At 58.7% G+C, this 230686-nt stretch carries 210 protein-coding genes and 1 pseudogene (2 of these 211 cut by a window edge); 71 read left to right on the plus strand and 140 right to left on the minus strand.

The genetic code is table 11. The features are described from left to right. Nucleotides 1–928, plus strand: the 3' portion of a protein-coding gene (locus tag J5276_RS15550) for a class I SAM-dependent methyltransferase (protein WP_255610225.1). Its footprint begins 434 nt before the window's first position; only the last 928 of its 1362 coding nucleotides appear in the window; the start codon falls outside the window, past its left edge; its stop codon occupies nucleotides 926–928. Between the two features lie 97 nt (nucleotides 929–1025). On the opposite strand, the gene J5276_RS15555 is transcribed toward J5276_RS15550, so the two are convergent. Together J5276_RS15555 and J5276_RS15560 are read right to left on the minus strand one after the other, a co-directional pair. After that, nucleotides 1026–1919: a LysR family transcriptional regulator gene (locus J5276_RS15555; RefSeq protein ID WP_209159590.1), complete on the minus strand. Its 894-nt coding sequence runs from the start codon at nucleotides 1917–1919 to the stop codon at nucleotides 1026–1028. 115 nt (nucleotides 1920–2034) lie between these two features. Next, nucleotides 2035–3096 (minus strand): alpha/beta hydrolase, encoded by a 1062-nt coding sequence (locus tag J5276_RS15560; RefSeq protein WP_370647633.1) that lies wholly within the window; start codon nucleotides 3094–3096, stop codon nucleotides 2035–2037. Between the two features lie 393 nt (nucleotides 3097–3489). Here J5276_RS15560 and J5276_RS15565 point away from each other — a divergent pair, with 393 nt between their 5' ends. Both J5276_RS15565 and J5276_RS15570 read left to right on the plus strand, forming a co-directional pair. After that, nucleotides 3490–4677: an MFS transporter gene (locus J5276_RS15565; protein WP_174043019.1), complete on the plus strand. Its 1188-nt coding sequence runs from the start codon at nucleotides 3490–3492 to the stop codon at nucleotides 4675–4677. Nucleotides 4678–4700: 23 nt separating this feature from the next. Further along, complete coding sequence (locus J5276_RS15570) at nucleotides 4701–5144, plus strand: cyclophilin-like fold protein (RefSeq protein WP_236735842.1); 444 nt, start codon at nucleotides 4701–4703, stop codon at nucleotides 5142–5144. Between the two features lie 26 nt (nucleotides 5145–5170). Here the strand turns inward: J5276_RS15570 and J5276_RS15575 are convergent, their stop codons facing one another. Continuing rightward, on the minus strand, nucleotides 5171–5578 hold the full coding sequence (locus J5276_RS15575) for a low affinity iron permease family protein (protein WP_013761309.1): 408 nt from the start codon (nucleotides 5576–5578) through the stop codon (nucleotides 5171–5173). A 233-nt stretch (nucleotides 5579–5811) separates the two neighbouring features. After that, a complete protein-coding gene (locus J5276_RS15580) occupies nucleotides 5812–7758 on the minus strand; it encodes an ABC transporter ATP-binding protein/permease (RefSeq protein WP_112673912.1) in 1947 nt (648 codons plus the stop codon). Between the two features lie 345 nt (nucleotides 7759–8103). Here J5276_RS15580 and J5276_RS15585 point away from each other — a divergent pair, with 345 nt between their 5' ends. Continuing rightward, complete coding sequence (locus J5276_RS15585) at nucleotides 8104–9882, plus strand: diguanylate cyclase (RefSeq protein ID WP_013761311.1); 1779 nt, start codon at nucleotides 8104–8106, stop codon at nucleotides 9880–9882. 66 nt (nucleotides 9883–9948) lie between these two features. Here J5276_RS15585 and J5276_RS15590 read toward each other — a convergent pair whose 3' ends face one another. From J5276_RS15590 to J5276_RS15710, 25 genes are all read right to left on the minus strand, one after another. Continuing rightward, nucleotides 9949–10626, minus strand: coding sequence for an ROK family protein (locus J5276_RS15590; RefSeq protein ID WP_041694617.1), 678 nt, complete (start codon nucleotides 10624–10626; stop codon nucleotides 9949–9951). Nucleotides 10627–10661: 35 nt separating this feature from the next. Further along, entirely contained in the window at nucleotides 10662–12032 is a 1371-nt protein-coding gene (gene zwf, locus J5276_RS15595) for a glucose-6-phosphate dehydrogenase (protein ID WP_013761313.1), read from the minus strand. 11 nt (nucleotides 12033–12043) lie between these two features. Then, nucleotides 12044–13048, minus strand: coding sequence for a phosphogluconate dehydrogenase (NAD(+)-dependent, decarboxylating) (gnd, locus tag J5276_RS15600; RefSeq protein WP_013761314.1), 1005 nt, complete (start codon nucleotides 13046–13048; stop codon nucleotides 12044–12046). Between the two features lie 36 nt (nucleotides 13049–13084). After that, a complete protein-coding gene (locus J5276_RS15605) occupies nucleotides 13085–15490 on the minus strand; it encodes a glucan 1,4-alpha-glucosidase (protein ID WP_162686616.1) in 2406 nt (801 codons plus the stop codon). 346 nt (nucleotides 15491–15836) lie between these two features. After that, the gene (locus J5276_RS15610) at nucleotides 15837–17234 is read right to left on the minus strand and encodes an FGGY family carbohydrate kinase (protein WP_112200881.1); all 1398 of its coding nucleotides are present in this window, start codon (nucleotides 17232–17234) and stop codon (nucleotides 15837–15839) included. After that, nucleotides 17234–18496 carry an NAD(P)/FAD-dependent oxidoreductase gene (locus J5276_RS15615; RefSeq protein ID WP_003517671.1) on the minus strand — a complete coding sequence of 421 codons (1263 nt, stop codon included), beginning with the start codon at nucleotides 18494–18496 and terminating at the stop codon, nucleotides 17234–17236. The genes J5276_RS15610 and J5276_RS15615 overlap by 1 nt, the downstream gene beginning before the upstream one ends. Continuing rightward, nucleotides 18493–19890, minus strand: coding sequence for an NAD(P)/FAD-dependent oxidoreductase (locus J5276_RS15620; RefSeq protein WP_112192231.1), 1398 nt, complete (start codon nucleotides 19888–19890; stop codon nucleotides 18493–18495). Before J5276_RS15620 ends, J5276_RS15615 begins: the two co-directional genes overlap by 4 nt. A 105-nt stretch (nucleotides 19891–19995) precedes the next feature. Further along, nucleotides 19996–20772 carry an ethanolamine ammonia-lyase subunit EutC gene (gene eutC, locus J5276_RS15625; protein ID WP_025596021.1) on the minus strand — a complete coding sequence of 259 codons (777 nt, stop codon included), beginning with the start codon at nucleotides 20770–20772 and terminating at the stop codon, nucleotides 19996–19998. Further along, complete coding sequence (locus tag J5276_RS15630; RefSeq protein ID WP_209159593.1) at nucleotides 20772–22172, minus strand: ethanolamine ammonia-lyase subunit EutB; 1401 nt, start codon at nucleotides 22170–22172, stop codon at nucleotides 20772–20774. The genes eutC and J5276_RS15630 overlap by 1 nt, the downstream gene beginning before the upstream one ends. A gap of 12 nt (nucleotides 22173–22184) precedes the next feature. Then, complete coding sequence (locus tag J5276_RS15635) at nucleotides 22185–22979, minus strand: ABC transporter permease (protein ID WP_013761321.1); 795 nt, start codon at nucleotides 22977–22979, stop codon at nucleotides 22185–22187. Nucleotides 22980–22991: 12 nt separating this feature from the next. Continuing rightward, entirely contained in the window at nucleotides 22992–23870 is an 879-nt protein-coding gene (locus tag J5276_RS15640) for an ABC transporter permease (RefSeq protein ID WP_003517681.1), read from the minus strand. Next, a complete protein-coding gene (locus tag J5276_RS15645) occupies nucleotides 23867–24940 on the minus strand; it encodes an ABC transporter ATP-binding protein (RefSeq protein WP_209159594.1) in 1074 nt (357 codons plus the stop codon). The genes J5276_RS15640 and J5276_RS15645 overlap by 4 nt, the downstream gene beginning before the upstream one ends. A gap of 301 nt (nucleotides 24941–25241) precedes the next feature. Further along, complete coding sequence (locus J5276_RS15650) at nucleotides 25242–26282, minus strand: ABC transporter substrate-binding protein (RefSeq protein WP_209159595.1); 1041 nt, start codon at nucleotides 26280–26282, stop codon at nucleotides 25242–25244. 62 nt (nucleotides 26283–26344) lie between these two features. Continuing rightward, the gene (locus tag J5276_RS15655) at nucleotides 26345–27010 is read right to left on the minus strand and encodes an RraA family protein (RefSeq protein ID WP_003517685.1); all 666 of its coding nucleotides are present in this window, start codon (nucleotides 27008–27010) and stop codon (nucleotides 26345–26347) included. Nucleotides 27011–27025: 15 nt separating this feature from the next. Further along, nucleotides 27026–27808: a carbon-nitrogen hydrolase family protein gene (locus tag J5276_RS15660; RefSeq protein WP_003517686.1), complete on the minus strand. Its 783-nt coding sequence runs from the start codon at nucleotides 27806–27808 to the stop codon at nucleotides 27026–27028. Nucleotides 27809–27955: 147 nt separating this feature from the next. After that, on the minus strand, nucleotides 27956–28864 hold the full coding sequence (locus J5276_RS15665; RefSeq protein ID WP_003517687.1) for a LysR family transcriptional regulator: 909 nt from the start codon (nucleotides 28862–28864) through the stop codon (nucleotides 27956–27958). Nucleotides 28865–29282: 418 nt separating this feature from the next. After that, complete coding sequence (locus J5276_RS15670; RefSeq protein ID WP_236742498.1) at nucleotides 29283–29624, minus strand: cupin domain-containing protein; 342 nt, start codon at nucleotides 29622–29624, stop codon at nucleotides 29283–29285. 59 nt (nucleotides 29625–29683) lie between these two features. Then, nucleotides 29684–31009 carry an FAD-binding oxidoreductase gene (locus tag J5276_RS15675; RefSeq protein ID WP_209159596.1) on the minus strand — a complete coding sequence of 442 codons (1326 nt, stop codon included), beginning with the start codon at nucleotides 31007–31009 and terminating at the stop codon, nucleotides 29684–29686. A 12-nt stretch (nucleotides 31010–31021) separates the two neighbouring features. Further along, nucleotides 31022–31912 (minus strand): ABC transporter permease, encoded by an 891-nt coding sequence (locus J5276_RS15680; RefSeq protein ID WP_003517690.1) that lies wholly within the window; start codon nucleotides 31910–31912, stop codon nucleotides 31022–31024. A 42-nt stretch (nucleotides 31913–31954) separates the two neighbouring features. Further along, on the minus strand, nucleotides 31955–32905 hold the full coding sequence (locus tag J5276_RS15685; protein ID WP_209159597.1) for an ABC transporter permease: 951 nt from the start codon (nucleotides 32903–32905) through the stop codon (nucleotides 31955–31957). A 125-nt stretch (nucleotides 32906–33030) separates the two neighbouring features. Beyond that, a complete protein-coding gene (locus tag J5276_RS15690) occupies nucleotides 33031–34692 on the minus strand; it encodes a peptide ABC transporter substrate-binding protein (protein ID WP_003517694.1) in 1662 nt (553 codons plus the stop codon). Between the two features lie 140 nt (nucleotides 34693–34832). Then, nucleotides 34833–36164 carry an FAD-binding oxidoreductase gene (locus J5276_RS15695; protein ID WP_035199278.1) on the minus strand — a complete coding sequence of 444 codons (1332 nt, stop codon included), beginning with the start codon at nucleotides 36162–36164 and terminating at the stop codon, nucleotides 34833–34835. A gap of 1 nt (nucleotide 36165) precedes the next feature. Further along, nucleotides 36166–36876 (minus strand): SDR family NAD(P)-dependent oxidoreductase, encoded by a 711-nt coding sequence (locus tag J5276_RS15700; protein WP_209159623.1) that lies wholly within the window; start codon nucleotides 36874–36876, stop codon nucleotides 36166–36168. After that, nucleotides 36876–37361 carry a MarR family winged helix-turn-helix transcriptional regulator gene (locus J5276_RS15705; RefSeq protein WP_026330963.1) on the minus strand — a complete coding sequence of 162 codons (486 nt, stop codon included), beginning with the start codon at nucleotides 37359–37361 and terminating at the stop codon, nucleotides 36876–36878. Before J5276_RS15705 ends, J5276_RS15700 begins: the two co-directional genes overlap by 1 nt. A gap of 294 nt (nucleotides 37362–37655) precedes the next feature. Then, nucleotides 37656–39302, minus strand: coding sequence for an ABC transporter ATP-binding protein (locus J5276_RS15710; protein ID WP_209159598.1), 1647 nt, complete (start codon nucleotides 39300–39302; stop codon nucleotides 37656–37658). Between the two features lie 330 nt (nucleotides 39303–39632). Here J5276_RS15710 and J5276_RS15715 point away from each other — a divergent pair, with 330 nt between their 5' ends. Next, complete coding sequence (locus tag J5276_RS15715; RefSeq protein WP_209159599.1) at nucleotides 39633–41660, plus strand: hypothetical protein; 2028 nt, start codon at nucleotides 39633–39635, stop codon at nucleotides 41658–41660. 81 nt (nucleotides 41661–41741) lie between these two features. Here J5276_RS15715 and J5276_RS15720 read toward each other — a convergent pair whose 3' ends face one another. Then, nucleotides 41742–42200, minus strand: a complete 459-nt coding sequence (locus tag J5276_RS15720) for an Lrp/AsnC family transcriptional regulator (RefSeq protein ID WP_013761333.1) — start codon at nucleotides 42198–42200, stop codon at nucleotides 41742–41744. A 126-nt stretch (nucleotides 42201–42326) separates the two neighbouring features. On the opposite strand from J5276_RS15720, the gene J5276_RS15725 reads away from it, so the two are divergent. Beyond that, a complete protein-coding gene (locus J5276_RS15725; RefSeq protein ID WP_112391039.1) occupies nucleotides 42327–43610 on the plus strand; it encodes a cystathionine gamma-synthase family protein in 1284 nt (427 codons plus the stop codon). Between the two features lie 253 nt (nucleotides 43611–43863). Continuing rightward, on the plus strand, nucleotides 43864–44799 hold the full coding sequence (locus tag J5276_RS15730; protein WP_209159600.1) for an MYG1 family protein: 936 nt from the start codon (nucleotides 43864–43866) through the stop codon (nucleotides 44797–44799). A 151-nt stretch (nucleotides 44800–44950) separates the two neighbouring features. Here the strand turns inward: J5276_RS15730 and J5276_RS15735 are convergent, their stop codons facing one another. After that, complete coding sequence (locus J5276_RS15735; RefSeq protein ID WP_247749974.1) at nucleotides 44951–46465, minus strand: MFS transporter; 1515 nt, start codon at nucleotides 46463–46465, stop codon at nucleotides 44951–44953. 133 nt (nucleotides 46466–46598) lie between these two features. On the opposite strand from J5276_RS15735, the gene J5276_RS15740 reads away from it, so the two are divergent. Both J5276_RS15740 and J5276_RS15745 read left to right on the plus strand, forming a co-directional pair. After that, on the plus strand, nucleotides 46599–47489 hold the full coding sequence (locus J5276_RS15740; protein WP_112681969.1) for a LysR family transcriptional regulator: 891 nt from the start codon (nucleotides 46599–46601) through the stop codon (nucleotides 47487–47489). 251 nt (nucleotides 47490–47740) lie between these two features. Continuing rightward, entirely contained in the window at nucleotides 47741–48535 is a 795-nt protein-coding gene (locus J5276_RS15745; RefSeq protein WP_112681970.1) for an SDR family oxidoreductase, read from the plus strand. Nucleotides 48536–48804: 269 nt separating this feature from the next. On the opposite strand, the gene J5276_RS30795 is transcribed toward J5276_RS15745, so the two are convergent. Further along, complete coding sequence (locus J5276_RS30795) at nucleotides 48805–49131, minus strand: GCG_CRPN prefix-to-repeats domain-containing protein (protein ID WP_013761339.1); 327 nt, start codon at nucleotides 49129–49131, stop codon at nucleotides 48805–48807. Nucleotides 49132–49429: 298 nt separating this feature from the next. On the opposite strand from J5276_RS30795, the gene J5276_RS15750 reads away from it, so the two are divergent. After that, nucleotides 49430–49648: a hypothetical protein gene (locus J5276_RS15750; protein WP_013761340.1), complete on the plus strand. Its 219-nt coding sequence runs from the start codon at nucleotides 49430–49432 to the stop codon at nucleotides 49646–49648. A gap of 118 nt (nucleotides 49649–49766) precedes the next feature. Beyond that, complete coding sequence (locus J5276_RS15755) at nucleotides 49767–50657, plus strand: LysR substrate-binding domain-containing protein (protein ID WP_013761341.1); 891 nt, start codon at nucleotides 49767–49769, stop codon at nucleotides 50655–50657. A 6-nt stretch (nucleotides 50658–50663) separates the two neighbouring features. Here the strand turns inward: J5276_RS15755 and J5276_RS15760 are convergent, their stop codons facing one another. After that, complete coding sequence (locus J5276_RS15760; RefSeq protein ID WP_003517727.1) at nucleotides 50664–50930, minus strand: hypothetical protein; 267 nt, start codon at nucleotides 50928–50930, stop codon at nucleotides 50664–50666. A 234-nt stretch (nucleotides 50931–51164) separates the two neighbouring features. Between J5276_RS15760 and J5276_RS15765 the strand changes: the two genes are divergently transcribed. The 5 genes from J5276_RS15765 (at nucleotide 51165) to J5276_RS15785 (ending at nucleotide 58214) form a co-directional block, all read left to right on the plus strand. Continuing rightward, nucleotides 51165–52727 carry an ABC transporter substrate-binding protein gene (locus J5276_RS15765; RefSeq protein WP_038493683.1) on the plus strand — a complete coding sequence of 521 codons (1563 nt, stop codon included), beginning with the start codon at nucleotides 51165–51167 and terminating at the stop codon, nucleotides 52725–52727. After that, nucleotides 52727–53674, plus strand: a complete 948-nt coding sequence (locus tag J5276_RS15770) for an ABC transporter permease (protein WP_209159601.1) — start codon at nucleotides 52727–52729, stop codon at nucleotides 53672–53674. Before J5276_RS15765 ends, J5276_RS15770 begins: the two co-directional genes overlap by 1 nt. Further along, nucleotides 53671–54495 carry an ABC transporter permease gene (locus J5276_RS15775; RefSeq protein ID WP_209159602.1) on the plus strand — a complete coding sequence of 275 codons (825 nt, stop codon included), beginning with the start codon at nucleotides 53671–53673 and terminating at the stop codon, nucleotides 54493–54495. The genes J5276_RS15770 and J5276_RS15775 overlap by 4 nt, the downstream gene beginning before the upstream one ends. Further along, complete coding sequence (locus J5276_RS15780) at nucleotides 54492–56105, plus strand: ABC transporter ATP-binding protein (RefSeq protein WP_065663079.1); 1614 nt, start codon at nucleotides 54492–54494, stop codon at nucleotides 56103–56105. Before J5276_RS15775 ends, J5276_RS15780 begins: the two co-directional genes overlap by 4 nt. Nucleotides 56106–56210: 105 nt before the next feature. Next, nucleotides 56211–58214, plus strand: a complete 2004-nt coding sequence (locus tag J5276_RS15785; RefSeq protein WP_209159603.1) for a CocE/NonD family hydrolase — start codon at nucleotides 56211–56213, stop codon at nucleotides 58212–58214. Nucleotides 58215–58279: 65 nt separating this feature from the next. Here the strand turns inward: J5276_RS15785 and J5276_RS30395 are convergent. After that, nucleotides 58280–58485, minus strand: a pseudogene (locus J5276_RS30395) (type II toxin-antitoxin system VapC family toxin); the annotation flags it as partial. Nucleotides 58486–58709: 224 nt separating this feature from the next. Between J5276_RS30395 and J5276_RS15790 the strand changes: the two are divergent. Together J5276_RS15790 and J5276_RS15795 are read left to right on the plus strand one after the other, a co-directional pair. After that, complete coding sequence (locus J5276_RS15790; RefSeq protein ID WP_003517737.1) at nucleotides 58710–58919, plus strand: cold-shock protein; 210 nt, start codon at nucleotides 58710–58712, stop codon at nucleotides 58917–58919. A gap of 129 nt (nucleotides 58920–59048) precedes the next feature. Continuing rightward, nucleotides 59049–59273: a hypothetical protein gene (locus J5276_RS15795; protein WP_003517740.1), complete on the plus strand. Its 225-nt coding sequence runs from the start codon at nucleotides 59049–59051 to the stop codon at nucleotides 59271–59273. 210 nt (nucleotides 59274–59483) lie between these two features. Here J5276_RS15795 and J5276_RS15800 read toward each other — a convergent pair whose 3' ends face one another. From J5276_RS15800 to ampC, 10 genes are all read right to left on the minus strand, one after another. After that, on the minus strand, nucleotides 59484–60521 hold the full coding sequence (locus J5276_RS15800) for a sensor histidine kinase (protein WP_038493696.1): 1038 nt from the start codon (nucleotides 60519–60521) through the stop codon (nucleotides 59484–59486). A 4-nt stretch (nucleotides 60522–60525) separates the two neighbouring features. Further along, a complete protein-coding gene (locus tag J5276_RS15805; RefSeq protein WP_003517744.1) occupies nucleotides 60526–60963 on the minus strand; it encodes a response regulator in 438 nt (145 codons plus the stop codon). After that, the gene (locus J5276_RS15810; RefSeq protein ID WP_112200867.1) at nucleotides 60960–62414 is read right to left on the minus strand and encodes a CHASE3 domain-containing protein; all 1455 of its coding nucleotides are present in this window, start codon (nucleotides 62412–62414) and stop codon (nucleotides 60960–60962) included. Before J5276_RS15810 ends, J5276_RS15805 begins: the two co-directional genes overlap by 4 nt. 240 nt (nucleotides 62415–62654) lie before the next feature. Beyond that, nucleotides 62655–64466, minus strand: coding sequence for an ABC transporter ATP-binding protein (locus J5276_RS15815; RefSeq protein WP_149910596.1), 1812 nt, complete (start codon nucleotides 64464–64466; stop codon nucleotides 62655–62657). Between the two features lie 4 nt (nucleotides 64467–64470). Next, nucleotides 64471–66255, minus strand: a complete 1785-nt coding sequence (locus J5276_RS15820; protein WP_209159604.1) for a gamma-glutamyltransferase family protein — start codon at nucleotides 66253–66255, stop codon at nucleotides 64471–64473. Between the two features lie 22 nt (nucleotides 66256–66277). Then, nucleotides 66278–67150: an ABC transporter permease gene (locus J5276_RS15825; RefSeq protein ID WP_013761355.1), complete on the minus strand. Its 873-nt coding sequence runs from the start codon at nucleotides 67148–67150 to the stop codon at nucleotides 66278–66280. An 11-nt stretch (nucleotides 67151–67161) separates the two neighbouring features. Further along, complete coding sequence (locus J5276_RS15830) at nucleotides 67162–68109, minus strand: ABC transporter permease (protein ID WP_003499573.1); 948 nt, start codon at nucleotides 68107–68109, stop codon at nucleotides 67162–67164. A gap of 67 nt (nucleotides 68110–68176) precedes the next feature. Then, nucleotides 68177–69685: an ABC transporter substrate-binding protein gene (locus tag J5276_RS15835; RefSeq protein ID WP_065705517.1), complete on the minus strand. Its 1509-nt coding sequence runs from the start codon at nucleotides 69683–69685 to the stop codon at nucleotides 68177–68179. A 78-nt stretch (nucleotides 69686–69763) separates the two neighbouring features. Beyond that, nucleotides 69764–70576, minus strand: coding sequence for a FadR/GntR family transcriptional regulator (locus tag J5276_RS15840; protein WP_174060753.1), 813 nt, complete (start codon nucleotides 70574–70576; stop codon nucleotides 69764–69766). A gap of 191 nt (nucleotides 70577–70767) precedes the next feature. Further along, entirely contained in the window at nucleotides 70768–71925 is a 1158-nt protein-coding gene (ampC, locus tag J5276_RS15845; RefSeq protein ID WP_209159605.1) for a class C beta-lactamase, read from the minus strand. Nucleotides 71926–72058: 133 nt separating this feature from the next. On the opposite strand from ampC, the gene J5276_RS15850 reads away from it, so the two are divergent. Then, complete coding sequence (locus J5276_RS15850) at nucleotides 72059–72949, plus strand: LysR substrate-binding domain-containing protein (RefSeq protein WP_209159606.1); 891 nt, start codon at nucleotides 72059–72061, stop codon at nucleotides 72947–72949. Here J5276_RS15850 and chrA read toward each other — a convergent pair. The 23 genes from chrA to J5276_RS15965 all read right to left on the minus strand — a co-directional run bounded on the left by chrA (nucleotide 72944) and on the right by J5276_RS15965 (nucleotide 97605). Continuing rightward, entirely contained in the window at nucleotides 72944–74173 is a 1230-nt protein-coding gene (gene chrA, locus J5276_RS15855; protein ID WP_209159607.1) for a chromate efflux transporter, read from the minus strand. The genes J5276_RS15850 and chrA overlap by 6 nt on opposite strands. Before the next feature lie 171 nt (nucleotides 74174–74344). Next, nucleotides 74345–75571, minus strand: coding sequence for a DUF1501 domain-containing protein (locus tag J5276_RS15860; RefSeq protein ID WP_025595996.1), 1227 nt, complete (start codon nucleotides 75569–75571; stop codon nucleotides 74345–74347). A 2-nt stretch (nucleotides 75572–75573) separates the two neighbouring features. Next, nucleotides 75574–77121, minus strand: a complete 1548-nt coding sequence (locus J5276_RS15865) for a DUF1800 family protein (protein ID WP_209159608.1) — start codon at nucleotides 77119–77121, stop codon at nucleotides 75574–75576. 43 nt (nucleotides 77122–77164) lie between these two features. Further along, entirely contained in the window at nucleotides 77165–77614 is a 450-nt protein-coding gene (locus tag J5276_RS15870) for a periplasmic heavy metal sensor (RefSeq protein ID WP_209159609.1), read from the minus strand. Next, nucleotides 77611–78024: a hypothetical protein gene (locus tag J5276_RS15875; protein WP_236735840.1), complete on the minus strand. Its 414-nt coding sequence runs from the start codon at nucleotides 78022–78024 to the stop codon at nucleotides 77611–77613. The genes J5276_RS15870 and J5276_RS15875 overlap by 4 nt, the downstream gene beginning before the upstream one ends. A 20-nt stretch (nucleotides 78025–78044) precedes the next feature. Then, nucleotides 78045–78590: an RNA polymerase sigma factor gene (locus J5276_RS15880; protein ID WP_019566427.1), complete on the minus strand. Its 546-nt coding sequence runs from the start codon at nucleotides 78588–78590 to the stop codon at nucleotides 78045–78047. A 197-nt stretch (nucleotides 78591–78787) separates the two neighbouring features. Continuing rightward, the gene (locus J5276_RS15885) at nucleotides 78788–79546 is read right to left on the minus strand and encodes an aspartate/glutamate racemase family protein (protein WP_038493729.1); all 759 of its coding nucleotides are present in this window, start codon (nucleotides 79544–79546) and stop codon (nucleotides 78788–78790) included. Between the two features lie 14 nt (nucleotides 79547–79560). Further along, nucleotides 79561–80376, minus strand: a complete 816-nt coding sequence (locus J5276_RS15890; protein ID WP_060642690.1) for an ABC transporter permease — start codon at nucleotides 80374–80376, stop codon at nucleotides 79561–79563. Between the two features lie 3 nt (nucleotides 80377–80379). Beyond that, nucleotides 80380–81291 carry an ABC transporter permease gene (locus J5276_RS15895; protein WP_019566429.1) on the minus strand — a complete coding sequence of 304 codons (912 nt, stop codon included), beginning with the start codon at nucleotides 81289–81291 and terminating at the stop codon, nucleotides 80380–80382. Nucleotides 81292–81366: 75 nt separating this feature from the next. Then, the gene (locus J5276_RS15900) at nucleotides 81367–82656 is read right to left on the minus strand and encodes a PotD/PotF family extracellular solute-binding protein (protein ID WP_003517786.1); all 1290 of its coding nucleotides are present in this window, start codon (nucleotides 82654–82656) and stop codon (nucleotides 81367–81369) included. 30 nt (nucleotides 82657–82686) lie between these two features. Beyond that, nucleotides 82687–83772 (minus strand): ABC transporter ATP-binding protein, encoded by a 1086-nt coding sequence (locus tag J5276_RS15905; protein WP_003517788.1) that lies wholly within the window; start codon nucleotides 83770–83772, stop codon nucleotides 82687–82689. A gap of 313 nt (nucleotides 83773–84085) precedes the next feature. After that, complete coding sequence (locus J5276_RS15910; RefSeq protein ID WP_019566431.1) at nucleotides 84086–84811, minus strand: amino acid ABC transporter ATP-binding protein; 726 nt, start codon at nucleotides 84809–84811, stop codon at nucleotides 84086–84088. Beyond that, the gene (locus tag J5276_RS15915; protein ID WP_019566432.1) at nucleotides 84789–85448 is read right to left on the minus strand and encodes an amino acid ABC transporter permease; all 660 of its coding nucleotides are present in this window, start codon (nucleotides 85446–85448) and stop codon (nucleotides 84789–84791) included. Before J5276_RS15915 ends, J5276_RS15910 begins: the two co-directional genes overlap by 23 nt. Continuing rightward, nucleotides 85445–86116 (minus strand): amino acid ABC transporter permease, encoded by a 672-nt coding sequence (locus J5276_RS15920; protein WP_003517793.1) that lies wholly within the window; start codon nucleotides 86114–86116, stop codon nucleotides 85445–85447. Before J5276_RS15920 ends, J5276_RS15915 begins: the two co-directional genes overlap by 4 nt. Nucleotides 86117–86188: 72 nt before the next feature. Further along, nucleotides 86189–86974, minus strand: a complete 786-nt coding sequence (locus J5276_RS15925; protein WP_060642688.1) for a transporter substrate-binding domain-containing protein — start codon at nucleotides 86972–86974, stop codon at nucleotides 86189–86191. Further along, complete coding sequence (locus tag J5276_RS15930) at nucleotides 86971–87723, minus strand: GntR family transcriptional regulator (protein ID WP_003517798.1); 753 nt, start codon at nucleotides 87721–87723, stop codon at nucleotides 86971–86973. Before J5276_RS15930 ends, J5276_RS15925 begins: the two co-directional genes overlap by 4 nt. Before the next feature lie 166 nt (nucleotides 87724–87889). Continuing rightward, entirely contained in the window at nucleotides 87890–88870 is a 981-nt protein-coding gene (locus J5276_RS15935) for a 3'-5' exonuclease (protein WP_112192401.1), read from the minus strand. A 199-nt stretch (nucleotides 88871–89069) separates the two neighbouring features. After that, complete coding sequence (locus tag J5276_RS15940; RefSeq protein ID WP_209159610.1) at nucleotides 89070–90869, minus strand: NAD(P)/FAD-dependent oxidoreductase; 1800 nt, start codon at nucleotides 90867–90869, stop codon at nucleotides 89070–89072. Nucleotides 90870–90935: 66 nt separating this feature from the next. Further along, the gene (locus J5276_RS15945) at nucleotides 90936–92009 is read right to left on the minus strand and encodes a 2,3-butanediol dehydrogenase (RefSeq protein ID WP_013761375.1); all 1074 of its coding nucleotides are present in this window, start codon (nucleotides 92007–92009) and stop codon (nucleotides 90936–90938) included. Between the two features lie 176 nt (nucleotides 92010–92185). Continuing rightward, a complete protein-coding gene (locus tag J5276_RS15950; protein WP_003517806.1) occupies nucleotides 92186–94060 on the minus strand; it encodes a sigma-54-dependent Fis family transcriptional regulator in 1875 nt (624 codons plus the stop codon). Between the two features lie 109 nt (nucleotides 94061–94169). Continuing rightward, the gene (locus tag J5276_RS15955) at nucleotides 94170–94583 is read right to left on the minus strand and encodes a hypothetical protein (RefSeq protein WP_019566437.1); all 414 of its coding nucleotides are present in this window, start codon (nucleotides 94581–94583) and stop codon (nucleotides 94170–94172) included. A gap of 147 nt (nucleotides 94584–94730) precedes the next feature. Further along, nucleotides 94731–95624 (minus strand): lytic transglycosylase domain-containing protein, encoded by an 894-nt coding sequence (locus tag J5276_RS15960; protein WP_112154418.1) that lies wholly within the window; start codon nucleotides 95622–95624, stop codon nucleotides 94731–94733. 196 nt (nucleotides 95625–95820) lie between these two features. Continuing rightward, nucleotides 95821–97605, minus strand: a complete 1785-nt coding sequence (locus tag J5276_RS15965) for a PAS domain-containing methyl-accepting chemotaxis protein (RefSeq protein ID WP_112751701.1) — start codon at nucleotides 97603–97605, stop codon at nucleotides 95821–95823. Between the two features lie 416 nt (nucleotides 97606–98021). Here J5276_RS15965 and J5276_RS15970 point away from each other — a divergent pair, with 416 nt between their 5' ends. The 9 genes from J5276_RS15970 (at nucleotide 98022) to J5276_RS16010 (ending at nucleotide 107650) form a co-directional block, all read left to right on the plus strand. Beyond that, complete coding sequence (locus J5276_RS15970) at nucleotides 98022–98495, plus strand: VOC family protein (protein WP_025595986.1); 474 nt, start codon at nucleotides 98022–98024, stop codon at nucleotides 98493–98495. Nucleotides 98496–98755: 260 nt separating this feature from the next. Next, nucleotides 98756–100099 carry an extracellular solute-binding protein gene (locus J5276_RS15975; protein ID WP_025595985.1) on the plus strand — a complete coding sequence of 448 codons (1344 nt, stop codon included), beginning with the start codon at nucleotides 98756–98758 and terminating at the stop codon, nucleotides 100097–100099. Between the two features lie 75 nt (nucleotides 100100–100174). Next, nucleotides 100175–101065 carry a carbohydrate ABC transporter permease gene (locus J5276_RS15980; protein WP_003517818.1) on the plus strand — a complete coding sequence of 297 codons (891 nt, stop codon included), beginning with the start codon at nucleotides 100175–100177 and terminating at the stop codon, nucleotides 101063–101065. A gap of 10 nt (nucleotides 101066–101075) precedes the next feature. Then, nucleotides 101076–101963: an ABC transporter permease subunit gene (locus J5276_RS15985; RefSeq protein WP_209159611.1), complete on the plus strand. Its 888-nt coding sequence runs from the start codon at nucleotides 101076–101078 to the stop codon at nucleotides 101961–101963. Nucleotides 101964–102004: 41 nt separating this feature from the next. After that, entirely contained in the window at nucleotides 102005–103126 is a 1122-nt protein-coding gene (locus tag J5276_RS15990) for a sn-glycerol-3-phosphate import ATP-binding protein UgpC (RefSeq protein ID WP_025595982.1), read from the plus strand. 453 nt (nucleotides 103127–103579) lie between these two features. After that, nucleotides 103580–104908, plus strand: coding sequence for an LLM class flavin-dependent oxidoreductase (locus tag J5276_RS15995; protein ID WP_115062053.1), 1329 nt, complete (start codon nucleotides 103580–103582; stop codon nucleotides 104906–104908). Nucleotides 104909–105057: 149 nt separating this feature from the next. Next, nucleotides 105058–106053: an aliphatic sulfonate ABC transporter substrate-binding protein gene (locus J5276_RS16000; RefSeq protein ID WP_025595979.1), complete on the plus strand. Its 996-nt coding sequence runs from the start codon at nucleotides 105058–105060 to the stop codon at nucleotides 106051–106053. Further along, complete coding sequence (locus J5276_RS16005) at nucleotides 106050–106919, plus strand: ABC transporter permease (protein ID WP_060642682.1); 870 nt, start codon at nucleotides 106050–106052, stop codon at nucleotides 106917–106919. The genes J5276_RS16000 and J5276_RS16005 overlap by 4 nt, the downstream gene beginning before the upstream one ends. Further along, the gene (locus J5276_RS16010) at nucleotides 106916–107650 is read left to right on the plus strand and encodes an ABC transporter ATP-binding protein (protein WP_013761384.1); all 735 of its coding nucleotides are present in this window, start codon (nucleotides 106916–106918) and stop codon (nucleotides 107648–107650) included. The genes J5276_RS16005 and J5276_RS16010 overlap by 4 nt, the downstream gene beginning before the upstream one ends. 25 nt (nucleotides 107651–107675) lie before the next feature. Here the strand turns inward: J5276_RS16010 and J5276_RS16015 are convergent, their stop codons facing one another. The 7 genes from J5276_RS16015 to J5276_RS16045 form a co-directional block, all read right to left on the minus strand. Further along, on the minus strand, nucleotides 107676–108503 hold the full coding sequence (locus tag J5276_RS16015; RefSeq protein WP_112751698.1) for a carbohydrate ABC transporter permease: 828 nt from the start codon (nucleotides 108501–108503) through the stop codon (nucleotides 107676–107678). Continuing rightward, the gene (locus J5276_RS16020; protein WP_003517835.1) at nucleotides 108500–109384 is read right to left on the minus strand and encodes a carbohydrate ABC transporter permease; all 885 of its coding nucleotides are present in this window, start codon (nucleotides 109382–109384) and stop codon (nucleotides 108500–108502) included. Before J5276_RS16020 ends, J5276_RS16015 begins: the two co-directional genes overlap by 4 nt. Nucleotides 109385–109451: 67 nt before the next feature. Next, a complete protein-coding gene (locus tag J5276_RS16025; protein WP_025595973.1) occupies nucleotides 109452–110726 on the minus strand; it encodes an extracellular solute-binding protein in 1275 nt (424 codons plus the stop codon). Between the two features lie 78 nt (nucleotides 110727–110804). After that, the gene (locus J5276_RS16030; protein WP_013761386.1) at nucleotides 110805–111878 is read right to left on the minus strand and encodes an ABC transporter ATP-binding protein; all 1074 of its coding nucleotides are present in this window, start codon (nucleotides 111876–111878) and stop codon (nucleotides 110805–110807) included. Between the two features lie 7 nt (nucleotides 111879–111885). Further along, nucleotides 111886–113397, minus strand: a complete 1512-nt coding sequence (locus J5276_RS16035) for an alpha-N-arabinofuranosidase (protein WP_035199314.1) — start codon at nucleotides 113395–113397, stop codon at nucleotides 111886–111888. A gap of 122 nt (nucleotides 113398–113519) precedes the next feature. Further along, on the minus strand, nucleotides 113520–114449 hold the full coding sequence (locus J5276_RS16040; protein WP_003517843.1) for a transcriptional regulator: 930 nt from the start codon (nucleotides 114447–114449) through the stop codon (nucleotides 113520–113522). Between the two features lie 168 nt (nucleotides 114450–114617). Beyond that, on the minus strand, nucleotides 114618–115910 hold the full coding sequence (locus J5276_RS16045; RefSeq protein ID WP_003517844.1) for an ABC transporter substrate-binding protein: 1293 nt from the start codon (nucleotides 115908–115910) through the stop codon (nucleotides 114618–114620). 112 nt (nucleotides 115911–116022) lie between these two features. Between J5276_RS16045 and J5276_RS16050 the strand changes: the two genes are divergently transcribed. From J5276_RS16050 to J5276_RS16065, 4 genes are read left to right on the plus strand one after another with little or no spacing between them, the layout of a single operon-like run. Next, on the plus strand, nucleotides 116023–117087 hold the full coding sequence (locus tag J5276_RS16050; protein WP_112751697.1) for a LacI family DNA-binding transcriptional regulator: 1065 nt from the start codon (nucleotides 116023–116025) through the stop codon (nucleotides 117085–117087). Continuing rightward, nucleotides 117080–118957: a DUF2264 domain-containing protein gene (locus tag J5276_RS16055; RefSeq protein WP_112751696.1), complete on the plus strand. Its 1878-nt coding sequence runs from the start codon at nucleotides 117080–117082 to the stop codon at nucleotides 118955–118957. The genes J5276_RS16050 and J5276_RS16055 overlap by 8 nt, the downstream gene beginning before the upstream one ends. Beyond that, complete coding sequence (locus tag J5276_RS16060) at nucleotides 118954–119970, plus strand: hydroxyacid dehydrogenase (protein WP_025595966.1); 1017 nt, start codon at nucleotides 118954–118956, stop codon at nucleotides 119968–119970. Before J5276_RS16055 ends, J5276_RS16060 begins: the two co-directional genes overlap by 4 nt. Then, nucleotides 119967–120743: a sugar phosphate isomerase/epimerase gene (locus J5276_RS16065; protein ID WP_112751695.1), complete on the plus strand. Its 777-nt coding sequence runs from the start codon at nucleotides 119967–119969 to the stop codon at nucleotides 120741–120743. Before J5276_RS16060 ends, J5276_RS16065 begins: the two co-directional genes overlap by 4 nt. Nucleotides 120744–120957: 214 nt before the next feature. Here the strand turns inward: J5276_RS16065 and J5276_RS16070 are convergent, their stop codons facing one another. The 4 genes from J5276_RS16070 to J5276_RS16085 form a co-directional block, all read right to left on the minus strand. Next, a complete protein-coding gene (locus J5276_RS16070; protein ID WP_003517850.1) occupies nucleotides 120958–122034 on the minus strand; it encodes an ABC transporter ATP-binding protein in 1077 nt (358 codons plus the stop codon). Between the two features lie 88 nt (nucleotides 122035–122122). Then, the gene (locus tag J5276_RS16075) at nucleotides 122123–122998 is read right to left on the minus strand and encodes a carbohydrate ABC transporter permease (protein WP_025595962.1); all 876 of its coding nucleotides are present in this window, start codon (nucleotides 122996–122998) and stop codon (nucleotides 122123–122125) included. After that, a complete protein-coding gene (locus tag J5276_RS16080; protein WP_209159612.1) occupies nucleotides 122991–123944 on the minus strand; it encodes a carbohydrate ABC transporter permease in 954 nt (317 codons plus the stop codon). Before J5276_RS16080 ends, J5276_RS16075 begins: the two co-directional genes overlap by 8 nt. A gap of 6 nt (nucleotides 123945–123950) precedes the next feature. After that, nucleotides 123951–125240 (minus strand): ABC transporter substrate-binding protein, encoded by a 1290-nt coding sequence (locus J5276_RS16085; RefSeq protein WP_013761393.1) that lies wholly within the window; start codon nucleotides 125238–125240, stop codon nucleotides 123951–123953. Nucleotides 125241–125359: 119 nt separating this feature from the next. Between J5276_RS16085 and J5276_RS16090 the strand changes: the two genes are divergently transcribed. From J5276_RS16090 to J5276_RS16150, 13 genes are all read left to right on the plus strand, one after another. Continuing rightward, on the plus strand, nucleotides 125360–126058 hold the full coding sequence (locus J5276_RS16090; protein WP_003517856.1) for a TetR/AcrR family transcriptional regulator: 699 nt from the start codon (nucleotides 125360–125362) through the stop codon (nucleotides 126056–126058). A 245-nt stretch (nucleotides 126059–126303) separates the two neighbouring features. Further along, nucleotides 126304–127446 (plus strand): Gfo/Idh/MocA family protein, encoded by a 1143-nt coding sequence (locus J5276_RS16095; protein WP_025595958.1) that lies wholly within the window; start codon nucleotides 126304–126306, stop codon nucleotides 127444–127446. A gap of 10 nt (nucleotides 127447–127456) precedes the next feature. Next, nucleotides 127457–128620 carry a dihydrodipicolinate synthase family protein gene (locus J5276_RS16100; RefSeq protein ID WP_025595957.1) on the plus strand — a complete coding sequence of 388 codons (1164 nt, stop codon included), beginning with the start codon at nucleotides 127457–127459 and terminating at the stop codon, nucleotides 128618–128620. A gap of 51 nt (nucleotides 128621–128671) precedes the next feature. Beyond that, entirely contained in the window at nucleotides 128672–129493 is an 822-nt protein-coding gene (locus J5276_RS16105) for a sugar phosphate isomerase/epimerase (RefSeq protein WP_013761396.1), read from the plus strand. Nucleotides 129494–129513: 20 nt separating this feature from the next. After that, the gene (locus tag J5276_RS16110) at nucleotides 129514–130749 is read left to right on the plus strand and encodes a Gfo/Idh/MocA family protein (protein WP_025595955.1); all 1236 of its coding nucleotides are present in this window, start codon (nucleotides 129514–129516) and stop codon (nucleotides 130747–130749) included. Between the two features lie 479 nt (nucleotides 130750–131228). After that, nucleotides 131229–131438: a cold-shock protein gene (locus J5276_RS16115; protein WP_003517872.1), complete on the plus strand. Its 210-nt coding sequence runs from the start codon at nucleotides 131229–131231 to the stop codon at nucleotides 131436–131438. A gap of 109 nt (nucleotides 131439–131547) precedes the next feature. Further along, entirely contained in the window at nucleotides 131548–131838 is a 291-nt protein-coding gene (locus tag J5276_RS16120) for a hypothetical protein (protein ID WP_019566459.1), read from the plus strand. Between the two features lie 27 nt (nucleotides 131839–131865). Beyond that, entirely contained in the window at nucleotides 131866–132102 is a 237-nt protein-coding gene (gene rpsU, locus J5276_RS16125; RefSeq protein WP_003517876.1) for a 30S ribosomal protein S21, read from the plus strand. A gap of 30 nt (nucleotides 132103–132132) precedes the next feature. Further along, entirely contained in the window at nucleotides 132133–132348 is a 216-nt protein-coding gene (locus J5276_RS16130; RefSeq protein ID WP_003517878.1) for a hypothetical protein, read from the plus strand. A 147-nt stretch (nucleotides 132349–132495) separates the two neighbouring features. After that, complete coding sequence (locus J5276_RS16135; protein ID WP_025595953.1) at nucleotides 132496–132780, plus strand: hypothetical protein; 285 nt, start codon at nucleotides 132496–132498, stop codon at nucleotides 132778–132780. 90 nt (nucleotides 132781–132870) lie between these two features. Beyond that, complete coding sequence (locus tag J5276_RS16140) at nucleotides 132871–133011, plus strand: hypothetical protein (RefSeq protein ID WP_003517881.1); 141 nt, start codon at nucleotides 132871–132873, stop codon at nucleotides 133009–133011. A gap of 638 nt (nucleotides 133012–133649) precedes the next feature. Next, the gene (locus J5276_RS16145; protein ID WP_013761399.1) at nucleotides 133650–133943 is read left to right on the plus strand and encodes a hypothetical protein; all 294 of its coding nucleotides are present in this window, start codon (nucleotides 133650–133652) and stop codon (nucleotides 133941–133943) included. A gap of 13 nt (nucleotides 133944–133956) precedes the next feature. After that, nucleotides 133957–134268 (plus strand): hypothetical protein, encoded by a 312-nt coding sequence (locus tag J5276_RS16150; protein ID WP_003517885.1) that lies wholly within the window; start codon nucleotides 133957–133959, stop codon nucleotides 134266–134268. Nucleotides 134269–134536: 268 nt separating this feature from the next. On the opposite strand, the gene J5276_RS16155 is transcribed toward J5276_RS16150, so the two are convergent. Beyond that, nucleotides 134537–135634 (minus strand): acyltransferase, encoded by a 1098-nt coding sequence (locus J5276_RS16155; protein WP_025595950.1) that lies wholly within the window; start codon nucleotides 135632–135634, stop codon nucleotides 134537–134539. 309 nt (nucleotides 135635–135943) lie between these two features. On the opposite strand from J5276_RS16155, the gene J5276_RS16160 reads away from it, so the two are divergent. Further along, nucleotides 135944–136180, plus strand: a complete 237-nt coding sequence (locus tag J5276_RS16160) for an acyl carrier protein (RefSeq protein ID WP_003517889.1) — start codon at nucleotides 135944–135946, stop codon at nucleotides 136178–136180. A gap of 16 nt (nucleotides 136181–136196) precedes the next feature. Here the strand turns inward: J5276_RS16160 and J5276_RS16165 are convergent, their stop codons facing one another. From J5276_RS16165 to J5276_RS16180, 4 genes are all read right to left on the minus strand, one after another. Then, entirely contained in the window at nucleotides 136197–138155 is a 1959-nt protein-coding gene (locus tag J5276_RS16165; protein WP_209159613.1) for a MacB family efflux pump subunit, read from the minus strand. A gap of 3 nt (nucleotides 138156–138158) precedes the next feature. After that, complete coding sequence (locus tag J5276_RS16170) at nucleotides 138159–139382, minus strand: efflux RND transporter periplasmic adaptor subunit (RefSeq protein WP_112192316.1); 1224 nt, start codon at nucleotides 139380–139382, stop codon at nucleotides 138159–138161. A gap of 22 nt (nucleotides 139383–139404) precedes the next feature. Then, the gene (locus J5276_RS16175) at nucleotides 139405–139701 is read right to left on the minus strand and encodes a hypothetical protein (protein ID WP_080850229.1); all 297 of its coding nucleotides are present in this window, start codon (nucleotides 139699–139701) and stop codon (nucleotides 139405–139407) included. Nucleotides 139702–139827: 126 nt separating this feature from the next. After that, nucleotides 139828–140493: a hypothetical protein gene (locus J5276_RS16180; protein ID WP_112192335.1), complete on the minus strand. Its 666-nt coding sequence runs from the start codon at nucleotides 140491–140493 to the stop codon at nucleotides 139828–139830. Nucleotides 140494–140696: 203 nt separating this feature from the next. Here J5276_RS16180 and J5276_RS16185 point away from each other — a divergent pair, with 203 nt between their 5' ends. Together J5276_RS16185 and J5276_RS16190 are read left to right on the plus strand one after the other, a co-directional pair. Further along, a complete protein-coding gene (locus tag J5276_RS16185; RefSeq protein ID WP_013761406.1) occupies nucleotides 140697–141428 on the plus strand; it encodes a response regulator in 732 nt (243 codons plus the stop codon). Continuing rightward, the gene (locus J5276_RS16190) at nucleotides 141425–142687 is read left to right on the plus strand and encodes an ATP-binding protein (RefSeq protein WP_003517899.1); all 1263 of its coding nucleotides are present in this window, start codon (nucleotides 141425–141427) and stop codon (nucleotides 142685–142687) included. The genes J5276_RS16185 and J5276_RS16190 overlap by 4 nt, the downstream gene beginning before the upstream one ends. 45 nt (nucleotides 142688–142732) lie before the next feature. On the opposite strand, the gene J5276_RS16195 is transcribed toward J5276_RS16190, so the two are convergent. The 6 genes from J5276_RS16195 to J5276_RS16220 form a co-directional block, all read right to left on the minus strand. Beyond that, nucleotides 142733–143827, minus strand: a complete 1095-nt coding sequence (locus J5276_RS16195) for a glycoside hydrolase family 105 protein (RefSeq protein ID WP_112192317.1) — start codon at nucleotides 143825–143827, stop codon at nucleotides 142733–142735. Further along, complete coding sequence (locus J5276_RS16200; protein WP_112192318.1) at nucleotides 143814–145385, minus strand: glycoside hydrolase family 28 protein; 1572 nt, start codon at nucleotides 145383–145385, stop codon at nucleotides 143814–143816. Before J5276_RS16200 ends, J5276_RS16195 begins: the two co-directional genes overlap by 14 nt. Before the next feature lie 112 nt (nucleotides 145386–145497). Continuing rightward, nucleotides 145498–146763, minus strand: coding sequence for an ABC transporter substrate-binding protein (locus tag J5276_RS16205; RefSeq protein WP_112192319.1), 1266 nt, complete (start codon nucleotides 146761–146763; stop codon nucleotides 145498–145500). A 43-nt stretch (nucleotides 146764–146806) separates the two neighbouring features. After that, the gene (locus J5276_RS16210; RefSeq protein ID WP_013761411.1) at nucleotides 146807–147907 is read right to left on the minus strand and encodes an ABC transporter ATP-binding protein; all 1101 of its coding nucleotides are present in this window, start codon (nucleotides 147905–147907) and stop codon (nucleotides 146807–146809) included. A 2-nt stretch (nucleotides 147908–147909) separates the two neighbouring features. Then, nucleotides 147910–148794, minus strand: coding sequence for a carbohydrate ABC transporter permease (locus tag J5276_RS16215; RefSeq protein WP_019566471.1), 885 nt, complete (start codon nucleotides 148792–148794; stop codon nucleotides 147910–147912). 4 nt (nucleotides 148795–148798) lie between these two features. Beyond that, complete coding sequence (locus J5276_RS16220) at nucleotides 148799–149680, minus strand: carbohydrate ABC transporter permease (RefSeq protein ID WP_003517909.1); 882 nt, start codon at nucleotides 149678–149680, stop codon at nucleotides 148799–148801. Between the two features lie 211 nt (nucleotides 149681–149891). Between J5276_RS16220 and J5276_RS16225 the strand changes: the two genes are divergently transcribed. Beyond that, a complete protein-coding gene (locus tag J5276_RS16225) occupies nucleotides 149892–150818 on the plus strand; it encodes an AraC family transcriptional regulator (RefSeq protein ID WP_003517910.1) in 927 nt (308 codons plus the stop codon). A 29-nt stretch (nucleotides 150819–150847) separates the two neighbouring features. On the opposite strand, the gene J5276_RS16230 is transcribed toward J5276_RS16225, so the two are convergent. The 8 genes from J5276_RS16230 to kduI form a co-directional block, all read right to left on the minus strand. Further along, nucleotides 150848–152128 carry a TRAP transporter large permease gene (locus tag J5276_RS16230; RefSeq protein WP_003517912.1) on the minus strand — a complete coding sequence of 427 codons (1281 nt, stop codon included), beginning with the start codon at nucleotides 152126–152128 and terminating at the stop codon, nucleotides 150848–150850. Beyond that, nucleotides 152129–152650, minus strand: a complete 522-nt coding sequence (locus tag J5276_RS16235) for a TRAP transporter small permease (RefSeq protein ID WP_019566473.1) — start codon at nucleotides 152648–152650, stop codon at nucleotides 152129–152131. Between the two features lie 77 nt (nucleotides 152651–152727). Further along, the gene (locus J5276_RS16240) at nucleotides 152728–153705 is read right to left on the minus strand and encodes a TRAP transporter substrate-binding protein (RefSeq protein WP_003517915.1); all 978 of its coding nucleotides are present in this window, start codon (nucleotides 153703–153705) and stop codon (nucleotides 152728–152730) included. 146 nt (nucleotides 153706–153851) lie between these two features. After that, nucleotides 153852–154730 carry an amidohydrolase family protein gene (locus tag J5276_RS16245; protein ID WP_111789102.1) on the minus strand — a complete coding sequence of 293 codons (879 nt, stop codon included), beginning with the start codon at nucleotides 154728–154730 and terminating at the stop codon, nucleotides 153852–153854. Then, nucleotides 154727–155863, minus strand: coding sequence for a D-galactarolactone cycloisomerase (locus J5276_RS16250; protein WP_111789101.1), 1137 nt, complete (start codon nucleotides 155861–155863; stop codon nucleotides 154727–154729). The genes J5276_RS16245 and J5276_RS16250 overlap by 4 nt, the downstream gene beginning before the upstream one ends. Nucleotides 155864–155887: 24 nt before the next feature. Continuing rightward, nucleotides 155888–156799 carry a 5-dehydro-4-deoxyglucarate dehydratase gene (gene kdgD / locus J5276_RS16255; protein WP_003517921.1) on the minus strand — a complete coding sequence of 304 codons (912 nt, stop codon included), beginning with the start codon at nucleotides 156797–156799 and terminating at the stop codon, nucleotides 155888–155890. A gap of 113 nt (nucleotides 156800–156912) precedes the next feature. Further along, nucleotides 156913–157656 carry a 2-dehydro-3-deoxy-D-gluconate 5-dehydrogenase KduD gene (kduD, locus tag J5276_RS16260; protein WP_065663049.1) on the minus strand — a complete coding sequence of 248 codons (744 nt, stop codon included), beginning with the start codon at nucleotides 157654–157656 and terminating at the stop codon, nucleotides 156913–156915. After that, complete coding sequence (kduI, locus tag J5276_RS16265) at nucleotides 157653–158477, minus strand: 5-dehydro-4-deoxy-D-glucuronate isomerase (RefSeq protein ID WP_003517924.1); 825 nt, start codon at nucleotides 158475–158477, stop codon at nucleotides 157653–157655. Before kduI ends, kduD begins: the two co-directional genes overlap by 4 nt. 175 nt (nucleotides 158478–158652) lie before the next feature. Between kduI and J5276_RS16270 the strand changes: the two genes are divergently transcribed. From J5276_RS16270 to J5276_RS16280, 3 genes are all read left to right on the plus strand, one after another. Beyond that, complete coding sequence (locus J5276_RS16270; RefSeq protein WP_065705287.1) at nucleotides 158653–159450, plus strand: NAD(P)-dependent oxidoreductase; 798 nt, start codon at nucleotides 158653–158655, stop codon at nucleotides 159448–159450. A 134-nt stretch (nucleotides 159451–159584) separates the two neighbouring features. Then, nucleotides 159585–160322, plus strand: a complete 738-nt coding sequence (locus J5276_RS16275; RefSeq protein WP_174011907.1) for a FadR/GntR family transcriptional regulator — start codon at nucleotides 159585–159587, stop codon at nucleotides 160320–160322. A gap of 41 nt (nucleotides 160323–160363) precedes the next feature. Next, complete coding sequence (locus J5276_RS16280; protein ID WP_003517929.1) at nucleotides 160364–160681, plus strand: cupin domain-containing protein; 318 nt, start codon at nucleotides 160364–160366, stop codon at nucleotides 160679–160681. A gap of 12 nt (nucleotides 160682–160693) precedes the next feature. Here the strand turns inward: J5276_RS16280 and J5276_RS16285 are convergent, their stop codons facing one another. From J5276_RS16285 to J5276_RS16310, 6 genes are all read right to left on the minus strand, one after another. Beyond that, nucleotides 160694–161926: a Xaa-Pro peptidase family protein gene (locus J5276_RS16285; protein ID WP_111800392.1), complete on the minus strand. Its 1233-nt coding sequence runs from the start codon at nucleotides 161924–161926 to the stop codon at nucleotides 160694–160696. A gap of 352 nt (nucleotides 161927–162278) precedes the next feature. Beyond that, nucleotides 162279–164282, minus strand: a complete 2004-nt coding sequence (locus J5276_RS16290; protein ID WP_174011909.1) for an aldo/keto reductase — start codon at nucleotides 164280–164282, stop codon at nucleotides 162279–162281. Between the two features lie 37 nt (nucleotides 164283–164319). Next, a complete protein-coding gene (locus tag J5276_RS16295) occupies nucleotides 164320–165405 on the minus strand; it encodes an ABC transporter ATP-binding protein (RefSeq protein ID WP_019566480.1) in 1086 nt (361 codons plus the stop codon). Between the two features lie 13 nt (nucleotides 165406–165418). Next, nucleotides 165419–166255, minus strand: a complete 837-nt coding sequence (locus J5276_RS16300; protein ID WP_003517937.1) for a carbohydrate ABC transporter permease — start codon at nucleotides 166253–166255, stop codon at nucleotides 165419–165421. Continuing rightward, the gene (locus tag J5276_RS16305; RefSeq protein ID WP_003517939.1) at nucleotides 166252–167112 is read right to left on the minus strand and encodes a carbohydrate ABC transporter permease; all 861 of its coding nucleotides are present in this window, start codon (nucleotides 167110–167112) and stop codon (nucleotides 166252–166254) included. Before J5276_RS16305 ends, J5276_RS16300 begins: the two co-directional genes overlap by 4 nt. 78 nt (nucleotides 167113–167190) lie before the next feature. After that, the gene (locus J5276_RS16310) at nucleotides 167191–168462 is read right to left on the minus strand and encodes a sugar ABC transporter substrate-binding protein (protein WP_080850053.1); all 1272 of its coding nucleotides are present in this window, start codon (nucleotides 168460–168462) and stop codon (nucleotides 167191–167193) included. 93 nt (nucleotides 168463–168555) lie between these two features. Between J5276_RS16310 and J5276_RS16315 the strand changes: the two genes are divergently transcribed. Further along, nucleotides 168556–169446 carry a helix-turn-helix domain-containing protein gene (locus J5276_RS16315; protein WP_013761428.1) on the plus strand — a complete coding sequence of 297 codons (891 nt, stop codon included), beginning with the start codon at nucleotides 168556–168558 and terminating at the stop codon, nucleotides 169444–169446. On the opposite strand, the gene J5276_RS16320 is transcribed toward J5276_RS16315, so the two are convergent. Next, nucleotides 169443–170297 (minus strand): helix-turn-helix domain-containing protein, encoded by an 855-nt coding sequence (locus tag J5276_RS16320; protein WP_209159614.1) that lies wholly within the window; start codon nucleotides 170295–170297, stop codon nucleotides 169443–169445. The genes J5276_RS16315 and J5276_RS16320 overlap by 4 nt on opposite strands. A 123-nt stretch (nucleotides 170298–170420) precedes the next feature. Between J5276_RS16320 and J5276_RS16325 the strand changes: the two genes are divergently transcribed. Beyond that, nucleotides 170421–171617: an MFS transporter gene (locus J5276_RS16325; protein WP_003517947.1), complete on the plus strand. Its 1197-nt coding sequence runs from the start codon at nucleotides 170421–170423 to the stop codon at nucleotides 171615–171617. 88 nt (nucleotides 171618–171705) lie between these two features. Beyond that, a complete protein-coding gene (locus J5276_RS16330) occupies nucleotides 171706–172602 on the plus strand; it encodes a LysR substrate-binding domain-containing protein (protein ID WP_003517949.1) in 897 nt (298 codons plus the stop codon). A gap of 24 nt (nucleotides 172603–172626) precedes the next feature. Here J5276_RS16330 and J5276_RS16335 read toward each other — a convergent pair whose 3' ends face one another. From J5276_RS16335 to J5276_RS16380, 10 genes are all read right to left on the minus strand, one after another. Next, complete coding sequence (locus tag J5276_RS16335) at nucleotides 172627–173907, minus strand: TRAP transporter large permease (protein WP_003517952.1); 1281 nt, start codon at nucleotides 173905–173907, stop codon at nucleotides 172627–172629. A 3-nt stretch (nucleotides 173908–173910) separates the two neighbouring features. Then, nucleotides 173911–174462: a TRAP transporter small permease gene (locus tag J5276_RS16340; protein ID WP_003517954.1), complete on the minus strand. Its 552-nt coding sequence runs from the start codon at nucleotides 174460–174462 to the stop codon at nucleotides 173911–173913. Nucleotides 174463–174603: 141 nt separating this feature from the next. Beyond that, nucleotides 174604–175599 carry a DctP family TRAP transporter solute-binding subunit gene (locus J5276_RS16345; RefSeq protein ID WP_003517956.1) on the minus strand — a complete coding sequence of 332 codons (996 nt, stop codon included), beginning with the start codon at nucleotides 175597–175599 and terminating at the stop codon, nucleotides 174604–174606. A gap of 21 nt (nucleotides 175600–175620) precedes the next feature. Beyond that, the gene (locus tag J5276_RS16350) at nucleotides 175621–176523 is read right to left on the minus strand and encodes an NAD(P)-dependent oxidoreductase (RefSeq protein ID WP_174011913.1); all 903 of its coding nucleotides are present in this window, start codon (nucleotides 176521–176523) and stop codon (nucleotides 175621–175623) included. 12 nt (nucleotides 176524–176535) lie between these two features. After that, entirely contained in the window at nucleotides 176536–176838 is a 303-nt protein-coding gene (locus J5276_RS16355; protein ID WP_003517960.1) for a putative quinol monooxygenase, read from the minus strand. 17 nt (nucleotides 176839–176855) lie between these two features. Then, the gene (locus tag J5276_RS16360; protein ID WP_003517962.1) at nucleotides 176856–178214 is read right to left on the minus strand and encodes an NAD(P)H-dependent oxidoreductase; all 1359 of its coding nucleotides are present in this window, start codon (nucleotides 178212–178214) and stop codon (nucleotides 176856–176858) included. A gap of 262 nt (nucleotides 178215–178476) precedes the next feature. Next, complete coding sequence (locus J5276_RS16365; RefSeq protein WP_019566487.1) at nucleotides 178477–179490, minus strand: LacI family DNA-binding transcriptional regulator; 1014 nt, start codon at nucleotides 179488–179490, stop codon at nucleotides 178477–178479. Between the two features lie 116 nt (nucleotides 179491–179606). Then, nucleotides 179607–180617, minus strand: a complete 1011-nt coding sequence (locus tag J5276_RS16370; RefSeq protein WP_174011915.1) for a D-altritol 5-dehydrogenase — start codon at nucleotides 180615–180617, stop codon at nucleotides 179607–179609. Nucleotides 180618–180633: 16 nt separating this feature from the next. Continuing rightward, nucleotides 180634–181404 (minus strand): galactitol 2-dehydrogenase, encoded by a 771-nt coding sequence (locus J5276_RS16375; protein ID WP_111800473.1) that lies wholly within the window; start codon nucleotides 181402–181404, stop codon nucleotides 180634–180636. A gap of 270 nt (nucleotides 181405–181674) precedes the next feature. Further along, complete coding sequence (locus J5276_RS16380) at nucleotides 181675–182988, minus strand: sugar ABC transporter substrate-binding protein (RefSeq protein ID WP_174011917.1); 1314 nt, start codon at nucleotides 182986–182988, stop codon at nucleotides 181675–181677. 311 nt (nucleotides 182989–183299) lie between these two features. On the opposite strand from J5276_RS16380, the gene J5276_RS16385 reads away from it, so the two are divergent. The 5 genes from J5276_RS16385 to J5276_RS16405 all read left to right on the plus strand — a co-directional run bounded on the left by J5276_RS16385 (nucleotide 183300) and on the right by J5276_RS16405 (nucleotide 188373). Beyond that, nucleotides 183300–184307, plus strand: coding sequence for a sugar kinase (locus tag J5276_RS16385; RefSeq protein WP_174011920.1), 1008 nt, complete (start codon nucleotides 183300–183302; stop codon nucleotides 184305–184307). After that, a complete protein-coding gene (locus tag J5276_RS16390) occupies nucleotides 184304–185581 on the plus strand; it encodes a D-tagatose-bisphosphate aldolase, class II, non-catalytic subunit (RefSeq protein WP_174011922.1) in 1278 nt (425 codons plus the stop codon). The genes J5276_RS16385 and J5276_RS16390 overlap by 4 nt, the downstream gene beginning before the upstream one ends. A 71-nt stretch (nucleotides 185582–185652) precedes the next feature. Next, nucleotides 185653–186525, plus strand: coding sequence for a carbohydrate ABC transporter permease (locus J5276_RS16395; protein ID WP_013761441.1), 873 nt, complete (start codon nucleotides 185653–185655; stop codon nucleotides 186523–186525). Nucleotides 186526–186537: 12 nt separating this feature from the next. After that, nucleotides 186538–187362, plus strand: coding sequence for a carbohydrate ABC transporter permease (locus J5276_RS16400; RefSeq protein ID WP_003510506.1), 825 nt, complete (start codon nucleotides 186538–186540; stop codon nucleotides 187360–187362). A 12-nt stretch (nucleotides 187363–187374) separates the two neighbouring features. Beyond that, nucleotides 187375–188373 carry an ABC transporter ATP-binding protein gene (locus tag J5276_RS16405; RefSeq protein ID WP_013761442.1) on the plus strand — a complete coding sequence of 333 codons (999 nt, stop codon included), beginning with the start codon at nucleotides 187375–187377 and terminating at the stop codon, nucleotides 188371–188373. 10 nt (nucleotides 188374–188383) lie between these two features. Here J5276_RS16405 and J5276_RS16410 read toward each other — a convergent pair whose 3' ends face one another. The 9 genes from J5276_RS16410 to aztA form a co-directional block, all read right to left on the minus strand. Then, nucleotides 188384–189460, minus strand: a complete 1077-nt coding sequence (locus J5276_RS16410) for an ABC transporter ATP-binding protein (RefSeq protein ID WP_003510617.1) — start codon at nucleotides 189458–189460, stop codon at nucleotides 188384–188386. Between the two features lie 4 nt (nucleotides 189461–189464). Continuing rightward, nucleotides 189465–190295 carry a carbohydrate ABC transporter permease gene (locus J5276_RS16415; protein ID WP_003510396.1) on the minus strand — a complete coding sequence of 277 codons (831 nt, stop codon included), beginning with the start codon at nucleotides 190293–190295 and terminating at the stop codon, nucleotides 189465–189467. A gap of 3 nt (nucleotides 190296–190298) precedes the next feature. After that, nucleotides 190299–191243, minus strand: coding sequence for a carbohydrate ABC transporter permease (locus J5276_RS16420; protein WP_174011942.1), 945 nt, complete (start codon nucleotides 191241–191243; stop codon nucleotides 190299–190301). Nucleotides 191244–191395: 152 nt separating this feature from the next. Further along, entirely contained in the window at nucleotides 191396–192655 is a 1260-nt protein-coding gene (locus J5276_RS16425; RefSeq protein ID WP_174011944.1) for a sugar ABC transporter substrate-binding protein, read from the minus strand. A 37-nt stretch (nucleotides 192656–192692) separates the two neighbouring features. Continuing rightward, nucleotides 192693–193865, minus strand: a complete 1173-nt coding sequence (locus tag J5276_RS16430; protein WP_003510623.1) for a PLP-dependent transferase — start codon at nucleotides 193863–193865, stop codon at nucleotides 192693–192695. Beyond that, nucleotides 193862–194554 (minus strand): FadR/GntR family transcriptional regulator, encoded by a 693-nt coding sequence (locus J5276_RS16435; protein WP_003510624.1) that lies wholly within the window; start codon nucleotides 194552–194554, stop codon nucleotides 193862–193864. The genes J5276_RS16430 and J5276_RS16435 overlap by 4 nt, the downstream gene beginning before the upstream one ends. Nucleotides 194555–194976: 422 nt before the next feature. Beyond that, nucleotides 194977–195960 carry a zinc ABC transporter substrate-binding protein AztC gene (aztC, locus tag J5276_RS16440; protein ID WP_003510626.1) on the minus strand — a complete coding sequence of 328 codons (984 nt, stop codon included), beginning with the start codon at nucleotides 195958–195960 and terminating at the stop codon, nucleotides 194977–194979. A 30-nt stretch (nucleotides 195961–195990) separates the two neighbouring features. Beyond that, on the minus strand, nucleotides 195991–196857 hold the full coding sequence (aztB, locus tag J5276_RS16445; protein WP_003510628.1) for a zinc ABC transporter permease AztB: 867 nt from the start codon (nucleotides 196855–196857) through the stop codon (nucleotides 195991–195993). Further along, nucleotides 196850–197665 carry a zinc ABC transporter ATP-binding protein AztA gene (gene aztA, locus J5276_RS16450; protein WP_065702999.1) on the minus strand — a complete coding sequence of 272 codons (816 nt, stop codon included), beginning with the start codon at nucleotides 197663–197665 and terminating at the stop codon, nucleotides 196850–196852. Before aztA ends, aztB begins: the two co-directional genes overlap by 8 nt. A gap of 358 nt (nucleotides 197666–198023) precedes the next feature. Between aztA and zigA the strand changes: the two genes are divergently transcribed. Then, a complete protein-coding gene (zigA, locus tag J5276_RS16455) occupies nucleotides 198024–199229 on the plus strand; it encodes a zinc metallochaperone GTPase ZigA (RefSeq protein ID WP_080850043.1) in 1206 nt (401 codons plus the stop codon). Between the two features lie 83 nt (nucleotides 199230–199312). On the opposite strand, the gene J5276_RS16460 is transcribed toward zigA, so the two are convergent. From J5276_RS16460 to J5276_RS16470, 3 genes are all read right to left on the minus strand, one after another. Then, the gene (locus J5276_RS16460) at nucleotides 199313–199750 is read right to left on the minus strand and encodes a YqaA family protein (protein ID WP_003510639.1); all 438 of its coding nucleotides are present in this window, start codon (nucleotides 199748–199750) and stop codon (nucleotides 199313–199315) included. A gap of 94 nt (nucleotides 199751–199844) precedes the next feature. After that, nucleotides 199845–200123 carry a hypothetical protein gene (locus J5276_RS16465; RefSeq protein ID WP_174011946.1) on the minus strand — a complete coding sequence of 93 codons (279 nt, stop codon included), beginning with the start codon at nucleotides 200121–200123 and terminating at the stop codon, nucleotides 199845–199847. Continuing rightward, a complete protein-coding gene (locus J5276_RS16470; protein ID WP_174011948.1) occupies nucleotides 200120–201226 on the minus strand; it encodes a GTP-binding protein in 1107 nt (368 codons plus the stop codon). The genes J5276_RS16465 and J5276_RS16470 overlap by 4 nt, the downstream gene beginning before the upstream one ends. Before the next feature lie 355 nt (nucleotides 201227–201581). On the opposite strand from J5276_RS16470, the gene ugpB reads away from it, so the two are divergent. From ugpB to J5276_RS16490, 4 genes are all read left to right on the plus strand, one after another. Then, nucleotides 201582–202892 (plus strand): sn-glycerol-3-phosphate ABC transporter substrate-binding protein UgpB, encoded by a 1311-nt coding sequence (gene ugpB, locus J5276_RS16475; RefSeq protein ID WP_025595901.1) that lies wholly within the window; start codon nucleotides 201582–201584, stop codon nucleotides 202890–202892. A gap of 68 nt (nucleotides 202893–202960) precedes the next feature. Next, on the plus strand, nucleotides 202961–203842 hold the full coding sequence (gene ugpA / locus J5276_RS16480; RefSeq protein WP_003510646.1) for a sn-glycerol-3-phosphate ABC transporter permease UgpA: 882 nt from the start codon (nucleotides 202961–202963) through the stop codon (nucleotides 203840–203842). Nucleotides 203843–203852: 10 nt separating this feature from the next. Beyond that, the gene (gene ugpE / locus J5276_RS16485; RefSeq protein WP_003510648.1) at nucleotides 203853–204701 is read left to right on the plus strand and encodes a sn-glycerol-3-phosphate ABC transporter permease UgpE; all 849 of its coding nucleotides are present in this window, start codon (nucleotides 203853–203855) and stop codon (nucleotides 204699–204701) included. Beyond that, nucleotides 204701–205762, plus strand: a complete 1062-nt coding sequence (locus J5276_RS16490) for a sn-glycerol-3-phosphate import ATP-binding protein UgpC (protein ID WP_080850041.1) — start codon at nucleotides 204701–204703, stop codon at nucleotides 205760–205762. Before ugpE ends, J5276_RS16490 begins: the two co-directional genes overlap by 1 nt. Nucleotides 205763–205810: 48 nt before the next feature. Here J5276_RS16490 and J5276_RS16495 read toward each other — a convergent pair whose 3' ends face one another. The 6 genes from J5276_RS16495 to odc2 form a co-directional block, all read right to left on the minus strand. Further along, nucleotides 205811–206254: a glyoxalase superfamily protein gene (locus tag J5276_RS16495; RefSeq protein ID WP_003510652.1), complete on the minus strand. Its 444-nt coding sequence runs from the start codon at nucleotides 206252–206254 to the stop codon at nucleotides 205811–205813. A 212-nt stretch (nucleotides 206255–206466) separates the two neighbouring features. Then, entirely contained in the window at nucleotides 206467–207165 is a 699-nt protein-coding gene (locus tag J5276_RS16500; RefSeq protein ID WP_174011950.1) for an OmpW family protein, read from the minus strand. A gap of 281 nt (nucleotides 207166–207446) precedes the next feature. Then, entirely contained in the window at nucleotides 207447–208742 is a 1296-nt protein-coding gene (locus J5276_RS16505) for an MFS transporter (protein WP_112152911.1), read from the minus strand. A gap of 92 nt (nucleotides 208743–208834) precedes the next feature. Further along, a complete protein-coding gene (locus J5276_RS16510) occupies nucleotides 208835–209236 on the minus strand; it encodes a MarR family winged helix-turn-helix transcriptional regulator (RefSeq protein WP_174011952.1) in 402 nt (133 codons plus the stop codon). Nucleotides 209237–209380: 144 nt separating this feature from the next. Next, nucleotides 209381–209950 (minus strand): GNAT family N-acetyltransferase, encoded by a 570-nt coding sequence (locus J5276_RS16515; RefSeq protein WP_174011954.1) that lies wholly within the window; start codon nucleotides 209948–209950, stop codon nucleotides 209381–209383. 193 nt (nucleotides 209951–210143) lie between these two features. Continuing rightward, nucleotides 210144–211277, minus strand: coding sequence for an ornithine/lysine decarboxylase (gene odc2 / locus J5276_RS16520; protein WP_003510663.1), 1134 nt, complete (start codon nucleotides 211275–211277; stop codon nucleotides 210144–210146). A 537-nt stretch (nucleotides 211278–211814) separates the two neighbouring features. On the opposite strand from odc2, the gene J5276_RS16525 reads away from it, so the two are divergent. Beyond that, nucleotides 211815–212708: a LysR family transcriptional regulator gene (locus J5276_RS16525; protein WP_174011956.1), complete on the plus strand. Its 894-nt coding sequence runs from the start codon at nucleotides 211815–211817 to the stop codon at nucleotides 212706–212708. A gap of 207 nt (nucleotides 212709–212915) precedes the next feature. On the opposite strand, the gene J5276_RS16530 is transcribed toward J5276_RS16525, so the two are convergent. The 6 genes from J5276_RS16530 to J5276_RS16555 all read right to left on the minus strand — a co-directional run bounded on the left by J5276_RS16530 (nucleotide 212916) and on the right by J5276_RS16555 (nucleotide 220494). Then, entirely contained in the window at nucleotides 212916–213869 is a 954-nt protein-coding gene (locus J5276_RS16530; protein WP_003510665.1) for a substrate-binding domain-containing protein, read from the minus strand. Between the two features lie 90 nt (nucleotides 213870–213959). Then, nucleotides 213960–214961 carry an ABC transporter permease gene (locus tag J5276_RS16535; protein ID WP_025595778.1) on the minus strand — a complete coding sequence of 334 codons (1002 nt, stop codon included), beginning with the start codon at nucleotides 214959–214961 and terminating at the stop codon, nucleotides 213960–213962. A gap of 51 nt (nucleotides 214962–215012) precedes the next feature. Next, nucleotides 215013–216536 (minus strand): sugar ABC transporter ATP-binding protein, encoded by a 1524-nt coding sequence (locus J5276_RS16540; protein ID WP_003510667.1) that lies wholly within the window; start codon nucleotides 216534–216536, stop codon nucleotides 215013–215015. 263 nt (nucleotides 216537–216799) lie between these two features. Further along, nucleotides 216800–218305: a sensor domain-containing diguanylate cyclase gene (locus tag J5276_RS16545; protein WP_174011958.1), complete on the minus strand. Its 1506-nt coding sequence runs from the start codon at nucleotides 218303–218305 to the stop codon at nucleotides 216800–216802. A gap of 174 nt (nucleotides 218306–218479) precedes the next feature. Further along, a complete protein-coding gene (locus J5276_RS16550; protein WP_019564590.1) occupies nucleotides 218480–219304 on the minus strand; it encodes a bifunctional allantoicase/(S)-ureidoglycine aminohydrolase in 825 nt (274 codons plus the stop codon). A gap of 143 nt (nucleotides 219305–219447) precedes the next feature. Beyond that, nucleotides 219448–220494: a class I SAM-dependent methyltransferase gene (locus J5276_RS16555; RefSeq protein WP_174011961.1), complete on the minus strand. Its 1047-nt coding sequence runs from the start codon at nucleotides 220492–220494 to the stop codon at nucleotides 219448–219450. Between the two features lie 316 nt (nucleotides 220495–220810). Between J5276_RS16555 and J5276_RS16560 the strand changes: the two genes are divergently transcribed. Next, a complete protein-coding gene (locus J5276_RS16560; RefSeq protein ID WP_013761485.1) occupies nucleotides 220811–222805 on the plus strand; it encodes a bifunctional diguanylate cyclase/phosphodiesterase in 1995 nt (664 codons plus the stop codon). Between the two features lie 44 nt (nucleotides 222806–222849). On the opposite strand, the gene J5276_RS16565 is transcribed toward J5276_RS16560, so the two are convergent. Beyond that, on the minus strand, nucleotides 222850–223926 hold the full coding sequence (locus J5276_RS16565) for an Ldh family oxidoreductase (protein ID WP_174011963.1): 1077 nt from the start codon (nucleotides 223924–223926) through the stop codon (nucleotides 222850–222852). A 91-nt stretch (nucleotides 223927–224017) separates the two neighbouring features. After that, nucleotides 224018–226720: a DNA translocase FtsK gene (locus J5276_RS16570; protein ID WP_174011965.1), complete on the minus strand. Its 2703-nt coding sequence runs from the start codon at nucleotides 226718–226720 to the stop codon at nucleotides 224018–224020. A gap of 375 nt (nucleotides 226721–227095) precedes the next feature. Here J5276_RS16570 and J5276_RS16575 point away from each other — a divergent pair, with 375 nt between their 5' ends. The 4 genes in view from J5276_RS16575 to J5276_RS16590 are tightly spaced (at most 9 nt apart) and all read left to right on the plus strand, a layout consistent with a single transcriptional unit that may run on beyond the window. Continuing rightward, nucleotides 227096–228706 (plus strand): ABC transporter substrate-binding protein, encoded by a 1611-nt coding sequence (locus tag J5276_RS16575; protein ID WP_174011967.1) that lies wholly within the window; start codon nucleotides 227096–227098, stop codon nucleotides 228704–228706. A gap of 9 nt (nucleotides 228707–228715) precedes the next feature. Then, nucleotides 228716–229705: an ABC transporter permease gene (locus tag J5276_RS16580; protein WP_035251436.1), complete on the plus strand. Its 990-nt coding sequence runs from the start codon at nucleotides 228716–228718 to the stop codon at nucleotides 229703–229705. Continuing rightward, complete coding sequence (locus tag J5276_RS16585) at nucleotides 229702–230532, plus strand: ABC transporter permease (protein ID WP_174011969.1); 831 nt, start codon at nucleotides 229702–229704, stop codon at nucleotides 230530–230532. The genes J5276_RS16580 and J5276_RS16585 overlap by 4 nt, the downstream gene beginning before the upstream one ends. Next, a protein-coding gene (locus J5276_RS16590; RefSeq protein ID WP_019564598.1) for an ABC transporter ATP-binding protein crosses the window boundary here: on the plus strand, nucleotides 230529–230686 show its 5' portion. Its footprint extends 646 nt past the window's final position; 158 of the gene's 804 nt are visible here — the first part of the coding sequence; its start codon is at nucleotides 230529–230531; the stop codon falls past the right edge of the window. Before J5276_RS16585 ends, J5276_RS16590 begins: the two co-directional genes overlap by 4 nt.

The raw sequence follows: 230686 nt of genomic DNA on the forward strand, positions 1-230686 counted from the left end.
CGGAACCGCGGTCGGACATATTCTGGAAAAATTCGACGTTGATTACGTCGGTATCGACTACGATCCAATCTTCATCGAGGCCGCGCGCAATCGCTACAGCAACTACGAAAACTGCCGTTTCATCGTCGGCGACGCCACCGACGAGAGCCTTTACGAAACCATCGAGGCCGACATCGTCATCGCGCTGGAAACGCTTGAACATATCCACCTCAACCGCACCGTCCGTGTCATCGAGCACGTCTGCGCGATCGTTCGTCCCCGCATTTTCCTGGTTACGGTACCCGTCGAAGTCGGGCCAGCCGTATGGATCAAGAACTGGGGTTCGGCCCTCATGGGCTACAATCGGCAATCCGGCAATCTGAAAGAGACTTTTTGGGCAGGCTTATACCGGCTGGACCGGGTGCCCGCGCACCATACGTCACATCAGGGTTTCGACTGGCGGTGTCTGGCGCAGCTTATCCGCGTCAACGCGCCCCTGCGCGAAATCCGCAGCCTGCCGTTTTCTTTTGTTCCACGCTTGCTCAGTCCGAACGTCGCGCTGATCGCCGAGCCGGTAAAATCGAGGATCGATCTGGCAAACGATGACCCCGAGGCATGGAAGATCAACCATGGCCAGACAACCTGGAACCAACAGCATATTGTCGACGGTGCCGTTGCAACCGATGCTGCGCGCCACGCCAAGTCCTCATCAACATGGTCGATGCGCCTCAAGGGATTGCTGGGAATGGGCCTCGCCACCATGCCATTTGCCTGGCATCGCTGGTCTTACATCTCCATTTCCCCAGGCGAACTGCACTCATCGCATTTCCTGCTGACGATCGACAAACACTTGCTGCGGCCTCATCAACCGATGGAGGGCGACATTATCGTCCTTGCAGGGCAAGCCATTGTTCAACGCATTTCTGAAGCCAGCTATCTGCTGATCTAGGATAAGGACTTGTCAGCCGCAGCGAGCGCAGAGAAGACGAAAGTCGGACATGGATCGTTCCGGGTTGCGGACATCCACAGGGGGCCGACAACTCCCGTCAGACCCGATATCGCAGGGCCTCCAAAACCCTGACGAACGCCGGTGATGCCTGGCGACGGCTGGGGTAATAGAGGTAATATCCGTCCCAGGGCGGGGAATATTTCTGCAGCACGCGAACCAGCCGGCCGTCTGCGACATAAGGAAGGATCATTTCCTCCGGGATGTAGGCAAGCCCGAAGCCGTCAAGCGCGGCTTCCAGCGAATTGAAACTGTTGTTGAAGGCGAGCTGGCCATCGACCTTGATCTTGATCTCGCGGCCCTTGTCCTCGAACTCCCATACATAAAGGCCGCCGGCACTCGGCAGCCGGAAGTTGATGCAATCATGGCCGACCAGGTCCTTGGGATGCCTCGGGTGTGGTCGGTTCTTGAAGTAGGCGGGCGATCCGACGACAGCGAGACAAAAGTCGGGACCGATCCTTGCGGAGATCATGTCTTTCGCGAGATGTTCACCCATACGCACCCCCGCATCATAACGCTCCGTCACGATGTCGGTCAGTCCGTTGTCGAGGATCAGCTCGACCTTGACGTCGGGATATTGAGGCAAAAATTTCCTCAGTTTGGGCCAGAGGACATAGGTGATCGCGTACTCGGCGGCGACGATACGGATCGTTCCCGCCGGCTTTTCCCTCAGTTCGTTCAACGCATCGACATGCGCTTCGATCTCGTCGAAATGTGGACCGATCCCGTTTAGCAGACGCTCGCCCGCCTCCGTCGGCGAAACCGCTCTGGTCGTCCGCATCAGGAGACGCACGCCCAACCTGGCTTCAAGCTGGCGAAGTGTGTGGCTCAATGCTGACTGCGATACGCCCAGCTTCGCCGCCGCCCGGGTAAAGCTCTGTTCTCGGGCAACAGCAATGAAAGCTGCAAGATCGTTGACGGTATCGCGTGCCATTCATGAGCCTCCTGCATCCAGACCTGTTGATTATGGCATAATGCTCATGCCGCACTAACAGAAAAAGAGCCCGCTTTGGGCGGGCTCCTGAGCTGTTACGTCACTGCAGGACGTATCAAGCCGACAGATGCTGCTCAAAGAAGCTGGCGAGCTTGGTGAAGGGGATCACATCCATCTTGTCGTAGAGGTCCGTGTGGCTTGCGCCGGGAATGACATGGAGTTCCTTCGGTTCGGCCGCCGCCGCATACGCGGTCTCTGCGAAATAAAGAGAATGGGCCTTCTCGCCATGAATGAATAGAACCGGGCGCGGCGAAATTTCCGCGATGTAGCTCAGGATCGGCATGTTCATGAAAGAAATTGGCGTTGTCTGCGACCAGGCGTTACGGGAGTTGACCGCCCGTTTATGATAACCGCGTGGTGTCGAGTAGTAGTCGTGATAATCGATCATGAACTGCGGCGCATTGGGTCCGACTTCCGCGTTGTAGGCCGCCTGATAGGCAGGTGTACCCTTTTCCGCATCGACCCACCGCTGACGGCTCAACTGTTCCAGGGTCGCCGTGCGCTGCTCCAGCGTGACGCTGTCGTTGTAGCCCTTGGACATGACGCGGGTCATATCGTACATGGTGCTGGCAACCACGGCCTTCACACGCTTGTCCGAGGCTACGGCATTGAGCGCCATGCCACCCCAGCCGCAGACACCGATGACGCCGATCCGTTCGCGATCGACTTCGCGACGCAGGCCGATGTAGTCCACAGCCGCGCTGAAATCCTCGGTGTTGATGTCGGGAGACGCGATATTGCGCGGTTCGCCGCCGCTCTCACCTGTATAGGAAGGATCGAATGCCAGAGTGATGAAACCGCGTTCGGCCATCGTCTGTGCGTAAAGGCCGGACGATTGTTCCTTGACCGCGCCAAACGGTCCGCTCACCACGATTGCGGGGTTTCCGACGCTGTTGCGGGTTTTGGGCATGTAGAGGTCGGCCGCCAGGGTGATGCCATAACGGTTTTTGAACGAGACCTTCTGGTGATCGACCTTCTCGCTCTTCGGAAAAACCTTGTCCCAGTCCTGCGTCATCTTCAATGTTTGCGCCTCCGCCTTCGAAACCGCCATCACTGACGCCGCGCCAATCGCGGCGATGCCGACACCCGTAATCTTGAGAAGGCCACGGCGGCCCATGTCCAGGCCCTCTTCCGTAAAAGCGTTTTCGTTCTGATTGCTCACTTCACTCTCCATTGTCGTTGCCGTGACGAGCGGCCGGGAAGCTGCTTTGAGGGGTGATGCAGCAGCGTCGTTCAAAAGATAGATCGGAGATTGTCGCGAGATTAGACCGCGGCGAAGGCATACCATCATGAGCGATATTCATGAATGAACCGAGCCCCTGCATCGACGTGGATAATACGCAAGCAGGCCGGGCGCGGCTAAACAAGACCCTTTGATGAGCATCGTTCATGACTGCATCCCGTGACAGGCGGCTTATTGCAAGATGCTTCATGACTTATGTTTGACCTCGCTGCCTCCCATCAGCAGCGGAAGACCGTTGAAGCAATAGCCAAGAAAAGCTGCCGTACCATGTCGATAGAAACTACAATTTCCACAGGGGAAGCCAGATCCCGATCCGCAAACTGGGGCGGTGTGTTGGCGATGACGCTCTGCGTTTTCGCCCTGATCGCGTCTGAATTTATGCCTCTCAGCCTGCTGACGCCGATCGCGGATGAACTGCGCATCAGCGAAGGATCGGCCGGACATTCGATCGCGATCTCCGGCGCTTTCGCCGTCGTCACGAGCCTCTTTGTCTCGTATCTCGCGGGAGAGTGGGACCGTAAGCTGCTGTTGCTTGCTCTGACGGCACTGATGGCCCTTTCTGGCGTGACCGTGGCGATCGCACCGAACTATGAAATATTCATGGTCGGGCGCGCGCTCATCGGGATAGTGATCGGTGGGTTCTGGTCCATATCGGTGGCGACCGCCATGCGTCTTGTACCGGAGCATCTCGTTCCCCGAGCGCTTGCAATCTTTAACAGCGGTAACGCGCTGGCAACTGTCGTTGCTCCTCCGCTCGGCGCGTTTCTCGGATCGATCATCGGTTGGCGAGGTGCCTTCTTCACTGTCGTCCCCGTCGCGGCGATCGCATTCCTGTGGCAGCTGGCAAGCCTCCCTTCCATGAAGCCCCTCCCCGGGAAAACGTCAAAGAATGCATTCAGGCTACTGAACCGTCCTTTGATCGCTATCGGCATGGCATCGGTCTCGGTCTTCTTCATGGGCCAGTTCACGCTGTTCACCTATGTCCGCCCGTTTCTCGAAACTGTGACACGAGTAGATATCTCGGTACTCACCTTCATTCTTCTGGGCATCGGAGTTGCCGGCATCGTTGGCACCAGCCTTATCGGTTACTTTCTCGCCAACCGCCTGTATCGCGTTCTGATCGTCATCCCGGCTCTGATGGCGGTGACGGCCGTGATACTTGTTGCCTTCGGCAACAGTCTCCCTGTCGCGGCGATAGCGCTTGCGGTCTGGGGAATGATCGCCACCGCGGCGCCAGTGGGTTGGTGGGCGTGGCTCGCCCGCTCACTGCCGCAGGATGCGGAAGCCGGAGGTGGTCTCATGGTTGCGGTCATCCAGCTTGCGATATCAGCCGGTGCGATAGTGGGCGGATTTCTTTACGACGCATCCGGCTACCGCATGACTTTCCTGGCAAGCGCAGGTTTGCTCCTGGCCGCGTCAGCGCTGGCATTAAAATCATCGAGAATATCCTCGTAAAGCAGTTGGGCATGGGAGTTCCAATGATCGACCGGCGTCTATTTCTTGGGCTGGCTACCGCGGCCACAGCTTTCCCGTCCGCATTGTTCGGTCAGGTAACAAAAACGGAGGTATCCTTGATGAGTTTCCGAATGGCCTTTGGTGGTCACAGCATGACCGCGACCTTGTTTGACAACCCGTCGGCACGCGAGCTCATGAAAATGCTGCCGCTCGATCTCACGATCGAAGACTATTCGACCAACGAGAAAATCGCATATCTGCCTCGAAAGTTGACGCAGGTGACTGACACGCCTTTCGATAACGCACGTCCCGGCGACATCGCTTATTACGCGCCATGGGGTAATCTGGTCTTCTACTACGACAGCTACCGATACTCGAAAGGGCTTATCCGCCTCGGACGCTTCGATGACGGCTTCGAGCCACTTTTCACCCGAGGCGAATTCTCTCTGCGCATAGAGCGCGCCTGACACGCGCCTGCCAAAGGTAAATGCCACTAACGTCGGGAAAGCAAGCGGGCCATGGCATGATGGGGTGCCGGCTTATCGCTATCCGGTCCGCTTTCCCTTTCGAGACGTGCACGAATCTTTTCGATTTCCTCTTCCGTGAGGTGCTCGATCCCAATGAAGTCACCGCGCGCCTGCTCCACCGCCCGCAGCAGCTCGTCCAGTTTTGCTTCCATCGCTGCGGAATCCCTGTTCTGTGAATTCTGCACGAGGAAAATCATCAGGAAGGTGACAATGGTCGTACCCGTATTGATGACCAGTTGCCAGACCTCCGAAAACCCAAACAGCGGTCCGCTTATCCCCCAGACGAGCACGGTTCCCAGAGCCACCATGAACGCCGTTGGAGAGCCGGAAAATGAAGCTATAGCGCTTGCGAAGCGAGTGAAGAATTTATTCATAACACGCTGCCCCTTGTTGCCATTTTAGGGATGCCAACTAACAAACAAAAAATGCACGATTGTTCCGGGGTGCCGTGACAGCAGAAGTTCCGATTTGCACTTCGATCCGCGGCAAGCCCTCATTTGTGTTCGTTCTCGCCAAAGTGGTCGGTGAATTCTCCCCAACGACAATGAGGTGGCCACCAACTCTCCTACCCCGGCATTCAAGCAGGTCAGCACAAGCGTCGGTGCGATCACCTCCGCTTGACTATTCTCCGAAGCATGGAGCCTCTCGCCTTGCGAGGAATGAGATCGATATCGCTGACAAGCTTTGCGCCCCCCTCCCGCCGTTCCAATGTGATCTTCCGGCTATGAAACGCTTCCAGTTCGGCACGATGCGCTACGCTTACGATCGTCGCATCGGGTAGCTCATCAATTACCGTCTGCATCATCTTGTCCTGACTTTTCTCGTCCAGAGCCGCCGTCGCCTCGTCCATGACGATGATGTCGGGGGCGTTCAGCAACAGGCGTGCGAAGGTCAGCCGTTGTTTTTCGCCACCTGATAACGTCTGGTCCCACGGCGCCTCGTCTTCAATCTTGTCCTTGAGTTGACCCAGACCGACCTTGTCGAGAGCGGCCCCGATCTCTTCCGGCGTCCAGCTCTCGGCCGGTTGCGGATAGCAGACCGCCCGACGTAGCGTGCCGGCCGGAATATATGGCCGCTGCGGCAGCATGAACAATCGGCTTCCGTCGCGAAAATTGACGCTGCCTCCACCCCATGGCCAGAGACCGGAAATGGCCCGAACCAGTGTGCTTTTGCCCGAGCCCGATTCCCCCGCGACAAGCACTCTCTCACCCGCGCCGATCTCGACATCCGTCTCCTTGACGACGGCCGTTCCGTCACCGAGAGAAACGGACACATCCTTGAGGCTGAGTATTGTCTCGCCTTCCGTTTCGCCTCGCACGATCCGACCAAGAGTGTCGCTCTTTTCGGCGCGCTCCAGGCCATCGAGCGACATCATCAGGGAGGCAACACGTCGCGCGCAGGCATTCCAGTCGGCCAGACGGGGATAGTTGTCGACCAGCCAGCCAAATGCGGATTGGACAATGGTGAAAGCGGAAGCAGCCTGCATTACCTCGCCAAGAGACATGCTTCCATCGAGAAACTTCGGCGCGCACAACAGAACCGGTACGACGGGGGCAATCAACATAGATCCATTCGATACGACCGTGGTGCGCATGTATTGCTGCGCCATGAGACGCCACTGCCGCCGGACATTGCCGAAGCGCTTGTCCAGATCGCTGCGCTCCTCGTCTTCGCCGCCTAGCAGGGCGATGCTCTCACCATTCTCTCTGACGCGCGTAAGCGTGTAGCGAAACTCCGCTTCAACCTGGTTCTTGACTTCGGAAACCTTGACGAAGTTCCGGGCAATGAAGGCGATGGAACTGGATGTGATGATTGCATAGATAACGGCCGCAATCACGAGAAAGCCGGGGATAGTGATCCAGACACCCGCGATGGAGACCGTGAGAGCCCCACCAATCGTCCACAAGACAACGATAAAGGTAGAGGCAGACACGAATGCAGCGATGACACCTGAAACAAAATCCACGGGCGCCTCGGTGGCAATACGCATATCCTCCGAGAGCCTTGCCTCGGGGTTTTGATGGTCACCATCGATCAAATTGAGCTGATAATAGCGGCCATTCGCAATCCATCTCCCAACGAGCGCCTTTGTCAGCCAGGAACGCCAGCGCCGCTGAATGCGCATCCTGACATACACCTGCGAGGTCACGATAAAGACACTTCCCAGGACGAGCAGCGGAAAGACGGATCCAAGAAAATAGACCGTCGACGCGTCGCGTTTTTCAATCGCGTCAAAAATCCCGCGATTCCAGACGTTGATGCCATACTGGAAGCCGACATTTATGCCGATCATAGCCAGAAGCCCGAGCGAAAACAGCCAGGCCAGCCGATCGCCGCGACGGCTCCAGAAACCTCGCGCGCTGATCCAGAAACGCTTCAGCAGATATTTCCTGCGAGCCTCCTCGGCCTCCTCTGGCGTCAAGCCCAAAGCGGGTTCCATCTCCTCTGGCGGGAGCGGATCATCGTTTTCATGGGCATCGTTTTCGGATGCGGTTGGGGTGCCAGTCTCGTCGGCACCAACGACCGGCTTCGGTCCTGCGTCATTATCGATCATGGGCGCTAAACGAACAATGCGTCGAAAGGTTTCACGACTTTGTGATGCGTCGTGAAATATAATTCCGTTACTGCGCGGCGCTTTTCAAAAGGCTCTAAATACACGGCTTTCTGGCCCGCTGCCGACATACCGGAATCGCGCTAGCGGATATTCTGACCGTTGGTGGAGACGGTCCAGGTGCATCGCCATGGGGTGCCTGACTTAGCGCGCGGTGCGACAGATCATATTGACGGTTAACCGCGTGTTGACTTCCCGTTTGACGAGATGGCCTAACATAAGCAGACTCTGAAATTGGACCCCGCCGCACCCGGTTTTCATGCCGTGCGGCAAGCATACGGCGCCATCATGCGACTCAGTACCATCACGAACCTGGCTTATGCTGTCACCCTCGTGCTCACGACAGTATCGGCGACCACATTCATTCTATCGGCCAGAAGCGCTTCTCAAGAGCGGGTGGCAATCCAGAATCATCTCGAACTGACCGATCTCGCCGAAGAACTGGCGATCATTGCGGACGAGCGCACCGAAGAGGCGCGTCTTTACGTCATGCGGGGCGACGAGCAACATCTCGCAAAATTCTACGTCGACGAAGATCAGGAAAAGCACCTTGAAAACACCCTGGACAAACTCGCAGCTTTTGGTGTTTCGCCGCAAGAGGCAGGCTCATTTCAGGACATACGAAAGAGCGCCGACGCACTGGACAAGATGGAGCGCGATGCAATCGGTTTCTATCGATCCGGCCGCCAGAACGATGCACAGCAGGTCCTGTTCGGCGATGAGCACTATCGACTGCATACGGACCTGCTGACAACCGTCGCGACGCTGAGAGAAGCCATTGCGGCCCGCTCGCAGGCGATGGTTGACCAGGCTAAAGACCGAAGCGATTTCTACGGATCGATCGCGAAAGTGATGCTTGCGCTCACCGCCCTGATGTTTGTGGCCGTACTCTATTTTGTCCTCAGCAGACGCGTTGCCTTGCCGCTTATCAAAATGAGCAACATCGTCACGCGCCTTGCCCGGCAGGATTACAGTATCGACCTTCCCGACGAAGGCCGGCGCGACGAAATCGGTGAAATGAACCAGGCTATCAGGATCTTCCGCAGCAACGGGCTGGAACGGGAACGGCTTGACGCGGAGCACCGCAGGAATCAACGCATCAAGGACCTGATCCTGCAGATGATGCATCGGATTCAGGCCTGCCAGAATCAGGAAGAATTGTCCGACGTCGTTTCGAAATTCATGCCGCAGATTTTCCCGGCCATTGCCGGCCGCCTGCTTGTTCTCAAGGAAAACAGTTCGGTTCTCCAATCGACCGGACAATGGTCCGATCCTTCGTTTTCCGCCCCGGAATTTTCGATAGACGATTGCTGGGCTCTCCGTCGCGGACGTCCCCACGCCAGCAACCCGGGCGGAGACGATGTTGTCTGCCATCACCTACATGGCAGTTTCGGAACCGGCCTGTGCATACCACTCACCGCATTGGGAGAAACCGTCGGCTTATTGTATCTTGAGATTCCGCAGAGTAGCGAGACGCTGGAGTTGGAGCGGCTATATCTCGAACTCCTCGCCGAAAATATAGGCCTTGCCGTTGCAAACCTCCAGCTTCGGCAGCGGCTGGTTGGCATGGCACGGCAAGACGCCCTGACCGGTCTTTTGAACCGTCGATCGCTTGATGAGACGCTGAACAGGCATATTGAAAAGCCAACCAATTCGCTTGCATGTCTGATGCTCGACATCGACCATTTCAAGCGCTTCAATGACCGGTTTGGCCATGATGCCGGAGATGCGGTGATGCAATATGTCGCCCAGGTGCTGTCGGAAGCCGTCGGCGATCTGGGTGAACTATTCCGTTTCGGCGGCGAGGAATTCACCGTGCTCATGCCGGCTGGGGGCATTGAAGATGCCATCAAGGTTGCGGAGAAACTCCGGCACGCGGTCGAGCGCGCACCTTTCACCTACCGGGGCCGTCTGCTTGACTCGATCACCATATCCATCGGTATCGCAACGTCACCGGGCGCCGGAACCGTGAGCAGCGTCCTGGAACGGGCGGACGCTGCGCTTTTGAGCGCCAAACAGACAGGCCGGAACAAGTGGGTGTCGGCCGAGAAGCCTCCAACCGATTAGGTAGAGGCTACGCCGCACCGATTGCGTGGTTATCGAAGCAGCAGCCGACCTGGCATATTTGACCGGCTAGACGATGAGGTTCGGGTTCTTCCACAGCTGGAATCCGCCCTCGAAAGCAAGCGTATTGTCTCCGCGGCGGCATCCGGGCGGCAGGGTATCGAGTTTTTCGACATTACCACCGCCGATGACCACCTCATCCGGTTCAAGGGCGGCAGTCAGACGCTCTACGACATCAGTGACGCGCTTTTGCCATTTGGCATTGCCCTTCTCTTCGCGATACGCCTCCCGGAGATAGTGCTCGTACGTTTTGCCCTTCCGATAGGGAAGATGAGCGATCTCCATGGGCTGGGCCACGTTTTCGACGATCATCGCAGCCCCAAGGCCTGTTCCGAGACCGAGAAACAACATGCGCCCGCCCTGATAGGAGCCGATTGCCTGCATCAGCGCATCGTTAACGATACGAACGGGGCAGCGGAAAGCGCCGGCGTAATCATAACCGACCCAGCCTGTACCCAGATTGACCGGTTCGCGAAGCGGTTTGTTGTGGACGACCGGACCGGGATATCCCATGGCGATGACGTCATAGGTCATGTCTTTCGCCATGGCGGTTACGGCGATGACCATTTCTGGTCCAGTCATCGCCTTGCCGCTTTCGACCTTGCGCTCGTCGCCACCTGCACTTGAGCGGATCTTGACGTGGCTGCCGCCGATATCGATCGCTAGAACGATCCGATCCTGTGTCATTGAACTACCGTCCGTGGTATTTGCTGGCATGGGCGTCACTCCGGATCGACCCAACCGCCTGGCGGCGCGAAACTCTCCATCTCGAGCGGACCCCAGCTTCCTACGGCATAGCGTGGCGGCACGGCCGGGTCGTCGAGAATGGGCTCAACGATTTTCCATGCGAGTTCTGCCGCATCCTGACGGGTGAAAAGCTGGCGTTCGCCTGCCATCGCATCGCCGATCAGCCGTTCATAAGGCGCCATGTCGCCGATGCCGTCATCGACAGCACCCAGTTCCACCGCCTCGCCGAGCATACCGTCCCCGGCAGCCTTGCGGCGCGCGCCAATGCCGATGGCGATATCTGGCCCGAGCCGAAAGCGCACATAATTTGCGGCCGCCGTCTCAACATCGCCGAATAGCGCTATCGGCGGCCGCTTGAAACGCACCACAACTTCGGTTGCATGGGCAGGCAGGTTCTTTCCGGCGCGGATGAAGAAAGGCACGCCGTTCCAGCGCCATGTGGCCACGCGAAACCGCACGGCGGCAAAGGTCTCGCGGCTCGAGCCGGACGCAACGCCGGGTTCGTCAAGGTAACCGTCGAACTGGCCACGCACCACATCCTCGCGGCTGAGCGGTGGCATGGCTTTGAGGATCTGCACTTTCTCATCGACAAGATCGTCCGAAGCGCTTGTTGCCGGTGGCTCCATGGCCAGTAGCAACAGCACGTTGATGAGATGGTTCTGGATCACATCCCGGATGCATCCAACCTCGTCATAAAACTTTCCGCGTCCCTTGATGCCAAAATCCTCGGCCATGGTGATCTGCACGCTTTCAACATGGTCGCGGTTCCAGACCGGTTCAAGAAACGCATTCGCGAACCGGAAATAAAGAAGGTTCTGAATCGCCTCCTTGCCGAGAAAATGGTCGATGCGAAAAATGGCGTCCTCTTCGAAAACCGCGTGCAGCGACTGGTTCAGCGCCTCTGCCGTGGCAAGATCGCGGCCGAACGGTTTTTCCACCATCAATCGTGCCGAGGCGGCTATCCCGGCCTTATCAAGCCCGGTCACGACGGTTTCAAACAGTGACGGCGGAATGGCGAGGTAATAAAGCGGATGACCGTGGTCACCGAGTGCGGCGCGCAGCTTTTCGAATGTCGCCTCGTTTCGGTAGTCGCCGGACACGTAATGCAGTTGAGAAGCGAATTTTTCGAAGACGGCTTCATCGATCTTGTCGACGTGGCTGGTAACCGCGTCGCGCGCCCTTGCGATCAACTGATCGCGCGACCAGTCATCGAAGGCGACACCGATGACTGGTGTTTGAAGCGCGCCGCGTTTCACCATGGCGTAAAGGGAAGGAAAGATCATTTTGTAGGCAAGGTCGCCGGTGGCACCGAACACTACGAGCACGTCCGATCGCTGCTTATCCATGGCCGGCGCCCTCATTTTGCTTTTTCCAGATGGCCACCAAAGGCATTGCGCATGGCCGAGAGTACCTTGCCGGCAAACTCCGCCTCACCGCGTGAGGAGAAGCGCTCGAACAGGGCGGAAGCCAAAACAGGCGCAGGAACACCCGTTTCGACGGCCGCCTGAAGGGTCCAGCGCCCTTCGCCTGAATCTGACACCCGCCCGCCATACTGGTCGAGATGAGGGTCCTGCTTCAGCGCCTCCGCCGTCAGATCGAGCAACCACGAGCCGATGACAGACCCATGTCGCCAGACCTCCGTCACGGCAGGAAGATCGATGTCGAACTGGTAATATTGCGGGTGGGCGAGCGGCGCAGTTTCCGCATCGGCCTCCCGGTGCTGCGTGCCGGCATTCGCGGCCTTCAAGATATTCAGGCCTTCAGCATAGGCGGCCATGACACCGTATTCGATGCCATTGTGAACCATCTTGACGAAATGCCCTGCGCCTGACGGTCCGCAATGCAAATATCCCATTGGCGCCGTGCCGGTGACGGGATCGGCCGCGATGCCTTGGCCCGCACCGGGAGCGAGCGAAGCAAAAATCGGATCGAGCCGCTGCACAGCACCCAACGGGCCACCGATCATCAGAGAATAGCCGCGCTCCAGACCCCAGACGCCACCGGATGTACCGGTGTCGATGAAGTCGATGCTACGGGGCGCAAATTCCGCCGCCAAATCGATGGCATCCCGGTAGAAGGAGTTGCCGCCATCGATGATGGCATCGCCCGCCTGCAATCTGGCGGCAAAGTCACGAGCAATTTTCGGCGTTATTGCCGCCGGCAGCATTAGCCAGACGGCGCGTGGCGGTGACAGCTTCGCAACCAGGTCGTCTGGCGAGGTCGCGCCAACTGCGCCTTCCTTCACCAATGCTGCGACATTGTCGAGATTGACGTCGAAGACCACGCAATCATGACCCTGTTTCAGAAGACGGCGCACCATGTTTGCGCCCATTCGTCCAAGCCCAACCATTCCGATCTGCATGCTGACACTCCATTTGTCCAATGCGCGATATGTACTTCATTCGCCGAGGCGAACGGTGAAATCCTGGTTTTCCCAATTCCCTGTGTTTGGCCAAAAGAAAGTAAAAACGATTGCGTCGCCCGCCGCCATATCCTGAACGGGCAAGTCGACGAAATATGTGCCAAGGCCGGAAGCACTCGTTCTGGTGTCGCTGGTCGTCACCCAGCCATCCGCACTCCAGTGCACGACAGCATCATCCGTCAGTTCGAGCCGCAACATCTTGCCGGCCGGCATCCCGGCAATCTTGTTATTGAAACACCAGATCCGAAGGTGCGACGGCGTCTTGTTGAGGATGTAGCGCTCCACACCCTGCGGCGGCACGTCGAAAACGGAACCATCGGCAAGCGACCGCAGAAGTTTGATATGTTCAGCATGCGCCCAGACCAGCGGCATCGCACTTCCTGAGGGCTGGCCGTAGAAAAGCTCGTATTCGGGGATGTCGGGCTGGTCCCAGAGCTGCTCGGGGAAAAGGCCGTTCCCACCGGCCGATTTCTCCAGCGTTACCAGCAGCGCTTCGGCCACCTCCCGCCTTCCCGCAGCAAGCTCGTAATGGGCGCGTTCGCCGGTTAAAAGCGGCCATGGCCGCCCCTGCCCGGTGCCGTCGAATGCTGCTCCATCGGCGTGCTCACCATATCCATCGCCCGTATATCTATACCATACAGGCCCCTGCGGCAGATCGGCACGCAGGCAATGGTCGATTGCTTTGATCGTCGCGAGAATATGCGGATCGTCAGGCGCGCGCAGGCCGAAGCGAACAAGGGCAAGCGCATCGGGACTGATGACGTCGCTGGTCGGCAGCGTGGAACGGTCCGGCGTCTGGTTGCGGATGGGCGTATCGCCGAATGGTCGAGCTACGTCGGTCGCGTCAGGCGAAGCGATGCGAACATAGTGGCCGGAAATGCCAAGCGCGGCGCAGAATGTCTCGTCACCGGCAAAGGTCCATTGTTCGATCTGCTCGTTCCAGCAATCAGCCGTTTCCCGTAGATGCACGGCTTCGGCAGCATCACCGTCCATATCGATAAGGTCGGCAGCGGCAAGCAGCGCAGCGATCTCGACGGCAAGGGTGAAGGGACTGTAGCCGGCATCCTCTTCCCACCTGTCCTCACCGGTCGTCGGGCCGTTTGCCAGAATATAGGCCGCGGCGCGGTGGATCATCGGCATAAAATCCGCCCGCGTGGCATGATCCAGGTGACCATGTCGATGCAGCATATCCGCCAGCAGGATCGGAAAGGCGCATTCATCCATCTGGACGCCTGGCCAATAGGGTTTGCCATCCAGCCAGAGATTTTGCGGCCAGCGGCCCGATGGCTGCTGTACCTGACGAAGATAATTGAGGATCGCCAGCGCCTCGTGGTGATCGCCGGCCGCCAGAAATCCGCCGGCCGCTTCCACCAGGTCGCGCGGCCAGACCAGGTGATAACCACCGAGATCGTCATCGCTCTTCGATGCTCCCCAAGGGATCGACAGGCTTGCAACAACAGCGCCCGGTCGGTCGGCGGCACGATGTGCGGCGAGCACTGCTGTCGACACCCGATAGGAATTGATGCCGTGATGCGTATCGCGGTCGAGCGTTTCCAGCCGGTCTTGCCAGTTGCGCCAGTTGGCAACGTAGGCCTCGTGCGCCCGTTCAAAGCCATGCTTCAGACTATAAACGGCCGCCGCAGCCGCTTCATATTCCGTCTCGCCAAAGCCGAGCGCCAATGTTGCCGCGCCATTGACATCACTGAAGTCGATCTCACCTGCCAGCGAGACATTTCCGTCATCGGCTCGCTGGTACTCTTCAACGATGCGTCCGTGCCGATGCAACTGCTGCCAACCATCGGAAACACCCACGAAACCGGCGCTGACTGCCCGCCAGGGCAGATCGCAGACAAGCGCAAGATATCGTGAACGGCCGGTCGCGAAGAGGACCTGATGTCCCTCATAGTCGCCAATCCAAGCCGAGTTAAGATTACCTGCATTGACGAGATGAGGTGCCAGCAGCGCAGTCACGCGATAATCCGAAATTTGTCCCTTCAGGGGAATGAACGAAAGCTGCTGAAGAACACTGGCCCGCGCGGGATCGCTGATCACCTGTTTCTCAATTCTGAACGAGCCATCCGTCGCCGTATTGGTAATGTGAAATGCCGGAATTCCACTTTTAAAAGGGCGGGTGACGGATACGCAGTCGCGTTTTTCTTCCGAAAAGTAACCCTCAGGCCCAGTGACAACAAAACCGAGATCGCGGGTGCAGGCACTGTCTATCCTCGGATAATAGACCTCGTTCAGAATGCCGTGGCTGAGCGTGAACCAGATAGGCGATGCTTCCGACAGCGCAGTGCCGACCCCGTTTTTGGCGCTCGACGTCCAGCGCGCTTCTATGCCAGGCGCGCCCGGTGCAAAATCCAGTCCGGTGCGCATCATGAAATGTCTCGGTTACGCTGATGAGGCAGGCGAAAGTGGCGCGAATTGCAGTCCTGAACAGTCATGACGGGGTATCTCGACCTTGAACCAAGGCTCTGTTCCTGGATAACAACAGGAAACGGGCTTACCGGTTCCTTGCTCATATCCACAACGGATGCAGCCTCGCCATAAAGCTAGGTATTGGCGAACTGGTACACAACTAAAGATTTGGTAATTTAAGCCGCGCCGCGCGTTGGAGGTTTTGGGTTGCAGGACCAACACGCTCAGCCACCGAGCCGCCGCTAGAGCGGGCGGCCGTTGTGGATCACACCGATATTGCCGATGAACCGGCTATTCCAAGTGGATATCAACCGCCCGACCAGCCCCTTGCGTTGCCTATGGCGCGTGAGAAGCGAGCGTGATCCGCTTCTTCGACCGATCCGTCGGGTTTGAATATCTCGGCATCTTTTCGCATGGCGGTTACATCGATATCGCACAGTTCCGCGAGACCAAGCGCCGTCAACTCGCGCATGGCCGGAACGCAGATGGTCCGACCACTGGCAGCGGCCAGGAAACGGGCGAAATAGCGACTGTTCGACAGGCCGCCATCTATCGAAATCGTATCGCCGATGGGAACGAAAGTCTGCGCGGCTTCGATCAACCGAACAGTCAGCAAGGCAATGCCCTCAAGCAGGGCGCGCACCATGTCACTCCGCGCCGTTGCGTGGTCCATGCCGATGAAAAGCGGTACGGCCTGTCTATCCCAATATGGCGCAGCAAGGCCTGAAAATGCAGGCACGAACACCAGTCCACGACGAACGGCCGATGAACCCTCAAAACCGTCAAGTTCGGTATTGTCAACATAAAGGCCGATCTTTCGCGCCCATTCCAGCGCGGCACCGGCGTCATAAACCCCGCCTTCTATGGCGAAAACGGCTGCGCCGCCTTGCTTCTGCCAGCCAATGGTGGGCAGAAGCTCCCCCGCCAACGGGCGTTCGTGACCAGCGATGGCCAACAGGAAGGCGCCCGTGCCGAAGGTTATCTTACAATCGCCCGGTTTGCGGCAACCGTGCCCATAAAGCGCCGCCTGCTGATCGACGATGGAAACGCGAATGGGCGTTCCCTCGATAGAACCGAAGCCGCCATTAACAGGACCGATTGCGGGCAGGCAATCCAGCGGCACCCCATGAAGAGCGCAGAGTTCCGGGCTCCAGGCACCGGTTGCCAGATCAAGCAGTCCCGTCCGCGAGGCCGTTGCAAGGTCGGTGCGGAAACAGCTTGCAAGCCGATCCAGAAAGAATGCGTCGGTGGTGCCCAGGCGCAACCGCCCTTCGGCTCTCGCCCGTGCCACCGCCGGATTGTGCCTTAGCAACCACGACAGTTTGCTCGCCGAAAAATAGGGATCGAGCGGCAATCCGCAAATCTCTTTCGATCGTTCCGCAGCCGATTGGGGCAAAGCGGCCAGGGCTTCGGCGGTGCGGGCATCCTGCCAGACGATGACCGGCGACAGCGCTTCCCCACTCTCGGCATCCCACGCCAGGCAACTCTCGCCCTGGTTGGCGATCGCGATCGCATCTACCGGCCCGGCATCGGCCAGTACCGCGCGGATGTTGCGCAACAGCTCTTCCGGATCATGCTCCACATGACCGGGGTTTGGATAGAACTGTGCATGACGCAGGCTTGAGACGAGTTGCGCCGTGCCACCGTCGCTTATCACAAGGCATCGGGTCGACGTCGTTCCCTGATCGATCGCCGCTATGCGCATCAATTCGTCTCCTGAAAGTGAAAGGCAATCTGGGTCGCCTCAACGGCGGCGCGGGGAATGGGCACAAGCACACGGCGTTCCGGCAGCCACCGGCCGGACTTGCTCCACACTTCCGTTCCATCAAGATGAAGCGAAAGCCTGCCTTGAACACGTCTGATGAAGCGCAGCTGAAAATCGAGAAAAGCCGGCCGGTCAAGTCCCCCCGATCGCACCATGGTGGGTACCGCGAGTTTGAGCGGGTCGGCGAAAGCGATACGCACTGCCTTTGCGTTGCAGGGTTCGCGGGTGAGATCGTCGGCAACGGCAGCACCCACGCGGCGGCCTTCGCGAAACGACCAGCCACCCGTTTCCACGGCCCGCAATACGTTCCCCGTGGCGAAGAACATCGGGTTGGCCATCCGGCCGTCCTGATCGATCGTAGGGCCATCGCTGCCTGCCGCCACATCGACAGGGGATGCGTTCAGAAGCGTTGCCTCCGGCGTGAACCGCCCGGTGAGGAGAACACCATCGCACTTGACGGTGAGGATACGGCCATCTGCCAGCCGGATGTCGGCCTCCTCGACACGACCACTCCCACGAATGTCCACAAGTGTTGCACGGCAATAAAAGGCCACTCCGACCAATCGGGGAAACCACCGGAAAAGCGACCGCGCCAGCGGTTCCGGCTCAGGCTCGATCATCGCCACCGGCCGCGCGCCATGCGTCAGGCATGTGAGAAGCGCGGAAAAGGAAACCAGTTCCGAACCAAGGATAAGCGGCCGGCGAAAGGGCATGATGCCGTGAAAGGCGACATAGGATTGCAGCGTGCCGGTGGTGATCACTCCCACCGGCCTGTCGCCCGGCAGGAGCCGCGCTGAGCGTGGTTTTTCCCGCGCGCCGGTCGCCAGCACAACGCGCCGGGCCTTCAACGTCTCCACGCCGCGCGCAGACGTAACCAGCAGCGTACCGTCCTGTCCGAGTTCCACCACGGAATGACCGGTGCGGACATCAACGCCCGCATCCTGCGCCTGCCGCTGCAGACGTCGCGCATAGGCCGGGCCGAAGTAAACGCGACCGAATTCGCGCATGCCGAAAGGCGAATGTGTGCAATGACGGGGTGCGCCGCCAAGCGCTGGCTCACGCTCGAGGATCGTCACACGCGCAACGCCGCGTGCTTTCAGCTCCAGCGCTGCCGCCACGCCCGCCGGGCCGCCGCCGACCACGATTACATCTGCATCCGGAACGTTTTCTTGCATCTGCTGAAAAGGCTTCCGGGAGCTCATCGATCGTCTCCCGGACGGACCGCAAGCGGTACAGCCAGACGGTCGCCCGTCATCGCGGCCAGCCGGGCGTTGCAGTAAAATCCCTGACAGCGCCCCATGCCGGCGCGGGTGCGCCGCCGCAGACCTCCGAAATCACCCGGCGGCACCGGGCTGGAAAATGTCGCCTCGATCTCACGGCGGGTGACAAGCTCGCAATGGCAGACGATTTCGCCATGATCAGCGCGCTGCCAGTCCCGCTCGCAGGTTTCGCTCAGGTTAGGCATCGTCACATGAGGCACTGCGGGCGGGGGCATGAAGCGCGTGCCGAAACTTTCGTGAAGCGCCAGAGCGTGCTGCGCCAGACCAAGTGCCGCACTGAGACCGGTGGATCGCACGCCGCCAAGCGTGATCGCGCGCAGGTCCGACCGTGCGGAAATCCGGTAATGTTTCTTCTCGGAGGCCGGGCGCAAGCCGGCATAGATAGCGGTCACGGGAATGGAGGCCAGTACCGGAACGATCTCCCTGCCGCGCGTCAGCAGCGCTTCCAGCGCCGCCGTTTCTACCGTCGCACGCTCGCGGTCATCTTGTTCTTCCGCCGTCGGGCCGATGAGAACGTTGCCGAAGGCGGTTGGACACACAACGATGCCCTTGGTGATTTCGGTGGGAACGGGCAGGACGATGCGCGGCACGTGCCGACGGGCGGCCTTGTCGAGAACGACGAATTGTCCCTTGCGAGGCTTGATGGTGAAGTCTGGGACAAGCCCCAGCCGCGCATCGACGATATCGCCGAACAATCCGGCCGCATTGACAACGCTCGCCGCAAGAACCGGACCCGCCGTCGTCTCTATCCGCCACGCGCCATCAAACGCACCGGACAGGACTTCGGCGTTGCGCACCAGCTGCGCGCCAAGCGCCACCGCTTGCGTAAGATAGCCCAGCGGCGCGGACCAGGGATCGATGACATGTTCACCCGGAACTTCGAGTGCTGCGACAAGACGGTCGGACAAGCCGGGCATGGATTCCCGGGCCTGCCGGGCCGTAAGCAGACCGAGCTCGGCAATGCCGTTGCGTCGCCCCTGCTCGGCGATCGCCTCCAGGCTTTGCGCCTCGTCGGGATTCCACGCACAGACCAACGCGCCGGTTTCAACGAGGCTAAGGCCCATCTGCCTGTGGATGGACAGATATTCTGCCCGACCTGCCTTCACCAATTCCAGTTCCAGACTGCCTTCGGGCGCATCGAAGCCGGTGTGGAGGATAGCGCTGTTAGCCTTCGATGCCCCGGAAAGAATATCGGACCCCTTCTCGACGATCACGACCTTCGCACCAGCCAGTGCGAAACGACGGGCAACCGCGCAACCGACCACCCCGGCACCGATGACGGCGACGTCGAATGCTGTGGAGAGGCTCTGGACCATGGGCTTGCCTTTATTTTCGTGGTTCGAAAGCGAAATCAACAGGCGCAACGGATCGAGCCGATGCACCTTGCCGGATCGTGGCTATGAATGAGATCTGCTTTGTTTCTAGTCGGACAAAGCCGTCAGCGGCTTTTCGAATTCAACCAGCGTCACGCCACTTGTCTCCTGCTGGCACATGGCGCTGATCAGGGTCATGATCTTCCCCGCCGCTTCGACGGGCGGCACGCCACCATCACGAATATTGGAAATGCAGTTGCGTCGGGAGTCCGGCAGCCCGGTCTCCGGCCTGAAGGTGACATAGGCACCAAGACTGTCGGCTGCCGAAAGGCCCGGCCGCTCGCCAATCAGGATCACCGCCACCTTTGCGCCGAGGACGGCTCCCACATCATCCGCCAGCGCAACCCGTGCCTGCGTGGCAAGTGTGATCGGCGCAACCGTCAATCCGTTGCTTGCAAGTGAATTAAGCAACGCCGTTGCCACCGGCACTGCATTCATCTCCACAGCTGTTGCGGAAAGCCCGTCGGCGATTACCAATGCGACATCGGCTCCCTTGGCCTGCCCGTCGAGCGCCAGACGGCCTTCGTCTGAAAGAGCACGGCCGAGATCGGGTCGGCGCAGGTAATCCGCACGGTCCTGCGCGCGGCTTGCGACATGCACGACATCCGCACCCGAAGCGCGCAAGTCACGCTCCATTTTTTCAATGTCCAGCGGACGCCACACGGCCTGGCGCGCCTGCGCATGATCCAACAGAAATGTCTGTACCGCGCGCGTGGGCGGGCTTGCACCCGTGCGGCCGAGCGCCACGCGTGCATCGGTTGCCACACGCAGGGCCTTGAGACGTTCCGGCGGGCTGGAGATGAGGGAGGGCCGGCGGTCACGCATCAGGCGGCGTCCCTTCCAAGAAAATCAAGTTCGCGAAGCCCCCGGTTCATCAGCGCAGGGTTCTCGATCATATGGCCGGCGGCATCCGTCACGCCCATATTCACCAGCCACTCCTCAAACTCCGGCGCAGGCCGACGCTTCAGCGTTTCGCGGGCATAGATTGAATCGTGATGGGAAAGCGTCTGGTAGTTCAGCATGACGTCGTCCGAGCCTGGCACGGTAATGACGAAGTTCACATCAGCGGCGCACAGCATGGTCAGCAGCACGTCCATGTCTTCCTGGTCGGCATCGGCGTGGTTGGTGTAGCAGACGTCGACACCCATCGGCAGGCCAAGCAGCTTTCCGCAGAAATGATCTTCAAGCCCGGCGCGAATGATCTGCTTGCCATTATAGAGATATTCCGGACCGATGAAGCCGACGACGGTATTCACCAGAAGCGGCGAGAATTCGCGCGCCACGGCATAGGCACGCGCCTCCATCGTTTGCTGATCGACACCAAAATGCGCATCGGCCGACAGGGCAGCCCCCTGCCCCGTCTCGAAATACATGAGGTCGCTGCCGATAGTTCCGCGCTTCAGCGACTGACCAGCCTCATGAGCCTCTCGCAGAACGGCAAGATCAATGCCGAAGCCCGCATTGGCCTTCTGGGAACCCGCAATCGACTGGAAAACTAGATCGACGGGTGCAGCGCGCTCCATCGCCCTGATAGCCGTCGTCACATGGCCAAGGCAGCAGGTCTGGGTTGGGATGTCCAGCCATTGCCGCAGATCGTCAAGCAACTGCACGACGCGGATATAGTCCGTCACAGCGCTGGTGGCCGGGTTAACACCGATCACCGCATCGCCGCTCCCCAGCAGCAACCCGTCAATGGCCGAGATGGCGATGCCACGGGAACTGTCAGTCGGATGATTTGGCTGGTTGCGGGTGGACAGGCGGCCGGAAAGACCAATCGTGTTGCGAAAACGGGTCACGACCTCCCGTTTGGCCGATACCGTCACGAGATCCTGCAGACGCATGATCTTGGAGACTGCCGCCACCATTTCCGGTGTCAAACCCCAACTTACCGCCTCAAGTTCCGCGTGCCCGACCTTGGAATTGAGCAGCCACTCGCGAAATTCGCCAACCGTCAGAGAAGACACCGGCGCGAAGGCCAGTGCGTCGTGCTGGCGCGCGATCAGGGCCGAAATCTCGTCCTCGTCCGAGGCGATCAATTCATGTGCAACAAAGGTGGAAAGCGGCAGATCGGCCAGCGCCATCTGCGCCGCCAGTCTCTCCACCGGCCCTTCCGCCGCGATCCCGGCCAATTGGTCACCGGACCTTTCCGGCGTCGCCTTTGCCATCAGGGTTTTCAGATCGTCGAAACGATAGGTCGTGCCGGCTGCGATCTGTCGATAAGCCATTTTTCCGGCCCCTTACTTCACGAAAGTCTTCGTCAGGCCCACCGTGCGGTCCACGATCAGGACGACGGCAAGCGTGAGCACGATCAGAAGAACGGAGATGGCGGCAACAAGCGGATCAGCCTGGGTTTCGACATGCTGATACATGGCAACGGGAAGCGTCGTGATGCGCGGACCGGTGAGGAACAGCGAAATCACGGCTTCATCGAACGAGACGAGAAAGGAAAGCGCTGCCGTTGCAACGATGCCAGGCGCGATCATCGGCATGGTGACGCGGCGAAAGACGGTAAGAGGTGACGCCCCGAGCGTGGAGGCGGCCTCCTCGTAGATCAGCGGCAGGCCCGCAAGCGACGTGGTGAGTACACGCAGCGCATAGGGCAACACGATGATTAGATGCGCGATCACCAGACCCGTGAATGTGCCGAGCAGGCCCGCACCGGCAAAGACGATCAGGATCGCAAGGCCAAGAACGATAGTCGGCAGAAGAAGCGGCGCGGTGAAGAAGGCGAGCAATGTATCCGCGCCAATCACCCGCATCCGCACGATGGCATAGGAGGCGGGCAGCGCAATCAGCATGGACAGAACGGTAACGATGACCGCAAGGAGCGTGCTGGTGCCCAGGGCGCCGATCATCTTGGAATTATGCATGAGATCCACATACCAGCGCAGGCTCCAGCCGGAGGGCGGGAAGGTCATGTAGCTGTCGGCCGAAAACGAGATCGGCACGACGAGCACCACAGGCGCAAGGAGGAAAAGGAACATGATGAAGGCGACAATTTTCAGCGCCAGCGGAGCGGGACGTTCTTCCATCTTCGATCTCCTTTACAGAATGGCCCGCAGAAGCCGGGAATAAAGCACTAGGGCGGCACCGAAAATCACGAGGATGATCATCGAAAGCGTAGCGGCGAGTGGCCAGTTGAGCGTCACGATGGCCTGATCATAGATTTCCGTTGCCAGAAGGAAGACGCGGCCGCCGCCGAGTAGCTTGGGAGTGATGAACGAACTGACGGCCAGCACGAAGGAGAGCAGGCAACCCAGGGCCACGCCGGGCATGGTGAGCGGCACGATGATCCGCCAGAACACTTTCCAGGGCGATGCGCCGAGCGTTTCCGCAGCTTCCTCGACGCGAGGATCAAGCCTGCCGAAGCCAGCGAGGAGCGCCAGGATCATATAGGGCATCAGGATTTCGGTAAGCCCGATGACGACGCCGATCTTGTTGAACAGCAGACGCACCCCGCCTTGCGCACCCAGTGCGAAGAGGATGTTGTTGATGAGGCCGTCATCCGCCAGGATTGCGATCCAGCCATAAGTGCGCACCACCGCCGAGGTGAGCAGCGGCGAAATGACCAGCACCAGCAAAAGTGTTTTCCAGCGACCCTGCGCCCGGTGAAGGTAGAGGGCGATGGGATAGGAGGCGAGCAGCGTGAGAACGGTGATCATAAGGCTGGTCAGAATGCTCTGACCAATCAGCTCGATATAAAAACCGTCGGTCAGTGTCGACGACCAGTTGTCGAGCGTATGGGCTTCCCCGAGACCGCCGCCGCCGAGGCTTTCGCGGAAGGAAAGCAGCAGCAGGTTGAAGACGGGCAACACGAAGGCCAGACCGTTGACCGCAATGATGGGTCCAAGAAGAAGAGTTGCGAGAAACACGATGGAAGAGGTACGGCCACCGGGAGCCGTGATCATGACCGCCGCCGTCATCGGTTTGCTCCGAAGACCAGAGTATCCTCCACGCGCCAGACGAGACTGACCGCGCTGCCTGCCGCGACCGGCGTTTCACCGCCGGAGGTCGCGCGCTCCACGGACAGGGTCTGCCCGCCAGCGGCGATCTCGTAGTGCAGGATGTCGCCTGCATAATAGACATCGCGGACTTCGCCGGCGATGCGATTGACGGGCGCTCCGTCGAAATCGGGGACGGCATCGCCAGCGACGGTCATGGCCATGCGATGCGGCCGTACCATCAGGTCGATCTTACCGCTGTGCTCACCGGGCGCTCGCAGCACCGCATCGCCAACCGTGATGCGGTCACCGGCGGCGTTGCCGACCAGCCTGTTGGTGCGACCGACGAAGGAGGCGACGAATGCCGTGGCCGGGCGCTCATAGAGATCGTGCGGCGTGCCAAGCTGTTCCAGGTGCCCGCCATTGAGCACAGCGACCTTGTCGCACATGCTGAGCGCCTCAACCTGATCATGCGTGACGAAGATGGAAGTGATGCCAAGCTGTTTCTGGATACGGCGAATCTCGGCGCGCATCTCGTCGCGCAGCTTTGCGTCGAGATTGGAAAGAGGTTCGTCAAACAAGAGAATGGACGGCTGGATGACGAGGGCGCGCGCCAGTGCGACGCGCTGCTGCTGGCCTCCGGAAAGCTGGGCAGGGCGACGGTCCTCGCGCCCTTCCAGACGCACCATGGCAATGGCCTCACGGGCACGGCGTTCCGCCTCGGCAGCAGGCACTTTGCGCATTTCAAGACCGAACATGACATTCTTGAGGACCGTCATGTGGGGGAAGAGCGCGTAGCTCTGGAAAACGAGGCCAATGTCACGCTTATAAGGCGCAAGTTTCGTCACGTCCTTGCCGTCGATCAGGATAGACCCCGAGGAGACAGGAGAGAGGCCTGCAATCATGCGCAGCGACGTCGACTTGCCGCAGCCGGAAGGACCGAGGAAGGCAACCAGTTCGCCCTTGGGAATCTCGAGATTGAGATTATCCACGGCGACGATTGTCTCGTAGCGCTTGGTCAGTGAACGAATCGAGAGGAATCCTGGCTGCATGGTATCTGAAGTTCCCATTCTGGCTTCTTGCCTTTCTCCAGGACATCTCCGACCCACAGGGAATCGGAAATGCCTTGGCCCTTGATCTACGCAAGCGCGGCGAAAATTCGCTGCGCCGTTTCGCGGTTCCTCCCCTGGTGCAGGCCTTGTGGGCCGCTCGGAATGCATGTCCGCGTCGGCTCCAACCTCTTCCGCCCTAGCGCCGACAGAGGAGATGAACCGAGGGTTTTGGTATGCTGCTTCCGCGACTGCCATGGGAGCCGCGGAAGTCCTTTCTTTTTTTGCGCTCTGCGCAGAAGTCTCAACGGCTGAGGGGAATGACCTTGCGGCGCCAGTCCTGCGTAATCTGGTCACGGACCTTCGAGAGGCCAATCCAATCCACCGGGATGACCTTGTCCATCGCCTTGACGACCGTGCGCTCACTCACATCGGCAGAGACAGAGGACTTGGAATTGGTCGGCGCATAATACATGGCGGCTGTAAAGGCAGCCTGGGCTTCCGGGCTCAGCGCATAATCAACGAACTTGCGCGCAGCCTCGGACGACGGACCACCCTTGACGAGGTTGAGCGTGTTGATCTGGAGGATCGTCCCTTCCTTCGGAAGAACCACCTTCATCTTGCCTTTGGAACCGTCAGCATTCACCTGGCTACGGGCGTTCCAGCCCACGCCCAGCGAAACCTGGCCGTTGACAACGTTCGGATAGACTTCCGGCTTCGGCTCCCAGGTCTGCACATTCGGAGCAACTTCAGCCATCGCATTGATGCCGGCATCGATGTTCTTGATGAAATCAGTGCCGCCATTCATATGGTCCATGATGATGGTGGTACCGATACCGACGATATCGGGGGCGCTCAGCATGGCGACTTTACCCTTGAGGGCGCTATCCTTCAGAGCGTTCCAGCTGTCGGGAGCCGTCTTGATGGCATCGGTATTGTAGATGAGCACGAGATTGTCGAACGTTACGCCAACCCCGGCCACGCCTTCGAAGCGGGCATTAGGATAGAGGTCGGCGACATTCTTGGTTACGCTTTCGTCGATCTTGTCAAACAGACCTTCGTCCGTACCTGTTTTGGCGACGGAGACGTCCATCAGAGCGATATCGGACTGCGGCGCAGCCTTCTGGGCGCGCAGCGAGCCGAGCATTGCAGCAGAGCCCTGCTGCGGGAAATATTCGATCTTGATATCAGGGTTAGCCGCCATGAAAGGTTCGATGACGGCCTTGGTGTAACGCTCCTGGAAAAGGCCGCTATAGCCGAGGAACGTCACGGTCTGCTGGGCCTGCGCCGGCAGAGCGGCCGCGCCGAGCATGAGAATCCCACTCAGAAGTATTGTTTTCTTCATTGTCCTGTTCTCCTCTATTGTTATTTGGAGTGGCGGACTGATCCGCCACCCATAAGACGATGTCAGGCGCTCAGCTTGGCCTGAACGAGCTTGTTGGCGCCAGAAATGTCCGGCAATTTCTCACCGTTGCGCAGGCGCTGCAGAAGCACGAGTTCGGCTTCCTGCATGCCGATGGCGCGTTCAGCCATGGCTCGAGCCTGGCTTGGATGAAGAGCGACAACACCGCTTTCATCGCACAGGATCGCATCACCCGGATTGATCACCTGGCCGCCGACGCTGATCGGAACGTTGATCGCGCCTTCGAGGCCGAGGATCTTGGTGGTGATGGGCGAAGGACCACGGCACCACATCGGCATGTCGACCTTGGCGAACTCCGAGAAGTCGGTCGCCGGGCCATCAACGACACCGGCCTTAACGCCGGCCATCTTCATGGTGTTGGTGATAACACCGCCCCAGCAGGCGTGACGGGTATCGCCGCAACGGTCGATGAGGACGATATCCCCGGGACGCACGAACTGCGATAGATAGTGGAGCATGGTCGAATCCGCATTGGGGATGCGCAGCGTGACGGCAGTGCCTGCCACACGTTTGCCCGGAAGGACGGCGCGGATTTCAGGATCGACGAAGCCGGAGTGAAGCACGTGACCGATCGTTGCGACTTCGACCTTCTCAAGAAGCTCGATGATGTCGGCACCGATCTGTTCGGGCATGGGGTTGGCGATAAACATTGAGTCTTTCTCCGATCAGAGAACGTGGTGGTTCGCCACCGGTACGTTGGCGCGCACCTTGGCCGAATAGTCGAAGTCAAGGACGGCACCGGCCGTTCCAACGCTGTCGGAGCATTGGGCGACGATGTGGCCCCACGGATCGATGACCATGGAATGCCCCCAGCATGCCTTCTTGCCACCCGCATGGGTGCCGATCTGGCCGACGGCCAGAAAGTAGGTCTGGGTTTCGACGGCACGGGCGCGCGCCAGAACTTCCCAATGGTCCTTGCCTGTCATCAGGGTGAAGGCCGCTGGGAGAACGATGACGTCTGCACCTTTGTCCCGCAGGGCGCGAAACAGTTCAGGGAAGCGAATATCGTAGCAGATGCCACAACCGACCGTCTTGTCGCCAACCTTGTAGGTCACCACTTCTTCGCCACGGGCAACGGAGTCGGATTCGCGGTAGCTGATGCCGTTCGGCGTATCGACGTCGAACAGGTGCATCTTGCGGTAACGCGCGATCTGTTTGCCATCCGGCCCGAAAACGAGCGTCGAATTGTAAAAGCGATTGCCTTCCTTCTCGACGATGGAGCCGGCATGCAGCGTGATCGCGTGCTTCTTGGCCAGCCCCGAGAGCAGCGTGTAAATCTCGCCGTCAGGGAATTCCTCCCCGCTCTCATGCATCTCCTGGGGATTATCTCCAAGAAATGCAAAGTATTCCGGAAGAACAACAAGGTCAGGATTATCCGCCTTGACTGCCTTCTCAATAAGATCGGCAGCAACCTTAAGGTTTTCTGCCTTGTCATTCTGGGTATTCATTTGAACAAGTGAGACTTTCACGTTGCTCTCCTCTCATGTTGCGAGGAGAATTAAGAACGGGAACTGTTTTCATTACAAACGGAAAAACTCTATCGAAACCCATAAGGTAAGCTTATAGATTAATCATTTTGCGCTGCAGCGCAAAATTTAGGCGGCAGCCGTCATCCATTGCGTGGTGGTTTCACTGACGATTTCCGTCGCCATATCGGCAATGGCCCGGGCAATCGCGTTGTCGCCACGCTCCTGATAAACGGTGTGAAATGTGAGGGGCGGTACTGACGGACTAATGTCGAGAATACGCGCCTCACCGGATTTGATGATGCCGTCCACCAGCACACGCGGCAAAGCGCCCACCCCAACGGCCGCGGCCACAAGGCGGGTCATGATCGACAGCGAATTGGAATTATAGATGCGGCTGTCGGACAACCCGTGAGAATCGAGCAACGCGCGCAACGCCTGATGTGGCTGCGAGCCTGTCGAGAAGGTAAGTAACGGAAAATGCGCGATATCTTCGAGTGTGACGCCCGTTTCCGGCAGCGGCAATTCAACCGCGCCAACCCAACAGGACTCGAACGTACAGAGCGGTGAATTGTAGATATTTGCAGCCATGATCGGCCCCATGATGAAACCGACATCCACCTCACCGTTTTGAATGCGCTGGGATAGTTTCAGGCTGGTGTCGATGGTCAGATCCAGGCTGACGCCGGGGTAACGTTCGTTCATGCGGCGAATGAGCAGCGGCAACCAGGCATAGACGATCGTGTCGGCAGCACCGATGCGCACGGTGCCTCTCAGCGCCTCCCGGCTACTCACGATCTGTCGGAACTCACCGGTCAGATTGACGATCTTTTCGGCATGCTGCAGCGCCAGACGACCAGCAGGTGTCAAGTTGACGCAGCGCACATCGCGCGTGAAAAGCACGACGCCGAGCTCCCTTTCGAGGGCGGCAATTCGGTTGGACACCGACGCCTGGGTGGTATTCAACCGTTCCGCGGCCGCCGAAAAGCTGTTCAGTCGTGCAGCCCAGAGGAAAGTTTCGAGAAATCGCGTATTCATGAGGTAAAATCTTCCCGCATGGCTCCGCGAGCCGGCACTAACGTCGCTGGCTCGTCTTGCCCTTGGCCCTTTGTGGTTCGAGTGCAAGTATGTCCGATGCACGCCCCCATAAGCAAGGGATCAACGGCCTGGCCCTGGCACCGCTTTTTCGCACCGGCTGGCGCTGGGAAAAGGGATGACGGTCACAAGGATGTTTCAAATGAGTGGCCTGTTTTGCACCAGCTGCTTCCCAAACCATTGAACGCAAACAGGGCTCTGCGTCTCCTCGGAGCCCTGTTTCTTTAAATCTTTGATTGTCGGGCCATCAGCGTTGCGGCGGATCGCTGTGACGAAAGACAGATCGGCGAGACCTCAATCTTCGTGCCCCGCATACAGGACACAGCCTGCCTTAAATCTGCAGGCACCCCTCCCCCAAACCTCACGGCTTCGGGATGACAGTTGCGAGCTTACGGAACGGCGACAGGATTTCGAGGCGGCTTGGCACGCCCTTGGCGATGCTGATAATCGATCCGGGACCGATCTTCACTGGGTCGGCTTCGGCCTGCGAATACATAGCCTCACCCTCAACGACGACAAAAGTTTCCTCGAGGTCACGACCCGGATAGTTGTAGATGCCGGGCTCGGCCTTCCAGACTGCGACGATCGTGCCATTTTCGACCTGGTCCTGCCATATCTGGCGACGATACGAACCGCCTTCACGGCCTTCGGCGGGCATGGCCGGAACAAGATCCACGTCATCGGAAATATTGAAAATCGGCATGGTCACGGGAATTCTCCTTGCTTTGTCAATGTTGGCACGGACCTTGGGGCCGCGCCGGTTCAGGCATGGGGCGGCAGTTCCGCCCCAGCTAGTTTCGTGGATATGTTGTCGCGCAGCCGGTAGTAACGCAGCGCCATTGCGGGTGCGAAACCCATAAAGAAGGGAGCTGCCTTCAGTGGTTCCAGCTTCAGGGCAAGCTCGTTCTCTGGCTTGCCAAGCGCCCATTCCGAAAGAATGGAACCGAGCATCGAGCCGGTCGGCACACCACGGCCCGAAAGACCGGTCAAAGCCACAACGCCCGGCGCGAGACCATAAAACCGCGGTACGGTGCGATATTGCATATCGAGTTCGCCGAACCAGAAATACTCCCAGCGGATCTCTTCCCGGAGCTTTGGATGCAGCCATTTGAGCCGTTCGCTCATGACCTGTCTCGTATAGGCCATGTCGCGGCCGCGGCGTCCCATGGGAAACATCGATGCGACGATCCGGCCTTCGGCATTGTATTTGTAGACGTAGATATCGCCGCGACCATCATGAATGGTCGTGTTCTGCGGCAGGACGGTCCGGCGTGTCTCTTCGGACAAAATTTGCGTAGCGGCAACGAAAACGCGTTGAATCTTGAAGGTTCGATCCAGCTTGGGCCAACCACCAACCGTATAAGCGCCAGTGGTAAAGATCACTTTCGACGCGACCACTTCTCCGCGATCGGTCTTGACCTTCCAGCCTCCGGTTATGTCGCGTTCGCAACCCGTCACCGCCGAGCCGGTAAATATCTTTCCGCGCTCCTGGATGACAGCACGGCCGAGACCGCGGGCGTAACCGAGCGGATTGAGGTGACCTGCCTCTTCGTGCAGCCAGCCGCCGTCGAAACGCGGACTGCCGGTGACCGCTTCCACCTCGTCACGGTCGAGCAGCCGGGTTTTCGCGCCCACAGCATTATAGGTCTCGACCTTGCGCCTGATCTCATCCATGGCGCCCTTATGCGGTGCGCCCATCACATAACCGTTCTGTACCCATTCGCAGTCGATCTGATAGTCGCGGATCATGCTCGAGACGCGGTTATTTGCCCGCGTTTGCCGTTCGATCAGCCGTTCCGCCCAGGGCTCGCCCAGCATCCTGCGCAGCTCTGGCAGGCTATAATGGGTAAAGGTCGGGGTGCAATGTCCGGCATTGCGGCCCGAACCGCCGAAGCCGATTTCCTGCCGCTCCAGAAGCACGACATTGATGCCGGTTTTCGCCAGCTCCAATGCGGTCGTCAGACCGGTATAACCCGCGCCGACGATGCAGACATCGGCCCGCACGCGACCCGAAAGAGGCTCCGTATGCGGTGCTGAAGCTGCGGTCGCATACCACAGTGTCACGTCAAAGGGTGAGAACGAAACCATCTACCGAAACCTTCAGTTCAGGTCGCTGCGCGCATCGAGCGCATCACGAAGCCCATCACCGATGAAATTGAAGCTGGTGACGGCAAGCGTGATGGCGACGCCCGGCACGATGGCGAGCCAGGGCGCCTTGTCGAGATATTGCTGGGCTCCGTTCAGCATATTGCCCCAGCTCGGCAGCGGCGGCTGAATGCCATAACCGAGAAAGCTGATATAGGCTTCCAGAAGGATGGCACGCGCGACCGTCAGGGTCGCGGCAACGATGATGGGGCCGACAGCATTCGGCAGCAGTTCCCGGAACATGATCCAGCCATTGGGCAGGCCCAGCATACGGGCTGCCATGACGAAGTCGCGTTCGCGCAGAGACCGCACTTCCGCTTCAACCAGACGGGCAATTTCCATCCAGCTTGTGACGGCAATGATAACCGTGATCATGAACGGGCTCGGCTTGACGAAAGCAGCCAGAGCGAGAAGCAGGAAAATACTCGGGAAAGACAGAAAGGCATCGACGAAACGCATCAGTATCGCGCCGATGCGCCCGCCATAATAACCCGCAACGACACCGATGATGGTGCCGATCAGTGTCGACAGCACCATGGCGAAAAACCCGACCAGCAGTGAAATGCGGCCGGCATTGAAAAGGCGCGCGGCTATGTCGCGTCCGAGCGGATCGGTGCCAAAAATATGGTAACCGGTCATCGGCGGGGCAAAACGGGCGCGCAGATCGATGAACAATTCGTCGTAAGGCAAGAGATAGGGCCCAACCACGCAGGCGAAAATCATGACGGTGATCATGATGAGGCCGAGCACAGCAAGCTTGTGGCGGGCGAAACGGCGCAGCGTGCGGTTCTGCCACCAGTGAAACCGCGGTGCGGCCTGCGAGGGATGGAGGGTTGCAGCGGACATGGTCTTTCCTTCGATTGAGTGCGGCGTTTCGTCGATCCGGCTCTATCCGAGCCGGATGCGGGGATCGACGAGAGCAACCATGAGGTCAGCGAGCAGACTTCCGATGAGTACGAGGATTGCGGAAAACATCAGAAGCCCCATCACGACGGGGTAGTCGTGATAACCAAGGCTATCGAGGAACAGGCGGCCCATGCCGGGCCAGGTAAAGACCGTCTCCGTGACAAGCGCGCCGCCGAGAATCGTCGGGAGCTGGAGACCGGCAAGGGTAATCATTGGCAGAAGTGCATTGCCGACGACGTGTTTCATCAGAACCCGGCGCGGGGTCAGCCCCTTGGCGCGGGCGGTACGGACGAAATCCTGATTGATGACGTCAAGCGTCGCAGTCCGCATGTAGCGGCTCCAGACGGCGATGTTGACGAGGGCAAGTACCAGGCTCGGCATGATCAGGTGAATTGAATAGTCATAAAAAGACTGATCGCCAATCGTATACATGTTGCCCGCCGGTAGCCATTTCAGCCTGAGCGCGAAAACATAGATGGCCACCAGTCCGAACCAGAAGGTGGGAATTGAAAGCGCGACCATGGCCCCGACCGTGGCGGTGTAATCGAACAGCGTGTAACGTTTGGTCGCCCCCTTGATACCGATCCAGGTGCCGACAAGGATGGATACGACGGTTGATGAGACCATCAACAGCAGGGTCGCAAACAAATGCCCGGAGATGATATCGAGAACCGGACGTTGGTCGCGATAGGATTTCCCCCAATCGCCTTGCAGCAGGCGCCAGGCCCATTCGAGATATTGCACCGGCAAGGGTCGATCGAGACCCATCTGGTGGGCGATGCGATCAAGCGCCTCCCGCGTCATGCCGGGCGTCAGGGCAAATTGCGACAATGGCCCGCCAGGCGCGAGGTTGAGGATGGCAAAACCGATGATCGAGACAAGCAGCAGAAGTACGAGGCTCTGCCATATCCGATGGAGAAGAAAGGTCAGCATGATGAGACTCCAGGTCGCATCGTGGAACTGGCTAGCAACCATCCACGAATAGCCGTCAGAGTGCCGGCTGCTTCAAAGCCGGCACTTCACATGGATCGGGCATAAAGCCCTGTCTGCGGCAAGCTTTACGCCAGACGCCAGGTCGCAACGTTCCAGGTATCGATACGGTTATTGACGTTTGGCTTCACGTTTTCGACGCCCTGCTTGTGACCACGCACCGTTGCGTACTGGAACAGCGGCAACAGCGGCAGTTCCTTGCGCATGATCTCCTGGATCTTCAGGTAGACGGCCTTGCGCTCCTCCGGCACGAAGAGACTGCCGCCCTTGGCCAGAAGATCATCGACGTCCTTGTTGACGAACTGCCAGGTATTCTGGCCCGAGCCGCCTTTTGCAGCACTCGACGTCGAGCGGAAGAAGTCGGAGGTATCGGGATCCGGGCCGGTCAGGAAGTCGAGCCCGACGATAACCGAATCGAACTTCGACAGCATCCAGTAGTCACCCCACATGACAGCTGGCGGCAGGTTCGAAATGGTCATCTCCACGCCGATATCCTTGAAGGATTGCTGCATGTATTGCTGAACCTGTTCGCGGATGTGATTGCCCGCTGTCGTGGAGCAGGTGAAGGCGAGCTTCACGCCATCCTTGGCGCGAATGCCGTCCGCCCCGGGCGCCCAGCCCGCATCGTCGAGCAACTTTTTAGCTTTCTCGATGGAATATTCATGCTTGGGAAGATCTGGATTGTAATAGAAAGACTGCTGCGGAACGTAGCTTTCGGTGGGTGTGGGCAAACCGTAATAAAGGGCCTCGATGATCGATTGTTTGTCGATCGCCGCATAAAGCGCCTCTCTTACCGCCGGCTCCTTGAACTGTGGACGTTCCATGTTGAACGAGAGGGATTCAATCGTCGAGCCCGGCACGACGTTGACCACCTTGCCGGCGAGATCCTTGGCCTCGTCATAATGGTCGGGTGTGATCCATTGCAGGCCCACCACGTCTATGTCGCCGGTCTTGAACTGGGTGTACATCACATTCAGGTCGGGTACGTATTTGTAGACCAGACGCTCTATATGCGGGCCATCACCAAAATACTCGGTATTGGCGTCGAGCAGAATGTAGTCACCCGCAACCCGCTCCTTCCATTTGAATGCGCCCGTTCCGACCGGCGCGTTGTTATAGGCGGCGGTATTGCGGTCAGCTTCCGCACCTAGGAGGTGCTTCGGCGTAATAAATGTGGAAGCAAGGATCGAGGGATAGGGCGCGAAGGGCTTTTCCATCTTCCAGGTGATTTCCGTCGGCGAAACCACGGTCAAATCCCTTACGAATTCGTGCCCGGTCTTGCGCCATGAACGGAAGTTGGGATCGACCAGAAGTTCAAGCGTGAACTTTACGTCTTCAGCGGTGAACGGCTTGCCGTCGTGCCATTTGACGTCGTCACGCAGCTTGACCTTCCAGTTGAGACCATCGGCGGAAATGCCGCCGTTTTCGACCGTCGGCACTTCGGCGGCGAGAGCTGCCACGAAGGCACCTTTCTCGTCGACATAAAACAGCGGGTCGAAGATGCTGAAATGAATGCCTTCGTCTACCTCAATATGCGGCATATGTGGATTGAACACGGTAGGCTCCTGCGAGAAGCCGACCGTGAGCTGGCCTTTGGCGGCCTTGTCCTGCGCCATGGCGCGGGAAAAACCCGGAAGACCTGAAAGGACGACGCCGGATGCGCCGAGCGCCAAAAGGCCGAGTGCCTGGCGGCGGGTGGTATTGATAAGCGGCTTGTTCTGGTCGGACATTTTTTAGTTCCCCTTGATCCGATGGTTGAACACGACGATTATTTTTGCTTCCGCCTCTTTGGGCGGTACTACTCCCATCAGCAGTTGCCTGCCTCATGCGTCAAAAGGATCGGCGGCACCTGACCGCCGGGCTTTTCATTTCAAAAGCCGCTGACCAGCTCGATCTTCGAGCCGTCGCTGAAGCGGCTGAAACGGAAATCGCGACGATCGACAATCGGATTGCGGCCTGTGACGATATCAGCCATGAGTTTTCCAGCCGCCGGGCCGATGCCGAAGCCATGGCCGGAAAAGCCGGTTGCAACATGAAAGCCCGGAATGGCGTCGATATTGTCGATGACCGGAATAGCGTCAGGCGTCACATCGATCATGCCCGCCCAGCGCTGCGAAATTTCGGCCTTTTCGAAAACGGGGAAGGCCTTCTTCAGCTTGGCAAAGGCGCCGTCCGTCATGTCCATCGCCGGAACGGGATCGAGGACGCGGTTATATTCGAAGGGTGAAGCCTCATCGAGCGCCCAGCGGCGCGGAATGCGCCATTCATCGTAAAAGCGGCCAGTCAGGCGCAGGTCGAGCGAGCGCCACTCATGCCGCAGAGCCGGCAGGAATTTCAGTGCATAACGGAAAGATGCGGGCACGATGTCGACGATGTTCTGGAAGCCGTTCGCGATCGTATATCCGCCGTCGAGACGCTTGCGGATCGCAAAACCGTTCGACCAGATTGCCTCTTCCGGACCGCCTTCCAGCGGCTTTGTGCGCAGCACGGAATTCATGACCTTGAGCTGCGGCAGATCGAGACCGTTGTTGCCGAGAAACAGGCTGGACCACGCGCCACCCGCCATGACCGCCGCCTTGCAGGCAATTTCACCGCGCTCTGTCACGACACCAGACACCTTGCCGCCGGAAAGCTGCAGACCGCGCACGGCGCATTCGGTCAGGATGAAGGCGCCGCGGTCGCGGGCAGCTTCCGCAATGGCAGGCGCGGCGCGCTGCGGCTCGGCCCGGCAATCACCGGCAGTATAGAGCGCACCGGCGACATCCATGTTGGAATGAGGATATTTCGCCTTGAATTCCTTTGCACTCAGCATGCGGCTTTCAATCTGGTAGCCTTCCAGATTGCGGTTCCAGCGTTCGTGCTCGGAAAATTCCTTTTCGTTTGCGCATGTAAAGACGATGCCGGAACGCTTGAAACCAGTCTCCCGCCCTGTACGACGATTGAGATCCGCCCAGATGCGCAGCGATTCTGCCATCAAGGGCACCTCGCGTGGATCGCGGCGGGAAATGCGCACCCAGCCCCAGTTGCGGCTCGACTGCTCGTGGCCGATACCGCCCTTTTCGCAAAGCGCAACACGCAGCCCCTGATCGACGAGTTCAAGCGCGGTGGAGGTGCCGATAATGCCGCCGCCAATGACGACGACATCGACTTCTTTCGGCAATTCCGCATCGCCATGGACGGGAACGACATAAGGACCGGGCATGTCAGAAAAACTCCTCAAGCTGGCAATTGATGGCGAATTCGGCGACGGAAGCCTCATTCGGTAAGGACAGCAGCGTGGCAATGATGCGGGCAAGATCGGCGGGCTGGGTCATTTGATCCGCCGGCCGTTCGGATAAGGCGGTCGCCATATCTGTCGCAACGAAACCGGGGCATACGGCTGTCGCGCGCACGCCGCTTTCGAAGCCCGCCTGTCGGATGGCATGCGCAAGCGCGACCGCCGCGAATTTGGAGAGAGAATAGCTACCGGCAGATGCGGACTTCACCCGCTTGCCGGAGAGGGAAGCGAGGATGATGACCCGGCCACGACCGCTCTCGCTCAACGCCTCCCAGGCGGCCTTAACCAGCCTTCTCGGTGCCTTGACGTTGACCGCAAGCATGGCGTCGATGTCTTCGTCATCTGCTTCGATCACTGTCTTCGGTATCATGATGCCGGCATTGGCCACGACAGCATCGATACGACCGAAATGCTGATAGGCTTCATCGGCCCAGCGCTTCTCCGCACTCGCATCATTTGCGTCATAATGGGCAAGATGGACCTGTTCCTCGTGACCTACAGCCCATTGCGGCAGCGACGGGCTGCGCATACCAAGCGATACCGACCAGCCTTCGCCAAGAAGAGTAGCAGCGATATGGTCGCCTATACCCCGACTTGCACCGGATATGAGAGCAACGCGTTTTGTCGTTCGTTCCATCATGCTAGCCCCACAATATGGCGGTAGGCGCGACGCAAAATGTCGATAACCTGCTTCTGCTCGTCTTCCGGGATGAAGCTGAAGAAATCGCGCGATTGCTGCGGAACGATCTCCCGGATTTTCGTTGCAAGCGCCGCTCCGGCTTCGGTGATGTAAAGCTCCTGGGCGCGGCTGTCCTCCTGCGACACTTCCCGGCGTATCAGATCGTGCGACACCATCTGGTCGATGATCCTGCCCATTGCAGACCGGTCCCGCATCGTCAGATGAGCTATCACTGAAGGACGGATACCCGGGTAGTCATCGACGAGCAGCAGGGTCGTGATCTTTCCAGTTCCCTTCGCCACATCCAGCCCGTCCAGCCGGGCATCGAGATCGCGCGATACGGCAAGGTTGATCGTGCGGATGTAAAAGCTCAGCGTGTCTTCAAGCACGTCGAGATTGATATCAGTTGGCGATGTCGGCGGGTTTTCAGTTGGTTTGGACATGGAGTTTCCGTTCGAATGGTCAAAGATCGACATTGGCGCACACGCTTTCCCGGCGTGCCGCAGTGCAGGTTTTCGGCCATGTCGTATGTCAGTTTCGTGACTGAATGAAAGGATAATTAGTAGACAAACGCAACTACTTTTTATTCCTGAAATCATATTTTTATTATTTAAATCAGACCTTTAAAAGGAAAACCTCTCGCGCCGCCGGATCAATGATAATCCGGCGGTGAAATCGGTCCTTGATGTCGCGCGATGCAAAGTCTGACGAGGTGCCTGGCTCATCAGACTTCGATGTTATGTGCCGACGGCAGTTGACGCAGGTTCCCAGTCCGCACCGGGGATCGCAGCAACGAGTTTGCGGGTATAGGGATGGGCCGGCGACCGGAAGATTTTTGTCGGCGGCCCCTGTTCGACAACCGTTCCCTTGTGCATGACAAGCACATCGTCGCAAATCTGGCTTGCGACTCTCAAGTCATGGGTGATGAAGATCATCGCCACCTTCATTTCAGCCTGCACCCGCGCCAGAAGCTCCAGAACCTGCGCCTGTATGGAAACGTCGAGAGCAGACACGGCTTCGTCGGCCACAAGGACGACCGGATCAAACATCAGTGCACGGGCAATGCCGATGCGCTGGCGTTGGCCGCCGGAGAATTCGTGCGGGTAACGGTCATAGGCCTGTTCATCCAGCCCCACGAGCTTCAGAATTCCGAGAGCCTTTATTCTCGCCTCATGCACAGCCATTCCGTGGGCAACGGGGCCGACCGTCAAGATCCTGCCGATCGTATGGCGGGGATTAAGCGACGCGAAAGGATCCTGAAAAATCATCTGGATATAGGGTCGCAACGATCGAAACGTCGTTTCGTCCATCGCTGCTATGTCACGGCCATCGAAGCATATTGAACCGCCATCCGCCTCCAGCAATTTCAGCAGGACACGCCCGAGCGAGGACTTGCCCGACCCGCTTTCGCCAACGATACCAAGGGTCTGGCCCTTGTGAAGCTTGAAGCTGACACCATTGACCGCCTTGACGATACGGGCCTTGCGGAAAAACGAGCCGGAGCTGCGATATTCCTTCTCAAGATTTTCGACCTTGAGAACGACGGGGGCTTCTTCGCTGACTGAACGCTCAGTGCTCCGCATCCGTGGCACCGCAGCGACAAGTCGCTGGGTATAGGGGTGGACGGGATTGACCAGAACCTGGTCCGCCCTTCCCTGCTCCACAAGATATCCCTTCTCCATCACCACGACGCGATCGGCAATTTCGGCAACGACGCCGAAATCATGGGTGATGAACATGACGCTCATGTTCTTGCGCTTCTGTATCTTGCGGATGAGCTCAAGGATCTGCGCCTGGGTGGTAACGTCGAGAGCGGTTGTTGGCTCATCGGCAATCAGGACATCCGGATCGAGTGCCAGTGCCATGGCGATCATGACCCGCTGACGTTGTCCGCCAGACAGACGGAATGGATATTGCAGCCGCATCAGAGGCGGGTCGGGAAGACCGACTTCTTCAAGTAGATCCAGAACCTTGGTCTTGCGGGTTTCAGGCGTTCCATAGCCATGCGCTTCAAGCACTTCGGCGATCTGATCCCCGATTGTCATCAACGGATTGAGCGCGGAGAGCGGATCCTGGAAAATGATTGAGACCGCCTGACCACGCAGCGGCCGGATTTTATCTTCCTTGGCCGCAAGTATGTCCATTCCCTTGAAATGGATTTCGCCGGAGCTGACTTTTATCACAGGCGACAACAGCCCCATGATCGTGCTGGCAGTGACGGATTTGCCAGACCCGGATTCACCGATAATGCACAGGATTTCACCTGCGTGGAGGTCGAAAGAGATATTCTTGACCGCGTGGGTGCGCTCCATTCCCGGCGGAAGATCCACCGTGAGATTGCGAACGGACAGCACCACGTCGGCTGACGTGGTTGGATGCGACATAAGTTCCCCTTGTTTTTTTGTAACTTTGTTCGCTTTGGCCGACGCGTCATACGTCGGAAACAATATGGTGGACTATGTCTACTATATTGTCCAGTGAGTGGCGGTAGCTAAGACGGTCGAACCGGCACCGCGTTGGCGCTGTCCAGCATTCTTGACCTTTATGATCTGCAAAATGCCAGGCTGTCCCGTTTGATGTTGGTCAGGAGCGGACCCGGCGTTTTGCGTTTTGGGACAAGTTCTCCAACTGTCCCGCTAGCGCCCACTTGCGGAGCAACTTTCGCGTGCTTAAAAGGCGTGCAGTTTCAAATCGCGTCGGAGAGGACCAATTTCGTGGAACAGGTAAATACCCAAACCGGTAAGGGCCGGACCAAAGCTTTATGGGCGGCGGTTGCGATTATTGCTGTTGCTGCTGCAGGCGTCATCGGGGGTAAGGCCTTCTACGAAGCAAAGGTCAGCGAACTCGTTGCTCGCACTGGCGCAACTGCCCGTTCCGTTGAGGTTGATTTCCTCGGGCAGATTCATATTCGCGAACTGGCCTTGCCGCTTGCCGATGGCAAGAACATCCGGATTGCAGCTATCGATGGACGTCCAAAATTTCCTTTCCTGGATGGCGCACTGGAGCTGAACGACATTAATGTTGATGTGCCAACCGGCAAGATCTCGATGGCGCATGCGCGTGTCGAGAATGCCGCGTTCACAAAACCGGATGCGGCTGAAGTATCCGGAGACGGAAATGCCAACTCTCTGCCTAAGCGCATAGAGCGCTTTGCAGCAGAGCGTATTTCCACGCCTGAGATGACATTCACGCAGTCCATCGCCACCACCGAGCAGAAGACTGTTTATAAGAGCGTAGCCTTTTCGGACATCGCCAAAGGCCGGGTCGCCCGATATTCCATCGACAATGCCAGCTACGACATCCAGATGGATCTACCGGACAGCACTGGCGCGATGAAAAAGAAGCACTTGGTCGTATCGACCGGCGCCATAGCCGGGCAGGACTTCGATGCCGCTTACCTCGCAAGGCTCTATACGGAAAAAGCGGGTCCCGAAGATAAGGACGCAAAGCTTCTCTATGGTCCGCTCTCCGTCAGCAAAATCTCGTTCTCAGACGGAGACGGTCATTTCACCTACGATGAAATACGCAGCGACGGCTTCAGCGCCCGCATGCCGGCCGAGCCGCTTCTGGAAACGATGAACGCGCTTTCGGCGGCCAAAAATACCGACGAGCTTTCACCTCAGGAACGCCAGGCAATTTTCGCCAAGGCCCTGTCCATTCTCGATATGATTGGCAAGAGCAACATGCAGTTGCTCGGGTTCAAGGCCGACGCGCCTGATGAAAGCGAAGGGGCTGCCGGCAAAAGGGTCAAGGTCGGCATTGATCGTATCGATATGCAGATGGACAGCCGTAAGCTCGACTTCGGCCTGAATGGCATGTCGATCGGAAATGGCGTCGACACGATCGAAGTCGCCGAGGCAAGCCTCAAGGGCTTTGACTGGAGTTCCACAATCGAGAGTCTCTCCAAAATCGTCGGGCTTGACGACAAGCAGATCGAGACTTTCCCGTTTAATCACCTGATACCGGAACTGGGCACCGTCCGCGTCGGAGGCATCAATGTTGACGTCGCCGCCCCGGAACAGACAGACGACGAGACTGGTGAAAAGACGGAGGGCGTGCCTGAGCGCATCAAGTTCACGCTCAGGAATTTCGAGATGGGTCTGACAAAGCCCTTCAACGGCATACCCACAGATATCGTGATCAGGCAGGATGACCTTTCTCTTCCGATCCCGGAAGATTCGACCGAGGAAGTTTTTGTCGAAGCCCGCAAACTGGGTTTCGAGGCGCTCGCCCTGTCTTATGCCCTTGCCGCCGGCTGGGATGAACCGAACAAGAACCTGGTGATCCGGGAAATCTCCATGCGCGGCAAGGATATTGGCAGCGTCAATTTTTCCGGTCTGGCGAGCGGGTTCACGGAGGAGTTCTTCTCCTTCGACACCAATCGTACCCAGGCCGCCCTCCTGGGGCTCGCGGGTCGCGAGGTAAAGCTGACGATCAAGGACGAAGGTATGATGGCCAAGGCTATCAAGCTTTACGCTCTGCAAAACGACATGACCGAGGATCAAGTGCGCGGTGTTCTGACACTCGTGGCAAGCGCGGGGTTGCAGCAGATCGCAGCTGAACAGCCCAAACTCAAGAGTGCGGTGGACGCGTTGCTTCGCTTCATCAACAACCCAGGTACTCTTACGGTTACCGCCCGCTCCACTGGACCAAACGGTCTTGGTCTTTTTGATCTGGTTGCAGCGTCTGAAAACCCGATGCTTCTTCTCGACAAGGTCGATATCCAGGCGACGGCCGAGTAAGTCGTCCGATCGCACCCCCAAACGGTTCAAGCTCCGGTTCTCGGAGCTTGAACACACCGGGCGCGGAGCTTCTAGCAAAGCTTAGATGCGCCGCGCTTTGATCGTGTTCATGACAAAGCTGGTCTCGATGGTGTCGACGCATTTCAGCTTCGCGATCTTCTCCTTGATGAAGCGCTCGTAGTCCTCGAGCCCACCGCACATGACCTTGAGCATGTAGTCCCTCGAACCCGTGACGAGGTGACATTCCAGAACCTCGTCCCAGTCCAGAACGGCCGCCTCGAACATCTGGATTTCGTCATCGTGCTGGCGACTGAGGCGGATGGATGCAAGCGCGGTCATCGTCCATCCCTCGATTGCCGGATCAACGATCGCGGAATAACCTTTGATCACCCCCGTCTCTTCCAGCCGTCGCAGCCTCCGCAGACATGCAGATGCCGACAGGCCGACTCGCTCGGCAAGTTCGTTGTTGGTGATCCTTGCGTCGGCAGACAGCTCCTTGACTATCCGCCGGTCGATTGGATCTGCAATTTTTTGCGACATAAAGCACAATTCTCCGCAATATATTGCTTCATCAGACATATCCACGCTTCAGAATGCAAGGTATTTTGGCTTGATTGGATGTAAGCTGCGGACAGTTCAACGTCTGTTGAGGAGGACCTTCCGCAAATGACCGCACCGCATCCGTCTAAAACCCATATCGGCAACCACGCTCTCCATCCTGAAACCCAGATGCTCAATTACGGCTACGATCCGGAATTGTCGGAAGGAGCGGTGAAGCCGCCTGTGTTTCTGACCTCGACCTTCGTCTTCAAGTCGGCGGAGGACGGTCGCGACTTCTTCGACTATGTCTCCGGCCGCAAGGAGCCGCCCGCAGGCAGAGGTGCAGGCCTCGTCTATTCGCGTTTCAACCATCCCAATAGCGAGATCGTCGAGGACCGCCTTGCCGTTTACGAACGCACCGAGAGTTGTGCGCTCTTCTCGTCCGGCATGTCCGCCATTTCGACGACGCTTTTCGCTTTTGTCCGGCCCGGCGACACCGTACTCCATTCCCAGCCTTTGTACGGCGGCACTGAGACGCTGCTGGCAAAGACCTTCCACAATTTCGGCGTTTCGGCGGTGGGTTTCGCCGATGGTGTCAGCGAGGCCTCGGTGATATCCGCCGCAGAGGCTGCGATGGCGAAAGGCAGGGTGTCCGTCATCCTCATCGAGACCCCCGCCAACCCGACAAACAGTATTGTCGATATCCCCATGATCAGCCGCGTTGCCGACGTGATCGGCCAGAAGCAGGGGCACAGGCCAATCATCGCGTGCGACAACACACTCCTCGGTCCGGTTTTCCAGCGGCCAATCGAGCACGGTGCCGATATCTCGCTCTATTCACTGACAAAATACGTTGGCGGGCACTCCGACCTCATTGCCGGAGCAGCGCTCGGTCGCAAGGATGTCATGAAGCAGGTGAAGGCATTACGCGGAGCGATCGGCACGCAGCTCGACCCGCATTCGTGCTGGATGCTCGGGCGCTCGCTTGAGACGCTACAAATCCGCATGGAGCGGGCAAACAGCAATGCCAAGGTGGTGGCCGAATTCCTGAAGGCGCATCCAAAGGTCGAGAAAATCCATTATCTGCCGTTTCACGATCCGGCGTCTCCGGTGGGCAAGGTGTTTGCAGATCAATGCACCGGTGCGGGATCGACCTTCTCGTTTGACATTGCGGGCGGGCAGGCAGCGTCTTTCAAATTCCTCAACGCTCTCACGATATTCAAACTCGCGGTCAGCCTTGGCGGTACGGAATCTCTCGCCTCCCACCCTGCAACGATGACGCATTCGGGTGTTCCGGCCGACGTCCGCCAGCGCATTGGTGTGCTTGATTCCACGATCCGGCTGTCAATCGGCATCGAACATCCCGACGATCTGGTCGCCGACCTGACCCTCTCTCTGGATGCCGCCTGATGAAGAGGCAAATGCCGCTCCTCACCGACTGCAATACCTATGGGTTTTCCAGTACATACGAAACGCGGAAACCAACGTAGTGCAGGAAGGCGATAAGGGGAGCGGCGTTACCTTCCGCTACGAGTGGAGCCAGTCCCACACCGGCAATATGATACAGAAGCGGCGAATGACGGGTTGAGATGGCGTCGGGCAAAGGGTATCAGTTGCCTCAATTCCAGGCGGACCTCCCGCAAGCAACAAGGCGTATCCTGACATGATCCCGGATTTTCTCGTCACCCATTCCGGTGGCTTCCATGCCGACGAACTGCTGTCCAGCGTCATCCTGACCCGACTTTTCCCGCAGGCCCGCATCGTCCGCAGCCGGGCGCCGGAATGGATCACCCCCGGCGTGGACCGCATCATCTACGATGTTGGCGGCGCCTATGACGCGACAAGCAGGATATTCGATCACCATCAGCGCGGCGCGCCGCTGAGGGATGACGGTCAGCCATATAGTTCATTCGGACTGATCTGGGAGCATTTCGGCCGGGACTATCTTGCCGCCTTCGGCATCCCCGATGAACATGTCGAAACCGTCCATACCTCTTTCGATGGCAGCTTTGTGCTGCCGGTCGATCTGGTCGACAATGGTGCGGTCAGCCCCTCCGTCGCCGGGCCGCTGGTTGCGCTGACGCTGCCTGTCCTGCTGGAAACTCTGAAACCTGTTTTTGACGAGACCGACCCCGAAGCCGATGATCGCAGTTTCCACGCGGCGCTCGTCATTGCCCGCAGCTTCGTCGAGGCGAAAATAGCCAAAAGCGCTGCGAAACTGCGCGCCGAGGCGCTTGTAATGCAGGCTATCGTCGATGCCGGTGAAGGTCATATTCTGGAATTGCCGATGGGTATGCCGTTTCGGCCCGCCATTGTGAAGGCGGGCGCAGACAATCTGCTGTTTGTCGTTCACCCGCGTGACAAGGACTGGTGTCTGACCGGTATCCGTCGCGCAGATGAAGGCTTTGAACTGCGGGCAGACCTGCCTGCGGCATGGGCGGGCCTTACAAATGGCGATCTGGAAGCCGTTTGTGGCATTGAAGGCGCGAGTTTCTGCCACAATGGCCGGTTTATTGCCGCCGCCAAAACCCGCGATGCCGCCCTCGCCATGGCAGAACTGGCTGTGAAAGAGGCGATCTTGCCTGCTCCCGTAGTGTAGTCCATTGAACAACGGAACATGAGTAGGAGATCGCCCGGAAGGCGGGCCGGCGGAGCATATCAAAGGATATGCCCGCAAATGTTCTTCGGCCGCATCACTGGACTCTCCTCCTCCATGCCCAACCGGGAACACCGTGTTCGTTCCCGATAATCTACGGAGCCGTCGCTTTGTCGGCGACCGCAGCACTACTGGGCAGCAGGAACAGGACTGCGATGGCGCATAGCGTCGTCACCGCGGCAAGCCACCAGCAAAGTGTCGAAAACGCAGTCTGATAGGCATCGCGCAACAGGTCGTCCCCGATGTGGGACGATATTGCCGCTGCACCCGCCAGGTCGCCCACTGCCAGACGCTGACCTGTCTGATTCAAGAGGGGCGTAGACAAAGGCGCCAGCCGTCCGAGGGATGCCGAGGTCAATGCCGACAGGGCGGCGCTGACGACTGCAAGCGCGATGCCCTCACCGGCAACCCGCACGGTACTGAATATGCCGGTCGCCATTCCCGCACGCTCCACCGGCACGACGCCAACGGACAAGCCATCCATCAGGCCCCATGGCAGGCCGGCGCCCACCCCGATGACGAGCATGGGCAGAACGATCATGGCTCCATCCTCTGCGGTGAAGCCGGCAAGCCAGACGAGGCCAGAGGCGGCGATCAGCAGGCCGATGCCGCAGAGCATGCCCGGCGAAACATGACGCGCCAACATCGTCGCGACTATAGGCACCACCAGCATCGGAGCCGACAGTCCCAACATGATGAACCCCGCCCCGATTGCTCCATGTTGCTCGATACCGATGAGGCGCAACGGGATGATAACAAGAAGAACAACGAAACAGGCGCAGGTGGCGATTGGCAATAGCTGCACCCCCACGAACCGCGGATAACGGAACAGCGATAAGTCCAGCATCGGTCGCGCCGCCCGCATTTCAATCAAGACGAAGGCTGCAAGCGAAAACGCAAATCCTGTGCTGAAAGCGATGATACCGTTAGACCCGAGAACAGGCAGTTCGATCATCGCAACGGTGAAGAGGGTGAGCGTGAGGGTAAAGCTTGCAGCGCCCAGCCAGTCGAGTTCCGCCGCATTGGGATCCCTCGTTTCACGCATCCGTGGCGGGCCGAGGATCAGGGCAAGGAGGCCGATCAGGCCGCCGGCAAGGAATATTGCCCGCCATCCGACCGTTTCGATCATCAATCCCGTCAGCAGCGGACCAGATGCAAGACCGACGCCGAAGGTCGTTCCAAGCAACCCAAAGGCGCGCGTCCTAGCGTGGCCGTCGAATTCCTGCGCAAGTGCGGCCGTCCCTCCGGCTAGGGCAGCGGCGGCGCCCACGCCTTGACCGGCACGTAGCAGATCAATGATCCACACCGAAGGCGCAAATCCAAGCGCAAAGGAGAAGCCGGTAAACAGCGCAAGGCCGATCAAGAACACCCGCCTTCTGCCATATCGATCTGCCAGCGCGCCTGCCGCCATCAGAAGACTTCCGAAAGCCAGCATGAAGGCATTGGTGATCCAGGTGAGGGATGCAGGCGATCCCCCGAGGTCCTGCCCGATCGCCGGCGTGGCAACCGCACCGGCGGAGAAGTTCAAAGGAAGGGTCAAGGCGGCAAGACACACCGCCACCAATACCGAATTCCGGCTGGCTGAGGCTCTATGAGGGGCGTCGTTCATGCGAACTCCAATCGTGAAATGGGATCGCGACACCAAGGCCGCGTATCGGCATCCATCCTCATCAGACGACATGAATTCGACAATCGGCCTCACGGGCCTTTCATTGCGGATTAAAATTCTCTAATCATCGACAATGGATAAGTTGAGCGAGATCGATGCCTTCGTCCGGGTTGCCGAAAGGCTGAATTTTGCCAAGGCCGGGCAGAGCCTGGGCCTGTCACCTTCTGCTGTCGGAAAAAGCGTTGCCCGACTGGAGGCATCTCTGGGCGTACGGCTGTTCAATCGCACCACCCGGCAGGTCTCCCTGACCAATGAAGGGGCAATGCTGTTTGAGCGGTATCGGTCCATCCTGACCGATCTGCGCGACGCACATGAAGCAGTCACGGACAATCTGGCCCTACCTCGCGGCAGTCTGCGCGTGACGCTTCCGACAATCGGATACCGCTTTCTGCTGCCGATCGTGCCTGAATTTCGCCGGCGTTATCCCGATATCGATCTCGAACTCGACTTTAACGACAGGCGCGTCGATCTGATCGAGGGCGGCTTCGATGCTGCAATCCGCAGTGGCGAGCTTGATGATTCCAGCCTGATAGCGCGGCGTCTTGGGCCATTCCGCTTCATTTTATGCGCGTCGCCGGACTATTTTCAACGAATGGGCACGCCCCGGCACCCCAGCCAATTGCAAGAGCATGAAGCATTGCGCTTCCGCTTTCCGACCTCCGGCAGGTTTCAGGAATGGCTGCTGGAAAACGGCGACAACCCCCTGTCGAGCATGCGTATCGCCCTCACCTGCGGTAATATGGAGGCGATAAGGGCGGCGGCGATTGACGGGATGGGGCTCGCTTACATGCCTGAATTCCTGGCGACGGACGCCATCAGGGATGGCCTGCTCGAGACGGTCCTGAACGAACATCTCGCCGCACCAGGCCAGTTTTCAATTGTCTGGCCATCAGCCCGCTTCATGGCGCCGCGGCTGCGCGCCTTCATCGATTTTGCGATCGAAAAGCTCTTTGTCGAAACCTGACTGGAGTATCTGCGCATGACAGATGCTGGCGGGCTTATGCGCGCCGGTGGAGTTCGTCCATTGAAGCCATCGGCGGACTAATACGGTGCATTTCTTGACCAATAAGACGGTGGTGGGTAAATAAAGGATGCTGATGAGGAGTTTATGACCATGGACAAAGATCGCCGATAATCCGGACTTACGTCGATGACAGCGCAGTCTTTTCAAAACGACGCGTTGGCTAGCTCAGCATTTGCATCAAAGGAACATTCATGCCCAGACTTTCTGGAAAGACCGCACTCGTGACCGGCGCGGCGCGCGGAATTGGTGCGGCTATCGCCCAAGCGTTTGCTGACGAGGGGGCACAGGTCATCGTTACCGATATAGACGTGGATGGCGGCTTGTTGACCGCAGGCTCAATCGGCGGGAGGTTTGTCCGTCTCGACGTCGCATGCGAGGCAGACTGGGCGAAAATTGCCAGTCAATTTCCCAAGATCGACGTCGTCGTCAACAATGCGGGAATAACAGGCTTTGAAGGACCATTCGAAGGAGCCCCGCCAGCCCATGATCCAGAAAATGCCCAACTTGCTGATTGGCACAAGGTCCATGCGGTCAACCTGGATGGCACCTTTCTGGGCTGCCGTTATGCAATCCGCGCCATGCGAGCAAATGGTGCGGGGTCGATTATCAATATTTCCTCACGCTCAGGGCTTGTCGGAATTCCAATGGCAGCGGCCTATGCCTCATCCAAGGCCGCCGTCCGCAACCACACCAAGAGCGTGGCCCTATACTGCGCCGGTCAGGGCCTGAACATCCGGTGCAACTCAATTCACCCTGCGGCCGTGATGACACCGATGTGGGAGCCGATGTTGGGAAATGGCCCGGATCGCAAAGATCGTGAAGCCGCGCTGGTCAAAGAAACGCCCATGCAACGCTTTGGCAGGGCCGAGGAGGTAGCCGCGCTCGCAGTCCTGCTCGCATCTGACGAGGCAACTTATATGACTGGGGCCGAACTGAACATCGATGGCGGCATTCTTGCAGGATCAGCCGCAGCACCGGGAAGCTAGAATAACGGGCTATGGGATGGCCGAACCTTTTTGGTTCATTGCACCCATTATGATGGAAGATAGTAAAGGTCGAACTTCCACCGACCAGTTCTGTGGCACCCCCGGCAAACGCGTCAAAACCTTGGATCATTTGGGAAGAGTTCGGCCCAAATGATTTATGACGGCAATTGGCGCAAACCGATCAATCTATGCGTTGAAGATCGTCGCTAAAAACTCAAGACGCACCCAGACGGAAAAGGCCCTCCCGGTTCGGAGAGGGCCTGTTTTCATTACCATCGATAGTCGCGACGGTCTCGCCATTCGCGATGTTCGCGCCAATCTCTGCGCTCGCGCCATTCTCTGCGGGCCTGACGTTCACGCCACTCCCTGCGGGCTTCCCAGCGATCACGTCTGTCCCAGCCGCGCTCATATCTCGGCGGTCCATTGGGCCGGCAATATCCGCGCGGCGATAGATGAAAGCCGCGTCCGCAAGCATAGTCCACACTTTGAACGTTGGATGCCAGGGGTGCGGCCGGTTGACCGACAGGCATCGCGTTCGCGCCACTGCCGAACAGGGCACCGAGAATTATTCCAGCGCTTAAAATCATCTTACGCATTTCATCTCCCTCCTTCCGGGATGGAGGGATTTAGCGCCCTTGCCGGTGAACTGTGGCTGAATGAATCTTGATGTTTTCGTGGCAAAAACTCCACAATTGTGGCAGATGCCGGCTTCGCGTTTCAATCGCTGCGAAAGGGTGAAGCGGCGTCAAAGCGGCGCGGCTCACTGCCCCGCCCCAGTCAATGCAGACCTGTTATTCTTTTATGTGCCAGTGGGTTGAAGGGGCGCGATGTATCCCCTCCGGTTGCAGTCCCGCGGTTTTCGTCATAGTCCTCAAGCGAATGAGGAGACGGTGATTGAACCCCAATCTGGACACAAAGCCCGAACCAAAGCCAAAGAGCAAACGCCTCATCTGGCCTTGGGTACTGTTGGCCGTTCTAACGCTTGCAGCCTTTCTCGCGCTTGCGGGCATCTATATTTACAGGGAGCTGACATCGACGGCCGAGGATCTGGCTCGAACCTGGCGCGACCTCGTGCAATTGTTCTGGCTGATAATGCCGGACCGTCAGCCCTAGTCTTGGGTAACAGAAAGGCGCTAGTGGCAAAGCCTCAGCGCTGCATGGAATCCCAAAAAAATTGAAGAGTTTGCGGCGGCGGTGTATCGGATCGCAAACTCTGTTTTTGGGAACCTGAATGCAACCGTCTTTTAGATTGCCGCCGCTGGAGGCGCTTGTTGTTTTTGAGGCAGCGTCCCGTTTGGGCAGCTTCTCCCGCGCGGGCAACGAGCTGGGCCTGACGCAGAGCGCCGTCAGCCGGCAGATCGGCAAGCTGGAAGCGTTCATTGGCTCCAAGCTTTTCGAGCGCGTGCCGACAGGCGTGCGACTGACGACCATCGGCGAAAACTACTCGATCGATATATCGCGGCTGATCCTCGATATCGCAAGTGTCACGGACGGCGTCCGCTCGTGGACCGGCGCCAGCCAAATCACCATCGCCTGCTCTCGCGGGATTGCGGATCAATGGTTCATGCCTCGCCTGCAGAAACTGAAACGCGATATTCCCGGCATCGAATTGCGGGTGCGGGTAACTGACGATGTGGCACATCTGCGTCTGGATGAATTCGACCTGGCTATTTTCTATCGCAAGGAAAGACCGATTGGCGTCTGGCTATCTGAACTCGGCCAGGAGGAGGTCGTCCCCGTTTCTGCCCGCGGCATGACCAATCTTATGGAGCAGAGGGCACCGGTTTTGATCTCCATCGAAGATTCGATGCGGGAATGGCAGGATTGGAGCGACTGGTGGCGCTCGTCACACCTGTTGCCGCCACAGGATGCAATCCAGTGGAAACTCGGAGACTATGGCCTCTGCGTCGCGGCGGCATCGCAGGGGCTTGGTGCAACGCTTGGGTGGACCTGGCTCATCCGCGACCAACTGGACAGCGGAGCGCTCGTTCCTGTGCATTCCCATGCCATGCGCTCGGAAGGCAAATTTTACCTGATGCGACCGGCAGATCGCCACCAGCGTAAAATTGTGCGCGAGGTTTCCGATTGGCTGATTGCAGACAACCATAAAACCGCGCGCTGAAACCCGTCATGCCTGCGCAGGAGGTGTCTTGCGGCGCCGGTCCAGGAGGAACCGCGCGTAGCCGATGATGGTGAACAGCAGCCAGGCGACCTGTGAAATCAGCGAGCCGAGGTTGAAATTCCATATCAGCGAGTAGATCAGAAACACGCCACCCAGAACGTTTAAGAGAGTGTAGCGCCAGTCTTCTATCGTCAGAAGTCGTAGCTGCAACAGGGCATAGGCGAAGAGATAAAAAAACGCTCCTGCAAGGCCGACAAGATCCGCTAGCCCCATTTGTATCCACTCCATAAACACGCCCGCCCGGCGAGCGCCTGCTACACCGGACCCGCTCCGGCGCATCCCTTTACTCCGCTTCGCAGATAACCGGATGCGCTCAGATTTCATGACCCCATGCGCAAAAATCATACCCCCCTGCGCGCATCGGTATCTAGTGCCGAACCGTCGAGTACGATACGCCACTGCCAGCCGCGCCTCGTCCGGCCCCGATAAAAAACAGGGAACCCAAACATGACATCCTCCCCCTTTTCCTTCTCGCTCGACCGGCGGCATTTTCTTGCCGGCGCGGCCAGCCTCGCGGCGCTTTCTGCCGGTTTCATCACAGACGCCAGTGCGCAAGGCGCGGACACACCGAAGAAGGGTGGCGTTTTGAAATTGGGTATCGGCGGCGGCAGCACCACGGATAATCTCGATCCCCGCATCCTGAAAGACTGGGTGCCGGTCAATCAGGCCTTCATGATCATGAACGGCCTTGTCGAGATCGATGCCAGCAATCACGCTGTGCCTGAATTGTTCGAAAGCTGGGAAGCGCAGCCCGGCGCCGTGGAGTGGGTCTTCAAGCTGCGTCAGGGTGTCACCTTCCACAACGGCAAGACCCTGACGGTGGAAGACGTCATCTACTCCATCAACCTGCACCGTGGCGAAACCACCTCTGCAGCACGCTCGGTTGCGTCTGCGCTTAAGAGCGTCGACAAGCTTTCCGACACCGAGGTCAAGATCGTCCTCGAAAGCGGCAATGCCGACCTTCCTTACATCCTGTCCGACTACCATTTCCTCGTTGTGCCGGAAGGCTGGACGGATTTCAGCAAACCTGTCGGCACCGGGCCATTCGTGTTCGAAAGCTACGATCCGGGCGTTCGTTCGCGCTTTACCCGTAATCCGAATTACTGGAAGCCGAATGCCGCTCACGTTGACGCCGTGGAAGTCATCGTCATCAACGATATCGCCGCACGCACCAATGCCATGATGTCGGGTCAGGTCCATGCGATCAACCAGCTCGACTTCAAGACAGTAGACCTGCTGCGCCGTAACCCCAACCTCAACATCGTCCAATCGGCTGGCGGCCAGCACTTCACATTCCTGATGGATTGCACGCAGGCGCCATACAAGGACAACAATATCCGCCTTGCCATCAAGCACGCCATCGACCGCGAGCAGCTTTTGAAAACCGCGCTGCGTGGCTACGGCCGCATCGGGAACGATCATCCGATCCCGAGTTCTGACCGCTTTTATGCCGCGGATCTGGTGCAGCGTCCATACGACCCCGAGAAGGCGAAGTTTTATCTGAAGCAGGCTGGCCTCGATACGCTCAAGGTAGAGATTTCCGCTTCCGACGCCGCCTTCTCCGGCGCTGTGGATGCAGCTGCGATTTTCCGCACGAGTGCGGCCAAGGGCGGCATCGATGTTTCTATCAAGCGCGAACCCGCCGATGGCTACTGGGACAACGTCTGGATGAAAGCTCCATTCTGCATGTCATACTGGGGCGGACGCCCGACAGCAGACCAGATGCTGACCATCGCTTACCAGTCCACCTCGGCGCAAAATGATACGCACTGGAAGAACGAAAACTTCGACAGGAAACTCATCGAGGCGCGTGCACTTCTCGATGATGCGAAGCGCAAGGAAATCTATGCCGAGCTTCAGGCGCTCATCTCCAATGAGGGCGGCGCCATGATCCCGATGTTCGGAGATTATCTGGATGCGACATCCAAGAAACTGAAGGGCGTGACCACGCATCCGATGTTCAACTTCATGGGTGCCCGTCTCGCTGAAAAGGTCTGGTTGGACGCATAATGACTAAGCTTATCCTGAAGCGCATTGCTTTGGGTATTTTGACGCTTCTGCTGGTGTCGGCGCTTATTTTCGCCGGCACTCAGCTTCTTCCCGGAGATGTGGCGTCGGCAATACTCGGACAGAATGCGACGCCTGAATCTCTCGCCGTGCTGCGCGCCGATCTCGGTCTGGAGCAGACCCTTCTGCAACGTTATCTTTCCTGGCTAGGCGGTTTCGTAACCGGCGACCTTGGAAATTCGCTGGCAAACCACCAGCCCGTTGCAGCTCTCCTATGGCCGCGGTTCTGGAACACCATGGCGCTGGCGCTTTATGCCGCCGTCGTGTCCGTTCCGGTTGCCGTACTTCTGGGTCTGTTCAGTGCCATCTGGCGCGGCAGCCTGTTCGATCGGGCTGTCAACATCGTTGCGCTGGGCTTTGTTTCCCTTCCGGAATATTTTCTGGGCCTGTTGCTGATCCTTTTCGTGTCCGTGCAGTACAATCTTTTGCCGAGCCTTGCCGACACTTATCCGGGCATGGGCTTTGCGGATTGGCTGAAAGCCACCACGCTTCCTGCTCTGACGCTGGTTCTGGTTACTGTGGCGCAGATGCTGCGCATGACCCGTACCGCCGTTCTTGCGGTGATGGATCAGGCCTATGTCGAAACAGCCTATCTCAAGGGATTGCGGACCAAACGCGTGGTTCTTCGCCACGCGCTTCCCAACGCCGCGGCCCCGATCGTGAACGTCGTATCGTTCAACATCGCGTATCTCATCACCGGCGTGGTGCTGGTAGAGGCCGTGTTCAACTATAACGGCCTTGGCCGTTTCATGGTCGATGCCGTTTCGAAGCGGGACCTTCCACTGGTACAGGCGGCAGCCCTCGTTTTCGGCGCAACCTACGTCATTCTAAACATCATTGCCGATGTGTCGGCAATTGCGCTTAACCCGCGCCTGAGGCATCCCCGATGAAAATGCTCCGCACCATCACCCCAACCGCATGGGTCGGTCTTTTCATCATTTCGGTCAACATCGTCCTGTTCGCAGCCGGTCCGCATATCGCGCCTTTCGGGCAGGAGGAGATCGTCGGTTCGCCTTTCGATCCGCCTTCGGCAATGCACTGGTTTGGCCTTGATCAGAACGGACGCGATATGCTGTCGCGCCTTTTGGCCGGTGCGCAAATCTCCATCGGCGTTTCGCTGGCGGCGTCCCTGCTCTCCTTCACAATCGGCATCACGCTTGGTTTCATCGCGGCCATCTTTGGCGGCTGGCTCGATATGGTTCTCTCGCGCATCGTCGACACTGTCATGTGTATTCCAGTGCTGATCTCGGCTCTTGTCGTGCTGCAGGCGCTAGGCTCGTCCATCCCCGTGCTGATAGTGACCATTGCGCTTCTGGATTCCACCCGCGTCTTCCGTCTGGCGCGCATTGTCGCCCAGGGCGTGAATGTGCTGGAATATGCCGAGACCACGCGCCTGCGCGGAGAAGGCCTGATTTGGCTAGTGTTCAGGGAGATACTGCCCAATGCCCTGCCGCCGCTCATTGCGGAATTCGGCCTGCGTTTCTGCTTCACCTTTCTGTTCGTGGCCGGTCTGTCCTTTCTCGGGCTTGGCGTTCAGCCGCCTTTCGCAGACTGGGGCGGCATGGTGAAGGACAACCAGCAGGCCATTCTTTACGGCCTCTACGCACCGCTATATCCGGCCGCTGCCATCGCCGTTCTCACCATCGGCGTCAATCTCGTCGTGGACTGGCTGCTGGCTGGCCGCAGCGCAATTCAGGGAGCAGACCGATGAATAACAATGAGGTCTTGCAAATTCGCGGCCTGAAAGTTGCTGCACCGAATGGAGCAATTCTGGTTGATGGTATCGATCTGGATCTCAAGCGCGGTGAGGTCAAAGGGCTGATCGGTGAATCCGGCGCCGGTAAATCCACCATCGGGCTTGCCGCCATGGGATATGGCCGAAACGGTTGCCGAATCGTTGGTGGAGAAATCGTCGTGAATGGCGTTTCGCTGATGACGGTGGATCGCGCCGGTCGTGAGGCGGCGCGCGGTGCGCGCATCGCCTATGTGGCGCAAAGTGCAGCTGCGGCGTTCAACCCCGCCATGAAGATTGGCGAACAGATTATCGAGGGGCCGCTTTACCACGGCGTCATGAACCGGCGGGAAGCCGAAGCCTGGATGCTGGAACTGCTGCAAGCGCTGCAACTTCCCGATTATCAGAATTTCGGCGACCGTTACCCGCATCAGGTCTCCGGTGGGCAGTTACAGCGCGCGATGGTGGCCATGGCGATGTCATGCCGCCCTGACATACTCGTGCTGGACGAACCCACAACGGCACTCGATGTCACCACGCAGATAGAGGTTCTGGCCCTGCTCCGCAGCCTCATCCAGCGCTACAATACCGCCGCCCTCTACATCACGCATGACCTTGCCGTCGTCGCGCAGATTGCTGACAGCATCATGGTCTTGCGCCATGGCAAAAAGGTAGAAGCAGGTTCTGCCGAGGATATTCTCGAGCACCCGCAGGAAGACTATACGCGCCGTCTTGTTTCCGAACGCCAAGCCAGCATGTTCGGCGAATCCGTCCAGAACAGGGGTGGTGAAATCCTGCTGGAAGCGCGTGGCGTCACCGCCTACTACGGTCGCAAGAAGGTGCTGGACAACGTTCACTGCGAAATCCGAAAGGGCGAAACACTGGCAGTCGTGGGTGAATCCGGTTCGGGAAAATCCACTTTGGCCAGGGTTATTGCCGGGTTGCCGCCGCAATCCTCCGGAGTCATTTCGCTGGCTGGACACCGGCTTGCGGACAAGTACTCCAGGCGTTCGCGCGAAGATCTTCGCCGTATCCAGCTCGTCTACCAGCTTCCGGATGTGGCGCTCAATCCACGTCACACCGTCGGCGAGATCATCGGCCGTCCCATGTCGTTCTATTTCGGAATGAATGAAGATGAGCGCGCCTCCGAGGTGAACCGGTTGCTGGACCTGATCGGTCTGCCCCGGGAGTTTGCAGAGCGCCTGCCAAAAGCGCTTTCCGGGGGGCAGAAGCAGCGCGTGTGTATCGCACGCGCACTTGCCGCAAGACCCGATCTTATCATCTGCGACGAGGTGACATCGGCACTTGATCCTCTCGTGGCGGAAGAAATTCTCAGACTGTTGCGCTCGTTGCAGGATGAACTGGGCGTCTCCTATCTCTTCATCACCCATGACCTCGGCGTCGTTCGCCGGCTCGCCGACAGGACGATGGTGATGCAGCATGGCCGCATTGTCGAAACCGGCACGACCAAGGAGGTTTTTGCACCTCCTTACCAACCCTATACCGAACAGCTCATCACCTCGGTCCCCGAACTGCGGCGCGACTGGCTGGATGGCGTGCTGGCAAAACGTGGCCTCCCCGCCGCATGATCTGCGGGGCGGTTCACTCTTTGATGGGTGCCGCCTCGCATTCTTTCATTGTTGTCTCCCGGCAAAGCGATGCCCGCTTCAAATGACCCGACTGGAATACCCCAAATGACAATACGTGTTGAAGAACATATCTGGATTCCCATGAGCGATGGCGCACGCCTTGGTGCTCGCCTTTGGCTGCCGGAGGGCGCGGAACAATCGCCGGTTCCCGCCATTCTCGAGTATATTCCCTATCGCAAGCGAGACGGAACCCGCGGGCGCGACGAGCCGATGCACGGCTATTTTGCCAGCCAGGGATATGCCGCAATTCGCGTGGACATGCGTGGCACAGGCGAATCCGATGGCCACATGGCGGACGAATATCTGAAGCAGGAACAGGACGACGCACTCGAGGTGATCGACTGGATTTCCCGCCAGCCGTGGTGCAGCGGCAATGTCGGCATGATGGGCAAGAGCTGGGGCGGCTTCAACGGCCTGCAGGTGGCCGCCCGCCGTCCGCCGGCACTGAAAGCCGTTATCACCGCCTATTCGACGGACAACCGTTATACCGACGACATTCACTACATGGGCGGCCTGCTGCTGAACGACAATCTGTGGTGGGGCACCATCATGCTTGCTTATCAGAGCCGTCCGCTCGATCCTGAGATCGTTGGCGACACGTGGCGCGACAGCTGGATCGAGCGCCTGGAGAAGCTCCCCTTCTTTCCCGCACTCTGGCTGGAACACCAACGTTACGACGATTACTGGAAACACGGCTCGGTCTGCGAAGACTGGAGCGCAATTGAATGCCCGGTCCTTGCCATCGGCGCATGGGCGGACAGCTATACCAATGCCGTCCCGCGGCTTCTGGAGAACCTTCAGGTCCCGCGTCGCGGCATCATCGGTCCGTGGGGCCATATCTACCCCCAAGATGGTGTTCCCGGTCCCGCAATTGGCTTCCTGCAGGAAGCAACGCGCTGGTGGGACCATTGGCTGAAAGGCAAGGACACCGGCGTCATGGACGAGCCGATGCTGCGCGCCTTCGTCAGCGACACGATCGAACCGACCGGTACGCGCACGACGACGCAAGGCCGCTGGGTGGGTGAAGCAACATGGCCTTCGCCTGAAATTGCAACCCGCTCACTTTACCCCGGTGCAGCGAAGGAACTGCGCGATACGGCAAGCGAACCGGCAATTCTCAGCATTCGTTCGCCGCAAAGCCACGGCAAGGCGGGCGGGGAATGGATGGCGACCGGATGCCCCGGCGAACATCCAACCGATCAGCGGCTCGACAACGGTGGCGCGCTCGTTTTCGAAACCGCCTTGATGGAAGAGGATTTCGATATTCTCGGTGCGCCGGTAGCGCGTCTGCGCATTGCCGCAGATTGCCCTGTCGCGCAGATTTCACTGCGCCTCAACGACGTCCTGCCGGATGGCCGTGTCACACGTGTCAGTTATCAGGTTTTCAACCTGACCCACCGCGATAGCCACGAAAATCCGGAAGCGTTGGAACCCGGCAAATTTTACGATGTCGCAATCAAGCTCAATGATTGCGGTTATCGTTTTGCCAAAGGGCACCGGCTGCAACTCGCCATCGCCACGGCCTACTGGCCGATGGTATGGACATCGCCTTACGATGCGACGATCAGCGTTTCCGTTGCAGAAAGCGCGCTTGACCTGCCCGTGCGTGCCACCGGTGACGACAAGCCTGTGCGTTTCGAGTCCCCTGCCCACGGCCCATCGACACCCATGACGCAGGTCGATCCCGGCACGGTCCGCCGCTGGACCGAACAGGACCATGAGACGGGTATCAACACCTATGTCACGGAAGGCGTGGGCGGCTTGTTCGGCGAGGGCGTGTTGCGGTTTGACGACATCGACACCGAACTCAGCCATAGCCTGCGGCGTGAATTGACCATTCGCGACGGAGATCCCCTCTCCGCGAAATACGTCCTCACCCAGACATATGAAATTGGCCGCGATGGGTGGCGCATCAAGATCGATAGCCGCACCGAGATGCACTCCGACAGGGAGAATTTCTACCTGACCGGAGAACTTTCGGCACTCGAAAATGGCAGCCTCGTCAAAACCCGGAAGTGGGATGAGCGCTACAAACGCGACCTCATCTGATGTTGCATGCCCCTGCAGCTATTTGCGGGGGCCTAAAACATGCCATTGTCTCGGTACCGTATCTGTCAGCTTTCCTGTTTAGGAGCGATCAATGTCACGGTTGGGAAACAGGATCGATATCGGCCTACGTCTCGTGTCAGAAGCGGGAGACCTTGAACTGCGGCATGAGCCCCAACAAAAGAGTCTGGCAAAACGTCTGTGCGGGATCCGCCTGCACGGCGATACTGCGTGAAGACCTTCCCGCTAAAAACAATGCGGAGCGAGTAAAAGGGATGGCCAAGCACAACTTTTTGTCGAGACGCAAAAATTAGAAAAACTAATAGTTGACGCAACCGTGCAAGCACGCTATAACGAACCATCGAATTTGCTTGCTTAGCTTTGCTTGTTGCGCGATTGGCACCGCGTTCTGAACGAACCTTTCCTTTCAAAATCGCTATCAATGTTCGCAGCGCTTCTCAGTGCTGTGGGTCCTCTATCGCTATGAAAGGGTTCATCATGACCACTGGCACAGTTAAATGGTTTAATTCCACTAAAGGCTTCGGCTTCATTCAGCCTGACAACGGCGGCACAGATGCCTTCGTTCATATCTCCGCTGTTGAGCGGGCTGGTATGCGCGAACTCGTCGAAGGCCAGAAGATCGGCTTCGACCTGGAACGCGACAACAAGTCCGGCAAAATGTCGGCCTGCAATCTGCAGGCTGCCTAACGGGTTTTGCTTCCCTTTGACCACGGATGTACTGGCACTGCCGGAAGCACCCCGAACCAATCAAGGCCAGGCAAATTGCCTGGCCTTTTGTTTTCCGCTCGCATGTCGAGCCTTACCACCGGAACACCCATGACAGAAAAATACAGTATCTCGCGCCAGAAGGCCGAGGTTGCCTTCAGCAACATCCAGACGCCGTTCTTCGCAAAGGACAAAGCGCTCGACGAGCTTGATTCGATCACGCAGTCCCGCGACGCCAAGACTTTGCGGCTGCGGGAAGCACGTCTTGCAAAGGAACAGTCTGATCGCATTTCTGCGACATCCGCTCTTCTTGCCAAGCGTGCCCGTGCACGATGATGGTTTTGACGGCATCGTCAGAACAGGTGCCTGAAGCCAATTCGTATCGGACGGCTTCCTGACCACCCCGGTATATACAGACGCCGGGCCTTGAGCTGTTGCATGCCTGTCAACTCCCTGGCAAGCTTACGTTCCAGCTGCCCAAGCGCGGCGCCAGTTATATTAAATCACTAAATTAGAATTATATTTAAAAACCGAAGCTATCGGCGTTTACGTCTCGCTCCAGGTCATCGTGTAACGCGTTCCCTTGGCCTGTTCCGGGTGCGTATGCGTTTGCTCGACGCGAGCACCAATGTTCTGAGCCATTGCCATAATCAGCTTTGTTCCGAGGCCAGTACCACGCGGAGATGCGTCGGGCTTTGAACCGACACCATCGTCTTCGACAACGAGAACAAATTGCCGATTTTCTTCCGAAAGTTCGACGCGAACCGTGCCGGATTGATCTGGATAAGCGTACTTCAGCGCGTTGGTCAGCAGCTCGGTGATGATGACACCCAGAGCCACGGCATGGTCTGCCTTGAGGCTGATGTCACAAAGCGATGTTTCGACGGTAATGGACGAAGATCCGGGAACCGCCTGAAACAACCCATCGATGATCGACGTCAGGTACGAATTGAGCGATACCAGACCTATATTGTCGGTATTGTAAAGGCTGCGGTGAACGCCGGCGATCGCCGAAATCCTGCTTTGGGTTTCCAGCAAGGCGACTTCGGCTTCCTCAGACTTGATGGTGTTTATCTGCAGGCGAATCATGGCGGATACCAGCGAGAGGCTGTTGGCCACCCGATGGTTCATCTCCTTCACCATCATTTCCGCATGTTCCTTGGCCTTCACCAGCAACCGGTCGGATTCCTCCTTCGTCTGACGCAGACGATGGTTTTCCAGCGACTGATCGATAGCCGTAAGCAACAGCGGGAAAAAGTCGTCACCGACATTCTTTATGACGTAGTCGGCGGCACCCGCCTTGAGGGCGTCGATCGCGATCTGGGCTTCGTTCGATCCCGTTACATAAAGAACGGGAACCCGCCCCGGCAAGGACTGAATCGCGGCAAGGAACTCCATTCCCGTCGATGTCTGGAAGTAATGGTCCAGAACGACAATATCGAACTGCTCGTCTTGAAACATCTTGAGCCCGGACGCCACGGATGCGGCATGGACCACCTCCATTCCGTGACGACCAAGGATCCGGCTGGAAAGCCGCGCCAAAGCCGGATCATCATCAACATACAAAACGCGCAATGCCATCATGCCTTCAAGGTACTTGAATTACGGAGAAGAACAGGCCGAGGTTCTTTATCGCACTCGCAAAGCCTTCGTAGTCGACCGGCTTGGTTATATAGACATTTGCACCAAGGTCATAACATTTCTGAATCTCGGTTTCGTCATCAGTAGTCGTCAAAACGACCACCGGCAAACGGCGCGTATATTCGTTACTCTTGATCTCCTCGAGAATTCGGATACCCGACATATCAGGGAGGTTAAGATCGAGCAAAACGAGAAGATATCGATCTTTGCTGACAACGCCATCGCGGTTTTCACCCAGGATGTAGTCGAGTGCCTTTGCACCGAGCGTAAAGGGCATGATCTCGTTATTCACACCTGCGCGACGTACGTTCTTCTCGATCAGCCGAGCATGACCTTCGTCATCCTCGATCATAATGATCGTTACCTCTTGACCGGTTGCCTTCATTTTTCGCCTTCTTTCGTCACTTTTCTGAGATCGCTCGGCAACAGCAATGTAAATGTACTGCCTTTGCCAAGTTCGGAACTCACCTTAATGTCTCCTCCTAAACTTCTTATTAGCGACCGAACATGGGCAAGGCCGATGCCTTCCCCCGGTTGATCCTGATCACCGGCGCGGCGAAAGAGTTCGAACACCCGTTCCAGATCATGCTCGCCAATGCCACGCCCGTTGTCGCTGACTTCGATGCTGATGGCACCCCGCCCGGACGGATAAGCGCGGGCAGTCAATCGCAGCGGTCGTCCCGGCATCTGATATTTCACCGCATTGTCGAAAAGATTGCCAAGGATTTGGTCGAGAGAGATACGATCCGTCACGACTGTCAGCTTTGATGTCTCGACACTGATCTCGCCGCCATTGGCATTGATCTGGTGACGAACCGTCTCGGAGAGCGATGACAGCAATGTCTCTATGTCGACTTTTTCCGGTTGCAGCTTTCGCTGACCATCGCGCGATATCTTCAAGATCGCATTGATCAGCTGGTCCATCTTGCGTGTCGAAGAGCGGATGAAACTGATCGCCTCGGGAAGATCTTCCTCGACAGCCAGTCTGGCGTCCCGAACCACGTCGTCGGAAGGCATTTTGCCGTCTGCGAGCACATAGGCGGTGACCGGCTTCAGGGACGTATCGAATTCCGAGAGGAACCCCATGATATTGACGAGCGGCGCACGCAAATCATGCGTGACGATATAGGCGAAGCGCTGAATTTCCTGATTGGCGCTGCGAAGATCACGGGTTCTTTCCTCAACCCGCTCCTCCAGATGGCGATTTAACTCGTCAACATCTTCCCGAGACCGGTTCAACGCACGGATATATGTGAAGACCAGAAAGATTGAACCGCCGACAACAAGCAGGATCGCCAGCGTGCCGCCGAGCGTTACCCATTGCAATGTATTGGCGGCGCCAAGTTGGTCTACGACGATGATGCGGAGCCGATCGTCGGTCTGCGATTGCAGCTTCGACAAGATCGCCCTGATTTCGTTCATGAACCGTTTGCCGTCATTCTCACGGACGACTTCGACTGCCTCGGTGATGCGTCCTGCCTTTTGCAGATCGATGGTTTCCTGGGTTTCAGCCAGCTTGTTGGCGACGGCATTACCGAGATCCGTCAGATCCTGCTCGTATTGCTTCTGGTCCTTCAGCACTTCGAGAAGTCTGGACTGCCTCTGCGGCAACAGGCTCAAGGCCTCCTGATAAGGGCCCAGATACTCGATGTTGTTGGTCAGCAGATAACCCCTCTGCCCCGTTTCAATGTCCTGCATCGACGTCAGGATATCGAGAATGGCTGCCCGCACACGGCGCAACTCGGCCGTTTCTTGCGAGTACCGGTTGTTCACCTGCACTAGCCACAGCGAAGTGGCGACCATTCCGGTCAATATTGCAACACCCACAGCGAGCATAAACAGGCTTCGCTGAGCAAAAGGCGAAAAACTAATCACAGTTGTAAATTCCCGGCATGCACCTCATTCGCGCGCAAACTAGAATATGCGGCGCATTGAATCGAACGTTTTATTTTCGATTCATATGGGAACCACTTTTGACGACGCGCGTTGAGCAAGGCTGTAAAAAATATTCCGCTCAGAATAGCGAATAGCGGTGCGAAACTTTACGGTTTTTCAATCCGCAATGCCAGAATTGCCTTAAACAACCTGAACCAGATGGCCCGGGGAAACGGTTTTATAGTTTCGCGTCGGCGTTTGAAATCCAATCGGCCGTATCGGGCTTTTCAGTTCATCGTTGGATATGCCGCGCTTTATTCCGCGTCGCGCCGGATCGGGTACCGGCACTGCCGCCATGAGTTTCTTCGTGTAGGCATGTTGCGGATTGTCGAAAACAGCAGCGCGCGGACCGATCTCCACAATCTCACCGAGATACATCACCGCGACGCGATGGCTGACACGCTCCACCACCGCCATATCGTGGGAGATGAAGAGGAAGGCGAGATTGAGGCTCTGTTGCAGGTCGAGGAGCAGGTTGCAGACCTGCGCCTTGATCGAAACATCGAGAGCCGACACGCTTTCGTCGGCAACAATGACCTTCGGATCGAGGGCAAGCGCACGGGCAATCGCGATGCGCTGGCGCTGGCCGCCGGAAAATTCGTGAGGATAGCGGCTCGCCATGTCGGCGGTTAGACCAACCTTTTCGAGGAGATCGGCAGTCTTTTCCTTCGCCTGCTTCGTGGTGCCCAGTTTGTGCTTGATGAAGGGTTCGGAAATCGCCGTACCCACCGTCATGCGCGGATTGAGCGACGAGAACGGATCCTGAAAGATCATCTGTACGGACTTACGCATATTGCGCAGGCCGACGGTATCGAGCCGCATCACATCGTAACCATCGAGCGAAACCTCGCCGGCCATCGGTTCGACAAGACGCATGATCGAGCGGCCGGTCGTCGACTTTCCGCAACCGGACTCGCCGACCAATGCAAGCGTCTCCCCCTGAAACAGATCGAAGGAGACGTTTTCGACCGCGTGAACCGCACCCGTCTGCCGGGCCAAAAGGCCGGAGCGGATGGGAAACCGCGTCACGAGGTTCTTGACCGACAGGACAGGTGTCTGTCCGCTCGCAACCGTTTCGGCCACTTCTACCGGCTCGGTCGACAGGCCGGTTTTCATGTCGAGGACCGGAAAGCGCGTCGGCCACTGCCGGTCGCGCATCGAGCCGAGCTTCGGCACCGCCGAAAGCAGCGCCCGCGTATAGGGATGCTTGCCGCGCTGGAATATATCCCCGGTTGGTCCGGTCTCGACCTCATCGCCCCGGAACATCACAATGGTGCGGTCGGCGATCTCCGCCACGACGCCCATATCATGAGTAATGAAGAGGACCGACATGCCCTCCTCTTCCTGAAGCAGTTTGATCAGATCGAGAATCTGGCCCTGAATGGTGACGTCGAGCGCGGTCGTCGGTTCATCGGCGATCAGCAGTTTCGGCCGGGAAGCGAGCGCCATTGCGATCATCACGCGCTGGCGCATGCCACCGGAAAACTGATGCGGATACTCGTCAAAGCGACCGGCCGCGTTGGGAATACGAACCTTTTCGAGAAGCCGGACCGTCTCCGCCCTTGCCTGCTGCTTCGAAAAGCCCTTGTGCCGGATGAGGACCTCGGAAATCTGGCGGCCGATCGTGAAGATGGGATTGAGCGACGTCATAGGCTCCTGAAATATCATCGAGACGTCGTTGCCCCGCACGCCCCGCATTTCCTTCTCGGAAAGCGCCAGAAGATTGCGCCCGTTCAAGAGAACTTCACCCTCAATCCGGCTGAAAGCGGGGCTAAGCAGGCGCATGATGGACAGCGAGGTGACAGACTTTCCCGAACCGGACTCGCCGACAATCGCGACGGTTTCGCCCGGAGCGACATCGAAGGAGACGTTACGGACGACGCTCTTCCAAGCATCATCGACGAGAAAAGAAGTGGTCAGGTTTCTAACGGAGAGAACAGGTGTCGTATTCATGATGTCATCGTCCCACAGCATAGGCCTGCATCAGTCGCGGGGTTGCGGCGGCCCGCAGCAGGCCATCGGCATCCCGCTTTGCGGCAGTCAGGCGGCCCACCGACCACGCATCGGCAACGGTGACCTTGTGTCCGCGGCGGCGAAGCTCCTGCAGCGTGATATCACCCACGGTGCTTTCCACCATGATCTCGCCCGGCGAACTGGTGCGCGGATAAAACGAGCCCGGAAAATGCGAGGTATGGAACAGCGGCATGTCGATGGCCGCCTGCAGGTTTTTGCCGTGATGCGCATAACGCAGGAAGAAGGGCAGCTGCCACTGATCCTGCTGATCGCCGCCCGGAGTACCGAACACCATGGAAGGGCGTCCCTGATGCAGCGCAAGCGAGGGTGTCAACGTGGTGCGCGGGCGTTTTCCAGGTGCGAGCGAGGTCGGCAGGCCTTCCTTCAACCAGAACATCTGGGCGCGGGAATTGAGCGCAAAGCCCAATCCCGGAACAATTGGCGATGATTGCAGCCAGCCGCCGGAGGGCGTGGTTGAGACCATGTTGCCCCAGCGGTCTATGACATCGATATGCACTGTATCGCCGCGTTTTTCGGTAAGATGCGACATGGTGGGCTCGTAGACGGTGCCCTTGCCGCTCATTTCGGCGAGCATGGCCATGGTGGCGTCCACCTGCTTCTCGTAACCCGGCACGATGCCGGGACGCAGATCGAGCGATGCCTCGCTGCCGATCAGTTTACGACGCCCGGCATTGTAGCTTTCAGAGAGAAGATATTCCGTCGGAATCTGGCCGAAATCAGGATCGCCGTAATAGACCTCACGGTCGGCAAAGGCGAGCTTCATGGCCTCAACGATGGTGTGGATGAAATCGGGGCCGGACGGGTCCATGGCCGCAAGATCGAAGCCTTTCAACAGGGCGAGCGACTGCAACAAAACCGGTCCCTGCCCCCAGGCAGGCGTCTTTGCAATCGTCCAGTCATGATAATCAAGCGTCTGCGGCGCCTCGATTGTCGCGCTCCAGTCCGCCATATCCTGCGCCGTCAGCACGCCCTTGTGCTTGGTGCCGCTTGCATCCATGACTTCAGCGGTCTTGACGTAAGTGTCGATGGCTTCCGCTACGAAACCCCGATAGAAAGCGTCGCGTGCGGCTTCAATCTGGTTTTCGCGACCCGAACGCGCTTCGGATTCAGTGACGATCCGCTTGTAGGTTTCCGCAAGTACAGGATTCCTGAAAAGGGCGTGGGGCTCGGGTGCGGCACCACCCGGCAGCCAGGTCTCGTAGGATGTCGGCCATTCCTTCTCGAAGAATTCCGCCAGCCCCTTGATGGTGGCGGAAACGCGCGGCAGGGTCGGATGTCCGTATTCGGCATAATAGATGGCTGGTTCCAGCACCTCGCGCACGCTCATCGTGCCATAGTCGCGCAGCATCAGCATCCAGCCATCGAAGGCTCCGGGAATGACGGTTGCAAGCAGACCATCGCCGGGGATCAGCTTAAGCCCCTCCGAGGTATAGTGCTCGATGGTGGCGCCACTCGGAGCAGGCCCCTGCGCGCAGATGACTTCGACCTTGTCCTTCTTCTTTGAATAAAAGACGGCAGGCATGTCGCCGCCGGGGCCACAGAGATGCGGTTCGACGATCTGCAGCACGAAGCCGGTGGCAACCGCTGCGTCGAAGGCGTTACCTCCCTTTTCGAGGATTGCCATGCCCACGGCCGATGCGATCCAGTGCGTCGAGGTGACGACGCCGAATGTGCCAAGGACCTCGGGGCGTGTGGTAAATTCGGTCATTCAGTCAGTTCCTTATGAGAAATCATGCTTCGCGCGGATCGAGCGCATCACGCAGGCCATCGCCCAGGAGATTGAAGCCTATGACGACGAGGAAAATTGCAATGCCGGGCCACATCGTCATCCACGGCGCCTGGCTCAGAAAGTTCTTCGCGGTGTTCAGCATGGAACCCCACGACGGCGCCGGTGCCTGCTGGCCAAGGCCGAGGAAGGACAGGCTCGCTTCCGCAATGATGGCCGTCGCAACCGTCAAGGTCGCCTGCACGATGATGGGAGCAAAGACATTTGGCAGGATGTATCGTGTCATGATGTCGAAGTGGTTGAGGCCAATCGACCTTGCCCCCTCGACATAATCTTCCATCTTGACCGCCAGCACCTGACCACGGGTCAACCGAACGAAAATCGGCATGGCGGAAAGCCCGATGGCGATCATCGCGTTGGTAAGGCTCGGGCCGAGGAAGGCCGCAAGGGCAATAGCCATGATGAGGAACGGCATAGCCAGCAGCGCTTCGGTGATGCGCGAGATGACCATATCCACCCAGCCACCGAAATAACCGGCGATCAACCCGAAGGGCACGCCGATCACCACCGCGATCATGACGGAGACAACACCGGCCATCAGCGAGGCCCGCGCGCCATAAATCATGCGCGAAAGGATATCACGGCCAAGATCGTCGGTGCCGAGCCAGTGGGCGGCGGACGGCGCCTTGCGGATGGCCGACCAGCTGGTCGCAATAGGGTCAGCAATCGGCAGGATCGGTGCTGCAACGGCAAGTACCGTGAAGAAAAGCACGATAATCAGACCGGCCAGCGCCGATTTGTTGCGCTTCATTTTCTTCCAGGCGCGGCTTTCTTGCCGCGGCACCGGTACGGACAGGTTTTGATCGAGAGCGGTCATGATATCAGGCCTCAGATCGTCGCCCTGAGGCGAGGGTTAAGCAGGACATAGGCAATGTCCGCCAGCAGGTTCATGAGGATGAAGCCGACCGCGGTGCAGAGCACGATGCCCTGGACGACGGCGTAATCGCGGGTGAAGACCGCATCGACGGTCATCTTGCCGAAGCCGGGAATGGTAAATATCTGCTCCGTCAGAACCGCACCGGCCAGCAACTCACCGAAAAGCAGTGCCAACAGCGTGATGACGGGCAGAAGCGCGTTGCGAAAACTGTGCGACAGGATGATCTCGCGCGGCGAAAGCCCCTTGGCGCGGGCGGTGCGGATATAGTCTGAACTCAAAACCGCAACCATTGCCGAACGCGTGTGGCGCATCAACGTTGCCGCAAGCGCATTGCCGAGCACGAAGGCGGGCATGATCATCGTCTCGATGGAGCGAACGGGGTCGACGAATATCGATTCATATCCGGATGCCGGCAGCCAGCCGAGCTTCACTGAGACCAGCAGGATCAGCATGATGCCGAGCCAGAAATTCGGGATCGACAGGCCGGAAAGCGCCACGATATTGGCGGTGTAGTCGATCCATGTGTTTTTCTTGACGGCGGCCAGAATGCCGATCGGAATGCCGATGACCATCGCAAAGAACATCGCCATTACAGCCAGCTGAATGGTGACCGGCAGCTTCTGGCCGATCAGTTCCAGCACCGGCTGGTTGGTCCTCAGCGAAATACCGAAATCGCCGGTCACCACGCCGCCCAGCCAGTTGATGTACTGGAGCGGCACCGGGTCGTTCAGGCGATACTTCTCCCGCAGGAATTCAATCGTCGCCGGATCACGCTCCTCACCCGCCATGGCGAGAACCGGATCACCCGGCAACAGTTTCTGCAGCGAGAAGACGAAGATGGAGATGATCAAAAGCGTCGGGATCGCGACCAGCAGTCGCTTGCCGATATAGACAGGCATGGCATTGCCCCCGTTCGTGCACGTTCTGGAGGGCCGCACGGCAAGCCGTGCGGCGGATTTGAAGCGCTTAGTCCTTGCTGACGCCGAGAAGGCGGATCATGCCATCAGGCGAAGGCTCCCAGCCCTTGACCTTCTTGGAAATGGCATAGGCATAGGGCTGGTGGCCGAGATAGATGATCGGCATGTCGTCGTTTAGGATGACGCTTGCCGCATCGTATTTCTCCTTGCGGACCGCATCTTCAGTCGAGGCGCGTGCTTCGTTCAGCAGCTTGTCGACTTCAGGATTACAATATTTCACATCGTTGATGCCGCCCTTGCAGGTGACGAACTGGTGAAGATTGCCATCGGGATCGATACGACCAGACCAGTCGGAACGGCTGAGCTGATAGTTGCCGGCGGTCTGTTCGGAAAGAAGCGTCGCAAATTCGGTGGCCTTCAGCGTCACGTTGAAGCCAGCCTCCGCCACCATCGACTGGATCACCTGCATCATCTGCGTCTGCGTGGTGTTGTTGGCGTGCTGAAGTTCGATATCGAGCTTCTCGTAGCCAGCCTCCTTCATCAGCTGCTTGGCTTTGTCGATGTCGCGGGGCGGCACCGGCAGGTTCTGGTTGAACCATGGGCTTGTCGGCGGGAATGACTGATTGCCGGCCTTGGACGTACCCTCAAACACGATCTGGCCGATCGCTTCGCGGTCAATCGCATAGGAGAAGGCCTGACGCAGGCGCTTGTCCTTGCCGAGCGGATTGTCAGCGCGCGCGCCGTTGTTGATGTTGACATACATGGCCATGTAGCCCGGACCGATCACGTCCGCATAGGTCAATTTGGGGTCATTCTTGACGGATTCCGCATCGGACGCCGAGATACGTTCGGCAATGTCGAGATCGCCAGAGCGGAGGTTTGCAAGCTTCACAGTTGTATCGGGAATTGGCAGGTAGACGATCTTGTCGACCTTGATCTTGTCCTTGTCCCAATAATCCGCGAATTTTTCGAGGACGATACGGTCCTGCTGAATGCGCTCGACGAATTTGAACGGTCCGGCGCAAACCGGCTTGGAGCCGAAATTCGCGCCCAGTTCCTTGGCGGCTTTCGGCGCGACGATCATGCCCGCGCGATCTGAAAGCTGGGCAAGCAGCGTGACATCGGGCGTCTTCAGCGTGAACTTGACTTCCAGCGGCCCGGTGGCCTCAACCTTTTCAACCGAGGACAACTCGCTCTTACGGCGGGATTCCGGAAGGGTCATGTTGCGCTCGATGGTGGCAACGACGGCGGCCGCATCCAGCGTCTCGCCGTCGTGGAACTTCACGCCGTCGCGAATTTTCATCGTCAGCACCTTGCCACCCTCGGACCAGCCCCATTCGGTGGCAAGCTGGGGAACGATCTTCATGTCCTGCGAGATATCCACCAGCTTGTCGCACATGGAGGTGTAGACGATACGGCCGACGAAGGTGCGCGATTGCGCGGGATCAAGCACGTCCGCGTCATCGTTGAGGCCGATGCGCAATTCGGAAGACATGGCTGGTGCGGTCAGAAACGCGCTTGCCAATAGCGCCGCAGTCAGTGTGTAGATTTTCTTCATGTTCGATCCTCTGGTCTGGTTTTCTTTGACTTTTGTCATTGGCCAGCCCCGAAGGACCGGCGGGTTTTCGTCCGCGGCCTATGAGGCCGGAGTAAGCGGATTGTCGGCTTCGTTGATGCTCTTCGCCGCACGGTCTTCCGCAGCCGTCTCCTCCTGAAACCCGAGCGAAGTGGCGCGGATCAATCGTTCCTGATGCATGAGAAGGTGCTGGCGCATCGCCTCTCCGGCACGCGCCGGATCGCGATCGGCAATGGCATCGACGATGGCGACATGCTGTTCGAAAGACGCCTTGCCATTCGTGCCACTGCGCCGGGCGAGTTCGCGTATCGACTGCCAGGCATCGTCCTGACGAATACGGTTCACGACATCGAAGATCGACAGGAACAGCTTGTTGCCAGCACTCTGGGCTATCTGGCGGTGGAGCGAGCCGTCCCACAATTCCTTGGCATCGGCATCCGTGCTTTCGCCGGTCTTCTTGACGAGCGCGCGCATGCGCTCCACCTCGGCGGGCTTGGCGCGCATGGCTGCAAGCTGCGCCAGTTGCGGTTCGATGCGCAGGCGGACTTCCATGATTTCCATGATATCGGTGCTGGCGACCATTTCGGTAACCTGGGTGGACCAATCGTCCGGCTTTTCACCCACAAAGGTTCCGGCCCCCTGGCGACGCCAGATAAGACCCTCGGCCTCCAAAACCTCCAGAGCACGGCGGATTGACCGGCGGCCGACATTGAAGGTCTCGGCAAATGCCCGCTCCGTCGGCAGACGGCCGTCATTCGCGAGATTCTTCGTCTGAATATACTCGCGAAGCTTTGCCAGAGCGTAGTTTGAATTGTCGTTAGGGTTTGTCGCCAAGCCGCACCATTTGCGTGAACCAATCGAACATTGGTTCATTTGGTGAGAAATTTCGGCAGACGTCAAGCCCATTTTTGAGCCTTGATTACAAGCGCTCAAAATATGGGCATACGCCGATTTTCAGGGTCGGGAATGCATACTTTCAGGGCAAGGATGACAATGCAGGCGAGCAAATGAATTACGACCGAAATGCCACCCTTGTCCTGTACGCGTTTACGCCAGCATTGACATCATTCAGAGCTTTTGAGTCCGTTCAAAATCTCGTAAGCCACGGCAACACGATCCTCATTGGGATAGTTTTTATTGGCCAGAATGACGATACCGAGTTTCTGCTCCGGTATGAACGCCACATAGGCTCCGAAACCGTTGGTGGAGCCGGTCTTGTTGATGAAGACATCGCCACGCGGCTTTATCGGCGGCGAAATTTCCGATACCGGCACCGTCTTGAGCAAGGCGCCGGAGTTCGTTTCGATCAGTGTTTTCAGCGCGGCTGGGTAGGCATATTGCTCCCAGATCATATCTTGCGTCATCGCGCCAACGCTGAAATATCCCGTATGAGTGTTGGCGATCGCCTGCTGGAGTTTTCCGTCCAGCTTTTCCAGCCCCATATTCGCATTGACGAAACGGATCATGTCGGTCGCCGTCGATCTGACCCCGTAAGCCTCCGATGAGAGAATGGCTGGCGTCATGCGGGCCGGTTCGCCGGTTCTCTTATAACCCTGCGCATAATCGGCCATCTTTGCCTTGGGCACCACGGTGAAGGTGCTCTTCAATCCAAGCGCCGGAAACAGTACGTCCTGCATTGCGCTGTCATAGCTTTGGCCCATGGCCTTTGCGGTGACGTATCCGAGCATTCCGATGCTGGGATTGGCGTAGGTTCTGTGCGTTCCCGCCTTGTATGCGGGCTTCCATGCCTTGAGATAGGCCAAAAGCTGCGGCTCCGTCTTGACATTGTCCGGCACCTGCAACGGAAAGCCGCCGGCGGTGTGAGTGCCAAGATGCATCAGCGTGACATCGCCAAACGGTTTGCCCTTCATGGAGGGAAGATAGTCTTCGACCTTGCCTGATAGTGACAGTTTGCCCTGCGTCTCCGCATAGGTACTGAGCGTGACCGTGAATGTCTTGCTGATGGAACCCAGCTCGAAAAGCGTCTGCGGGGTAACCGGCTGGCCCGTACTTTTGGACATGAGACCGTAGGTGAAGACGTGATTTTCGCCATCGACACTGATGCCAACGGCCAGACCCGGAATACCGTTCTTCTCCATCACCGGCTTGATCGCTGCATCCGTTATCGCTTTCAGCCTGGCATCATCAGCGGCAAAAGTCTGAGTGAACAGACTCGTCGAGATCAATGTGGCCAACGCAATATGTCTGCGATTAAGTTTCATCTTTCGTGTTCTCCAAAACCTCAAGTGGATTTTCGGCGCCTGCGCCGTCCCCAGCGAAAGACGTTTAACCGCCCTACATTGCACGAACAAATCATGATATCTCGGACGAGGCATAACAAAATCTAGGTCTTGAATGGTTCGGCAATTTCTTCCACTGAACGGCTTGAGGGCATTTGAGGCATCAGCGCGGCACCTCAGTTTCACCCGCGCGGCCATAGAACTCTGCGTGACGCAGGCGGCTGTGAGCCAACAGGTGAAGGGCCTCGAAAAACGACTGGGAGTTTCCCTTTTTCAACGGCTTCCAAGAGGCCTGAAAATCACCGCGGAAGGTGAAGCCCTGCTACCGACGGTCACCAGCTCTTTCGATCAGATGGCGATCACGCTCGACAGGATCGAAGCCGGTCAGGTGCGCGAACTGCTGTTTCTGGGCGTCGTGGGAACCTTTGCCGTGGGCTGGCTGCTGCCGCGGCTGAGGGAATTTCAAAAGCGGCACCCGTTCATCGACGTGCGCGTTTCCACCAACAACAACCGCGTGGACATGGCCGCCGAAGGCCTGGATTTCGCCATTCGATTCGGTCAGGGCTCCTGGCATGGCACGGATGCATTCCGGCTTTTCGAGGCGCCCCTTTCGCCTCTCTGTACGCCGAAACTGGCGGAGACACTGAAATCCCCCGCTGATCTCGCGGACGCCACGCTGTTGCGTAGCTACAGGTCTGACGAATGGGCCACGTGGTTTGCCGCGGCTGGCGTAACACCGGTGGCGCAGGTGAATGCCGGCATCGTTTTCGATACCTCGCTCGGCATGATGGAGGCCGCATTGCAAGGGCTCGGCGTGGCGCTCGCCCCGCCATCGATGTTCTCGCGGCATCTGGCATCCGGGGCTATCGTCCAGCCCTTCCCCGTCACCATATCGCTTGGCAGCTACTGGCTGACGAGGCTGCAATCAAAGCCGCCGACACCAGCCATGCAGGCCTTCTCGGACTGGATGTTTACCAATATCGGTCCTGCGCAAGACCGCCTATGACAGGGCGAGCAGAACGCCAACAATCGCGCAGATGACCACCACGATCCATGGCGGCGTCTTCCACACCGTCAACAGGATGAAACCCGTCAGCGCAAGTGCAAAATCCTTCGGCATGAATATGGCGCTTGTCCACACCGGATCATAAAGCGCGGCCCCGAGAATGCCAACGACGGCGGCATTTGCGCCGCGCATGGCAGCCTGCGCCAGAAGGTGCTTGCGAAACCCCTCCCAGAAGGGCAGCGCACCGACGAGCAGTAGCATGCCCGGCAGAAAGATCGCGACAAGCGCAATGACTGCTCCCGCAATACCGTTCGGCTGCGGCCCCACCACAGCGCCGAGGTAGGCCGCGAAGGTGAACAGCGGGCCGGGAACGGCCTGGGTTGCACCGTAACCGGCGATAAACGCATCTTCCGTCACCCAGCCCGTTGAAACCACTGCCGATTGGAGCAACGGCAGCACCACATGGCCGCCACCAAAGACAAGGGCGCCGGCACGATAGAACGCATCGAACAATGAGAGGCCTTGCGAGCCGGCCATCGCCGCGAAGACCGGCAGGAAGGCCAGCAGGAGCGCGAAAGTGGCAAGCGCAATGTATCCGACACTTTTCGGCACCCGGAATGCGAGATGAGTAGCCTCCTGCACGGTATCAGTGCGACAGAAGACAAGCCCCGCAATGGCGCCCACAGCAAGCGCCAGAATCTGGCCAAAAGCCCCCGCGACAAACACGACGCAGATGATGCCGACGAGCGCGATGCTGGCACGCTGTCTATCTGGAGCAAGGCTCTTTGCCATGCCCCAGACAGCCTGCGCCACCACGGCGACCGCAACGATCTTGAGGCCATGCAACAGGCCGTTGCCGACAGGTCCTTCTATGGACGCCGCAACCATGGCGAATAGCAAGAGAAGAATGGCGGACGGCAGGGTGAAGGCCGTCCAGGCCGCCAGCGCACCGAGCGGCCCTGCCCGCAGCAACCCAAGTGCAAAACCGACCTGGCTGGAGGCCGGCCCCGGCAAGAACTGGCAGATCGCCACGAGATCGGCATAACCCGCCTCGTCGATCCATTTGCGCCGCACAACCAGCTCATCGCGAAAATAACCGAGATGGGCGATGGGACCGCCGAAGGAGGTGACCCCGAGCTTCAAGAACGCCGTAAAAACTTCGCTGGGCGTGCCGCTTCGAGAGGTGGCCGCTTCAGTGCGGATGGTTTGCGTTGACGACTTCACGAAAAAGCTCCCTGAGCGTGCAACGGCTGTTCGTCTACACAATGTCCGTATCAAAAACGATATCGATATCAGACACTATTATGACAGGGATATGAAGAGGCGGAAGCGCATCCTCGATGAACGGGATCGTTCGACGCGCTCCATATCTTCGTTTTTACGTCATTTCGAGCCTCAGACGATCAGTCCCTTCATGGGCCGGATGGCCTCCGAACCGGGAAAGACCGCCTTGTCGAGCATGGCAGCGCTTGCGCCGAGATGATCGACCGCGAGACCCTTGATGATCGCGCGAATATCCGTCGTGGGCGCAAGGTCCCGCCCATCCCGCAACTGCGCGAGCTTGAGGCCGGGCCAATCGGCGATGACACGCCCGCCACGGATGCTGCCGCCGGCGAGAAAGGCCGTTGTTGCCGTTCCGTGGTCAGTTCCTTCCGTACCGTTGATACGGGCGGTACGGCCAAATTCCGTGGCGACCAATATTGCCGTATCCTTCCAGACCGGTCCCAGCTCCTGCTCGAAGGCGGCAAGCGCATTGTCCAGCCCGCTCAACAATTTTGAAAGACGGTCGACCTCATGGGCATGGGTGTCCCAACCCTCGAAAGCCAGCGCCGCAACGCGCGGCCCTTCTGGGTGCGCAATCAGCCGTGCGGCACCCCGCGCCATCTGCTCCATGCCAACAGGATCACCCGGACCACCGCGCGCCTTGATATCGACGCCGGAGGCGATCCTGCCGGTTTCGATGCCCTCGGCAAGCAATGCCGCCAGCATCGGGTCCGTCTGGCCGTAGAGATCGGCAAGGCGCGGAGCGAGATCGCCATCGGCGGGCTTGAGAACGGATGGCGCCCATCCCAATATCGGTGCCTTGCCGCGAATGACAAGCGGAGCGCTGGCGCCAATGGCAAGGCCGCTCACCCGCTGCCCGGCCGCAGCTGGATTGATGGTTTCACCCGCCGGCAACTGTTCGAGCAGACGGTTCAGCCAACCCGTCTCGACATGGCCGGGGGTCGGAAAACCAGATTCCAGCACATCCTGGCCATCAAAATGCGAACGGTCACGATAACCGGTGGCGCTGGCGTGGACCACCGCTGCCTCGCCCTTCCGGTACAGCCGCTGGAAATTGCGAAGGGATGGATGGAGCGCAAAGAAACCATCCAGCGCGAGGGCTGGATTGTCGCCTTCAGTGCGCATGGCGATCTGTTGCCTTAGCGCCTCATAGTCGGGGTCGCCGACGGGCGGCACGGCGGTCAGCCCGTCGAGCGCGCCGCGCAGGATGATTGTGACGAAACGTGGGTCGCGCCCGCCGGCAGCAAAAGCAAAACGCGGCATGAAGGCCCAGGCAAAAAGCGCGCCGCCTGTGCCAAGAAGAGCGCGGCGGGTTGGGGAAAGATGTTCACACAGCATGGTCAACGCCTCTGGAATTCGGGGGAAAGGAAAGCAATCGTCAGTCCCTGCGGTTTGCTCTCAGCCCGCTGCACGGCCTTTTTCGTCTCCTCGGACAAAAGTGGCCCCAGCCGGTCTGCGACGAAGTCGCGCGGATCGATTGAACCCGCAACCTGATGGGCGAACAGACTGGCGGCATCGATACGCGTCGCCAGCCCCTCGGAAGAACCCCAGCTATCGGTGACATCGGCAAAACCGTTCGGGCCGGAGGGGTTCCACAGCGGCTGACCCAATGCGTTGAGCACTGAAATTACCTGCTCGGGTTTTGGCACTATTCCACTCGCCCTGATGACGGTCGTCACGAAATCTAACGGGGGTCTGAGCTTGGTCAGCGCCGGGCTCCAAGACTGTTCAGCCTCGATAAGCGCCATATATGTAGCGGAAAGATCGCCGTGGCTCTTGGTGTAGGCGGCAGCAAGTTTCGCCACCAGTTCCGGTGGTGGATGGTCGCTGACGAAATGCCGTACCAGCTTGTAAGCGAGATGGCTGGCCGTCGCCGGATGATGCGCGAGATCTCGCAGCGCCCGCCGCCCCTGCTCTACCCCCGCTTCACCGTAGGTGATGCCCATCACGGCATGGTCGCCGGGTTCATGGTTGTTGGCGTTGAAGGAAAATCGGCCAAGCGGACCCGGACGCTTCTCGTCGCGATAGACGCTCCAGCCGGTGATGATGCGGGCAAGTGCTGTAACATCAGCCTGACTATAGCCGCCATCCACCCCGAGCGTATGCAGTTCCATGATTTCGCGCGCGAGGTTTTCGTTGAGCCCGCGCTTGCCGTTCCTGTTGGCCTGCGAATTCGGTCCGATCGATTGCTGATTGTCGAGAAAATACAGCATGGCGGGATGGGTCTCGACTGCGACCAGCATATCCTCGAAATTGCCGAAGACATGCGGACGGATCGCCTCACGCTCGAAAGCGCCGGCGAGAATGTGCACATCACCGCCCTTGCCGGTGGCAACCGCGAAGTGATTGGCCCAGAACATTGCCAACCGCTCGCCAAAACCGATCAGCGGCTGGCGTATCGTGCCGTTGAAGCGGGCGTCCGCCTCCGCAAGCAGTATCTGCTGGGGAAAATATGGGCGCTTGGTGGCCGGCGCGTCCGGCTTCTTGTCCTGTGAAGCACTGGCAGGCACCATGCCCGCATTGTCCATAGCGTTTGCGGCAGTTGCCATTGCCGGCGATGGGGGGCTCATGGCCCCTGCGGTCGCACCCGCGGCGCCGGTGGTGGCCGCGACTGTGAGGATAGCAGGTTTTTCACGCTCGGCCTTTATCTCCTTGTTATACGCCATCAGCGATATCAGAAGATCGGCGCTGGAATGAAGCTGTGCGCCGACAGGAATTGGTGTGGCGCGTTCGGTAATTTCCAGCCGCAACAGATCGCGTGGGTCGTCTTTGATCGCCTGGATATCGCCTTCACGCGCGCCGAGGCCGAAACGCCACAGACAGAGTGCTGCATCCAATTCCCTGGAATTTGACATGGCCGATACGAACTCCGTTTCGTTATCGACCATTCAACGGGCGCCAGGGCCAAAATCCGTCGCTGTTGAAATGTGATTATTTCGTGGCCGGTTTCGGCGCCTCACGGGCGAGCAAGCCTTCCGCCAGCCGGCGCCGCGCCTCTAGCGACAATGTGCGGGCGAACTCCACGGCCTGCATCTCGGTTGCGGCGCGGACCTCATATTCCGCCTTGCGGGCACGCGCAAGTGCTGCGGACAATGCCTCCGGGTCAAGCGTTTCTGCCCCCATCAGGGACGCCGCCTCGATACGCGCCTGGCGCGCCTCGGCGGAGGTTTCCCGCATGGTCCTGCGTGCATCGCTAAGGCTGCGCCGGAAGGACTCCCTTTCGGTCTTTGGCAATTGTTCGCCCGCAAGCGGCATGCGGGCAGCGGCAGCGGCCGGGTCGTTCCGCAGATAAACGAACCCTGCGCCGGCAAGCGCGCAGACAAAAAATGTATTCGCGACGAGAAGGACAACGACTATCCAGCGGAAATTCTGATCGCTCATTTCGTCTCCTCGGTCATTTCGTTTTCGGTTTGCAGGTTTCCGAAGGCGGTCAACGTATCGCCCAATGTCAGGGCGGGCGGTGGCGTGAGGTTGATGACGGCAACCGCTCCCGTCAGCGCGCCCGCAAGGCTGATGCCGATCATGCCCGCACCCAGCCCGTACCGGACGATCCATCTGCGTCTGGTGGTCTGCGCCTTTGCCTGCGCCATGATCTTCGCGTTGAGCATGGCCGAAGGGTCGCGAAGACGATATGCCGACAGCGTAAAATCGAGAGGTGCCGCCTGCGCAATCAGGCGCCTGCCGTCTGCCGTCTCCGCATAAGCCATGGCCTCCGGCCGCCGGTCTTCCGGCCAGCGTTGTGGATCGGCACCATAGGCCGCCACAAGATCGGAAAAAACCTTGTTATCCATGAGCGTCTTCTTCGCCCCGTTCATTGGTCGCCCTCATTCAAAATCGCATGGAGTGCCCGGCGGCCACGCGCCAGAAGGCTTTCCAGTGCGTCCACACTGACATGCATGACATCAGCCGCCTCGCGGTTCGACATCTCCTGATAATAGACCAGAACGATCGCCTCCCTTTGTCGCGCGGGTATGGCCTGCAAGGCGCGCGCCACGGCACCGCTCTCGTCACCATCATATGGCAGGGCGGCATCGGGCAGCACACTGCCGTCAATCTGTTCGGGCGGCTCAGCAACCGATATTTCCCGGCGCTTTCGCAAGCGGTCGTAACAGAGGTTCAGCGCCACCCGGTGGATCCATGTGTCGAATTTCGCACGCCCCTGCCGCCACGTGCCTGCATGTTTCCATATGCGCAGGAAGGTCTCCTGCGCGATGTCTTCCGCCTCTGCCGGATCACCCAGCATACGCGTGGCAAGCGCCATGATCCTCGGCAGTTTGGCCGTCACCAGGGCCTGCATCGCGCGGACATCTCCCGCAGCGACATCCGCCACCAAATCTGCATCCGGATCGCTTACCATGTATCGGGCTTTGTCTCCGTACTGTCCTGTCGGACACGGGCGAAATCCATGCGGAATGACGGCGGCTTCAGTGAGGATGTCCCGCACCTTGCCACTTTAACGCAGACCCGCGCAAAATCCGTCGCCGATTTCTGGGAAATATTCGCGTGCATTTTACGGCAGACCGCGGCACCGCCCGAAACATTGGAACGGCTGTTTCAACCGTCCACAGATACCCCGGCAAGCCTGTCCGGCCCGAACGCTTCAAGCAATCCGCGATAGGGCTTGGCGAGTGGCGTGGCATAGGCGCCGCGCTTGGCGGTCGAAAGCCCCATCGATACCAGCGATTCCGCCTGTTTCACCGCCGCAGCGACGCCATCGATAACAGGCACGCCGAATTCGCTGCGCAGCTCGGCGGTCAGATCCGCCATACCGGCGCAGCCAAGCACGATCGCTTCGGCGCGATCTTGACGCAGGGCCAGTGAAATCTCTTCCCGCAGCCTCTCCCTGGCATTTGATGCCGGATCTTCCAGCGACAGGACGGGAATATCGGCGGCACGCACATTGCAGCGGGCAGACATGCCATAACGGTGAACGAGATGTTCGAGCGGCAGCCGCGAACGCTCCATCGTCGTAACGATCGTAAACCTCTGCGCGATGAATGCCGTGGCTGAAACCGCCGCTTCGCAAATCCCAATTACGGGTATGTCGGCGAGCGCGCGGGCCGCATCGAGCCCGGTGTCGTCGAAACAGGCGATGACGGCTGCCCTGGCACCAAGCGTCGGCGCCTTGGCAAGCTCGAGCAGCAGGCCGGGTACCGCGAAAACCTCATCGTAATATCCTTCGATGGAGACAGGCCCCATGGAAGAGGTCACTGCGAGGATTTCCGTATCGCAACTGGCCGCGCGCGTCGCCGCGTCGGCGATCGTCGCTGTCATGGATTGCGTCGTATTCGGATTAATGACGAGGATGCGCATGTTCTGTTTTTTCATCAACGCGAATGGCGACGGTTCAGAGTGACGATCAGGCCAAGCGTGGCCGCAATAACCAGGAAGGAGAAAAGGGTCGTGACGGCTCCGAGCGCGTAAAGCACTGGCGTCGTGACGTTGGTGGTCATGCCGTAGATTTCCAGCGGCAGGGTGTTGTAGGTGCCTGACGTCATCAGCGTGCGGGCAAATTCGTCATAGGAAAGCGTAAAGCCGAACAGGCCGACGCCTATCAGGCTCGGTGCAATCATCGGCAGCACCACATGGGCAAACGTCTGCCAGGCGGATGCCCCGAGATCGCGGGCGGCTTCTTCATAGGATGGAGAAAAACGGTTGAAAACCGCCAGCATGATGAGCACGCCGAATGGCAGCGTCCAGGTCAGGTGCGCGCCAAATGCTGATGTATACCATGAAGGTTCCAGCCCAAGCTGTTGGAAAAGAACGCCGATACCGAGTGATATGATGATCGATGGCACCACGAGGCTTGCGACGGAAAGATAGAATAGCGGCGTCGCGCCGATGAATTTGCGCCGGAAAGCGAGACCCGCCAAAAGCGAGACGAACACCGTGACGACCATGACCATGACGCCAAGCCCGAAGGAACGGCGGAACGAGCCGCCAAAATCGCCGACCGCCTGCTGTTCGAAAAGATTGCCGAACCAGTGCAGCGAAACACCGTTGAGTGGAAAGGTCAGTCCGCCATTCGGCCCCTGAAAGGCCAGGATGAGGATTGCCGACAGCGGGCCGTAGAGGAACAGCACGAAGAGCAGAAAAAAGAAGGCGAGGACATAGAATTCACGGCCGCGTTTTTCCGAATGCATGGGTCACAGCTCCTTGCGGATATCGACGATGCGCAGGATGCCCGCGACCATCAGAAGAACGAGGATGAGCAGGATGACGGCATTTGCGGCCGCCGCGGGATATTGTAGCAGCGACATCTGGTTCTTCATCATCAGTGCCACCGACGCGCTCTGCCCGCCGGACATCACCTGAACCGTGGAGAAATCGGCCATGACAAGCGTCACGACAAAGATGCTGCCGATCGCCATGCCAGGTTTGGCAAGCGGAATGATAACGTTCCAGAGGGTCTGCCAGCCAGTCGCCCCGGCATCGCGCGCCGCTTCGATCAGCGATTTGTCGATGCGCATCAGCGTGTTGAAGATGGGTGTGACCATGAAAAGCGTATAAAGATGCACCATGGCCAGCACCACGGCAAAATCCGAATAGAGCAGCCATTCGATTGGCGCAGGTACGATGCCGGCGCTGACCAGCGCGCTGTTGACCAGCCCGTTGCGCCCGAGAACGGGAATCCAGGAAATCATGCGGATGATGTTCGACGTCAGGAAAGGCACGGTGCAGACGAGGAACAGAACCATCTGCATGGTGGTGGTGCGGATATGAAAAGCGAGGAAATAGGCGACCCAGAAACCGCAGAACAGCGTGATCGCCCAGACGATGGCGGCGAATTTCAGCGTGTTGATATAGGTTTGCCACGTGACCCAAGAACCGAGCGTCTCGGTATAGTTGAAGGTCACGAAACCCGGATACATCTGGGCAAAATCATAATCCCAGAAACTGACGACGGCGATCATGACGATCGGTAAAAGCAGGAAAAAGCCGAGGATCAGGAAAAGCGGTGTGGCCTGAATATAGGACACAAGCTTCTGTGGCAGGGCGAAGCTGCGGGACGGCTTGTCCTTTTTTTCGCTCACGCCGATGAATCTGACTGTCACCAAGGCTTTTCTCCTGCTGGCTGCCTGTGAAAGAGAGGCCGCGTCGGCGCGGCCTCATGTCTGCGAAAGGCGAGAAGATCAGGCCGCGATGAACTCGTTCCAGCGACGAACCATGTAGCGGTCCTCGTCCATGACGGAGTTCCAGCAGGCGACCTTGCCCATGCGCTCCTGGAACGAACCGCCGTCGCGCACTGCACCGGCCTTTTCCATGACCTTGCCATCAGGCGCGATGATATCGCCCTGCGCGGGCTTGCCTTCGACCCAGTAGCCCCACTCGTCGGCCGACATATGTTCCTTGGCCGTATCCATGGCGGCGGAGTAATAGCCCTGACGGTTGAGGTAGGCGCCGACCCAGCCGGAGGTGTACCAGTTGATATACTCGTAAGCCGCATCCAGCTTGGCACCGGAGAGGTGCTTGGCAAGGCCAAGGCCGCCACCCCACGAGCGATAGCCTTCCTTGAGCGGCTGATATTTGCAGGCGATGCCCTTGGAGCGAACGGCGGCGACGGCGGGCGACCACATGGACTGGATCACGACTTCACCCGACGCCATGAGGTTGACGCTTTCATCGAAGCTCTTCCAGAAGGCACGGAACTGGCCGTCCTTCTTGGCCTTGATGAGGAAGTCGATGGTCTTGTCGATCTCCTCCTTCGTCATGTTGCCCTTGTCGGCATATTTGATGTTGCCCATGGCTTCCATGATCATCGCCGCATCCATGATGCCGATGGAGGGGATGTTGAGGATAGAGGCCTTGCCCTTGAACTTGGGGTCCATGATATCGGCCCAGCTGGTGATATCGCGGCCGACGAGATCGGGGCGAATGCCGAGCGTATCGGCATTGTAGATGGTCGGAACCATGGTGAAATAATCGGTTTCGCTTTTCGCAAACTTCTTGTCGCCGGGCTTTTCGACGAAACCGACCGTGTGCGGGGCGGTACCCTGGGCCACGACGCTATCGGGCGTCAGCTTGCCGTTTTTAAACAGCGGAACGATCTTGTCGTAATATTTCAGCTTCTTGATTTCCATCGGCTGAATGACACCCGCCGGGTAGACCTTCTTCAGGATCCAGTATTCGATATCGGCGATATCGTAGGAGTTCGGCTGGGTCACCGCGCGCTGCGCGGCCGCATCCGAATCCGTCGCCGTCATCTCCAGCGTGATACCGAGATCAGCCTTGCACTTTTCGGCAATCGCATTGAGGTTCGAAACACCCGTGCCGAACTGGCGGATCGTGATCGGGTTCTGCGCCCATATGGTCGGGAAACCGGTGACAAGGCCGGAGCCGATGGCCGCGCCTGTTGCGGCGGCACCTGCCTTTAGAAGGCCGCGGCGGGACAGGCCCTTGTTGCTGTTGGAGTTGTCGGTCATTTCAAAGTTCTCCTCTGGTTATTTTTGGGGTCACTTCTCTACCCGGCCGAGCACGATGGCATCGGCCGCATTCCATGAAAGCGGTATGGCGTCGCCGGTCTTTACCGGCTTTTCGAAGAAGGCGACGTCGCTGAGGATGGCGTTGAAATCCTCAATGCCCGCGCCGGTCACGGCGATCTTCACGCTTGCACCGCGATATTCGACATTCGAGACGATGCCGGTAAAACCGAAACCGGGTTGATCCGCCTCGCCGACGCGCACACGGTCGGTACGAACGGCGATATCGACCGCGCCGTCATCCGGGGCAACGCCGCCTGCCGTGAAGGTGCCGCCGCCTGCAACCTCCATTGTGACGAGATCGCCGTTCTTTTCCTTGAACCGGCCGGAAATGACATTGTGATCGCCCATGAAGCGGGCGACGAAAGCGGTGGCCGGGCGCTCAAACAGCTCGCGCGGCGTCGCTGCCTGCTCGATGCGGCCATCATTCATGACGACGATGACGTCGGCCAGCGCCATTGCCTCTTCCTGACTGTGTGTGACGTGAACAAAGGTGATGCCGAGCGAGGTTTGCAGCTTCTTCAGCTCGGCCCGCATACGGATCTTGAGGAAAGGATCGAGTGCCGAAAGCGGCTCATCCAGCAGCAACGCCTCGGGGTCGGTGATAAGCGCGCGAGCCAACGCCACGCGCTGCTGCTGCCCGCCGGAAAGCTGGGCCGGGCGCCGGGTGGCATACGGTTCGAGCTGCATCAGCCGCAGCATCTCCAGCGCCTTGGCGCGGCGCGCTTCCTTGTCCACCCCCTTCATCTTGAGGCTGAAGGCAACGTTGTCGACGAGATCGAGATGCGGAAACAGCGCATAGGACTGGAACATCATTGCCGTGCCGCGTTTAGCGGGCGGCAGATCGGTGACGACCACATTACCAAGCCTGACATCGCCGCTTGAAATGCTTTCGTGGCCGGCGATCATTCGCAGTGTCGAGGTCTTGCCGCAGCCTGAAGGACCGAGCAGGCAGCAGTAACTTCCTGCCGGTATCTTGAGGCTTATGGCATGCACCGCGGTGGTGTTGCCATAAATCTTGGAAACGGAAGCGATGTCGATTGCTGCGGCTTTGCTCATGAACACTCTCCTGCGACGTCTTTGTCATGCAGGAGCCGTGCCAATCGGCTTTGCCATTGATATAAAACGGGAATTTCGATGTGTCCACCAGTCCCGTCACCGGCCTGCTCAAATTTACATCGATTGTTTTCGATTTGGTGCGGAAATTGTATGCGATCTGAGCGACCGACAGCGAAACATGAAATCGGGAAAAGAGTGCCATCGAAACGAACTGGCTGACACCACTGGAATAGCGGACATTTTCCCGGCAAACACAACATAAAGGCTACTGCCGACGCACGCACCGCTCCGGTCGCGTGCGTCGGTACTGTGCTTAGATCATGCCAAGGAACTGCTTGAGTTCCGGCGTCTGGGGATTGGCAAAAACATCTTCCGGCGGCCCGATCTCGTGCACACGGCCCTGATGCATGAAGACGACGCGCGAGCAGACGTCGCGAGCAAACTTCATTTCATGCGTCACCATCAGCAGCGTCATGCCTTCCTTTGCCAGTTCGCGCACGACGGCCAGCACCTCAGACACGAGTTCGGGGTCGAGCGCCGAGGTAATTTCGTCACAGAGAAGGGCGATAGGCTGCATGGCGAGGGCGCGGGCAATCGCCACGCGCTGCTGCTGGCCGCCGGACAGTTCATCCGGATAGGCATCGAACTTGTGCGCAAGCCCGACACGCTCCAGCATCCTACGCGCCGTCACCTCGGCCTCCGGCTTGGTGACCTTTTTCACCACCATCTGCGAAAGCATGACATTGCCGCCGGCCGTCAGATGCGGAAAGAGGTTGAATTGCTGGAAGATCATGCCGACCTTCAGCCGCAATGCCTTCAGATGCAGCTCATCGTCCAGCAACTGCGCACCTGCCACCTGGATCGAGCCGGCGCTGATCGTCTCCAGTCCGTTGATGCAGCGAAGCAGCGTCGATTTTCCCGAGCCGCTTTTGCCGATGATGGCGATCACCTCGCCGGGTTCGACATCCAGATTTATGCCCTTCAGCACCTCATTGTCGCCAAAGCTCTTGTGGACTTCAGTGATTTCGATGAGCGACATTAAGCTTCCTTTCTAGGAACTGGCTGGATTTCGACAGCGGCCAGCAGAGGGCGAAATAGATGAGAGCAACCAGGCCATAGACGGTGAAGGGCTGGAAGGTGGCATTGGTGACGATCGTGCCGGCCTTGGACAGTTCAACGAAACCGATGATGGAGGTGAGTGCTGTGCCCTTGACGACCTGCACGGAAAAACCGACCGTTGGCGGAATGGCGATCTTGAGCGCCTGCGGCAGGATGACGTAACGCATCTGTTGCAGGCGGCCCATGGCAAGGCTGGCGGACGCCTCCCACTGGCCCTTCGCAATCGCCTCAACGCAGCCGCGCCAGATTTCCGCAAGGAAGGCAGCGGTCCAGAGGATAAGCGCCACGCCAGCCGCAAGCCAGGCCGGAACATCAACCCCGAGGAGACCGAGGCCGAAAAAAGCGATGAAAAGCTGCATCAGCAGCGGGGTGCCCTGAAAGACTTCGATATAGATGCGGGCAGCACGGTTCAAAGCCCGGCGCGGGCTGATGCGCAACCACAGAAGCACGATGCCCACCATACCGCCGCCGATGAAGGAAACGAGCGATAGCAACAGCGTCCAGCGGGTGGAGAGCAGCAGGTTGCGCAGAATGTCCCAAAAGGTGAATTCAGTCATCGTGCCGCCCTCCTCGGGAAAAGAAAGCTGCCGAGCGCCAGCATGCCCTGCCGCAACAGGATGGCGAGCAGCAGGTAGATGACAGTTGACAGGATGTAGGCTTCGAAGGCGCGGAACGTGCGCGACTGGATGAAGTTCGCCGCAAAGGTCAGGTCTTCCACCGCAATCTGCGAAACGACGGCCGAGCCGAGCATGACGATCACCACTTGCGAGGAAAGCGCCGGCCAGATGCGTTGCAGCGAGGGTGTGAGCACCACATGGCGAAACGTTTCGAAGCGCGTCATGGCAAGGCTCGCGCCCGCCTCGAACTGGCCCTTCGGCGTCGCCTGAATACCGGCGCGGATGATCTCGCAACTATAGGCGCCCAGATTGACGATCATCGCCAGATTGGCCGCGGTCAGCTCTGTAAGCTTGAAACCAAGCGATGGCAGGCCAAAGAAGATGAAAAACAACTGGATCAGAAAAGGCGTATTGCGGATGAGCTCCACATAAGTGCCGACGATGGGCTTCAACCATGAAGGTCCGAGCGCCCGGGCCCAGGCGCAGGCGATGCCAAGTGAAACGCCGACCACGCCGCCGACCAGCGTGAGTTGGCTGGTAATGGCGATGCCTTTGGCAATTTGTGGCCAATATTCGCCAAGCCACAGGAAATCAAATTGATAGCTCAAGAAACAGTCCCCTTGCGCCGGTGGAGAAAGGCGTCATCCCGGCGGATCCGGGATGACCATGGCAAACGATGATCAAAGGTCTTTCGGCAGATCCTGGCCAAGCCACTTGGTGGCGATCGCATTCAGCGAGCCGTCGGCCTTGGCTGCAGCTACGGTGGCGTTGACCTTTTCCAGTAAGGCCGGCTCGTTCTTGTTGAGGCCGATGTAGCAGGGAGAGTTCTTGATGAGGAACTTCAGTTCCGGACGCTTCGGCGGGTTCTTGGCGAGGATGGCGGCTGCAACCACGTTGCCGGTCGCGACAACTTCCACCTGGCCCGAAAGGAAGGCCGAGATGGTGCCGTTATTGTCCTCGTAACGCTTGATGGTGGCGTCCGAAGGCGCGACCTTCGTCAGTTCCAGGTCCTCGACGGCACCGCGCGTGACGGCGATGGTCTTGCCCTTAAGGTCTTCGGCCTTGGAGATCGCGACGTCGGCCGGGCCGAAAACGCCGTTGAAGAAAGGCGCGTAAGCATCAGAGAAATCAATAACTTTTTCACGATCTGCATTCTTGCCGAGGCTGGAGATAACGAGATCGACCTTGTTGGTCTGGAGATAGGGAACACGGTTGGCACTGGTGACCGGGACGAGTTCCACCTTCACGCCCAGCTTGTCGGCGATCATCTTGGCCATGTCGATGTCATAGCCCTGCGGGGTCATATCAGCAGCAACGCTGCCGAAGGGCGGGAAATCCTGCGGTACGGCCACACGCAGCGTGCCGCGTGCGGTGATGTCGGCAAGGGCATCCGCCTTGGCGGGCGCGGAAAGACCAAAGGCGGCAGCCATGGCGGCGGCAGCGATGAGGGTCCGTCTGAAGATCATATGTCATTCTCCTTGTGTTGATTGTGTTGCATGTGAATTTTATCCGGATCGCCGCCATTCATTTCCGGTAGGGCGAGCGACCGGCGAAGGCCGGCGAGAGGATCGGGGCGTCGTGTGAGGTCGAGGCCGGTTTCCACCTCGTCCAGATGCTCGATGGAAAGCTCCGCCGCCCTCACGAAATCGCCCGCAGCCATCGCGTCGAAGATACGGCAATGCCCCTCATGGGACTGGAGGGCATGAAACTCCGACTGGTAGAGCATGGAGATCAGAATTGTCCGGGCGGTTAGATCGCGTAGCAGCTCGATGAGCACGGCATTGCCGCAAAGCTCGGCGATGCGGATATGAAAATCGCCCATGAGGCAGGTAAGGCGCTGGCGGTCACCTGCGGCTATTGCGACTTTCTCTTCCTCAAGATGCGCGACGAGGACCTTGCGCCCCTCCTCCGACAGCATCCGCATGCTGCGAAGCAATCCGGATTCGATAATCCGCCGCGCCTCATAGATGGTCATCGCCTCCTCGGCGGAGGGCTCGACGACGAACCACCCTCGCCGCGCGCTGACATGGACGATGCCACGTGTTTCCAGCCGCATCATCGCCTCCCGTACCCGCGTACGTGAAACGGAGAAGAGTCCAGCCAGCTGATTTTCGCTGAGCCGCGTGCCCGGCCGGATGCGCGCCGAAAGAATGCCGGAAACGATGGCTTCTTCGATGTTTATCTGACGGTCCTGCTTGGTATGTAAATCTTGCATACAAGACTGAAAGCAAGGCCCGTGCCAGAACAGATATTGTTTTAAAATCAAAATGCAGCGAAAAAGCTTGCGCCTACCCGCTCAAATTTTGAGCAAGAAAATCGACAAACATCAAAAAAAACGCAGAGCTGTGCAAACTTGACGGTACGGCCGTCGCGGTTTCTTTCTAGCCGGCTTTGAACCGGTCGAATGCCGTCAGATACTTGACCGTGGGATCGGCGTCCCAGCGGTAAATTTCGGTTCGGAGGAAATGCAGCTCTTCCTCGAGCTTTTCCTCCGCCAGTTCCACCCACCAGGATTTGGGCCGGCCATCGGAACCATCAGACCAGCGATAGCCCCGCTTTTTCAGATGATCCTTCATGTCGAACGGGCTGTTCTCCGCGTAAATGCGAACCCGGGAGTGCTGGCTGGCTTCATGGAGTTCCATGAAGGGCGTCCCGCTTTGGCCGGCGCGTACCTGTTCCAGCACCTCCAGCAGAGCGAAACAATCGTCGACTGCTCGGTGGCCGTCATGGAAATAGCCGGATTGCCCGATGAGGTAGGCGAGCTTGCTGCCCTCAAAACCCCGACCACTCCAGTCAATCTCAGAAACGGAGCAGGCCCAGGCCTTATTGCGGAAGATCGGCGAGAAGGCCTCGCAAAACGGACGATCGAAGCCGGCATTGTGGGCAATGATCAGATCAGCACCGTCAACAAGGGAGGTCAGCCGGTCGATGTCTATCGTCTGTCCGGCAACCATTTCATCGGTGATACCCGTCAGGCGCGTGATTTCTTCCGGGATGGAAGTGCCCGGCTGTCGCAGACCGCCATAGACCCCGGTGACATCCCCAATCGTGCCCTGATCGTCGAATGTGAAGGTAATGACGCCGATTTCGATGATCTCATCGGTTCGGTGGTTGAGGCCCGTGGTCTCGGTGTCGAGGATCACGCCCTGACGTGGAAACCCCGGTCGGGGCTGCTCGCAGATCGCGCGCGGCTGCAACTTGCGCAGGACGCGGTAATTGCCTGTGGATTCGAGATGTGCGGCCAGAGCCTCATCGTCATGAACCGATTTCAGCGTCGTTTCACGACCATCCGCTTTTCGCCCGCGCTCAGCCTGAGGAAGCCGCGCAGTCGCGGAAGCGAAAAAATCCAACTGGGAGGTCATTGTTCTTCTGTCCGCTTTGGCCGGAAATCGATATTGAGTTTTCCAACATATGCGCAGAGGCTCACACTAACAACAGCGGTTGCCGTGATCCACAGAAACCGGGCGGCGTCCGTTTGGCATTGCCTGCATCGGATTCAGAAAGGGGGCGGAATGTTCCGCCCCCTTTCTGCATTACCGTTATCGATCGAAATACCCGTGGTCAGCGTGTGTGGTGAACCGCTTGCAATGCATAGACAGGTGTAGGAAGCCCCTCCATGCGCGCTTTCAACTGCAAGGCGAGATATTGCGAATAATGCCGCGACTGGTGCAGGTTGCCGCCGTGGAACCACAGCGCCTCCTGCTGCGTCGGCTTCCACATGTTGCGCTGCTCGCCTTCCCACGGCCCCGGGTCTTTCGGCGTATCCGAACCGAGACCCCAGACCTTGCCGACCCTGTCTGCCGTTTCCTGATCGATGAGATCAGCGACCCAGCCATTCATCGAACCATATCCCGTCGCATAGACAATGACGTCAGCAGGAATCTCCTTGCCGTCAGAGAGTTTGATCGAGTTTTCGGTGATCTCGTCCACCTGACCGGCGGCAAGCTTCACCTTGCCATCGATGATCAGCTGCGAGGCGCCGATATCAATATAATAACCGGAGCCGCGCCGCAGGTACTTCATGAAGAGGCCCGAGCCATCCGCACCCCAGTCTAGCTGGAACCCGGCTTTTTCCAGTGCGGCGTAAAAATCGGCGTCGCGCTCCCTCATCTTGTCGTAAAGCGGGATCTGGAACTCATGCATGATCCGGTAGGGCAGCGACGCGAAGATGAGATCGGCCTTTGCCGTCGTCACCCCATTCGCCAACGCCTGTTCGGAATAGAGCGCACCGAGCCCTATATCCATCAGCGTATCGGATTTGACGATATGGGTCGTCGAGCGCTGGATCATGGTCACATCGACACCCGCTTCGTGGAGTGCGGCGCAGATATCATGGGCCGAATTGTTGGAACCGATCACGGCGACCTTCTTGCCCTTGTACCCATCCGGCCCCGGATGCTGCGAGGAATGGTGCTGATCGCCGTTGAAGCGCTCGCGCCCCTTGAAATCCGGAATATTAGCCTTGCCGGACATGCCGGTGGCAAAGACCAGTTGCTTTGGCCGGAGCACGACTTCCTCGCCATCGCGATCGACGACGATCGACCATTCCTTCGCCGCCTCGTCCCACTTGGCGGATTTGGCAGTGGAGCGGGTCCAGTAGTTCAGTTCCATCACCTTGGTGTAGAATTCGAGCCAGTCACCGATCTTGTCTTTGGGGGCAAAGACCGGCCAGTTCTTCGGAAAATCGATGTAAGGCAGATGGTCGTACCAGACCGGGTCATGCAGGCAGAGCGACTTGTAGCGCTTGCGCCAGCTGTCACCCGGCCGCTCGTTCTTTTCGAGTATGATCGTCGGCACGCCGAGTTGGCGCAACCGGGCGCCGAGCGCGATGCCGCCCTGTCCACCGCCGATGATGACGGTATAGGGCTGCTTGTCATAACCGAGCGTGCGCGCTTCCTCCTCGCGCTCCTCCATCCAGGTTTTGGCACCAAGGTTCTGGCCGTGCCTTGCGCCGACCGGCCGGGTGAAGCCCGATTTTTCCTCATGGCCCTTCAGTTCGGTAAGCGCCGTCAGCAGCGTCCATATCTGCCCGTTCCTGAAGCGCACGAGGCCGTAGCCGCGCCCTGTCGCCGTCTCGAAGGTGATCCAGCTTTCAAGCACACCATCCGCCTCCGTCGCCTCCTCGCCGGTAGCGATGCGCCAGTTTGCGGGTCTGGCCGTCGAAAGCTGCGCCTGCAGCATGTCGCGCACCTGATCGCGACCTTCAACGGTCTTGATGTTCCAGGTAAAGGCAACGAGGTCGCGCCAGTAGCAATCCTCGGCAAACAGATTAACGGCATCATCGATGCGGCCAGCTTCGAGTGCTGCCCCGAACGTATCGAGAAGCGCCTGAAGGCGCGTGGTGGGGGTCTTGTCGAGCATGTATTCCTCCTCCTGCTCAATGTGGAAACGGGACGGCTCCTCAACCGCCCCGCACTTCAAATCGGCCTATCGCGACAGGTCGATCAGGATCTTCAGATGCTTGCCGGCCGGGTCGAGCAGCTGGTCGAACCCTTCCGTGACCGCCTCGCTGAGTGAGACGTTTTTGGTAACGATCCGGCTCGCCGGGATCTGGCCGCTGGCAATCAGCCGGGCAACACGCGGCCAGTAGTGAGTCGGATAGGCCCAGGAGCCGCGGATATCGATGTCCTTGAAAGTCACGTCGAACCAGTTCAGCGGGTTTTCGCCGGGGTGGAGGCCGGTCTGCACCACAACGCCCTGCTTGCGCACTGCATCGGCGCAGTTCTTCAGCGCATATTCATTGCCGACGCATTCGATGGCGACATCGCAGCCAACATTGCCTTCGGTCTCGGCGCGGATGACATCGCCCACCTTTTCCGTCTTGGGATTGATCGTGCGCACCTCGCCAAGCGCCGCCCGCGCCAGCGCCAGACGCGTGTCGTTGAGATCGGAAAGAAATATCTGCGAGGCACCGGCCGCCCTGGCCGCCATGGCGACGAGAATGCCGATCGGCCCGGCACCGGTCACAAGCACGCTGCTGCCGGCCGTGACACCGCCACGGTCGCAGGCATAAACCGCGACTGCCGTCGGCTCGATGAGGGCCGCTTCCTGATCGGAAAGCGCATCGGGTATCGGCTGGACGTTATAGTCGTTGAGAAGAGCGGCCTGCGCCATGCCGCCGGAATGCCAGGACAGACCGGCGAGAGCGAGATTTGTGCTCAGGTGATAAAGACCGCGATCAGCATAATAGTCGCCATGGCGCGGCATGATGAGCGGCTGGATCGATACCCGGTCGCCAGGCTTTACATGGCTAACGCCCTCGCCTACGGCCTTTACGACACCGCCGAATTCATGACCGAGAATTTGCGGCCCGTGCGCGCCGGTGAAAGGATGCGGCTCCTTCGGCACGAAGATCGGGCCATAGGCATATTCGTGCAGGTCCGTGCCGCAGATGCCGCAGAACTTGTTTTCGACGAGCACCTCACCCGGACCGGGCTCGGGCGGCATATCCACATCCTCGATGCGTAGGTCCTTGGCGGCGTGAAAGCGCAGTGCTTTCATTGCATTTCCTCCTGTAGTTCTTGCACAGAAAGATCAGCAAGCGGCATGCCAGAATGGCTTGCGCCATATCTTGACGTATTTTCAATTGGTTACGAATTCAGCTCTGAGGCTCGCCGGCAGAATGCAACAGGTTCCGTGCAACAGGTGTTGCAATGGTCGCACCGGTTCGGACGCAGTCAATTCAGGCGTTTGAGACGGCGGTGAATGGTGGAGCGGTTGACGCCGAGGCTTCGCGCCAGCGCCGAGACGTTGTTGCCGCAGTCCTTCAGCGCCCGGCGCAGATCGTCGTCATCGCGCAAAGCATCATCGGTGGCGACTTCGGCAAAGAGGTGTTCAGGCAGGCAACCCGGATCGATCTTGCCGCCATCGGAAAGCGCGGCTGCAACCCGCAGTGCATTGAAGAGTTCGCGCAGATTGCCCGGCCAGTCATGGTCAAGCAGAATTGCCCGTGCCGCCTTATCGATCCTGTAGGTCTCGCCGTTTTCCTTCTCGATGCGGCGGAGAAACTGATCGATCAGCCAGCCGAGATCCTCGCGCTCTCGCAGCGCCGGCAGCGTCACCGTTGCGGCGTTCAGGCGATAATAGAGGTCCTGCCGGAAACGGCCTTCCTTCACCAGTTCGGCAAGATCGCGGTGCGATGCGGACAGTACTCTCAGACGCACCGGCTTGGCTTTCAATGCGCCAACCGGCTGCACCTCGTTTTCCGAAAGCACGCGCAGCAGGCGGCTTTGAAGGGAAAGCGGCATGTCGCCAATCTCATCCAGGAACAAAGTGCCGCCACTTGCCTCCTCGATGAGACCGCGCTTGCCCTTCTGGCTGGCGCCGGTGAAGGCACCAGGTGTGTAACCGAACAATTCGGATTCGATCAGATGCTCCGGGATTGCCGCACAATTGACGGCAACGAAATTACCGTCGCTGTTGCAGCTGTCATGGATCGCCCGTGCCAGATATTCCTTGCCGCTGCCCGTCTCACCCTGAATGAGGATGGGAATATCGCGGGCGGCAAGCTTTGCTGCCCGCGCCTGCACCTTTTCCATCGCCGGATCGCCGTTGCTCATGTCCCTCAGCGCTCGCGGCAAGCGTGGCTCTGGCGTGACAGGAGCGCGAATGCTGACGGCGGGCGCGATCGCGCTGGCAAAAAGCACCAGACCGTTGCGGGCGCGCAAAAGCCGCTCGCCATTCGGCCGCCCGCGCATAAAGCGCGGCAGGTCGTCCACATCGATATCGAAGACCGAGGAAATCGGCTGGCCGAGAAAATCGCGGGTGGCAAGGCCGTGCATGTTCATGGAGCGCGCCAGCGCCCCGAAGCCACCATGGGTCATGCCGGTGATACGTCCGCTGCCATCAAGGGCGATCGCCGCATCGGGATCGACGTCAAGAAACTCAGGTGAACGGGCAAGACGCAATACCCAGTCATTGCGGGTGCGGGTCATGAGATTGGCAAGCTCGATGCGCCGCGCGGTGGAGGCAACGAGATGCAGCGCCAGTTGCTGGCTGGCCTTGGCCGTCGGCGAGCGCAGCTGGGAAATGTCGAGCACGGCGGTGAGATCGCCGAGCGTATCGAAGACGGGCGCCGCAGTGCAGGTCAGCCCGATATGGCTGGTATCGAAATGGTCATCCTGATGGATGATCACCGGCTCGCCGGAAACGAGGCAGGCGCCAACAGCGCAGGTGCCGGCCCGGTTTTCCGACCATTCCGAGCCAAGGTAAAGCCCCGCCCTCCGCAACTGGTTGTCGAAGGTCGGGTCGCCCATGAAATCGACGGTAACGCCGCGCGCATCCGACAGCAGCAGGACGTAATTCTGCTCGGCAATCTGGTTGAACAGGGCTTCGAGACCGGAGCGGCCGATACGGATGAGCTCCTCGGCCTGCTCGCGATGCTCCCGAAGCTTCAGCTCGGGCACGATATAGGCTTCCTGCGCAATCGTTGGGTCGAGCTTGTAGTCATTGAGGCAGCGCAGCCAGGACTGGATGACCGGCGTATCACGCGGGCTGACCGCGCCCATGCCGACACGTTCGATCTCCCGTATATGCGACAGCGTCGATACCATGCACGCATCCTCCGGCACGGATGGTCGCATATTAGGAGATCGCCCACAATCCACCTCTTACGGTGGTTCGGTCGTTCGAAGCGATGCGACAGTCGCGAATGCGACCGCCTCAGGTGTTTGGGCGATTGATAATGTTCTCGCAATTGGCCGGATTGCCGATGATTTCGCTGGTCTTGATGGTGGAAGCGGGATCCGCGGTGATCTTGATGATGCAGTCGCGGCGATGCTCCTTGATCTTCATGCCTTCCGTTTCCGATATCCGCACCTGCCCGTTCAAGGTGCGGATTTCCCGCTTGTTGGAGAGGCCGGCATAGGTCTCAACATCCACCTTCAGCCAATAGGATTCCGTCGCGCCCTTGTCGATGATCACCTTGTTAGGGCGGCCGAGTCTGGCGATAGCCGCATCCAGGGGCTGGCCCACGAGGCTCGCCACCGTTTGCGATGCGTCCGTCTGCCCGGTCGTGGCGCACCCAGAAATAGCGGCCAGCACGCCGACCAGACATCCCGTTTCAAGCCATCTCATTTTCAGTTTTCTTCCCTCACAGAATACCATCAGCCGACACGTTCTGTCGTCAGCGTTGCAATCTAGGCTCGATAATTTTGCTCTGAAAGGAGGTGCGACCCAGATGCTGATCAACTTGTTATGATCGACAGGGTCATACAGGTGTTCTCATCTGTTGCGGAACACGGTGCAGGGAATGCCGGCCTGCCGGATTTCGCCGCAAAGCTCGTTGGCCTGGGCGCGTGTATCGCGGCCGATGCGGGCGGCATAACGCGGGCGCGAACCGAAATTGCCGCCTCGCTGCCGCACGATCAAAGCCCGCTCGGCATTAAGCGGCCCGGATAGTTGGCCAATGGCGCGGGTAAAAAGCCGGTTCGCCACCGCCGGATTATAATGCGCGGCAAGCTGCACGCCCCAGGGCGCCCAGTCGGCCGACGAGATGAGGACAGGATCGTTCATCGTTCGCGTATCGGCCAGACGCAGACAGGCATCGATGAAAGAGCGGGTCTCATCCAATGCCGGGGCCGCCTTTTCCGGCGGGTTGTCCTTCCATTTCTCAACCGGATATCCCGTTATCGCAAACACATAATCCCGGGTTTCCGTCGGCAGCCGACCGGTCGCGATAAAATTCCGCAATCCCGCCTCGCCCGCATTATAAGCTGCGGCGGCGAGACCGAAATTGCCAAACTGCTTATTCAACTCGGACAGATACCGGGAAGAGGCCTCGAGTGCGGCGATTATGTTGAAGCTGTCTTTGAGACCACGCAGCTTTGCGGTTCCAGGCATGAACTGTGCTATGCCTTCCGCGCCCTTCGGGCTGACCGCATTGGCCCGGAACAGGCTTTCCCGCCAGATGAGCCGGGCGAAATAATCCGGCGGAACGGCGTGGCGCCCGGCCAGAACCTCGATGGCGTGACACAGGTCGTTATTGTAGCTTTCGACACGGATGCACAATTCCGGCGCGACATCATGGGTGTAGGCGCAGGAGACTTTGCCATCGGCCTTCTCCTCGGCCCCGGTCGTGCCACTGGCAAGCGCCAGCAACCACAGAGCAAGACCCACGCAGCGTGTCGATATCCCCGCCAAGCAAAATTCCCCGCAAATCCCACGCCCGATACGCCGATTATCAGGCATTCTGCAAGATATGCCCAGACCTATGGCTCATCTTCAATGGAAGCTTCGGTTTGGGCCTTGCCGAGGCTTCCATGCGTCCAGAATAAAGGTCGCATTTCAGCGTCGGCAAGGCCATCTTGTGTGCTTAGAAGTCCTGCCAATCCTCATGTTCGACGGCGACTGCAGCGGAACCGCGCACCGCAAACGGGCGGGATGCCGGGCGACGCGGAGTGGCAAAGGTAGCCTGCTGCTCGAAGCCGCTCCGCGACGACGATGTCGAGTGCGATACGTCATCGAACCGGAATTGCCCTAGAAGCTCAAACAACGCTGCCGCTTCCCGTGCAAGGCTGTGGCTGGCAGCCGTCTGCTCCTCAACCATCGCGGCATTCTGCTGCGTTCCCTGGTCAACGGTGTTGACCGCCTGATTTATCTCGGCGAGCGCGGTCGACTGTTCGCGCGCGGCATCGACGATCGCTACGACATTGGTGTTGATGTCGCGCACCTGTTCCGCGATTTCCTGCAAGGCAGAGCCCGCTTTGGTAACAAGGCCAACGCCGTTTTCAACCTGCGTGCCAGACGCGTTGATCAGGCTCTTGATTTCCTTTGCGGCCGTCGCCGAGCGTTGCGCAAGTTCGCGAACTTCCTGCGCGACCACGGCAAAACCCTTGCCTGCTTCGCCTGCGCGGGCAGCTTCCACGCCTGCATTCAGCGCAAGCAGATTGGTCTGAAAGGCAATCTCGTCGATAACGCCGATAATATTCGAAATCTCACGCGAAGATTTTTCGATCTGGTCCATGGCACTGATCGCATCGCGCACAACCTGACCTGAATGTTCGGCATGGTCACGGGCACGGCCAACGATTTTTCCAGCCTCTTCCGCCCGGCGGCTTGAATCATTGACGGTGGTGGTAATTTCCTCGAGGGCTGCAGCCGTCTCCTCGATAGAGGCGGCCTGCTGTTCCGTACGTCTGGCGAGATCGTCGGCCGCGGACCTTATTTCATTTGACCCCGAAGAAATGGCGCCGGCATTTTCAGAGACCAGCGTCATGGCCTTCTTGAGCTTTTTCGAGGCTGCGTTGAAGTCGGACCGCAATCTTTCAAGCGAGGGGATAAAGGGTTTGTCGATGCTCTGCGAAAGATCACCGTCAGCCAGATTGGTCAGGGACTGCGCGAGCTTTTCGACATTTTCAACACGTCCGGTCACGTCGGTGGCAAATTTGACGACCTTGAACACCTTGCCGGACAAATCGAAGATCGGATTATAGGAGGCCTGAATGAAAACCTTGCGACCGCCCTTGCCAAGCCGCATGAATTCATCCGCCACCAGATCGCCGCCGGCAAGCCTTTTCCAGAATTGCGCATATTGCGGGGACTGTGTGTAGGCGGGTTCGCAGAACATCGAATGATGCCTTCCCTGTACCTCGGCGAGCGAATAACCGAGCGCCGCCAGAAAATTCTCGTTGGCCGTCAGGACCTCGCCGTTCGGAGAGAACTCGATGATGGCCTGCGCCCGCGACAGGGCGTCGATCTTGCCCGCATCTTCCGCCGCCTTCAACTTGCGCTCGGTAATATCCGTGGCGATCTTGACCACTTTCACCGGCTTGCCGCGACGGTACACCGGATTATAGGAGGCCTCGATCCAGACTTCCCTGCCACCCTTGCCAATGCGCTTGTACTGCCGCTGATCGAACTGGCCGGCCGAAAGCTTTGACCAGAAGGCCTTGTAGTCCTGCGATGACACGACTTCAGGTTCAACGAACATGCTGTGATGTCTGCCGACTATTTCCGCCAGCTCGTAACCGAGCGCACGACAGAAATTCTCGTTAGCGGCGAGAATCTTTCCGGCCATATCAAATTCGATGATGGCTTGAGATTTGGAGAGCGCGGCAAGAACCGCGAAAGCATTGGCACCACGATCAAGAAAACTCACGCGCGATCCTCCGATGGCAGCTGGACAGTTTCTACTGAAAATCGTTCACCAACAATATGATTACATTATTAAATAATATTTAAGGATAATCTTGACGTTGATCACGCGAGTTGATGGTACGGGCGAAATTTGGGCAATACGCGTCTTCCTGCCGCAAAAATCTGCATATTAGGTCAAGCACGCGCTTCACGTTACAAAGAGACATTGTTTCATATTTATTCTTCAGAACGGGCGCGGCTGGGCCCGGCATATGATGCCTATCGCCATGCGCGTCGCGTTTGATCATCGCGCCGGCACCGTCATGACGCACAACCCTTATTCCTTTGCAAAATTGCACCTTCCCCCCTCCTTTCGGAACGATCGGCGCATGGCGACATTGTTTACCGAATGGGGCTTTCTTTTGGGAGGAACACGCCGTGAAGAAGAACATGATCTGCATCTGGTACGATAGGGATGCCGAGGCCGCAGCCAGATTTTATGCCGAGACCTTTCCCGACAGCACCGTCAATTCCGTCTATCGGGCGCCGGGCGATTACCCCTCCGGCAAGGAGGGGGACGTGCTGATGGTGGAATTCACGGTGGCAGGCGTCTCCTGTATCGGCCTCAACGGTGGGCCGACATTCAAGCACACCGAGGCTTTCTCGTTCCAGATTTCGACTGAGGATCAGGAAGAGACGGACCGATACTGGAATGCCATCGTCGGCAACGGCGGAGAAGAAAGTGCCTGCGGCTGGTGCAAGGACCGATGGGGCATCTCCTGGCAGATCACCCCGCGGGTGCTGATGGAAGCAATGTCCGCCGGCGGCGCCGAGGCCAAACGTGCCTTCGCGGCAATGATGGATATGAAGAAAATCGACGTCGCCACCATCGAAGCGGCACGTCGAGGTTGATGCTAACAAGTCATTCAGCGACAAGTAGCGAAGAAAGACATTTTAAGTAAAGGACTGAAAAACAACGGAAAATCAGATGAAACCCGTTTATCTGATTTTCCGTGGACGCCTATGCGTGCCTGTACCTTCACTCATCACAAAACGTTCAACAAAGTGTAAGCGATCCGTCAAAGACGGCTGCTAGCAGAGCCCGTGGCTTCGTGTTGGGGACGTGACGTCCTCGCCGGTCATGCCATTACTCCATCAACGGGGCTCAACTTATGAAATCTTCCGCTCTGACCTCTTTCGTGGCAGGCGTTGCCATTGCCGCAGCCTTCGGCGCCACGGCTGCCCACGCAGAAAAGACCAAATTCGAATTCTGGCACGGCCTTTCCGGCGATCTCGGCGACCGCGTTCAGGAAACCTGCAAGAAGTTCAACGACTCCCAGGCTGAATTCGAAATCGTCTGCACGTCGCAGAACGACTACGACGCCACGCTGCAGAACACCATTGCCGCCTACCGCGCCAAGAAGCAGCCCGCCATTACCCAGATCTACGATGCCGGCACGCTGGACATGATGTTGTCCAAGGCTTTCGTTCCCGCCAAGAAGCTGATGGCCGACAACGGCTACAAGATCGACTGGAACAACTATTTCCCCGGCATTGCCAATTATTATGCAACGGCTGACGGCGAGCTGAACTCCTTCCCCTATAATTCCTCCACCGCGGTCTTCTATTACAATGTCACCGCTTTCGAAAAAGCCGGCATCACCTTCAAGCCCGACACATGGGAACAGGTTGAAGAAGCCGCCCGGAAGCTCAAGACGGCCGGTTTCGAATGCCCGCTGGCCTTTAATTTCGACACCTGGATGCTGATGGAACAGTTCTCTGCCATCCACAACCAGCCAATCGCCACCAAGGGCAACGGTTATCAGGGCCTCGACGCCGAACTGACGATCAACAAGACGAAGTTCGTTGATCAGGTCAAATTCTTCAAGAAGATGCAGGACGAGAAGCTGTTCGTCGTCAAGACCAAGCAGCTCGGCATGGACATCCTGCCCGCTTTCACCTCGCAGACCTGCCAGATGTTCATGTCCTCGATTGCCGGCCATGGCACCGTCGGCAAGACCATGCCTGAGGGCGTGAAGTGGGACGTCGCCATGCTGCCGATCTGGAAGGGCACCGAGCGCCAGAACTCGCTGGTTGGCGGCGCTTCGCTCTGGGTCATGGCTGGTCGTCCGGAAGCTGAATACAAGGGTGCGGCCGCATTCCTGAACTTCATCGCGCAGCCTGATATGGTTGAGTGGTGGTCAACTGTTACCGGCTACATCCCGGTCACCAAGACCGGCTTCGACGCCATGAAGGCCAACGGCTTCTACGACAAGGCGCCTTATAAGGGCCGTGAAAAGGCAATCGAAAGCCTCACGTTTACGCCGCCGTCCGAATATACCCGCGGCATCCGCCTCGGCGGCTTCACGCAGATCCGCAAGGAAGTCTCGACCTCGCTCGAAGCCATCTTCATGCAGAACGCCGATATTCAGACCGAACTCGACAAGGCTGTCGAGCGCTCGAATGCCGGCCTGCGCCGCTTCGAAAAGACCTATGCCGGCGCCAAGCTGAACTAAGCGGTCCTTTTCGCCTGGGTTTGCCCGTCTCCGCGCGGGCAAACCCTTAATGCCATTTTCTGTTTCGGATATTTCATGGAAAAGCGCGCCGTTTTCAAAAGCACATGGTTGCCGCTGCTGTTCGCATTGCCGCAGCTGGCACTGATCCTCCTGTTCTTCTACTGGCCCGTGGCGGCGGTGATCAACTGGGCCTTCACCCTCCAGCCGCCCTTCGGCGGCGCGGCAGAATTCGTTGGTTTCGCCAATTTCCAGGAAGTCTTCTCTGATCCATTCTACTGGCATTCCGTTACCGTCAGCCTGATCTTCGCGACCGTCGGCCCCTTCGTCGCCATCCTCATCGGCCTCACCCTGGCGCTCTCCGTCGACCGCCAGCTTCCCGGCTCTGGATTTTTCCGGGTTCTGTATATCCTGCCCTTCGCCATCGCAGGTCCCGCCGCAGGCATGGCCTTCCGCTTCATCCTGTCGCCGGAACGCGGGTTGGCCGCTTCACTCAACGCCGCCTGGCCAGATATCTGGAACCCGGCGAAATACGGCGAACATGCACTGGCGCTCGTCATCGCCATCTTTATCTGGAAATGGGCGGGCTACACTTTCATCTTCCTGTTTGCCGGCCTGCAATCCGTGCCCCGTTCGCTGACGGAAGCTGCGGCAATGGATGGCTCCGGCCCGATCCGCCGCGCCATAGACATTCAGGTGCCGTTGCTCGCACCCACGCTGTTCTTCCTGATGGTGACGATGATGACCGAGGGTTTCGTCGGCCAGGACACGTTCGGCATCGTGCATTCGCTGACGGCGGGCGGCCCCAACCGCGCCACCGATGTGATGGTTTACCGCATCGTCACCGAGGCCTTCGAAGGGCTGAACTATTCCGGCGCCTCGGCACAAACCATCGTCCTCATCGGCCTCATCATGGTCTTCACCTTCATCCAGTTCCGCTTCATCGAGCGGCGCGTCCATTACAAGTGAGGCCTGAGAGATGATACAGCGCACGCCCTATGCCGACGCCTTTGCCTACGTGGTCATGGTCGCGGGACTTCTGCTTCTTATCGGCCCCTTCATCGTGGTACTGGCAGGCGCCAGCCAGACGGTGCAGCAGGTGAACCACACGCCCTTCAGCTTCATGCCGCAGGGCGAGCTTTTCAAAAATCTCAGCACCGCCTGGAACCGCGCCAATCTGGGCAACGCCATGTTCAACAGCCTGGTGATGGCCTCGCTCGTCACAGCGGGCAAGGTAGCCCTTTCCGCTCTGACCGCCTTCGCCATCGTGTTTTTCCGCTCGCCGCTGAAACACCTGTTTTTCTGGTCCGTCTTCATCACGCTGATGCTGCCGCTCGAAATTCGCGCCGTTCCGACCTATGCCGTGGCAGCGGATGTGTTCCAGCCGTTCCGTTACCTTATAGCGCTGGTGAGCGGTGTAGAAGTCAACATCGAATGGAACCTGCTGAATTCCTATGCGGGCCTGTCGCTGCCGATTGTCGCCACGGCCACCGGCACCTTTCTCTACCGGCAGTTTTTCATGACCCTGCCTGATGAACTTGCGGAGGCGGCGCGCATGGATGGCTCCGGCCCCGTGCGTTTCTTTTTCGACGTGCTGCTGCCGCTCTCGCGCACCAACATGCTGGCCCTCACCACCATTCTCTTCGTCTCCTCGTGGAACCAGTATCTGTGGCCGCTGCTGATGGTCACCGACCCCTCCTACAAGACGGTGATGATGTCGTTGCGTGCCCTTTTGCCTTCGGAGGACGGCACGCCGGACTGGAACGTCACGCTTGCCGGTTCCCTCATCATCATCATGCCGCCGCTTCTCGTCGTGGCGTTCCTGCAACGCTGGTTCGTGCGCGGTCTCGTGTCATCCGACAAGTGACGACGCGACGCGTGGCTCTCAACAACAAGGTTCTTAATATCATGGCTCAGATAGATATTCGGCAGGTCCGCAAATCCTATGGCAAGACCCCGACCCTGCACGGCGTGGATCTCACTTTCGAAACCGGGGAATTCGTCGTCATCCTCGGCCCCTCGGGCTGCGGCAAGTCCACACTTCTGCGAATGATCGCTGGGCTGGAGGATATCACGTCAGGTGAAATCGCCATTGGCGGGCGCGTCGTCAACACGCTGGAGCCGCGCGAGCGCGGTTGCGCCATGGTGTTCCAGAACTACGCGCTTTATCCGCATATGACGGTATCAGGCAATATCGGTTATGCGCTGAAGGTCGCAGGCGTTCCCAAGGCTGAACGTCTTCGCCGCATCGAGGAAACGGCCAAGATCGTTGGTCTTTCCGACTATCTCGAACGCAAGCCCGCCGCCCTTTCCGGTGGCCAGCGCCAGCGCGTGGCCATGGCCCGCGCAATCATCCGCGAACCGCAGGTATTCCTGTTCGATGAACCGCTGTCCAACCTCGATGCAAAGCTGCGTGTGACGATGCGCGCCGAAATCCGCAAACTGCACCAGCGCCTATCGGCCACCTCCGTCTTCGTCACCCATGATCAGGTGGAAGCCATGACGCTGGCCGACCGGCTGGTGGTGATGAACAAGGGCAATGTGGAGCAGGTCGGTCATCCGCTCGATATCTATCACCGCCCCGCCAGCACCTTCGTAGCCTCCTTCATCGGCTCACCGGCGATGAACCTGTTCAACACGCGGGTGGAGGTCGAATCTCCATCCGTCATGCTGGGCGGCCAGCCGGTGAAACTCTTCCCCGAGACCGCGCTGGAGCTGCGCGGGCGCGACGTGACAGTCGGCATTCGCCCTGAACAATGCCTGGTCAGCATCGAGGGTGCGGGCGTGCCCGCAACCGTGGACTTTGTAGAAGAGCTGGGCTCCGGCCGCATCGTACATGCGGAAATCGCCGGCGAAACTTTCTCCGCAGCCATAGGCGAAGATCTGTTGGTCAAACCCGGCCAGCGCATCCACTTCGAACTGCCCCCTGCCCACCTCCACTTTTTCGATCCGGCCACCGGCAAGCGCATCGAAACGGAGGGTGCCATCGAGACAACCCGCATCGGCAACGAAAAGCTGCTGGCAGTTTGATGGCGGACGTTTGAGCACGGATCAGTCCGGCGCGGTTTGGGGGTGTCCCAACCACGCCGGATCTCCAAACGACGTTTTCGATCTCTAACTACGATTTCGAAATCATCCAATACATTAGCTATATCGACCAATATTTTGAATTTACGCCATTTTCTCACTGGAATCACTGCGCGAAATACGTTGAAATTTGCTTGGCGATCACCACGTGAAGCACATCGCTTGCCGGATATTACGTCAACACGATGAGGCAAACCCGTTGCAGGCAAAGCGATCTTGCGAAATGAATGATTTCAGGAAAAATCTTTCTGTTTGGAAATCATAATCGCAATAGTCTTTGCCGCACAGAGCCGCCAGCAAGGCTATCGTCGCGATGAGGACCGAGCCGGTCTTCGATCCTTGGCGGCCGACAGAGAAAACGCTCGGGTCAAAACTTCAACGAAAGAGTGAAGCCCAATGGCAAACGATCGCAAACTGCACCTCGGCGCCTTCATGCGGCCCGTCAGTCTTCACACGGGTGCGTGGCGTTATCCCGGATCCTTCCCGGACGCGAACTTCAATTTCGGCCATCTGGCGCGATTTGCACAACAGCTTGAAGCCGCGAAATTCGATGCATTTTTCATGGCCGATCATCTGGCGGTGCTGAACATGCCGACGGAAGCACTGCGCCGCAGCCATACCGTCACGTCTTTCGAACCCTTCACCCTGCTTTCGGCGCTCGCCGCCGTCACCTCCCGCATCGGGCTGGTTGCCACCGCCTCCACAACATTCGATGAGCCCTACCACGTAGCGCGGCGTTTCGCCTCACTCGATCACCTCAGCAATGGTCGCGCCGGCTGGAACATCGTCACCACAGCGAATCCGGATGCGGCGCTTAATTTCGGCCGGGACGAACAGCCTGACCACACGGAGCGTTATGGAAGAGCGCGGGAATTTTACGACGTCGTTACCGGGCTGTGGGATTCCTTTTCCGATGATGCCTTTCTCCGGGATGTCGATAGCGGGTTGTTCTTTGACCCTGAAAAAATGCATGTGCTTAATCACAAGGGACCGGAATTTTCCGTGCGCGGTCCGCTCAATATAGCGCGTCCGGTGCAGGGCTGGCCCGTCATCGTTCAGGCCGGGGCTTCAGAGCCGGGGCGCCAGCTTGCAGCCGAAACTGCCGAGGTCGTTTTTGCGGCAACACCCACGCTTGCGGCGGGAAAAGCGTTCTACAGGGACGTCAAGGACAGGACCGTTGCGGCAGGCCGTTCCCGCGACGGCATTGTCATCCTGCCGGGCGCTTTCGTTCTGGTCGGCGATAGCGTGGATGAAGCCAAGGCCAAACGCGCCAGGCTCGACAGCCTCGTCCATTATGAAAGCGCGATAGCCTCGCTTTCGATTGCGCTCGGCCACGATGCTTCGAGTTTCGATCCCGATGGCCCCTTGCCTGACATTCCCGAAACCAATGCAAGCAAATCCAGCCGCGAGAGGGTGATCGAACTTGCAAGGAGCGAGGGGCTGACGGTGCGCCAGCTGGCGCAGCGGCTGGGTGGCTATGGGGGTCTCGCATTTGTCGGCACGGCAAAAACCATCGCCGACGAGATGGAACAATGGCTATACGAAGAGGGGTCGGATGGCTTCAACGTCACCTTCCCGTTCCTGCCTGCCGGACTTGACGATTTCACGACCCTGCTTGTGCCCGAACTGCAAAGGCGCGGCCTGTTTCGAAAGGACTATGAGGGAACGACATTGCGCGATCATCTCGGTTTGCAACGCCCGGCCAATCGTTTTTTCCCTGAATAACGCGCCGTCGCGCCGATCCGGCCAGCGGTAGGGAGATTTTCCACGCCCGCCCTGAAGTTTGGCATGAGGTTCCAGAAGGCTGGATTGACCTCATAAACGCCGGCCCATACCCTTTAAATACACAAATTACATAAATTAGGCACACTATTATGAAGGCTAAACATTCTCGCCGCCAGATCCTGAAACTCAGCATTGCCGGGGCTCTCGCAGCACCCTTTGCCACGGGCAGCGCGCTGGCCCAAAGCTCACAGGAGTTTCCTGCTGAGCTGAAGCTGGATTGGGGATTTTACTCCTCACATACACTTCTGATAAAGAACAAGGGCTGGCTTGAGGAAGCGTTCAAGGATGTCGGCACCAAGATCACCTGGGTACAATCCCGCGGAAGCAACAATTCGCTCGAATTCCTGAAGGTCGGCTCGACGGATTTTGCCGGTTCGGCAGCACTTTCCGCATTTCTGGCCCGCGCCAATGGTGTGCCGCTGAAGGTGATCTATGTGGCAAGCTGGGGCGGTTCTTCCATCATACAGGTTCGCCCGGATTCGCCGGTCAAGACCGTCGCCGATCTCAAGGGCAAAACCATTGCGGTCACCAAGGGTACCGCGCCTTATTTCACCCTCCTGCGCGCCCTTGCCCAAAACAAGCTTTCGATCAATGACCTCAAGGTCGTGAACCTGCAGCATCCGGAAGGATTCAACGCGCTTCAGCAGGGACAGGTTGATGCATGGGTCGGCATCGATCCACACACATCCCAGGCAGAACTTGCCGGCGACAGGGCGATTTTCGATGAGCGTAGCTGGCGCGACGGCAGCGTATTCAGCGTTTCCGAGGAGTTTCTGGCGAAATACCCGAAAGCGGTCGAACGCCTCCTCGGTGTCTGGGTCGAGACACAAAGATGGATCCGTGAAAACAACGGCGAATTCATCGATTTCGTCACGAAGGTCACCGGCAACGATCCCCAGATCACCAAGCTGACGATCGAAAAGCGCGACTGGAAGGATCCTGTTCCAGGCGAGGAACTGCTGAACTCGATCCGTATCGTGACCCCGTTGCTTGGCGACGACGTGCTGCGGCCTGGCGTCAATGTCGACAGCGTCCTTTCGTCGCTGATCGATCCGGCACCGGCGAAAAAGGCGCTGGGAGCATGAATTCTCATCCGCGCGAATTTCAGCGCGTGAAGCAGACTGCGAAACAACTCCCTGCCCCACTGCCGTTCGTGCAAAGAGTGGGGAATTTCCTGGGACGGTTCGACCTGCGCGGCGCGATAGTGCCGGTCGGCTCATTGTTGCTGCTGGAATTCTTTGTGCGCGTGGGCTGGGTAAGTCCCTACGTGCTGCCGCCGCCCTCCGAGCTTTACGACACGTTTCTAAGGCTCGCCGAGGGTCCTTTGTGGACGAATGTCGCAGCCAGTACCGCCCGTGTCTTTGTCGGCTTCGTCATTGGCTCCCTTCTTGCAATCGTCGTCGGTTCGCTGGTCGGGCTGGTCGTTGCCGCCGAGCGTTATCTTGAGCCGACGTTTCAGGCGTTACGCGCGGTTCCGAGCCTCGCCTGGGTGCCGCTGCTGATGATCTGGTTCGGCATTGGCGAAACCTCGAAAATCGTACTGATCGCCAAAAGCGCGTTTTTCCCTGTTTATCTCAACCTCTTCTCCGGCATCAGGAATGTCGACCGCAAGTTGGTGGAAGTGGGCGAGATGTATCGCCAGCCGCTGCCAGTGCTGGTTTGGCGGATTTTCATTCCCGCCTCCTTGCCGCATCTGTTCACGGGCTTGCGTTACGGCCTGTCGCTGGCCTGGCTAAGCGTTGTCGCAGCGGAACTTCTGGCGGCTTCCGAGGGCATCGGCTACATGCTATCCGATGGGCGGGAACTCTCCCGACCCGATCTGGTGATGATAGCGATTATCTGCCTTGCCGTCCTCGGCAAGATTTCCGACAGCCTTTTCAAGATAGTCGAGGAACGTTGCCTCAGATGGCGCGACACTTACCCCCTTCAGCAAGGAGGGCGCCTGCGATGAGTTTGCTCAATGTCGATGTTCGCGAAAAAGCCTTCGGAGACACGGTTGTCCTTCAGGATATTCACCTGACGCTCGGCGATGGTGAAGCGGCGGTTCTTCTCGGACCAAGTGGGTGCGGGAAAAGCACCTTGCTGCGCATCGCCGCCGGCCTCGACCGGCATTTCTCAGGCGCTGTGAAGGTTCAGCAGGCAAAGGAGGTTCAGGCATCGGACTCACCGCCCATCGCCTTCGTCTTTCAGGAACCCCGCCTGATGCCGTGGCTGACAGTTGCCGAAAACATAGGTTATGCGGCCGGCAAGAAATATGATGTCGAGCGGGTAGAAGGACTGATCAACGATGTGGGCTTGAGCGGCCATGGCAGCGCGTTACCGAAAGCCCTTTCAGGCGGCATGGCGCAGCGTGTCGCCATAGCAAGAGCGCTCTATACCCGGCCGCGCATCTTGCTGCTCGACGAACCCTTCAGCGCGGTCGATGCTTTCACGCGGATGAAATTGCAGGACCTAGTTCTGAAACTCGTCGAACAGCGCGGCATTTCCTTCCTGCTCGTCACCCACGATATTGACGAGGCGCTTTATCTCGGTGACCGCATTTACATGATGGGTGCCCATGACGGCCGTATCCAGCAGCGGATAGAAGTGGACGAGCCGCGCCCGCGCGACAGAAGGTCGCCGCAACTCGCCACCCTCAAGAACGAGGTGCTGACTGCCCTACACAACGCTCACGTCATCTGACCGGCACCGGCATCTTTCGCCGCCATCACCCCTTCACGCCGGACGAAATCATGATGGCTTCCGTCACGCGCCGCTGGAAGATGACGTAGGCGACGATGACCGGCAGAGCCGCCAGCATGGCAATCGCCATCAGGCGTGCATAAACGATGCCGAAGGTGTCGTTGACCTGCGTGATGCCGACGGGGATCGTCATCATGTTTTCGGACGTGATGACGAGGAAAGGCCAGAAGAAGGCGTTCCACACCGTAATGAAGGTCACGATCGCCATGGCGGTCGTAATGCCCCAGTTCAGCGGCAGAAACACCTTGAACAGGATCGTGTATTCGCCGCCACCATCCAGAACCACCGCCTCCCGCATCTCTTTGGGCACGCTGTCGAAGAACTGCTTGTAGACGATGATGACGATTGGCGTGATCAGCTGCGGCAGGATGATGCCCGCCCAGGTATTGATGAGGTTGAGGTTCTTCATCAGGATGAACTGTGTCACGACAAGCGTCTGCGCGGGCACCATGAAACTCGCGAGCACGATGCCATAAAGCAGTCGCCGTCCCGGAAAGCGGATCTGCGATAGCGCATAGGCGCATAACATCGAAATGATGAGCACAGAGACCGTGACGATCGCGGCAGTGCCAATGGAATTCACGTACCAGGTCAACAGCCGCGTATTGAAGATGGCATTCACATAGGCACCAAGCTGGAACTCATCAGGCAGTAGCGACGTGTTGCCCGCAACATTCTCGTCCGAGCGCAACGACGTCACGAACCCCCAGTAAAGCGGGAAAATCCATACCAGTGCTGCCGAAAATGTCAGCAAGTTCAGGATGACGTTCTCAAGTCTTTTGGTCAGGCTCATGAATTCCTCCGGATGCGTAGCAACTGGAACTGGAGAACGGATACGATGACGATCAACAGGAAGAGCACGGTCGCCACGGCCGATGCATAACCGCCATTGTTCATCTGGAAGGCTTCCCGGTAGACCTTAAGGAGAAGCACGAAACTGGAATTGAAGGGTCCGCCGCCGCTCAAGAGGTAGATCTGGTCGAATATCTTCAGTTGCAGGATCAATTGCAGCGTCAGGATCAGCGCGGTCACCGGCCACAGAAGCGGCCATGTGACGCGCCGGAACTTTTGCCATGTCGTTGCGCCATCAAGAGCTGCGGCCTCATAAAGCTCGGTCGGAATGTTTCGCAAGCCGGCAATGAAGAGCAGAACGTTAAAACCGTTCGTCCACCAGATGGTGACGACGGCGACCATCGGCATGACCCAGTTGGGGTTCTTGAAAACCGCGACGGGTTTGCCCGCCAGCAACGAAATGACCGGTTGGAGAATGCCGAACTGCAGGTCGAGCATCCAGGCCCAGATTTCGGTGACAACCGAAACCGGCAGGACATAAGGCAGGAAAAACAGGCTCATGGCGATTGTCTGCTTGATGCCGGACAATCGGCTGACCGCAAGCGCAATCAACAGGGCGATGACCGTTGTTGGCACCACCGTCAGCAGCACGAAATAGCCGTTATTCTTGAGCGAGGTAACGAACAGGCGGTCGCTCAACAATTTTATGTAGTTCTGCAGGCCGACCCAGTTGCCATCGCCGATCAGCGGCGCATCCGTGAAGCTGATGCGTATCATCTCGATCAGGGGGTAAAGAAAGAACGTGGCGAAGACCACGATGAATGGCGTCACCATCGACAGTGCGATGAGCGACTTCTTGCGCCGGTTTTCAATCATAGCCATGGAATGCCTCCGGGACCTCCCGCATTGCACGCTGCCCTCCGGCTGACAGCCAGAGGGCAGTCACGGATTACTTGAGCTTGCCCTGAAGCTCGGACTTGATCTGCTCGACCGCATCCGCGCCGCTCATGTAGCCCTGGATGGCCGGAGCGATGATATTAAGCGCCGCATCGTAAGCGGGTGAGGCAACTCCGGTAATCGTGGTCTTCGGATCGAACACTGCCGCCTCCGCCAGCGAGGCATATGTGGCATTCGGCTGCATCGCCTTGTATTCGCTGCTTTCGGTGATCGATTTATAGGCCGGAATATGCCCCGCATCGGCCCAGCTGATGGCGTGTTTTTCCATCCAGCCAATAACCGTCATGACAGCGGCGCGTTTCTCACCGGAAACGGTCTTGTCACCCTGATTGGGGATCGCAAAGGCGTGCGAATCCGCCCAGGTGGCGCGCTTGCCCATGAAAGGCGGAACTTCCACAGCGCTCCATTTGAAGCCGAGCTTGCCGTTCTTTTCCAGATCCTTGTAGGTCGGAACTTCCCAGACGCCATTAAGCTGGAAGGCTGATTTGCCAGCGGAGAAGAGAGCAACGGACGCAGGATATTCCGCCTGCTCGGGGGCCCATCCGTTTTCCCGCCATTTCGACATGGTATCGATCGCTTTGGCAGCCTTTTCGGCATTGTCGCCGGCAAGCACCTCGTTATTGGTGACCAGCTCGCCGCCCTGTTGTGAGAACAGTGTATAAAAGACACGCCAGACACCGGCTTCGCCACCCGACTGATAGGTAACCGGCGTCTGAACGCCCTTGTCCTTCGCCCAGGCCAGCGCCTTTTCGAAATCCTCCATCGTCTTGATACCGGTCAACTTACCCTCGGCATCGAGATAGGGAGACCCTTTCAGAAGATCGGCGTTGTAATAGAGAATAAGGGCATGGATATCGAACGGCACCGCGTAAAGCTTGCCGTCGTGGGTTGCTGCCTCGACGGGTGCGCTGAAAAAGTCGCTGGTCTTCAACCCGGCATCATCAAGGTCTTTTGTGGTAATTTCGCTCAATACTTTTTCATCAAGGCCGAGCGGCGCGCGCGACAGGTGATAGGTCATGACATCAGGCCCCTCACCCACGGCCGACGCCGTGCGCACCTTGGTATAGAACGGAACGCCCCACTCTAGCGTCGTTCCCTTGATCTGAATGTCAGGGTGTTCCTTGTTGAAGGCAGCAATCAGCGCTTTCATGCGCACACCGTCGCCGCCCGACAGAAAGTCCCACCAGACGATATCCTGCTTCGCCAGTGCCGGCAGGGCGCTCAGGCCCAGAACCGTACCAACAAGCAATGTCTTGATCAGTCGCATCGTTCACTCCTCCCGTTTGTTGGAAACACCCCGTTCAAGGGGCGGTCTACTACTGCATCGAACGGCGCCTCCTCGCGCCTATCGCAACCTTTTGCCGTCGCTGCCGAAAACCATGATGTGATCGGGCGAAGCGCTCAGTGAGACGGACCGGCCATCCAGCCGCTCGCGCGAGCCCTGCCGCTGCACGACAAGTTCTTTCCCGGCACGCGTTCGGGTATAGAGATAGGAAAGGTCGCCAAGCTCCTCCGCCACCTCGACATTGACAGGCAAAGCACCCTCTTGCGTGATCACCAGATGCTCGGGCCTTATGCCGATTTCGACCCGCTGACCGGGGGAAACCGGATGCGAAAGCCGGGCTTCAAGGTGCTTTTCACCACCTTCAGGCGCGAGCATAACGATGCCGTCCCGCTGCCCGACGATGTCGGCAGCAAGGAAATTCATCGCGGGCGAGCCGATGAAGCCAGCGACGAAACGATTGTCCGGATCGTCGTAAAGGGTGAGCGGCGCGCCGGCCTGTTGCACGATGCCGCCCTTCAGCACGAAAATCTTGTCCGCAAGCGTCATGGCCTCTACCTGGTCATGCGTGACGTAGATCATCGTGGCGCCGAGCTTGCGGTGAAGCCGGGTCAGTTCCAGCCGCATCTGCACGCGCAGTTCCGCATCCAGGTTCGACAGGGGTTCATCGAAGAGAAACACCTTCGGCTGTCGCACGATCGCGCGGCCTATGGCCACGCGCTGCCTCTGGCCGCCGGAAAGCTGCGATGGCTTCTTGTGCAGATTGTCCTCGAGCTGGAGGATGCGGGCAGCTTCCCCCACCCTCTCATTCACCTCCGCTTTCGGCCGGCGGGCGAGACGCAGGCTGAAAGCCATGTTCTCGAACACCGTCAGATGCGGGTAAAGCGCATAATTCTGGAAGACCATGGCAACGCCACGATCCGCCGGCTCGACAGCGGTGACGTCGCGCTCGTCGATGGCGATGTGACCGCCGCTGGTTTCCTCAAGACCGGCGATCATGCGCAACAGGGTGGATTTTCCGCAACCGGATGGCCCCACGAAAACCGCGAAGCTGCCCGTCGGAATCTCCATCGAAACGTCCCGGATGGCTGCAAAAGAGCCGAAGGACTTGGCGATATTGCTGAGACGGACACCCATCACCGCCTCACTGAACCTTCACGCGCAGAACATGATAGGACAGCGCCGGCACGGAGCCTTTGAGTGCCCCATCCTCGACACCAATGCCGCTGCCCGGCACCGGCACGACGCGGTCGGGTTGATCCGGACCGTTGCCGGTCCTCAGATCATATCCCGCCATGGAAAGATGCAGGCTGAGTGACACAGGCGAAAAGCCGGTGAGACCGACATTGAGCTCTGCTGCTTCGGTCAGATGACGATTGAGGACAAACAGCGTCACCACGCCCTCGTCCTCATCAAACACGCCGGCGACATCGAGATATTTGACGTCATCGGCCGCGTTGCAGTCGTAGGTCGGGCAATCGACGGCAATGTTCAGTGCAACTCCGCGACCATAAAGCGAGGCGAACTGATAGGGATAATAGATGGTCTGGCGCCATGCCGGTCCGTTCTTTTCAGCGCGGATGGGGGCGATGACATTGACAAGCTGGGCAATGCAGGCGATGCGCACCCTGTCCGAGCGACGGATGAACTCGTTGAGCAACCCGGCCACGAAGAGAGCATCCTCGAAATTGTAGGTCTCCTCCAGAAGTGCAGGCGCTTCCGGCCAATCCCAGCTCTTGATGCGTTTACCGTCGTCTTCGCGGATATGGTACCAGACATTCCACTCGTCGAAGCAGATGGAGACATCGTTCTTGGCGCGCTTCTTGGCTTTCACGTAATCGATGACACCGGCGATAGTCTGAATGTAACGCCCTGTTTCTTCGATCTTGCCGAAGTAATTCAGCGTGTCGCGGCTGTTATTGCCGAAATATTTATGCAGCGAGATGTGGTCCACATTCTCGTAGCATTCTTCCAGCACCTCGCGCTCCCATTCGGGATAGGTCGGCATGCCGTCGTTGGAACTTCCGCAAACGATTGCCTCGATGGTGGGGTCGAAACCCTTGAAGGCTTTCGCGGTTTCGTTTGCCAGCCGGCCATACTCCACCGCCGTCTTGTGGCCAATCTGCCAGGGGCCGTCCATCTCGTTGCCGAGGCACCACATCTTCACGCCATGCGGCTTTTCGGCGCCGTGGCTGCGGCGAAGGTCGCTAAGCTCGGTGCCGCCGGGGAAATTCACGTATTCGAGAAAGTTGCGGGCATCATCCAGACCACGGGAACCGAGGTTGACGGCGAGCATCATCTCGATGCCTGCCATCGACGCCCAGTCTGCGAACTCGTTGACGCCGATCTGGTTGGTTTCCTTGGAGCGCCATGCAAGATCAAGCCGCACGGGCCGTTTGTCACGGGGGCCGATGCCGTCTTCCCAGCGATAGGCCGAAACGAAGTTGCCGCCGGGATAGCGGATCGCCGGAATTTTCAGATCCTGCACGAATTTCAGCACATCCTTGCGAAAGCCGTTTTCATCCGCCTGCGGATGGCCGGGCTCGTAAATCCCGCCATAGATCGCCCGCCCCATATGTTCGATGAAGGCGGAATATAGGCGATCGTCGATACGCCCAATCCGGAAGTCCCGGTGGACTGAAACCCGCGCTTTCATAGGCTCTCCTCCCATGCGCATTTATATCTTAAAATATGATATGAACCATATTTCATAATATAGTTGCCAATGGAAGCCGCGCCTGTCAACCGCGAAAATCATACTTTATGAAATTGGCCCGATCAGTCTGCGGTGCGCAGACGCAATACGATGTCCTGATCGTAATTCCCAAAGCCCCGGCCGAAGATGTTGAGCCCGCCCGGATGCTTTGCATCCGCCTTTACCTCGATCCGCAAGCGGATTGAGCGGTGGCTGGACAGATCTATATCCGCAAGCGTCACATCGGAAATGCGCGTACCATCGACATAGGTTCCCTGGGCAGTAATGCGCCAGGTTTTGAGCATTCCATACTGCGAGCCGGACAGTTTCCACCAGTCGGGCGTAAACGTACCCCGCTTGTCGCCGAAATCGCCGGGCGAGGTCCAGACCCCGATCTCCTTGCCGTTGACGGAGAGGGTAATGTCTGACGGCCAGTTGCTGTGCGTTCCTGGCACCTCGGAACTGACCTCCATCGAAAACTCGACTTCCTCGACGTTTCGCCCCTGAATCTTGGCATTATTGGGGAATTGATACTCGACATGACCCGATGTGAACCACAAAAGTGCAGTCTTCATGCGGTCGGGATCCATGAAGGTATCAGGGACATCCAGAAGTCCGATAATGCCCTCCGGCGAACAGATGCCGCAAGGCGCGGTCACCGAACTCTGCGTATAGAGGCCGAGCGGCATGGCGACGGCAATGTAGTTGGATATAGCCGGCGTCTCGGGGCTTCGAAACGAAACAATAAGCTCGTCGCAGGTCGCAAAACAGATTTTCTGGCTGCCCTTGCGCGCCTTGCGCGTTTCGGTTCGCAGCAGCCCCGCCTCTTCAAGAACGGTCACACCGGCCGACACGGTGGACTGGGGAAGATCCAGCCTCTGCGCGATCTCGTTGACATTGAGACCGTTGGCCTCGTGCAGCAGCTTCAATATCTGCACACGGATCAGCGACGCCGCCGCCTTCAAAACATCGAATTCTTTTTCAGCGTCAATAAGTAGGAAATTGGGAGCCATTGTCTAATCTTCAGATTTAGCGATCTAGATCAGAATTTCTGGCTTAAATATTTTATGCTGTCCAGCATTGTTTGTCGGGTCGATATATTCAAAGTCAGACACGCAAGGAATGATTGCGAATGGAGGCAGCGCAGGCGGTTTCGGTACCGCATGCGCTACCTCTTTTCCCTACCCGCGCTTACGCAACGTGCGGGTGCCGGTATCGACAAGATTCTGCGCTGCCTCATCCACAGTGGCGCGGCCAAAGGCGAGTGAGTCGGCAATGGGACGCATTACCCCACGGTCGAACTCATTGGCGCCGATGGGGGCAGGCTCCGGATAGGTATCGAGCTTGCCGGAGAGGCTCTCGATGTAATCCACCGTCTTGCGTTCGGTCTCGTTGAGGCTTGGCAACACAGCTTCGCGTACCTTCTTCGCCGGCGGCACGCCGCGTTCGACGCCGAGAACCTTTCCCGCCTCCAGATCGTTGACAAAGAAGTTGATGAACTTCGCCGCAGCTTCCGGAGTGGTGGAGGTGGACGAAATGCACCAGATAAGCCCCGGCCGGTAATAATGCCCGGTCGGTTTTCCCGGCCCCTCACCCGGCAGCATGCCAATGGACAGCGTCTTCTTGTTGAGCGCCTGGTAACCGACAAGCTGGTTGGAATAGGCAAAGCCGATTGCGGAATTGCCAAGGGTCAGCGCGTTGGATTCGATGGTATTGTCATCGCGCGTCTGGATATCGGCAGAGACGCAAAGCTTGTTCTCGCGCAGATCCTCCCAATAGGCGAACCATTCCTTGGCATCTTCCTTGTTGAAACCGATGGTGCCGTCCTGGAACAGGAGCTTGCCGCGCTGGCGCAGCCAGACATCGAAGACGTAGTGATAACGGGCACCATAGGGCACCGCCCAATAATTGCGGCGCGCCGGAGCGTTCTTCTTGAAATCGCGCGCCAGTTCCGCCAGCGCCTTCCAGGTGATCTGCTCCTTCGGCACGGAGACGCCGGCCTCCTTCAGCGTCTCTGCATCATACATCATGCAGAACGAATTCAGCCCGAGACCGACGCCGTAAAGCTTGCCGTCGATGCGGCAAAGATCGACTTCGCTTTTGCCGAAATTGGAAAGATCAAGCGACGAGCCGACAAACTGGTCAAGTTCCATGCAGGCCCCACGGCCGGAATAATCGGCAATGGTGGAAGGCTCGAGCTGAAAGATATCGGCGACGTTACGTCCCGCCATGGACGTCGCAAGCTTGGTCCAATAGTCGGAACCGGCGATCATCTCGCCGCTGATTACCGTTTGTGGATCTGCCTTCTGGTAGAGGGCAATCACATCATTGGTGCGCTTGTTGCGGTCAGCCGAACCCCACCATACGCAACGAAGCCGGGTTTCGGCCGCCATCGCGCGGAAACCGCCCGCCGCCGCGCCAAGACCTGCCAGTGCCGCCGTCACCAAAAATCCACGTCTATCGATAGTTTGCATCTGCTCCTCCCGCGTTTTGCAAATTTCTCACTTATCACTTAAATTCTTGCAAATTTTCATTATTTGCAATATTTGCATCATAATAGAATTTTTTGCAAGCGCAGGAGAAGACATGAACGATACGCCCGACATCAGCCGCCCGCGCCAGTCGGATATCGCCCAGCGTGCAGGGGTTTCCATCAGCACGGTCTCACGGGTTCTCGCCGGGGAAAAAGGCATCAGCGCATCGATCCAGACCAAGGTTCTGGGCGTGGCGGCGGAACTTGGTTATCCGCTGCGGCCAGTCACCAGCCAGACCGGCGGCATCTCGCTGGAGGGGAAGAAAATCCTCGCCCTCATGTCCGCCGAACGAGCGACCGGCGATATCGGCGCCTTTTATCACGATATTTTCGACATGCTGCGCAGCCTTGCCCAGACAGAGGGTTTCGAACTCGATATCCGGCTGCTGCACCAGAGGCAGATCGACGACGCCCTTACACAGCGGGTCTGCGAGGTCGACGGCCTTCTCGCCATTGGTCTTGACCCCGAAGAGGAGATCATCCACCGCATCACGCAGGGTGTGCTGCAACCGGTTCTCGTCAATAGCGCCGATCCCTCGATGATGCTGGATTGCGTCTCGCCCTCCAATTTTTACGGCGGGGCGATGGCGGCGCGGCGGCTGCTGGAACTGGGGCACCGCAAGGTCGCCTATATCGGTCCGCAACACCGTCACACCATAAGAGAGCGCATGCGGGGCTTTCGGCAGGTTATCATCGAGGAAGAGAGTGCCACCTATGAAGAGTTTCTGCTTTCCACGGCGGATAGCGGCTTCGGGCAAGCCGGTGATGCGGTTCGTCAGCTGCTGGCCAAAAACCCCGGTCTGACTGGCATTTTCTGCATGAACGATGCGATCGCGCTCGGCGCGCTGGGAGCAGCACAAGAGCTTGGTCTCGGGGTACCGGACGATCTTTCCATCATCGGCTTCGACGACCTGCCCTTCGCCGAACTTTCCACTCCCCGGCTCAGCACAATCCGGGTAGACCGCCGCGAGATTGCCCGCGAGGCGGTGGAGCTGATGCGCCGCCGGCTGGCGGAGCCATCGGCCAATGCCCGGCAGGTTCAGCTGGGTGTACAGCTTGTGGAAGGACAGACCGCCGGTCGAGCAAAAAAGACGGGAAAGGCGGCGCGCGATGCATAAGCCAGCAAACCATGATCCAATGACCCGCTTCAATCCGCTTTACGGCAATCCACTCAAGACCCGCGCCGACGTCAGACGAGCATTGGACGACAGTTTCGCACCGCTGCTTCCCTATTTCTCAGAGAGCGGCGCAAGAGTGACGCTAAGCGGCACCGCCGCGCATTTCGACCGGGCAGCGGCCGACCTGGAAGGATTTGCGCGACCACTCTGGGGCATCGCGCCGCTTGCGCTCAGCGGCGATGCCTTCGCCCATTGGCCGCTTCTGGCCAGAGGCATCGCCAATGGCACCGATCCCGCCCATGCCGATTACTGGGGCGATGTGCGGCAGAAGGATCAGCGGCTGGTGGAGCTGGCCGCCCTCGGCTTTGCGCTTCGGCTTGCGCCGCAACATCTGTGGGAACCCTTGTCCGAAGAGCAAAAGGCGAATGTGCGCCATTATCTTCTGGCGGCGCGCGAGCGCATCTATGCCGACAATAACTGGAAGTTTTTCCGGGTGATGGTCGATGCGGCGCTCGATCATCTCGGTATCGAATTCGACCGGAGCCTCACCGAAACATATCTGAAAGAGCTGGACGGATTTTACATCGCCGACGGCTGGTATCGCGACGGCAACTATCGCCGCATCGACCACTACATCGCCTTCGCCATGCATTTTTACGGGCTGATCTACGCGAAAATCAGCAAACCGGATGATGCATACGCCGAACGTTACCGGGAACGTGCCCGCCTGTTTGCCGGGGATTTCGCAAGCTGGTTCGATGAGGATGGTGGCGCGCTGGCCTTTGGCCGCTCCATGACCTACCGTTTCGCCTGCGGCGGCTTCTGGGGTGCCCTCGCCTTCGCGGATGAGGAAGCGATGCCCTGGGGGGAGATCAAGGGGCTTTATCTGAAACATCTGCGCTGGTGGGCGGGAAAGCCGATTGCCGACCGCGACGGCGTGCTTTCCATCGGTTACGCCTATCCGCAACTGACCATGTCGGAAAGCTATAACTCGGCGGGTTCGCCCTATTGGGCCTTCAAGGCTTTCCTGCCGCTCGCCTTGCCGGAAAGCCACCCCTTCTGGCAGGCGGAGGAAAAGCTGCCAGACACATCCACAAAACCACGGCCGCTCGTTCATCCCGGCATGGTGATGATGCGCAGTAAGAGCAACGTCACGGCGCTGACGAGTGGGCAGGAAAACCTGTCCATGCGCGGCGGGCCGGAGAAATACGCCAAATTCGCCTATTCCTCGCGTTACGCTTTCGGCGTGGAAGTGGACGAGCGCGGTTTCAAGACCAATGGTTTCGACAATATGCTGGCCTTTTCCGAAGATGGCCGCCACTACCGGGTGCGCGAAACCAACCGCACTGTGCTCTTGACTGGCACCAATCTTCGAGCGACTTGGAACCCATTCCCCGATGTCGAGGTCGAAACGACGCTGGTTGCCGCGGGAGAGTGGCATATCCGGTTGCACCGGATTACTTCCGCGCGGCCACTTTTGGTCACCGAAGGCGGCTTTGCGATAAACCGCAACGATGGCGACCGCGATGCGGTGACCGAAGACAGCGGCCGGGCAACGGCCGATTGCGGCACAGACATATCCGCCATCATCGATCTCGGCTCCAGCGCATCCCGCCAGGGCGTGGCGTTGAAGGCACTGCCCAATACCAATCTCATCAATGCCAAAACCACGGTGCCGCAATTGCGGGGCGACATTCCAGCGGGCAAAACCCTGCTCGCCTGCGCCGTCTTTGTGGGACTGGTGGGACCTGAAAGCGAAACAGCTTTGGCGACAGTTCCCGCACTTCCAGACATGGAAGCGCTTGACCGCCTGTTTGTTGAGCGCGGTGTTCCCGTAAGCAGTATGGCGGCGGCGGGAGAACCGCAATGATGAGCCCGCGTCCGCGTCTCAGCCTTGCCATGGACCCGGAGCGGACGCAGCATGTGCTGACGCCACAGGCGCTTGAAAAGCTGTCGCAGAGCGTCGACATCCTCGATACCCGGCCGGTCTGCGATTTTCACGACCCAGCTGTGACTGCCCAGTTGGAGAGAACAGATATTCTTCTGACTGGCTGGGGTTGTCCCGAGATCGACATGCGGGAACTGGCAATGATGCCGAACCTTCGGTTGATTTCACATGCCGCCGGGACGGTGAAATACTTCCTGTCCCAGGCGGTTTTCGAACGAAACGTTACGGTGTGCAGCGCGGCCGAGGCGAATGCGCAGCCGGTCGCGGAGTTTACGCTGGCAATGATCCTGCTTTCCGGCAAGCGTACCTTCGGTTTCCGGCGCATCTACGGAGAGGATCGCGCACGGCGAAACGTCGACCGCCTGCAGTCGCAGGTCATCGGCAATCTCGGCCTGACCGTCGGCATTGTCGGGGCGTCACGCATCGGGCGTCGGGTCATCAATCTGCTGCAGCCCTTCGATCTGGATATCATCCTTTTCGACCCGTTTTTAAGCGCGGTGGAGGCACAAAAGCTCGGTGTGCGTCTCGTATCGCTCCATGAGCTCATGGCGGTAAGCGACGTCATTTCCCTGCACGCGCCATCCCTGCCGCAAACCCGGCACATGATCGGCGCCGACGCGCTTGCCCTGATGAAGGACGGAGCGACCTTGATCAACACGGCCCGCGGCGCGCTGGTGGACGAAGACGCCCTGCTGGCGGAACTGAAAACCGGACGCATAGAGGCCGTCATCGACGTGACCGATCCGGAAGTGCCGCCACCGGATTCGCCCTTTTACAGCCTTCCGAACGTGTTCCTGACGCCGCATATCGCCGGCGCCGTCGGCCTTGAACGCGCCCGGCTCGGCGACATGGCGATTGCCGAGATCGAACGCTTCTGCCGCGCAGAACCATTGCAACAGCAGGTACGTCCGGAACATCTGGAACTGATCGCATGAGAATTTTCGAGCCGGGCCTCTGCTCTGTCACCTTCAGGTCCATGACGCCGCAGGCCGTGATTGACCTTGCCGTCGCAAATGGCATCAAGGCGATAGAATGGGGTGCCGATATCCATGTGCCACCTGGTGACTTAGAAAATGCAAGGGATGTGGCGGCTCGTACAGTCAAAGCCGGTCTTACCGTCTCTTCCTACGGATCCTACATTTTCGCACCGGATTTTGCGCCGGAGGATGTGACCGCAGTTCTGGAAACCGCGAAAGCGCTCGGCACCGGCCATATCCGCATCTGGCCCGGCATCCGCAAACGCCCATCCGCGGATTATTCACCAGAGGAACGCCGTGCGGCGACCGACGCGTTGGCGGCACTTGCCCGGCGGGCAGACGACTACGGAATGACAATCGGCCTCGAATATCACCCCAATTCGCTGACCGACACGCTGCCCTCGGCCTTGCAGCTCATGCAGGATTTGCCGATGCCTAACCTGTTCTTTTACTGGCAGCCAGCCCCAGGTCTACCGCTGGATGACGCCCTTGCGGAAATATCCGCGCTCGGCTCGCGCATCTGCCACCTGCACGTCTTCGCGTGGCTCACCGATGCCAGCCGCCTGCCGCTCGGCGAGCGCGCGGACTATTGGCGGTCTTGCGTTGATGCCTTGCCAGCAAGCGACTGGACTAAACCGGCTTATGCGATGCTGGAGTTCGTCAAAGGTGACAACGTCGCCCAGTTCTCGGAAGATGCGGCGGTGCTGAGCGAGATTCTCGCCCGCTCTTAGAACCGCTTGTTTTTTATCGAAAACCGACGCGGCGGACTAAAATTCGCTATCCATCACAACCGCCCACTGCCCTCATCCCTGTACCCCCTACAGGGATCCAGCCAGCCCAAGTCTTTGGGCTGATGGATTTCCTCGCCGCGCAGACGCGTCAGCTGGACTCCTGTGACAAGCACAGGAATAAGGGAAGGTCTGTTCCTCCCCCCGATTTTTCCTCTTATATTCGCCGCCCATCCGCCCCGAACAGATGCGTCTTCGCCAGATCAAACGCAAAGGGAATGGTCTCGCCGATGCGGATGTGGCGCTGGCCGTCCAGCAGCAGGGTAGCGGGCTGGCCATCTGGGGTACTGGTATAAACCACCGTCGAGCCGCCGAGATGTTCAACGAGCTGGATGGACGCATCGCCAAGCGAGGCCGATTGCGCCTGTGGGTTTACGTGTTCGGGACGAATGCCGAAAGTGAGTGGCTCGCCTTCCTCAGCCGCGACCGGCTTTTCGAGCAGAATGCGCTGGCCGGCGACCTCGATGGTACGGTTGGAGCTGTCGCCTGAAGCCACTTTCGCGGAAAGGAAGTTCATCTTTGGCGAACCGATGAAACCCGCCACAAACTGGTTGGCCGGATTGTTGTAGAGATCAAGCGGGCGGCCGACCTGCATGATGCGGCCGTCACGCAGGACCACGATCTTGTCGGCCATGGTCATGGCCTCCACCTGGTCGTGCGTCACATAGATCATGGTGCTGCCGAGAGTCTGGTGCAGCTTGGCAATTTCGACACGCATCTGCACGCGCAGTTCCGCATCGAGGTTGGACAGGGGTTCATCGAACAGAAAGATTTTCGGCTCGCGGACGATAGCCCGACCGATGGCGACACGCTGGCGCTGGCCGCCAGAAAGCGCCTTCGGCTTGCGCTGTAACAACGGGCCGATCTGCAGGATATCGGCAGCTTTCTGCACCCGTGCCTCGACTTCCGGTTTCTTGTAACCCGCCGTCTCCAGCCCGAAAGCGAGGTTCTTGTAAACGCTCATATGCGGATAAAGCGCATAGGACTGGAACACCATGGCGATACCGCGCTTGGAAGCGGCTGTTTCGTTGACCCTTTCGCCATCGATGCGAAGATCACCCTCGGAGATTTCCTCCAGACCGGCGATCATGCGCAGAAGCGTAGATTTGCCGCAGCCCGAGGGGCCGACGAAAACGGTGAACTCGCCCGGCTCGATCTTGAGATCGATGCCGTGGACGACCGGAAAGGCGCCGAACCGCTTGACGATTTTTTCCAGAGTAATGCTGCTTGCCATGCTGTTTCTCCCGACCGTCGCGCTGCAGACAAGGCAGCCGCGACGGTGTTGATGTTCTGCAATTCGTTTTCGGTCCCGTTTCGTCCGTTCAGCGTTTCATTCCGGTGGTAGCGATGCCTTCAATCAGCAGCCGCTGGAAGAACAGGAAGAACAGGAAGACCGGTACCAGCGACAGGTTGGACATGGCGAAAAGCGACGTCCAATCCGAGCTGCCGGTGGAATCCACGAAGGATCTGAGGCCGAGCTGCACGGTGTAGGTGTTGATGTCGTTCAGATAGATCAACGGACCGAAGAAATCGTCCCAGGTCCAGATAAAGGAAAAGATCGCGGCCGTTGCCAGAACCGGCAGAGAGAGGGGCAGCATGATCTTCCAGTAAATGCGGAAGGGCGAGCAACCGTCCATCACCGCTGCCTCATCCAGCTCACGCGGAATACCCCGGAAGAACTGCACCATCAGGAAGATGAAGAAGGCGTCGGTTGCCAGATATTTCGGCACAATCAGCGGCAGCGACGTATTCACCCAACCCATTTCCAGAAACAGGATATATTGCGGGATGAGCACAACGTGATAGGGCAGCATCAAGGTGCCGAGCATCAGCGCGAACCAGAAATTGCGCCCACCGAACCGCAGGCGGGCGAAAGCGAAGGCGGCAAGTGAGCAGCCAACAACGTTGCCGATGGTGGCGAGCACCGAGATGAAGAACGAGTTCCAGAAGAATTGCCCGAAACTGACCTGGAGCCCGGTCCAGCCGCGAATATAGCCGCCGAAATCAACCGACGAAGGAATGAGCGAGGAGGAACCGAACAGCTCGTCCTGCGGGCGAAACGAGCCCGAAATCATCCACAGGATCGGATAAAGCATCGCAAAGGAGGCAAGGATCAGCACCGCATGCAGCAAAACCGACATTAGCGGTGAGCGTTGCGGGCCTTGTCCCGGCCGGGGAGCGGTAACAGCGTCAGTCATCGTAATGCACCCAGTATTTCGCGCTGAGGAACGAGAAGGCCGTGAACAGCGCGATGATGATCACAAGAATCCAGGCAAGCGCCGAGGCATATCCCATGCGGAAGAAACCGAAGGCTTCCTGATAGAGATAGAGCGTGTAGAACAGCGTCGAGTTGATCGGCCCGCCCGTGCCTTCGGAAATGATGAAGGCCGGCGTGAAGGCCTTGAAGGCATCGATCGTCTGGATCACGGCGTTGAAGAAGATCACCGGCGTCAACAGCGGCAGCGTAATGCGGAAGAACTGCCGCATCTTGCTCGCGCCGTCGATATCGGCGGCCTCGTACATATCCTGCGGGATTTGCCGGAGCCCTGCGAGGAAGATGATCATTGGCGAGCCGAACTGCCAGACGGACAGGATCACCAGAGTGTAGAGCGAGTAGTCCGGATTGGAAATCCAGCTCGGCCCCTCGTAACCGAAAACCTGCCACAGGACCATGTTGACGAGGCCATCTGACGCGAAAAGCTGCCGCCAGAGAACAGCGATCGCCACGCTGGAACCGAGCAGCGACGGCAGATAGAAGATCGCCCGGTAAAGCGTGAGCCCCTTTATGCCGCGATTGAAGGCGAGCGCCACCAGCAGTGCAAAGATCAGCTTCAACGGCACCGAAAGCAGCACATAGGTAAAGGTGACCTGCATGGCGGCGGCGAATTTAGGGTCGGCAGTGGCGATGCGCACATAATTGGCCGCCCCCACCCAGTCCGGGGATTGAAGCAGGTCATAATTGGTGAAGGACAGATAAAGCGACACCAGCGCAGGCCCGAGGGTGAGACCGAAGAAACCGATCAGCCACGGCAGGAGAAACAGGTATGCGTGAACGTTGCGGTCCAAAAGCCGCTTCGCGCCTGCCCGCTTCGGGAGAGCCGCGCCACGGCTCTCCTCCACGAGAGTTTCAGATCGAAAGGCCATCTGCCATCACTTCCGTTTAATGACGGTTTCGGATTCCTTGACGAGCCGGTCACCACCCTCAGCCGCCGAAATCTTGCCAAAGCCGATCTCCTCCGCTGTACGTTTCAGGACGAAGGCGAATTCGCCTGCACCCGGAGGGGGTGCCGGCGGCAGATCGCCAACGCCGGGGGTAATCTCGGCAATATATTCCACCATGCTCTTGCTGACGGCATCGAGCTTGGCGGTCAGCGCGTTACGCATCGATTCCGATGCCGGAACGCCGCGCTCCACACCCAGAACATCGACGCCCTGTGGTTCGGCAACGAGGAAGTTGATGAAACCGACCGCCTGCTCAATGCCGGCACTGCCATTGGCGACGCTGATGAGCATGGATGGTTTCAGGTAGTGACCGGAAGGACCATCCTTCTTGCTTTTCGGATAGGAGGTCATCGCCAGCTTGGCTTTGTTGAGTGCCTGATAACCGACAAACTGGTTGGAATGGGCAAATGCCGTTGCCGCCTTGCCCGTCGTCAGCGCGTTGGTTTCAATATTCAACTGGTCGAGCGCCTGAATATCGGCCGGCACGCATGCACCGCTCTTGCGCAAATCCGCCCACATGGTGAACCATTTGGTCGCGTCGGTCGGATCAAAACCGATACCGCCATCCTGTGTGTAGAGTGATTTGCCGTTCTGACGCAGCCAGTTTTCGAAGCTCGGCTCGACGCCGCTGGCATCGGCCGTGGCGTAGTAGCCGGGTTTGGGTTTGTTCTTGCTGAGCTTGGCGGCGTTTTCGGCAAACTCTTCCCAGGTCTGCCCGATCGCTGGCGGGGTCGCGCCGGATTTTTCCCAGGCCGCCTTGTCGAAGAAGACAGCGCTGGAATTCACGCCAAGATTAACCCCGTAAAGCTTGCCGTCGACCCGACCGGAGTCGATGTTCATCTTGCCGAAATCTTCTATCTTCAGGCCCTTGCCAATATAGTCATCAAGGGGAGCAAGGGCGCCGCGCCGGCCATATTCGAAGATGTAGCGATAATCCATCTGGATCAGATCAGGCGCGTTGCGGCCTGCCACCTGCGTGGCAAGGCGCGGCCAGTAGTCGCTCCAGCCGGCAAATTCCCCGGCAATATCGAGATCCGGCTTGATTTGCTTATATGCGGCGATCGCCTTGTTGGTGCGATCCGCACGCTCCTGCGATCCCCACCACAACATACGCAGCCGCGCGGCCTGAGCCTGCGCCGAACCACCTCCCAATGTTGCGAGTGAAAGGGCCGCAAGCCCTGCTGAAAGCACACTTCTCCTGTGAAGCATCACGGGCATTGGCAACTCCTCCCTAATTGACTGCCAAATTGATGATGGGGGTAAACGACTATTGCCGTTTTATAACTAATTGGTTACATGGGAACACCGATCGCCAACATTGTCAAGCGGGTGCTAAGATGGACGAAACGACGAAAAACCAGCTGCCCGATCCGGCCGTCGAGGAAACGCCTGCCCCCAAGCGCAAACGCGGGGCGGCACAGGTGCGCAACCCAGAGAGAACACGCGCCGCCATTCTTGAAGCCGCCCGCCGCGAGGTGGCCGCGAAGGGCCTGGCGGGCGCGAGAATCGATGTCGTGGCGCGGCGTGCCGGCACCAACAAGCGGATGATCTACCATTATTTTGGCGACAAGGACGCGCTTTATCTCGCCGTTCTGGAGGACGCCTATCGCCACATCCGCCACACCGAACGGCGGCTGGACCTGACCCGCAAGGCGCCTTCGGAAGGCTTGCGGGAACTTGCGCTTTTCACCTGGCATTATTTTCTGGATCACCCGGAATTTCTGAGCATTCTCGCAACAGAAAACCTCAATAAAGCCCGATATCTCAGGCAATCCGCTACGATTGCGGCAATGCATTCGAACTTCATTTCCGAGCTTGAGGACGTGCTGCGGCGCGGCCGCGATACTGGCGAATTCCGTGACGGTCTCGATCCGATCGACGTCTATCTGACGATCGCCTCGCTCGGCGCCTTTTATCTTTCGAACCGATTCACGCTGTCGACGATCTTCCAGCGCGACCTGACCGACCCCGCCGAACTTGAACGCTGGGGCCAGCATATCGTCGATACCCTGCTTGCTGCGGTGCGGCCGGTCTGAGCCGTAAAAACCGAATTTCCCTTTAACAACAGCGACGACGCGCCATTCGCATCCGCGAAGCGCGTCTTTTCCTTTTGCGGCGCGGCACAAACCCGTGATTTCTGCCGCCGCAAGTGCATGTGAATTTCCTGCCAAAAACACCTTGACAGATCGCATCCTTCACGACCACAAATAACCAAATGGTTACAAATTGCCATGTTTGACGGAAGCGGCTTTCGGGAAAAGGCCGCCTTGGGAGGAAATTCATGAAACGTATCGGCGTCATCATGCACGGCATCACCGGCCGCATGGGTTACAACCAGCACCTCGTGCGCTCCGTTCTCGCCATTCGCGATCAGGGCGGCGTGGTTTTGAAGAGCGGCGAAAAGGTCATGCTCGACCCCATTCTGGTCGGCCGAAACGGTGCGAAAATCGAGGAAATCGCTAAAAAGCACAATGTCGCGCGCTGGACGACCGACATCGACGCCGCCCTTGCGAACCCGGATGACACGCTTTTCTTCGACGCCGGCACGACGCAGATGCGTGGCAGCCTGCTCGAAAAAGCTATCAAGGCGGGCAAGAACGTCTATTGCGAAAAGCCGATTTCCGACAGCGTGGCAGAGGCGCTGGCAATTGCCAGACTGGCCGAAAGCGCCGGTATCAAACACGGCGTGGTGCAGGACAAGCTGTTCCTGCCCGGCCTTCGCAAGCTGGCGATGCTGCGTGACAGCGGCTTTTTCGGCAAGATCCTCTCGGTGCGCGGCGAGTTCGGCTATTGGGTTTTCGAAGGCGATTGGCAGCCGGCGCAGCGTCCTTCGTGGAATTACCGCCTGAAGGACGGCGGCGGTATCATCCTCGATATGCTGTGCCACTGGCGTTATGTGCTCGATAATCTATTCGGACCGGTGAAATCCGTAAGTTGCCTCGGCGCCACCCATATCCCCGAGCGTTTCGATGAACAGGGCCACGCCTATGCGGCGGATGCCGACGATGCCGCCTACGCCACCTTCGAGTTGGAAGGCGGCGCCATCGCCCATATCAACTCTTCCTGGGCGGTGCGTGTGCGCCGCGACGATCTCGTCACGTTTCAGGTTGATGGCACGCATGGTTCGGCCGTGGCAGGTCTCACCAAATGCTGGACCCAGCACCGCACCAATACGCCGAAACCGGTGTGGAACCCTGACCAGCCCCAGACCATCGATTTCTACAAGACCTGGCAGGAAGTGCCTGACAACGTCACTTATGACAACGGTTTCAAGGCGCAGTGGGAAATGTTCGTGCGTCACCTCGTTGACAACGACCCATGGCGCTATGGGCTGATGGAGGGTGTGAAGGGCGTGCAATTGGCCGAACTGGGGCTGAGATCATGGAAGGAACGCCGCTGGCTCGACGTTCCCGCACTTTCCTGAGGAGGCGACAGTGAGCGAACTCAAGCTTCCAAAGGACGACCGCAACATCGAGGTCTACAGGCTATCAGGCGCGCCGGTCGCCATCGAGAAACGAAGTGCGGCGGATTTCAATCGAGTCGCCTTCGCCGCCGCCCATGTGGTGGCCGATCCCCTCGCCGACAACGATCCATGGTTGACGCCCGCCATCGACTGGGACGCCACCCTGCGCTTCCGTCACCGCCTTTGGGACCTCGGCCTGGGTGTTGCGGAGGCCATGGACACGGCCCAGCGCGGCATGGGACTGGCGTGGCCGCAGGCGCAGGAACTGATCTCCCGTTCGCTGAAGGAAGCGGCCACCCGCAAGGATGCGCTGATCGCCTGCGGCGTCGGCACGGATCATCTTGACGGCGGCGGATATGACCTGAAGCAAATTATCGACTCCTATCTGGAACAGCTTGATTTTGTTCAGGGAGAAGGCGGGCGCGTGATCCTGATGGCAAGCCGGGCGCTCACCGCTGCCGCCCGCTCCCCGGACGATTATCTCGAGGCCTATGCCAAGGTTCTTTCCCGTGCCGAGAACAAGGTGGTTATCCACTGGCTGGGAGAAATGTTCGATCCTGCGCTTGAGGGCTACTGGGGTGCCCGCGACCATATGGCGGCGATGGACACCTGCCTTGCCATGATCGAGGAGAATGCAGACAAGATCGACGGCATCAAGATTTCGCTTCTATCCAAGGAAAAGGAAATCGTCATGCGCCGCCGCCTGCCCGCTGGTGTTCGCATGTATACCGGCGACGACTTCAATTATGCCGAGCTGATCGCCGGTGACGAAAAAGGTCATTCTGACGCGTTGCTCGGCATTTTCGATGCCATTGCTCCGGCGGCATCCAAGGCGCTCGCCAGCCTGAAGCGCGGTGCGGATAATGAATTCTTCGACATTCTGGAGCCAACGGTGGCGCTTTCGCGCCATATCTTCAAGGCGCCGACCCGCTTTTACAAAACCGGCGTGGTGTTTCTCGCCTATCTCAACGGCTTGCAGGACCATTTCACCATGGTTGGCGGGCAGGAAAGCGCCCGCTCCACGCGGCATTTCGCCGAGCTTTTCCGGCTGGCGGACAAGGCCAATGTACTTGCAGAACCGGATGTGGCGACGCATCGCATGAAGCAGTTTCTGGCTGTCAGAGGCATTGGTTAAGCGCGAGAGCGAAGGTGGCTGGAGGCCTTCGCAAAAGGGAGGAGTACCGTTATGGGCGTTGAGGGCCTTTCAATAAATTTTGCCACCGTGCGGCAGGGACGTTCCTTCGGGGCGATCGTGGATGCATGCCTTGCGCATGGCATCACCACCATTTCGCCTTGGCGCGAGCAGGTTCACGCTGCAGGCCTTGCTGAAGCAGCACGCATTGTCGAGCAGAACGGCCTTCGTCTCAGCGGCCATTGCCGGGGCGGCTTTTTCCCCGCCCCCGATGCAGAAGGCCGCAGCCGCGCCATCGAGGACAATAAACGCGCCGTGGACGAAGCCGCCGCCATGAAGGCAGATTGCCTAGTGCTTGTCGTGGGCGGCCTGCCCGCCGGTTCTCGAGACTTGAAAGGTGCACGGCAGATGGTGGAGGACGGCATGGCCGAACTTCTTCCCTATGCGAGGGCAGCCGGCGTGCCGCTCGCCATTGAACCGTTGCACCCCTTTTATGCCGCCGACCGCGCCTGCTTCAACACTTTGAAACAGTCGCTCGACCTCTGCGACCGGCTAGGTGCCGGAACCGGTGTGGCCATCGACGTCTATCACGTCTGGTGGGACCCGGAGCTGGAGGAACAGGTGGCGCGCGCCGGGCGAAACGGGCAGATACTGGCACACCATATCTGCGACTGGCTGGTGCCGACTACCGATCCGCTCAACGATCGCGGCATGATGGGCGATGGCGTGATTGACCTGAAGGCATTTCGCGCCATGATCGAGGCCGCCGGCTTTTCCGGTCCGCAGGAAGTCGAGATTTTTTCGCATCGTTGGCAGGCACGCCCGGTGGACGAGGTTCTGTCCACCGTCGTCGAGCGTTTTAAAACCGTTTGTTGATTGGGTTCGGGAGTAAGGAAATGCCTGAAAGGGTGAAACGCAAACGTTATGCACTGGTCGGCACCGGCAATCGTGGCACCACCATGTGGGGGCGCGAACTTCTGGCCGGGTGGAGCGACTATGTCGAACTGGTCGGCATTTGCGACCTGAACCTGATGCGCGCAGAACGGGCCCGCGCCATGATGGGGTCGGCCGCTCCGCTTTATGACGACTTCGACCGGATGATGGCCGAGCAACGCCCGGAACTGGTAATCGTCTGCACGCCCGATGATACTCATGACGACATCATTATCCGCGCGCTCGAGGGCGGTGCCGATGTCATCAGCGAAAAACCCATGACCACCACCCCGGAAAAGATTGACCGCATCCGCGCGGCGGAGGCCAAAAGCGGCCGCCGTGTCGACGTTTCCTTCAATTATCGCTTTTCACCGACGGCGGCGCGCATCAAGGAGCTGATCGACGACGGCGCGATCGGCACCGTTACCTCGGTAGATTTCCACTGGTATCTCGATAACCAGCACGGTGCGGATTATTTCCGCCGCTGGCACGCTTTCACCGAACATTCAGGTAGCCTGTTCGTCCACAAGGCGACGCACCACTTCGATCTTCTGAACTGGTATCTCGATTCCGACCCGGTGGAAGTGAAGGGCTTTGGGCAATTGCTGCATTATGGCAAGAACGGACCGTTCCGGGGAACGCGCTGTCGTACCTGTCCGCACAAGGACGAGTGCGATTATTTCATGGATCTCGGGGCCGACCCGTTCCTGGACGCGCTTTACGAGGACCCGTCGACTGTGGATGGCTATATGCGTGACGCCTGCGTCTTTCGCGAGGAGATCGACATCCCCGACACGATGAGTGCCTCGATTCGCTATGCGAACGGCGTGCAGGTCTCCTATTCGCTCAATACCTATATGCCGATCGAGGGACACCACATCGCGTTTAACGGCCATAAAGGACGCATCGAGATGCGCCAATATGAAAAGCAACCGTGGACTGAGCCCCCAGCCGACGAAATCCTGCTGGTGAAAAGTTTCGGTGGCGGTGTCGAGCGTATCTGGGTGCCGCATGAGCCGGGCGGCCATTATGGCGGCGACAATCGCATGCGCGACATGATCTTCAAGCCCGGTTCGAACGACCGGCTACGGCAGCGGGCGGGTTCGCGCGCCGGCGCCATGTCCGTGCTCTGCGGCGTAGCCGCATTGAAAAGCGCCCGCGAGGGTGGTGCAGCGGCGGTGAAATCCCTGCCCATCTAGATATTTTCGGCCTGCGGTGCTTTCAACGTCGGTCCGCAGGCCGCAATTGCCAAAAAAGAACGGATAACATTCTGCAGATTACGCGCTTCCTCCATACCGGTAAAACGACGATCGGGGGAAGAAAGAGTTAATCATGTCCAGTTTCGAATCCTTCATTCCGCTCATCATCATCGGCACCAGCCTGATCCTTTTTTTCAAATGGGTGGGGCGCGATATGAACAGGGAAGAGAAAAAACCGAAATCGCGCCGCTGACGCAGGAAGAGACATCGGAACCGACAAGTGCAATCGCCAGATGGCGCATTTTTCCGCATCGGCCCATTGCAAAATCAAAAATTGAGGCTATATTCGGCAAATCGACAATTGCTTGTGACGTCGCTCCTGGGACTCTACGTTCCCGTCGGATTTCCTCTCAAATAATCGATCTAATTCCGCAAGGTATCGCGGAAACCAACAACGATTACTACGAAAGGAAATCGTTATGAACACTGGTACTGTAAAGTGGTTCAACGCCACCAAGGGCTTCGGCTTCATTCAGCCTGACAACGGCGGCACGGACGTTTTCGTTCACATTTCGGCTGTTGAGCGCGCAGGTCTGCGTTCGCTGAACGACGGCCAGAAGATCACCTACGACATCGTGCAGGACCGCAAGTCCGGCAAGAGCTCCGCTGACAACCTTCGCGCAGCTTGATTTGTCATCGGCCCCGCTGGCTACGCATGTACCAGCAGTGGCGCTGAGTGATTGTGAGAGGTCGGGTTAAATCCCGGCCTTTTGTTTTTTTGGCCATGGGGAGGCTCTCATGCGCAAAAATCCTTATCGTTCCGGCGATGCTATCTTTCTGAAGGCGGGCGTACTTGGGGCCAACCAGCCCAAAGGTCCCGGCCGGGTCGTAACGGCTCTGCCAGAGACACAACAAGGTGCGGTTCGCTACAGGGTGCGTTTCCAGCACGAGAACTTCGAACGTAATATAGCGCTCGATGAAATCGATGTGGTTGCGTCTTCATCGCGGCCCGTGGAAATCGAAGGCTCGTCTTCGCGCGTTGCGGGATCGAGCTGGATCAATTCGAATACGATCAGAATCAAAAAATAGCAGCGATGGCTGCGTTAAGGAGATAAGTTGCAGGTACTCGTCAGGGATAACAATGTAGAGCAAGCCCTCCGCGTCTTGAAAAAGAGGATGCAGCGCGAGGGTATCTTCCGTGAGATGCGCGCACGGGAATCTTACGAAAAGCCGTCGGAAAAGCGTATCCGCGAAGAAGCCGAAGCTGTGCGCCGCCACCGCAAGATGGCGAAGAAAAAATTGCAGCGCGAGGGATTGCTTCCTGCTCCCAAAAAGGTTGCCCGCGCTCGATAACTGTCAATTCGCTCCGCAAAGGAGAATGCCATGACCGCGACTAAAGAGGCTGTTTTCAAACCCGGAAAGCTGTCCTCGCAGGACAAGGCATCCATAACGGACAAGGCGGCGAAACAGATCATAACCGCCGAATCCGACCAGCGCGCCAAGAAGACGGAACGGCTTCGCCAACTTCGCGAAGCTCAGGAGGCGGCAATCGCCGCCCCTCCACCCACCCGCACCAAAAAGTCATCCGGCAAGAAATAACCCGGTTGCACTTTTTGACGTCGCCTTTCCGAAAAACTTCTTGAACCTGATACGCAACAGGCGCACGCTTCGCCTGTCAGCAATCCGCTGAAGAGTGCTGATGTTTGAGGGCAGAGTGTCCTCGCCCCCAAACGAAAGGAGGACGAGATGTCTTCCGAGTTTTATTCATCAAGTCTTTCACGGAACCTCGTCCGCACCGGCGGTTTGGGTTACCGGGAAAACGCATCGCTTCGCCTGCTTCTCAGTGCCGCCGAAGAAACAGCAATGCGCCTGGATCAGGATCGCGGCGCATCCTCCGGCTTTGCGGCGTTTCCTGATTTTGGCCTCCAGCCCGACATGGTGCGGAGAACCTTCTACGCAGGGCGTATCCGCCTCTCCAAACCGACCCTTCCCTTCGGGAAACTTCCGCTTAACGGACTGCCTTTCCCCTGACGATGAAACCGCCCCGCAGCCTGCCTGCGGCGCGCGATCATGCCCCGGACCACACAATATCCAATATCAGTTCAATACCAGGAGGACACCATGGCCAAGGGTCAAGTACGCAGCAACAAAGAAGTCCGCAAACCGAAGAAGGACAAGACGAAGGCTCCGGCTGCGGCACCAGCTGCCGGCACGCAGGTCAAGTTCGCAAACTCCACAACTGCGGATGGCAAGAAGAAGTAGGATTGTTCCGGACAGCCCGCTCATAACAGCGCGACGCCCCGTCACGAATCGCCAAACCGCGACCCGATACGCAAAGGGTCGCGACAAATAAAACATGTAATGGAAATACGGACTTGTTTTGGCCACATTGCTCTTCTATAAGGTTCATACAGCAACTGCTGGTGAGCGCAAATATGTCGTTCGCAGTTGTTTCCGTCGCTTTAGACTTTTGACCACGGATGTACTGGCACTGGTGTTAATGGCGATATGAGGAAGGTCGGTGCAATATTGCCCCGGCCTTTTTTGTTGTCTGCCCTGGTGAGATAAAGAATGTCGCCGCACCGGTCACATACTCGTTAGGGGCTATGGAATTAACTTGCCTATTGCGCGCAAAGAGCGCACCATTCCCCATCGGTACTTAAAGGGCGTTACCGCCGTCAGGCATCCTTGCCGTCTCAAGCCCATTTGCACATGCCTCCCGTCTACAGCGCCCCGTGCGGAATTTCCCAGGGCGCGTTGAGGCACATGCCCCCCCGAAAACCGGCAACGGTCATCGACCGCACCGGCGTATCGTTTCAAAGCGTTGGAGCGTCCCGTGCAGCCTTATAAGGGCGCGCGCGAGGCTTCGGCTTTCTGAACCAGTAAGAAAAGAGGCCATCATGTCTTCTGCGCCCCGTAACTGCCTGATCTCCTCTCAAGATCTCGAAATGCTCCAATTGGTCCTCGAGAGCATCGGTTTTAATCACCTTTCCGACGATGATGACAAAAAGCTCCATAACAGAGCCGCCCGCAAGGTTATTGAATTATATCAGGATGGTTTGACCGATCCGGCAGACCTCACCGACGAAATGCGCTTCCTGTTCGGCGTGCAGAAACACGACCGCATCAAGCCGTGGAAGCCGCTCCCCCGATATGCAATCCAGGGCCTGCCACTGCTTTACCACCGCCATTGAGGGGAGAGAGCAGATGCGCGAATATATCATGGTCAGCACCGGCCTGTGGCTGGGGCTTTTTCTGACCTGGTACCTCGTCACCATGTACGATACGGCAGATAGCGTCTTTACGGCGAACACCGTTCCGTCACTACCGCTGCTGCTGACATCGGCCGAATGCGAGACCCAGTTCGGCATTCTTTTTTCGATGACCGAAAAGCTTTTGAAGGCAGGCGGGCCGATAGTTCCCGACGACTTGCGAAAGAACATAGAGCATTGCATTTCTTCCGATGAGGCAAGCCGCCTGAAACTCAAAGACAATCAACTTATCCGCCTTTTTCCCTGAAGCGCCTCCCGAAGCGGACGGTGTTCACCAAAATCACTGGTAACAATAATGACTTGGCAAATGAGATATATCAGGAGAAACTGATTTAGTCGGACATCAGTCCGAGAGTTTGCGTCTGCGTGGAGGGTGAGTATGACGTATGACTGGAGCGGCCGCAGAATGCGCCGCATGCGTGCCGCGAAACTGACGATCATCAGTCTCGTCGCGGCCTTTGTTATCACGGCTCCAATCTTCGCGCATTACTGAAGCCTGCAGCGACAAGACGCGATCACACCGGTTGCCCGACCCCTGCCCGCTTTCTCAGGCGACCTTTGAGCCATGTCTGCACTGGCTGATCAAAATGGACCGTCAGGTACCATGACAGACACGTCGTCCCTATCAGGAAAGCGACACCGACCGGCAAAGCGATGTTTTCCCTATCGACGGCAGGCATCAGAAAATCCGTCCAGGCCAGCAGCGGAATATGCAGCACATAGACGGCGTAGGAAGCTGTGCCGAGAAACCTCGACAAGATTCCCACCCTGCGACCCGGCACTATCCTGCTGGCTACGAACAATACCGTCGGCCAGACGAGCAGAACCACCGCGAGATCAAAGAAGGGCCGAAGCTCACGCGAAATTGGCACGGCGAGGATGACGCAGACCAGCATAAGACAGAGGGCCGCCTGGATGGGCTTCAGCTCGGTTATGCGATTGCGGAAACGGTAAACCAGCACGCCTGCGAAAAACGAGAAAAACACCCTTCCCATGCCGGCATACATTTCGTGCCATCGAAACCCCGCATGCAACTTCCCAAACTCAGCAGCCGCCACGACAAGGACGCAGGCGCTGACAGCCAGCACCACGATTGTCTGTTTCGTAGTCGCCCGCACACCCCACCGGCCATAAACCGCATTCACCACCAGCTCGTTGAAAAGCGACCATGCCGGGCTCACCAGAAACAATGCGCCGTTCAATGTAAGCGTGAAGGGTGCCGGAACGAAAAGAAGCCCGGTCAACAACGCGATCGCCAGCTCACCGGGATTGATGTGGCGATGAAGATCATCGATCGGCGTTGGCAGGCCCAACAGGTAGAGGCAAATGAAATAGGACGCCATCAACGCCAGCCCCAGCCCATACAGTGGATAAAGTCGCGCAAGGCGCGCCTTCATGAAGAAGCCTGGCGTAATCGCCCCTTCGCGCAGTTTCATGCTGTAGGCATGCGCCAGCACAAAACCGCTCAAGGCGAAGAACAAATCGACGGCGAGATAGCTCGAAGCGTCGTCTCTCCCGAAAAACTGTTCGGCATGGCGATGCACGATGAAGAGCGCAGCTACGCCCCTTATGCCATCTAGCAATATGAAGCGTTCCGGGGAAGACTGGACCATGGGCGTTGATGCTCGACAGGACTGGATTATAATTACTTCACGAAAACGAGGTTTACAGCGCAGCGGTTCATCGCATCCAGTCAAAAACTGTTCAACGTCAAACATACCCCGAATTCTTATGGGCAATTCCCCATGAGCCACGCTCTTTCGCAGCCGTCAAAGGCATGCTACGTCCGAATGTCATCGATGCTTTGACCTTCTGACTCTGTGTACCACGCCTCGCAAAAACCGGTTTCGATTTTAGCAAGTGTCCTGGGCGCAAATTCAAACGGGTTGTTCGGCGGCAAACAACTTTCGCGGAGTCCCACCATGTCCACCATCGCCGACCGTATTAAAAAAATCATCGTTGACCAGCTTGGCGCAGATCCCGGCACGGTTGTCGATGACGCCAATTTTGTCGACGATCTCGGTGCCGATTCCCTCGAAGTGGTTCAGGTTGTCATGGAAATCGAGGAAGAATTCGGAGTGGAAATCCCTGATTCGGCCGCAAGCACAATCCTGACCGTTGGCGACGCCATCCGCTTCATCGAAAAAAACAAGGCTTGACCGGCAGCGGCGGATATCAACCCGCCGACAGGGCCGCAACAGGATCGAGGTTCGATGCGTTGCGGGCCGGCAGATAGCCGAAAACGACGCCTATCAGTGTCGAGCAGACGAAGGCAGCAATGATCGACACCGTGGAATAGACCATGGCGAAATTGCTGCTGAAGGCGGAGAAAAGCGCCCCGAAGCCGAAGCTGCCCAAAATTCCCAGCGTTCCGCCGATGAAGCAGACGAGCACTGCCTCGATCAGGAACTGGCGCAGTATGTCACTGCGCCGTGCGCCGACTGCCATGCGCACGCCGATTTCCGATACACGTTCGGAAACGGAAACGAGCATGATGTTCATCACCCCGATGCCGCCGACCAGAAGCGAAATCACCGCGATCGCCGCAACCAGCAGTGTCATGGTCTGCGTTGTACTGGTGATGGTCTGGCGAATATCGTCAGTGTTAAGAATGTAGAAATCCCGCGTTCCATGCCGCTGGGTGAGAAGAACCGTCACCGCCTGTTCGGCAATTGCGGCGTCAATATCGTCACTCACCTGCACCGTGATGCTGCGCAGCGACAGGCTGCCGAGAAAGCGTGACTGGACGGCAGTATAGGGCAGATAAAGTGAAAGGTTCTGGCTTGAACCGAAACCGCCCTGCTGCGCCTGCGTGATGCCGACGATGCGGGCCGGCACCTTGCCGATGAGGATGACCTGACCGATGGGGCTGCCGTCGAAATTCGCAAACAACGATTTGCGGGTGTTCTCATCAATCACCACCTCCTGGGCTTTCTGCACGACGCTTGCGGTATCGAAAAAGCGTCCTTGTGACAGCTTCGTGCCCTTGGCGACGAAATACCGCTCGCTGACACCATTCACAAGCGCATTAGCCTCCTTCGCGCCGAAACGCACCGTACTGGAGGTCGAGACCGTGGGCGTCACAGCCGCGACATAGGATTGTTTGGCAAGTGCCTCGGCGTCGGAGACGACCAGCGTGGTGATCTTGCCCGACCTTATGTCGCCAAAATCCTTGCCCGCGAAGATTTCCAGCGTGTTGGTGCCGAGGCTTGAGATATTCTGCAGCACGCGCTGCTGTGATCCCTGCCCCAGCGCCACGACGCTGATGACCGAGGCGATGCCGATGATGATACCGAGCATGGTGAGAAAGCTGCGCAGCTTGTGCGCCTGCATCGACAGGAGCGCCATGCGCAATGCCTCCCGCAGCGAGGATACGAGACCAGCGAGACTGGAGGCCCCGCCGGAAACCATAGAGGGTTTGGCGTCATCCTTCCGAACCGGCGCGGCATCCGCCCTGCGGTCTGAAATTATGGCGCCGTCGCTGATTTCGATGATCCGTTCGGCACGTCGTGCAATTGACATATCGTGCGTGACGATAACGACAGTGCGCCCTTCGGCATGCAGCTCGTCGAGGATGCGCAACACCTCGTCGCCGCTCGCGCTGTCGAGCGCACCGGTCGGCTCGTCGGCAAGAATGATTTCGGCATCGTTCATAAGGGCGCGCGCGATGGAAACGCGTTGCTGCTGGCCGCCGGAAAGCTGGCCCGGACGATGATCGAGGCGGTCCGCCATGCCAAGGCGACCGAGCAACCTGGCGGCATCGCTCTTGCGATCGCTTTGTGACTTTCCGGCGTAGATCGCCGGAATTTCGACATTGCCGAGCGCTGTCAGTTCGACAAGCAGATGGTAACGCTGGAAAATAAAACCGAGGTTTTCTCGCCGCAATTGCGAAAGCTGGTCTGCATCGAGATTGCCCGTCTCCCGGCCCCTGATGCTGTAGCTCCCTGAGGTCGGCCGGTCGAGGCAACCGAGAATATTCATCAGCGTCGACTTGCCCGATCCGGAAGCGCCGACGATCGCCACCATCTCGCCGGCCTCGATGATGAGGTCGATATTCTTGAGTACGGTAATCGTACCTTCACCGGACGGATAATCCCGCCGCACGGATTTAAGGCAAATAAGAGGATCAGCCATTGTTCAAAAACCCATCGGCGGGCCACCAGGCCCCGGCACGGCGTTTTTGGCGGTGTCAATGGAAAGTTCGCCGGTCACCACGCGCTCGTTCTCTGCAAGGCCGGAACGCACTTCCGCCGTTACCTTGTCGTTCAGACCGATTTGGACCCTGCGTTCGGAAATTCTGCCATCGGTGTCTACCACACGCACGGCATAGTCATCGTTTGCGCCCTTGCTACCAAGGGCCGCCGCCGGAACGGTTAGCACGTCCTTCGCTTCACCAAGGACGATATGGACCTCCGCCGTCATATAGGTGCGCAACTTGCCGTCCGGGTTCGGCACTTCGAACACGCCATTATAATAGATCGCCTCCGACGACGAGGTGCTGGAAGAGGACGATGTGGTCGAGGAAGACGTCGAGGAGCTGAAGCTGGAGTCGCTGCGCACTGATTCAGGCGCCGGTTCAATGGACGTAAGCGTCGCGTCGTAACGCTGTTGCGGCTCACCCAGCACCGTGAAGTAAACTGGCAAACTGGCTTTTACGCGCGTCACATCTGCTTCGGAGATTTCCGTGCGCACCGTCATCCGGTCGAGCTGGCCTAGGATCACGATTGTCGGCGCGGACTGCGTGGCGTTGACGGTCTGCCCTTCCTGGCTGACGATAGACAGAACAGTGCCTTCGATGGGCGCGGTGATCCTCGTATAGCCGAGATTGGCCTTTGCCGTTTCGACAGCGACCTGTGCCTCCTCGATCTGGGCGTCGATCGCTTCGATCTGCGCCTGGGTGACTGCGAGCGCTGCAGTGGCGCTTTCGAAATCCGCACGGGAGGCGACATTTTTCGACACCATTTCCTGTTGGCGGACAAGGCTCTGGCGGTTGAGAACAAGTGTCGCCTGCTTTTCCACCCGCTGCGCCTTCACATTGGCAAGCGCTGCCAGCGCCGTGCGCAGGCTGTTATTCTGGGTAACGGAATCGATCTCGGCAATGAGATCGCCCGCCTTGACCGTATCTCCAAGTGCGACCTTGACGGCGGTGATGCGACCGGAGGCCTGCGCGCCGACGGCCACCAGACGAACGGGTTTGAGCGTTCCAGTCGCCAGAACAGTCTGCTCGATATCACCGCGCTTCACAGACGAGGTGATATAACCGGGCGTTGCGGCCCGCGTATACTGTGACGAAAACCAGTAGCCACCCAGGGCGAGCGCGACAACCGTCAGCGCCACACCTGCTTTGCGAGCCATTTTCATCGTCCTGTCCTGTCCGGCCGGTCTACTCAAAAGAAGAAACCGACCTCATGTCGTGTTTCACAAGGATGAAGCCGTTGTCTGCTTCGATCCATTCATAGGCGGCAACAGACTTTCTGGCGGATGCCTTGCGGCAGGCGTCGTGACGACGCTTGCCGTGTGCATTTTCGCGCCGTTCCTTGGCACAGACGGGTTGGTGCCACTGTTCTTCCTGCCGGGATTTCGCCGCTGGATCTCGCACCGGCCTGTCACCGGCCGCAGCGACAGACCAGACGAAGCTCAAACCAAAAACCGTCGCCAGCACCAGGTAGAAATATCTCATCATCATCTTCTCGCTTGAAAATCACGCGGGGGATCGCAGGCGAGCGATCCCCCGGCTTCAGCCGTTTCCGGCTGATTTCCTCCTTTGCTGGGGGGCTATTAAAGGAGGAAACTTTGAAGAGTGGCGTCAGCCCCGCTCTGCCTGAGGCAGCGGCGGCATCCTGTCGCCATGCGGAGGCTCGATACGACCGTCTCGTGCACGGCCATCATGCGGGACGGGAGGCGGAGGCGGCATCAATGCGCGTTCGAGTTCAGCAAGCTTCTGCACCTGCTGCGGCGAAAGTTTCGGTTTCAGCGTAGCCGCTGCGTCCTGAAGTGCTTTAGCCTGTTCTGCCTTTTTCATTGTGATGCCGGCCAGTTCCTCACCGGCAAGACGGGGCTCTAGCCCCGGCGCACCCGGTCCCTTCGGCGGCAATGACTTGAGTTCCGAAGTGGGCAAAACAAGATCGATCAGCGCAGTGGCATAGGCGCGCCACGGACCAAGCTGTTCAGGTGTGACGCCGAGATAGATTTCCGCTGCCGAAAGTTTCGTCGCCAACCCCAATATATCCGGGCCCAATATATCCGGCCCCATCATATCCGGGCGTAGCATCTCAGGCCCGGCCATCTTGCGGCCATGCGGCAGCCTTTGCTCCGGACCACTATTCGAACCGAAGTCAGGACTGGCCAGCGGCGGCACGGCCTGTTCCGATGCCTGCGGCACCGGTTCACCCTGCTCCGCAGCCCGGGAGGTGGCCGAAGCGCCAAAAGCAGTTGTCACGACGACGGCGGTGGCGATTAGAGCGTTTCTCATCTTACCTTCCTTTTCGTTTTCCAACCTGAGAAGACGATAGGAGCTAAGCGTTTCCGGCTTTGGTCCGAATGTTGCGGGTCTTGTTCCACGCGCGGCCTATTTGTAACCGAATGTTGCCAGAGCGGCCGCAGCAAGCTTTCGTTGCAAAAATCCGCCGTTTCTTTGCACCGCTTATGTATAGTGGCATCAAAAGGTTGGACGATATGGCGACAGTTTCGGTGACACATATTTTGATCGTGGATGATGATCCGGAGATACGCACATTGCTCGCGAAATATCTCGGCTCGCAGGGGTTTCGCGTTTCGATGGCAGCCGACAGGCGTGAGTTCGAAGAACAGTTCGCCTGCTCCGATCCGGATCTCATCGTGCTCGACGTGATGCTGCCGGATGGTTCCGGCCTCGATATCTGCCGCGATCTCCAAGGCCGCCGGCCGCGCACGCCCGTCATTCTCCTGACAGCGCTCAAGGAGGATGTCGACCGGATCGTCGGGCTGGAAATTGGCGCCGACGACTATCTTGGCAAACCCTTCAATCCGCGAGAACTGACGGCGCGGATCAAGGCCGTGCTGCGCCGCGCAGTACCTCAGGAAGTACCTCGCGGCTCATCCACCGCTTATGGTTTTGCGGACTTCACCGCCGATCCGGAACAGCGCTCCGTCATCCACGCCGGCGGTGAGAGGATCGAGCTGACGGGGGCGGAGTTCGATCTGCTGAAAGTCTTCCTCGACAGGCCCGGCCGGCTTCTTTCCCGCGATCAGCTGCTCGATCTTACGCAGGGCAAGGACCGGGGACCGTTCGACCGCTCCGTCGACGTGTTGATGAGCCGGTTGCGCAAGAAGCTCGAAACCGATGCACGGGCTCCGATCTTCAAGACCGTTCGCAATGGCGGTTACCAGATGACGGTTCAGGTCAGAACCCTGCCGGTGCATCGATGAGCTCGCTCAGAAACCGTATCGCCGCACTGTTGATCGTCTCCATCATCGCGGTCATCGCGCTTGCAACTGTGGTGGCAGATCAGACATTGCAGCCGCCGCCGCCAGATGCCACCATCGAGCCCGTTGCCCGCAGCCTTGCCTTTGCCGTGACCATGGCCGAACGCGACCCCTCGCTGCAACAACCCGGCTATTTCCGCATCGAACAGAAGCCGCCTGAAGGTGATCTCGATGGAATGCTTTCGGAGTTTCTAGAAAAGGCCCTTGCACAGGTTGGCGAGCCGCGCACCGCAATTGTGATCCGCGCGCCGGGAAGTAATGCCCCGGTGGCGGCTATAGCGCTGGAAAAAAGCGGATGGCTGGTCGCGGAAATTCCGCATATGGGTCCTCCCCCGGGCGGCTGGAAGATTTTCGGCATGTGGATCGGGCTGATCATTCTTGGCAGTGCTGCTGTTTCCATCTTTGCTGCCAGAAAGATCACGCGCCCCCTCGACATGCTGGAAAACGCCGCTGCGAGCATCGGACCCGATGGTTCGCTACCCCATTTGTCGGAAACAGGTCCGGGTGAAATCCGCGCCACGGCGCGGGCCTTGAACGAACTCGCCCGCCGCCTGAAGGCGGCAATGGAAAGCCGAATGCGCCTCGTTGCAGCCGCTGGCCATGACTTGAGAACCCCAATGACCCGCATGCGCCTGCGGGCAGAATTCATCGAAAACGACGAAGAGCGGGGCAAATGGCTGGCGGACCTCGAGGAACTGAACGCCATCGCGGATAGCGCCATTCTGCTTGTGCGCGAGGAAGTGAGCCAGGATACCGTCAAGATGATCGATATCGGCAGGCTTCTCGGCGAAATCGTCAGCGAACTTTCTGATCTCGGTTACGCTGATGCGCTCGACTTTATGAAACCGGAAGCCGCCATGATCATCAAGGCCGCTCCACTTGCGCTTAAAAGAGCCTTGCGCAACCTCATCCTCAATGCCGTCACCCATGGCAAAACGGCACGGATCGATCTAACCGAGGACGAGAGCGAGGTCGTCGTTACAATCCGCGATGAAGGCCCTGGCATTCCGCAGGAACTGATCGGGCGGGTTTTCGAGCCCTTCTTTCGGGTCGATCTCGGGCGGCGAAAATCGATCCCTGGAGTGGGGTTGGGTCTTGCCATCGCCAGGGAAATCATCGAGCGCTTCGGTGGCACGATCACCATCGCGAATCACAAGAAACAGGGCCTGATCCAGACGGTGATTTTGGCAAAAGTGGCATGATCTCATGCCACAAAACACCCTGTGCCCGTTAAGATGACCGCGCCGTCATCCCAAAAGCAGGCTTTCGGCATAGGCCATCATCAGCGGCCCGACGCCTTTGACGTCATCGGATACAACCGGCTCAGTCAGGTAATAATCCGGAGACCCATCGCGATAATTGCCCTCGAAACCGCCGAGGCCCGCAACATGCACGATGCCGGTGAGACGGACGATACCCCCTTCGTCCACCTTGAGCTGTCTCTCAAGCAGGGCCTCAAGCGCGGACCGGCCCGCCGAAAGAGCCGCATTTGCCTCCTCTCCCTGCAAAAGCCCCAACCGCGCAGCCCGCAGTAAGGCATAGGCGAACATCGCCGAAGCGGAGGTTTCCTCGTAGTTTCCGGCAAGATCCTGTTTGTCCAGCACCTGCATCCAGAGACCGGTTTTAGTCTGCCGGGCAACAATACCGGCCAGAAGCAGGCCCGCACGTTCCCGAAGTTCGATCGTTGCGCCATCAGCCGGCAACATCACCAACGCATCGACCAGCGCCATGGCGAGCCAGCCGACGGCGCGGGCCCATACGGCCGGGGATTGGCCGCTCACGGGATCGGCCCAGCGCTGGTTGCGGCTTTCGTCATAACCATGGACATAGAGCCCACCGGCATCCGCCGTCAGCGTGAGTGCGGTCGAGAATTGCTGTAGCGCATCGTCGATCAGTTCGGCGTCTCCAGTCGCCTGCGCATATTCGATCTGGAAAGGAAGTCCCATATAAAGGCCATCCAGCCAGACCTGATGCGGATAACGCTTCTTGTGCCAGTAATTACCGGAGCCCGTACGCGGATGGCTGCGGAGTTGACCCGCAAGATGTTCCGCCGCAGCGAGATAACGCGGATCGCCCGTTTCCGCTGCCAGAGGAAACAGAATGCGACCGGCAAGGATGTGATCGATATTGTATTCCTGCGGATCGTAACCGGCGAGCACTCCGTCTGCCGCTATCTGGGTGTCAGCCAGACGATGCAGATGTTCGTTCCAGCGCCGGTCGCCGGTCGCTTCGAACAGGTGCTGCAACCCCCGATAAACACAGCCATCCTCATAACACCAGCTTCCGCCCTTGTAGTGCCTATATCGGCTAGCGAATTGATCAAAATAATCAGTGGCTTTCATGGGTTTTCTCGATTGAAATCTGTGAGTGGGAAACGGCAGAGGCGCTCAGCAGCGCACGATCGTCGCAAATGATTTCGGCCTGTTCGAAAACGATCCCCTCATGCAGCATGGGGCGCACCCCATCGGCCATGATCGGCGGTGTGGCCACGGCTGCAGGATCACGCGAGACGATGGTGAGATTGCGAATGGCGATATTGCGGATTGGGGCCTCCGCTAAACCGAGAAAGACGCCGGCGGCATGGGCCAGATGGCGGATTTCCACATCTTCGACAGTAATTCCGTCGATAAACGGGGTCCCGTCGTCGACAGGTGCAGTGTCTCGCGACTGCACCCAGCCGTCATGCCCATCGGCATCGCAATGGTAATGGGCATTGGCGGAAAGCGCGGTCTGCACGCCATCCAGCAACACCCGGCGCATGGTGACATTGCTGACTGAACCGCCACGGCCCCGCCGCGTCTTGAGACGCAGGCCGCGATCCGTGCCAACCATGTCGCAGTCCTCTACCGTTACGTCATGCACGCCACCCGACATTTCCGAGCCGATCACCAGCCCGCCATGGCCGCGCTCCATCAGGCAATGGCGTACGCTGACGCCGCGTGTTTCCGCCAGATGGTCGTCCTCGCCGTTCGGCCCGCGTTTGCCTGCCTTCACAGCAATGCAATCGTCGCCCACTGAAAAGCGCACGCCTGATATCGTCACGTTGCGGCAGCTTTCCGGGTTGAAACCATCGGTATTGGGGCTGTTATGAGGAGCGCTGATTGTGAGACCCGCCGCTGTCAGGGTCTCGCACCCCTGTGGATGGACCGTCCAGGACGGTGCATTGCGAATGGTGAAACCGAAAAGCCCGACATTGCGGCAGGAGACGAGATGCAGGCCGCGCGGTCGGCGCGCGCCGTCACGGGTTTCTTTCGGCCAGCTCCACCAGTCGCCTCTGTCGCCGGAACCATCGAGAACGCCTGTGCCTTCGATCACGAGATTATCTGCGCCGATGGCATGGACCGGCGCAGCGAAACAGGCATCCGGTAGCCCTTCCCAACTGCCGAGCATGCGGCCCGTCTCATCGCGGGCAGGCAGGATCGGCCAGCCATTGCGTGTGGAGGGTGCGCGCAGCACGGCCCCTTCCGCAAGATGAAACGTCATGTCGCTTTTCAACCGCACGGGAAACGCTGTCCAGAGGCCGGCAGCAAATCGCAACGTGCCGCCCGCAGGCACGGCGGCGACTGCCTCTTCCAGAGCGCGGGCGTTGGCGCGTGCGCCGGCTTCGTCGTCAAGCGCAATATCCGGCGTCAGCGAAAATGCCGTCGCCTCGACAAGCCCCGCGCAGGGCGCTGTCCTGAACTCCAGGCTTGCGAACCCATCCGCTTCGAACACATACCGCGTATCCGGACGCAGATCATGCAGCAGCGTCACCACGGTGGTGGTTTTTCCGGTTCGTAGATCACCATTCAGCGAAGTCAGCCGCCATGCCGTCTGCGGCAGGTGATATCGCGCACCGGGTACGGCGAGGCAAAGCGCCGCCGTTCGCGCCGAAAGCGCGATAATAGAGGGTTCGTTCATGCTCGTTTCTCGTTGTTCGTGCATGCCCCGCCAAAACAATCGTCGGGAATGCCCATGTCACCCGGCAACCGGATAAAGAGCCCGCCGCCGCAGGGGCGGCGGGCCATTGTCGTCAATCGAATTTGGCCAGAACGTCATTGGTGGTATCGATGATCTGCTCAGCCGCCTCTTCCGCCGTCAGCTGGCCATAGGCATATTCCTCGAGCGTATCGATGAAGCCGGAGCGGATTTCCGGATGTTCGTTGAAGGGCGAAACTACCGGTCCCGATGCCGCCATGACGATGGCGTTGGCGGCGCGCACTTCCGGCTCACCCTTGTCGCCCAGACGCTGCGCCGCAGCCTTGGAAGCAGGCAGGCCGCGAGACGTGCCAAGCGCATCGATGCCCTCAGGCTCGTTCAGCAGGCAGTTCAGGATTTGCGCTGCCGCTTCAGGGTTCTTCGAGTTTTTCGAGATAGAAAAGACCATGGAAGGCTTGCGATAAACGCCTTCCGTTACGGCATCGGCGAGCTTCAGCATCGGCACGGGTTTCAGCACCTGCCTATCCTTCAGGGGATCGGCATATTTCGAATAGGTGGAATCCCATTCATAGGAACCAGCGATACGGCCTTCGGACCAGGACGGCTTTTCATAAAGATTGACGTTGCCATCGGCCGCTTCCTCTTTCTGGGAGCGAATGGAGCCAGTTTCCACCAGCTTGCCGACGAACGAGATACCTTCCGCCAGTTCCTCCGGCGTCCAGGCGACACGGTTGGTCTTGGGGTCGACCAGATCCCTGCCGGTTTTCTGCACCACGGCGAGTGTCACGAGAAGCTGGGCAGTCTCCTTTACGGCATTGAAGGTGTAGTGATCCTTGCCGAGCTTTTCCTTGATGGTTTTTGTTGCCGCGAAGAATTCATCCCATGTCTTGGGGATTTCAACACCAGCCTTCTCGAAGGTGGTGGCGTTGAAAAAAAACACGCGGCCGGTGGTGGAGACTGAAAGGCCCTGAAGCACCCCGTTCATAGAACCCGCTTCCAGATCCGTCTCGGCCCATTGCGAAAGATCGAGAGGTTTCAGCTGACGCAGATCAGCAAAACCTTCACCATTCTTGGAAAACAGCGGCAGCCATGGCCAGTTCACCTGAACGATATCAGCCTCCGTCTTGCCTGCCATTTGCGTGGTCAGTTTTTCCAGATATCCGTCGAAGCCGGTAAACTCACCTTTGACCGTGTGGCTGTATTTTTCACCGCAGGCGGCAATCGCCTTCTGAGTGGCGACATGACGGCTTTCGCCGCCCCACCACGACATACGCAGTTCCGCGGCACCCGCCGCAGGCGCAGCCACCGTGGCCATATAGGCAGCACCGGCCAGCATCGCCATTGTTCTCGTCATCTTCATTGTTCTTCTCCTCCTCGAAAAATCAGGCACGCTCGTCCCCTCCTCACAGCGAGACATTGCGGCCATCGGCCTTGTCGAAAATATGCAGCTTCTCGGGGTCCGGCTTCAGTCGCAGAATGCCGTCGCGCGCAAGCGCCTCGAATTCGGCTGCTCCCACCACGCTCACGAGCTTCTGTCCGCCCAGATCGGCATGCAGATAGACCTCGTGCCCCATGAATTCGGCGTTGGTCAGTTTCGCCTGCAGCGCCGGCCCATCGGCCTCACCGGCTAACGAAAGATGCTGCGGACGGATGCCGATGACGGCGTCCGCCGGTCTGGCTGAAAGCCGCTTTTCCAGATGGTCGCCTATCGGAAGACGTTGCCCACCGATGACGAACTCCGCCCCGTCGATCGCCACATCCACAAGGTTCATTTCCGGCATGCCAATGAAACCGGCGACGAACAGATTGGCGGGCCGGTTGTAGAGTTCCTTCGGCGTGGCGACCTGCATGATGCGCCCGGCCTGCATGACGCAGATACGGTCGCCCATGGTCATGGCTTCCGTCTGATCGTGCGTCACGTAGACGACGGTCGAAGACAGGCCCTCCGCCTTCAGCTGGCGATGCAGATCGGTAATGCGCACACGCATGGAAGCGCGCAGCTTCGCATCGAGATTCGAAAGGGGCTCATCGAACAGGAACACGCCCGGCTTCTTGATGAGGGCACGGCCCAAAGCAACACGTTGCGCCTGCCCGCCGGAAAGCTGTTTCGGCAGGCGATCCAGCAAGGGCTCGATTTCGAGAATGCGCGCGACATTGTCGATTGCCTTCTCGATCTCGGGCTTGGCAACACCGGCAATCTTGAGGCCAAAAGCAAGATTGCCGCGCACCTTCATATGCGGATAGAGCGCATAGTTCTGGAACACCATGGCAATGGAGCGCTTGCCGGGCGGCAGGTCGTTGACGCGCTGATCTCCGATGAGGATTTCACCGCCGGTGATTTCCTCCAGCCCCGCCACCATGCGCAGCGTGGTGGATTTGGCGCAGCCGGACGGGCCGACGAAGACCATGAACTCGCCGTCCTCGATTTCGAGATTGATGCCGTGCACGGCCTTGAAGCTGCCGCCATAGACTTTTTCGAGATTTTTAAGTTGAACGCTTGCCATTTTCAGCCCTTGACCCCGCCAGACGAGATCCCTTCAATGAAATACCGTTGCGCCGCGAAAAACACGACGAGCGCAGGCGCGATCGTCAGCACCGACATCGCCAGGATACGGTTCCATTCGAAGGCTTCGGTGGTGTCGATGGAGAGTTTGAGCGCCAGGCTCACCGGATATTTATCGACCGAGGACAGGTAGATCAGCGGTCCCAGAAAGTCGTTCATCGTCCACATGAACTGGAAAAGGCAGACCGAGATCAGCGCCGGCGCCAGCATCGGCACGACGATGTAGACCAGCGTCTGCAGACTGTTGGCGCCATCCACACGGGCGGCTTCCTCCATATCCGAGGGCAGCGAGCGCAGGAACTGCACAAGCATGAAGACGAAGAAGGCGTCACCGGCTAGTGCCGAGGGAACCCATAGCGGCAGGAAACTATCCAGCCAGCCGAGGTCACGGAACAGGATATATTGCGGAATGCGGGTTACGACATTGGGCAAAAGCAGGATGGCGATGACCGAGCCAAACAGGATTTTCTTCAGCGGAAAATCGAAGCGCGCGAAGGCATAGGCCGCCATGGTGCAGGAAATCGCCGTTCCGATGACCTTCGGCAGGATGATCAGGAACGAATTCCAGAAAAACCGACCGAAGGTGTACGGCGTGGAGGTCTCCCAGCCGCGGATGTAACCGTCCAGCGTTGGCGTCTCAGGAATGAAACCTGCACCGGAAAAGATCTCGGAATTGGTCTTGAAGCTTGCGCCGACCAGCCAGATCAGCGGATAGAGCATGATGAAGCCGACCGCGAACAGCAGCGTGTACCGGACAGAGGTCGATAACAGCCGGAGCCTTGCCCGGCGGGCGGCCTGCATGTCGTTTAAGGTTGCGATATCGGTCATGGCATCAATTCCGCTTGTCGCCGGCGTAATAGACCCACTTTTTCGAGGACCAGAAGGCCACGAGGGTCAGCACGGTAATGATGGTGAAAAGAACCCAGGCGATGGCGGAGGCATAGCCCATGTTGAACTTCTTGAAAGCCTCATCGTAAATATAGAGAGGCAGCAGATAGGTAGACTTCAACGGCCCGCCCTGGGTGATGATGTAAGGCCCGTTAAACTCCTGGAATGCCTGAACCATCTGCATGATCAGGTTGAAAAAGATGACCGGCGTCAGAAGCGGCAGGGTGATGAAGAAGAACGTCTTTACCTTTCCTGCGCCGTCGATTGCTGCTGCCTCATAAAGCGACTTGTCGATGGATTGCAGCGCGGCGAGAAAGATCACCATGGCCGAACCGAACTGCCAGCAGCGCAGCAGCGTGATTGTGAAAAGCGCATTGGCGGGATCGCCAAACCAGTCCACCGGCGACAAGCCGATTGCCGCCAGCGCCATGTTGGCCAGCCCTTCGCTGGCGAAGATGTAGCGCCACAGCACCGCAATCGCGATCGAACCGCCGAGGATGGACGGAACGTAAAAGGCGGTGCGGAAAAAATTGATGAATTGCAGCTTGTAATTGAGTATTGCCGCGATGAACAGCGCGAAGGCAAGCTTCAACGGCACCGTCAGAAACACATAAAACAGGGTGACGTTCAGGGATTTCATGAACGTGCGATCACGGGTGAAGAGCCGCTCGTAATTGGCCAGTCCCGCCCATGTGGGGTCACTCATCAGGTCGTAGCGGGTGAAGCTGAGATACAGGGAACCCAGAAACGGGATCGCCGTGAAAACCAGAAGTCCGATGATGTAGGGCGTCAGATATCCCAGCCCGAGGAAGCGATTAGATTTCATGACGCTCCTCCCCCACCCCGGAAAGGCGCGGATAACAGAATACAATTTCGTGCAAGTGATTCTCCCGGAACGGCTGACGGCGGGCGCATGATGGCGCGATTTCTCGCCGCAGCCGATCTCCTCCCTCATTGATACGGCGCGCATAAGCAGTTTGTGAGGTGACAAAACCAAATTTCCGAGCCAAGGTGAATTAACAAAGACGAGGAAAAAGATGGACGAAATCGAAGGTGGTATTCTCTCGTCCGTTCCGCCTGCGGCGCTCACGCTTAATCTCACGCGCGCCACGATCAAGATGGAGCACTCCCGCACCTGGCAGATCGACAAATCCAATCAGGTGGACGATCTCATTATCTGCCTGGAGGGTCGCGGGCATTATCTCGTGGACGGTGAAGCACGGGTGCTGGAGCCTGGCGACGCCATGCTGATTTTCAGGGGGCAGCATTTTATCGGCTGGAATGAACAGGCCGTCACCTATCGGGGAGTGGCACAGCATTTCACGCTGGATATTTACGGTCGCCACAACCTTGTCGCGCAGATGGACCTCAAGCCGAAACTTTCGCTGAGCCGCTGGCCGCTGCTGGAGCCGCTGGTGCGCCACTATCGGCAGAGCGCTCCGCCCTCCTCTGTCACGCTTGGCCAGCATCACCTGTTCATGGTGTTGCTGATCGCATTTATCGATGATGCATTTCTCGGATGGGTCGACCGTCCAAGTTTCCAGCCGGAAGGTGCGGAAGCCCTGGATCTGGCTGTCATGAAAGCGATCACGATGATTTCCGCCAATCCGCTCGACCCTGAAATCGCCGCAAGGGCGACCGACGCAGCCCCCTATAATCGCGACTATTTCCTGCGTGAGTTCCAGAAACGGGTGGGGCGCACGCCGAGGAAATATCAGGAATTCAAACGCATGGAACGTGCCATGCATTTTCTTGAAGCCGGGCTTTCAGTTGCGGCTGCGGCGGCAGAAGTGGGATATGGAGATCCCTATTATTTTTCGCGGATGTTCAAGCGCACATTGGGGTTGAGCCCCCGCGACCACATGAACAGGATACGCCGCAGCAGGCACGGCAATCTGATGGCGTTTGACGAGCACGAACAGCAGAGGCTGCTTGCCACCGAAATGGAAAAGGCCCCGGCATAGCGGGGCCTTCTTGCGATAAAGCTTTGGAACTACCGGAAAAGTGACGGCAGCCAGAGTGAAAGCGACGGGATATAGGTGACGGCGAGCAGCACGGCTATGCTGGCGCCGAAGAACGGCCAGATCGTTCGCATCGCTTCCCGTATCGTTATGCCGCCAACCGCACATCCCACGAAGAGCACCGTTCCGACCGGCGGCGTATTGAGACCGATACCGGCGTTCAGGATCATCACGACGCCGAAATGCACGGGATCGATGCCGAAGGCCTTCACGACAGGCAGAAGCACCGGCGTGGAAATGATGACCATCGGTGCCATATCCATGAAAGTGCCGAGCAAGAGCAGAATGACGTTGATGACCAGAAGCACGATAATCGGATTGTCCGAAATTGCGCTGATTGTCGCGATCATCAGTGTCTGTACCTGCAGAAACGCCATCAACCAGCCGAACGACGCAGCCGTGCCGATGACGAGCAGAACCATCGCTGTCGTACGAACCGCCCCCATCACCGCTTCCACGAAACCGCTCCAGTCCAGCTCACGATAGACAAGCATGGCGACAAGGAAAGCGTAGAGAACCGCAATGCAGGAGCTCTCCGTCGCGGTGAAGATACCCGAACGGACGCCGCCGAAGATGATGCCGATCAACAGAATGCCGGGAAAGGACGCCAGAAGATAATACATCAGCTTCGAAAAGCCGGGAAACGGCTCGGACGGGTAACCCTTGCGCCGCGCGACGATATAGGCGGTGACCATCAGGGCCGCAGCAAGCAGCAGGCCTGGAATGATGCCGGCGGTGAAGAGATCGGCCACCGAAACATTGCCACCCGCCGCGATCGAATAAAGGATCATGTTGTGCGAAGGCGGGATCATCAGCGCGATGATGGCGGCATTGACAGTGACGTTGACGGCGTAATCCCGGTCATAACCGCGCTTGGCCATTTGCGGGATCATTAGACCACCAACGGCCGAGGCGTCGGCGACAGCCGAGCCGGATATGCCGCCGAACAATGTCGAAGCGACGATGTTGACCTGCCCCAGACCGCCGCGCAGATGACCGACAAGACCGGCCGCAAAACGGATCAGACGATGGGCTATACCGCCGCGGACCATGAGGTCACCCGCGAAGATGAAGAACGGGATCGCCATCATCGCAAACACGTTCATGCCGGAGTTCATCTGCTGGAAGACCACGATGGGCGGCAGGCCGAGATAAAGAACGGTGGCGAAGGAGGCAATGCCGAGGCAGAACGCAATCGGCGTACCGATCAGCATCAGAAGGGTGAAGACACCGAAGAGGATTGTGTAAGCCATTTACGCGGCCTCCTGCACAAACACATCCGCCGCGATTTCCTCGCCGATGGCAAGATCGATAAAGCGTTCGGCTGCAAACAGCGCGATCAGAAAACCGCCACCGATCAGCGGGAAGAAATCCATGCCGCCCGGCCATCCAAGAACAGGGATCGTCGCCGTCCATGTTCCGGCAGAGAGGACGGTTCCGTACCAGCACATGCCAACCCCGAAAAAGAAGATCAGTGCCAGACTGGTCAGGTCCATCGCCGCCTGTATGCGCGGCGGCATCATATAGCGCAGAATATCCAGCCCCAGATGCACGCTTTCACGCACGCCCACCGCCGCCCCCAGCATGATGAACCATGACATAAGGTGAAGCGACAGCGGCTCGGACCAACTTGGTGAATCATTCAAAATATAACGGGCAAACACCTGCCAGCCGACGATAAGGGTCATGGCGACCATGCCGACGCCGGCGATGTAAAGTGACGCACGGCTGAGCGCGCCGAGAAATGGGCGGATCGCCCGCATGAAGTTTCGCATTTGCCTTCCTCCTCCAACCTCAGACCAATGACGACAAAAGAAAACCGGCCCTGTTGCCAGAGCCGGTTTTCCCTATGTCACTTGACGGCTTTTACCCGCTCAAGAAGGTCTTTCATTTTCGGATCGGTGACGAACTTGTCGTAGACCGGCCCCATCGCGGCGGCGAACTCTTCCTTGTTGACCTTGATGACGTTGGCGCCACCGGCGCGTACTTTTTCTTCCGAGGCCTTTTCGCGCGCACTCCACAATTCACGCATCTTGCCAACGGAATCCTTGGCTGCCTGACGCAGCAGCTTCTGATCTTCCGGCGAAAGCTTGTCATAGGAAATCTTGGAGATGACGAGGATTTCCGGATTGAGGGAATGTTCCGTCAGCGAATAGTTCTTCGCCACTTCATAGTGACGGGCGGATTCGTAGGACGGCCAATTGTTTTCCGCACCATCGACAACGCCTGTTTCAAGCGAGGAGTAAACCTCGCCCATCGGCATCGGCGTAGGGTTGGCGCCAAACGCCTGCATCATCGATATCCACAGATCCGATTGCTGCACGCGGATTTTGAGGCCCTTCAGGTCCGCCAGTTTTTCGATGGGCTTCTTGGTTGTGTAGAAGGAACGCGCACCGGAATCATAAAAGGCAAGACCGATCAGGCCGTGCGGTTCGAAAGCTGCCAGAACCTCATCGCCGATCGGGCCGTCTACGGTATTGTGCATGTGTTCCGTCGAACGGAACAGGAAAGGCAGGCCGAGAACGGTAGTTTCCTTGACGAGATTGTTGAAAGGCGCAGCGTTGACGCGGTTCATGTCGATGACGCCGAAGCGGGTCTGCTCGATGGTATCCTTTTCACCGCCGAGAACCGAATTGTTCATGACCTGCACCTTGATGCGGCCATTGGAGCGTTCCGACAGAAGTTCGCCCATATATTTCACGGCTTCAACCGTCGGATAACCGTCGGGATGAATATCGGCCGAGCGCAGGGTGATTTCCTGCGCCTTGGCGGAAACGCCTGACAGCGCGATCCCCATCGCGATGCACATCATGCTTGCAATCTTTTTCATTTCTTCCTCCTCCGTTGTAACAACGGCCCCACCCCTCCAAGGCAAACGGACCGAATTTTTCACGCCCATCCGGGCCGGCATGCAAAGACCTTTCATCTGCAAAGGATGATGGGGACCTCCCTTTCCCCAACTATCCCGAATTGAAACTACACCGCCTTGAGTGGCGGCAGCTTGAACAGGGCTTCTGGATTTTCCACCAGCGCTCGGTGACGGGCCGCATCGTCCGGCAGCCAGCCGAGTGTGAGCTCCGCAAGGCGGGCATCATCCGGATAGGCAGCCGTCTCACGGACCGAATTGTGCGGCCAGTTCGTCCCCCAGACGATCCGCTCCGGCGCATGGGCAGCGATACGGCGCGAAAAGGCTGCAACATCTTCGTAGGGCCAGGCGTCGCGCGAACTTTCATAAACACCGGCAAACTTGAACCAGAGATTGCCGCGATCGATGAGCTTCAAAAGTGCCGCCATTTCCGGGCCATCCGTGTCGATACCCCTGAAGAATTTTCCATGGTGGTCGAAGACCCAGCGCGAACGGATTTTTTCAAGACGCGGCAGATGATCGAGAAGCCCATTGCCGTCGAACTGAACCGCCACCATCCAGTCGGCCGCATGGGCACGCTGATCCACCACTTCCAGTTCCGATAGGTTCACCGCGCCGCCCGGCAAATCCATGATACGGGCGCCCACGGCACCGGCAGCGGCAAGTCGTTCCATGTCCTTTTCAGTCGTGTTCTCATCGATAATCACCACCGCGCGGGCTGCCTCGCCCATTTCTGCCACGCAGGCTAGCGTGTTGCCGTTATCTCGCTGTTGGGCGTTGCCCTGGGTGATGATGACGCGGTCGATGCCGAGCCATTGCATGAGCTGGCGATAATCCTCAGGCCCCGGCAGCGCACCCGGCGGCAGGCCCGGCCCACCCGGCAAGGCTGGATAACCGGGCAGATACATATGCATCTGAGTATCGACCGCCCCTTTTGGGAACGCTGGCTGCGGCGGTGTCCCGCTTAGTTTTCTGACAAGTTCGCTCATGGCTGTGGCATCCTGAATTCAACGAGTGCGTCGCGGTTGATCTCGATGCCGAGACCGGGACCATCGGGAATGGCGACGACACCGTTCACCGCCTCTATCGGCTGTTGCAGCACGGCCTGACGGAACGGATTATGCGTCCGATCGAATTCCATGATCGGCTCGACGGGGTTTACCCGCACCGGATCGGGCACCATCGCGGCCATGAACTGCAGGGCAGCGGCGATCTGCACGCCCGTGCCCCACACATGCGGCACAATGCGTACGCCGTGCAGCGTGGCAAGCGTGGCAATCTTCTGCGTTTCGGAAAAGCCGCCGCAGCCGCAGAGGTCGGGCTGGAGAATATCCACGGCACCGGCGGAAAGCGCCTGCCACATGCCGTAACGCCCGTGCCAGGTCTCGCCTCCCGCAACCGGGATTGGTTGGCCCGCCCGCACGCGAGCATAGGCATCGAGCTGCTCCGGAACCACCGGCTCCTCGAACCAGTCGATGCCGTATTCAGCCGCACGATTGCCGAGCGCGATGGCTTCGGTAACGGTATAGCCGTGATTGGCGTCGATCATCAGCCGCATATCCGGCCCGATCGCTTCGCGCACGGCGGCAATGACCGCAAGATCCTCCTCGATGCCGAAACCGATCTTGATCTTGCAGGCGTGAAAACCCTCTGCACGGCGCTCCGCCATCTCATTGGCATTGTCGGAGATGCGGTCGACCCCATCACGCTTGAAGCTGCCGGTGGCATAGGCGCGCACGCTTTCGCGCCAGCGCCCGCCGAGCAGCATGGAGATGGAGGTGCCGTAATGCTTTCCCTTGATATCCCACAGCGCGATATCGATACCGGACAGGGCGGTAATGCTGAGGCCGCGCTGGCCCTGGTCGCGCAGGGCATTGTAAAGCACAGCCCAGATCTTTTCGGTCTGGCGGGGATCCTGGCCAATAAGCCAACCGGAATAGGCCTGAACCACGGCGGCGTTCGGTCGCGCCGGACCGAGGCATTCGCCCCAGCCGACGGTCCCGTCATCGCATTCGATTTCGACCAGAACATGGGCACGCCGGTCAAAGCGCATGGATGCGCTTTCAAACGGCGTGGCCAGCCGATGTTCGAGCAGATGCGTGCGCACCGCTGTGATCTTCATCGTTCCCCTCCCGTTATACCTTGATCACACCTTGCGCTTGTGCGTGCCGATCAGGGCATCGAGCATGCCGATTTCCTCATTCGTCAGATCCTTCAGCGGCGCGCGCACCGGACCCGCATCAAAGCCCTGCAGGCGAACGCCAGCCTTGATGGCGGAGACAGCGTAACCCTTGGCGCGATTGCGGATCGCCATGAACGGATAGAAGAATTCCGTCAGGATGCGTTCGCAGGTGGCGCGCTCGCCGGCCCGCAGCGCCGCATAGAACTCGTTGGCAAGGCCCGGCACGAAGTTGAAGACGGCCGAGGAATAGGTCGTGAAACCGGCGCCGAGATAGGCTTCGGCAAACAGTTCCGCCGTCGGCATGCCGCCGAGATACATCAGGCGGTCACCCATCTTGGCGGTGATCTGGCGAACGAGACCGATATCACCGGTGCCGTCCTTGAAGCCGACGAGGTTCGGGCACTCATCGCAGAGACGCGCCAGCGTATCCGCCTGAAGCACCGAATTGTCGCGGTTATAAACCATGACGCCGATGCCGACCGACTGGCATATTTTCTTGATGTGCGCGTAAAGGCCTTCCTGCGGCGCATCGATGAGGTAATGCGGCAGAAGCAGGATGCCATCAGCACCGACTTTTTCCACCGAGCGTGCGATATCAACCGCAACTTCGGTGCCGTAGCCGCAGCCGGAAACGATTGCCGTTTCACCGGCCACTTCCTTGGCAGCCGAAACGATAGCAGGGATTTCATCCGGCTTTAGCGAGAAGAACTCGCCCGTACCGCCGGCGGCAAACAGCACCGGCGCCTTGTAACCGGCAAGCCATTCGACATGCGCCCTGTAGCTATCGGCCGCAAAACGACCCTCGGAATCAAAATGCGTTACCGGGAAGGAGAGCAGGCCGGAGCCAAGCGCCGCCTTGATTTGTTCAGGGTTCATAATCCGTATTCCTCTGCAAGTTCACTGACTGGAAGCCACCTAAACCGCTTGCCGCATATTTGTCAACAAGTCATCATACAAGTTATATGATGAATTTTGAAAACCGGCGCGCATTAGCGCGCCAGCCAGCCACCATCGACATTGAGGATGGCGCCATGCACGTAGTCGGCCGCCGGCGAGGCGAGGAAAACCGCCGCCCCGGCGATGTCTTCAGAATGCCCCCAGCGGCCTGCCGGGATGCGCTCCAGAATGGCCTTGTTGCGGGCAGCATCCGCCCGCAACGCCTCGGTATTGTTGGTTTCGATGTAACCGGGCGCAATGGCATTGACGTTGATGCCCTTCGCGGCCCACTCATTTGCCAGAAGCTTGGTCAGACCGGCAACGCCATGCTTCGCCGCCGTATAAGACGGCACGCGGATGCCGCCCTGAAACGACAGTAGCGAGGCGATATTGACTACCTTGCCCGGACGACCTTTCGCCAGCAATTCCTTGGCGAAGGCCTGCGTGGTGAAAAACAGCGCCTTGAGATTGACGTCCATCACCTCATCCCAGTCGAGCTCTGAAAACTCCACGGAATCGGCGCGGCGAATGATGCCGGCATTGTTGACGAGAATATCGAAATCGGCGTCGGCAAAGCTGTCCCTGGCGGCGAGTGGATCGGCAAAATCAATCGACAATGCGGCGGCCTTGCCGCCGTTCTTCGCGATCATGTTCAGCGTCTCGTCCGGCGCGCGGCGGGCGGCGCAGACAACTTCCGCGCCGGCCGCGGCGAGGCCGACGGCGATTGCTTGACCAAGCCCCGTATTGGCACCCGTCACCAGCGCCTTACGCCCTTGAAGCGAAAAGGGATTTTTCATTTCAGATCCCCCGGCTGGATGAAGTCCATGTCGGTATAATCGACATTGTCTCCAGCCATGGCCCAGATGAACGTGTAAGAGCCGATGCCAGCGCCGGAATGGATCGACCAGGGCGGAGAAATGGCACCCTCTTCGTTGGAAATGAAGAGATGCCGCGTTTCCTGCGGCTCACCCATCAGGTGCAGAACGCGCGACTTTTCATCCATGCCGAAATAGAGATAGGCCTCCATGCGGCGATCATGAATATGCGACGGAATGGTGTTCCAGACGGAGCCGTCCTCTAGCGTCGTATAGCCGAGCACGAGCTGGCAGCTTTCCATGACCAGCGGGTGGATGAACTGGTTGATTGTGCGCTTGTTGGAGGTCTCGGTCGCACCAAGCTTGACCTCCTTGCTGTCGGCAAGGCTGACGAGCTTTGCCGGCAGGCTGCGATGCGCCGGGCATGAAGTGATGTAGAACCGGCCCGCGCCATCGAAGGTCACCGCACCGCTTCCCGCACCGAGATACAGAACGTCGCCACGATTGAGCGTATACGTCTCGCCACCAGCGTTGACGGTGCCGGTGTCTCCGATATTGACGATTCCCATCTCGCGCCTGTCAAGGAACGACGGCGTCTTGGTTTCCTCGACCTTGTCCAGCATCAGCGGGGCACCATCAGGCACCGCGCCGCCCATGACGAAACGGTCGTAATGGGTATAGATCAGCCTGATTTCGCCGGAACGGAACATGTCGTTGGCGAGGAAATGCTTGCGAAGCCCATCGGTATCGAGCGTTTTTGCATATTCCGGGTTGACGGCCTGCCTTGTTTCGACGGTCAGCATCAAACTCATCCTTCATGATTGTTGCGTATAGGACATAATATATGTTATCCGCTTTTTGTACGATCTGTATGACAAGGTCAAGAGGAACCTGGATATCTCGACCACGCCGGAGACGTTGAATGGGGTTTCCCGCAGCCTCGATGATCCGCAGTCCATTCGTTTAGGGAGAATTGCAATGAAACGGCTTCTTGTTACCGGTGCGGCTGGCCAGCTCGGCCGCGTCATGCGCAAGCGCCTCGCACCCATGGCCGAGATATTGCGTCTTGCCGATCTTTCGCCGCTCGATCCTGCCGGGCCGAACGAGGAATGCGTGCAATGCGATCTGGCCGACGCCAGCGCCGTCGATGCGATGGTCGCCGATTGTGACGGCATCGTCCATCTTGGCGGCATATCGGTGGAGCGGCCTTTCGAGCAGATCCTTCACGGTAATATCATCGGGCTTTATAACCTCTATGAGGCGGCCCGCGCCCATGGGCAGCCGCGAATCGTCTTCGCCAGCTCCAATCACACGATCGGTTATTATTCCCAGACAGAGCGGCTTGGCCCCAACGTTCCCTTCCGGCCGGACGGTCTTTACGGCGTGTCCAAATGTTTCGGCGAAAGCCTCGCCCGCATGTATTTCGAAAAATTCGGCCAGGAAACGGCGCTGGTCCGCATCGGCTCCTGCACGCCGGAACCGCAAAATCACCGTATGTTGTCGACCTGGTTTTCGCAGGATGATTTCGTATCGCTGATCGAGGCGGTTTTCCGCGCGCCGGTGCTCGGCTGCCCGGTCATCTGGGGCGCATCGGCCAATGACGCGGGCTGGTGGGACAATTCCCACCTCGGCTGGCTTGGCTGGAAACCGAAGGACAACGCCGAGACTTTCCGGCAGCACATTGCCGAGACAACACCGCAACCAGACCCTAAAGATGCGGTGGCGCGTTTTCAGGGCGGCGTTTTCATCGACAATCCGATCTTCAAGGCGACGTGAAATGCCATTCGGGACCGACAGGCATGATAACCGGTCTTTCCTGCGCGTGCAGCGGGATTGCAAGCCGGACCGCGAATGACGTATCGAGGAATACCGGACGCTAACCTGCACCCTTTTTTAGAACGGCGATGACAATGACAAAAGCGATAACCTCCGAACCGGCAGCTCCGCAAGCCAAGACGCTTGTGGTGAAGGTTTCCGAGGAGCTCCGCAGCCAGATCGCCAAGGGCCGTTATAAGACAGGCGAGCGCCTGCCTTCCGAAGCGCAGATGACGCAGGAATTCGGCGTAAGCCGCACCGTGGTGCGCGAGGCCATCGCCTCACTGAGGTCCGACGGGCTGGTCGAGCCGCGTCAGGGTGCGGGCGTCTTCGTGCTGGAGCCAGCGCCTGTCGAGCGACGGCCGTTCCATAATGTCGATCTTGCCCGCGTCTCGTCCCTGATCGAAATGCTCGAACTGCGCACCGCCGTGGAAGGTGATGCCGCCGGTCTTGCGGCCGTTCGCCGCTCCCCGGCGCAGGAGGAGAAAATCATCGAAGCCTTCGATGCCTTCCGCGCCAGTGCCGCCAAGGGCATTCCGACAGCAGAGGCCGACTTCGCTTTTCACCTGGCCGTTGCCGACGCAACCAACAATCCGCGCTTCAGCGAGTTTCTACAGGTGCTTGGCCCAACGCTCATTCCGCGCCGCGCCGTTGCCGAAAACGGCAGGGAAACCGTGCTTTCACCCGCTGACCTCAACCGGCTTGTCGGTGAGCACGAAGCGATCCTGATTGCGATACAGGACGGCGACGAAGAGGCGGCAAGAAGCGCCATGCGCCACCACCTGAAAAGCAGCCAGACGCGTTACCGCGCCATGCTGCGCGCGCCGCGCTGAATTTCAAGCTTGAACGACATCGCATGACCGAGGAGAACGACATGCAGCAGCTTCCGACATTCCCCACCGTTTCACCCGACGATGGTGTTGAACGCACCGTGCTTTCCGAAGCGCCGGAGCTGATGGTGGTTTCGTTCCGCTTCAAGACCGGCGCCGAAGGCAAGCTGCACAACCATCCGCATGTGCAATCCACCTATGTCGCCAGCGGCAGTTTCCGCTTTTACCGCGATGGCGAAGCCTACGACCTGCAGAAAGGCGACAGCCTCATCATTCCCGGCCATGTCGAGCACGGCTGCCTCTGCCTGGAAGAGGGCGAGCTGATCGACTGCTTCACCCCGCGCCGCGACGACTTTCTCTGAACCTGGCCGGCCTCAGGCCCGGGACAAATCCCGCAGGGTGCGTGGCAGGCTGTTCATGCACTCTGCCCCTGCTGTGGTAACGAGAAACTGGTCCTCGATCATCAGCGCGCCTAGACCTTCGCCGTAAAACGGCGCTTCAAGTGCCACGACCATGCCCGGAAGAATGACCTCCTCATTGTCATGGGAAAAAAACGGCCATTCCTCGATGCCCACGCCGCCGCCGACGGAATGGCCGAAATGACCGCGATAATATTCGCTGAATCCGTCTTTGCGCATCGAAGCCAGCATGGCGGCGTGCACCGCACCGAATGTATTGCCGGGACGAATCGCTTCCAGCCCGCTGGCAAAAGCTGCCTCCAGCGCTTTGAAAATATTGGCCGCGAGCGGAGAGACCGCACCCCATGAAAACGTCCGCGCGCCATCCGACGAATAACCATCGACCAGCGTGCCAACATCGGCCTTGATCAGGGCACCGGGCGCGACGACCGCCGTCATATCCGACAGGGCCGGACCGACCGATATATAGTCCCAATGGCCGCTAAGCGAAAAACCCGACTTCAGGGCATGCGACTGAGCGCCGGCTTTCCACGCGTTGGAAAGCTGGCTGAGCGCCAAGCCCGGCCGCACGGCCGCCGCCATCTCGACCAGCCCGGCCTCAGCGGCCGCTGCGGCCCGCCTGAGAAGTTCAATCTCGCGCACGGATTTCACCGCACGCAGACGTTTCAGCACCGTCGAGCCATCAACCCAGGTCACAGCGGGCGTCACCTCACGAAGAGCCGAAAAATCGGCGGCCGGCATGAATTCGAGATCGGCACCGATACGCGCCGCAGACAGCCCGCGTTCCTGCAGAAGGTCGGCCAGCAAAACAAAGCAGGCGGCGCGATCGAATGTCTCCGGCCTCTGTCCGCCGGAATTGTTTCGGCGATAGGCACCGTCTACCTGCGAGACGTTTTCGACACCCGACATATCGACCATATCGATCCAGATGCGATGCCGGCGCAGATCGACATCAGGCGCGGCCTTCTCGACAAGAGGTGCGGCGTGATCGCTGACGACGGCGGCAAGCCCGGACGCAGCATCGGCTGGGACAAGCGCAATCGCCGACCCCGCCCTGCCCCACATCGTCGCAACACCGGCATTTGCTCCAACCGCATAACGGAAGGCTTCGGGCTGGAAAAGCACCAGCGCATCCATGCCCGCCTCACCCATCAACTGCTGCGCACGGCCTCGATCGATATCGCCCATAAGAACCTCGGTAGATTGTTTCACCCGCCGTGTTTTCAGGCGGGCGCAATAATATCAAGATCCCGATTTATCAGCGGCTGCTGAGAGAAAGAAGCAGGAAAACAAGATAAGGTAGGAGGTTGGGGATAGTCCTCCTATAAAACAGTGCTTTAGCACCACCACAGCATCCGCATTCCGTCACCCTGACGAGGTCGGGGGTCCAGCACGGTCAATTCCTTCATTGCAAAAGGCTCCGGCCACGGCGCTGACACACCGTGGCTGGATGCCGGGTCAAGCCCGGCATGACGCAGGAGAGGTAGCCGACTTTATCATCCATCCGGAGACCGCGGAAAACCCGCCGCCTCGTGTCGCGTCACGCCTCCAGCCACTTAACCTGCTCGGCCGTCAGCTTGATATCCAGCGAAGAAAGGCTGTCCTCCAGTTCGGCAATGGTGCGCGGCCCGATCAGCGGAATGACCGGGAAAGGCTGGGCGATGACATAAGCGAGCGCGATGTGGATCGGATGGCGGCCGAGTTTCCGGGCAAGCTCGATCGCCCGGTCGCGGCGGTCGAAGTTGCGGTCGGAATACCAGACGCGGACGATTTCCTCGTCATCTCGCTTGTCCCGCCCCGCCCGGTCGGTGAAGAAGCCACGCCCCTGGCTCGACCAGGCGAAATTCGGGATCTGGCGGGATTGGAGCCATGCCTTCCACTCATCGTCCGATGCCGCCACACACCCCGCCCAGATGGGATCGAGCATTTCGGCAAGCGAGAAATTGTTGGAAAGTGCGCCCGGCGCCTGCTTGCCGTTCTCTTGCGCATAGGCGGTGGCCTCGTCCATACGCTCGCGCGTCCAGTTCGATCCGCCAAAAATGCCCCGAATGCGACCACGCCGGACTTCGGCATCCATCGCATCGACAAATTCGCCGACCGGCACGTCGGGATTGTCACGATGCATGAAATAGACATCGACATAATCCGTCTTCAGACGCTCCAGCGACTGGTTGAGCTGCTTGGCGATCATGTCCGGATAGCAGAGGGGCGAATGCGCGCCTTTGCCGATCAGCACGATTTCTTCGCGCGGCACGTTGCGGCTGGTGTGCCAGTCACCGAATATGGCTTCCGTCTTGCCGCCGCCATAGACATAAGCCGTATCGAACAGATTGCCGCCCGCCTCATAAAAGGCATCGAGCGTCAGGGACGCGGAGGCGAAATTGGGGAAGAACTCGAAACCGAGCGCAACCACCGAAGCGGGTTTGGTGAGGCCGGGTATCTGCCGCTTCGGAACCGCATTGCCTGCCACGACCTTGCCACCGGCAAGATTCGTGATGCGAGAAGTTGCTTTTTCGACGCTGTATTCCAGGCCAACGGCGGCACGCCACTGGTCCATGACACGTAGATTGCCGAGACTGTCGGCCCAGCCCATGCCGGGCGCGCCGAATTCCTGCTTGCCCTGCCTTATCGCCTCACCTGCCGCATCGACTTCGAAGGAATAGAGCCAACGGTCTTCCGGCAATTCGATGGTTTCGACCTTGTCGCCCCTGAAAATATCGATCCGGCCGGTGCCACCCTTGTGGCCGGCGGCGAACCAGAAATCCTTGACTTCGATACGGCCTTCCGAACCGATGATGCGCAGCACATTGTCCTGGCCTGCCATGATCGAGCAGGAGACTTCGGCAACGATACCGTTCGAAAATTTCAGAACGGCCGAAGCCCATTCATCGACGCCCGACTGGCCGAGATGGGCCGCACCTACAATCTTTTCGGGTTCAGCAAAGGGTTTTCCATCGACTGCACCGGCAATCAGCCGCACCATGGATACGGGATAACCGCCGACATCGAGAATGCCGCCGCCTGCCGTCTCATTGGAAAACAGACGATGGTCGGCACGGAAAGACCCCATGTTAAAACCGAAACTGGAGCGGATGATGCGGATATCGCCAACGGCGCGGTTCCTGATCAACTCTACCAGTTTTGCCGTCTGCGGATGCAGGCGGTACATATAGGCCTCGCCCGCAAAGACATCAGCTTTTTTCGCTTCGTGGAAAATGGCGTCGGCGTCATAGGCGGAAAGCGCGATGGGCTTTTCCACCAGCACGTTTTTGCCCGCACGGATCGCCTTGATCGCCCATTCCGCATGGCCGGTATGGGGCGTGGCGATATAGACGGCGTCGATATGGGGATCGGAAAGCAGCGCATCGTAACCGTGGATGATGCGCGCGCCGGGAAAGGCGTCAGCAAGGCCGGGCTTGTCCGGATTGCGGGTGGCGATAGCCTCGAGCTTACCCGTGCGGGAATGGGCAATGCCGTCCGCAAAGGTCTTGGCGATGGTGCCCGGGCCGATAATGCCCCAGCGGATCGGTTGGTCGGTCGTCATGAAATCCTCGTCTTGACTTGCGTGCTTGGGAAAGGGTTCAGCGCAGGCGATTGCCCTGACTGTCGAAAAGAAATGCCTTGCGGGCGGAAAGACCGACCGTCAGCCGGTCACGATTGGCGACGTCTCGCGATTCCGGCCGCTCGATGACGAGTTGCTCACCGCCTTCCGTACGGGCATAGACATAGCTGGTATTGCCGAGGTGCTCGGCGACATCGACGTGGACGGTGAGATCGGCATCGCCCTGCCCGACATCAGCAAAATGTTCGGGCCGGATACCGAGCGAGACCTTGCTTCCCTCATCGAGCCGGTCCTTGATCGGCAGGGTCAGCCGCACGGCAGGATCGCTGTCGAGCGACAGCGTGACGCTTTGTCCACCCGTACCGATGACGGTCGCCTCCAGAAAATTCATCTTCGGCGAACCGACGAAACCGGCAACGAAACGGTTGGCGGGGTCGTCATAAAGATCGAGCGGGGCACCGACCTGTTCGATATTGCCCGCCCTCAAAACCACGATCTTGTCGGCCAGCGTCATCGCCTCAGTCTGGTCGTGGGTGACATAGATCATCGTGGTGCCAAGCTGCTTGTGCAGCCGCGAGATTTCCACCCGCATCTGCACCCGAAGTTCCGCATCGAGGTTCGACAAGGGCTCGTCGAACAGAAAGACCTGCGGTTCGCGCACGATGGCGCGGCCGATGGCGACACGCTGCCGCTGCCCGCCGGAAAGCTGCTTTGGCCGGCGTTCCATCAACTCGTTGATCTGCAGGATTTCGGCGGCTCGGCTGACACGCTTTTCCGTATCAGCCCTGGGATTACCGTTCATCCTCAGGCCGAAGGACAGGTTTTCGGCAACCGTCATGTGCGGATAAAGCGCATAGGATTGAAATACCATGGCGATGCCGCGATCGGCCGGATCGGCATCGTTGACCGTTCTGCCGCCGATACTGATATCGCCGTCCGATATATCCTCCAGCCCCGCGATCATACGCAGAAGCGTTGACTTGCCACAGCCGGACGGGCCGACGAAGACCACGAACTCGCCATCGGCAATATCGAGATCTGCACCATGGATGACTTTCAGCGCACCGTAGCGCTTGACGACATTCTTGAGCGAAAGTTCCGCCATGCGGTCTCTCCCCTTACTTGACTGCCCCGGCGGAAATGCCGGCGATGAAGTGGCGCTGCAAAGCCACGAAAACGATGAGAATGGGTGCGGTGAGCAGAACTGCACCGGCCATGATGCCGCCCCAAGACACTTTGGTGAGCCCGATGAGGGTGCCAAGTGCCACGGGTGCGGTCATCATTTCCGGGCGGGAGTTGATAAGCAGCGGCCAGAGATAATTATTCCAGGAAGCGAGGAAGAGGATGATCGACAGCGCCGCCATGGTGGGGCGCGCCAATGGCAGGGCAATGCGCAGGAATATCTGCCATTCCTTGACGCCCTCGACCCTTGCCGCATCGAAAAGCTCCGTTGGCATCATGGAAAAGGATTGCCGCATGAACAGCACGCCGAGCGAGTTAAACAGTGGCGGCACGATGAGTGCCACCCAGGTGTTGGCGAGCTTAAATTCGCGCGCCACCATGATGAACTGGGGAATGACGACAACTGCAAAAGGCAAGGTGATGGTGCCGAGAATGATGGCGATCACCACCGAGCGTCCGGCAAAACGATAGCGCGCCAGCGCCCAGCCCGCCATGGAGGTCAGAAACACCGAGAGAACCGTATAGATGACCGCAACGGTGATCGATATGAACATCGCCCGCAGGAAGTTGGTATCCGCCTGAAGGTTTTTGAAGTTCTCGATGAAATTGGTGGACGGGACGAGCACGATGTCGGGGCTGAAAATGCCAAAATCAGGCATTGTCGAGAACACGAACATCATCCACAGCGGAAATAGCCAGATGAGGGCAAGCGGCGTCAGCGTCGCATGCAGCGCGATCTTCTGCCAGAGAAGCGATCTGGATTTCGATCTCATTTCGGCTCCCTCCCGACCCAGAGATTAAGAAACGAAATGGCGATGGCGAGCGCCGCCATGGTGTAGGCGATGGCCGAGGCGTAGCCGAAATTGAGCGAAGTGAAGCCCTGCCGGTAAAGGAACAACCCCAGCGTTTCCGTACCGCCGCCCGGCCCACCCCTGTTGGTGATGAGGAAAGGCTCGGCAAAAAGCTGCATGGTGCCGATGACGGACAGGACCACGCAGAAAAGGATGATGGGTTTCAAAAGCGGCAGTGTGATGTGGAAGAACTGCTGCCGCTTGTTCACCTTGTCCAGTGTCGCCGCCTCATAGACATCGCCGGGGATGGATTGCAGGCCGGCCAGAATGATGATGGCGTTATACCCCGCCCAGCGCCATGTGACGGCGATGATGACCAGCGCCATGGCCGCATTGGCATTGTCGAACCACGAGATGGGCGAAAGGCCAACGGAAGTGATGAGCTTGTTGATGATGCCGAAATCGGCACTGAACATCAGCCGGAAAACTGCCGCATAAGCGACTTCTCCGACGACGACGGGTGCGAAGAAGGCAAAACGGTAAAGCGGGCGTACCTTCAACAGTGGCGAGTTCAGAAGTACCGCCATGACGGTCGCAAGCGCGATCATGACAGGCACCTGAATGACCAGAATGATCAGCGTATTGTAGAGCGCGTTATAAAACGCCGGATCGGAGACCAGCCTCCCCCAGTTCATGGAGGGCGCAAACCGCCAGGGATTGATGCGGGTGTTCTGAAACGACAGCATGAATGAGCTAACTATCGGCCAGACCCAGAACGTCGCGAAAATCAGAAGATAGGGCGCAAGGAACGCATAAGCGATCCTGTTCCTTGACGGCATGACGACCTCCAGATGCGATGGTTGGAAAGCTTGGAGAGGCCGGTCATGCTAAACCGCAAGGCCGGCCATCCGAGAGCTTCATTCCGCGACCGGCAGCCCCGTGGCCGTTTCGATCTGCTTTGCGGCATCGTCGAGAGCTGCTTTCGCATCGGGATAACCACCCGCGAAATATTTGGTCTGCGTCGCCTTGTAGATCGCATCTGCATCCGACTGGAACGCGGTGCCACGGCTGGGCACGATTTTCGGCAGGGTCGCCAGAATATCGGTCCAGACCGCCTGCCCACCCCAATAGGGCTGCTTTTCCTTGACGAAAGGATCATCGATGGCGGAGAGAAGCGAGGGAACGAGGCCGAAGGACTTCAGCATCGTCACCTGCCCCTCATTGGTGGTCAGCGCGTAGTCGATGTACTTCCAGGCGGCTTCCTTGTGCTTGGACGCCGAACTTATCGCCAGCGAAGAGCCACCGAGATTGGCTGCATGCGGACCGTCAGGCGTAAGGCTCGGCATCATATAGACACCCCACTTGCCCGAAAGACCGGGAGAGCCGGAGCGAACCGTGCCTTCATACCAGGCGCCATACATCTGGCTCGCGGCCTTGCCGGCAGTATTGGCCTGAATCTTCTCATCCCAGATCGCAGCCGTGATGATGCCGGCATCCTTCATCTGCTTGATCTTTTCAAGCGTCGCGACACAGGCAGGTTTGTTGATGGTGATGTTCTGGCCGTCGGTCGAAAAGTAACCGCATCCCTGCTCGTTGGCGATCATGCGGAACCACTCGCTGTCGCCGTTGAAATCGGCCTGCGCCATCACGGTGCCGGGATTGGCGGCCATGACCTTCTTGCCAGCCGCGATGAAATCATCCCAGCTTTTGATGGTGGCCGGATCGACAGCAGCCTTTTCGTAGAAATCGCGCCGGTAAAAAACGGCCACCGGACCCGAATCCCAAGGCACCGCATAAGCTACGCCATCGACCTCCAGCTCCGTGCGCTTGAAGTCAGGAAAAAGCGCCTGTTTTTCAGGCGTATAGCCAAGTGCAGTCAAATCCGTGAAACAATCCGGGAACCGGCTCCAGAACAGTTCCGCCTCGAAATTTTCGACCGTTACAATATCCGGGAGGCCGTCGCCACCCGCTGCGCAAGCCGCCAGCGTCTTGTCGAAAACCTGATCGTTTCCAAGGTCTTCAACAACAATCTTGATGTCAGGATTTTGCTTGTTGAACCCTTCGACAGTGGATTTAAGCGCCGATGCGGCGACATTCCAGCTCCAGATGGTTACGGTCTCGGATTGCGCCATTACCGGTGCCGCAAGGAGCACCAGAGCCGTCGACGCGCCAAGAAATTTAAAGCACATTGAAAACCTCCCTTTTTTCAATTGCCGTTCTTTAGCGAACATGGGCACATTACCGGCGGCAGGAAATCTGTCTCGTACAAAGGGAACATCGATTTGGCGGAAAGTAAGATTGCCGAAAGAGCCTTCTACCAGCCGGGTGCAAGCAGCATCGAAGGCATGCCGACCACGCTCCAGCTTTTTTACAACCACCCGCCCATCATGCTCAGGCCGCATTGGCATGCGCAGGTGGAGGTGAACTATGTGATGTCGGGATCCGTACATTACCGGATGGGCGACCACGACCTTTCGCTCGATGCCGGCCAGATGTGCATTTTCTGGGGCGGCCAGCCGCACCAGATGGACCGTTCCTCCGATGATTCGATTTATGCGGGCGCGCATCTGCCGCTCGTCCATTTTTTCCGCATGCGGCTGCCTGCTGCGGTTTCCAGCCTGCTGATGGGCGGCGCAACGATGGTGAGTGCGCAGACGGACCGGGCCGACGAGGAAAATTTCGGCCGCTGGTTCCGTTACGTCACTTCGGGTGATCCGGCCAAGGCGCAGCACGCGGTGGAGGAATTGCTGCTGCGGGTGGAGCGCATGTTCCTCGAGCCCTATACCGTCATATCCTCCGCCGTCAGCGGCAAACGGGAAGAGAACGACGAGAGCATGGCGCCCTCAATCGGCGTGGTGCGCATGTGCGATTTCATTGCCGCCAATTTTCTAGACGACATCGACGCGACCGAAATTGCCCGCGCCGCCTCGCTTCATCCGAAATATGCGATGAACCTGTTTCGCAAATCCACCGGCATGACGCTGATCAAATACCTGACCTTGCTCAGGCTTTCCCGCGCCCAGGCGATGCTGATGAACGGCAAGGACAATATTTTGCAGATTGCCATGGAAAGCGGCTTCGGCTCCGTCAGCGCCTTCAACAAGGCGTTTCGTCAAATCGCCGGCATGTCGCCTTCCGATTTCCGCCGCGACATGCGCGCGACGGCGGCTTAATTTTCCGCCTCTTCAAAATCGGAGTAGCCGGCACTGCGCTTGCCTGCCGCCTTGCGATAGGCGCGGGGCGAATTGCCGAGCATTCGCCGGAACATGGTGGTGAAAGCCGGAATATTTTCATAACCGGCATCCAGCGCCACATTGGTCACCGCCTCGCCCGCGGCAAGCCTCGGCAAAGACGCAAAAATGCAGGCCTGCTGACGCCAGGTGACAAAACTCACCCCCAACTCTTTACGAAATAACCGCGTAAAGGAGCGCCGGCTCATGCCCATGGCGGCGGCCCAGTCATCGATTTCCACTCTGGCCACAGGCTTTTTCAGGAACTCGCGGCAAAGACCGGCAAGACGCTGATTATCGGGAAAGGGTAATCCCAGCGGGCGTTCAGGCAGACGGTTGACCTCATCGAGCAGAAGCGCCCGCACCAGTCCCTGCCGGTGAAAAGCGGCGGGTTGCAACTCCTCGCCCAGCAATTCCGAAATCAGGCTGGAGGCAAGGGCGGTAATTTCCACCACCCTTGGGGCCTCGGCTTGAAACAGATCGGGGTGAACGTAGATCGAATGCATCTCCACCGTTGAGATGATCTCAGCCTCATGTTTCAGCCCGGCTGGAATGATAAGCCCGTGACCGGGCGGTATCATCCAGCGCCCGGCGGCGGTGCTGACCAGCACGACGCCCTGGCGTGCGCACCATATCTGCACCCGGCCATGGCTGTGGACCGGGGTACGGTGTCCTATCGGATAGGCACGGTGAAGCGCCAGCACCGGCTCGTTGGTGCCGTCGATCAATTTCAGGCTGCGCTCATGGTCGTCATCCGCCAGACGGGCGGGTTTTAGCGATTTGATTTTTGCCATTTGGCCCATTCACAAAGAAACTCGTCCAGAACACGAAAGCAGGCCAGAAACAATATGAATAAAAGCGGGAAGAAATAAAGACACGTTTCCCGTCTCTCGCGGGGAATCTGGAGAGGATACATCATGGCCACCGTCACCAGCACCGGGTTCAGCCCGCAACGCACGGCGTTTTCAATCATTGCAGCAGCCAGCTTCTGCCACATGCTCAACGACATCATGCAATCGCTACTGACGTCGCTTTATCCGCTGCTGAAGGCCAATTATGCGCTCGACTTCATGCAGATCGGGCTGCTCACCTTCGCCTTTCAGGTCACGGCATCGCTGTTGCAGCCTGTCGTCGGCATGGTGACCGATCGCTGGCCCATGCCTTTCTCCCTGCCAGTCGCCATGCTCTCGACCTGTGCCGGCCTCATCACGCTCGCATTCGCTCACAGCTTCGAGGTGCTCGTAATCGGCGCCTGCCTGATCGGTGTCGGCTCGGCGATCTTCCATCCGGAGGCGTCCCGCGTTGCCCGTCTGGCATCCGGTGGTCGCCACGGTCTGGCACAGTCCTTCTTCCAGGTTGGTGGCAATACAGGCACGGCCATCGGCCCGCTGCTGGCCGCCTTCATCGTCATCCCGTTCGGTCAAGCCAGCCTCAGCTGGTTCTCACTGATCGCGCTGATGGGCTTTGCCGTCTTGTCCTGGGTCGGCGTCTGGTATACCCGCCACCGCCGCGCGAATGTCGGCAAGGCTCCGGCCAGCCGCGCACTTCCGCTGGCACGCGGCACCGTGATGATGACGCTTGCCGTGCTGGTGGTTTTGACCGCCACCAAGAACGCCTATCTCGCCAGCCTTTCCAGCTATTTCACGTTCTACACCATCGAGAAGTTCGGGCTGGGCGTGCAGGATGCGCAGGTTCTGCTGTTCCTCTTCCTTGGCGCTTCTGCGGCGGGCGTTTTCTTCGGTGGCCCGATCGGCGACCGCTTCGGCTCGCGCGTCGTCATCTGGTTTTCGATCCTCGGCGTCATTCCCTTCGCGCTGATGCTGCCCTATGCGAACCTGTTCTGGACGACCGTTCTCGTCGTCGTCATCGGCTTCGTCTTCTCCTCCGCCTTCTCGGCAATCGTCGTGTTCGCGCAGGAACTGGTACCCGGGCGCGTTGGTCTCATCGCCGGCATGTTCTTCGGTTTCGCCTTTGGCTTCGGTGGCATCGGGGCCGCGGTTCTCGGGATCTATGCGGATAAGGAAGGCATCGAGTTCGTCTATCGCATCTGCTCCTACCTGCCGCTGCTCGGCCTGTTGACGGTGCTTTTGCCAAAGTTGCCGAGCCACCGGTAAAGACCCTACGCTCTCAAGCGTTTCGTCACGGCAGTCACCTGTGATAATCACGGTGACTGCCGTAATTCGTTGAGCGAAGACCAGCCACATGCAGATACCGATAAAATCGATCCTCGTCTTTCATGCTGCGGCAAGGGCGGGCAGCATTTCGCGGGCGGCGGAAGAGCTGAGCGTTACGCCTTCAGCCGTTTCCCAGCAGATCCAGTTGCTTGAAGGCCAGCTTGGCACGACGCTGATGGCGCGGACCGGCCGCAAGGTGACGCTGACGGAGGCGGGCGAGCGGTACTTCTCGATGATCACTGCACAGATCGAGCAGATCACCGACGCCACCGACAGTATTCGCGGCTTCCGCTCGGTGACCACGCTGACAATCAGGGCAACCCCGACCATTTCCAACAAATGGCTGCTGCCGCGTCTCGGCTCCTTTCTGGAGGAGCATCCCGAACTGGAAGTGCGCCTCGACGGCACCAACGAGCCGACCGATTTTTCGCAGGAGCTTGTCGACATAGAGCTGCGCCATGGCGATGGCCGCTGGCCGGGCCTGTTTGTGGAAGGGCTCGTGGAAGAGGAGTTCCTGCCGGTCTGTTCACCGGATATGCCCGGTGCCGGTACATTCCTGCCCGAAGATTTGCAGAACCAGCGGCTTATCCACTCGGTCAAGGCGCAGGCGCAATGGAACCACTGGTTCCCGCTTTCCGGCGTGACGGCTGAAAAGCGCTGGCGTCGCGTTCTGTTCGATCGCAGCCACATGGCCATCGACGCCGCCGTTCTGGGCATCGGCGTGGCGCTGGAAAGCACGTTGATGATGGAGCGGGAACTGCAACGCGGAATGCTGATCCCGGCCGTGGCCGATGCGCCCCGCATCAAGCTCGTCACGCAATGGATCGTTTGCCCGCATTCCCACCTGCGTCAGAGAAAAGTGACGCTGTTTCTGGAGTGGATGCGAAAACAACGCGACGAGTGGCGTGCCCGTCGCGTTGTCTGATGCTTCAGGCTTCCTGTTTCAGTCTCAATAAAGACCCATCAACCGTATCGGCCCGAGCGTCAGCACCGGGAAAAGCACGAGTGCGAATATGGCGAGCGTCAGCACCGTCATCGGCGCCAGCGAACCACGAATGACGTCTTCGATCTTCATGTTCGCCACCTGTGCTGCCGCGAACAGGCAGACCCCGACCGGCGGCGTCACAAGGCCAAGTGTCAGCGTCATGACAGTCACGATCAGGAAGTGGATCGGATCGATGCCCAGCGCCTCCACCGGCGGCATCAGCACCGGAATGAGGATGAACATGGCAGGGATAGCCTCCATGAAGATGCCGATGATCAGCAGAAACACGAAGATCACCAGCATGCCCGACATCGGCCCAAGGTTCATCGCCTTCAAAAGCTCGGCCACCTGTTCCGGCAGGCCGTCGAAGGTGAAGACCCAGGCGGCAAGCTGCGAGGTGGCGGCGATGAACAGGATGGTGCCGGAAATGCGCGCCGTGGATATCAGTATTTCCGGCAATTCGCGAACCGGCAGCGTGCGATAGACCAGCACACCCAATACGGCCACATAAACAACCGCGATGGCCGCGGCTTCCGTCGGCGTGAACAGGCCGCTGGCGATACCGATGATGAGGATCAGCGGCGTGAGCATCGGCAGGATGGCGCGAAGGCCGGTGACGATAACCAGACGGAAATTGAAGGGCGTCGGTGGATTGTAGCCGTAATGCACCGAATAGAAGTGGTTAAAGACAAGAAAAGCGAAGGCGATGAAGAGGCCAGGCACCAGACCCGCAATGAGCAGCGTGCCGATCGACACATTGGCGATGGAACCGGCAATCACGATCAGGATCGACGGCGGGATGATGGAAGAGAGCGTGGAGGTGCAGAGCGTCATGCCGACGGCATAACCCTTTGGAAATCCGTGTCGCTCCATGGCCTTGATTTCGATTGCGCCCACAGAGGCGATATCGGCGACTGAAGAGCCGGAGACGCCGGAAAAGATGACCGACGAAATGACGTTGACGTGGCCAAGTCCACCGGGAAGCCAGCCGACCATCGCCTCGGCGAAATCGAAGATGCGCTCCGCCACACGCCCGCGCTCCATCACCGTACCGACCAGAATAAAGAGTGGCACGGCGACGAGAAGGAAAGAGTTCATCGACGAGAACATCGTCTGCGACAGAAGGTCCATGGGCATGGAGGTGAAGAGCCACAGCGTGCCGACACTGGCGAGCGCCAAAGCGATGGCGAGCGGCACACCCAGCATGCTGAGACCGAAAAAGGCGATGAGAAGAAAGACCGACATGGCTCAATGTCCTGCTGAAATAGAGATATCGGCGTGGGCGATCTCGTCCGCGGGGATACCGATCTCGGGGAGCGCGATCAGGTCCCGCCTGCTGCGCAGCGATTCGATGATGGCCAGCACGGCGATGACGGCCGAGACAGGCAGAACCATGCCGATGGTCCACATGGGGATGGGCAAGGTCGCGGCGGTCTCGTTCATCATGATCTGCTGGCGCACCAGGGTGAAGCCCGTCCAGCCCATCATGCCGAAGAAGAACACCGAAGAACCGACATAGATCGGCACCGCCAACCGCCTGAACAGGCGGTGGAACAGCACCAGAAACACCACGACCCGCGCGCTTTCAACAGTGCGGAAACCGGCGGCAAGGCCGAGGAACACCATCCAGATGAAGAGAAAGCGCGTCGCCTCCTCGGTCCAGGGAAGAGGGCTGCCGATGAGGCGGCCAATGACCTGGAGAAGAACGACGACAAGAATACCGAAACAGGCCGCCCCGGCGGCGACATCAGCGATGACCTTGACGATGGTGCCGAGCACCGACGGTTTCGTATCGCGCATGACAATACCCTTCCACTGCTGAAACCGGATATCCGGTAAAACGAATGCCACCCTGCCGCTACGGCAAGGCAACCGTTGCTGACGATGGGAGCGGCCGGGTTGCTAATCGGTGCAAGCCCGACCCTCCTTTCACTGGCGGCGTCAGTTCGTCTTGAGGAAAGCCTGCGTCTTGTCGAAAAACGCCTGATCTTTCACGAGGGCGGAGAATTTTGCCGAAAGACCAGTCGCGACAGCCACGAAAGCCTTGCGCTCGTCATCGGTCAGCGTGTTGACCTCCATGCCGTTCTTCTTCAGCGTTGCGAGCGACTTGTCGATATCGGCAGCATCGTTCTGAGCTTTCCACGCCTCGGTTTCCGTGGCCGCGTCCCTCAACGCCGTTTTGAAGCCTTCGTCGAGGCCTTCGAAACGGGCCGGGTTCATGCCCAGCACCCAGGCGTCAGCGATGTGGTTGCTGATCGTCAGGTATTTCTGCACTTCATAAAGCTTGGCGCTGACAGGCACGTTGACCGGATTTTCCTGCCCGTCGACGACTTTCAGCTGGAGCGCGTTATAGACTTCCGCAAAGGCCATCGGCGTCGGGGCAGCACCCATGGCGCCGAAGAATTCGACCCAGAGCGGATTGTTCGGCACACGCAGCTTCATGCCCTTGAGATCGGCAGGCGATTTGATCGGCGCCTTGGAGTTGGTGATCTGGCGCAACGGCCGCGACCAGAGATCGAGCCCGAGAATGCCGATCTTGCTCAGATCGCCGGAAAGCTCCTTGCCAAGATCGCTGTCGAGATAGACGCGCAACTGGTCGATATCGCGGAACTGATAGGGAATGGCGATGGCCGTGAATTTCGGATTGAACGTTGCGTAAAGCGATGTCGAGTTCAAGAGCATGTCGAGCGAACCGCCGGCCAGCTGCTTGACGCCCGCCGAAGGATCGCCGCCATAAAGCGTGCCGTTCGGAAACACCTTGATCTTGAGCTTGCCGTCGGTCTTCTTCGAAACAATCTCGGCGAACTTGTTGGCCGCGAGCGTGATTTCCGACGTATCGGAATCCGGCGTCGAAAGCGTGAGCGTTTCCGCCTGCGCGATCGATGCAACCAGCATGGTGGCGGCGAGAGCCAGCCCGTAAAGTTTTGAAATTTTCATGTGTTCCTCCCTTTGTTGTCTCTAAACAGTTTCGAGCGTTCCTCCGAACGCATTCATGCGTTTAACTTCAAGGATCACACCGCTGTGATCAAGCTCACCCGCGCCATGCTCGACCATGGAGCGGAACAGCCGGTCAACCTCCTCGCCGACCGGTAATTTCAGGCCACGGCTCTTGGCGAAAGCCAGCGCCGTGGACGTATCCTTCAGCTGATATTTCGCCGGACCGCCGGGGCGGAAATCGCCTTCCACCATGCGTTTGCCGTGCTGGCGGAAGACGGTGGACTCGGCAAAACCGCCAAGCAAAGCCTGGCGCACCTGCGCCGGGTCGGCTCCCCCCGCTTCAACCAGCGTCAAAGCTTCCGCTACGGCGCAGATCGTCGAGGCGACGATCAGCTGGTTGGCCAGCTTGGCCAATGAACCGCAGCCCACCGGACCGACATGGGTGACGCGGCCGAGGCAATTGAGGAGTGGCCGCAATGCGTCCACATCCCGCTGCTCACCGCCGGCCATGATGGCGAGCGTTCCCTCAGTCGCCCCTTTTTCGCCCCCGGAAACCGGTGCGTCGACATAAGCGACGCCATGAGCCTTTGCCGCCTCCGCCTGTTCCCGTGCGCTGTCGACGGGAATGGAACTCATCACCAGCAGAAATGCACCAGGCTTCATGGTGGAAACGACACCCGAGGCGCCGAGCAGAACCTCGTCGCAGACCGGCCCGGAACTCAGCATACAGAGCACGACATCGGCTTCGGCTACAGCTTCGGCAGCCGTGGCCGTCGGCTGCACGCCCTTTGCCGCCAGAACCGCAGCTTTTTCAGCACTGCGGTTCCAGGCCTTGACGGAAAAACCGGCCTCCGCCAGACGCGCCGCCATGGGTGCACCCATGATGCCCGTTCCGATAACAGCGATTTTGCGGATGTCCTGCATTTTTTCCACCCTTCAAAGCCATTGCCGGTTGAGGAAACGAACCGGCAACTCTTCTTCGATGAGGGCGGGAAACGCCTCGCGAAACCGGTCGAGATGGGGTGTTTTCAGATGGTCGTCGAAAGCTTCGCGGCTGTCATAGACCTCATAGAACACCACGTTGTTTCCGGATTCCGGCCGCACCACATCGAATTGCCGGCAACCCGGTTCATCCTGAACCGAATGGGTGGCATCATCTTGCGCTGCGTTAAGAAAGGCATCCATCGCGTCAGGCTTGACCCGGAATTCCGCGATCACCACGAAAGCTCCATTCGGCATGTCCCGTTCTCCGTCCATCACGCCGCAGCGTCTTTTTGCGGACGGAACTGGTTTTCCATGTCCTGGCGAAGCTTCACCACATCCAGGTCGCTCACCAGTTCCACATCATCGAAGCTGACGATCTGATCCTTCTTGATGGCGCGCTTCAGCTTGACATTATGGGCAAGGCCGATCGGCAGCGCCTTGATGTCGAGGCTGCGGGTGGCAGGGATGGCATTGGCCCAAACCGCGTAACCGCCCTCGCCGTCAAGCATTTCGCCGGGCTGCATGTCCTTCTTGGCCGTCGCAACCGCATCGCCGCGGAACTCCTTCGAGCAACCGGTGGCCTCGTTGCGCAGCACTGCGGACAGCACGCTGATCGAGGTTTCGAGACCGATGATGTGGAACGGACGCCACATGGAAGCGTACCAGCCGGAGGGATCGGTCAGGAGGCCATATTGCTTGAAGCAGGCGCGGGCATATTCGTTATGCGCCTTGAAGGTGACGAAAACGCCGTAACGGATGTTATTAAACACCTCGCGACCATCCGGCTCCTGGCTTGCGGCAATATCCACGAGACCCGAACGCGACATGCGGCCACCATCGGCAGCAGGGCGAAAGACGCGGGCGAGATCGTGCAGGCCTGCGGGCGGGAAGGCCAGACCGTCATCCGGGCAATCCAGCCCTGTGCCGTTTGCGACGGCCGCCATTTCGATGGCCGCCTTGGTGCCGTCGGTAAATGAATTGTACATTTTCGGATTGAAGTCGCCCTTGGCCACTTCCTCGTCAGTCCAGCCGAAGTAGCTCCAGACCGTATCAGGCGTCGAATACCGGTAACGCGGCTCGAAATTCATCCCCTTGCCGGCGGAAACGACCTCGAAGCCGGTGGCGCGTGCCCAATCGACCAATTCGCAGATCAGGGCCGGCTGGTCACCGTAAGCCATGGAGTAGATAAGGCCCTTGGCCCTCGCCTTTTCGGCCAGGATCGGCCCGACCATCACATCGGCTTCCACATTGACCATGACGACATGTTTGTTGTGGTCGATGGCTCCGAGCGCATGGCGCGCGCCAGCCAGCGGATGGCCGGTCGCCTCGATCACGCATTCAATCTCGCCGCAGGCGAACAGTTCGTTCACATCGTCAGTCACATAGGTCTTGCCGCTCTTCAGCGCATCGGCGCAGCTCGTCGCGTCATAACGCTCCTTCGGCCAGCCGACGCGGTCAAACGATTCCCGCGCCTTGCCGACATTGAGATCAGCGACGGCGACCATGTGGAAACCGGCGATGCGCTGCGCCTGCGCCAGAACCATGGAACCGAACTTGCCGGCACCGATGAGACCCACCCTGACGGGCTTGCCACCGGCTGCGCGCTGCGACAGAAGAGAATAGAGATTCATGTTTTGACATCCTTCGCTGGGGAAATTGCTGGCGAGAGTGCCCAGTCAGCCCGGCAAAGGCCATGCGATACCGAGGCTACGAAGGGTTAACCCTCGCGGCACCGAAAACATGACGTTTCTGCGTTCCTCCCGGATCCCGGCACACACTTGCGCCGGCTCCCGCGGTCGCCTCCCAAAGCAACCCTGGGAACAGAGTAGGAGCGTTCAAATATTAGTTCTATTTAGAAAAACAGATTTTTCTTTTAATTTTTCTAACAAACTATCAGGCCGATTTGCGCAGCATCAGATCGGCACTGAGGAGAATGCGCTCGCGCATCCGTGTCGTGTCATCCGCCTCCTCGTTCAACTTCTGCAGCAGAAGTTCGATCGATAGTCTGCCGATCTCGTTGTAATTCTGCGCCACCGTAGTAATCGGCGGGCAGGCATAACGCGAAAGCGGATGATCGTCATGGCCGGCAACCCTGAGATCGTAATCCGTGCCATGGCCGACCCTGATGCCCTTCTGGAAAGCGGCGGCGATGACCCCGAAGGCGATACGGTCATTGGCGCATAAAATAGTGCGCGAGGGCAAATGCCCTGCCCCATCCAGCAACCGGGTCGCTTCATCAAAGGCGAAACGCTCGAAATCCCAGGTTACGGTGCCGGGAACACCGATGACATGCGGCTCGAAACCAAGACGCTGCATCGCCTCCTCATAGGCCGTGCGGCGCGTTGCGGCGTTGGTATTGACCTGCGGCATGTCGAAGAAACAGGGCGGCTCGCCCGAACGGCAGAGATAATCCACCATCAGCCCGACGCTCTGGCGGTTGTCGGTGCCGACGAAGGCCGAGGTTTCGTCGAGTGGAGAATCGACATAGACGATCGGTATGCTGGCCGCCAGCTGCTCTAGCGTTGCGCGATGGGACTTGACGCCGAGCGGAGCGATGATGGCGCCCGCGACATTCATCGACTTGAAGGTGCGGATGGCCCGATCCTCGATTTCCGCCTTGCCGTCGGACGACAGCACGAAGGCAAGGAACCCCGCCTCGTTGGCGATGAGTTCGATACGGCTCGTCAGCGCCATGTAGAACGGGTCGGTTGAGTTGGGAATAATGATGCCGATGATATTGGAGCGGCGGCGGTTGAGGTTGACGGCGAAGATATTCGGTCGGAAGCCCGATTTCTTCAGCGCATCCTCGATGGCATCCCGCGTCTTCTTGCGGACCGAGGCCGGATCATTGAAGTATTTCGAAACAGTCGGGCGGGAAAGGCCGACGAATTCCGAGAACTCTTCCATCGTCCTGATAGATTTGGCCAAAGTGCTTGCCCCCATGAAATATTACATGTGGTACTCTATATCGACCGGCCTTCGCACGAAAAGCCGGTCGAATACGGTTATCAACGGCCAAACGATCATTCGGCTGCAAATAGCACTTTCATCGTGGCCGGATCGGACGGCTTTTTCATAAAGAACGGCAGCATATCCGAAAGCGGCAGCCGGTGCGACACCAGCCGCGCCATGACATCGCCATCCGTTTCCAGAATGGCAAGCGCCTGCGGTATGTTGCGGTTCAGCGAATGTGAGCCGACAAGCTTCAGCTGCCGCCGGAAGATTTCGAAAGGCGCAACCGAGATACGGGCATCCGGCGCGCAGACACCGAAAAACAGCGCCGTGCCGCCATCCGCGACCAGCGGGATCATTGCTTCCGCAACAGCTGCGATGCCGGTCGCATCCGCCACGAAATCGAACGCCTTCTGTTGCCGCAGCAGCGCCTCAGACCCGGAAACCGCCGTCTGAAGTCCAAGACTTTCAGCGAAGTCCAGCCTGCTTTCGTTGATGTCAGCAATCGTCACCGTCGCAATGCCTCGTGATTTCAGCGACAGGGCGAGCAGCAGGCCGATGGGGCCGGCGCCAAAAACAAGCGCATTGCCGGGCACCGACCCACTCTCGCCAATACCCGCGCTCTGCATGCCGTTGACGACGCAGGCGAGCGGTTCGGCAAGTGCTGCCACGTGATAGGGCATGGAACCTATGCCATGCAGTTGGTCGGAGCGCACCACGCTGAATTCCGCAAAACCGCCATTGTGGGAAACGCCATAGGCCTTCAGCGTGCTGCAAAGGTTGGTAAGCCCTTTCCTGCAACTGGGGCAGGTGCCGCAGGGCAGATTGGGATCGACGACAACCCTGTCGCCGACCTTGATGCCTGTGACATCTGCCGCCACCGCCGCGACTTCACCGGCATATTCATGGCCGGGAATGACGGGAAAGGCACCGTCACCGTAACGCGCATGCAGCACGTCGATATCGGTATGGCACAGCCCCGAAGCCTTGACCCGGACAAGGGCATGCCCCGGCGGTAGATCGGCGACGGGCACGTCCGTAAGCACGGCACGTCCCTTCTCGACGAATTGAATCGCATGCATGGTCATCTCCGGCTTTTCAGCTCATCCAGTTGCCGCCGTCGACATTATATGTCTGGGCGAGAATATAGTCGCTGTCGGAAGAGGCGAGGAAAACTGCAAGGCCCTTGATGTCATCCGGCGTAGCGAAACGGCCGATCGGCACGGATTTGGCCACAGCCGCCTTCTTCTCACCCGGCTTCAAGCCTTCCCATTTGGCGAAATGCGCATCGACCACTTCCCAGTGCTCGCCATCCACGACACCCGGCGCAATCGCATTGACGTTGATGCCGTGTTTGACGAGCGCCAGCGCCGCCGACTGCGTGGCGGAAATGATCGCCGCTTTGGAAGCGCAATAAAGCGTGACGAGCGCCTCACCGCGCCGACCGGCCTGGCTCGCCATATTGATGATCTTGCCGCCGCGCGCACGCGCGATCATGACATTGGAGACGGCCTTCATCATGAAAAGCGGCCCCTTGAGATTGATGTCGAAAACCCGCTCATAGCTTTCTTCGGTAATGCCGTTGATCGGCGCCATATCGAAGATCGCGGCGTTGTTGACGAGAATATCGATGCCGCCGAATTCCTCATCGACCGCCTTTACAACCGCATCGATCTGACCAAGGTCAGTCACGTCCAGACGGATGGCCTTGGCGGATGGGCCTATAGTGGCTGCAGAAGCGGTCGCCCTGGCAATATCGATATCGGCGATGATGACCTTTGCACCCTCATCGGCGAAAGCCTGTGCAAAACCAAGGCCGATGCCGCGGGCGGCGCCGGTAATCAGCGCGACCTTGTTCTTCAATCTCATGTCGATCTCCGTGATGCATGGCGGGTAATGGATGAACTCGGCCATGCGCGTTTGTGTTAGATGCGATTTTCTCACTCCCCTCATTCCTGTGCTTGTCACAGGAATACAGCCGACGCGCGTCTGCGTGGCGAGAGAGTCCTTTTCAGCCCAAGGACTTGGGCTGACTGGATTCCTGTGACAAGCACAGGAATGAGGGCGGCGGGTGCGCCAGCCCCACCCATGCCGCCCGCCGCCAAAGTGACGAACGGGCGGCACGCCGGGAGGACGCGGCTACTTGATGTAGCCCGCGCGGGTCATGTCACGCTCGACCTGTTTCTGGGCGCCTTCGAGTGCCGTATCGACGGTCTGCTGGCCGGAGAGTGCTGCCGCAATCTGCTGGCCGACAACCGTGCCGATCGACTGGAATTCCGGTATGGCGACGAACTGCACGCCGGTATAGGGGACCGGATCCTTTGTCGGCTTCGACGGATCGGCGGACATGATGGCTTTCAGCACCGTATCCGCAAAGGGTGCGGCTTTCTTGTATTCTGGCAGCTCATAGGTGGATTTGCGCGTACCGGGCGGCACGGCGACCCAGCCTTCGCTTTCGCCGACCGTCTTCACATAGTTCTTCGAGGTCGCCCATTTAACGAATGACTTGGCGGTTTCGAGCTTCTTCGTTGTGTTCGGAATTGCAAGGTTCCATGACCACGACCAGCTCGATCCGTTCGGCGTTGCCTCTACCGGAGCACGGGTGAAAGCGGTCTTGTCGGCAACCTGGCTCTGTTTGGGATCGTAGATACGTCCCGCAGCCGAGGTGGCGTCGATCCACATGGCGCAATGGCCGGATGCGAACAGCGTCTGGTTCTCGTTAAATCCGTTGGTGGCAGCACCGGGCGGGCCGTAGGAGGTCATCAGCGCGACATAATCCGAGATCGCCTTTTTCCACGGCTCGCTCGTCAGCTGCGGCTTCCAGTCCATGTCGAACCAGCGTCCACCATAGGTATTGATCATGGTGCCGAGGAAAGCCATGTTCTCGCCCCAGCCCGGCTTGCCGCGCAGGCAAATGCCATATTGCTGTTTCGACTTGTCCGTCAGCTTGGCCGCGAAGTCCTTGATCTGGTCGTAGCTCGGATTATCAGGCATTTTCAGGCTGGCCGCGTCGAACAGGTCCTTGCGGTAAAGGGTGAACGAGCTTTCGGTATAAAACGGCACGGCATAGAGCTTGCCGTCCACCGTCAGGCCCTTTTTGATCGGATCGAGCAGATCGGCGTAATCGTAATCGTCGCCGAGATCATCGACCGGAGCCAGCCAGCCCTGCTTGCCCCAGATCGGCGCTTCGTAACCGCCGATGGTCATGATGTCGAACTGGCCGCCATTGGTGGCGATATCGGTGGTGACGCGTTCGCGCAGAACATTCTCTTCCAGCACGATCCAGTTGATCTTGTTTCCTGTTTCCTTCTCCCAGGCGCTGGAAAGCTTCTGCATGATGATCATGTCGCCATTATTGACGGTGGCGATGTTGATTTCTTCCGCCTGCGCAAGTCCGACGAAAAGGCCCGCTCCAACCACAGACGACGACAGAATTCCAATGAATTTGCTCATGAGACCCGCTCCTCCTTTACGGATGTCCACGCATAACAATACATGCGTAAATTTTTATCTCGCAAAATCGCGCCATTTGTCAACATCCAAAAATAAACGGTGACGTGAGCACTCCTGGATATATTGCTATAACTCGCTGTTTTAAAGTCGATAATGTCATCAAAAATAATTACATGACCCGCTTTACTTGCTGCATTGCAACAAAAATATCATCAAAAAATATCTTGACGCGCGTAAATTTTAACTGATATCCGGAAAATAGCAGAGCCGTGACGTCGGGGGTTTGCACCCACCGGAAAGGTGGGAGCCGAATGCATATGGAGGAGACGATGAGGCAGGTATCCGCACTTGCGCCGCACGCGAAAGGCCCGACCATTACGGCGGGTGAAATCCTCGTGGAAATCATGGCGACGACAGTGGGAGACGGCTTTCTCGAGCCGCAAACGCTGATCGGCCCCTTTCCAAGCGGCGCGCCCGCCATTTTCATCGATCAGGTCGCGCGTTGCGGCGGCAGCGCCGGCATTATCGCGGCTGTTGGCGATGACGATTTCGGCCACCTCAACATCGAGCGGCTGCGCCGTGACGGCGTGGACATATCGGCCATCGCCACCATTGCAGACCGGCCGACCGGCAGCGCTTTTGTCCGCTACAGGGAAAACGGCGCACGGGATTTCGTTTTCAACATCACCCATTCGGCAGCGCGCGAAACGCACATGACTGATAAGGCGCAGGCTCTCATCGAACAGGCGGGCCATGTGCACGTCATGGGATCGGCGTTTGCGATTGCCGGTATCGGCGAGATCATTCTCGAGGCGATCAAAAGCGTCAAGGCGCGCGGCGGCTCGGTGTCTTTCGATCCGAACATCCGCAAGGAACTGGTGCAGGGTAACGAGGGCCGCAAGCTGATCGACGATCTCCTTGATGTCACCGACCTTCTGCTGCCTTCCGGCGAAGAACTTCAAGCTGCCTCCGGTCTGGATGACGAGGACGCAGCGATAGAAAAGCTCCTCGCCTCCGGTATCGGCGAGATCGTGCTGAAGCGCGGCGCGCAAGGCGCCAGCCACTTCAGCCGCGCCTATGGACGCATCGACGCCCCCGGACTGACGGTCTCGGAAATCGATCCGACCGGCGCCGGCGACTGTTTCGGCGCAACTTATCTCACCTGCCGCCGCCTCGGCATGCATCCCGAAAGAGCGCTCACCTATGCCAATGCATCCGGCGCGCACAACGTCATAAAGCGCGGCCCCATGGAGGGCGCTGCCAGCCTTGCCGAACTTGACGCCTTCATGACCGCGCTATTGTCGGAGGAAGTCCTATGACCGCCATTCTGGAAAACCTCGCCGCCGCGCGCCGTGCCGGCAAGCCCGCAGGCATCACTTCGGTCTGCTCTGCCCACCCCGTTGTCCTGCGCGCCGCAATCCGCCGCGCTGCTGCCGGTCAAACAGCCGTGCTGATCGAGGCCACCTGCAACCAGGTCAATCATCTCGGCGGTTATACCGGCATGACGCCGCGCGACTTCGTTAACTTCGTCAACAGCATTGCGCAGGAAGAAGGACTGCCCGGCGAGCTCCTGATTTTCGGCGGTGATCATCTCGGGCCCAATCCCTGGCGCAAGGAGAAAGCCGAGGACGCGCTGACAAAAGCAGCCACCATGGTCGAAGCCTATGTCACAGCCGGTTTTCGAAAGATTCATCTGGATGCGTCGATGGGCTGCGCCGGTGAGCCGGCCGCACTGGATGACGTGACCATTGCCAATCGCGCGGCAAGACTCGCGGCTGTCGCCGAAAAAGCAGCCGCCGAGTCGGGCCTGCCAAAACCGCTTTACATTCTCGGCACCGAAGTGCCGGTGCCGGGCGGCGCCGATCACGTACTCGACACGGTGGCGCCCACCGAGCCGCAGGCGGCGCGCACGACCATTGACCTGCACCGTGAGATATTCGCGCAGCACGGTCTTTCCGATGCGTTCGAACGGGTCATCGCCTTTGTCGTGCAGCCCGGCGTGGAATTCGGCAGCGACAACGTCGTCGCTTACAATCCGGATGCGGCCACGGCGCTCAGCGCCGTGCTGGACGGCGAACCGCAACTGGTCTTTGAGGCACACTCGACGGATTATCAAACGAGAGCAGCGCTTGGCGCCCTTGTGCGCGATGGATATCCGATCCTGAAAGTCGGTCCGGGGCTGACCTTCGCTTACCGCGAAGCACTCTACGCTCTCGATATGATCGCATCCGAGATGGTCGGCGACTATGGCGACCGGCCGCTGGCGCGGACCATGGAACAGCTGATGCTCGGCGCGCCCGGCGACTGGCAGGGTCATTACCATGGTGATGACATCACGCTCAGATTGCAGCGTCACTACAGCTACAGCGACCGCATTCGCTATTACTGGACAAGGCCCGAGGCGCTCGCAGCCGTTTCCGCCTTGCATAGGGCACTTGACGGGAAGACAATTCCCGAAACCCTGCTGCGCCAATACCTCGGCGAGCTGCCGCTCGCAACGGTTGCAGGCAAGGATATGGAGGAGGTTCTGATCGCCGCGGTGGATCAGGTGCTAGCAACCTACCATGCGGCGACGGGCGAAGGTCGCTGCTAAGACAATCGTCAAGTTAAATTCGGATGCCCCGGCGGAGACGTTGCGGGTATCGGTCATGGAGGGGACTACCAATGGCAACACGAAACACGAGCGGTCTGGCGCGGGTTATGCTTGCGCCTTCGGTGCTGCTTTTGCTGGTGTGGATGATCGTGCCCCTGGCGATGACGCTGTGGTTTTCGTTCCAGAACTACAATCTGCTCAATCCTGCCAATGTCAGCTTTGCGGGCCTGTTCAATTACCAGTATTTCTATACCGATCCGGCCTTCTTCCAGTCGATCTTCAACACGCTTGCCATCGTCGGCGGCGTGCTTCTGATCACCGTCATCGGCGGTATTGCGATTGCGCTTCTGCTTGACCAGGACATCTTCGGTCAGGGCATCGTGCGCATCATGATCATCTCACCCTTCTTCGTCATGCCGCCTGTCGCGGCGCTGGTGTGGAAGAACATGATCATGCATCCCGGTTACGGCGTGCTTGCCGATCTGTCGCGCTTCTTCGGCCTGCAGCCGGTCGACTGGTTCGCGCAGTTTCCGCTGCTCTCCATCATCATCATCGTCGCCTGGCAATGGCTGCCCTTTGCCACGCTGATCCTGCTCACCGCCCTGCAGTCGCTCGATGGCGAGCAGAAGGAAGCGGCCGAGATGGATGGCGCCAACTTCATCAACCGCTTCATCTACCTGACGCTGCCGCATCTTGCCCGCGCCATCACCGTCGTCATCCTCATCCAGACGATCTTCCTGCTCGGCGTTTACGCGGAAATCCTCGTTACCACCAATGGCGGCCCCGGCTATGCCTCGACCAACCTTGCCTTCCTCATCTATCGCACGGCGCTTCTGGGCTACGACGTCGGCGGCGCATCGGCCGGTGGCATCATCGCCGTCGTGCTCGCCAATATCGTCGCCATCTTCCTGATGCGCGCCGTCGGCAAGAACCTCGACCGTTAAGGAGAAGCGATCATGGCCCGCAAGACAACGACACGCGCAAAGATCGGCTTCACCATCGCGGCATGGGCCGTGGCGTTGCTGCTGTTCTTCCCGATCCTTTACGCCTTCCTCACCTCGATCAAGACCGAGCCGGAGGCGATCGCAGGCTTCAGCCTCATTCCCTCGGGCACGCTCGAAAACTACATCACCGTGCAGACCCAGCGCGATTACTTCAAGCCGTTCATGAACTCGGTCGTGCTGTCGCTCGGCTCGACGATCATCGCGCTCATGATCGCCATTCCCGCCGCCTGGGCCATGGCATTCTCGCCGACCAAACGCACCAAGGACATTTTGATGTGGATGCTCTCCACCAAGATGATGCCGGGGGTGGCGGTGCTGGTGCCGATCTACCTGATCTTCCGCAATGCCGGCCTGCTCGATACCCGCATTGGGCTGACCGTCATGCTCACCTTCATCAACCTGCCGATCGTGGTGTGGATGCTTTATACCTACTTCCGCGAAATCCCCGGCGAGATCCTTGAAGCAGCCCGCATGGATGGTGCCTCGCTCTGGAACGAGATCGTACATGTACTGACCCCAATGGCGGTTCCGGGCATTGCCTCGACGCTGCTCCTGAACGTCATTCTTGCCTGGAACGAATCCTTCTGGACCATCCGGCTGACGACCACCAATGCGGCACCGCTGACGGCCTTCATCGCCTCCTTCTCCTCACCGCAGGGGCTGTTCTGGGCCAAGCTCTCGGCCGCCTCGATGATGGCGATCGCCCCCATTCTCGTCATCGGCTGGTTCTCGCAGAAACAACTCGTGCGTGGCCTCACCTTTGGCGCCGTGAAATAAGGAACGACAATAATGGGCAGCATTTCCCTTCAGAACGTGTCCAAGCTCTTCGGCGAGGCAAAAGTCATCCCGTCGATCGATCTCGACATCCATGACGGCGAGTTCGTCGTCTTCGTCGGCCCCTCCGGCTGCGGCAAGTCAACGCTGCTGCGCCTGATTGCCGGGCTGGAAGACGTCTCCGGCGGCAGAATAGTCATCGACGGCAACGATGCCACCGAAAAGGCCCCGGCCGAGCGCGGCCTTGCCATGGTGTTCCAGTCCTATGCGCTTTATCCGCATATGAGCGTCAGGAACAACATCGCCTTCCCGCTGAAGATGGCCAAGCTCGACAAGGCCGTCATCGACAAGAAGGTCGACGATGCCGCCCGTATCCTCAACCTCACCGATTATCTCGAACGCCGGCCCTCGCAACTGTCCGGCGGCCAGCGCCAGCGTGTCGCCATCGGCCGCGCCATCGTGCGCGAACCGAAGGCGTTCCTGTTTGACGAACCGCTCTCCAACCTCGATGCGGCGCTGCGCGGCACCATGCGGCTGGAAATCTCCGAGCTGCACAACACGCTGAAGACGACGATGATCTACGTCACCCACGACCAGGTGGAAGCCATGACCATGGCCGACAAGATCGTGGTCCTCAACCGCGGCAATATCGAGCAGGTCGGCTCGCCGATGGAGCTTTACCGCTCGCCCGCCAACCTCTTCGTCGCCGGCTTCATCGGCTCGCCGCGCATGAACCTGGTGACCGGCGATTACGCCCGGCAAAAGGGTGCGACCACCGCCGGCGTGCGGCCCGAGCACCTGACGCTGTCGAAAGAAACCGGGCTGTGGCAGGGCAAGGTCACGGTTGCCGAGCATCTCGGCTCCGACACCTTCCTCCACCTCGACGTCCCCGGCATCGGCCCCATCACCGCCAGAACCGACGGTGAATTCGAATGCAAACACGGCGATACCGTCTTCATCACACCAGATGATGCCAAAATCCACAGGTTCGATGACAAGGGCATCGCGATATGACGCCTTAAGTTCAGGCCTCGTCGATCCTGACACCGTTTCGGTCAAAAACATGAAGCCGTTCCTGCGGGAAACCGACCCGCAGGGACTTGCCCGGCTGCAACAGCGCCCGATCAGACGAAAACAGCTTGAAGGGCAATCCATGCACGGTCAGGTGCAGGATGATGCCGAGACCCGTCGGCTCGACGAGATCGACGGTCGCCTCGACAGCACCATCCGCAGGCGAGACGGTGACATGTTCCGGCCGGATACCAAGTGTGACCGGCTCACCATCTGCAAGCTTCACGTCGCGGCCGAGTTCGAGGCGTGTGCCATCGCCGAGCACGACGAAACTACCGCCATTCTCCCGCCCGAGCCGTCCTTCCAGAAAATTCATGCCCGGCGAACCGATAAAACCAGCGACGAACAGATTGGCTGGGCGATCGTAGAGATCGAGCGGTGCGCCGATCTGCTGCACATGGCCGGCATTCATCGCGACGATACGGGATGCAAGCGTCATCGCCTCGATCTGGTCATGGGTGACATAAACCGAGGTAGCGCCGAGATCAGCATGCATGCGCTTGATTTCGGCCCGCATCTGCTCGCGAAGCCGTGCATCGAGGTTGGAGAGTGGCTCATCGAACAGAAAGGCCTTAGGCTGGCGCACGATGGCCCGGCCCATAGCGACGCGCTGGCGCTGGCCGCCGGAAAGCGCCTTCGGACGGCGTGCCAGATAGGGATCGAGACCGAGTTTCGCCGAAGCACCGGCCACGGCCGCCGCGATTGTTTCCTTGGTGCTGCGGCGCAGGCGCAGGCTGTAGCTCATATTGTCGGCGACGCTCATATGCGGATAAAGCGCATAGGACTGGAACACCATGGCGATATCCCGGTCCTTCGGCTTGCGGTCGTTGACGCGCTCACCGTCGATGGTCAATTCGCCCGCTGAAATCTCCTCCAGACCGGCGATCATTCGCAGCAGTGTCGATTTTCCGCAGCCGGAAGGGCCGACGAGGACGATGAATTCGCCGTCCTCGATCTTCAGATCGACCCCGTGCAGGACCGCAAGGTCGCCATAGGTCTTGCCGACATTCTTCAGCTCGATGGAAGCCATGGGATTATCCTTTCACCGCGCCGGCCGTCAGGCCCTGCACGAGATAACGTTGAATGAGCAGGAAGAAGAGACAGGCCGGAATGAGCGCCAGAACACCCGCCGCCATCATCTGCCCGAAATCGACGGAAAATTTTGAAACGAAGGTCAACAGCCCGACCGGGAATGTGGCGCTCTGGTTGCCCGAAATCAGCATCAGCGCAAACAGCAACTCGCTCCACGCGGCGGTGAAGACGAAGCCCAGCGTCGCAGCGATGCCCGGCAATGTCAGCGGCAGGATGATCTGGCGGAATGCCGTGAAGCGGCTTGCCCCGTCGATCATCGCCGCCTCTTCCAGATCCTTCGGAATACCGTCGAAGAATGACTGCATGAGGAAAGTGGCAAACGGCACGTTGAAGGCTGTGTAGACAATGACGAGACCCGTCAGGCTGTTGGTGAGGCCGAGCGGCGACAGCATCTTGAAGATCGGCGCGACCAGCATGACCAGCGGAAACATCTGGGTAATCAGCATCAGCGCCACGATCCAGTATTTGCCCTTGAAGCGGAACCGCGACAGCGCATAACCGGACAGTGACGAGAGCACCGTAACGGCAAGTGCCGTGGAGCCGGCAACGATGACGCTGTTCTTAAAAAATGTCGGGAAGGCACTGTTTTCTATGACATATCGATAATGATCGAGTGTCGCGTGCGACGGCCACATTCGCACGCCTTCGCTATAAAGCAGGTCATTCGGCGTGACCGAGACCTTGAGCAGCCAGAACAGCGGAAACAGCGCAAAGACGATATAGGCGAGGATCGCCAGGCGATGGGCAAGGGTGAGGAATATCCTTGATGTCATCGGTCAGTCCTTCTCGATAAGGCGTTGACGCAGGATCACGATGAGCATGGAATAGGCCAGAAGCAGCACCAGAAGTACCAGCGCGATGGCCGAGGCATAGCCGAAATCAAGCCGCCGGAAGGCCTGCGTGAAGATGTAGCTCGCAACGATCTGGGTGCGGTCTGCCGGTCCGCCATTGGTCATGACGATGATGAGATCGGCAAAATTGGCGATCCAGACGGTGCGCAGCAAAACGGTGATGGCGATGGTGGGTGCGAGAAATGGGAGGGTGATGGAGGTGAAGCGCTGCAACGGGTTTGCCCCATCGATGGAAGCGGCCTCGTAAAGATCACGCGGGATCGCCTGAAGTGCGGCAAGCAATGTGATGGCGAAGAAAGGAATGCCCCACCAGACATTGGCGATGATCGGCCCCCACATTGCAAGCTGCGGATCGGCAAGAATATTGTTGGGCGCGGAGAGAAGCCCGAGCGAGACCATCCAATGCGGCAGCGGTCCTATGACCGGATTGAACAGCCACGCCCAGTTGAGACCGGCAAGAAAGGTTGGCACGGCCCATGGAAGAAACACCAGCGCCTGGGCCAGCCCCCTGCCCGCGAACGGCTTGTCCAGCAGCAGCGCCAGAATGAGACCGAAGAAAAACTGCAGGAATACCGAAGCCCCCGTCCACCACAGCGTATTTTTCAGCGCCCGGTAAAAGGCCGCATCCTGCGACAGTGCCTCCAGATGTTTCAAGCCAACGAAACCGCCGGAAAAAGGATTGAGCAGCTGCACGTCGCGAAACGCATAGGACAGACCGAGCACAAGCGGCACCAGCATGACGGCAACAATGAGCACGAGAACCGGCGCACTATAGAGCCAGGGTTCGGCCCAGTCGGCAAAACGCTGCATTGCCGGCTTGCCGGCGCGGTTGCGCGCGGCCACGGGTCCGGCGCCATGGGCATAGGACATGATTGATCGCTCCTGATCGGACGGCGGGGCGGACAGGTTTTTCTAACGCTTCTGGCCAGCCGGTCCGCACGTTTTGAAATGGGGCCTGCCGTTGGTGACAGCCCGCAAGAACGGCCGCGCGGGTTCAAACCTCGCGCGGCCAACCGTGTGGTTTATTTGGAGGCGAGGAACTTCTGCTGCGCCTTCGTCATATAGTCAGCCCATTGCTTGGCGAGGTCTTCCGGTGAGATATCACCAAGAAGCGCTTCCTGCGATGTCTTGATAACAAGCGAATCCTTGAAGAATGCGAATTCCTCAAGATAGGTCGGCATCTTCGTCGGCACGGCGTTCTTGTCCGCCAGTTCGTCGAACCAGCCCTTGAACTGCTCGCTGGCGTAGAAGGGGTCCTTCTCCGCCGACTTGTGCACCGGCAGCGCACCCGTCTTCTTGTTCCACTCGATATTGCCTTCCGGCCCTTCCAGCGTCTCGACCAGTTTCCAGGAGAGGTCCTTGTTGGCGGATGCCGACATGATCGACCAGCCGGCGAAACCGATGGTCGGGAAGGTCTTGCCGTCAGGTCCCTTCGGCATGGTCATGACGCCGAAATCTTCCGGCTTCATGCGCTGGGCAATGGCGATAAGGGCGTCCGGATCCTGATCGAGGAAGGCGCAGGTGCCGGAATAAAAGCCCGCGACGATCTCGTTGAAGCCCCAGTTGACGCTGTCTTTCGGCGCCAACCCGTTCTTGTAGAGATCGATCACATAGGTCAGGCCCTTCACCCAGCCAGGGCTGTCAAAGGTGGAGGTGCCGTCCTTGGTGAAGAACTCGTTCGATCCCGCCATGGACGCACCGAACATGACCCAGCCGTTAAGTCCGCCCGGCCCGCCACGCAGGCAATAACCGTATTTGCCGGGAAGTGCTGCGACCTTCTTGGAGGCATCGGCGAATTCGTCGAGCGTCTTCGGCGGCTCCTTCACGCCAGCCTGTTCCAGCAGTTTCTTGTTGTAGAACATGGCCCGGAGATAAAAGCCGTAGGGAAGCATATAGGCCGTGTTCTTCACGTCACGGCCGAGTTCCAGCGTGCGTTCACTCAGACCCTTGGTGTATTCCCATTTGGCGAGGTAGGGTTCGAGACTTTCGAGCATGCCGTTATTGGCATAAAGCGAAAGCCAAGTGTCGGGCATTTCCATGACATCAGGCACATCGCCGGCGGAGACCATCGTGGCGAATTTCTGGAAGGCCTCGCTCCAGGGCAGCGAGATGATCTCCACCTTGGTGCCGGGATTGGCGCCTTCGAACTTCGAGACGATGCCCTTCAGCGTTTCCGTCCGTTCGGGACTTGTAATGACCTCGACCAGTTTCAAGGTCGTATCCGCCAGCGCCGTTCCGGTCATCAGGGCGGTAAAGATTGCTGCTGCTACCAGTTTTTTCATGTCGTTCTCCCCTTTTTGTCGTCAGTTTTAAGACGCGTCAGACGGCCGAGGCCGCCTTGATCGCGGGTTCGAGATCGTTCCAGAGCGCTTCTGTGCCCTCCAGTCCGACATGCAGGCGCACGGAACGCGCGCTGATGCCGAACGTGTGGGCGGAGTTTGGCTGCGCCTTCTGTTCAAGCACCACTTCACCCGGGACGATCAGGCTTTCATGCCCACCCCAGGAAACACCCAGTTTGAAAAGTTTGAGGCGGTCGGCAAAAGCGCGCACATCCACCCCTTCCTTGAAAATGAAGGAAAACAGGCCGGACGTACCGTTGAGGCCGGGCGGCAGGCGGTTCGCCAATCCCGGATGGCAAACCTTTTCCACCACATCGAGCGCCTGCAGGCGGCTGGCAATATCCAACGCCGATGCCTGATGCGCCCTCATGCGCAGCGGCAGGGTACGCAAGCCGCGGATCAGCAACCACGCATCGAAGGGCGACATCTTGCCACCGAGATAGGGATAGGTCTCTGCACGAATGCGGTCGATCATTGCCTTTGAACCGGCAACCACGCCGGAGACCACATCGCTGTGCCCGCCGAGATATTTCGACGCCGAATGCACGACGAGATCGACACCGAGCGAGATCGGCTGCTGGAAGACAGGGCTCGCCCAGGAATTATCGATGACGGTGACGGCGCCATGGCGCTTGCCGATCGCGGCGAGCGCACCGACATCATGGGCCTCCATCACCCAGCTGGTCGGGCTTTCCATGTAGAAGAGCTTCGCGCCGGGCATAGCCTTTTCAACCGCCGCCTCGTCGCGGCCGTCGACATAGACCACCTCGACATTCATGCGCTTCATGAAGGTGCCAAACAGGCGAAACGCATCGGGATAGACATGGCGCACCGCGACGATGCGGTCACCCGGCGAAACGAAGGAGAGAACGGTGGAGGAAATGGCCGACATGCCGCTGGCGAAGCCAAGCGCATCTTCCGCGCCCTCAAGCTTTGCCAGCATTTCCTCAAACATCCTGACGGTCGGGTTGAGCCCTCGCGTATAGACCGGCCGCACCTTTTCGCCGCGATAGGTGGAAACCATTTCGTCGTAGCTGGAAAAGGTGAAAAGCGAAGTCTGCACAAGCGGCGGGACCACAGCTTCGAAAGCGTGGGTCTCGTCATGGGCGACGATCAGAGAGGCGGGATCGAAGAGATCGTTGCCTTGGTTCATTTCGACATGTCCTTGATATCCTCCTCGACGACAGCGAGGATTTTCAGTGTTTCTTCACGGGCGGTCTCCGCATCGCCGGCGGCGATGGCGTTGAACAGCGTGCGGTGAAAGGGGAAGGAGCGGCTTGCGAAGTCCGGCCGGTCGAAAGGCTTCAGCCAGAAACGTTCGAAACCTTCGCGCATCTGCTCGAGCAGTTGCTTGAACAGCGAATTATGCGTGGCGTCATAGATGGAGAGGTGGAAGGCAAGGTCGGCCTTGCCGGACGTGCCTTCAGCCAGATGCACCCGCTCCATCTCATCGAGCCGCGCTTCCATCGTGGCGATATCCTCCACCGTGCGCCGGCGCGCCGCAGCCATCGAGGCCTCAACCTCGATGCCACGCCGGACTTCCAACGTCATCAACAACGCATCGCGCAGGCTTTCGGCATCGATGGAGATAGGCATATGCACGGTTGCGGCGGAAATCGGCTTTAGCAGATAATTGCCGCTGCCCTTGCGGCTGTCGATAACGCCCAGCGCCTGAAACTTACGGATGACCTCGCGAATGGTGGAACGGCCGACACCCAGCGCCACCATCAGCTCTCGCTCGGCCGGCAACCGATCTCCAGCCTTCAGTCCCGCCCTCTCGACGTAATCGGAGAGTGCCGCCTCGACCTGGCGCACACGGTCGCTGGGTGGAATAGGCTGCATCAGTTCGCGGCTGGATCTATCCAAGACTTACCCTTTGAATTGGTCTGACATCTTACCATTTCAAACGGTCGGTCGATTGTCAACGGGGAACGCAAGCAGCCTAAACAGGGAGATCACATCCCTGTTGAACCGCGTATTCGGGAAAAATAGAAGGAAATTAGAGATTTGGGCGTTGGTAACGCTGGAGAAGGCTTACCGGCTGGGCAAAATTTGCGAGACGGCGCAATCGACCGTAGGGCCTAGGACCGAAGGAAAAAACTTCTCCTCCGTCGTGCTCGGGCCTATCGCGAGCATCTGCCAGCTATTCATTTTAAGATACGTGACTGGATCCCCGGAACGGGCCCGAGGATGACATCGAGTGTCGGGATACGTTAGTCAGGTGTCCGAGGGTGGCTGGTGCCACCCTCGCCCGTTTTGTCTTCTTACTGGCTAAGCACGGCCGCCTTGATGGTATCGATGTTGTGGTTGACCATATCGATATAGGTTGCGGCCGGGCCGTCGGCTGTCGAGAGCGCGTCGGAATAAAGCGTTCCGCCAACTTTCAGGCCGGTTTCCTTGGCAATCTGGTCCATCAACCGCTTGTCGGTGATGTTTTCGACGAAGATCGCCGAGGCCTTGTCGTGCTTGATCTGATCCACCAGCTTGGCGACGTCGGCGGCAGACGCTTCGGAATCCGTCGAGATACCTTCCGGCGCCAGGAATTCGAGACCATAGGCATGCTCGAAATAACCGAAGGCATCATGTGAGGTGATGATGTTGCGTTTTTCCGGCGGAATGGCGGCGATCTCGGTCTTCACCTTCTCGTTCAAAGCCGCGAGCTTGGCGATATAGGCCTGTGAATTGGCGGTGTAAGTTGCGCAACCGGCCTTGTCGACCTCGCAAAATGCGCCAGCGATGTTCTTCACGTATATTTCCGCATTCTTGATTGACTGCCAGGCATGCGGATCGAATTCACCGTGATTGTGTCCCTCATGGTCATGCGCTTCCTCTGCCTTGTGGTCGTGACCCGCCTCTTCCTCGGCTTCCGGATGTGCGTGACCGGCTGGCTCGTCGGAAATCCTGAGGGGTTTCACGCCCTTGGTCAGTTCCACCACCGGCGCCTTTGTGCCGCTGGTATCGATCAGCCGCTTCAGGAAGCCTTCGAATGCAAGGCCGTTCACCAGCACAACATCCGCCTTGCTGACAGCAACGGCATCGGCCGGGCGCGGCTCGTAGACATGCGCGTCGCCGTCAGGTCCGACGATCGTGGTGATTTCGACGCGGTTGCCGCCGACATTCTTCGCGAAGTCGGCAATGATCGAGAAGCTGGCCACGACCTTGAGTTCAGCCGCAGAAGCCTGCGCCATCAGGACCGGGGAAAGGGAGAGAAGGCTTACGCAGGTAGCAAGACGTAGGGTTTGGAACATGAAGGGTTCTCCTTTTTTCAAACGCTGTTTTCAGGCCGTTCTGTGACGACCGGAACCGAGAAGATCGCGAAGCACACCGCGTGTGCCGACGACGATGGACAGGACATAGATGACGCCTGCCGACAGGATGATCGCCGGACCTGATGGCAGCGACGCGTGATAGGACAGAAGCAGGCCTGCAAAACACGAGACCATGCCGATGCCGATCGAGATGAAGCACATTGGCGCGACGCGATTGGACCAGAAGCGGCTGGCGGCAGCGGGCAGCATCATCAGGCCAACCGAAAGCAGGGTTCCGAGCGCCTGAAACCCGCCGACCAGATTGAGGACGACGATGGCGAGGAAGAGGAAGTGCACGGGGCTCCCCCAGTTGCTGACCGAGCGCAGAAACAGGGGATCGAGGCATTCCGCCAGCAGCGCGCGCCAGAAAACCATCATCACCGTCAGTGTGACGACACAGATACCGCCGATCAGGCCGAGCGCTTCATTGTTCAGTGCCAGCACCGTGCCGAAAAGCACATGCATGAGATCTACACTGGAGCCGCGCCAGGAGACGAGCAGCACGCCGAGCGCCAGAGAAATGAGGTAAAAGGCTGCAAGCGAGGCGTCCTCCTTCTGGATGGTGAAGCGCGAAACCGCACCGGCACCCAGTGCCACCAGAAGACCGACGACCAGCCCGCCGATGGTCATCGGCAAAATCTCCAACCCGTAAAACAGAAAGCCCACCGCCGCCCCCGGCAAAATGGCGTGCGACATGGCATCACCCGTCAGGCTCATGCGGCGCAGCATCAGAAACACCCCGACCGGCCCGCAACTGACAGCAAGGATCAAGGCACCGGCAAGCGCACGCTGCATGAAGACATACTGGATGAATGGCTCGATGAAGAAATCAGACATGGATATGCGAATGCGCCTGCGAGTGTTTGGGGAAATCCTGCGGCTTTTCCGCCAGGTCGGCGTTCACCGTCGCTGCTGCGGGTTCGCACCATGGGGCGTCGCCGTCCCATGCCTCGTGAAACCGTCGTGCCTGCTGCATCATTTCGGGCCTTAGAACCTCCCGTGTCGGGCCAAAGCCCACCAACCGTCTGGCAAGCAGAAGCGTTTGCGGAAAATGCTGACGCACCAGCTCGTAGTCATGAAGAACGGCCAGAACCGTGCGCCCCTCGGCAACCCATGCTTTGATCAGCACCATGAGGTCGGCGACGGTGCGCTCATCGACAGCGTTGAAGGGCTCATCCAGCAAAATCAGCTGCGCATCCTGCAACATGGCGCGGGCAAAAAGGGCGCGTTGCATCTGGCCGCCGGAGAGTGAATCGATATTGCGTTTTTCAAAGCCGGAAAGTCCGACCGCTTCCAGCACATGGGCCATGGCCGCCCGGTCCGACTGGCGATGGCGAGCGAGCAGGCCGCGTTTGGGCCAGAGACCAAGCGCGACCAGATCGCGCACCTGTGCCGGAAAGGAACGGTCGAGTTCAGACTGCTGCGGTAGATAGGCGACGGAAACGCCTGGAGTAACCCGGCATTCACCGCCAAGTGGCTTCAAAATGCCGGCGATGCCCTTCATCAGCGTCGACTTTCCCGACCCATTGGCGCCGACCACCGCCGTGAGCGACCCTTTGGCAATATCGCCATCCAGATGATGCACCGCCGCGCGGCCGGCATATCCGAGTGTCAGATTTTTAAAGGCAAGGCACGGATCGTTCATCGATCCCTCCGGGGCGTGATATCATTTGATGACCCCCTCATATGTAATGTTATTACATTCGTCAAACGAATATGTAATGAAATAACATTAACTATCGGAAAGGTAGGTTCCATCTCACATTGGACGAAATCTCCAGGATCACCTCGGGGGTATGGTCGTGCCAGGTTCTGGATTCCCGGGACAAGCCGAAGGAAGCATCCGGCAAGCAATTTTTCTAAAGCCAGTTGACACGCTGCGCTTATGTAATGTTATTACGTTACAAGCAACAAGCGATGTGACCACTAGCCCCGTCGTTCTCTACCGCAAGTCGTGACGACAATGACTCCCACGCTACCACCGCTAATAAAACGAGGCCCGCATGTCGAAAAAACTTCCCGTCACTGTCCTCTCCGGCTTTCTTGGTGCCGGAAAAACAACGCTTCTCAACCATATTCTCGCCAACCGCGACGGTCTGCGGGTCGCGTTGATCGTTAACGACATGAGCGAGATCAATATCGATGCGGCACTTGTGCGAGATGGCGGCGCCAATCTTTCGCGCACCGAGGAACAGCTTGTGGAAATGACCAATGGCTGCATCTGTTGCACGCTGCGCGACGACCTTCTGAATGAGGTACGCGCGCTCGCCGAGCAGGGCCGGTTCGATTATCTGCTGATCGAATCCACCGGCATTGCCGAGCCGCTGCCGGTGGCCGCTACTTTCGATTTTCGCGATGAAAACGGTCGCAGCCTTTCCGATGTCGCGCATCTGGACACGATGGTGACGGTGGTGGATGCCGCCAATCTTCTCAACGACTACGGTTCCTCTGACTTTCTTGCCGACCGCGGTGAGACGGCAGGCGAAGGCGACAACCGAACCATCGTAGACCTCCTGGTCGAGCAGATCGAATTTGCCGATGTCGTCGTCCTCAACAAGATCGGCACTGCCACGCCGGATGAGCGGGACGCCGCCCGCAAGATCATCGTCGGGCTGAACCCGGATGCGAAACTCATTGAGGCCGATTTCGGCAAGGTGGAACTGAAGGAGGTGCTGGGCACCGGCCGCTTCGATTTCGCCAAGGCCGAAGAACACCCGCTGTGGTTCAAGGAGTTGCACGGTTTCAAGGACCACATTCCCGAGACCGAAGAATATGGCATCCGCTCCTTCGTCTACCGCGCCAAGAAGCCTTTCGATCCTGTACTGTTCCAACGTTTTATCGACCGCGCCTGGCCGGGTGTGGTGCGCGCCAAAGGCTTCTTCTGGCTGGCCACGCGGCCAGCTTATGTCGGCGAGATAAGCCAGGCCGGCGCACTGGTGCGCACCGGCAAGATGGGCCTTTGGTGGTCCGCCGTGCCGAGCGAGCAATGGCCGCGCGAGCAGCAGTTCCTCGACATGATGAAGCCCTATCTCGATCCGGTCTTTGGCGACCGCCGGCAGGAAATCGTCTTCATCGGTTCCGATCCCATGAGCGAAGCGCGCATCCGCGCGCAGCTCGATGCGTGCCTGATCGACACAGATGCCTTCACCCCGGACGCATGGCGACACCTGCCCGACCCCTTCGCCAGCTGGGACCGGCAGGCGGCTTGATTGGTTCTCAACTCAAACCTTTTTGACGAGCGGATGCCTCTTTCGCCTTCTCCCCACAGGGGAGAAGGTATCGGCAACGCAATTCAAAGAAAATTCAGCGTCACCAGCGTCAGCACAAGATAACGCCCAACCTTCGCAATGGTAACAAGCAGAAGAAAAACCGGCAGCGGCTCCTTCATGATGCCGGCCGCAACCGTCAGCGGATCGCCGATCAGCGGCGCCCAACTGAGCAGCAGCGACCACTTGCCGTAACGCCTGTACCAGTTCTGGGCACGTTGCAGCGCGGCTTCCCCCACAGGAAACCACCGCCGATGCCGGAAGCGTTCGATGCCACGGCCGAGCAGCCAGTTGGCGAGGGATCCGGCGACATTGCCGGCGCTGGCAACAGTAACCAGCAGCCAGACCGGCTGGGACTTCAAAAGAATCAGGCCGGCAAGTGCGGCCTCCGACTGCATGGGCAGGATGGTTGCCGCGACAAAAGCCGTCAGAAACAAACCCGCATATACCGCCAGATCGGCCATTCCGTACCCTTCACATTTAGCGAATCCCGCTGCTCCTGAAGTGCCGGATGACGGCACCTGTCGTCAAGCGCCACGGCGTTCGATACAGATGGCCTTACGGCGGATTGGCGGCGACGGATCTGACGATATCATCACGCTCTACATCCAGCAGCGCCTGGTGAATTGAGAATTGCCGGGTTTCGCCGGATGCGGACAAAACGAGGATTACCGTTTCCTTCGGTGGGCAATCCGGCTGCACGCAGGCAATCTCGTTGACGGAAACGATCTCGTCTTCGCGGAGGGCAAGCAGCTCCCGCGTCCAGTGTTTCAGAAGACGGGCCTTAGAGACTATCGCAGAGCCGCTGCGTGCAAGCGGATTTGCTCTTGCCGTCATCGGGAAACCTTTCTTGCTGCCTGCGAGGCCAATGCCTCGAAAAGATCGCGGATCGGCTGCTGCGGCATATCCATGCCAATGAGGACAACACGGGTTGCACGGTTGCCATCCGGCCAGCTTTCCAGACGGCTCAGCGGATAAAGCCGGTGCTGTACGGCATGGGCGACCACTGGACGGTCCGGATCATCCGTCGCACCGAAAATTCCCTTGAGCCGCAGAAGACCGGAATGCACGTTGCTGGTGACGAGTTCGAGAAAGGTAACGATCGCCTGCGGATCGAAAGCCCCATCGAACGTCAAATCGAACGCCTCGACCCCCGCACCATGACGGTTGATATCGTGCCCGTGCGCGGCATGCAGGCTCAGCCTGTCGGCGGCAAGCCAGCCCGTCACGTCTTCCGGCTTGTTACGCAACGAATAATCCGCCGGCGCAAACAGCGACATCAGATTGAAGTCGCGCGCATTGCGGTCATGCAGACGCGCGGCAGGATTGAGATCGGAGAGGCTCTCACAGCCCATCTCCGCCCCGTCAGTGAGATCGGTTTTGGTCAAAACAATGTGATCGGCAAAGGCAAGCTGTTTCCAGCCCTCGATGAAACTGTCGAGCATCGCCTGGCCGGAGGTAATGTCGAAAGCAGTAACGACGCCGGAGAGATGAAAGTGGCGGGCGACGATATGGTCGCGCAGGCCGGCGGCAGGCGTACCGCCGGGAATCAGGCTGTTGATGATCGGCGCAGGATCGGCAAGGCCAGTGGTTTCAATGACGACACGCGATATTTCCGGCACCACCCCTTCCAGAAAGGCCTGATGCAACTCGTAAAGCGAGGTGCGGATATCGCTGGTGGCGGTGCAGCAGATGCAGCCGGTCGTGGTCCTGAAATAACGCTCCGAACCGGTGCGGACCAAGCCGTGATCGATGGGCACCGAACCGAATTCGTTGACGATGACGGCGGCACCACGCATTTCCGGTTCGCTCAAAAGCTCGTTCAGAAGCGTGGTCTTGCCCGCCCCCAGAAAGCCGGTAAGCAGTGTGACAGGCACCGTTCCGGTGGATGGGGTGACGGACGAGACGTCTTCTGGTGCAACCGCCTTCTTCCGCTTCATTCCGAACACATCCGCACCTTCAAGCAGCAAATCTTGGAGAGACTTAATACGTAATGTAATAACATATCAATACCCCTTGTTAGAAATTCATCTTGAACATGGCCTCGGCAGACCGCTTCCGGTATCCCGTCCCGAGCCTTGCCCGCAAGCACACGAAAAAACCAAAGCGGACCCAAAATGGAATAATAAAACCGTTTCGTTCACTTTCGTTTTTTTCGTTCCACCGTCTATTGCATTTTCATTAGAGTTCGCTTTAAATCAGACCGCTAATACAGAAAAGCTCGCCCGCAGCTATATCGAGGAGGATAGGCTGCAATAAGGGGCTGTATCTTTTACTGTTTTTAAAATGGGAGGAATCGCCTTGAAAAAACTCAGCTACCGTCTTGCTGCGGCATCTGCGCTTTCGTTTTTTGTCACATCGAACGCGTTCGCCGCGACGGAAATTCAGTGGTGGCATGCCATGACCGGCGCCAATAACGAGGTCGTGGACGCGCTCGCGAAAGAGTTCAACGATAGCCAGACAAACTACAAGATCATGCCCGTCTTCAAGGGGACCTATCCGGAAACCCTGAATGCCGGCATTGCGGCCTTCCGCGCCAAGCAGCCGCCGGCGATCATTCAGGTCTTCGACGCCGGTTCCGGCGTGATGATGGGTGCTGCCGGCGCAATCAAACCGGTGGCGGAAGTACTGAAGGAAGGCGGCTACACCTTCAACAAGGACGAATATCTGGCCGGCATCGTCGCCTATTATTCCAAGCCTGACGGCACCATGCTGTCCTTCCCCTATAATTCGTCCTCACCGATCCTGTATTACAACAAGGACACCTTCCAGAAGGCAGGCCTTGACCCGGCAAATCCGCCGAAGACCTGGCCGGAGGTTTTCGAAGCTGCCAAGAAGATCAAGACAAGCGGTGCTGCCCAATGCGGCTTCACCTCAACATGGTTGACCTGGATCCAGACCGAAAACTTTGCCGCATGGAACAACGTCTCCTATGGCAGCAATGAAAACGGGCTGGGCGGCACCGATGTGAAGCTTGCCGTCAACGCGCCGCTCTTCGTCGAACACTTCCAGGCCATTGCCGACCTTGCGAAAGACGGCACCTTCCGTTACGGCGGGCGCACTTCGGAAGCCAAGCAGTTGTTCATGTCCGGCGAATGCGGCATCCTTACCGAATCCTCCGGCGGCCTTGGCGATATCATCAAGACCGGCATGAATTACGGTATCGGCCAGCTTCCCTATTACGAGGGTCATGGTCCGCAGAACACCATTCCCGGCGGCGCGAGCCTCTGGGTCTTCGGCGGCAAGAGCGATGCCGAATATAAGGGTGTGGCCGAGTTCTTCCATTTCCTTTCCCAGACCAAGATCCAGTCTCGTCTGCATCAGGTCTCCGGATACATGCCGGTAACGATCGCGGCCTATGAGGAAACCAAGAAATCCGGCTTCTATGACAAGAATCCCGGCCGCGAAACGCCACTTCTGCAGATGATGGGCAAGCCACCGACAGAAAACTCCAAGGGCGTGCGCCTCGTGAACCTGCCGCAGGTCCGCGACATCATGAACGAAGAGTTCGAGGCGATGCTGGCCGGCAAGCAGGACGCGAAATCCGCACTCGACAAGATTGTCACGCGCGGTGATGCGGCCATCAAGCAGGCAACCGGCAACTAAACGATCCCTGCCCCCGCCCGCATCCTTACCCGGTGCGGGCGGTATTCCCATTTCATCAGGAGATCGCCGTGCAAAGCGTCGTATTCCCCAACAAGATCCTGCCCTATCTGCTGGTCGCGCCACAGATCATCCTGACGGTGATCTTTTTCTTCTGGCCCGCAAGTCAGGCGCTCTACCAGTCGACCATGCGCGAGGATGCCTTCGGGCTGAACAGCAATTTCGTCGGGCTGGCCAATTTTTCCGCCGTACTTTCGGATGAAAGCTATCTGAACGCGCTGCACGTCACGGTTATTTTCAGCGTCCTGACCGCACTTGTCTCGATGGGGCTGGCATTGCTTCTGGCAACGGCGGCAGACCGCGTGGTGCGCGGCAAGGGTTTTTACCGCACCATGATGATCATGCCCTATGCTGTTGCACCCGCCGTGGCTGGCATGCTGTGGCTGTTCATGTTCAATCCGGCCATGGGAACCTTCTCCTATATCCTGCGCCGCAACGGCATCATGTGGGACCCGCTGCTCAACGGCAATCAGGCCATGCTGCTCGTGGTCGCAGCCGCAGCATGGAAGCAGATCAGCTACAATTTCCTGTTTTTTGTCGCAGGCTTGCAGGCAATTCCGAAATCATTGCTGGAGGCGGCCTCCATTGACGGCGCACGCGGTTCGCGGCGCTTCTGGACCATCGTTTTCCCGCTGCTGGCGCCGACAACATTCTTCCTGCTGGTCGTCAACACCGTCTATGCCTTCTTCGATACGTTCGGCATCATCCACGCAGTTACTGGCGGCGGCCCTGCCAAGGCGACAGAAACACTGGTCTACAAGGTCTACAATGATGGCTTCGTTAACCTGAACCTCGGCTCTTCCGCCGCGCAATCCGTCATCCTGATGGTGATCGTCATTGCGTTGACCGCCTTCCAGTTCCGCTTCGTCGAGAAGCGCGTGCACTACGGCTGAGGATTTCCTGATGATTGAAAATCGCCCGGTCGCCCGCGTGATCGCCCATCTGATGCTGGTTCTCGGCATCATCATCGTGGCCTTCCCGATCTACTACACCTTCATCGCGTCATCCATGACGTCGAATGACATCATTCGCCCACCGATGTCGCTGCTGCCCGGCGACCATCTTGGTGAAAACTATACAGACGCCATGGTCGGCGGCGTCGAAAGAGTGGTCGGCGTCAGCCTTGAACGGCTGCTGTTCAACAGCTTCGTGGTGGCGCTCGCCATTGCCATCGGCAAGATCGTCATTTCTTTCCTGTCGGCTTTCGCAATCGTGTTTTTCCGTTTTCCCTTCCGCATGGGCTTCTTCTGGATGATCTTCATCACGCTCATGCTGCCGGTCGAGGTGCGCATCCTGCCCACCTACAAGGTCATCGTCGACCTCGGGCTTATCGATACCTATGCGGGACTGACGCTTCCGCTGATGGCGTCCGCGACGGCGACGTTCCTGTTCCGGCAGTTTTTCCTGACCATTCCCGGCGAAATGGTCGAGGCGGCTCGTATCGACAATGCAGGGCCGTTCCGCTTCATGCGCGATATTCTGCTGCCACTGTCGAAAACCAATATCGCCGCTCTCTTCGTGATCCTGTTCATCTATGGCTGGACCCAGTATCTCTGGCCGCTGCTCGTGACCAACGATGCCAAGATGAACACAATCATCATCGGCCTCAAGCGCATGGTGGATTTCACCGACGCTTCGACGCCCTGGAATTATGTGATGGTGACAGCGATCCTCGCCATCATCCCCCCGATTATCGTTGTGGTGCTGATGCAGCGCTGGTTCGTCAAAGGTTTGGTGGAGACCGAGAAGTAATGGCAAAAATTGCGCTGAAAGACGTCCGCAAGGTTTACGGCGGCAATGTCGACGCCATCAAGGGCGTATCGATGGATATAGCCGATGGCGAGATGATCGTATTGGTCGGCCCCTCCGGCTGCGGAAAATCAACATTGCTGCGCATGATCGCCGGGCTGGAAAGCATATCGGGCGGTGAGATCGTCATCGGCGACCGCGTCGTCAACGATCTCGAACCGTCAGACCGAGATATTGCCATGGTGTTCCAGAACTACGCGCTTTACCCGCATATGACAGTGCGGCAGAACCTCGCCTATGGCCTCAAGAACCGCAACACGCCGAAGGACGAGATCGACCGGCGTATCACCGAGGCAGCCAAGGCGCTGGAAATCGAACAATATCTGGAGCGCAGGCCGCGCCAGCTCTCGGGTGGCCAGCGTCAGCGCGTGGCGATGGGCCGTGCCATCGTGCGCAAGCCCGCCGCATTCCTGTTCGATGAGCCGCTGTCCAACCTCGATGCCAAGCTGCGCGTGCAAATGCGCGTCGAAATCCGCCGCCTGCAACGCTCTCTCGCCACCACCAGCGTCTACGTAACCCATGATCAGATGGAAGCCATGACGCTGGCCGACCGCCTCGTGGTGCTGAATGCCGGCCGCATCGAGCAGATCGGCACTCCGATCGAGCTTTACGAAAAACCGGCCACCACCTTCGTCGCCACCTTCATCGGTTCGCCCTCCATGAACCTCCTGCCCTACGGCACCCCATCGGCTAACGGCGCATCCGGGTGGTCGGTGAATGGATCAGGCGCGCTGCCGCAAACCACCGCAACACTGGGCATCCGGCCGGAAGACATCACGCTCGCGGAAACAGAAGCTGCCGATGCCGCTTTCACTGGCACCGTGCGGGTGGACGCCGTGGAACTGGTGGGCGCGGAAAGCTACGTGCATGGCTCCTTCACCGACGGCACCACCATCGTCTTCCGCGTTCCCGGCCGTTCGCAGCTTGGCATTGGCGAGAACCTGCGGATTGCCGCCCAGACGAAGGACTTCCATCTGTTCGATGCGGCGGGGAAGCGGATTTAGGGTCTTACGAAGGACAAGGAGACACCCGCCTCTCGGCGGGTGCTCGGACTACCAGACCAGCTCGACCTGTGGCCTACCGTTGGAGGTTTTCTCCACCGTGCGTCCGGACGTATCGATATTGCAGTGGATACGCTGCCTGAAAGCCGAGAAGCTTTCGAAGGTCACCACATCCACGGGATCGTCGAGATGCAGGGTCAGCCGGTAGCGTTCCGGGTCGCCGCCTAGCGTTTGCACGCCCAGAACGGAGGCTACGAAGGGCTGGCCTAGATAGAGGCCTTCCACCCGCGAACCAAGAAGATAGGGATTGAATGCGGGACGGTTTCCCGCCGTGGCATGCAGGGTGTTCCAGTCGCGGAAGCCATATTGCGCGGCGATGAGTTCAAGCGCCTTTGAATGGGTGATTGCCTGCCCCTGCCCTTCAAGGGCGGCGCGCAGCCGTTTTGCCTGCTCTTTCAGTCCCTCAAGCGCGGGAAGCGGTTTGGACACGTTCATAACGGTTCTCCAACATGCGCATGCCGTATTTTTCCGAAGGGGTCCGCGTTGCCATCGACGACATGCAAAACATGGGGATGACCGTTATTCCAAAAAGAGCTTCACCAAGGGCGTAAACGCCTGCGGACGGCCGGGGCTCTTCTGCCCGTGGCCGTCCATATAGCTCAGAAAGCGCCGCCCGTCAAAGGCAGCGACGGCGCGAGGCCAAGGGGTCAGAAGCGATAGGTGATGCCCGCACCGATCAACCAGGGATCGAGTTTCGCTTTGCCGCTGATTGGCGCACCGCCAAGTTCTGCGGTCCAGTCGGTCTTCAGGAAAATCTTCTTCACGTCGAAGTTCACGCCCCAATGTTCGTCCAGCATATAGTCGAAACCCACCTGCACGGCCGCGCCGAATTTGTTCTTGACATCAAGATTGCTGAAGCCGGGTTTTTCGGACTGGTTGTAGAACATCGAATAGTTCACGCCCGCGCCGATATAGGGCTTGAAGGCGCCGAAATCAGTAAAGTGATATTGCAGGGTCAGCGTCGGCGGCAGCAACCATGTCTTGCCCACCGGCGTGCCGGCCAGCACACCCTCGCCGTTGATCTTGGCGTATGTGGTGCCGAGGATGAGTTCGGCAGCGATATTCGGGGTGAAGAAATAGCTGATGTCGAGTTCAGGAATAACCGTATCCGAATAGGAGAGACCCGCACCCGGCACACCGTCAACGCTGCCGCTGTCATGGGTGATGACCCCGAGACCACGCACGCGCAGCATCCATGGGCTCGCCGCCGCAATCGCCTCTTCAGCGGTGGGGGCTGGTGCCGGCGGGGCCAGATCTGCCGCCATCGCGTTGGCCGACATCAGCATCGCCGCGACGCTCACCGTCACACTGGCAAGCAAGGCGGTTTTTTTGTTCCTGTTCGTCATTCCATCTCTCCTATCGCGCGCCGCAGCCGGGCAAGCCCGGGAAACCGGCTGATGGCGGCGGGCCTTCGCGAATCCTCGCTTGCCGCAGCCGCTACGGCCACTATCGCGAAGGGAGAGGTGAGCGGATTGAGATGGATCAAACCGAAAGGCGAACGATAAGCCAGGGCAGCTAGCCGGCGCTTGGTATGACAAATACGCAACGGATAGCCATGACAACGGTCAAAATAGCGGGCCCGGCAGTCGGAAGTTGGCCTGTTTCACAAGCCTTCTCCTTTGCAATCTCAGGCGGCCTGCGGTGCCAAAGTCGCGGAACCCGGCTTTTTGAGAAGCAGTACCGAGACAGCAGCGATCATGCACATCACGCCGGCAATCTGCAGTGCGGGCATGTATGTGTCGAAGTCGCTCTTGAAGAAACCTGCGCCAAAGGCAGCGGTGGCGGCCCCCAACTGATGGCCCGCAAACACCCAGCCGAAAACCAGGCCCGCTTTTTCGCGGCCGAAACTCTCAGCGGCAAGCTTCACCGTTGGCGGCACGGTTGCCACCCAGTCCAGCCCGTAAAACACGGCGAAGACCGAAAGCTCCACGAAGCTGAAGCCCGAGAAGGAGAGATAGATCAGGGACAGCCCGCGCAGACCGTAAAACCAGAAGAGCAGGAAGCGATTGTCGAAACGGTCGGAAAGCCAGCCGGCGAAGATGGTGCCGAAGAAATCGAAAATGCCGATCACAGCCAGTGTGCCGGCCGCCGTGACCGCCGCCATCCCGAAATCACCGCAGATGGAAATCCAGTGTGTCTGGATAAGGCCGTTGGTGGAAAGTCCACAGACGAAGAACGTGCCGAAAAGCACCCAGAAAACCGGGTTTCCGGACACGCTCTTCAACGTCAGTATCGGGGATGCCAGTGTTGCAAGAAACTTGTGGTCCTGCTTCGGCGGTTTTACCACCACCGTCTCGCCATAGGCTGGCAGGCCGACATCGGCGGGATGGTCACGCATCAAGAGCAGCACGAGAATCATGGCGATAGCAATCACCGCAACGGATAGCGTCAGCGCGGTGCGCCAGCCATAAGCCTCCGTCATTGCCGCGAGCAAAGGCAGAAAAACCAGCTGGCCGGTGGCGTTACTGGCCGTCATCAGGCCGATCACCAGTCCCCGGCGCTTCGAAAACCAGCGCGATGCCACGGTCGCGCCCAGCACCAGTGCCGTCATGCCGGTGCCGACACCGATCACCACGCCCCATAGCAGTAACAGCTGCCACACCTCAGTCATGAAGAACGACGCGACGATGCCGCCCATGATCAGCGCAAGGGCCGTCGACACGACCTGGCGAATACCGAAATGGTTCATGAAGGCAGCGGCAAAGGGCCCGAGCAGGCCGAAGAGCACCAGCCTGACCGCCATGGCAGATGAAATATCGGCAATATCCCAGCCGAACTCCTGATGCAGCGGCTGGATCATAACCCCGGCCGATCCCATCGCGCCGGCGGTTGCCAGCATCGTCAAAAAGGTGGTTGCAGCAACAAGCCAGCCATAATGTATGTTTCTGTCGGCCATCCAGCTGGCAAGGCGTGTGGAGAGCATGTTCAAAATCCCTTTCCAGCGGCCAGCGGCCGAAATTTTACGGGTATATACCCTATATTGCGGGCAGATACCCGTTTTATCATCAAAAAAAATTACAGGGCTGCGAGTAGTTCCTGCAATTGAGCGGTCTTTTCCGTGCCAAGCCGGGCCTCGATTTCGTCCTGTACTCCGTCCCAGAGGGGCGCGCCTGTTTTCAGTATCTGCTGCCCCTGCTCCGTCACAGTCAGCATCGCTTCGCGCTGATCTTCGCCATGGCCGACGGCCACCAGCCCCATCCGGGCCAGCACCTTGGTATTGCGGCCAACGGTCGAGCGGTCCAATTCGACCCGTGCGGCGAGATCGGTGAGCGACACCGGCGCCATGCGGTTGATGTTCCGCAACAGGCTGAACTGGCCGATATTAACGCCAAGCGGCGCCAGCGCCTCATCGTAATAGGACGAGACCTTACGGGATGCTCTGCGCAGCAGGATGCAGTGACAACTATCGTTTGGCATTTGTCTCGGGTATATACCCGCAAATTCTACTGCGCAAGAGATGTTCAGAAATTATCGGCAATCAAAGGCCGTCCGCCAGGCCACAGGGTAGAAAGAAAAACCCCGGCAATAAGCCGGGGTTTCATATCAGTGACAGGGCTCGTCTCAGGCAGAGAGCCTGCGGCCGCTTGCGACCAGCATACCAGCCGCACCTTCCAGCCAGCCGGCTTTGAGTTCAAGCGCCAGAAAACGGCTGCGCTCGAACGGGCCGGGCATGATCAGGTGCTGGGCCTTATCGGCAAAAAAGCCGAAGCGTTCATAATAGGCGGCGTCGCCGACCAGAAGAATTCCGCCATGGCCACGTTTGGTTGCCTCGGAGATTGCTGCACGCATCAGCGCCGAACCGATGCCCTTGCCTTCATGGGCAGCATCAACCGCAAGCGGGCCAAGCAACAGCGATTCGACAGCGCGGCCTTCGCGCGAAATGCCAGCTTCGACATTCCACAGGCGCACCGTGCCGATGACATGGCCGTCCTCGTCACGGGCAACGAGCGCCAGACCTTCCGCTGGCACGCGGCCGGCGCGCAGCTTTTCGGAAGACTTGCGGCGGCGGCCAGCGCCCATGGCGCGGTCGAGCAGGTTTTCACGGGCAACGACATCGCCCGGATTTTCCTGATCGACATGAAATGTCTGCGGGGTGAAAAATGCACGTACCGAATTCAGAAGAGCGGCCATCTCTCGGCCCTCCATCACACAACCGCCCACACGCGGCCCTTGATCAAAAATGGTGGAGCCGTTCCGGCCCGCCGACACGCTTTCCTCGGCTGGAAGAGGAGCAGCAAGCAGGGATTTGCGCAACAGCACAATCGGCAAAGCCGGAACGGAAGCTTGTTCGAGACGCCGCCTTACTCAGCGGGCGGCGTTCGGATCAGATGACGTAGGCTTTCAGCGGCTCGAAACCGTTGAAGGCAACCGCCGAATAGGTCGTCGTATAGGCACCTGCGCCTTCGATCAGAACCTCGTCGCCGATGGTCAGAGAGACCGGCAACGGGTACATGTTCTTTTCGTACAGCACGTCGGCGCTGTCGCAGGTCGGACCGGCCAGAACGCAAGGCTCCATCTCGTCCTGATCGCGCTCGGTGCGGATCGGGTAGCGGATAGCCTCATCCATCGTCTCGGCGAGACCGCCGAACTTGCCGATGTCGAGGAACACCCAGCGATGGTTGTCGTTGTCGGACTTGCGCGACACGAGAACAACTTCCGCCTTGATGACGCCAGCGTTACCCACCATGCCACGGCCCGGCTCGATGATCGTCTTCGGGATCTGGTTGCCGAAGTGCTTGCGCAGCGCCGTGTCGATAGCCTGGCCGTATTCTTCGGCAGCAGGAACGTCGCGCAGGTACTTGGTCGGGAAACCACCGCCCATATTGACCATCTGCAGGTGAATACCCTGCTTGGACAGCGAAGCGAAAACGCGCTTGGCATCGCCCAGCGCTGCATCCCATGCGTCGAGATTCATCATCTGCGAACCGACATGGAAGGAAACGCCGTAGGATTCGAGGCCCAGCTGATGTGCGTAGACCAAAACATCAACAGCCATCTGCGGTACGCAGCCGAACTTGCGCGACAGCGGCCATTCGGCACCTTCACCGTCCGTCAGCACGCGGCAGAAGACGCGCGCGCCAGGAGCGGCACGGGCAACCTTCTCGACTTCCTCATGGCTGTCGACGGCGAAGAGATCGATGCCGAGCGCGTAAGCGCGGGCGACATCGCGTTCCTTCTTGATGGTGTTGCCGAACGAGATCCGGTCGGACGTCGCACCTGCATCAAGCGCCATCTGGATTTCAGCCACGGAGGCGCAATCGAAGTTCGAGCCGAGCGAAGCAAGCAGCTTCAGGATTTCGGGAGCCGGGTTTGCCTTGACCGCATAGTAGATCGCGCTGTTCGGCAGGGAATGCCGGAACGCGTTGAAATTGTCGCGCACGACGTCGAGGTCGACGACGAGGCAAGGGCCTTCGGGACGTCGGGTCTTGATGAAATCGAGAATGCGTGCAGTCGTCATCGATATATTCCCTATAAAACCGGCTCCGGAAAATCCGGAGGACAAAGGACGCTCGAGATATGCATACGAATCAGCCGGTGGAGGCGCAGAATCGATAGCATACGCTCAAGGCGCAAATATGAATGACGCCCTGCCAGAGCATCATTCGGCTTTGTCTGCCATCGATTGGAGGGAATGACCCGACCGCACTTCAGGCAATGATGGTGTGCCTCTTCAGTACCCCGGCTGATGGAAAGCCGGCAGAGAACCAGAAAGGCCCGCACCGTCGTTGCTTCATATGTCCTCGCATTTCCCGGTTGGCCGGAATAGCGACTGGAGGGGTTAGTTCCAGGTACCTTACCGAACTCCTCACCACATCGAGGACTCGGCGGACACACATGGGCACGTGCGACTTTGGGCAGCACGGGAAATAAGAATATTCGCCGTCATAATCAAGAGGATTTTTTCACCATATAGCGGATTTTTTCGGCAACCATTTTACGGGTTGAACAGTCGCGCCTCAGCGTTCAATTATATGGAACGAACCGGAGGATTTTCATGGACACGCTCACCCGCATCCGCGCCTTTATCGACGTTGTCGAAGCGGAGGGTTTTTCCGCCGCTGCCCGCAAGACCGGGCGTTCCAAGGCGCTTTTGTCCAAATATGTCCGGGAACTGGAAGATGATCTCGGTGCACTGCTTCTCAACCGCACCACCCGGCAATTCTCGCTGACGGAGGCCGGCCATACGTATTACCGCACCGCCTCTGACATTTTGAAGGAGATCGACAACCTCGCCGATCTGGTGCGCGAGAAGAATGCCTATCTGAAGGGCAAGCTCAGAATATCCGTTCCGCGCACCTTCATCGACGCCGATGTTGGCCAGAGCCTCATCGATTTCGCCAAGGAAAATCCGGAACTGTCTCTGGAAATCGTCGCCGATGACCGATTCGTCGATCTGATCGAGGAAGGGTTCGACCTTGCGATTCGCATAACGCGTCTGGAAGATTCAGGCCTCATCGCCCGCAAGATCTCCGATTTCCGGGTCTATGCAGTAGCAACGGCGGATTTTGTCGCCAGACACGGCCCGCTCAATGGTCCGCAGGACTTTTCCCGCGTGCCCTTCATCATCGACACCAACACCCGCTTCCACAACACCGTGCGTTATCTTGAAGCGGATGGCGGCTCGAACTCCGTTACCATCAGTGGACCGATCGAGGTGAACAGCCCGCAGGCGACACTCCGCGCCGCCCGCGCAGGGCTTGGCATCGCCATGGTGCCGGACTTCATTGCAAGACCCTTCATCCAGTCCGGCGAGCTTGTGACCCTGTTCGACGACTATATTTCCAAAGACCGCGGCATATATGCCGTCTACCCCCACCGCCGTTACCTTCCCGCCAAAGTGCGCAGCTTCGTGGATTATCTCTCGGCGTGGTTCAGGAAAAATGGATGAAGAGCGGGGGAGCGGTATAGTTTCCGCCGACCTTCCCCTCGTCATGCCGTATTTAATCCGGCATCGAGCCGCGGCGCGCCCGCGCTATGAAGGACCCTATCGCGATCAACGACCTGATCGCGCTGCACCCCGAATCTGGTCCGGGGTGCAGGAGTGCGGATGCAACGCGTACCTTTCAGCGGGCGTTGCTTAGCCGGAAACGGCTTATCAGAACGGCGAATCCGGGAAGTAGAACTGCTTGGCATTGTCCTTGGTGATGAGCGTAGCGTCGAGAATATACTCGCCAGCAACAGGCACCTGATCGTAAAAATGACCTGCCGTAAGCTGCATGGCGGTCGCCACCATCGCCGGCGGATAGAGCACGTCGACCGGAATTAGCTTGTCGCCGTCCATTACGCGCTTGATCATGTCCTTGGAACCGGCGCCAGCAACGATATACTTGATATCGGTGCGTTTCGCCTGCTGGATTGCCTCCAGCACGCCAACCGCCATGTCGTCGTCCTGACACCAGACCACGTCGATCTTCTTGTATTTGGTCAGGTAGTCCTGCATCACGCGGAAGGCGTCGTCGCGGTTCCAGTTGCCGTACTGGCGGTCGAGAACCTTGACGCTGGAGCCGGCAATACCCTTGTCGAAACCATCCTGGCGCTGCTGGTCGATCGGGATCGGCAGACCGCGAATGACCACCACTTCCGCATCAGGCGTGGTTTTCTTGATGTATTCGCCTGCCACTTGTCCGAGTGCCGGATTGTTACCCGCAACGTAGAGATCGCGGATCGAATTGTCGTTGACGCTCGGCGCGCGGTCGACGAGCGCGACAAAGGTGCCCTTGTCCTTGATCTCCTTGATGGCGTTGACGAGCGGATCGGGATCAGACGGCAGCACGACCAGTGCGTCCAGCCCCTGCACGGCAAGATCCTGAAGCGCGTTTGCCTGGTTGGCGGCATCCGGCGAGGTCTTGACGATGACGTTCAGACCCGGATGCTCCTTCATCAGAAGCTTTGCCACCCGTTCGGCATGGTAAACGACGCCCGCCGTCCAGCCGTGGTCGGCCGCCGGAATGGATACCCCGATCGTTACCTTCTTCTCCTGCGCATGGGCAGAACCCGCAAGAACGGCAGCCAGCGCGACAAATGCCACGCCGATGAATTTTCTACGCATAGTCTCTTTCCTCCCAAGACCGGGGCGTTCCTCCTGTTTAAACCGCGCATGCCCCAGATTGCGCGGCCAGATGTCTCATCGATCGTCCGGCTATCTGCGGCTGAGCGAACGCTGCACCAGCATGGCGATGATGATGATCGCGCCCTGAATGGCACCGATCAGATATTCGCTGACGAAGTTCGACAGGATCATGATGTTGCCCACGATTTCCAGAATGAAGGCGCCGCAAATCGTACCCCAGATGCGGCCCACACCACCCCGTAGCGCCGTGCCACCGACGACGACAGCGGTGATGGCCTGTAACTCCCACAACATGCCTGTAGTGGCCGAAGTGGAGGCAAGACGCGGCACGTAAAGCAGGACGGCAACGGCGACGCAAAGCCCCTGAACCACATAGGCAATCGTGCGGACGCGAACGACCGAGATACCGGAGTAACGCGCCACATCCTCGCTGGAACCCACCGCCGTCAGATGCCTGCCGTAACGGGTACGGTAAAGCACGAAAGCGGCGATGGCGGCAGTGACGAAGATGACGATGACCGGCACCGGCACACCGATCACATTGCCGAAATAGACCGGGCGATAAAGCGTCTGGATTTCCGGGTTGCGCAGCGTGATCGCGCCACCCTGCGACAGCCAGGTGGTCAGCCCACGATAAATGCCCATTGTGCCAAGCGTGGCGATGAAGGGCTCGATGCGGCCGATGGTGGTGATGAGGCCGTTTGCAAGCCCGCAAGCGGCGCCGATGGCGATAGCCAGCGCCATGGCGGCCAGTAGCATCACCAGCGGATTGGCAATAACGCCACTGTTCATGAACAGGATCATCAGGCTGGCAACGAAAGCCACCATCGCGCCGACGGAGAGATCAAGTCCGCCGGATGTGATGACATAGGTGGCGCCGAGCGCAATGATGGCGATGAAGGCGCTGCGGGTAACCACGTTCAGCAGATTGTCGATGCCGATGAAATTCGGATTTGCGACGGCGCCGAGAACCAGCAGCAAAGCCAGCGCCACAAAGGGCGCAACGGCGCGCAGGTCCCAGTCTTTCGAGGTCTTCGGCGTTTTGCCGTTATCAAGTGCGGCCTCAGTCATATTTCCCCTCAATTGTCTTTTCTTCAGGCCAATCTGCCGGGACATCAGCCCTCAGGCGAATTCCTGCGTGTGCACGCCAGTCGCGAGTGCCACGATATCGTTTTCGGTCATGCGTTCCCCCGTCACCTCGCCGACGATCCTGCCGGAGCGCATTACAAGGACGCGGTCGCAGATGCCGATCAGTTCCGGCATCTCCGAGGACACGACGATGATCGACCTGCCCTCGTCTGCGAGCTTTGCTATGAAACGGTAGATCTGTTCCTTGGTGCCGATATCGATGCCGCGTGTTGGCTCGTCGATGATGACGATCGATGGATCGAGCAGCATCATCTTGGCGAGCAGCAGCTTTTGCTGGTTACCGCCGGACAGCTGGCCCGCGAGCAAGTCCTTACTTCCCGTGCGAATATCGAAATCACGCACCGCATCATCAAGCGCTGCCTTCTCTCGACGGATATCGATCTGGAACAGGCGGCTGAATTTCCTCAGCGAGGCGAGTGTGAGATTGACCCGCAAATCCTTCGTCAGCAGCAATCCCTTGCCCTTCCGATCCTCGCTCAGATAAACGATGCCGGCCTTCAGACTGTCTTCCGCCTTTGCAAAATGCACAGGCTTTCCGAGATGGCGGATCGTCCCCCGCCCTGGACGCAGGCCAAGCACGCCCTCCATAAGCTCCGTTCTGCCCGCGCCGACGAGACCAGCAAAACCGAGGATTTCGCCCTTTCGCAGGCTGAAACCGGCATCCTGCGCATAGCCGGGAACGGTGAAATGCTCCACCTGCAAGACAGGCTCGTGCTCGCCGCCGGCGTTCCTGTCCGGATAGAGCTTGGCGACATCGCGCCCCACCATCAACCGCGCCATATCGGCAGGCTCAAGCGCCGATATCGGGTGGGAGCCGACCAACCTGCCATCGCGCAGAACGGTCACACGGTCGGCAATCTCCTTCACCTCCGGCAGGCGGTGCGAAATATAGAGCACGGCCACGCCCTTTGCCCTTATGTCCCTGATAACGTTCAAGAGCGCATCGGTTTCAATGGGCGTGAGGCTTGCGGTCGGCTCGTCGAAAATGACGACGCGATGCGGCACGAGCAGAACGCGCGCTATCTGCACCAGCTGGCGCTGGGCAATCGACAGGCTGCCGACGACGGCATCGGGATCGATCGTACCGCCGAGATCGGCGATAGCCCTCAGGGCGCCGGCACGCATGGCGCGGTCGTCCATCATCGGGCCTTTGCACAATTCGCGGCCCAGATAGATGTTCTGAGCCACCGTCAGATCCGGGGCCAGCAATATTTCCTGATGCACGAGAACGATGCCGCGATGTTCGGCGTCGACAGGTCCGCTCAGCGTAACTGCCTCGCCATCGATCCTGATTTCCCCACTTGAAGGCTTCTCATTGCCCGCAAGCAGTTTCATCAACGTCGATTTACCAGCCCCGTTCTCGCCAATGATGGCGTGAACTTCACCGGCGCGCACGGCAATCTCTATATCCTTCAGAACCTGGACGGGACCGAAAGACTTGGACAACCCGACAGTCCGTATAAGGACCTGATCTGGAGATTCCTCAGCAAAAGCCATGTGTCGTCACCGGTACCCGGTGCGAATGAACGGATCTTGCCCCTCGATTTTACTTGAAATCATCATGCGCGAACTCCTCCCAAAGCTCTTGGGAAGAAGCTAACGTCCGTTTTGAGGTACGTAAAGCAAATTTCGCTGGTCTTTTAGAATACACTCAAATTTGACCAGGACGATGGTGCCTAAAGGCTAAAAAATAGGCGGCCATGGTCCCGCAGAGCGTTGAAAACCCTCAGTGAGGCAAGGCACCCACGGGATGCCTGTGGCTAGAGAAGGCGCTTCAGGGAGCTGGCTTCCGGTTGCGGGGAGGCCTTCGTTGTGTCGCTGTTGTCGGCAGACCTGTTGCGCATCGCGGCGTAATAGGCGTTTTTCTGCTCGTACATATGCATGTCGGCACGGCGCACCAGCGATTCCATCGTCTCGCCGGCCTCGCTGGTTGCCACGCCCAGCGAAAGACTAAGCGGCGCATTGGAGTAGAACTGGTTGTTGATCTTCAGCAGTTCGTAAATGGTATCCACCATCGCCGCGGCGATCTGCTTGTCTGCGCCGGGCAAAAGAATGGCGAATTCATCACCGCCAATGCGCGCAGCATGGTTCGGCGCAGTAACGACACCGTTCAGGACTTCGCCAAGGCGCCGCAACAGCGCGTCGCCTGCGTCGTGCCCTAGCTTGTCATTGGCGTCCTTGAGGCCATTGAGATCGATGACGATGGCCGAAACGGGCCGGATCGTGCTGCGTTCCAGCCTGTTCATTTCGTCCGAATAGAAGGCGCGATTGTGCAGCTTGGTCAGCACATCGTGCTTGCCGAGATATTCGAGATAGGCTTCCGCCTTTTTCCGCGCCGTAATATCAGTCAGCGCGACCTGCACCAGTGACCAGTCGCGTTCGTGGCCCGGAAAAACGGAGAAATGCAGCAGCACGTGCCGCTCTGAACCATCCAGCGCGTAGTTCACCACTTCGCGATGATGGTTAAGATTGCCGTTCCACAGCTCCATCAGCTGTTCGCGGAAGGGCTTTTCCATTTCACCACGGAAAATATCGCCAAGCCGCTGCAAAAGAACCTGGCGGTCCGGCGCACAAAACAGGTCAAGTGTTGCCCGGTTGACGTCGATCACGCGGATTTCGCTCATGCATTGGCGCACGAATTCGGGATGCACATCCATGAACACCCGGAAGTCGATGATGCCGCGTTCCCTGACCTCCTCGATCAGACGCCGAACCCGGCTGAAATCCTCCACCCACAGGGAAACGGGCGAATGTTGGAACATGCCTTCAGCATAACGGCGGTTGAAAAGCTCCTTGCGGCGAGCCTCCTCACGTTCCGTCACATCCTCTGTGGTCAGCAGCAACCGCCCGAGTGTCTGTTCGTAGCCGGGTATAATCGCACCGCGCAGCTGGATATCCAGCCGCTTTCCGCCAATCGAGTAATTGACGGCGTTGCTGATGAATTCGGTTTTTCCAGCCCAAAGCTCGGAAAGCTCGTTCACATGGCTTTCAAGCATGTCATCGCGGAAAATCCGGTGCAGATTATCGATCAGATGCGCCTTGTCCCGCGCTTCGAACAGTTCAAGTGTCTTGGCATTAACCTGCACGACGCGGATTTTCTGCGAGCACGCCGCCACCCGCGACAGATCTTCCAGCAAAAACGCCCGGATGTCCTCGACGCCCTGCGCCCGCCAGATATCGAACTGGCTTTTCACCTCGCTGAAATCCTCGATCCACATCGCCACAGGGGCAAGATTGAAGATATTGGTATCGATCGTTTCAATCATACGGGCAGTCTTCTTCAGGATAATAAGGGCGGATGCCGAATGCCGAAATCGTGCGAGACAGCGATGACTGACCGCATATCTGGATTTATTAGGGATATTCGATCCAACGCAAGCCTTTATCGCGCAAGCCAACGGATTGCGCGATAAATCTCGGTTTCGCCAAGATTCCGCCCGTTACCAGAGCTTCACGTGGCGGTTCACATCCTTGTAGAGCAGGTAGCGGAAACGGCCCGGCCCGCCTGCATAGCAAGCCTGCGGGCAAAAAGCGCGCAGCCACATGAAATCACCCGCCTGCACTTCCACCCAATCCTCGTTAAGCCGGTAAACCGCCTTTCCTTCCAGCACGTAAAGACCGTGCTCCATGACATGGGTTTCCATGAAAGGAATGGTAGCGCCCGGCTCCAGGCTGACGATGTTGAGGTGCATGTCGTAACGCACGTCGTCGGGATCGATAAACCGGGTGGTCGCCCATTTGCCGTCCGTATCGGGCATCGCCGACAGAGCGTGTTCATCTTCATGCGTGAAGATCGCCGGCGGCGGCTCCAGCCCGTCCACCGCCTGAAACGCCTTGCGGACCCAGTGGAACTTGACCGGTGCCGTGCCGGAATTGCGCAGCTGCCAGCGCGAGCCGGCGGGCAGGAAGGCGAAGGAGCCGGTCCGCAATGCATGCTGCACGCCCTCAAACTCCACGGTCATTTCACCATCAACGACAAAGATCGCCGCTTGCGCCCTTGCGTCCGGCTCCGGCCGCTCACTGCCTCCGCCAGGCTGCACTTCAACGATATATTGCGCAAAAGTCTCGGAAAAACCGGTCATCGGTCGGGCGATGATCCAGGCCCGGGTCCCTGTCCAGTGCGGGAGCACGCTCGTCACGATATCGGACATGACGGTTTTGGGGATGACCGCATAGGCAGTCTTGAAAACAGCCTTGCTCGACAGCAGTTCCGTCTGACCCGGCAGACCGCCCATATCCGAATAATATTTCTTCATTTCAGCCATTCCATTCTGCAACGCATTTCGCGCGAATTCTTAGGCCCGTAGCGACGTTTAATCAAATAATTATTGGCGTACACAGGCCTTGCCGCACGCATGGTAAAATGCGGGCGGCCTATTTCGCGCGGACATGTGAAACGAGGTTGGGCTCAGGCCTTTTTGCGCATCGTGGCATAGACGATATTGTGGTTTTCGCCGAAAAATACCTCCGCCTCGATACTTGCGGGATCGGCGCTGGCGTTGACGATCCGCCACATATCCGCCTTCGAACGCAACAGCAGCGCCCAGTTCATGAAGGTCTCCATGTAACCATCGACCACAATGTCTTCGGAGAAGTTGGCGAAGAGGAACATTCCGCCGGGCTTCAGCATCTCCATGCAGCGCCGCGTGAGCTTGATCGCCACCTTGTCGTTCAGGTAATCGTAAAGACCGGCGGCATATACCAGATCGAATTTGCCGAGCTCGTGCGAACGCAGGACGATGTCACGCACCGAACCGTCAATCGCCTCGATGCAGCTGTCGTTGAAATCGCGGGCAACGGAACCGACACTCAGGGGATCTTGATCGAGCGCCACCCAGCGCCGGATCTTGCCCTCTTTCAAGGCCACGGATGCATCCGCCTCGCGCAGATGTCCCGATGCAATGGTGAGGATTTCCGTTTCGCTTCCATGCCGGGCCGCAGCCTCGTCAACAAACCGGGTCAGCAAATCCCGCCGCTCGCGGACAGCGACCGAGGAACTAGCGTCCTTCGTATAATTGTAGAGAGCCGCGCCAAGCGGCGTTGCGTTCTTCACCTTATCGGCAACGCTGTCGTGACCGTAGATGAAGTCGAGAAGCTGCGCATCGCCCGAATAGCCCCGCGGCTTTTCGAACGACCAGCGCGTGAAGGGATCTTCCAGAAAATAGTCCGACACGGAGTGATTCTGCACCAGGGGAATCAGTTCAGCCCACACGCTTGAGTGGAGCTTTTCGCGCAGGCCATGCAGTGCGCCAGCCGTTCGATGTATTATCTCATGTGCTGAAACACCATTTTCGAACTGCTGTTGTGCCAATTCGAGAATGATCGCGATCTCTGCTTTCGCAACTGCGAAATGCTCATCGAACGCTTCCGTTTTCCGTGCAAAAATCTCTTTTGCGACAGTATCAGGAGTGATCAGACTTGCCCCGTCCAGATTTCTTTTCTTTACCTGCCTCACTTCAGCCTCCAGTATTAACACATTGTTAACTATACGTTTCTGGGAGACGGAAGGCCACTCGCTTTCGATTTTTGAGCAGTGTAGGGATACATTAGTTTATTAGCGTATTTTTTTGGTCACACTCGTGGACCGGAGGAGAAAGCGGATACGCGATTTAGTGAAACTTAATGTTGCGAGCGTATGATGCGCTCTTGCTTTTCATGTTTCCGCCCGCATGGAGAGAAATCGGCAGGAAATCGCGCTTAGCGTGAAAGTACACGCAAAGGTCGAATAAGCAGTTACTTGATAAAGTATACGCAACACTATGGGAAAGTGCATGAAGCACACGTTAGGCGAGGTGAGTGGACAGCAAGAATATCGGCGGCCGGACGCCCGGTTTTCTGATGAACTTCTTGCCCTTTACCAGCAGGAAGGTGAGCGTAGCCGCCGGGGTTCGATCAGGCGGGGCCTGTGGACGGCTGTTTTCATCTATCTGCTATTTGCCATTACCGACATCATTCTGGTGCCCGACGTCGCCTTTTACACCATAATCGCAAGAGTTATCGTCGTCCTGACGTCCCTGCTGACGCTCGAAATTCAGTTGCGCATGGGCGCGAGCACCGCCGCACTTGACCTCACCTGCGCCACTGCGCTCGTCATGGGCTATATTGGCTGGCTTGTGCCCTCGCTCTTGACCGACAATCTCGAAAACATGTCCTATTACATGGTTTTCGGGGCGATCTTCATGATGGGCGCCAATCTGTTTTTCACCTTCCGTTTCCATCTTTCGCTCGTGTCATCGGGCATCATTCTTGTCACCTACTTTCTGGCGGCGACGCAGTTTCCCGAAGATGCGTTCTACAAGCTCGCTTTCGGCACCTTCTATATCTCCTGCTTCGTCTTCACCTCTTACGTGAACTGGAACCTGAACCGGGAACGCTACCACGTCTTTCTCAACGCACTCGAGGCCAAGGCCCAGCAGAAAGCGGCGGACGAGCGCGGGCAGGCGCTGTTACGGCTTTCAAATACCGATTCCTTGACAGGCCTGCAGAACCGCCGCGCCATAGACCAGCATCTGCGCCTGTTGTGGGACAATTGGAGCAAGAAGGGGGAAGGTTTCGCCGTCTTTCTGATCGACGTGGATTTCTTCAAGAAATACAATGATCGCTACGGCCACCAGGAAGGCGACAAGTGCCTCGTGACAGTGGGCAACGCCCTGCAGGACGCGATCATCGACCATGGCGCCTCCATCGGCCGTTATGGCGGTGAGGAGTTCATCGTACTCGCTCCGTTCAAGTCCAGACAGCAGGTGGGTGAGCTTGCCGAAACCATCCGCCACACCGTCGAAGACCTGTCGCTTTCGCACGATCAGCGCCGGGACGGAACCTTCATCGTCACCGTCAGCATTGGCGCGTCTTTCACCCGTCCCAATCCGGATGGCAAGCTCGAAAAGATCATCAACGAGGCCGACCGGGCGCTTTATATTGCCAAGGCCAATGGCCGCAATTGCATGAAGCTGTTCGATCCGGACGATCCGCAGACCAGCGACGAAACCGAAAATATCGCCGCACTTCTGAAAATCGCTGTCGCGGAAAACCTCGTTTCTCTCGTCTATCAGCCGATCCTCAACATATCGACCAACGAGACGGCGGGAGCCGAAGCGTTGATGCGGCTTCGCCTGCTCGACGGTGGCTCCGTTTCGCCCGGCACCTTTATCCCGATTGCCGAACGCACCGGCACGATAATGGAGCTCGGTCTCTGGACCATAAAGACCGCCTGCCGGCAGATACTGGCCGATGACAAGGTATCGGTGGTCAGCGTCAACGTATCGCCGATGCAGCTGAAGAATCCTGGTTTTGCCACTTCGGTCGCAGCGATCCTCGTTGAGGCTGGGATTGCCGGCGGCAGGCTGGCCTTCGAGATCACCGAGGGTCTGGATATGGAGATGCATTCGGATGTATTACGCTGTCTGAACGATCTGAAGACGCTCGGCATCAATATATGGCTGGATGATTTCGGAACCGGATTTGCGGGCCTTTCCTGGCTGCGGATGACGGATTTTGATACCGTAAAGATTGACCGCTCCTTCCTGCATGACAGCAAGACACCCCGCGGCCGGGCGATGTTGCAGGACATGATCCGTCTCATCCGCAATCGCGGCCACAAGATCCTGATCGAAGGCGTGGAGACGGAAGAGCAACTGAGGCTCGTGCGCCAGCTCGAGATCGATTATGCGCAGGGTTATTATATCGGACGCCCGGTCGTCGCCGAAAGGCTGAACGTGGCGACTACCCCCTACCCGCAGCCCAAAATGCTACAGCGCCCCGCCTGACGATGCGACGGCGGCGGCAAGCGCCGTCACCGGCAGGCCCAGTCTTAGTGATATGCGGGCGGAATGATCGAGAATTTTGCCGCAAGTTCCGAAAACGCAGCACGCGTGACGGGATCGACAGGTGCGCCCTCCCTCTCCCGCTTTGCCGCTACCGCCCATTCCCGATCGCCCGGCGCCATGACCTTGCAGTCCTCCCGCGCTGGCGATCCCCGCAGTACCTCGAGATAGCGTTTCATGCCCTCGTCGAACACTTCGCGTTCAAGAAAGGCTTCCGGCTTCAACGCCAGGACGAAGGCCCCAAGCCCGCGCGGCTTGGAAAAATCTGGCCCCGACATTGGGGCGATATCGAAACTGAGCTTCATGCCGCTGAGAACGGCGCTAAAGATTTCCACCATTCCCGCAAGCGCCGCTCCCTTGAAACCAAAGGCACCGCCCAGCGGAGCCAGCATTTCAACGGCATTGGGGTTCTGCGTGTCGATACCGTCGCCATCAGACGCAACTCCTTCCGGCAATTGCTGTTCCAGGCTGCGGTAAAGCAGAACCCGGTTATAGGGCACGGCGCTGGTGGCCATGTCGAGAAGCCAGGGCATGTCATCGGCTGCCGGCACGCCGACTGCAATGGGGTTGGTGCCGTGGAAACGCATCGCGCCGTCATGCAGGCGCACGAAACTGTCGGAGTTGCAAAAGGCAATGCCGATATAACCCTGCCGCGCCGCCTCCAGCACGTAAGCGCCGGCCGGGCCGAAATGCGAGGAATTCCTGATCGCAACGGCGCCGATGCCGAATTTCCCAGCAAGCGCCATGGCGCCGTCCATGGCCGCATAGGTAGCGCGGGCGCCATGGGCATGGTCGGCATCGATCGTCTCCACCGCGCCGAAACCGGACACGCGGCTGATCTGCGGCCGCGGATTGAGACGCCCGCCTTCAAGTCCTGCGATGTAGTGAGCAAGAAGCCGAACGCCGTGGCTGTCTACGCCCAGCCGTGTGCCATGCATCATGGCGCGGGTCGCCGCATCGGCGGTTTCATCATCGGTGCCGACAGCCAGGAAAACGGAACGGCAAAACCGCTCCAGTTCATCCAGCCTTGCGAGGACAGTGATATTTTCATTGCTGTGCGACATCAGGGGAACCTCCCGATTCCAGAATCCATGCCGCACAAGCTAGTCACGGGGCGCGTTTTTGCAATCGAATATCGCGCCCCGAATGGATCAATCAGTCGTCGCCGCCAATCGCCTCGTAGGTGTCGCGCTCACCGGCGATGATGGCGCGCTTGCCGACATGGTTGGCGGGACCGACAATGCCTTCCTGCTCCATGCGCTCGACCAGGGAGGCGGCACGATTGTATCCGATCGACAGGCGGCGCTGGATATAGGAGGTGGAGCATTTCTTGTCGCGCATCACCACCTTAACGGCCTTTTCATAGAGATCGTCGCTATCGTCGTCGCCCATCGATGTCTTGTCGAAGACCGCCGTTTCCTCTTCCGCCTCGTCGTCAGCCTCGTCGGCGTCTTCCGTAACGGTGCCGAGATATTCAGGCCGACCTTGGGTCTTCAGATGCGCCACGACTTTTTCCACTTCCTCGTCCGACACGAACGGACCGTGGACACGGGAGATGCGGCCGCCACCCATCATGTGCAGCATGTCGCCCTGGCCGAGCAGATGTTCGGCACCCTGTTCGCCAAGGATCGTGCGGCTGTCGATCTTCGAGGTCACCTGGAAGGAAATGCGGGTGGGGAAGTTGGCCTTGATCGTGCCGGTGATGACATCGACCGAGGGGCGTTGGGTGGCCATGATGAGATGGATACCGGCAGCGCGCGCCATCTGCGCCAAGCGCTGGATCGCGCCTTCGATCTCCTTGCCTGCGACCATCATCAGGTCGGCCATCTCGTCTACGATGACGACGATATAGGGCATGGCGGTGAGGTCCATTTCCTCCTGCTCGTAGACAGCTTCGCCGGTTGCGCGGTCGAAGCCGGTCTGCACGTTGCAGAACACCGTCTCCCCTTTGGCGCGGGCGGCAGCGGCCCTTGCGTTGTAACCGTCGATATTGCGCACACCGAGACGCGACATCTTGCGATAGCGGTCTTCCATTTCGCGTACGGCCCATTTCAGTGCCATGACCGCCTTCTTCGGATCGGTGACGACAGGGGTCAGAAGATGCGGAATGCCGTCATAGACCGAAAGCTCAAGCATCTTGGGATCGACCATGATCAGCCGGCATTCCTCCGGCTTCAACCGGTAGAGCAGCGACAGGATCATGGTGTTGATGGCGACCGACTTGCCCGAACCGGTGGTACCGGCAACGAGCAGATGCGGCATCTTCGCAAGTTCGGCGATGACAGGTTCGCCGCCAATGGTCTTGCCAAGGCAAAGGGCTAGCTTCTGGCGGGTCTCGCTGTAATCGGTCGCTTCGATAAGCTCGCGCAGATAGACCGTCTCGCGCACCGGATTGGGAAGCTCGATACCGATGACATTGCGGCCGGGCACGACGGCGACACGCGCCGAGAGTGCCGACATCGAGCGGGCGATATCGTCCGACAGGCCGATAACGCGCGAGGACTTCACGCCGGGGGCGGGCTCGAATTCGTAAAGCGTCACAACTGGGCCGGGGCGCACATCGATGATCTCACCCTTGATGCCGAAATCCTCCAGCACGCTTTCCAGCAGGCCGGCGCTTTGCTCGAGCGCCTCCGGCGTCATGGTCGTGGTCTGCTGGACGCGAGCCTGCTGCAGAAGATCGATGGAGGGGTATTCATATTCGCCGTCTGCAAAGACCGGCGCTTCCCGGAACATCGGCTGCGAGGCCTGTATGGGCGCGCGGGGCGTGAAACGCGGCTCGGCAACGATTCTTTCCGCCAGCTGAACCTGCTCAACAGGTCTCTGCGGCTCAGCAACTGCGACCGTCTCCACGACCGGCTGCGGAACGATCTCTGGTTCAACGACCTGAGTTGGGACTGGAATTGCAGGATGATGCACGCCGATTTCGCGGTAAAGCCTGATCGCTGAACCACCCGGAATCCTGATGACGGGCGGTACGGCCGAAAGCCGGATTGCCGGTGCGACCGGAGATGCGGATGCCAGCGTCGGGGCAATCGCAGGCGCCGTCAGCAACGGGTTTGCGAGAACGGTGCGCGCAGATGCGGGAAGGCCTTCGCCGGCGTCATCCGGCAGATCGAGCGTCATCACTTCCCAGAAAAGCTCATCCGGCAGATGGGCGGCAAAGGCGGGAATGGATGCCTGCGGCGTTGCAACCTCAGATGCAACCGACGCGGCGGGCAGCGGCTGAACAGGTGAATCGGTTCCCGGTACCGGCGCTTCGAAGACGGCGGCTGCATCAGCCGGCTGAGGCGGCATCAGCGCTGCTGCAGCGGCTTCTTCCGCCTGTTTGCGCGCAAGCTCCAGTCGCAATTTGTAGGTCAGCGCCCTTGCGCCCCGCGCATCCGGCGGCTGCGGCAGAAACGGCATGCGTGGCGGTTGAATGCGCGGCTCCGGCGACTTTACGACCGTCGCAATTGCAGGCTCCTGTACAGTAGCCTCCGGCTGCACGACCATCTCAGGCTCGGCAGTTTCAGACAGGATGTCGGCGGGTGCCTCCTCTTCCGCAAGATGCGGCGTCTCAACCGGCATGCGCCGGCTAAAGGCGCTTTCCGGCGTGCGGGTGAAACGCACATTGGGGCCAAGCACGAAAGCATTCTGCCAGCCCGGCATTTCAGCGCGGCCTTCGATGGCGTCGGCAGCACTGACATCGGCATTCGGCCTGGGCACAACACCCGCCTTCATTGCCGCGGCCTGGTCCTGACCGGCAACGGCCTTGCCGCCGGCATGACGAGCCTTATCGCTCCCCTCCCCTACGCTATTGGACGAATTCTGGAATCTGGATCGGGAGAAGCTCATGGCAGCGTGCACACTCATCATAAACGTACATATTTCGGTCTCCCTGAAATAGAAAATAAAGGTTAATTACCCCTTTCCAAACCGGGTCACGCAGGCAGAATTTCGCTTTAGCCACAGGTGAGACGTGACATGCACCAGCAAGGAATCGGCACTCCAAGCCTCTATATTTATTGCGTTAAATCAGTTTTTCATCGCCGTTTTACGGCAACCGGCGCGGCTTAAGAAAAGGGGAGTGACGCCTTGAAGCATATTGTTTCCGCAAGCGGTCGCGCAACGTAAAATCATTGCTGTAAAGCCCGTGAATTAACGTGGACACTGCTGCGGTTGCAGTCTTAAGATCGGGCAGGCCGCGGCCCAGCGGAAAGGCCCGCCCGCCCTCATTCCGGAGTGAACCTCATGTCGCCTGTCCACCTGTCCCGCCGCTCGCTTCTCAAAACCTCGCTCCTTCTTGCCGCAACCACCGGACTTGCGGGCATTGCCGCCGCGCAGCAGTCAAAGCCCGGTGGGCGGTTGATCGTTGCGGCCGATTCGGAGCCGAAGAACCTCAACCCGGCCATCGTTGCCTCCAACGGCGTGTTCTATATCTCGAGCAAGATCGTTGAGCCGCTGGCGGAAGCCTCCTTCAATGGCAGGGACGGGCTGGAACCAAGGCTTGCGACGGAATGGCATGGATCAGAGGACGGTTTGAGTGCCACGTTCAAGCTGCGCGAAGGAGTGACCTGGCATGACGGCAAACCCTTCACCTCCGCAGATGTGGCCTTTTCCGCACTTTCGGTTTGGAAGCCGCTGCAAAACCTTGGGCGGCTGGTCTTTGCCAATCTTGAAAAAGTGGATACGCCTGATGACCACACGGCCATTTTCCGCTTCTCCAAGCCGACACCCTTCCAGCTCATCCGCAACGCTTTGCCGGTTGTCACCAGCGTCGTGCCGAAACATCTTTATGAAGGCAGCGATATCGCCACCAATCCGGCCAATACGAAACCAGTCGGCACCGGACCTTTCGTTTTTGCGGAATATAAGCCCGGCGAATATTACCGCCTGACCCGCAATCCCAATTACTGGGGCAAGAACCAGCCGCAACTCGATGAGATCATCTATCGCGTTCTGCCCGACCGGGCGGGCGCCGCTTCTGCGCTTGAAGCCGAAGAAATCCACCTCGCGGCCTTTTCCGCCGTGCCGCTTGCCGATCTTGCCCGCATCGCGAAGGAGCCGGGCATCAAGGTCATCCCGGAGGGTTACGAAGCCCTCACCTATCAGCTCGTCGTGGAAATCAACCACCGCCGCAAGGAGCTGGCCGACCTCAAGGTCAGGAAGGCGATCGCCCACGCCATCGACAAGAAATTCGTCATCGACAAGGTCTTCCTCGGTTACGCCACAGCATCGACCGGCCCCGTACCGAAAAATGCACCCCAGTTTTACACGGGAGACGTCGAGACATACGATTTCGACGTCGCCAAGGCGAACGCCCTGCTGGACGAGGCGGGTTATGCACGCGGAGCGAACGGAACGCGATTTTCACTGAAGCTTCTGCCGGCCCCTTACTTCAATGAAACCAAGCAATTCGGTTCCTATCTTCGCCAGGCGCTACAGGAAATCGGCATCGATGCCGAGCTGGTCAACAATGATGCCGCCGCGCACCAGAAGGCCGTCTATACCGACCATGCCTTCGATCTCGCCATCGCGCCCCCGGTCTTCCGTGGCGATCCGGCGATCTCCACCACCATTCTCGTGCGCTCCGGCATTCCAGCCGGCGTCGGCTTCTCCAATCAGGGAGGCTATGAGAACAAGGCGCTCGATGCACTGATCGACAAGGCGGCGCAAACCGTGGATACGGCAGCCCGCACGGTACTCTACAAGGATTTCCAGAAGCAGGTCGCCGCCGATCTGCCGCTGATCAATGTCGCCGAATGGGGTTTCATCACGGTTGCGCGCGATACTGTCAAACACGTCGCCAGCAATCCACGCTGGGCCGTTTCCAACTGGGCGGATACGGTGGTCGGCACCTGAGGAAGCGCCGTGAGGCGCGCGGCGACATTGCTACGGCGAAGGGTGATCAGCGCCATTCCAGTGCTGCTGATCGTTCTGGTCTTTACCTTCGTGCTGCTTGAAAACGCATCCGGTGACGCGGTTGACGCCTATCTCGTCTCCATCGGCGGCGGCGACGCCGGACTGCGGGATGCCCTGCGCGAGCAATATGGTCTGAACGGTTCGGTGTTGGCCCGTTTCTGGCTTTACGCCAGTTCGGTGCTGCGACTTGATTTCGGCTGGTCGCTTGCGTTTGACCGACCGGTGCTGGGGCTGATCCTCGAACGGCTGCCGAACACGCTGCTCCTGATGGGCAGTGCCACCGCGCTTGCTTTCATCATCGGCACCGCGCTCGGCATCCTGGCGGGCGCCCGTCCCGGCGGGTTGACCGACCGGGTACTCTCGGCCCTGTCGCTGGCGCTCTACGCCACGCCGGGCTTCTGGCTCGGCCTTGTGCTTGCCATCGTCTTTGCCGTGCAACTGAGGTGGCTGCCAACATCCGGCATCGAAACCATCGCATCCGGAAAACAGGGATTTGCAAGGGCGCTCGATATTGCCCGCCATCTTGTCCTGCCGGTCGCCAGTCTCGGGCTGATCTATCTGGCGCTTTTCCTGCGCGTCATGCGTACTGCCATGGCGGCGGTCTGGCCGCTGGATTTCGTACTCTTCGCCAAGGCCAAGGGGCTTTCGAGACGGCGGATCGTGCTGCGCCATGTCGCACGCAACGCCGCACTGCCCCTCGTCACCGTGCTTGGCCTGCAAGCGGCAACCATGCTCGGCGGCAGCGTGGTGATCGAGAGCGTTTTTGCGATTCCCGGTTTTGGCCGGCTTGCGCAGGAAGCCGTCAGCGGCCGCGACACACCGCTCTTGATGGGCATTATTCTGACAAGCGCCGTTTTCGTTATCCTGATCAATCTCGTCGTTGATATTCTCTATGCCGTGTTCGATCCGCGCATCGGCAGCGGGGAGCAACAGACATGAGTTTCACTCTCCGGCTCCTGCGCAGTTTCGAAGGTGCAGCAGGCGTCATCATCCTGACACTGCTAGCTGTGACGGCGCTCGCCGCTCCCCTTCTGTTTCCCGGTGACCCGCTGTCGATCGTCGGTGAGCCGCTCATCGCGCCCTTCTCCGACGCCGCCTTCCCCCTCGGCACCGACCGGTTGGGCCGCGATGTACTGGCGGGACTTGCCCACGGTGCGCAGGCATCCCTGCTCGTCGGCATCGGCGCTGCCGCCGCCGCCCTCATGATCGGCACCGTCGTCGGCACAATTGCCGGATTTGCCGGTGGCCTCGTAGATGAGGCGCTGATGCGTGTTACCGACGCCTTCCAGATCGTGCCGAATTTCCTTCTGGCGCTCGCCTTCGTCAGCACCATCGGCCCATCCATGCCCATCGTCATCCTTGCGATTGCGCTTGGCGCCTGGGCGGATCCAGCACGGCTGATGCGGGCGCAGGTGTTGAGTATCCGCGAGCGGGATTATGTGCAGTCCGCCCGCGCCATCGGGATGCATCCGCTGGAGATCGCGTTTCGGCAAATACTTCCCAACGCGCTGCCGCCGGTTCTGGCGCTCGCCGCCATCATCGTCGCTGCCGCCATCCTCACCGAGGCGGCATTGTCCTTCCTCGGCCTCGGCGATCCGAATATCGTCACCTGGGGTTCGATGATCGCGGAAGGACGCAACGTCCTGCGCTCGGCGGCGTTTCTCTCCGTCATCCCCGGCATCGGTCTTCTGGTCACGGTTCTCGGCGTCTATCTTCTCGCGGAGGGAATCAACAAAGCGATGGCGACGAGGAAAGAAACGCCATGAGCGGCAATGCACTCTGCAGGATCGACGATCTCAGCGTCCGCTATGCGGCCGGCGACGGACCGGCGCTGCAGGATATTTCGCTGACGATCCGGCAGGGACAAAGGTTGGCGATCATCGGCGAAAGCGGTTCGGGCAAATCGACGCTCGCCAAGGC

The organism is Agrobacterium sp. S7/73, assembly GCF_019355535.1.
Lineage (GTDB): Bacteria > Pseudomonadota > Alphaproteobacteria > Rhizobiales > Rhizobiaceae > Agrobacterium > Agrobacterium tumefaciens.

Excerpts from the sequence above, each read along its gene's own strand:
- J5276_RS15555 (WP_209159590.1), bottom strand. The coding sequence starts at position 1,919 with ATGGCACGCGATACCGTCAACGATCTTGCAGCTTTCATTGCTGTTGCC.
- J5276_RS15560 (WP_370647633.1), bottom strand. The coding sequence starts at position 3,096 with ATGGGCCGCCGTGGCCTTCTCAAGATTACGGGTGTCGGCATCGCCGCG.
- J5276_RS15565 (WP_174043019.1), top strand. The coding sequence starts at position 3,490 with ATGTCGATAGAAACTACAATTTCCACAGGGGAAGCCAGATCCCGATCC.
- J5276_RS15570 (WP_236735842.1), top strand. The coding sequence starts at position 4,701 with ATGATCGACCGGCGTCTATTTCTTGGGCTGGCTACCGCGGCCACAGCT.
- J5276_RS15575 (WP_013761309.1), bottom strand. The coding sequence starts at position 5,578 with ATGAATAAATTCTTCACTCGCTTCGCAAGCGCTATAGCTTCATTTTCC.
- J5276_RS15580 (WP_112673912.1), bottom strand. The coding sequence starts at position 7,758 with ATGATCGATAATGACGCAGGACCGAAGCCGGTCGTTGGTGCCGACGAG.
- J5276_RS15585 (WP_013761311.1), top strand. The coding sequence starts at position 8,104 with ATGCGACTCAGTACCATCACGAACCTGGCTTATGCTGTCACCCTCGTG.
- J5276_RS15590 (WP_041694617.1), bottom strand. The coding sequence starts at position 10,626 with ATGACACAGGATCGGATCGTTCTAGCGATCGATATCGGCGGCAGCCAC.
- zwf (WP_013761313.1), bottom strand. The coding sequence starts at position 12,032 with ATGGATAAGCAGCGATCGGACGTGCTCGTAGTGTTCGGTGCCACCGGC.
- gnd (WP_013761314.1), bottom strand. The coding sequence starts at position 13,048 with ATGCAGATCGGAATGGTTGGGCTTGGACGAATGGGCGCAAACATGGTG.
- J5276_RS15605 (WP_162686616.1), bottom strand. The coding sequence starts at position 15,490 with ATGATGCGCACCGGACTGGATTTTGCACCGGGCGCGCCTGGCATAGAA.
- J5276_RS15610 (WP_112200881.1), bottom strand. The coding sequence starts at position 17,234 with ATGCGCATAGCGGCGATCGATCAGGGAACGACGTCGACCCGATGCCTT.
- J5276_RS15615 (WP_003517671.1), bottom strand. The coding sequence starts at position 18,496 with ATGAGCTCCCGGAAGCCTTTTCAGCAGATGCAAGAAAACGTTCCGGAT.
- J5276_RS15620 (WP_112192231.1), bottom strand. The coding sequence starts at position 19,890 with ATGGTCCAGAGCCTCTCCACAGCATTCGACGTCGCCGTCATCGGTGCC.
- eutC (WP_025596021.1), bottom strand. The coding sequence starts at position 20,772 with ATGCGTGACCGCCGGCCCTCCCTCATCTCCAGCCCGCCGGAACGTCTC.
- J5276_RS15630 (WP_209159593.1), bottom strand. The coding sequence starts at position 22,172 with ATGGCTTATCGACAGATCGCAGCCGGCACGACCTATCGTTTCGACGAT.
- J5276_RS15635 (WP_013761321.1), bottom strand. The coding sequence starts at position 22,979 with ATGGAAGAACGTCCCGCTCCGCTGGCGCTGAAAATTGTCGCCTTCATC.
- J5276_RS15640 (WP_003517681.1), bottom strand. The coding sequence starts at position 23,870 with ATGACGGCGGCGGTCATGATCACGGCTCCCGGTGGCCGTACCTCTTCC.
- J5276_RS15645 (WP_209159594.1), bottom strand. The coding sequence starts at position 24,940 with ATGCAGCCAGGATTCCTCTCGATTCGTTCACTGACCAAGCGCTACGAG.
- J5276_RS15650 (WP_209159595.1), bottom strand. The coding sequence starts at position 26,282 with ATGAAGAAAACAATACTTCTGAGTGGGATTCTCATGCTCGGCGCGGCC.
- J5276_RS15655 (WP_003517685.1), bottom strand. The coding sequence starts at position 27,010 with ATGTTTATCGCCAACCCCATGCCCGAACAGATCGGTGCCGACATCATC.
- J5276_RS15660 (WP_003517686.1), bottom strand. The coding sequence starts at position 27,808 with ATGAATACCCAGAATGACAAGGCAGAAAACCTTAAGGTTGCTGCCGAT.
- J5276_RS15665 (WP_003517687.1), bottom strand. The coding sequence starts at position 28,864 with ATGAATACGCGATTTCTCGAAACTTTCCTCTGGGCTGCACGACTGAAC.
- J5276_RS15670 (WP_236742498.1), bottom strand. The coding sequence starts at position 29,624 with ATGCCGATTTTCAATATTTCCGATGACGTGGATCTTGTTCCGGCCATG.
- J5276_RS15675 (WP_209159596.1), bottom strand. The coding sequence starts at position 31,009 with ATGGTTTCGTTCTCACCCTTTGACGTGACACTGTGGTATGCGACCGCA.
- J5276_RS15680 (WP_003517690.1), bottom strand. The coding sequence starts at position 31,912 with ATGTCCGCTGCAACCCTCCATCCCTCGCAGGCCGCACCGCGGTTTCAC.
- J5276_RS15685 (WP_209159597.1), bottom strand. The coding sequence starts at position 32,905 with ATGCTGACCTTTCTTCTCCATCGGATATGGCAGAGCCTCGTACTTCTG.
- J5276_RS15690 (WP_003517694.1), bottom strand. The coding sequence starts at position 34,692 with ATGTCCGACCAGAACAAGCCGCTTATCAATACCACCCGCCGCCAGGCA.
- J5276_RS15695 (WP_035199278.1), bottom strand. The coding sequence starts at position 36,164 with ATGCCCGGTCCTTATGTCGTTCCCGTCCATGGCGATGCGGAATTGCCG.
- J5276_RS15700 (WP_209159623.1), bottom strand. The coding sequence starts at position 36,876 with ATGGAACGAACGACAAAACGCGTTGCTCTCATATCCGGTGCAAGTCGG.
- J5276_RS15705 (WP_026330963.1), bottom strand. The coding sequence starts at position 37,361 with ATGTCCAAACCAACTGAAAACCCGCCGACATCGCCAACTGATATCAAT.
- J5276_RS15710 (WP_209159598.1), bottom strand. The coding sequence starts at position 39,302 with ATGTCGCATCCAACCACGTCAGCCGACGTGGTGCTGTCCGTTCGCAAT.
- J5276_RS15720 (WP_013761333.1), bottom strand. The coding sequence starts at position 42,200 with ATGTCGCAAAAAATTGCAGATCCAATCGACCGGCGGATAGTCAAGGAG.
- J5276_RS15725 (WP_112391039.1), top strand. The coding sequence starts at position 42,327 with ATGACCGCACCGCATCCGTCTAAAACCCATATCGGCAACCACGCTCTC.
- J5276_RS15730 (WP_209159600.1), top strand. The coding sequence starts at position 43,864 with ATGATCCCGGATTTTCTCGTCACCCATTCCGGTGGCTTCCATGCCGAC.
- J5276_RS15735 (WP_247749974.1), bottom strand. The coding sequence starts at position 46,465 with ATGAACGACGCCCCTCATAGAGCCTCAGCCAGCCGGAATTCGGTATTG.
- J5276_RS15740 (WP_112681969.1), top strand. The coding sequence starts at position 46,599 with ATGGATAAGTTGAGCGAGATCGATGCCTTCGTCCGGGTTGCCGAAAGG.
- J5276_RS15745 (WP_112681970.1), top strand. The coding sequence starts at position 47,741 with ATGCCCAGACTTTCTGGAAAGACCGCACTCGTGACCGGCGCGGCGCGC.
- J5276_RS30795 (WP_013761339.1), bottom strand. The coding sequence starts at position 49,131 with ATGCGTAAGATGATTTTAAGCGCTGGAATAATTCTCGGTGCCCTGTTC.
- J5276_RS15755 (WP_013761341.1), top strand. The coding sequence starts at position 49,767 with ATGCAACCGTCTTTTAGATTGCCGCCGCTGGAGGCGCTTGTTGTTTTT.
- J5276_RS15760 (WP_003517727.1), bottom strand. The coding sequence starts at position 50,930 with ATGGGGCTAGCGGATCTTGTCGGCCTTGCAGGAGCGTTTTTTTATCTC.
- J5276_RS15765 (WP_038493683.1), top strand. The coding sequence starts at position 51,165 with ATGACATCCTCCCCCTTTTCCTTCTCGCTCGACCGGCGGCATTTTCTT.
- J5276_RS15770 (WP_209159601.1), top strand. The coding sequence starts at position 52,727 with ATGACTAAGCTTATCCTGAAGCGCATTGCTTTGGGTATTTTGACGCTT.
- J5276_RS15775 (WP_209159602.1), top strand. The coding sequence starts at position 53,671 with ATGAAAATGCTCCGCACCATCACCCCAACCGCATGGGTCGGTCTTTTC.
- J5276_RS15780 (WP_065663079.1), top strand. The coding sequence starts at position 54,492 with ATGAATAACAATGAGGTCTTGCAAATTCGCGGCCTGAAAGTTGCTGCA.
- J5276_RS15785 (WP_209159603.1), top strand. The coding sequence starts at position 56,211 with ATGACAATACGTGTTGAAGAACATATCTGGATTCCCATGAGCGATGGC.
- J5276_RS15790 (WP_003517737.1), top strand. The coding sequence starts at position 58,710 with ATGACCACTGGCACAGTTAAATGGTTTAATTCCACTAAAGGCTTCGGC.
- J5276_RS15795 (WP_003517740.1), top strand. The coding sequence starts at position 59,049 with ATGACAGAAAAATACAGTATCTCGCGCCAGAAGGCCGAGGTTGCCTTC.
- J5276_RS15800 (WP_038493696.1), bottom strand. The coding sequence starts at position 60,521 with ATGATGGCATTGCGCGTTTTGTATGTTGATGATGATCCGGCTTTGGCG.
- J5276_RS15805 (WP_003517744.1), bottom strand. The coding sequence starts at position 60,963 with ATGAAGGCAACCGGTCAAGAGGTAACGATCATTATGATCGAGGATGAC.
- J5276_RS15810 (WP_112200867.1), bottom strand. The coding sequence starts at position 62,414 with ATGCTCGCTGTGGGTGTTGCAATATTGACCGGAATGGTCGCCACTTCG.
- J5276_RS15815 (WP_149910596.1), bottom strand. The coding sequence starts at position 64,466 with ATGAATACGACACCTGTTCTCTCCGTTAGAAACCTGACCACTTCTTTT.
- J5276_RS15820 (WP_209159604.1), bottom strand. The coding sequence starts at position 66,255 with ATGACCGAATTTACCACACGCCCCGAGGTCCTTGGCACATTCGGCGTC.
- J5276_RS15825 (WP_013761355.1), bottom strand. The coding sequence starts at position 67,150 with ATGACCGCTCTCGATCAAAACCTGTCCGTACCGGTGCCGCGGCAAGAA.
- J5276_RS15830 (WP_003499573.1), bottom strand. The coding sequence starts at position 68,109 with ATGCCTGTCTATATCGGCAAGCGACTGCTGGTCGCGATCCCGACGCTT.
- J5276_RS15835 (WP_065705517.1), bottom strand. The coding sequence starts at position 69,685 with ATGAAGAAAATCTACACACTGACTGCGGCGCTATTGGCAAGCGCGTTT.
- J5276_RS15840 (WP_174060753.1), bottom strand. The coding sequence starts at position 70,576 with ATGAACCAATGTTCGATTGGTTCACGCAAATGGTGCGGCTTGGCGACA.
- ampC (WP_209159605.1), bottom strand. The coding sequence starts at position 71,925 with ATGAAACTTAATCGCAGACATATTGCGTTGGCCACATTGATCTCGACG.
- J5276_RS15850 (WP_209159606.1), top strand. The coding sequence starts at position 72,059 with ATGGTTCGGCAATTTCTTCCACTGAACGGCTTGAGGGCATTTGAGGCA.
- J5276_RS15860 (WP_025595996.1), bottom strand. The coding sequence starts at position 75,571 with ATGCTGTGTGAACATCTTTCCCCAACCCGCCGCGCTCTTCTTGGCACA.
- J5276_RS15865 (WP_209159608.1), bottom strand. The coding sequence starts at position 77,121 with ATGGTCGATAACGAAACGGAGTTCGTATCGGCCATGTCAAATTCCAGG.
- J5276_RS15870 (WP_209159609.1), bottom strand. The coding sequence starts at position 77,614 with ATGAGCGATCAGAATTTCCGCTGGATAGTCGTTGTCCTTCTCGTCGCG.
- J5276_RS15875 (WP_236735840.1), bottom strand. The coding sequence starts at position 78,024 with ATGGATAACAAGGTTTTTTCCGATCTTGTGGCGGCCTATGGTGCCGAT.
- J5276_RS15880 (WP_019566427.1), bottom strand. The coding sequence starts at position 78,590 with ATGGTAAGCGATCCGGATGCAGATTTGGTGGCGGATGTCGCTGCGGGA.
- J5276_RS15885 (WP_038493729.1), bottom strand. The coding sequence starts at position 79,546 with ATGCGCATCCTCGTCATTAATCCGAATACGACGCAATCCATGACAGCG.
- J5276_RS15890 (WP_060642690.1), bottom strand. The coding sequence starts at position 80,376 with ATGCATTCGGAAAAACGCGGCCGTGAATTCTATGTCCTCGCCTTCTTT.
- J5276_RS15900 (WP_003517786.1), bottom strand. The coding sequence starts at position 82,656 with ATGACCGACAACTCCAACAGCAACAAGGGCCTGTCCCGCCGCGGCCTT.
- J5276_RS15905 (WP_003517788.1), bottom strand. The coding sequence starts at position 83,772 with ATGAGCAAAGCCGCAGCAATCGACATCGCTTCCGTTTCCAAGATTTAT.
- J5276_RS15910 (WP_019566431.1), bottom strand. The coding sequence starts at position 84,811 with ATGTCGCTCATCGAAATCACTGAAGTCCACAAGAGCTTTGGCGACAAT.
- J5276_RS15915 (WP_019566432.1), bottom strand. The coding sequence starts at position 85,448 with ATGACTGAATTCACCTTTTGGGACATTCTGCGCAACCTGCTGCTCTCC.
- J5276_RS15925 (WP_060642688.1), bottom strand. The coding sequence starts at position 86,974 with ATGATCTTCAGACGGACCCTCATCGCTGCCGCCGCCATGGCTGCCGCC.
- J5276_RS15930 (WP_003517798.1), bottom strand. The coding sequence starts at position 87,723 with ATGCAAGATTTACATACCAAGCAGGACCGTCAGATAAACATCGAAGAA.
- J5276_RS15935 (WP_112192401.1), bottom strand. The coding sequence starts at position 88,870 with ATGACCTCCCAGTTGGATTTTTTCGCTTCCGCGACTGCGCGGCTTCCT.
- J5276_RS15940 (WP_209159610.1), bottom strand. The coding sequence starts at position 90,869 with ATGCTCGACAAGACCCCCACCACGCGCCTTCAGGCGCTTCTCGATACG.
- J5276_RS15945 (WP_013761375.1), bottom strand. The coding sequence starts at position 92,009 with ATGAAAGCACTGCGCTTTCACGCCGCCAAGGACCTACGCATCGAGGAT.
- J5276_RS15950 (WP_003517806.1), bottom strand. The coding sequence starts at position 94,060 with ATGGTATCGACGCTGTCGCATATACGGGAGATCGAACGTGTCGGCATG.
- J5276_RS15955 (WP_019566437.1), bottom strand. The coding sequence starts at position 94,583 with ATGAGATGGCTTGAAACGGGATGTCTGGTCGGCGTGCTGGCCGCTATT.
- J5276_RS15975 (WP_025595985.1), top strand. The coding sequence starts at position 98,756 with ATGAAATCTTCCGCTCTGACCTCTTTCGTGGCAGGCGTTGCCATTGCC.
- J5276_RS15980 (WP_003517818.1), top strand. The coding sequence starts at position 100,175 with ATGGAAAAGCGCGCCGTTTTCAAAAGCACATGGTTGCCGCTGCTGTTC.
- J5276_RS15985 (WP_209159611.1), top strand. The coding sequence starts at position 101,076 with ATGATACAGCGCACGCCCTATGCCGACGCCTTTGCCTACGTGGTCATG.
- J5276_RS15990 (WP_025595982.1), top strand. The coding sequence starts at position 102,005 with ATGGCTCAGATAGATATTCGGCAGGTCCGCAAATCCTATGGCAAGACC.
- J5276_RS15995 (WP_115062053.1), top strand. The coding sequence starts at position 103,580 with ATGGCAAACGATCGCAAACTGCACCTCGGCGCCTTCATGCGGCCCGTC.
- J5276_RS16000 (WP_025595979.1), top strand. The coding sequence starts at position 105,058 with ATGAAGGCTAAACATTCTCGCCGCCAGATCCTGAAACTCAGCATTGCC.
- J5276_RS16005 (WP_060642682.1), top strand. The coding sequence starts at position 106,050 with ATGAATTCTCATCCGCGCGAATTTCAGCGCGTGAAGCAGACTGCGAAA.
- J5276_RS16010 (WP_013761384.1), top strand. The coding sequence starts at position 106,916 with ATGAGTTTGCTCAATGTCGATGTTCGCGAAAAAGCCTTCGGAGACACG.
- J5276_RS16015 (WP_112751698.1), bottom strand. The coding sequence starts at position 108,503 with ATGAGCCTGACCAAAAGACTTGAGAACGTCATCCTGAACTTGCTGACA.
- J5276_RS16020 (WP_003517835.1), bottom strand. The coding sequence starts at position 109,384 with ATGGCTATGATTGAAAACCGGCGCAAGAAGTCGCTCATCGCACTGTCG.
- J5276_RS16025 (WP_025595973.1), bottom strand. The coding sequence starts at position 110,726 with ATGCGACTGATCAAGACATTGCTTGTTGGTACGGTTCTGGGCCTGAGC.
- J5276_RS16030 (WP_013761386.1), bottom strand. The coding sequence starts at position 111,878 with ATGGGTGTCCGTCTCAGCAATATCGCCAAGTCCTTCGGCTCTTTTGCA.
- J5276_RS16035 (WP_035199314.1), bottom strand. The coding sequence starts at position 113,397 with ATGAAAGCGCGGGTTTCAGTCCACCGGGACTTCCGGATTGGGCGTATC.
- J5276_RS16040 (WP_003517843.1), bottom strand. The coding sequence starts at position 114,449 with ATGGCTCCCAATTTCCTACTTATTGACGCTGAAAAAGAATTCGATGTT.
- J5276_RS16045 (WP_003517844.1), bottom strand. The coding sequence starts at position 115,910 with ATGCAAACTATCGATAGACGTGGATTTTTGGTGACGGCGGCACTGGCA.
- J5276_RS16050 (WP_112751697.1), top strand. The coding sequence starts at position 116,023 with ATGAACGATACGCCCGACATCAGCCGCCCGCGCCAGTCGGATATCGCC.
- J5276_RS16055 (WP_112751696.1), top strand. The coding sequence starts at position 117,080 with ATGCATAAGCCAGCAAACCATGATCCAATGACCCGCTTCAATCCGCTT.
- J5276_RS16060 (WP_025595966.1), top strand. The coding sequence starts at position 118,954 with ATGATGAGCCCGCGTCCGCGTCTCAGCCTTGCCATGGACCCGGAGCGG.
- J5276_RS16065 (WP_112751695.1), top strand. The coding sequence starts at position 119,967 with ATGAGAATTTTCGAGCCGGGCCTCTGCTCTGTCACCTTCAGGTCCATG.
- J5276_RS16070 (WP_003517850.1), bottom strand. The coding sequence starts at position 122,034 with ATGGCAAGCAGCATTACTCTGGAAAAAATCGTCAAGCGGTTCGGCGCC.
- J5276_RS16075 (WP_025595962.1), bottom strand. The coding sequence starts at position 122,998 with ATGACTGACGCTGTTACCGCTCCCCGGCCGGGACAAGGCCCGCAACGC.
- J5276_RS16080 (WP_209159612.1), bottom strand. The coding sequence starts at position 123,944 with ATGGCCTTTCGATCTGAAACTCTCGTGGAGGAGAGCCGTGGCGCGGCT.
- J5276_RS16085 (WP_013761393.1), bottom strand. The coding sequence starts at position 125,240 with ATGCCCGTGATGCTTCACAGGAGAAGTGTGCTTTCAGCAGGGCTTGCG.
- J5276_RS16090 (WP_003517856.1), top strand. The coding sequence starts at position 125,360 with ATGGACGAAACGACGAAAAACCAGCTGCCCGATCCGGCCGTCGAGGAA.
- J5276_RS16095 (WP_025595958.1), top strand. The coding sequence starts at position 126,304 with ATGAAACGTATCGGCGTCATCATGCACGGCATCACCGGCCGCATGGGT.
- J5276_RS16105 (WP_013761396.1), top strand. The coding sequence starts at position 128,672 with ATGGGCGTTGAGGGCCTTTCAATAAATTTTGCCACCGTGCGGCAGGGA.
- J5276_RS16110 (WP_025595955.1), top strand. The coding sequence starts at position 129,514 with ATGCCTGAAAGGGTGAAACGCAAACGTTATGCACTGGTCGGCACCGGC.
- J5276_RS16115 (WP_003517872.1), top strand. The coding sequence starts at position 131,229 with ATGAACACTGGTACTGTAAAGTGGTTCAACGCCACCAAGGGCTTCGGC.
- J5276_RS16120 (WP_019566459.1), top strand. The coding sequence starts at position 131,548 with ATGCGCAAAAATCCTTATCGTTCCGGCGATGCTATCTTTCTGAAGGCG.
- J5276_RS16130 (WP_003517878.1), top strand. The coding sequence starts at position 132,133 with ATGACCGCGACTAAAGAGGCTGTTTTCAAACCCGGAAAGCTGTCCTCG.
- J5276_RS16135 (WP_025595953.1), top strand. The coding sequence starts at position 132,496 with ATGTCTTCCGAGTTTTATTCATCAAGTCTTTCACGGAACCTCGTCCGC.
- J5276_RS16140 (WP_003517881.1), top strand. The coding sequence starts at position 132,871 with ATGGCCAAGGGTCAAGTACGCAGCAACAAAGAAGTCCGCAAACCGAAG.
- J5276_RS16145 (WP_013761399.1), top strand. The coding sequence starts at position 133,650 with ATGTCTTCTGCGCCCCGTAACTGCCTGATCTCCTCTCAAGATCTCGAA.
- J5276_RS16150 (WP_003517885.1), top strand. The coding sequence starts at position 133,957 with ATGCGCGAATATATCATGGTCAGCACCGGCCTGTGGCTGGGGCTTTTT.
- J5276_RS16155 (WP_025595950.1), bottom strand. The coding sequence starts at position 135,634 with ATGGTCCAGTCTTCCCCGGAACGCTTCATATTGCTAGATGGCATAAGG.
- J5276_RS16160 (WP_003517889.1), top strand. The coding sequence starts at position 135,944 with ATGTCCACCATCGCCGACCGTATTAAAAAAATCATCGTTGACCAGCTT.
- J5276_RS16165 (WP_209159613.1), bottom strand. The coding sequence starts at position 138,155 with ATGGCTGATCCTCTTATTTGCCTTAAATCCGTGCGGCGGGATTATCCG.
- J5276_RS16170 (WP_112192316.1), bottom strand. The coding sequence starts at position 139,382 with ATGAAAATGGCTCGCAAAGCAGGTGTGGCGCTGACGGTTGTCGCGCTC.
- J5276_RS16175 (WP_080850229.1), bottom strand. The coding sequence starts at position 139,701 with ATGAGATATTTCTACCTGGTGCTGGCGACGGTTTTTGGTTTGAGCTTC.
- J5276_RS16180 (WP_112192335.1), bottom strand. The coding sequence starts at position 140,493 with ATGAGAAACGCTCTAATCGCCACCGCCGTCGTCGTGACAACTGCTTTT.
- J5276_RS16185 (WP_013761406.1), top strand. The coding sequence starts at position 140,697 with ATGGCGACAGTTTCGGTGACACATATTTTGATCGTGGATGATGATCCG.
- J5276_RS16190 (WP_003517899.1), top strand. The coding sequence starts at position 141,425 with ATGAGCTCGCTCAGAAACCGTATCGCCGCACTGTTGATCGTCTCCATC.
- J5276_RS16195 (WP_112192317.1), bottom strand. The coding sequence starts at position 143,827 with ATGAAAGCCACTGATTATTTTGATCAATTCGCTAGCCGATATAGGCAC.
- J5276_RS16200 (WP_112192318.1), bottom strand. The coding sequence starts at position 145,385 with ATGAACGAACCCTCTATTATCGCGCTTTCGGCGCGAACGGCGGCGCTT.
- J5276_RS16205 (WP_112192319.1), bottom strand. The coding sequence starts at position 146,763 with ATGAAGATGACGAGAACAATGGCGATGCTGGCCGGTGCTGCCTATATG.
- J5276_RS16210 (WP_013761411.1), bottom strand. The coding sequence starts at position 147,907 with ATGGCAAGCGTTCAACTTAAAAATCTCGAAAAAGTCTATGGCGGCAGC.
- J5276_RS16215 (WP_019566471.1), bottom strand. The coding sequence starts at position 148,794 with ATGACCGATATCGCAACCTTAAACGACATGCAGGCCGCCCGCCGGGCA.
- J5276_RS16220 (WP_003517909.1), bottom strand. The coding sequence starts at position 149,680 with ATGAAATCTAATCGCTTCCTCGGGCTGGGATATCTGACGCCCTACATC.
- J5276_RS16225 (WP_003517910.1), top strand. The coding sequence starts at position 149,892 with ATGGACGAAATCGAAGGTGGTATTCTCTCGTCCGTTCCGCCTGCGGCG.
- J5276_RS16230 (WP_003517912.1), bottom strand. The coding sequence starts at position 152,128 with ATGGCTTACACAATCCTCTTCGGTGTCTTCACCCTTCTGATGCTGATC.
- J5276_RS16235 (WP_019566473.1), bottom strand. The coding sequence starts at position 152,650 with ATGCGAAACTTCATGCGGGCGATCCGCCCATTTCTCGGCGCGCTCAGC.
- J5276_RS16240 (WP_003517915.1), bottom strand. The coding sequence starts at position 153,705 with ATGAAAAAGATTGCAAGCATGATGTGCATCGCGATGGGGATCGCGCTG.
- J5276_RS16245 (WP_111789102.1), bottom strand. The coding sequence starts at position 154,730 with ATGAGCGAACTTGTCAGAAAACTAAGCGGGACACCGCCGCAGCCAGCG.
- J5276_RS16250 (WP_111789101.1), bottom strand. The coding sequence starts at position 155,863 with ATGAAGATCACAGCGGTGCGCACGCATCTGCTCGAACATCGGCTGGCC.
- kdgD (WP_003517921.1), bottom strand. The coding sequence starts at position 156,799 with ATGAACCCTGAACAAATCAAGGCGGCGCTTGGCTCCGGCCTGCTCTCC.
- kduD (WP_065663049.1), bottom strand. The coding sequence starts at position 157,656 with ATGAAAAATCCCTTTTCGCTTCAAGGGCGTAAGGCGCTGGTGACGGGT.
- kduI (WP_003517924.1), bottom strand. The coding sequence starts at position 158,477 with ATGCTGACCGTCGAAACAAGGCAGGCCGTCAACCCGGAATATGCAAAA.
- J5276_RS16270 (WP_065705287.1), top strand. The coding sequence starts at position 158,653 with ATGAAACGGCTTCTTGTTACCGGTGCGGCTGGCCAGCTCGGCCGCGTC.
- J5276_RS16275 (WP_174011907.1), top strand. The coding sequence starts at position 159,585 with ATGACAAAAGCGATAACCTCCGAACCGGCAGCTCCGCAAGCCAAGACG.
- J5276_RS16280 (WP_003517929.1), top strand. The coding sequence starts at position 160,364 with ATGCAGCAGCTTCCGACATTCCCCACCGTTTCACCCGACGATGGTGTT.
- J5276_RS16285 (WP_111800392.1), bottom strand. The coding sequence starts at position 161,926 with ATGGGCGATATCGATCGAGGCCGTGCGCAGCAGTTGATGGGTGAGGCG.
- J5276_RS16290 (WP_174011909.1), bottom strand. The coding sequence starts at position 164,282 with ATGACGACCGACCAACCGATCCGCTGGGGCATTATCGGCCCGGGCACC.
- J5276_RS16295 (WP_019566480.1), bottom strand. The coding sequence starts at position 165,405 with ATGGCGGAACTTTCGCTCAAGAATGTCGTCAAGCGCTACGGTGCGCTG.
- J5276_RS16300 (WP_003517937.1), bottom strand. The coding sequence starts at position 166,255 with ATGAGATCGAAATCCAGATCGCTTCTCTGGCAGAAGATCGCGCTGCAT.
- J5276_RS16305 (WP_003517939.1), bottom strand. The coding sequence starts at position 167,112 with ATGCCGTCAAGGAACAGGATCGCTTATGCGTTCCTTGCGCCCTATCTT.
- J5276_RS16310 (WP_080850053.1), bottom strand. The coding sequence starts at position 168,462 with ATGTGCTTTAAATTTCTTGGCGCGTCGACGGCTCTGGTGCTCCTTGCG.
- J5276_RS16320 (WP_209159614.1), bottom strand. The coding sequence starts at position 170,297 with ATGGCAAAAATCAAATCGCTAAAACCCGCCCGTCTGGCGGATGACGAC.
- J5276_RS16325 (WP_003517947.1), top strand. The coding sequence starts at position 170,421 with ATGGCCACCGTCACCAGCACCGGGTTCAGCCCGCAACGCACGGCGTTT.
- J5276_RS16330 (WP_003517949.1), top strand. The coding sequence starts at position 171,706 with ATGCAGATACCGATAAAATCGATCCTCGTCTTTCATGCTGCGGCAAGG.
- J5276_RS16335 (WP_003517952.1), bottom strand. The coding sequence starts at position 173,907 with ATGTCGGTCTTTCTTCTCATCGCCTTTTTCGGTCTCAGCATGCTGGGT.
- J5276_RS16340 (WP_003517954.1), bottom strand. The coding sequence starts at position 174,462 with ATGCGCGATACGAAACCGTCGGTGCTCGGCACCATCGTCAAGGTCATC.
- J5276_RS16345 (WP_003517956.1), bottom strand. The coding sequence starts at position 175,599 with ATGAAAATTTCAAAACTTTACGGGCTGGCTCTCGCCGCCACCATGCTG.
- J5276_RS16350 (WP_174011913.1), bottom strand. The coding sequence starts at position 176,523 with ATGCAGGACATCCGCAAAATCGCTGTTATCGGAACGGGCATCATGGGT.
- J5276_RS16355 (WP_003517960.1), bottom strand. The coding sequence starts at position 176,838 with ATGCCGAATGGAGCTTTCGTGGTGATCGCGGAATTCCGGGTCAAGCCT.
- J5276_RS16360 (WP_003517962.1), bottom strand. The coding sequence starts at position 178,214 with ATGAATCTCTATTCTCTTCTGTCGCAGCGCGCAGCCGGTGGCAAGCCC.
- J5276_RS16365 (WP_019566487.1), bottom strand. The coding sequence starts at position 179,490 with ATGGAAGAGTTCTCGGAATTCGTCGGCCTTTCCCGCCCGACTGTTTCG.
- J5276_RS16370 (WP_174011915.1), bottom strand. The coding sequence starts at position 180,617 with ATGCATGCGATTCAATTCGTCGAGAAGGGACGTGCCGTGCTTACGGAC.
- J5276_RS16375 (WP_111800473.1), bottom strand. The coding sequence starts at position 181,404 with ATGAGATTGAAGAACAAGGTCGCGCTGATTACCGGCGCCGCCCGCGGC.
- J5276_RS16380 (WP_174011917.1), bottom strand. The coding sequence starts at position 182,988 with ATGAGCAAATTCATTGGAATTCTGTCGTCGTCTGTGGTTGGAGCGGGC.
- J5276_RS16385 (WP_174011920.1), top strand. The coding sequence starts at position 183,300 with ATGCATATGGAGGAGACGATGAGGCAGGTATCCGCACTTGCGCCGCAC.
- J5276_RS16390 (WP_174011922.1), top strand. The coding sequence starts at position 184,304 with ATGACCGCCATTCTGGAAAACCTCGCCGCCGCGCGCCGTGCCGGCAAG.
- J5276_RS16395 (WP_013761441.1), top strand. The coding sequence starts at position 185,653 with ATGGCAACACGAAACACGAGCGGTCTGGCGCGGGTTATGCTTGCGCCT.
- J5276_RS16400 (WP_003510506.1), top strand. The coding sequence starts at position 186,538 with ATGGCCCGCAAGACAACGACACGCGCAAAGATCGGCTTCACCATCGCG.
- J5276_RS16405 (WP_013761442.1), top strand. The coding sequence starts at position 187,375 with ATGGGCAGCATTTCCCTTCAGAACGTGTCCAAGCTCTTCGGCGAGGCA.
- J5276_RS16410 (WP_003510617.1), bottom strand. The coding sequence starts at position 189,460 with ATGGCTTCCATCGAGCTGAAGAATGTCGGCAAGACCTATGGCGACCTT.
- J5276_RS16415 (WP_003510396.1), bottom strand. The coding sequence starts at position 190,295 with ATGACATCAAGGATATTCCTCACCCTTGCCCATCGCCTGGCGATCCTC.
- J5276_RS16420 (WP_174011942.1), bottom strand. The coding sequence starts at position 191,243 with ATGTCCTATGCCCATGGCGCCGGACCCGTGGCCGCGCGCAACCGCGCC.
- J5276_RS16425 (WP_174011944.1), bottom strand. The coding sequence starts at position 192,655 with ATGAAAAAACTGGTAGCAGCAGCAATCTTTACCGCCCTGATGACCGGA.
- J5276_RS16430 (WP_003510623.1), bottom strand. The coding sequence starts at position 193,865 with ATGAACCAAGGCAACGATCTCTTCGATCCCGCCTCTCTGATCGTCGCC.
- J5276_RS16435 (WP_003510624.1), bottom strand. The coding sequence starts at position 194,554 with ATGCAGCCTATTCCACCCAGCGACCGTGTGCGCCAGGTCGAGGCGGCA.
- aztC (WP_003510626.1), bottom strand. The coding sequence starts at position 195,960 with ATGTTCCAAACCCTACGTCTTGCTACCTGCGTAAGCCTTCTCTCCCTT.
- aztB (WP_003510628.1), bottom strand. The coding sequence starts at position 196,857 with ATGTCTGATTTCTTCATCGAGCCATTCATCCAGTATGTCTTCATGCAG.
- aztA (WP_065702999.1), bottom strand. The coding sequence starts at position 197,665 with ATGAACGATCCGTGCCTTGCCTTTAAAAATCTGACACTCGGATATGCC.
- zigA (WP_080850043.1), top strand. The coding sequence starts at position 198,024 with ATGTCGAAAAAACTTCCCGTCACTGTCCTCTCCGGCTTTCTTGGTGCC.
- J5276_RS16460 (WP_003510639.1), bottom strand. The coding sequence starts at position 199,750 with ATGGCCGATCTGGCGGTATATGCGGGTTTGTTTCTGACGGCTTTTGTC.
- J5276_RS16465 (WP_174011946.1), bottom strand. The coding sequence starts at position 200,123 with ATGACGGCAAGAGCAAATCCGCTTGCACGCAGCGGCTCTGCGATAGTC.
- J5276_RS16470 (WP_174011948.1), bottom strand. The coding sequence starts at position 201,226 with ATGAAGCGGAAGAAGGCGGTTGCACCAGAAGACGTCTCGTCCGTCACC.
- ugpE (WP_003510648.1), top strand. The coding sequence starts at position 203,853 with ATGATTGAAAATCGCCCGGTCGCCCGCGTGATCGCCCATCTGATGCTG.
- J5276_RS16490 (WP_080850041.1), top strand. The coding sequence starts at position 204,701 with ATGGCAAAAATTGCGCTGAAAGACGTCCGCAAGGTTTACGGCGGCAAT.
- J5276_RS16495 (WP_003510652.1), bottom strand. The coding sequence starts at position 206,254 with ATGAACGTGTCCAAACCGCTTCCCGCGCTTGAGGGACTGAAAGAGCAG.
- J5276_RS16500 (WP_174011950.1), bottom strand. The coding sequence starts at position 207,165 with ATGACGAACAGGAACAAAAAAACCGCCTTGCTTGCCAGTGTGACGGTG.
- J5276_RS16505 (WP_112152911.1), bottom strand. The coding sequence starts at position 208,742 with ATGCTCTCCACACGCCTTGCCAGCTGGATGGCCGACAGAAACATACAT.
- J5276_RS16510 (WP_174011952.1), bottom strand. The coding sequence starts at position 209,236 with ATGCCAAACGATAGTTGTCACTGCATCCTGCTGCGCAGAGCATCCCGT.
- J5276_RS16515 (WP_174011954.1), bottom strand. The coding sequence starts at position 209,950 with ATGGCCGCTCTTCTGAATTCGGTACGTGCATTTTTCACCCCGCAGACA.
- odc2 (WP_003510663.1), bottom strand. The coding sequence starts at position 211,277 with ATGACGACTGCACGCATTCTCGATTTCATCAAGACCCGACGTCCCGAA.
- J5276_RS16525 (WP_174011956.1), top strand. The coding sequence starts at position 211,815 with ATGGACACGCTCACCCGCATCCGCGCCTTTATCGACGTTGTCGAAGCG.
- J5276_RS16530 (WP_003510665.1), bottom strand. The coding sequence starts at position 213,869 with ATGCGTAGAAAATTCATCGGCGTGGCATTTGTCGCGCTGGCTGCCGTT.
- J5276_RS16535 (WP_025595778.1), bottom strand. The coding sequence starts at position 214,961 with ATGACTGAGGCCGCACTTGATAACGGCAAAACGCCGAAGACCTCGAAA.
- J5276_RS16540 (WP_003510667.1), bottom strand. The coding sequence starts at position 216,536 with ATGGCTTTTGCTGAGGAATCTCCAGATCAGGTCCTTATACGGACTGTC.
- J5276_RS16545 (WP_174011958.1), bottom strand. The coding sequence starts at position 218,305 with ATGATTGAAACGATCGATACCAATATCTTCAATCTTGCCCCTGTGGCG.
- J5276_RS16550 (WP_019564590.1), bottom strand. The coding sequence starts at position 219,304 with ATGGCTGAAATGAAGAAATATTATTCGGATATGGGCGGTCTGCCGGGT.
- J5276_RS16560 (WP_013761485.1), top strand. The coding sequence starts at position 220,811 with ATGAAGCACACGTTAGGCGAGGTGAGTGGACAGCAAGAATATCGGCGG.
- J5276_RS16565 (WP_174011963.1), bottom strand. The coding sequence starts at position 223,926 with ATGTCGCACAGCAATGAAAATATCACTGTCCTCGCAAGGCTGGATGAA.
- J5276_RS16570 (WP_174011965.1), bottom strand. The coding sequence starts at position 226,720 with ATGATGAGTGTGCACGCTGCCATGAGCTTCTCCCGATCCAGATTCCAG.
- J5276_RS16575 (WP_174011967.1), top strand. The coding sequence starts at position 227,096 with ATGTCGCCTGTCCACCTGTCCCGCCGCTCGCTTCTCAAAACCTCGCTC.
- J5276_RS16585 (WP_174011969.1), top strand. The coding sequence starts at position 229,702 with ATGAGTTTCACTCTCCGGCTCCTGCGCAGTTTCGAAGGTGCAGCAGGC.